Origin of the sequence: Vibrio sp. DW001 (assembly GCF_029016285.1) — a bacterium.
GTDB lineage: Bacteria > Pseudomonadota > Gammaproteobacteria > Enterobacterales > Vibrionaceae > Vibrio.
Genome location: NZ_CP091975.1, coordinates 230686 through 461371 on the forward strand (window position 1 = coordinate 230686; position 230686 = coordinate 461371).

The 230686-nt window shown below is 41.9% G+C and carries 216 protein-coding genes, 20 tRNA genes, 3 rRNA genes, 1 other RNA gene, 1 pseudogene and 1 riboswitch (2 of these 242 running past the window's edge); of the genes and pseudogenes, 153 read left to right on the forward strand and 88 right to left on the reverse strand.

Features of this window, described 5'->3' with window-relative positions; genetic code table 11:
- The 7 genes from L3V77_RS01095 to L3V77_RS01125 form a co-directional block, all read left to right on the forward strand.
- Positions 1-809, forward strand: the 3' portion of a protein-coding gene (locus tag L3V77_RS01095; protein ID WP_275135382.1) for a nucleotide sugar dehydrogenase. It extends 358 nt beyond the left edge of the window; only the last 809 of its 1167 coding nucleotides appear in the window; its start codon lies off the left edge, out of view; it ends in the stop codon at positions 807-809.
- A gap of 165 nt (positions 810-974) precedes the next feature.
- Positions 975-2306 carry an MBL fold metallo-hydrolase gene (locus tag L3V77_RS01100; protein WP_275135383.1) on the forward strand — a complete coding sequence of 444 codons (1332 nt, stop codon included), beginning with the start codon at positions 975-977 and terminating at the stop codon, positions 2304-2306.
- A gap of 431 nt (positions 2307-2737) precedes the next feature.
- Positions 2738-3019 carry a type II toxin-antitoxin system RelB/DinJ family antitoxin gene (locus L3V77_RS01105; protein ID WP_275135384.1) on the forward strand — a complete coding sequence of 94 codons (282 nt, stop codon included), beginning with the start codon at positions 2738-2740 and terminating at the stop codon, positions 3017-3019.
- Between the two features lie 2 nt (positions 3020-3021).
- Entirely contained in the window at positions 3022-3306 is a 285-nt protein-coding gene (locus tag L3V77_RS01110; RefSeq protein ID WP_275135385.1) for a type II toxin-antitoxin system RelE/ParE family toxin, read from the forward strand.
- Positions 3307-3499: 193 nt separating this feature from the next.
- Entirely contained in the window at positions 3500-4135 is a 636-nt protein-coding gene (locus L3V77_RS01115; protein ID WP_275135386.1) for a TetR/AcrR family transcriptional regulator, read from the forward strand.
- A gap of 8 nt (positions 4136-4143) precedes the next feature.
- Entirely contained in the window at positions 4144-5103 is a 960-nt protein-coding gene (locus L3V77_RS01120; RefSeq protein ID WP_275135387.1) for a DHH family phosphoesterase, read from the forward strand.
- A 61-nt stretch (positions 5104-5164) separates the two neighbouring features.
- The gene (locus tag L3V77_RS01125; protein ID WP_275135388.1) at positions 5165-6169 is read left to right on the forward strand and encodes an NAD-dependent epimerase; all 1005 of its coding nucleotides are present in this window, start codon (positions 5165-5167) and stop codon (positions 6167-6169) included.
- A gap of 1107 nt (positions 6170-7276) precedes the next feature.
- On the opposite strand, the gene L3V77_RS01130 is transcribed toward L3V77_RS01125, so the two are convergent.
- The 3 genes from L3V77_RS01130 to gpmM form a co-directional block, all read right to left on the reverse strand.
- Positions 7277-8644 (reverse strand): phosphomannomutase CpsG, encoded by a 1368-nt coding sequence (locus tag L3V77_RS01130; protein WP_275136663.1) that lies wholly within the window; start codon positions 8642-8644, stop codon positions 7277-7279.
- A gap of 416 nt (positions 8645-9060) precedes the next feature.
- Positions 9061-10131 carry a peptidoglycan DD-metalloendopeptidase family protein gene (locus L3V77_RS01135; protein ID WP_275136664.1) on the reverse strand — a complete coding sequence of 357 codons (1071 nt, stop codon included), beginning with the start codon at positions 10129-10131 and terminating at the stop codon, positions 9061-9063.
- Positions 10132-10499: 368 nt separating this feature from the next.
- On the reverse strand, positions 10500-12029 hold the full coding sequence (gene gpmM / locus L3V77_RS01140) for a 2,3-bisphosphoglycerate-independent phosphoglycerate mutase (protein ID WP_275136665.1): 1530 nt from the start codon (positions 12027-12029) through the stop codon (positions 10500-10502).
- Between the two features lie 291 nt (positions 12030-12320).
- Here gpmM and L3V77_RS01145 point away from each other — a divergent pair, with 291 nt between their 5' ends.
- From L3V77_RS01145 to cysE, 4 genes are all read left to right on the forward strand, one after another.
- Positions 12321-12755: a rhodanese-like domain-containing protein gene (locus L3V77_RS01145; protein ID WP_195704940.1), complete on the forward strand. Its 435-nt coding sequence runs from the start codon at positions 12321-12323 to the stop codon at positions 12753-12755.
- A 247-nt stretch (positions 12756-13002) separates the two neighbouring features.
- Positions 13003-13473, forward strand: coding sequence for a protein-export chaperone SecB (gene secB, locus L3V77_RS01150; protein WP_195704941.1), 471 nt, complete (start codon positions 13003-13005; stop codon positions 13471-13473).
- Between the two features lie 163 nt (positions 13474-13636).
- On the forward strand, positions 13637-14665 hold the full coding sequence (gene gpsA / locus L3V77_RS01155; RefSeq protein WP_275135389.1) for an NAD(P)H-dependent glycerol-3-phosphate dehydrogenase: 1029 nt from the start codon (positions 13637-13639) through the stop codon (positions 14663-14665).
- Between the two features lie 2 nt (positions 14666-14667).
- Positions 14668-15489, forward strand: a complete 822-nt coding sequence (cysE, locus tag L3V77_RS01160) for a serine O-acetyltransferase (RefSeq protein WP_275135390.1) — start codon at positions 14668-14670, stop codon at positions 15487-15489.
- Between the two features lie 84 nt (positions 15490-15573).
- Here cysE and L3V77_RS01165 read toward each other — a convergent pair whose 3' ends face one another.
- The 3 genes from L3V77_RS01165 to L3V77_RS01175 form a co-directional block, all read right to left on the reverse strand.
- Positions 15574-16923, reverse strand: coding sequence for an MATE family efflux transporter (locus L3V77_RS01165; protein WP_275135391.1), 1350 nt, complete (start codon positions 16921-16923; stop codon positions 15574-15576).
- Between the two features lie 149 nt (positions 16924-17072).
- Positions 17073-18524: a dihydrolipoyl dehydrogenase gene (locus tag L3V77_RS01170; RefSeq protein WP_275135392.1), complete on the reverse strand. Its 1452-nt coding sequence runs from the start codon at positions 18522-18524 to the stop codon at positions 17073-17075.
- A gap of 126 nt (positions 18525-18650) precedes the next feature.
- Complete coding sequence (locus L3V77_RS01175) at positions 18651-19382, reverse strand: glutathione peroxidase (RefSeq protein ID WP_275135393.1); 732 nt, start codon at positions 19380-19382, stop codon at positions 18651-18653.
- A 184-nt stretch (positions 19383-19566) separates the two neighbouring features.
- Between L3V77_RS01175 and oxyR the strand changes: the two genes are divergently transcribed.
- Positions 19567-20451: a DNA-binding transcriptional regulator OxyR gene (gene oxyR / locus L3V77_RS01180; RefSeq protein ID WP_275135394.1), complete on the forward strand. Its 885-nt coding sequence runs from the start codon at positions 19567-19569 to the stop codon at positions 20449-20451.
- 116 nt (positions 20452-20567) lie between these two features.
- Positions 20568-20828 carry a GIY-YIG nuclease family protein gene (locus L3V77_RS01185; RefSeq protein ID WP_342752070.1) on the forward strand — a complete coding sequence of 87 codons (261 nt, stop codon included), beginning with the start codon at positions 20568-20570 and terminating at the stop codon, positions 20826-20828.
- 2647 nt (positions 20829-23475) lie between these two features.
- On the opposite strand, the gene L3V77_RS01190 is transcribed toward L3V77_RS01185, so the two are convergent.
- The gene (locus L3V77_RS01190) at positions 23476-26055 is read right to left on the reverse strand and encodes a PBP1A family penicillin-binding protein (RefSeq protein WP_275135396.1); all 2580 of its coding nucleotides are present in this window, start codon (positions 26053-26055) and stop codon (positions 23476-23478) included.
- A gap of 141 nt (positions 26056-26196) precedes the next feature.
- On the opposite strand from L3V77_RS01190, the gene pilM reads away from it, so the two are divergent.
- The 17 genes and pseudogenes from pilM (at position 26197) to L3V77_RS01275 (ending at position 45518) form a co-directional block, all read left to right on the forward strand.
- The gene (gene pilM / locus L3V77_RS01195) at positions 26197-27258 is read left to right on the forward strand and encodes a pilus assembly protein PilM (RefSeq protein ID WP_275135397.1); all 1062 of its coding nucleotides are present in this window, start codon (positions 26197-26199) and stop codon (positions 27256-27258) included.
- Positions 27251-27808, forward strand: a complete 558-nt coding sequence (locus L3V77_RS01200; protein ID WP_275135398.1) for a PilN domain-containing protein — start codon at positions 27251-27253, stop codon at positions 27806-27808. Before pilM ends, L3V77_RS01200 begins: the two co-directional genes overlap by 8 nt.
- A complete protein-coding gene (gene pilO, locus L3V77_RS01205) occupies positions 27801-28424 on the forward strand; it encodes a type 4a pilus biogenesis protein PilO (protein ID WP_275135399.1) in 624 nt (207 codons plus the stop codon). Before L3V77_RS01200 ends, pilO begins: the two co-directional genes overlap by 8 nt.
- Before the next feature lie 217 nt (positions 28425-28641).
- Positions 28642-29625, forward strand: a pseudogene (gene pilQ, locus L3V77_RS01210) (type IV pilus secretin PilQ); the annotation flags it as partial.
- Between the two features lie 246 nt (positions 29626-29871).
- Positions 29872-30390 carry a shikimate kinase AroK gene (gene aroK, locus L3V77_RS01215; protein ID WP_195704953.1) on the forward strand — a complete coding sequence of 173 codons (519 nt, stop codon included), beginning with the start codon at positions 29872-29874 and terminating at the stop codon, positions 30388-30390.
- A 22-nt stretch (positions 30391-30412) separates the two neighbouring features.
- Positions 30413-31498, forward strand: coding sequence for a 3-dehydroquinate synthase (gene aroB / locus L3V77_RS01220; protein ID WP_275135400.1), 1086 nt, complete (start codon positions 30413-30415; stop codon positions 31496-31498).
- Positions 31499-31542: 44 nt separating this feature from the next.
- A complete protein-coding gene (locus tag L3V77_RS01225; protein ID WP_275135401.1) occupies positions 31543-33006 on the forward strand; it encodes an AAA family ATPase in 1464 nt (487 codons plus the stop codon).
- 64 nt (positions 33007-33070) lie between these two features.
- Positions 33071-33928 carry a Dam family site-specific DNA-(adenine-N6)-methyltransferase gene (locus L3V77_RS01230; RefSeq protein ID WP_275135402.1) on the forward strand — a complete coding sequence of 286 codons (858 nt, stop codon included), beginning with the start codon at positions 33071-33073 and terminating at the stop codon, positions 33926-33928.
- A gap of 105 nt (positions 33929-34033) precedes the next feature.
- Positions 34034-34708: a ribulose-phosphate 3-epimerase gene (rpe, locus tag L3V77_RS01235; RefSeq protein ID WP_275135403.1), complete on the forward strand. Its 675-nt coding sequence runs from the start codon at positions 34034-34036 to the stop codon at positions 34706-34708.
- Positions 34709-34826: 118 nt separating this feature from the next.
- Positions 34827-35513, forward strand: coding sequence for a phosphoglycolate phosphatase (locus tag L3V77_RS01240; RefSeq protein ID WP_275135404.1), 687 nt, complete (start codon positions 34827-34829; stop codon positions 35511-35513).
- A 172-nt stretch (positions 35514-35685) separates the two neighbouring features.
- Positions 35686-36690: a tryptophan--tRNA ligase gene (trpS, locus tag L3V77_RS01245; RefSeq protein WP_275135405.1), complete on the forward strand. Its 1005-nt coding sequence runs from the start codon at positions 35686-35688 to the stop codon at positions 36688-36690.
- 415 nt (positions 36691-37105) lie between these two features.
- Positions 37106-39739 (forward strand): ExeM/NucH family extracellular endonuclease, encoded by a 2634-nt coding sequence (locus L3V77_RS01250; protein WP_275135406.1) that lies wholly within the window; start codon positions 37106-37108, stop codon positions 39737-39739.
- A 124-nt stretch (positions 39740-39863) separates the two neighbouring features.
- Positions 39864-40442 (forward strand): aminodeoxychorismate/anthranilate synthase component II, encoded by a 579-nt coding sequence (locus L3V77_RS01255; RefSeq protein ID WP_275136666.1) that lies wholly within the window; start codon positions 39864-39866, stop codon positions 40440-40442.
- Between the two features lie 406 nt (positions 40443-40848).
- Complete coding sequence (locus L3V77_RS01260; RefSeq protein ID WP_275135407.1) at positions 40849-42054, forward strand: aspartate aminotransferase family protein; 1206 nt, start codon at positions 40849-40851, stop codon at positions 42052-42054.
- A 77-nt stretch (positions 42055-42131) separates the two neighbouring features.
- Complete coding sequence (astA, locus tag L3V77_RS01265; RefSeq protein WP_275135408.1) at positions 42132-43151, forward strand: arginine N-succinyltransferase; 1020 nt, start codon at positions 42132-42134, stop codon at positions 43149-43151.
- A 47-nt stretch (positions 43152-43198) separates the two neighbouring features.
- Complete coding sequence (gene astD, locus L3V77_RS01270; RefSeq protein ID WP_275135409.1) at positions 43199-44671, forward strand: succinylglutamate-semialdehyde dehydrogenase; 1473 nt, start codon at positions 43199-43201, stop codon at positions 44669-44671.
- A gap of 55 nt (positions 44672-44726) precedes the next feature.
- Positions 44727-45518, forward strand: coding sequence for a DUF1338 domain-containing protein (locus L3V77_RS01275; protein WP_275135410.1), 792 nt, complete (start codon positions 44727-44729; stop codon positions 45516-45518).
- 104 nt (positions 45519-45622) lie between these two features.
- On the opposite strand, the gene epmB is transcribed toward L3V77_RS01275, so the two are convergent.
- Complete coding sequence (gene epmB / locus L3V77_RS01280) at positions 45623-46663, reverse strand: EF-P beta-lysylation protein EpmB (RefSeq protein WP_275135411.1); 1041 nt, start codon at positions 46661-46663, stop codon at positions 45623-45625.
- A gap of 35 nt (positions 46664-46698) precedes the next feature.
- Between epmB and efp the strand changes: the two genes are divergently transcribed.
- Positions 46699-47265 carry an elongation factor P gene (gene efp / locus L3V77_RS01285; RefSeq protein ID WP_195704966.1) on the forward strand — a complete coding sequence of 189 codons (567 nt, stop codon included), beginning with the start codon at positions 46699-46701 and terminating at the stop codon, positions 47263-47265.
- A gap of 67 nt (positions 47266-47332) precedes the next feature.
- Here the strand turns inward: efp and frdD are convergent, their stop codons facing one another.
- Genes frdD through frdA form a run of 4 tightly spaced genes read right to left on the reverse strand, consistent with a single transcriptional unit; the run spans position 47333 to position 50643 of the window.
- Positions 47333-47695 (reverse strand): fumarate reductase subunit FrdD, encoded by a 363-nt coding sequence (gene frdD, locus L3V77_RS01290; RefSeq protein ID WP_342752054.1) that lies wholly within the window; start codon positions 47693-47695, stop codon positions 47333-47335.
- Positions 47696-47705: 10 nt separating this feature from the next.
- Positions 47706-48089, reverse strand: a complete 384-nt coding sequence (gene frdC, locus L3V77_RS01295) for a fumarate reductase subunit FrdC (RefSeq protein WP_195704022.1) — start codon at positions 48087-48089, stop codon at positions 47706-47708.
- 2 nt (positions 48090-48091) lie between these two features.
- Entirely contained in the window at positions 48092-48832 is a 741-nt protein-coding gene (locus L3V77_RS01300; RefSeq protein WP_195704023.1) for a succinate dehydrogenase/fumarate reductase iron-sulfur subunit, read from the reverse strand.
- The gene (gene frdA, locus L3V77_RS01305; protein ID WP_275134531.1) at positions 48832-50643 is read right to left on the reverse strand and encodes a fumarate reductase (quinol) flavoprotein subunit; all 1812 of its coding nucleotides are present in this window, start codon (positions 50641-50643) and stop codon (positions 48832-48834) included. The genes L3V77_RS01300 and frdA overlap by 1 nt, the downstream gene beginning before the upstream one ends.
- A 289-nt stretch (positions 50644-50932) precedes the next feature.
- Here frdA and epmA point away from each other — a divergent pair, with 289 nt between their 5' ends.
- On the forward strand, positions 50933-51907 hold the full coding sequence (gene epmA / locus L3V77_RS01310) for an elongation factor P--(R)-beta-lysine ligase (protein WP_275135412.1): 975 nt from the start codon (positions 50933-50935) through the stop codon (positions 51905-51907).
- Positions 51908-51953: 46 nt separating this feature from the next.
- Here epmA and L3V77_RS01315 read toward each other — a convergent pair whose 3' ends face one another.
- The 4 genes from L3V77_RS01315 to rsgA all read right to left on the reverse strand — a co-directional run bounded on the left by L3V77_RS01315 (position 51954) and on the right by rsgA (position 56855).
- Positions 51954-52841, reverse strand: a complete 888-nt coding sequence (locus tag L3V77_RS01315) for a DMT family transporter (protein WP_275135413.1) — start codon at positions 52839-52841, stop codon at positions 51954-51956.
- A 232-nt stretch (positions 52842-53073) separates the two neighbouring features.
- Positions 53074-54492 carry an SLC13 family permease gene (locus tag L3V77_RS01320; protein ID WP_275135414.1) on the reverse strand — a complete coding sequence of 473 codons (1419 nt, stop codon included), beginning with the start codon at positions 54490-54492 and terminating at the stop codon, positions 53074-53076.
- 309 nt (positions 54493-54801) lie between these two features.
- A complete protein-coding gene (asd, locus tag L3V77_RS01325) occupies positions 54802-55668 on the reverse strand; it encodes an archaetidylserine decarboxylase (RefSeq protein WP_275135415.1) in 867 nt (288 codons plus the stop codon).
- A 134-nt stretch (positions 55669-55802) separates the two neighbouring features.
- The gene (rsgA, locus tag L3V77_RS01330; RefSeq protein ID WP_275135416.1) at positions 55803-56855 is read right to left on the reverse strand and encodes a small ribosomal subunit biogenesis GTPase RsgA; all 1053 of its coding nucleotides are present in this window, start codon (positions 56853-56855) and stop codon (positions 55803-55805) included.
- A gap of 86 nt (positions 56856-56941) precedes the next feature.
- Between rsgA and orn the strand changes: the two genes are divergently transcribed.
- From orn to L3V77_RS01375, 9 genes are all read left to right on the forward strand, one after another.
- Complete coding sequence (gene orn, locus L3V77_RS01335; protein ID WP_275135417.1) at positions 56942-57487, forward strand: oligoribonuclease; 546 nt, start codon at positions 56942-56944, stop codon at positions 57485-57487.
- A 241-nt stretch (positions 57488-57728) separates the two neighbouring features.
- A tRNA-Gly gene (locus L3V77_RS01340) sits at positions 57729-57804 on the forward strand.
- An 86-nt stretch (positions 57805-57890) separates the two neighbouring features.
- Positions 57891-57967, forward strand: a tRNA-Met gene (locus tag L3V77_RS01345).
- 35 nt (positions 57968-58002) lie between these two features.
- Positions 58003-58078: transfer RNA gene (locus L3V77_RS01350), tRNA-Gly, on the forward strand.
- A gap of 86 nt (positions 58079-58164) precedes the next feature.
- Positions 58165-58241 (forward strand) — tRNA-Met (locus L3V77_RS01355).
- 35 nt (positions 58242-58276) lie between these two features.
- Positions 58277-58352, forward strand: a tRNA-Gly gene (locus L3V77_RS01360).
- A gap of 86 nt (positions 58353-58438) precedes the next feature.
- Positions 58439-58515: transfer RNA gene (locus L3V77_RS01365), tRNA-Met, on the forward strand.
- Between the two features lie 61 nt (positions 58516-58576).
- Positions 58577-58653: transfer RNA gene (locus L3V77_RS01370), tRNA-Met, on the forward strand.
- Positions 58654-58714: 61 nt separating this feature from the next.
- Positions 58715-58791: transfer RNA gene (locus L3V77_RS01375), tRNA-Met, on the forward strand.
- A gap of 527 nt (positions 58792-59318) precedes the next feature.
- Here the strand turns inward: L3V77_RS01375 and queG are convergent.
- The gene (gene queG, locus L3V77_RS01380) at positions 59319-60461 is read right to left on the reverse strand and encodes a tRNA epoxyqueuosine(34) reductase QueG (RefSeq protein WP_275135418.1); all 1143 of its coding nucleotides are present in this window, start codon (positions 60459-60461) and stop codon (positions 59319-59321) included.
- A 303-nt stretch (positions 60462-60764) separates the two neighbouring features.
- Here queG and tsaE point away from each other — a divergent pair, with 303 nt between their 5' ends.
- From tsaE to rplQ, 37 genes are all read left to right on the forward strand, one after another.
- Positions 60765-61229, forward strand: a complete 465-nt coding sequence (tsaE, locus tag L3V77_RS01385) for a tRNA (adenosine(37)-N6)-threonylcarbamoyltransferase complex ATPase subunit type 1 TsaE (RefSeq protein ID WP_275135419.1) — start codon at positions 60765-60767, stop codon at positions 61227-61229.
- 50 nt (positions 61230-61279) lie between these two features.
- Positions 61280-62947, forward strand: a complete 1668-nt coding sequence (locus tag L3V77_RS01390; RefSeq protein ID WP_275136668.1) for an N-acetylmuramoyl-L-alanine amidase — start codon at positions 61280-61282, stop codon at positions 62945-62947.
- Positions 62944-64884, forward strand: a complete 1941-nt coding sequence (gene mutL / locus L3V77_RS01395) for a DNA mismatch repair endonuclease MutL (RefSeq protein ID WP_275135420.1) — start codon at positions 62944-62946, stop codon at positions 64882-64884. The genes L3V77_RS01390 and mutL overlap by 4 nt, the downstream gene beginning before the upstream one ends.
- Before the next feature lie 73 nt (positions 64885-64957).
- Positions 64958-65890 carry a tRNA (adenosine(37)-N6)-dimethylallyltransferase MiaA gene (miaA, locus tag L3V77_RS01400; protein WP_275135421.1) on the forward strand — a complete coding sequence of 311 codons (933 nt, stop codon included), beginning with the start codon at positions 64958-64960 and terminating at the stop codon, positions 65888-65890.
- Positions 65891-66058: 168 nt separating this feature from the next.
- Complete coding sequence (gene hfq / locus L3V77_RS01405) at positions 66059-66325, forward strand: RNA chaperone Hfq (protein ID WP_195706508.1); 267 nt, start codon at positions 66059-66061, stop codon at positions 66323-66325.
- 35 nt (positions 66326-66360) lie between these two features.
- On the forward strand, positions 66361-67668 hold the full coding sequence (gene hflX, locus L3V77_RS01410; protein WP_275135422.1) for a ribosome rescue GTPase HflX: 1308 nt from the start codon (positions 66361-66363) through the stop codon (positions 67666-67668).
- Between the two features lie 25 nt (positions 67669-67693).
- Positions 67694-68893, forward strand: a complete 1200-nt coding sequence (hflK, locus tag L3V77_RS01415) for an FtsH protease activity modulator HflK (protein WP_275135423.1) — start codon at positions 67694-67696, stop codon at positions 68891-68893.
- Positions 68894-68895: 2 nt separating this feature from the next.
- Complete coding sequence (gene hflC, locus L3V77_RS01420; RefSeq protein ID WP_275135424.1) at positions 68896-69876, forward strand: protease modulator HflC; 981 nt, start codon at positions 68896-68898, stop codon at positions 69874-69876.
- Positions 69877-70045: 169 nt separating this feature from the next.
- Entirely contained in the window at positions 70046-70231 is a 186-nt protein-coding gene (locus L3V77_RS01425; RefSeq protein WP_275135425.1) for a DUF2065 domain-containing protein, read from the forward strand.
- Between the two features lie 436 nt (positions 70232-70667).
- Positions 70668-70979, forward strand: a complete 312-nt coding sequence (gene rpsJ / locus L3V77_RS01430) for a 30S ribosomal protein S10 (RefSeq protein ID WP_017053625.1) — start codon at positions 70668-70670, stop codon at positions 70977-70979.
- 14 nt (positions 70980-70993) lie between these two features.
- Entirely contained in the window at positions 70994-71623 is a 630-nt protein-coding gene (rplC, locus tag L3V77_RS01435; protein ID WP_195706513.1) for a 50S ribosomal protein L3, read from the forward strand.
- Between the two features lie 16 nt (positions 71624-71639).
- Positions 71640-72242 (forward strand): 50S ribosomal protein L4, encoded by a 603-nt coding sequence (gene rplD / locus L3V77_RS01440; RefSeq protein WP_195706514.1) that lies wholly within the window; start codon positions 71640-71642, stop codon positions 72240-72242.
- Complete coding sequence (gene rplW / locus L3V77_RS01445) at positions 72239-72541, forward strand: 50S ribosomal protein L23 (RefSeq protein ID WP_195706515.1); 303 nt, start codon at positions 72239-72241, stop codon at positions 72539-72541. The genes rplD and rplW overlap by 4 nt, the downstream gene beginning before the upstream one ends.
- A gap of 15 nt (positions 72542-72556) precedes the next feature.
- Positions 72557-73381, forward strand: a complete 825-nt coding sequence (gene rplB, locus L3V77_RS01450) for a 50S ribosomal protein L2 (protein WP_195706516.1) — start codon at positions 72557-72559, stop codon at positions 73379-73381.
- Positions 73382-73400: 19 nt separating this feature from the next.
- The gene (rpsS, locus tag L3V77_RS01455) at positions 73401-73679 is read left to right on the forward strand and encodes a 30S ribosomal protein S19 (RefSeq protein ID WP_001138114.1); all 279 of its coding nucleotides are present in this window, start codon (positions 73401-73403) and stop codon (positions 73677-73679) included.
- 10 nt (positions 73680-73689) lie between these two features.
- Positions 73690-74022, forward strand: coding sequence for a 50S ribosomal protein L22 (gene rplV, locus L3V77_RS01460; protein WP_195706517.1), 333 nt, complete (start codon positions 73690-73692; stop codon positions 74020-74022).
- A gap of 18 nt (positions 74023-74040) precedes the next feature.
- Entirely contained in the window at positions 74041-74739 is a 699-nt protein-coding gene (rpsC, locus tag L3V77_RS01465; RefSeq protein WP_195706518.1) for a 30S ribosomal protein S3, read from the forward strand.
- 11 nt (positions 74740-74750) lie between these two features.
- Complete coding sequence (gene rplP / locus L3V77_RS01470; RefSeq protein ID WP_195706519.1) at positions 74751-75161, forward strand: 50S ribosomal protein L16; 411 nt, start codon at positions 74751-74753, stop codon at positions 75159-75161.
- The gene (rpmC, locus tag L3V77_RS01475) at positions 75161-75352 is read left to right on the forward strand and encodes a 50S ribosomal protein L29 (protein WP_195706520.1); all 192 of its coding nucleotides are present in this window, start codon (positions 75161-75163) and stop codon (positions 75350-75352) included. The genes rplP and rpmC overlap by 1 nt, the downstream gene beginning before the upstream one ends.
- Complete coding sequence (rpsQ, locus tag L3V77_RS01480; RefSeq protein ID WP_195706521.1) at positions 75352-75609, forward strand: 30S ribosomal protein S17; 258 nt, start codon at positions 75352-75354, stop codon at positions 75607-75609. Before rpmC ends, rpsQ begins: the two co-directional genes overlap by 1 nt.
- 163 nt (positions 75610-75772) lie before the next feature.
- Positions 75773-76144, forward strand: a complete 372-nt coding sequence (gene rplN, locus L3V77_RS01485) for a 50S ribosomal protein L14 (RefSeq protein ID WP_017036074.1) — start codon at positions 75773-75775, stop codon at positions 76142-76144.
- Between the two features lie 14 nt (positions 76145-76158).
- Positions 76159-76476, forward strand: a complete 318-nt coding sequence (rplX, locus tag L3V77_RS01490; protein WP_195706522.1) for a 50S ribosomal protein L24 — start codon at positions 76159-76161, stop codon at positions 76474-76476.
- 23 nt (positions 76477-76499) lie between these two features.
- Positions 76500-77039, forward strand: coding sequence for a 50S ribosomal protein L5 (gene rplE, locus L3V77_RS01495; protein WP_195706523.1), 540 nt, complete (start codon positions 76500-76502; stop codon positions 77037-77039).
- Positions 77040-77056: 17 nt separating this feature from the next.
- Complete coding sequence (rpsN, locus tag L3V77_RS01500) at positions 77057-77362, forward strand: 30S ribosomal protein S14 (RefSeq protein WP_275135426.1); 306 nt, start codon at positions 77057-77059, stop codon at positions 77360-77362.
- Between the two features lie 29 nt (positions 77363-77391).
- The gene (rpsH, locus tag L3V77_RS01505; RefSeq protein WP_195706525.1) at positions 77392-77784 is read left to right on the forward strand and encodes a 30S ribosomal protein S8; all 393 of its coding nucleotides are present in this window, start codon (positions 77392-77394) and stop codon (positions 77782-77784) included.
- Positions 77785-77796: 12 nt separating this feature from the next.
- Entirely contained in the window at positions 77797-78330 is a 534-nt protein-coding gene (gene rplF, locus L3V77_RS01510; RefSeq protein ID WP_275135427.1) for a 50S ribosomal protein L6, read from the forward strand.
- Between the two features lie 9 nt (positions 78331-78339).
- Positions 78340-78693 (forward strand): 50S ribosomal protein L18, encoded by a 354-nt coding sequence (gene rplR / locus L3V77_RS01515; RefSeq protein WP_195706527.1) that lies wholly within the window; start codon positions 78340-78342, stop codon positions 78691-78693.
- Positions 78694-78708: 15 nt separating this feature from the next.
- Positions 78709-79215, forward strand: a complete 507-nt coding sequence (rpsE, locus tag L3V77_RS01520; protein WP_195706528.1) for a 30S ribosomal protein S5 — start codon at positions 78709-78711, stop codon at positions 79213-79215.
- Positions 79216-79222: 7 nt separating this feature from the next.
- Complete coding sequence (gene rpmD, locus L3V77_RS01525; protein ID WP_195706529.1) at positions 79223-79399, forward strand: 50S ribosomal protein L30; 177 nt, start codon at positions 79223-79225, stop codon at positions 79397-79399.
- Between the two features lie 5 nt (positions 79400-79404).
- Positions 79405-79839 carry a 50S ribosomal protein L15 gene (gene rplO, locus L3V77_RS01530; RefSeq protein WP_275135428.1) on the forward strand — a complete coding sequence of 145 codons (435 nt, stop codon included), beginning with the start codon at positions 79405-79407 and terminating at the stop codon, positions 79837-79839.
- 20 nt (positions 79840-79859) lie between these two features.
- A complete protein-coding gene (gene secY, locus L3V77_RS01535) occupies positions 79860-81194 on the forward strand; it encodes a preprotein translocase subunit SecY (RefSeq protein ID WP_195706531.1) in 1335 nt (444 codons plus the stop codon).
- Positions 81195-81235: 41 nt separating this feature from the next.
- Positions 81236-81349 (forward strand): 50S ribosomal protein L36, encoded by a 114-nt coding sequence (rpmJ, locus tag L3V77_RS01540; RefSeq protein ID WP_000868186.1) that lies wholly within the window; start codon positions 81236-81238, stop codon positions 81347-81349.
- 148 nt (positions 81350-81497) lie between these two features.
- Positions 81498-81854, forward strand: coding sequence for a 30S ribosomal protein S13 (gene rpsM / locus L3V77_RS01545; protein WP_275135429.1), 357 nt, complete (start codon positions 81498-81500; stop codon positions 81852-81854).
- 21 nt (positions 81855-81875) lie between these two features.
- A complete protein-coding gene (gene rpsK / locus L3V77_RS01550) occupies positions 81876-82265 on the forward strand; it encodes a 30S ribosomal protein S11 (RefSeq protein WP_171754181.1) in 390 nt (129 codons plus the stop codon).
- A 34-nt stretch (positions 82266-82299) separates the two neighbouring features.
- On the forward strand, positions 82300-82920 hold the full coding sequence (gene rpsD, locus L3V77_RS01555; protein WP_195706533.1) for a 30S ribosomal protein S4: 621 nt from the start codon (positions 82300-82302) through the stop codon (positions 82918-82920).
- Positions 82921-82943: 23 nt separating this feature from the next.
- Positions 82944-83936: a DNA-directed RNA polymerase subunit alpha gene (gene rpoA / locus L3V77_RS01560; RefSeq protein WP_195706534.1), complete on the forward strand. Its 993-nt coding sequence runs from the start codon at positions 82944-82946 to the stop codon at positions 83934-83936.
- Between the two features lie 26 nt (positions 83937-83962).
- Positions 83963-84349, forward strand: coding sequence for a 50S ribosomal protein L17 (rplQ, locus tag L3V77_RS01565; RefSeq protein WP_195706535.1), 387 nt, complete (start codon positions 83963-83965; stop codon positions 84347-84349).
- 156 nt (positions 84350-84505) lie between these two features.
- Here rplQ and L3V77_RS01570 read toward each other — a convergent pair whose 3' ends face one another.
- The 3 genes from L3V77_RS01570 to L3V77_RS01580 all read right to left on the reverse strand — a co-directional run bounded on the left by L3V77_RS01570 (position 84506) and on the right by L3V77_RS01580 (position 87276).
- On the reverse strand, positions 84506-85774 hold the full coding sequence (locus L3V77_RS01570; protein ID WP_275135430.1) for an O-acetylhomoserine aminocarboxypropyltransferase/cysteine synthase: 1269 nt from the start codon (positions 85772-85774) through the stop codon (positions 84506-84508).
- Between the two features lie 181 nt (positions 85775-85955).
- Entirely contained in the window at positions 85956-86453 is a 498-nt protein-coding gene (locus L3V77_RS01575) for a DUF2780 domain-containing protein (protein ID WP_275135431.1), read from the reverse strand.
- Positions 86454-86655: 202 nt separating this feature from the next.
- Positions 86656-87276 (reverse strand): FKBP-type peptidyl-prolyl cis-trans isomerase, encoded by a 621-nt coding sequence (locus L3V77_RS01580; protein ID WP_275135432.1) that lies wholly within the window; start codon positions 87274-87276, stop codon positions 86656-86658.
- Between the two features lie 195 nt (positions 87277-87471).
- Between L3V77_RS01580 and L3V77_RS01585 the strand changes: the two genes are divergently transcribed.
- Entirely contained in the window at positions 87472-88041 is a 570-nt protein-coding gene (locus L3V77_RS01585) for a LysM-like peptidoglycan-binding domain-containing protein (protein WP_275135433.1), read from the forward strand.
- A gap of 31 nt (positions 88042-88072) precedes the next feature.
- On the opposite strand, the gene L3V77_RS01590 is transcribed toward L3V77_RS01585, so the two are convergent.
- The 4 genes from L3V77_RS01590 to L3V77_RS01605 form a co-directional block, all read right to left on the reverse strand.
- Positions 88073-88933, reverse strand: a complete 861-nt coding sequence (locus L3V77_RS01590; RefSeq protein ID WP_275136669.1) for a DMT family transporter — start codon at positions 88931-88933, stop codon at positions 88073-88075.
- An 11-nt stretch (positions 88934-88944) separates the two neighbouring features.
- Entirely contained in the window at positions 88945-89397 is a 453-nt protein-coding gene (locus L3V77_RS01595; RefSeq protein ID WP_275135434.1) for a GNAT family N-acetyltransferase, read from the reverse strand.
- Between the two features lie 46 nt (positions 89398-89443).
- Positions 89444-90037, reverse strand: a complete 594-nt coding sequence (locus L3V77_RS01600; protein ID WP_275135435.1) for a Crp/Fnr family transcriptional regulator — start codon at positions 90035-90037, stop codon at positions 89444-89446.
- Between the two features lie 72 nt (positions 90038-90109).
- Complete coding sequence (locus L3V77_RS01605) at positions 90110-92071, reverse strand: bifunctional 2',3'-cyclic-nucleotide 2'-phosphodiesterase/3'-nucleotidase (RefSeq protein WP_275135436.1); 1962 nt, start codon at positions 92069-92071, stop codon at positions 90110-90112.
- A 314-nt stretch (positions 92072-92385) separates the two neighbouring features.
- Here L3V77_RS01605 and cobA point away from each other — a divergent pair, with 314 nt between their 5' ends.
- The 6 genes from cobA (at position 92386) to cysC (ending at position 98359) form a co-directional block, all read left to right on the forward strand.
- On the forward strand, positions 92386-93249 hold the full coding sequence (cobA, locus tag L3V77_RS01610; protein WP_275135437.1) for a uroporphyrinogen-III C-methyltransferase: 864 nt from the start codon (positions 92386-92388) through the stop codon (positions 93247-93249).
- Positions 93250-93336: 87 nt separating this feature from the next.
- Entirely contained in the window at positions 93337-94245 is a 909-nt protein-coding gene (gene cysD, locus L3V77_RS01615) for a sulfate adenylyltransferase subunit CysD (protein WP_275135438.1), read from the forward strand.
- Between the two features lie 10 nt (positions 94246-94255).
- Positions 94256-95671: a sulfate adenylyltransferase subunit CysN gene (gene cysN, locus L3V77_RS01620; protein WP_275135439.1), complete on the forward strand. Its 1416-nt coding sequence runs from the start codon at positions 94256-94258 to the stop codon at positions 95669-95671.
- Between the two features lie 35 nt (positions 95672-95706).
- Entirely contained in the window at positions 95707-95955 is a 249-nt protein-coding gene (locus L3V77_RS01625) for a hypothetical protein (protein ID WP_275135440.1), read from the forward strand.
- Between the two features lie 36 nt (positions 95956-95991).
- Complete coding sequence (locus L3V77_RS01630; protein WP_275135441.1) at positions 95992-97716, forward strand: SLC13 family permease; 1725 nt, start codon at positions 95992-95994, stop codon at positions 97714-97716.
- A 19-nt stretch (positions 97717-97735) separates the two neighbouring features.
- Positions 97736-98359 carry an adenylyl-sulfate kinase gene (cysC, locus tag L3V77_RS01635; RefSeq protein ID WP_275135442.1) on the forward strand — a complete coding sequence of 208 codons (624 nt, stop codon included), beginning with the start codon at positions 97736-97738 and terminating at the stop codon, positions 98357-98359.
- A gap of 16 nt (positions 98360-98375) precedes the next feature.
- Here the strand turns inward: cysC and L3V77_RS01640 are convergent, their stop codons facing one another.
- From L3V77_RS01640 to L3V77_RS01670, 7 genes are all read right to left on the reverse strand, one after another.
- The gene (locus tag L3V77_RS01640; protein ID WP_275135443.1) at positions 98376-99278 is read right to left on the reverse strand and encodes a TIGR03899 family protein; all 903 of its coding nucleotides are present in this window, start codon (positions 99276-99278) and stop codon (positions 98376-98378) included.
- 475 nt (positions 99279-99753) lie between these two features.
- Positions 99754-100278, reverse strand: coding sequence for a DUF3299 domain-containing protein (locus tag L3V77_RS01645; protein ID WP_275135444.1), 525 nt, complete (start codon positions 100276-100278; stop codon positions 99754-99756).
- A gap of 16 nt (positions 100279-100294) precedes the next feature.
- The gene (locus L3V77_RS01650) at positions 100295-101554 is read right to left on the reverse strand and encodes an ABC transporter permease (protein ID WP_275135445.1); all 1260 of its coding nucleotides are present in this window, start codon (positions 101552-101554) and stop codon (positions 100295-100297) included.
- Positions 101551-102267, reverse strand: a complete 717-nt coding sequence (locus tag L3V77_RS01655) for an ABC transporter ATP-binding protein (protein WP_275135446.1) — start codon at positions 102265-102267, stop codon at positions 101551-101553. The genes L3V77_RS01650 and L3V77_RS01655 overlap by 4 nt, the downstream gene beginning before the upstream one ends.
- Before the next feature lie 63 nt (positions 102268-102330).
- Entirely contained in the window at positions 102331-102945 is a 615-nt protein-coding gene (locus L3V77_RS01660) for a DUF2796 domain-containing protein (protein WP_275135447.1), read from the reverse strand.
- Between the two features lie 61 nt (positions 102946-103006).
- Positions 103007-103318: a DUF2607 family protein gene (locus L3V77_RS01665; RefSeq protein WP_275135448.1), complete on the reverse strand. Its 312-nt coding sequence runs from the start codon at positions 103316-103318 to the stop codon at positions 103007-103009.
- Between the two features lie 155 nt (positions 103319-103473).
- On the reverse strand, positions 103474-104025 hold the full coding sequence (locus tag L3V77_RS01670; RefSeq protein ID WP_275135449.1) for a YtfJ family protein: 552 nt from the start codon (positions 104023-104025) through the stop codon (positions 103474-103476).
- A gap of 264 nt (positions 104026-104289) precedes the next feature.
- Between L3V77_RS01670 and L3V77_RS01675 the strand changes: the two genes are divergently transcribed.
- Positions 104290-104499: a DUF1107 family protein gene (locus L3V77_RS01675; protein WP_275135450.1), complete on the forward strand. Its 210-nt coding sequence runs from the start codon at positions 104290-104292 to the stop codon at positions 104497-104499.
- Positions 104500-104541: 42 nt separating this feature from the next.
- Here the strand turns inward: L3V77_RS01675 and msrA are convergent, their stop codons facing one another.
- On the reverse strand, positions 104542-105174 hold the full coding sequence (gene msrA / locus L3V77_RS01680; protein WP_275135451.1) for a peptide-methionine (S)-S-oxide reductase MsrA: 633 nt from the start codon (positions 105172-105174) through the stop codon (positions 104542-104544).
- A gap of 253 nt (positions 105175-105427) precedes the next feature.
- Here msrA and L3V77_RS01685 point away from each other — a divergent pair, with 253 nt between their 5' ends.
- From L3V77_RS01685 to L3V77_RS01695, 3 genes are read left to right on the forward strand one after another with little or no spacing between them, the layout of a single operon-like run.
- Positions 105428-107140 (forward strand): autotransporter assembly complex family protein, encoded by a 1713-nt coding sequence (locus L3V77_RS01685; RefSeq protein WP_275136670.1) that lies wholly within the window; start codon positions 105428-105430, stop codon positions 107138-107140.
- Positions 107137-110901 carry a translocation/assembly module TamB domain-containing protein gene (locus L3V77_RS01690; RefSeq protein ID WP_275135452.1) on the forward strand — a complete coding sequence of 1255 codons (3765 nt, stop codon included), beginning with the start codon at positions 107137-107139 and terminating at the stop codon, positions 110899-110901. Before L3V77_RS01685 ends, L3V77_RS01690 begins: the two co-directional genes overlap by 4 nt.
- 10 nt (positions 110902-110911) lie before the next feature.
- Entirely contained in the window at positions 110912-111262 is a 351-nt protein-coding gene (locus L3V77_RS01695; protein WP_275135453.1) for a gamma-glutamylcyclotransferase, read from the forward strand.
- Between the two features lie 82 nt (positions 111263-111344).
- On the opposite strand, the gene fbp is transcribed toward L3V77_RS01695, so the two are convergent.
- A complete protein-coding gene (fbp, locus tag L3V77_RS01700) occupies positions 111345-112358 on the reverse strand; it encodes a class 1 fructose-bisphosphatase (protein WP_275135454.1) in 1014 nt (337 codons plus the stop codon).
- Between the two features lie 261 nt (positions 112359-112619).
- On the opposite strand from fbp, the gene mpl reads away from it, so the two are divergent.
- From mpl to L3V77_RS01735, 7 genes are all read left to right on the forward strand, one after another.
- Complete coding sequence (mpl, locus tag L3V77_RS01705) at positions 112620-113981, forward strand: UDP-N-acetylmuramate:L-alanyl-gamma-D-glutamyl-meso-diaminopimelate ligase (protein WP_275135455.1); 1362 nt, start codon at positions 112620-112622, stop codon at positions 113979-113981.
- A 49-nt stretch (positions 113982-114030) separates the two neighbouring features.
- Entirely contained in the window at positions 114031-114648 is a 618-nt protein-coding gene (locus L3V77_RS01710) for a flavin prenyltransferase UbiX (protein WP_275135456.1), read from the forward strand.
- A gap of 75 nt (positions 114649-114723) precedes the next feature.
- Positions 114724-114850, forward strand: a riboswitch (TPP riboswitch).
- A 46-nt stretch (positions 114851-114896) separates the two neighbouring features.
- Entirely contained in the window at positions 114897-115880 is a 984-nt protein-coding gene (gene thiB / locus L3V77_RS01715; RefSeq protein ID WP_275135457.1) for a thiamine ABC transporter substrate binding subunit, read from the forward strand.
- An 86-nt stretch (positions 115881-115966) separates the two neighbouring features.
- The gene (gene thiP, locus L3V77_RS01720; RefSeq protein WP_275136671.1) at positions 115967-117562 is read left to right on the forward strand and encodes a thiamine/thiamine pyrophosphate ABC transporter permease ThiP; all 1596 of its coding nucleotides are present in this window, start codon (positions 115967-115969) and stop codon (positions 117560-117562) included.
- A complete protein-coding gene (thiQ, locus tag L3V77_RS01725; RefSeq protein ID WP_275135458.1) occupies positions 117546-118253 on the forward strand; it encodes a thiamine ABC transporter ATP-binding protein in 708 nt (235 codons plus the stop codon). The genes thiP and thiQ overlap by 17 nt, the downstream gene beginning before the upstream one ends.
- A gap of 244 nt (positions 118254-118497) precedes the next feature.
- Entirely contained in the window at positions 118498-121401 is a 2904-nt protein-coding gene (rapA, locus tag L3V77_RS01730) for an RNA polymerase-associated protein RapA (protein WP_275135459.1), read from the forward strand.
- Positions 121402-121509: 108 nt separating this feature from the next.
- Positions 121510-122238, forward strand: coding sequence for a pseudouridine synthase (locus L3V77_RS01735; RefSeq protein ID WP_275135460.1), 729 nt, complete (start codon positions 121510-121512; stop codon positions 122236-122238).
- A gap of 68 nt (positions 122239-122306) precedes the next feature.
- Here the strand turns inward: L3V77_RS01735 and L3V77_RS01740 are convergent, their stop codons facing one another.
- The 4 genes from L3V77_RS01740 to argR form a co-directional block, all read right to left on the reverse strand.
- Positions 122307-122744 (reverse strand): universal stress protein, encoded by a 438-nt coding sequence (locus L3V77_RS01740; protein WP_195706565.1) that lies wholly within the window; start codon positions 122742-122744, stop codon positions 122307-122309.
- A 92-nt stretch (positions 122745-122836) separates the two neighbouring features.
- Positions 122837-125416 (reverse strand): TRAP transporter permease, encoded by a 2580-nt coding sequence (locus tag L3V77_RS01745; RefSeq protein WP_275135461.1) that lies wholly within the window; start codon positions 125414-125416, stop codon positions 122837-122839.
- Between the two features lie 224 nt (positions 125417-125640).
- On the reverse strand, positions 125641-126609 hold the full coding sequence (locus L3V77_RS01750) for a TAXI family TRAP transporter solute-binding subunit (RefSeq protein ID WP_275135462.1): 969 nt from the start codon (positions 126607-126609) through the stop codon (positions 125641-125643).
- A 371-nt stretch (positions 126610-126980) separates the two neighbouring features.
- A complete protein-coding gene (gene argR / locus L3V77_RS01755; RefSeq protein WP_275135463.1) occupies positions 126981-127451 on the reverse strand; it encodes a transcriptional regulator ArgR in 471 nt (156 codons plus the stop codon).
- Positions 127452-127790: 339 nt separating this feature from the next.
- Between argR and mdh the strand changes: the two genes are divergently transcribed.
- Positions 127791-128726, forward strand: coding sequence for a malate dehydrogenase (gene mdh, locus L3V77_RS01760; RefSeq protein ID WP_275135464.1), 936 nt, complete (start codon positions 127791-127793; stop codon positions 128724-128726).
- 122 nt (positions 128727-128848) lie between these two features.
- A complete protein-coding gene (locus L3V77_RS01765) occupies positions 128849-129697 on the forward strand; it encodes a MurR/RpiR family transcriptional regulator (RefSeq protein ID WP_275135465.1) in 849 nt (282 codons plus the stop codon).
- 65 nt (positions 129698-129762) lie between these two features.
- Here the strand turns inward: L3V77_RS01765 and ispB are convergent, their stop codons facing one another.
- Positions 129763-130734, reverse strand: a complete 972-nt coding sequence (ispB, locus tag L3V77_RS01770; protein WP_275135466.1) for an octaprenyl diphosphate synthase — start codon at positions 130732-130734, stop codon at positions 129763-129765.
- Positions 130735-131003: 269 nt separating this feature from the next.
- Here ispB and rplU point away from each other — a divergent pair, with 269 nt between their 5' ends.
- From rplU to folA, 6 genes are all read left to right on the forward strand, one after another.
- Positions 131004-131315 (forward strand): 50S ribosomal protein L21, encoded by a 312-nt coding sequence (gene rplU / locus L3V77_RS01775; protein ID WP_195706572.1) that lies wholly within the window; start codon positions 131004-131006, stop codon positions 131313-131315.
- A gap of 21 nt (positions 131316-131336) precedes the next feature.
- Positions 131337-131594, forward strand: a complete 258-nt coding sequence (rpmA, locus tag L3V77_RS01780; RefSeq protein WP_195706573.1) for a 50S ribosomal protein L27 — start codon at positions 131337-131339, stop codon at positions 131592-131594.
- A 222-nt stretch (positions 131595-131816) separates the two neighbouring features.
- Positions 131817-132983 (forward strand): Obg family GTPase CgtA, encoded by a 1167-nt coding sequence (gene cgtA, locus L3V77_RS01785; RefSeq protein ID WP_275135467.1) that lies wholly within the window; start codon positions 131817-131819, stop codon positions 132981-132983.
- 258 nt (positions 132984-133241) lie between these two features.
- Positions 133242-134009, forward strand: coding sequence for a threonine/serine exporter ThrE family protein (locus L3V77_RS01790; protein WP_275136672.1), 768 nt, complete (start codon positions 133242-133244; stop codon positions 134007-134009).
- Positions 134009-134473, forward strand: coding sequence for a threonine/serine exporter family protein (locus L3V77_RS01795; RefSeq protein ID WP_275135468.1), 465 nt, complete (start codon positions 134009-134011; stop codon positions 134471-134473). The genes L3V77_RS01790 and L3V77_RS01795 overlap by 1 nt, the downstream gene beginning before the upstream one ends.
- A gap of 17 nt (positions 134474-134490) precedes the next feature.
- Positions 134491-134970, forward strand: a complete 480-nt coding sequence (gene folA, locus L3V77_RS01800) for a type 3 dihydrofolate reductase (protein ID WP_275135469.1) — start codon at positions 134491-134493, stop codon at positions 134968-134970.
- A gap of 81 nt (positions 134971-135051) precedes the next feature.
- Here the strand turns inward: folA and L3V77_RS01805 are convergent, their stop codons facing one another.
- Genes L3V77_RS01805 through lptD form a run of 6 tightly spaced genes read right to left on the reverse strand, consistent with a single transcriptional unit; the run spans position 135052 to position 141793 of the window.
- Entirely contained in the window at positions 135052-135858 is an 807-nt protein-coding gene (locus tag L3V77_RS01805; RefSeq protein WP_275135470.1) for a symmetrical bis(5'-nucleosyl)-tetraphosphatase, read from the reverse strand.
- Between the two features lie 13 nt (positions 135859-135871).
- Positions 135872-136252 (reverse strand): Co2+/Mg2+ efflux protein ApaG, encoded by a 381-nt coding sequence (apaG, locus tag L3V77_RS01810; protein ID WP_275135471.1) that lies wholly within the window; start codon positions 136250-136252, stop codon positions 135872-135874.
- A gap of 49 nt (positions 136253-136301) precedes the next feature.
- Positions 136302-137108, reverse strand: a complete 807-nt coding sequence (gene rsmA, locus L3V77_RS01815) for a 16S rRNA (adenine(1518)-N(6)/adenine(1519)-N(6))-dimethyltransferase RsmA (RefSeq protein ID WP_195706579.1) — start codon at positions 137106-137108, stop codon at positions 136302-136304.
- A 2-nt stretch (positions 137109-137110) separates the two neighbouring features.
- Entirely contained in the window at positions 137111-138130 is a 1020-nt protein-coding gene (gene pdxA, locus L3V77_RS01820; RefSeq protein WP_275135472.1) for a 4-hydroxythreonine-4-phosphate dehydrogenase PdxA, read from the reverse strand.
- Complete coding sequence (gene surA, locus L3V77_RS01825; protein WP_275135473.1) at positions 138130-139425, reverse strand: peptidylprolyl isomerase SurA; 1296 nt, start codon at positions 139423-139425, stop codon at positions 138130-138132. The genes pdxA and surA overlap by 1 nt, the downstream gene beginning before the upstream one ends.
- 43 nt (positions 139426-139468) lie before the next feature.
- Positions 139469-141793 carry an LPS assembly protein LptD gene (gene lptD / locus L3V77_RS01830; protein ID WP_275135474.1) on the reverse strand — a complete coding sequence of 775 codons (2325 nt, stop codon included), beginning with the start codon at positions 141791-141793 and terminating at the stop codon, positions 139469-139471.
- 228 nt (positions 141794-142021) lie between these two features.
- Between lptD and djlA the strand changes: the two genes are divergently transcribed.
- Positions 142022-142879 (forward strand): co-chaperone DjlA, encoded by an 858-nt coding sequence (gene djlA / locus L3V77_RS01835; protein ID WP_195706583.1) that lies wholly within the window; start codon positions 142022-142024, stop codon positions 142877-142879.
- A gap of 142 nt (positions 142880-143021) precedes the next feature.
- On the opposite strand, the gene L3V77_RS01840 is transcribed toward djlA, so the two are convergent.
- From L3V77_RS01840 to leuA, 5 genes are all read right to left on the reverse strand, one after another.
- Positions 143022-143804 (reverse strand): DUF547 domain-containing protein, encoded by a 783-nt coding sequence (locus L3V77_RS01840; protein WP_275135475.1) that lies wholly within the window; start codon positions 143802-143804, stop codon positions 143022-143024.
- A 162-nt stretch (positions 143805-143966) separates the two neighbouring features.
- Positions 143967-144569, reverse strand: coding sequence for a 3-isopropylmalate dehydratase small subunit (leuD, locus tag L3V77_RS01845; protein WP_275135476.1), 603 nt, complete (start codon positions 144567-144569; stop codon positions 143967-143969).
- A 10-nt stretch (positions 144570-144579) separates the two neighbouring features.
- Positions 144580-145977 carry a 3-isopropylmalate dehydratase large subunit gene (leuC, locus tag L3V77_RS01850; RefSeq protein WP_275135477.1) on the reverse strand — a complete coding sequence of 466 codons (1398 nt, stop codon included), beginning with the start codon at positions 145975-145977 and terminating at the stop codon, positions 144580-144582.
- Positions 145978-146098: 121 nt separating this feature from the next.
- Positions 146099-147187, reverse strand: a complete 1089-nt coding sequence (gene leuB / locus L3V77_RS01855) for a 3-isopropylmalate dehydrogenase (protein ID WP_275135478.1) — start codon at positions 147185-147187, stop codon at positions 146099-146101.
- A gap of 42 nt (positions 147188-147229) precedes the next feature.
- Complete coding sequence (gene leuA, locus L3V77_RS01860; RefSeq protein WP_275135479.1) at positions 147230-148783, reverse strand: 2-isopropylmalate synthase; 1554 nt, start codon at positions 148781-148783, stop codon at positions 147230-147232.
- A 480-nt stretch (positions 148784-149263) separates the two neighbouring features.
- Between leuA and L3V77_RS01865 the strand changes: the two genes are divergently transcribed.
- The 5 genes from L3V77_RS01865 to L3V77_RS01885 all read left to right on the forward strand — a co-directional run bounded on the left by L3V77_RS01865 (position 149264) and on the right by L3V77_RS01885 (position 156916).
- On the forward strand, positions 149264-149926 hold the full coding sequence (locus tag L3V77_RS01865; RefSeq protein WP_275135480.1) for a TetR/AcrR family transcriptional regulator: 663 nt from the start codon (positions 149264-149266) through the stop codon (positions 149924-149926).
- A complete protein-coding gene (locus L3V77_RS01870) occupies positions 149916-151241 on the forward strand; it encodes an HlyD family efflux transporter periplasmic adaptor subunit (protein WP_275135481.1) in 1326 nt (441 codons plus the stop codon). The genes L3V77_RS01865 and L3V77_RS01870 overlap by 11 nt, the downstream gene beginning before the upstream one ends.
- Positions 151238-154339 (forward strand): efflux RND transporter permease subunit, encoded by a 3102-nt coding sequence (locus L3V77_RS01875; RefSeq protein WP_275135482.1) that lies wholly within the window; start codon positions 151238-151240, stop codon positions 154337-154339. Before L3V77_RS01870 ends, L3V77_RS01875 begins: the two co-directional genes overlap by 4 nt.
- A gap of 299 nt (positions 154340-154638) precedes the next feature.
- Positions 154639-156207, forward strand: a complete 1569-nt coding sequence (locus L3V77_RS01880; RefSeq protein ID WP_275135483.1) for a CoA-transferase — start codon at positions 154639-154641, stop codon at positions 156205-156207.
- Complete coding sequence (locus L3V77_RS01885; RefSeq protein WP_275136673.1) at positions 156197-156916, forward strand: SDR family oxidoreductase; 720 nt, start codon at positions 156197-156199, stop codon at positions 156914-156916. The genes L3V77_RS01880 and L3V77_RS01885 overlap by 11 nt, the downstream gene beginning before the upstream one ends.
- A gap of 64 nt (positions 156917-156980) precedes the next feature.
- Here L3V77_RS01885 and L3V77_RS01890 read toward each other — a convergent pair whose 3' ends face one another.
- The gene (locus L3V77_RS01890) at positions 156981-157457 is read right to left on the reverse strand and encodes an RDD family protein (protein ID WP_275135484.1); all 477 of its coding nucleotides are present in this window, start codon (positions 157455-157457) and stop codon (positions 156981-156983) included.
- A gap of 204 nt (positions 157458-157661) precedes the next feature.
- On the opposite strand from L3V77_RS01890, the gene L3V77_RS01895 reads away from it, so the two are divergent.
- The 6 genes from L3V77_RS01895 (at position 157662) to L3V77_RS01920 (ending at position 161579) form a co-directional block, all read left to right on the forward strand.
- Positions 157662-158597 (forward strand): LysR family transcriptional regulator, encoded by a 936-nt coding sequence (locus L3V77_RS01895; protein ID WP_275135485.1) that lies wholly within the window; start codon positions 157662-157664, stop codon positions 158595-158597.
- Positions 158598-158764: 167 nt separating this feature from the next.
- Positions 158765-158849: transfer RNA gene (locus L3V77_RS01900), tRNA-Leu, on the forward strand.
- A gap of 155 nt (positions 158850-159004) precedes the next feature.
- Positions 159005-159361: a DsrE family protein gene (locus L3V77_RS01905; RefSeq protein WP_275135486.1), complete on the forward strand. Its 357-nt coding sequence runs from the start codon at positions 159005-159007 to the stop codon at positions 159359-159361.
- 294 nt (positions 159362-159655) lie between these two features.
- Positions 159656-160084 carry a GNAT family N-acetyltransferase gene (locus tag L3V77_RS01910; RefSeq protein WP_275135487.1) on the forward strand — a complete coding sequence of 143 codons (429 nt, stop codon included), beginning with the start codon at positions 159656-159658 and terminating at the stop codon, positions 160082-160084.
- A gap of 304 nt (positions 160085-160388) precedes the next feature.
- Positions 160389-161129: a helix-turn-helix domain-containing protein gene (locus L3V77_RS01915; RefSeq protein ID WP_275135488.1), complete on the forward strand. Its 741-nt coding sequence runs from the start codon at positions 160389-160391 to the stop codon at positions 161127-161129.
- Positions 161130-161198: 69 nt separating this feature from the next.
- Positions 161199-161579: a VOC family protein gene (locus tag L3V77_RS01920; protein WP_275135489.1), complete on the forward strand. Its 381-nt coding sequence runs from the start codon at positions 161199-161201 to the stop codon at positions 161577-161579.
- A 795-nt stretch (positions 161580-162374) separates the two neighbouring features.
- Here the strand turns inward: L3V77_RS01920 and L3V77_RS01925 are convergent.
- The gene (locus L3V77_RS01925; protein ID WP_275135490.1) at positions 162375-162896 is read right to left on the reverse strand and encodes a DUF2058 domain-containing protein; all 522 of its coding nucleotides are present in this window, start codon (positions 162894-162896) and stop codon (positions 162375-162377) included.
- A 354-nt stretch (positions 162897-163250) separates the two neighbouring features.
- On the opposite strand from L3V77_RS01925, the gene L3V77_RS01930 reads away from it, so the two are divergent.
- The 11 genes from L3V77_RS01930 (at position 163251) to L3V77_RS01980 (ending at position 175651) form a co-directional block, all read left to right on the forward strand.
- Positions 163251-164204 carry an OmpA family protein gene (locus tag L3V77_RS01930; RefSeq protein WP_275135491.1) on the forward strand — a complete coding sequence of 318 codons (954 nt, stop codon included), beginning with the start codon at positions 163251-163253 and terminating at the stop codon, positions 164202-164204.
- Between the two features lie 355 nt (positions 164205-164559).
- Positions 164560-164718 (forward strand): hypothetical protein, encoded by a 159-nt coding sequence (locus L3V77_RS01935; protein ID WP_275135492.1) that lies wholly within the window; start codon positions 164560-164562, stop codon positions 164716-164718.
- A gap of 129 nt (positions 164719-164847) precedes the next feature.
- Positions 164848-165774: a LysR family transcriptional regulator gene (locus tag L3V77_RS01940; protein WP_275135493.1), complete on the forward strand. Its 927-nt coding sequence runs from the start codon at positions 164848-164850 to the stop codon at positions 165772-165774.
- A gap of 98 nt (positions 165775-165872) precedes the next feature.
- Positions 165873-166487: a LysE family translocator gene (locus L3V77_RS01945; RefSeq protein ID WP_275135494.1), complete on the forward strand. Its 615-nt coding sequence runs from the start codon at positions 165873-165875 to the stop codon at positions 166485-166487.
- Between the two features lie 166 nt (positions 166488-166653).
- The gene (locus tag L3V77_RS01950; RefSeq protein WP_275136674.1) at positions 166654-168207 is read left to right on the forward strand and encodes a PAS domain-containing methyl-accepting chemotaxis protein; all 1554 of its coding nucleotides are present in this window, start codon (positions 166654-166656) and stop codon (positions 168205-168207) included.
- Between the two features lie 175 nt (positions 168208-168382).
- The gene (locus L3V77_RS01955; RefSeq protein ID WP_275135495.1) at positions 168383-169636 is read left to right on the forward strand and encodes an HD-GYP domain-containing protein; all 1254 of its coding nucleotides are present in this window, start codon (positions 168383-168385) and stop codon (positions 169634-169636) included.
- A 606-nt stretch (positions 169637-170242) separates the two neighbouring features.
- A 16S ribosomal RNA gene (locus tag L3V77_RS01960) occupies positions 170243-171795 on the forward strand.
- A gap of 86 nt (positions 171796-171881) precedes the next feature.
- Positions 171882-171957: transfer RNA gene (locus tag L3V77_RS01965), tRNA-Ala, on the forward strand.
- 392 nt (positions 171958-172349) lie between these two features.
- Positions 172350-175242: ribosomal RNA gene (locus L3V77_RS01970) — 23S ribosomal RNA — on the forward strand.
- Positions 175243-175364: 122 nt separating this feature from the next.
- Positions 175365-175480, forward strand: a 5S ribosomal RNA gene (gene rrf, locus L3V77_RS01975).
- The 16S, 23S and 5S rRNA genes sit together here with 2 tRNA genes alongside, the layout of an rRNA operon.
- A 94-nt stretch (positions 175481-175574) precedes the next feature.
- Positions 175575-175651, forward strand: a tRNA-Asp gene (locus L3V77_RS01980).
- 1748 nt (positions 175652-177399) lie between these two features.
- Here the strand turns inward: L3V77_RS01980 and L3V77_RS01985 are convergent.
- The 12 genes from L3V77_RS01985 to mutY all read right to left on the reverse strand — a co-directional run bounded on the left by L3V77_RS01985 (position 177400) and on the right by mutY (position 181238).
- Positions 177400-177475, reverse strand: a tRNA-Asn gene (locus tag L3V77_RS01985).
- A gap of 13 nt (positions 177476-177488) precedes the next feature.
- Positions 177489-177564: transfer RNA gene (locus L3V77_RS01990), tRNA-Thr, on the reverse strand.
- A gap of 35 nt (positions 177565-177599) precedes the next feature.
- Positions 177600-177675 (reverse strand) — tRNA-Asn (locus L3V77_RS01995).
- A gap of 19 nt (positions 177676-177694) precedes the next feature.
- Positions 177695-177770 (reverse strand) — tRNA-Thr (locus L3V77_RS02000).
- Positions 177771-177819: 49 nt separating this feature from the next.
- Positions 177820-177895: transfer RNA gene (locus L3V77_RS02005), tRNA-Phe, on the reverse strand.
- Between the two features lie 258 nt (positions 177896-178153).
- Positions 178154-178229: transfer RNA gene (locus tag L3V77_RS02010), tRNA-Asn, on the reverse strand.
- A gap of 36 nt (positions 178230-178265) precedes the next feature.
- Positions 178266-178341, reverse strand: a tRNA-Phe gene (locus L3V77_RS02015).
- 7 nt (positions 178342-178348) lie between these two features.
- Positions 178349-178424 (reverse strand) — tRNA-Thr (locus tag L3V77_RS02020).
- A gap of 58 nt (positions 178425-178482) precedes the next feature.
- Positions 178483-178558, reverse strand: a tRNA-Phe gene (locus L3V77_RS02025).
- Between the two features lie 143 nt (positions 178559-178701).
- On the reverse strand, positions 178702-179835 hold the full coding sequence (mltC, locus tag L3V77_RS02030; protein WP_275135496.1) for a membrane-bound lytic murein transglycosylase MltC: 1134 nt from the start codon (positions 179833-179835) through the stop codon (positions 178702-178704).
- A 54-nt stretch (positions 179836-179889) separates the two neighbouring features.
- Positions 179890-180162, reverse strand: a complete 273-nt coding sequence (locus L3V77_RS02035; protein ID WP_275135497.1) for an oxidative damage protection protein — start codon at positions 180160-180162, stop codon at positions 179890-179892.
- A 20-nt stretch (positions 180163-180182) separates the two neighbouring features.
- Positions 180183-181238: an A/G-specific adenine glycosylase gene (gene mutY / locus L3V77_RS02040; RefSeq protein WP_275135498.1), complete on the reverse strand. Its 1056-nt coding sequence runs from the start codon at positions 181236-181238 to the stop codon at positions 180183-180185.
- Positions 181239-181401: 163 nt separating this feature from the next.
- Between mutY and trmB the strand changes: the two genes are divergently transcribed.
- Positions 181402-182121, forward strand: a complete 720-nt coding sequence (trmB, locus tag L3V77_RS02045) for a tRNA (guanosine(46)-N7)-methyltransferase TrmB (RefSeq protein ID WP_275135499.1) — start codon at positions 181402-181404, stop codon at positions 182119-182121.
- A gap of 72 nt (positions 182122-182193) precedes the next feature.
- Here the strand turns inward: trmB and hemW are convergent, their stop codons facing one another.
- From hemW to L3V77_RS02075, 6 genes are read right to left on the reverse strand one after another with little or no spacing between them, the layout of a single operon-like run.
- On the reverse strand, positions 182194-183342 hold the full coding sequence (gene hemW / locus L3V77_RS02050) for a radical SAM family heme chaperone HemW (RefSeq protein ID WP_275136675.1): 1149 nt from the start codon (positions 183340-183342) through the stop codon (positions 182194-182196).
- Positions 183343-183366: 24 nt separating this feature from the next.
- On the reverse strand, positions 183367-183966 hold the full coding sequence (locus L3V77_RS02055; RefSeq protein ID WP_275135500.1) for an XTP/dITP diphosphatase: 600 nt from the start codon (positions 183964-183966) through the stop codon (positions 183367-183369).
- Positions 183967-184004: 38 nt separating this feature from the next.
- Positions 184005-184292, reverse strand: coding sequence for a DUF167 family protein YggU (yggU, locus tag L3V77_RS02060; protein WP_275135501.1), 288 nt, complete (start codon positions 184290-184292; stop codon positions 184005-184007).
- On the reverse strand, positions 184292-184846 hold the full coding sequence (locus L3V77_RS02065) for a YggT family protein (RefSeq protein WP_275135502.1): 555 nt from the start codon (positions 184844-184846) through the stop codon (positions 184292-184294). Before L3V77_RS02065 ends, yggU begins: the two co-directional genes overlap by 1 nt.
- 41 nt (positions 184847-184887) lie before the next feature.
- Entirely contained in the window at positions 184888-185706 is an 819-nt protein-coding gene (gene proC / locus L3V77_RS02070) for a pyrroline-5-carboxylate reductase (protein WP_275135503.1), read from the reverse strand.
- A 30-nt stretch (positions 185707-185736) separates the two neighbouring features.
- Positions 185737-186447, reverse strand: coding sequence for a YggS family pyridoxal phosphate-dependent enzyme (locus L3V77_RS02075; RefSeq protein WP_275135504.1), 711 nt, complete (start codon positions 186445-186447; stop codon positions 185737-185739).
- A gap of 24 nt (positions 186448-186471) precedes the next feature.
- Between L3V77_RS02075 and L3V77_RS02080 the strand changes: the two genes are divergently transcribed.
- Together L3V77_RS02080 and L3V77_RS02085 are read left to right on the forward strand one after the other, a co-directional pair.
- Positions 186472-187515 carry a type IV pilus twitching motility protein PilT gene (locus L3V77_RS02080; RefSeq protein ID WP_275135505.1) on the forward strand — a complete coding sequence of 348 codons (1044 nt, stop codon included), beginning with the start codon at positions 186472-186474 and terminating at the stop codon, positions 187513-187515.
- A gap of 4 nt (positions 187516-187519) precedes the next feature.
- Positions 187520-188641: a PilT/PilU family type 4a pilus ATPase gene (locus tag L3V77_RS02085; RefSeq protein WP_275135506.1), complete on the forward strand. Its 1122-nt coding sequence runs from the start codon at positions 187520-187522 to the stop codon at positions 188639-188641.
- Between the two features lie 49 nt (positions 188642-188690).
- On the opposite strand, the gene ruvX is transcribed toward L3V77_RS02085, so the two are convergent.
- From ruvX to metK, 7 genes are all read right to left on the reverse strand, one after another.
- Complete coding sequence (ruvX, locus tag L3V77_RS02090) at positions 188691-189122, reverse strand: Holliday junction resolvase RuvX (RefSeq protein ID WP_275135507.1); 432 nt, start codon at positions 189120-189122, stop codon at positions 188691-188693.
- Between the two features lie 60 nt (positions 189123-189182).
- On the reverse strand, positions 189183-189746 hold the full coding sequence (locus L3V77_RS02095; RefSeq protein ID WP_275135508.1) for a YqgE/AlgH family protein: 564 nt from the start codon (positions 189744-189746) through the stop codon (positions 189183-189185).
- 18 nt (positions 189747-189764) lie between these two features.
- The gene (gene gshB / locus L3V77_RS02100; RefSeq protein WP_275135509.1) at positions 189765-190712 is read right to left on the reverse strand and encodes a glutathione synthase; all 948 of its coding nucleotides are present in this window, start codon (positions 190710-190712) and stop codon (positions 189765-189767) included.
- A 34-nt stretch (positions 190713-190746) separates the two neighbouring features.
- A complete protein-coding gene (gene rsmE, locus L3V77_RS02105) occupies positions 190747-191478 on the reverse strand; it encodes a 16S rRNA (uracil(1498)-N(3))-methyltransferase (RefSeq protein ID WP_275135510.1) in 732 nt (243 codons plus the stop codon).
- Positions 191479-191596: 118 nt separating this feature from the next.
- Positions 191597-192097 carry a SprT family zinc-dependent metalloprotease gene (locus L3V77_RS02110; RefSeq protein WP_275135511.1) on the reverse strand — a complete coding sequence of 167 codons (501 nt, stop codon included), beginning with the start codon at positions 192095-192097 and terminating at the stop codon, positions 191597-191599.
- Positions 192098-192155: 58 nt separating this feature from the next.
- Complete coding sequence (locus tag L3V77_RS02115) at positions 192156-192950, reverse strand: DUF2189 domain-containing protein (protein WP_195702149.1); 795 nt, start codon at positions 192948-192950, stop codon at positions 192156-192158.
- A 300-nt stretch (positions 192951-193250) separates the two neighbouring features.
- Positions 193251-194408: a methionine adenosyltransferase gene (gene metK, locus L3V77_RS02120; protein ID WP_275135512.1), complete on the reverse strand. Its 1158-nt coding sequence runs from the start codon at positions 194406-194408 to the stop codon at positions 193251-193253.
- 363 nt (positions 194409-194771) lie between these two features.
- Between metK and tkt the strand changes: the two genes are divergently transcribed.
- A complete protein-coding gene (tkt, locus tag L3V77_RS02125; RefSeq protein ID WP_275135513.1) occupies positions 194772-196781 on the forward strand; it encodes a transketolase in 2010 nt (669 codons plus the stop codon).
- A 466-nt stretch (positions 196782-197247) separates the two neighbouring features.
- Here tkt and L3V77_RS02130 read toward each other — a convergent pair whose 3' ends face one another.
- Together L3V77_RS02130 and L3V77_RS02135 are read right to left on the reverse strand one after the other, a co-directional pair.
- Positions 197248-198180 carry a glycosyltransferase gene (locus tag L3V77_RS02130; RefSeq protein WP_275135514.1) on the reverse strand — a complete coding sequence of 311 codons (933 nt, stop codon included), beginning with the start codon at positions 198178-198180 and terminating at the stop codon, positions 197248-197250.
- Positions 198180-199931: a hypothetical protein gene (locus L3V77_RS02135; protein WP_275135515.1), complete on the reverse strand. Its 1752-nt coding sequence runs from the start codon at positions 199929-199931 to the stop codon at positions 198180-198182. Before L3V77_RS02135 ends, L3V77_RS02130 begins: the two co-directional genes overlap by 1 nt.
- Before the next feature lie 145 nt (positions 199932-200076).
- Here L3V77_RS02135 and epd point away from each other — a divergent pair, with 145 nt between their 5' ends.
- The 4 genes from epd to mscS all read left to right on the forward strand — a co-directional run bounded on the left by epd (position 200077) and on the right by mscS (position 204823).
- Entirely contained in the window at positions 200077-201105 is a 1029-nt protein-coding gene (gene epd / locus L3V77_RS02140) for an erythrose-4-phosphate dehydrogenase (protein WP_275135516.1), read from the forward strand.
- Positions 201106-201238: 133 nt separating this feature from the next.
- Positions 201239-202402 (forward strand): phosphoglycerate kinase, encoded by a 1164-nt coding sequence (locus L3V77_RS02145; RefSeq protein WP_275135517.1) that lies wholly within the window; start codon positions 201239-201241, stop codon positions 202400-202402.
- A gap of 143 nt (positions 202403-202545) precedes the next feature.
- Positions 202546-203622, forward strand: coding sequence for a class II fructose-bisphosphate aldolase (gene fbaA / locus L3V77_RS02150; RefSeq protein WP_275135518.1), 1077 nt, complete (start codon positions 202546-202548; stop codon positions 203620-203622).
- Positions 203623-203962: 340 nt separating this feature from the next.
- On the forward strand, positions 203963-204823 hold the full coding sequence (gene mscS, locus L3V77_RS02155; protein ID WP_275135519.1) for a small-conductance mechanosensitive channel MscS: 861 nt from the start codon (positions 203963-203965) through the stop codon (positions 204821-204823).
- Between the two features lie 160 nt (positions 204824-204983).
- Here the strand turns inward: mscS and L3V77_RS02160 are convergent, their stop codons facing one another.
- A complete protein-coding gene (locus tag L3V77_RS02160; protein WP_275135520.1) occupies positions 204984-205610 on the reverse strand; it encodes a LysE family transporter in 627 nt (208 codons plus the stop codon).
- Positions 205611-205727: 117 nt separating this feature from the next.
- Between L3V77_RS02160 and L3V77_RS02165 the strand changes: the two genes are divergently transcribed.
- Positions 205728-206630: a LysR family transcriptional regulator ArgP gene (locus L3V77_RS02165; RefSeq protein WP_275135521.1), complete on the forward strand. Its 903-nt coding sequence runs from the start codon at positions 205728-205730 to the stop codon at positions 206628-206630.
- Positions 206631-206706: 76 nt separating this feature from the next.
- The gene (locus L3V77_RS02170) at positions 206707-207402 is read left to right on the forward strand and encodes an oxidative stress defense protein (protein WP_275135522.1); all 696 of its coding nucleotides are present in this window, start codon (positions 206707-206709) and stop codon (positions 207400-207402) included.
- A gap of 191 nt (positions 207403-207593) precedes the next feature.
- Here the strand turns inward: L3V77_RS02170 and serA are convergent, their stop codons facing one another.
- The 5 genes from serA to zapA form a co-directional block, all read right to left on the reverse strand.
- A complete protein-coding gene (gene serA, locus L3V77_RS02175) occupies positions 207594-208823 on the reverse strand; it encodes a phosphoglycerate dehydrogenase (protein WP_275135523.1) in 1230 nt (409 codons plus the stop codon).
- Positions 208824-209043: 220 nt separating this feature from the next.
- Positions 209044-209700 carry a ribose-5-phosphate isomerase RpiA gene (gene rpiA / locus L3V77_RS02180; protein WP_195702160.1) on the reverse strand — a complete coding sequence of 219 codons (657 nt, stop codon included), beginning with the start codon at positions 209698-209700 and terminating at the stop codon, positions 209044-209046.
- An 80-nt stretch (positions 209701-209780) separates the two neighbouring features.
- On the reverse strand, positions 209781-210386 hold the full coding sequence (locus L3V77_RS02185) for a 5-formyltetrahydrofolate cyclo-ligase (RefSeq protein ID WP_275135524.1): 606 nt from the start codon (positions 210384-210386) through the stop codon (positions 209781-209783).
- A gap of 2 nt (positions 210387-210388) precedes the next feature.
- A non-coding RNA gene (ssrS, locus tag L3V77_RS02190) (6S RNA) lies at positions 210389-210574 on the reverse strand.
- A 43-nt stretch (positions 210575-210617) separates the two neighbouring features.
- Positions 210618-210914 (reverse strand): cell division protein ZapA, encoded by a 297-nt coding sequence (gene zapA / locus L3V77_RS02195; protein ID WP_275135525.1) that lies wholly within the window; start codon positions 210912-210914, stop codon positions 210618-210620.
- 262 nt (positions 210915-211176) lie between these two features.
- Between zapA and L3V77_RS02200 the strand changes: the two genes are divergently transcribed.
- The 3 genes from L3V77_RS02200 to L3V77_RS02210 are packed head-to-tail and all read left to right on the forward strand — an operon-like array spanning position 211177 to position 214172.
- Positions 211177-211749 carry a YecA family protein gene (locus L3V77_RS02200; protein ID WP_275135526.1) on the forward strand — a complete coding sequence of 191 codons (573 nt, stop codon included), beginning with the start codon at positions 211177-211179 and terminating at the stop codon, positions 211747-211749.
- A 14-nt stretch (positions 211750-211763) separates the two neighbouring features.
- A complete protein-coding gene (gene ubiH / locus L3V77_RS02205) occupies positions 211764-212939 on the forward strand; it encodes a 2-octaprenyl-6-methoxyphenyl hydroxylase (RefSeq protein WP_275135527.1) in 1176 nt (391 codons plus the stop codon).
- A gap of 3 nt (positions 212940-212942) precedes the next feature.
- Positions 212943-214172, forward strand: a complete 1230-nt coding sequence (locus L3V77_RS02210; RefSeq protein WP_275135528.1) for an FAD-dependent 2-octaprenylphenol hydroxylase — start codon at positions 212943-212945, stop codon at positions 214170-214172.
- Positions 214173-214297: 125 nt separating this feature from the next.
- Here L3V77_RS02210 and L3V77_RS02215 read toward each other — a convergent pair whose 3' ends face one another.
- On the reverse strand, positions 214298-214504 hold the full coding sequence (locus L3V77_RS02215; protein WP_195702166.1) for a DUF1107 domain-containing protein: 207 nt from the start codon (positions 214502-214504) through the stop codon (positions 214298-214300).
- 762 nt (positions 214505-215266) lie between these two features.
- Positions 215267-216232 (reverse strand): tRNA-modifying protein YgfZ, encoded by a 966-nt coding sequence (gene ygfZ, locus L3V77_RS02220; protein WP_275135529.1) that lies wholly within the window; start codon positions 216230-216232, stop codon positions 215267-215269.
- Positions 216233-216408: 176 nt separating this feature from the next.
- On the opposite strand from ygfZ, the gene L3V77_RS02225 reads away from it, so the two are divergent.
- Positions 216409-216669 (forward strand): succinate dehydrogenase assembly factor 2, encoded by a 261-nt coding sequence (locus L3V77_RS02225; RefSeq protein WP_275135530.1) that lies wholly within the window; start codon positions 216409-216411, stop codon positions 216667-216669.
- Positions 216670-216736: 67 nt separating this feature from the next.
- Positions 216737-217060, forward strand: a complete 324-nt coding sequence (locus L3V77_RS02230) for a hypothetical protein (RefSeq protein ID WP_275135531.1) — start codon at positions 216737-216739, stop codon at positions 217058-217060.
- A 33-nt stretch (positions 217061-217093) separates the two neighbouring features.
- On the opposite strand, the gene nadB is transcribed toward L3V77_RS02230, so the two are convergent.
- On the reverse strand, positions 217094-218707 hold the full coding sequence (gene nadB, locus L3V77_RS02235) for an L-aspartate oxidase (protein ID WP_275135532.1): 1614 nt from the start codon (positions 218705-218707) through the stop codon (positions 217094-217096).
- Positions 218708-219116: 409 nt separating this feature from the next.
- On the opposite strand from nadB, the gene rpoE reads away from it, so the two are divergent.
- The 11 genes from rpoE (at position 219117) to acpS (ending at position 228392) form a co-directional block, all read left to right on the forward strand.
- Entirely contained in the window at positions 219117-219695 is a 579-nt protein-coding gene (rpoE, locus tag L3V77_RS02240) for an RNA polymerase sigma factor RpoE (protein ID WP_195702170.1), read from the forward strand.
- Positions 219696-219738: 43 nt separating this feature from the next.
- On the forward strand, positions 219739-220344 hold the full coding sequence (locus L3V77_RS02245) for an RseA family anti-sigma factor (RefSeq protein ID WP_275135533.1): 606 nt from the start codon (positions 219739-219741) through the stop codon (positions 220342-220344).
- Positions 220341-221339 (forward strand): sigma-E factor regulatory protein RseB, encoded by a 999-nt coding sequence (rseB, locus tag L3V77_RS02250; protein ID WP_275135534.1) that lies wholly within the window; start codon positions 220341-220343, stop codon positions 221337-221339. The genes L3V77_RS02245 and rseB overlap by 4 nt, the downstream gene beginning before the upstream one ends.
- Positions 221336-221839, forward strand: coding sequence for a SoxR reducing system RseC family protein (locus tag L3V77_RS02255; RefSeq protein WP_275135535.1), 504 nt, complete (start codon positions 221336-221338; stop codon positions 221837-221839). The genes rseB and L3V77_RS02255 overlap by 4 nt, the downstream gene beginning before the upstream one ends.
- Positions 221840-222002: 163 nt before the next feature.
- The gene (gene lepA / locus L3V77_RS02260) at positions 222003-223796 is read left to right on the forward strand and encodes a translation elongation factor 4 (RefSeq protein ID WP_275135536.1); all 1794 of its coding nucleotides are present in this window, start codon (positions 222003-222005) and stop codon (positions 223794-223796) included.
- Between the two features lie 79 nt (positions 223797-223875).
- On the forward strand, positions 223876-224772 hold the full coding sequence (lepB, locus tag L3V77_RS02265) for a signal peptidase I (RefSeq protein ID WP_275135537.1): 897 nt from the start codon (positions 223876-223878) through the stop codon (positions 224770-224772).
- A gap of 16 nt (positions 224773-224788) precedes the next feature.
- Positions 224789-225469, forward strand: coding sequence for a ribonuclease III (gene rnc, locus L3V77_RS02270; protein ID WP_275135538.1), 681 nt, complete (start codon positions 224789-224791; stop codon positions 225467-225469).
- Complete coding sequence (gene era, locus L3V77_RS02275; RefSeq protein ID WP_275135539.1) at positions 225462-226433, forward strand: GTPase Era; 972 nt, start codon at positions 225462-225464, stop codon at positions 226431-226433. The genes rnc and era overlap by 8 nt, the downstream gene beginning before the upstream one ends.
- Positions 226434-226549: 116 nt before the next feature.
- A complete protein-coding gene (recO, locus tag L3V77_RS02280) occupies positions 226550-227269 on the forward strand; it encodes a DNA repair protein RecO (RefSeq protein WP_275135540.1) in 720 nt (239 codons plus the stop codon).
- Between the two features lie 6 nt (positions 227270-227275).
- On the forward strand, positions 227276-228007 hold the full coding sequence (pdxJ, locus tag L3V77_RS02285) for a pyridoxine 5'-phosphate synthase (protein ID WP_275135541.1): 732 nt from the start codon (positions 227276-227278) through the stop codon (positions 228005-228007).
- A gap of 4 nt (positions 228008-228011) precedes the next feature.
- Positions 228012-228392: a holo-ACP synthase gene (acpS, locus tag L3V77_RS02290; protein WP_275135542.1), complete on the forward strand. Its 381-nt coding sequence runs from the start codon at positions 228012-228014 to the stop codon at positions 228390-228392.
- Positions 228393-228448: 56 nt separating this feature from the next.
- Here the strand turns inward: acpS and barA are convergent, their stop codons facing one another.
- Positions 228449-230686 carry the 3' portion of a two-component sensor histidine kinase BarA gene (gene barA / locus L3V77_RS02295; protein ID WP_275135543.1) on the reverse strand. The gene runs 549 nt beyond the window's last position, so 2238 of the gene's 2787 nt are visible here — the last part of the coding sequence; the start codon falls outside the window, past its right edge — the gene reads right to left on this strand; its stop codon occupies positions 228449-228451.

A 230686-nucleotide genomic window follows, 5' to 3' on the forward strand; every position in this document is an offset into this window, starting at 1 on the left:
CTGTTGGTTACACCGAAAGGATCAAACAAGAACTCGGTTGTGAAAATATTATGTTCTCACCTGAATTTTTGCGTGAAGGTAGCGCTCTGTACGATAACTTACATCCCTCACGAATCATCGTGGGCGAGCAAAGTGAGCGAGCGAAGGTATTTGCCGATTTGTTAGTTGAAGGCGCAGAGAAGCAAGATATTCAGGTTCTGTTTACCGATTCAACAGAAGCCGAAGCGGTAAAACTGTTTTCTAATACCTATCTTGCTCTCCGTGTCGCTTATTTTAACGAGCTTGATTCCTATGCAGAAGCGCATGGTTTAAATTCTCGTCAAATTATTGAAGGGGTAGGTTTAGACCCTCGTATTGGTAATCACTACAACAACCCTTCATTTGGTTATGGCGGTTACTGTTTACCTAAAGACACCAAGCAACTGTTGGCTAATTACCAGGAAGTGCCCAATAATATTATTGGCGCCATTGTTGACGCAAACAGAACGCGCAAAGATTTTGTTGCAGACTCTATAATCAACCGAAAACCTAAAGTGGTTGGTATCTATCGTCTGATAATGAAAGCCGGTTCAGATAATTTCCGTGCCTCTTCTATTCAAGGGATAATGAAGCGATTGAAGGCAAAAGGTATCGAGGTCGTTGTCTATGAGCCTGTTCTTAATGAGGAGCACTTCTTTCACTCTAAAGTGATTACTGACCTTGAAGCGTTCAAAGCCATGTCTGACGTTATTGTTTCTAATCGTATGGTTGATGAGATTCGAGATGTTGAAGACAAAGTCTATACGCGAGACCTGTTTGGTTCGGACTAAAAAACATTTGATATAGAGCACTTGCGGTTTTCTGATTCAGAAGCGAGTGCTCAAATTTCAACTTATTATCTTCAAAAAGATATGCCTCCAAAAAATTCACTTCATTTTCCATCCTGTCAGCAAATTCATTTATCGTTATCCTGACGCAACAATCAGGAGCAAACTATGAAAGTCATCCATCATGGTGGTAAAGATACCGTTACTGGTTCCTGCCACGAACTTTTCTATAGCGCAAAGCAAAGTATCCTAGTTGACTGCGGTCAGTTTCAAGGCAAGGATGTTTCACCTTCAGAGATCGGCTTTCCTGTTCATCAAATCACAGCTCTTGTTATTACTCATGCCCATATCGATCATATCGGCCGAATTCCATGGTTATTGGCGGCGGGTTTTTCTGGGCCGATAATGTGCACCGAGGCAACGGCTGAACTGATGCCGTTGATGTTAGATGATGGGTTAAAGCTTCAACTGGGTATGAAACGAAAAAATAGAGCGTCACTCTTAGCCGCCATTAAAAAAAGGGTTCGAGTAAGCAGCTATGGAAGATGGCATCGAATTGCGGCGAACAGCGGCAAGTTAAATGAATTTTGTTATGTCCGATTTGGCCCAGCAGGTCATATTTTGGGCTCGGCCTATGTAGAAATAAAACTATCTGATAATAACATTGTTGTCTTTAGTGGTGACTTAGGCGCAAGCAACACGCCGCTATTACCTGATCCTGTCCCACCTCAACGAGCCGACTACCTTTTCATTGAATCGACCTATGGCAACCGTTGTCATGACGAAGTAAAGAGCCGCGCCTCTAGACTCAAAGACATTATCAACCGATCGTTACTGGATGGTGGCACCATTTTGATCCCTGCCTTTAGTGTTGGCCGAACACAGGAATTGTTGTTCGACATCGAGCAATTAATTTACCAATCAGAACTAGAAGCGGATATTCCCATTATCTTAGATTCTCCAATGGCGCAAAAGGTAACAAAATCGTATCGACGTTTTAAAAAACTTTGGGGGAGAGAAGCGAAAGAAAAAATGTTACAGCGACGACATCCACTAGCGTTTGAACAGTGTATTCAAATCGACAACTACCCAGCACATCAACGTTTAGTCAATCGCCTGGCTTCATCAGGCGAGCCCGCGATTGTGGTCGCGGCGTCTGGCATGTGCGAAGGAGGGCGAATTGTTGAGTACCTTAAAGCGCTGCTACCAGATAAACGTACTGATATTGTTTTTGCAGGATATCAAGCAAAAGGCACCTTAGGGCAAAAACTACAATCGTTACCACAGAGCGTCTGGATTGATGGTGAAGCGATCGACGTCGCTGCCCACATTCATAATATGTCCGGTTACTCTGCTCACGCTGATAACAAAGGTTTACATGCATTTATTGATGGGATAAAGGTTAAGCCTAGAGAAGTCAACCTTATCCATGGGGAAGACGAAGCAAGGACCGTTTTTGCTGAGGAGTTAGTGGGTAAGGGTTTTTCTGTGGTTGAGTGAACCTTCTAACACCTGTTAACCATGTGCCCGGTCAGCTCTGTTACCTATGTGGGTGGTCAGTACCTAATTACTTCATCATTCCCGTGAAAACGGGAATCTTGGTGATATTAGATCTCCACTTTCGTGGAGATGACGTTAGTTTTCGTGTAAATAGATCAATTTCGTCAGGATGATAGGTTTAAATAACCTTAACCGAACAGCATTACGTGCAAACGGGAATCTTGGTGGTATTAGATCCCCACTTTCGTGGAGATGACGTTGGTTTTCGTGAAAATAGGTCAATTGTTGTCGGGATGACAGATTTTGAATGCATATAATAGACGTTCAACTGTTGATCACTGAATTGCAATGATGACTCCTATTGATTCTTGTCTTGGTCGTTATTACGTACTAACATATGTGATGACAATGAGTTATTTGAGGTGATAAATATGGAAACCAGAGTTCAATTCAGAATAGATGAACAAACAAAGTCATTAGCGCAAAAAGCAATTGAAAGAAAAGGTGGAACTCTAAGTGACGCTTGTCGAAAATTAGCAGAAGATTTAGCTCAAGAGCAGCGTCAGTTTGAAAACCATGATTCATGGCTTACCGATCAAATTAATACGGCGTTTGATAAGTACGACCAGGGAGAAGCCAAATTTTTCTCTCACGATGAAGCAGAAAGAATAATGGAAGATAGAAAAAATAAGATTAGAAATAAGGCACTATAGGTATGAAATTAAAGTGGGAACATCAATCTCTAGATGACCGCTATGATATTTTTGAATATTTATATGAATTTAACGCTTTAGCCGCTGAGAAAACAGACTCTACTATAGTGAATAGAGCGATGTTGTTGTTAGAACACCCATTCATGGGGATAGAAAGAGAGGATAGGAGAGGGCGCTACCTAATTATTCCAGAAATTTCAATGCTACTATCTTATGAGTTCGATGGTGATTTAATTAGAATCCATCGAGTTATCCATACCAAGCAGATGTTTCCAGAAAAATCATAATCCCTTATTCAAAAGATGGAGCGCCTTCGGCTTCTAGAAGCTAGAATCTTGATTACTTATTGCATCGATAGTCCAGAAGTGAGCAACGTGAACGGTCAATAAATGAGTCCATAGAGTACTCGAGACTCTCCCTCCTTTAAGAATCAATGATTTCTGCTTATACTTGCAATTGTTAGCACAATGGATAATAAAAATGAAAACGAGAGAAAGAATTGTTTCCGCAAGTCTCGAGCTATTTAACGAAAGCGGTGAAAGGAATATCACCACCAATCATATCGCAGCGCACATAGAAATCAGCCCCGGTAATCTGTATTACCATTTCAGAAACAAACAAGAAATTGTGCGTGATATCTTTGATTGCTATTCAACTGAGTTATTGGAGCGTTTTACCCCAGTAGAATCGAAAGAAGAGAGTTTAGTTTTACTTAAACGCTATCTGGATTCAATATTTACACTCATGTGGAAATATCGTTTTTTCTATTCAAATCTACCAGAGATATTACAGCGAGATGAAATGTTGCATGAACGCTATTTGGGCGTTCAAGAAAAACTACGTAAAAACCTAGAAACTATTTTTTTGGGGTTTGTGGATCTTAAGCTACTGAAGGTTGATGAAGAAGAAGCTAAATCACTCGTTACGACTCTACACCTTGTGGCTTCAAGTTGGCTTGGGTATCAATCTGCGATGTCTCCAAGAACCGGTATTACAGAGAAGATAATCCATCAAGGTGTGTTGCAAATGATTGCGGTGGTTAAACCTCACACAACGGTGATGGGAAGAGACCAAATCCAGCTTTTAGAAGATGGCATAAAAGCAATGAATATCTAGGAAAAATAATGCATTATGATATTTTTAATGGGGATGCCGATGGCATAATTGCCCTTCTGCAGTGTAGATTGGCTCAACCTAAAAAAAGTACGTTAGTGACGGGTATAAAAAGAGACATAAATCTTGTTGAAAAAATTGAGGTGAATGCAGAAGATAGCCTTACCGTTCTTGATGTATCGATGGCAAAGAATAGGCGGGCATTAGAGGCGGCCTTAAATAAAGGCGTGAAAGTTTTTTATGCTGACCATCATCAATCAGGCAATATTCCAGATAATGAAAACCTAGACGCACATATCGATCTAGACGCAAATACCTGTACGGCATTGATTATAGATAACCTACTCGATGGAAGGTTTCATTGGTGGGCGATTACTGCCGCGTATGGTGACAACCTTATAGCAAGGGCGGATGAACTTGCAGGTAAAGCCTCTCTAGATGTAGAACAAAAGAACGCCTTGAAAGAACTTGGAACATTGATTAATTACAATGGGTATGGCGCAAAAGTAGATGATTTACACTTTCATCCTGCAGACTTATATACAGCGTTGTTAGATTATCCTTCGCCTTTTGATGTCATCTCAGATAAAGCTTCGCCGTTTTATACATTGCAGAAAGCGTATTCAGAAGATATGAATAAAGCGCTTGCAGTTGATGCGATGCATCGCAGTAATATACTAAGTGTCTTTGAGTTGCCAGATGATGCCGCATCGAGACGAATCAGTGGTGTCTATGGCAATTGGTTAGCGAACCAAACGCCAAACTCTGCCCACGCGGTACTGACATCAAATGGTGATAATACCTATACTGTCTCTTTACGGGCCCCTCTGAACAATAAACAGGGTGCAAGTATGATATGTAGTCAATTCTCAACCGGTGGTGGTCGAGAAGCAGCGGCTGGTATAAATGCGTTGCCATCTTCAGAATTGACACTGTTTATTCAAAAAGTAGAAAGCTATTACCAAAGTTGACATCGCGGACGATTTTAATAGATTCAAGATTTAAACCAATTATTTTCAACAGAGAACCGATATGAAATATTTAGTGACAGGTGCTTCCGGGTTTATTGGGGCAAAAACAGTCGAAGAGTTATGTAAAAAAGGGCATTTCGTTGTTGGCATCGATAACAATAATGACTATTACGATGTCTCTTTGAAACAAGCGCGACTTAACCGAGTTGACCATCCTCAGTTTACGTTTATTAAGATGGATATAGCTGATACCAGCGCAATGACGGCTTTATTTGAGAGAGAGCAATTTGATAGGGTTGTTCATCTCGCGGCTCAAGCAGGTGTTCGATATTCTTTAGATAACCCACACGCTTACGCTAATAGTAACTTGATAGGTCATTTGAATGTCTTAGAGGGCTGTAGAGCAACGAAGGTCGAACATCTGGTCTATGCGTCCTCTAGTTCGGTCTATGGCTTAAATGCAAGCACACCGTTTAAGACTACCGATTCCGTTGACCATCCGGTATCTCTTTATGCCGCGACAAAAAAATCGAATGAGCTGATGTCTCATTCGTACTCCCATCTATATGATATTCCAACCACTGGGCTTCGATTTTTCACTGTATATGGTCCTTGGGGTCGCCCAGATATGGCCCCGTTTATTTTTACCAAGCGTATCTTGGATGGCGACACGATTGATATCAACAACAATGGCGATATGTGGCGTGATTTCACCTACGTCGACGACATTGTTGAAGGTGTAATCCGAATTGCAGACGTCATCCCAGAAAAGAATAACAGCTGGACAGTAGAAGCGGGGAGCCCAGCGACGAGCTCTGCACCTTACCGAGTTTATAATATCGGTCATGGCAGCCCTATAAGTCTGATGGACTTTATTTCCGAGATCGAATCGGCTTTAGGAATAGAGGCGAAAAAGAATTTTCGTGAGATGCAAGCGGGTGACGTCTATAAAACCTATGCGGATACACAAGATCTGTTCGAAGCGACAGGCTATAAGCCTCAAGTGGGCATTAAAGAAGGTGTGGCTAAGTTTGTCGAGTGGTATAAAGAATACAATCAGTCGTGAGTCATTCCAACGGCATCCTCATGAAACCAACGCCATCCCCATGAAATCTACGTCATCTCCACGAAATCTACGTCATCTCCACGAAAGTGGAGATCTAACCCACCAAGATTCCCGTCTTCACGGGAATGACGAAGTATTTAGCACTAACCGAACAGCATTGCGTTGATTGGTTGCTTCAAGTCAGATATGCATTCCAACGCGGAGCATTGGAACGAGGGTTTGAGGCTTAAATATATGACCCAAAGAAAAACCAACGTCATCCTCATGAAACCAACGCCATCCCCATGAAACCTACGTCATCTCCACGAAATCTACGTCATCTCCACGAAAGTGGAGATCTAACCCACCAAGATTCCCGTCTTCACGGGAATGACGAAGTATTTAGCACTAACCGAACAGCATTGCGTTGATTGGTTGCTTCAAGTCAGATATGCATTCCAACGCGGAGCATTGGAACGAGGGTTTGAGGCATAAATATACGACCCAAAGAAAAACCAACGTCATCCTCATGAAACCAACGCCATCCCCATGAAACCTACGTCATCTCCACGAAATCTACGTCATCTCCACGAAAGTGGAGATCTAACCCACCTAGATTCCCATTTTCACGGGAATGACGAAGTATTTAGCACTAACTGAACAGCATTGCGTTGACTGGTTGCTTCAAGTCAGATATGCATTCCAACGCGGAGCATTGGAACGAGGGTTTGAGGCATAAATATACGACCCAAAGAAAAACCAACGTCATCCTCATGAAACCAACGCCATCCCCATGAAACCTACGTCATCTCCACGAAAGTGGAGATTTAACCCACCAAGATTCCCATTTTCACGGGAATGACGAAGTATTTAGCACTAACCGAACAGCATTGCGTTGACTGGTTGCTTCAAGTCAGATATGCATTCCAACGCGGAGCATTGGAACGAGGGTTTGAGGCATAAATATACGACCCAAAGAAAAACCAACGTCATCCTCATGAAACCTACGTCATCTCCACGAAAGTGGAGATCTAACCCACCAAGATTCTCGTTTTCACGTGAATGACGAAGTATTTAGCACTAACCAAACAGCATTACGCTTGCACGAAAATAAAGCTCATCAGAAGCTTACTCTGCTCTTAACATTGCCAACAGCTCTTTGGTTTTTCTTTCCATCAATGCTATATCACCTCTGGATTCAACGTTCAGTCGAACAACCGGCTCTGTGTTTGAAGTTCGTAGGTTAAATCGCCACTCTTTGTATTCAAAATTCAATCCATCGGTTTCGTCAACCAAAAGAGCGCTTGGCTCATAGGCCTCTCTTACTCTCTGTATCGCCGTCATTGGGTCGGCAATACGAGAATTGATTTCGCCAGAAACAGGGAAGGACTGGATACGTTCGTTCAGTGTCTCGGATAGTGTTTTATTATTAACACAGAGTAACTCTGCCACAAGTAGCCATGGGATCATGCCGCTATCGCAATAGGCAAAGTCACGGAAATAATGGTGTGCGCTCATTTCTCCACCATATACAGCGTCTTCTTCTCGCATTCTTTCTTTTATAAACGCGTGCCCAGATTTAGACATGACGAGTGTTCCGCCTTCAGATTCGGCTATTTCAGCGGTATTCCAATAAACACGAGGATCGTGGATTATTTTAGCATTGGGTGTTTTCTTCAAAAATGCTTCCGCTAGCATACCAACGATGTAATAACCTTCTACAAAATGGCCTTTTTCGTCAAATAAGAAGCAGCGATCGAAATCACCGTCCCAAGCGATACCTAAGTTCGCACCATGTTTTTTCACAGCCGCCGCCGTATCTTCACGGTTCTCCTGCAATATTGGGTTAGGGATACCATTTGGAAAGGTGCCATCCGCTTCGTGGTGTATCTTAATAAACTGAACCGGAATATTTAGGTTTTTGAATTGCGCTTCTATTGCATCGACTACATGACCAGCGGCGCCATTACCCGAATTTACAACCAGCTTCATCGGGTGGAAATTTTCAGGAGAGATATAGCTTAATAGATGGTCTACATAATCAGATAGAACTGACTTTTGACTATAGCTACCGCGCTGAACAACATCGATAAACTCGCCGCTCTCGGCTAAGGCCTGAATGTCGTTGAGTCCACTATCACCACTAATAGGTCTTGATTCCTCACGAACTAACTTCATGCCGTTATAATCAATCGGGTTGTGACTTGCTGTTACTTCTACACCACCATCGACCTTTAAAAAACTGGTCGCAAAATAAATTTCTTCTGTGCCTGTCATGCCGATGTCTATCACGTCCGTTCCTGCATCTTGCAGCCCGTTAGCAATAGCCAGTTTTAAGGCTTCCGATGTAAGTCTTACATCGCCACCCACAACAACGGTTTTAGGCTTAAGTAGCTGACCAAAGGCACGGCCGATTCTATAGGCAATATCTTCATTCAACTGCTCCCCTAACTTGCCTCTTATATCGTAAGCTTTGAAGCAAGAAAGGTTGTCAATTTTATTCATTTCTCTGGTCTCATCTTGTTAATATTAATTTGTTGTCAGTCTTAAAATATTTTTTCTATGAAGCTGGTGGTCGTTCATGAAGGCTCTGCCGAAGAACGTTTAATCTAAACCGACTCCCGTCACTCCCGTGAAAACAGAGTGCTGTTCGGTTAAGGTTATTTAAATCTGCCATCCCGATGAAAACTGACCTTTTTCACGAAAACCGACGTCATCCCCATGAAAATGGGGATCTAATATCACCAAGATTCCCGTTTTCACGGGAATGACGAAGTATTTAGCACTAACCGAACAGCATTACGTTTTCACGGGAATGACGAAGTATTTAGCACTAACCGAACAGCATTATGTGAAAACGAAAATCTTCTACCCTCGTATTCCATTCATTTGTAGTTATTCATTGTCAGTTATCAGCGAACCAACCAGCTCTTCGGGTTCTGGGTTTTGCTATTTCTGCGGATCTCAAAGTATAAAGAGGCTTGTGCTTGCCCGCCCGTATCACCAGCGAGTGCGATGGTTTCACCTGCCTTAATTTTATCGCCCTCTATTTTGAGTAACGTTTGGTTGTAGCCATAAAGTGTCATATCACCTTTGCCGTGATCCAGCAGTACGACTAAGCCATAGCCTCGCAGATACTCTGCAAATACGACGGTACCAGAATAGACCGCTTTTACGGGTTGTTCGTATTTGGCATCTATTACTAAGCCTTTCCAGTTGACCTGGCCGCTCTGTTTTGTGCCATAGCTGTGTAGTACTCGGCCTTTAAGTGGCCACGGTAGTTTGCCTTTCTGTCTTGCAAGCCCATCCATAGGAACAGTGTTACGTTTTGCGGCTTTCGCGATCTCAGATTTTAAGCGCGTTTCGTTTCGTTGTAATTCCGCTAGATAACTTTTGTCATTGGAAATGTTGCCTTTTATCTTACCAACGGTTTTTTTACGCTGATTTTGCGAAGAGGCAAGCGCATCTCTTTTCTTGGTTTTTTGTGCCAGTAGCGTTTTAATTTGTTTTTGTTCTTGCACTAGTTGGGTATTTTTTTCATCTAATTTTTTGCTGGTGGCATCGAGCGCTGTAATTGTTTCCGACCTCATTTTGGCGAGGTGTTGAAAATATTGGCTTATTCTATCTTGCTCATCGCTTTTTCCCTGATTTAACATTGCGCCTACATCGTTATTTCTCTTTGTGATGTAGTAGGTTTTAATCAGTTCTTTTAATGTGTTTTCTTGTTCTTGTTTTTTCTGTTCTAGCTCTGCTTTTTGTTGCTTAAACTGATCAAGGTTTTGATTGGATTTTTTTAGTAGATTTTGCGTTTCTTTAATGTCACTTCCCAGAGTGGAAATAGATAACTCTTGCTTTTTCAACGCTTTTTGCAGCTTGTTTAACTCTTTTTGTTGAGAGGTAACGGCATTTTTTTGGCGAGAAATTTCACTTTTTACGCCAGTTAGTTCGTCTTGACTTGCGTCGCTTGAAGGTGCGAATGCCATGCTGCTGAAGCACAATAGGTAACAGGCTCTGCTGAGCCAATTTAATCGATTGGATTTGATGCTATATGAGTGTTGAGTCATTCGAAGATTATCATCTTGAAAAGAAAGCATTAATAGAGGGTAGTATACTTCAATTAGTTAGAAGGGGAAGAGGATGAATATTGATCTCTTACTCAACTTGAAGCTTAGGACCAAAGGCTGCAGGGTGAGCGGGCAATGAAAACGAAGGAATGACGATGAGAAATGGAAATAACAATGGAAACGAGATCGTGAGAATAGAACGGAGAGTGCCAAAAGAATCGAAGTACCAATGAACAAGCGCTCAACATTCAAAAATCTTGAGCGCTTAGGTATCTTAGTGCTTTAAATCAAACTAGGATTTCACCTGTCATTTCCTCAGGAATTTCCATATCGGTTAGTTTAAGCATCGTTGGAGCAAGGTCAGACAGTTTTCCGCCTTCTTTAAACGCAACGTTTTTGCTACCAACATAGATAAGTGGAACGGGTAGATTTGTGTGCGCAGTGTGAACACCACCTGTTTCTGGGTCTACCATCATTTCTGCATTGCCGTGGTCGGCAGTGATAAGTAGTTGGCCATCCACTTCTTTGATTGCAGCCACAACCTGTGCAACACAACCGTCGATAGCTTCAATTGCCTGCTCTGCAGCTTCATAAACTCCAGTGTGACCTACCATGTCAGGGTTAGGGTAGTTACAGATGATATTGTCATACTCACCTGACTTAATGGCGGCGACCAGTTTTTCAGTAAGCTCTTCAGAGCTCATTTCTGGTTGAAGATCATATGTTGCCACCTTTGGTGAAGCAACGAGGCTGCGAACTTCACCTTCAAATTCATCCTCTACACCACCGTTGAAGAAGAAAGTTACGTGTGCGTATTTTTCTGTTTCAGAGATACGTAGCTGCGTTTTACCTGCTTTAGATAGCCATTCGCCGTATGTGTTTTCTAGCGTCGCTGGTGGGAATGCACAAAGTAGGGGAATGTCTGCAGCGTATTGAGTCAACATAACGAAATCAACGGCCGGAAACTTAGTACGTTCGAAGTCTGTAAATGCTGGTACAAATGTACGCGTGATCTCACGAGCACGGTCAGCACGATAGTTCATAAAGATAACCGCATCGCCATCTTCAATAGCCGCCGATTCTTGACCTTCTGTTTTTAGTTCTGTTGGTTTAACAAACTCATCGTTTTCATCGCGAGCGTAAGCGGCTGCAAGGCCTTCAACAGCAGAGTCATAAGTAAACTCAGATTTCGCATCTGTTAATAGGTTATAAGCTTGCTCTACACGATCCCAGTTATTATCGCGGTCCATGGCGTAGTAACGACCCACTAGAGAAGCAACGCGGCCTTTACCCAGCTCTGTAAATAGGTCTTGGAAACGTTGAAGTGATTTTTCTGCGCTACGCGGTGGGGTATCACGTCCATCTAGAAAACAGTGAAGGTAAACTTTTTCTGCACCACGTTCTGCGGCCATTTTAATTGCTGCGTAGATGTGGTCTTCATGGCTGTGAACACCACCTGGAGACATCAGCCCCATTATGTGTACGGCATTACCAGTTTTCGCGGCTTTGTCGATGGCGGCAACAAGGGTTTCATTGTGTTGGAATTCACCGTCAGCAATAGATTTAGTAATGCGTGTAAGATCTTGATATACCACTCGACCAGCGCCAATGTTGGTATGACCAACTTCAGAGTTGCCCATTTGACCATCAGGTAAGCCAACATCTAAACCAGAAGCAGAAATAAGAGTATTAGGCTGGTTTGCAAACAAGCTATCCATGAACGGCGTATTTGCATTATTGATAGCATTGCTTGCGCTTTCTTCACGGTATCCCCAACCGTCAAGAATCACTAGCGCCATCGGCTTCTTAATTGGCATATTTTTAGCTGACATACTTATTACCTCGTCAAATTTTTAAAAGATTCTAGAAAATAAATTAGTGTGATTTTACTACAGTTTTGAGACTAAGCGCAGACTTTTTGTTGGTGCGAGGTTTGTGGTTTGTTGTTCGAAGCCCATAACTGCCATTCCTGATAGTTTGGAATAGTGGTTGTTTAATAATGACGGGCGTTCGCGACCGCGCAAATTTATTAAGATTCTAGCATCGGCTTGCGTTACTCGTTATACTCTCACACTACTTGAAAAACTAACGCGAAGAGCACTTTAGAAATGCAAGAATATATTGATTTTGTACAGGGCAACATGCTGCTGGCTATGGCTTTTGTTGGTATCGTTGTGGCGCTTATTTTAAACATCTATAAAACCTCGACGGCTAAATACAAAGAAATATCACCCGCTCAGTTAACTCAATTCATCAACAGAGATGAAGGAGTGGTGATCGATATTCGTACGAAAGACGAATTTAAACAAGGTCATATCACTGGTGCACTTCACATTTTACCGTCTGAAATCAAATCTGGAACGGTACCAAACCTTGAAAAATACAAAGAGAGCCCAATTACAGTGGTATGTAAAAGTGGCCAAGCTGCTACCGAGAATGCAAACCTGTTAGCGAAAGCGGGTTATGAGAATGTAAACTTGTTGAAAGGTGGCATTCTGTCTTGGAGCGAAGCAAAAATGCCACTCGTTCGTGGTAAAAAATAAAATTTATTGCACTGGATGTTTTATTACGCTGGTTAGTTTAATACTCTAAACAGTTTAATACGCTAAATAGGTATTAATACGCCGAATAGTTTTAGAGCATTTTGCCGAATTAGATGTGATAGCGAGCACGAAATAAGTTGTTCATCTAGTTTTTGTCGACTTGCTCAGTTAGTCTCAGTGCATTCTCAATTTTCGTCCTATTAATGGACTTACAGAATTCTTTGAAAAAAGGTTTAAGGAAAACAACATGGCTGAAGCAGCACCGCAAGAAAACCAACAGAACTTTACTATCCAACGTATCTTCTTAAAAGACCTCTCTTTTGAAGCGCCTAATTCTCCTACTATTTTTCAAAAAGAGTGGGTTCCAGACGTTAAGCTTGATCTTGACACTCAAAGCCGTGAGCTTGGTGAAGGTGTCTACGAAGTGGTTCTACGTTTAACTGTGACGGTTAAAAACGAAGAAGAGACTGGCTTCCTATGTGAAGTTCAGCAAGGTGGCATTTTCACTGCTGAGAAAATGGAAGCAGGACAACTTGCACATTGTTTAGGTGCCTTCTGCCCTAATATCCTTTTCCCATATGCTCGTGAAACAATTTCTAGCTTAGTTGTTAAAGGGACATTCCCACAATTAAACCTAGCACCTGTAAACTTCGATGCTTTGTTTATGAACTACCTACAGAATCAAACCCAAGCTGAAGAAACGCCAACTGACGCGTAGACTTATACCTTAGGTTTAGAGCCTTCATTTTTCTCACCTCTAGATTCTGGTAAAGAGAAAAGAGAACGCTCAAGATTCGATATAAAAATGCACAATGCTTTATGCTTGTGCATTTTTTGCTTAAGCTAACTTAAGACCGACAACACAGACAGGAAAAGTGCATATGATTAATTCTCACAATGCCTATGGAAAAGAGATTACAATGACCGTGATCGGAGCCGGTTCATATGGGTCATCACTGGCGATTTCGTTAGCTCGAAATGGCGATAATGTGGTTTTGTGGGGGCATGATCCTGAGCATATGCAGCGTCTTGAAAGTGACAGAGCTAACCAAGAATTTTTACCTGATATTACGTTTCCTGACACATTGATTGTTGAATCTGATTTAAAGAAAGCGGTCCAAGCAAGCAGAGATCTTCTCGTCGTAGTACCTAGTCATGTGTTTGGCATTGTACTTAAAAGCCTAAAACCTTTTCTAAAAAAAGAATCTAGAATCTGTTGGGCAACCAAAGGTTTAGAGCCTGAAACGGGTCGATTACTTCAAGAGGTTGCGTACGACGTTATCGGGGATAGTTACTCGCTTGCGGTTTTATCAGGACCAACCTTTGCGAAAGAGCTCGCAGCTGGTATGCCAACTGCGATTTCGGTAGCATCCCCTGATGCTGAATTTGTCGAGCAACTTCAAGAAAAAATACACTGTAGTAAGACCTTCCGAGTGTATGCAAATAATGATTTTATTGGTATGCAACTTGGTGGTGCGGTTAAGAATGTTATCGCTATTGGTGCTGGGATGTCGGATGGTATTGGCTTTGGTGCTAATGCCCGTACGGCATTGATCACTCGTGGTTTAGCCGAAATGACACGTTTGGGCACAGCATTAGGTGCACAACAAGAAACCTTTATGGGAATGGCTGGTTTGGGTGATTTAGTGTTGACCTGTACCGATAATCAATCCCGTAATCGCCGATTTGGTCTCGCATTAGGTCAAGGTAAGGATATTGATACCGCACAAGTAGAGATAGGCCAAGTTGTCGAAGGATACAGAAATACGAAAGAAGTTTGGTTGCTTTCGCAGAGAATGGGTGTTGAAATGCCAATAGTTGACCAAATATATCAAGTATTATACCAAAGTAAAGATGCTCGATTGGCAGCGCAAGACCTATTGGCGAGAGATAAGAAAGCGGAAGGATAAGTATGAAACACTGCAAGCCAAGTAATGTATGGCAGACGATTGTAAAGGAAGCACGCGAACAGGCCGTACAAGAGCCAATGCTTGCCAGTTTTTACCACGCAACCATTATAAATCATGACAGTCTTTGTGCCGCGTTAAGCTATATATTGGCAAACAAATTAAAAACAGCGTCGATGCCCGCGATGGCGGTTAGAGAGGTGGTTGAAAAAGCGTTGGCGGCGGATCCTGAAATTACAGAATCAGCCGCGTCTGATATCTGTGCAACGGTAAACCGAGATCCTGCGGTAAGTCTTTATTCTATCCCTCTACTTTATCTGAAAGGGTTTCATGCGTTACAAGGCTATCGGGTTGCTAATTATCTATGGAAGCAAAAACGTTATGCTCTTGCTACCTATTTACAGAACCAGATTTCGGTTGCATGCCAAGTAGATGCACACCCTGCGGCGACAATAGGCAAAGGTATCATGCTTGACCATGCTACCGGTATTGTCATTGGTGAAACAGCCGTAGTTGAAGATGATGTGTCGATACTGCAAAACGTAACATTGGGTGGTACAGGTAAAGAAGGCGGCGATCGACATCCGAAGATTCGTGAGGGCGTGATGATTGGTGCGGGTTCTAAAATCTTAGGCAATATTGAGGTAGGCCGAGGAGCGAAGATAGGTTCTGGTTCCGTGGTACTTCAATCCGTCCCTGAGCACACCACCGTTGCTGGCGTACCTGCAAAAATAGTAGGACGACCGACAAGCGACAAACCCTCTGAGGATATGGATCAAGCGTTTAACGGTAAATCTAATGTTTACACTGATGGTGCTGGCATTTAGTGGATTTAATCGTACGTGACTTTTTATACACGCACTGCGTTCGTTTCTAAGTTCCAGAAGCGAACATGGTGAGTGATCCCAGATTCAGCACTCCACACTCAAAGCTAACATCTCTCTTCGTAGCCTAAGCGCGTATAAATACCCACACACACCACCGACCATATTACCTATCAACACCCCTGCAAATAGCCCTTGAATTCCATATAGCCAACTGCCTATCCAAGCGGCAGGAAGGGTGAAAATAAACAACCTCATAAAGCTCCAGTAAAATGCCTGTAGTGGTTGATGCATCGCATTTAGGCTGCTGACTAGCAACATAATAATGCCTTGGAAACCATAACTAAAAGGCACGATGATGAGGTAGAGCCAAATCAAATCATTCACCGCTTCTTCTCGACCAAACAGAGCCGCGATAGGAATACTGAGAGGAATCATCATGATGAAAATAAAAAACTGAAATACCAATGAAAAACGCATCGACAGAAACATGGCATCAAAGCTGCGTTCGTAGTTTTTTGCACCTAAATTTTGCGCCATAAAAGGTGTGAGAGCAGAAGTTAAGGACATGATAACTAATAACAATAAAGACTCAATACGTTGAGCTGCGCCATAAGCCGCAACGGCAGCAGTACCATGATTGGCTAAAAGCATCATTAGAACGGCACCTGAAATGGGCGTCATTGCAGTAGAAATACCAGCAGGCGTACCTATTTTCAGAACCTGTTTCCAGTCGGCAATAATGTATGAAAAATTGGGTAAACTAAGTAGTTTTTCTCTCTTGATCAAAAGGTAGAGTGAGCAGAGAAGGGCGCCAAACCAACTTACACCACTGGAAATTGCAGCACCTTGAATACCTAACTCAGGGAAAGGGCCATAACCAAATATCAATAGCGGATCCAGAATACCGTTAATCAGTCCCGCCACAATCATAATTTTGGCGGGGGTCTTGGTATCGCCTGTTGCTCGAATAGCGCTATTACCAGCCATCGGAATGACCAATAAAGGAATCGTGACATACCAGATCAGCATGTACTCATTAATGAGTGGTATGAGTTTATCTTCAGCACCTAAAAAACCAAACAGCGGCTCAATAGTAAATAGACCAAAGAGCGAGGCGATTGAAATAAGTAGTATTGCGAGTAGTAAACCATGGGAAGTAAAGTGTGCTGCATGCTTGTTTTCGCCCTGACCTAATAGCCGTGCAATATTCGTTGATAGACCGATGCCTATCCCCATGGTTATGCAGTTGACGCCAAAGGTGACAGGGAAAGTAAAGCTTATTGCGGCAAGTGCATCAGTGCCGAGCAGGGAGATAAAAAAGGTATCAACAACATTAAACATCAAGATCGCAACTAAACCAAATACCATAGGTACGGTCATGTTTCGAAGAACTTGAGGTATCGGTGCCGTTAATAGCCCGTGTCTATCTTGCATGCAATATTCACAAAGGGGATTGGGTAGCTAGGATACCGTTTTTTTTTGGGTTCTCATAGAAGGGGATTTTTAAAAGATCACAATGTGTTGAGAGTTTTGAGTCTGAAGCCCCTTGGTGCCTCAAAACTCAAAACGAAGTCTTCGTTAGATTAACAACCCGGACCACAATCCAGACAATGTTCAATTGTCTCTGGACCAAGATGCAATTTGGCGTTTAGGTCTCTAAGTGCGGTACGAACGCCTTCTTCGATGACAGGGTGATAATAAGGCATGTCGAGCATGTCAGAAACCGTCATTTTATTTTGGTGTGCCCACGCAAGTAAATGGGCAAGATGTTCTGCGCTAGGCCCTATCATTTCAGCGCCTAAGAATCGTCCTGTACCTTGTTCTCCATAGACATGCAGTAAACCCTTATTGCGAAGCATTACACGTGACCGACCCTGACCTTCAAACGAGACTTTCCCCGTCGCAAAGCAACCACAGTTACCCAAACGTTCCGTTATTTGCTTATACGTTTCGCCAACCATCGCAATCTGTGGATCAGTAAAAACAGCAGAAATAGATGAGCGACGAAGTCCGGCCCGGATATCAGGATAACGACCAGCGTTGTCTCCCGCTATACGACCTTGATCTGCCGCCTCATGTAACAGCGGTATTTGATTGCTTGCATCACCTGCGACAAAAATACTGGCGACAGAGGTTTGTAATGTGAAGTGATCCGCTGTTGGTATTCCGCGAGCATCTAATTCGATATCGGTGTTCTCAATATCCAGTTTATCCACATTGGCTCTACGACCAGTGGCCGCGAGAACATAATCGACAGTAAATAGCTCTAGTTCATCGTCTCGGTTGATGAATTGTATTTCAACTTTATCGTCAACGCGCTTCATGCTTTCAACTTTTACGTCGGCGTTTAAGTAAAATTTTTCCTTAAAGGCGTTGTTGGCGTATGCCATGACTTCTGGGTCAGTGATAGGGCCTACTTGTCCTCCAACACCGAATAGTTTTATTTTGACGCCTAAACGATGTAACGCCTGACCTAACTCAAGGCCAATTACTCCGGGACCAAATACGGCGACTGATTCAGGTAGGTCGTCCCAATCAAATACATCATCATTGATAACTAATCGGTCGCCAAGGTCATTCCAAACTGCAGGGTATGCAGGTCGAGAACCTGTTGCGATAATGATACGGTCTGCTTTTATTTTCGTATGCCCATCGACAATCAAGGTGTTGTTATCGACAAATTTGGCATAACCTGCAACTTTATCTTCAGAAGGTATCTCATCTACCCCTTCAAGTACAAAGCCAACAAAGCGATCTCTTTCTCTTTTTATCCTGTCCATCACTTCACGGCCATTGATCACTATTTCACTTTGAGGGTGAACGCCGAATGCAGGGGCTTTTTCAATCTGATGAACACTTTCTGCGGCTGCGATAAGCAGTTTAGAAGGCATGCATCCAACTCGGGCACACGTTGTCCCATAAGGACCGCCTTCAATTATCACGACGTTTTTATTATGTGCTTTTGCTGCACGATAGGCGCCAAGACCCGCTGTACCACCGCCAATGATGGCCACATCTACATTGATTTTTTTCATGAGAGATCTCTTTTGTTAGCTTGTGCTTTGTTTGAATGGTGACTTTTTCTATAGAGTATGGTGTGTAAACATTAAACTAGGTTTACACACCATATAGAGAGCGTTAATGAACGCTTTCCGTTCGAATTATTGGCCTAAGAATGCCTCTAACTCTTCACTTCCACCAATGTGCTTACCACCAATGTAGACTTGAGGTACAGTTGTTTGTCCTGTTACAGCACGTAATGTTACGGTCGTTGCATCCTTACCAAGTACCACTTCTTCAAACTGAAGGCCTTTCGCTTTTAGGTCTTGTTTCGCTTTAGAACAGAACGGACAGCCTGGTTTCGTAAATACAGTGATAGATTCTTGAGTTTTGTATTCAGGCGCGACGTATTTAAGCATCGTATCTGCATCAGAAACTTTGAACGGGTCGCCAGGTTCGTTTGGCTCGATGAACATTTTTTCAACAACTCCATTCTTGACTAGCATGCTGTAGCGCCATGAACGCTTGCCAAATCCGATCTCACTTTTGTCTACCAACATGCCCATGCCGTCTGTGAAGTCACCGTTGCCATCGGGGATAAAGGTAATGTTTTCTGCTTCTTGGTCATCTTTCCATGCGTTCATAACAAATGTATCGTTGACGGATACGCAAAGGATGTCGTCGACACCATGGTCTTTGAATACAGAGTTTAGCTCGTTATAGCGAGGTAAGTGGCTTGAAGAACACGTAGGAGTAAACGCACCCGGTAGGCTGAATACAATCACCGTTTTGTCTTTAAAAAGCTCATCCGTTGTCATACTGATCCAAGCATCACCTTGACGAGCTGGGAAAGTAACTTGTGGTACATTTTGACCTTCTTTAGATGCTAACATAATAATTTCCTTGGGTTTAAATATAGATTGTAGATTAAGTTTAAAGCCTAATTTGGCAGAACAAATAATTAATTTAGCGGAGACGTCTCCGTTTCGTTGACGCTATTATTAGATATTTCGTTTGATAGTTCTAATCGTTTAATACTATAGTAACGATAGTTAACTTCTATCTTGGGTATAAAAAATGAACATTCGAGACTTTGAGTATCTTGTAGCTTTAGCTGAACATAAACATTTCCGTAAAGCAGCAGAAGCCTGTTTTGTGAGCCAACCTACGTTAAGTGGTCAAATTAGGAAATTAGAAGATGGGTTAGGGACCACGCTATTGGAGCGAAGCAGCCGCCGAGTTCTGTTTACTGAATCTGGTTTGCAGTTAGTCGATCAAGCCAAAAAAATCCTAAGTGAAGTAAAAACCTTTACCGATATGGCGAGTTTGCAGGGTAAAGAGATGACTGGTCCGCTACATATTGGTTTCATTCCTACGGTCGGTCCGTATTTGATGCCAAAAATTGTACCTAAGCTAAAAGACGATTTTCCCGATCTCGATCTCTTTTTACATGAGGCGCAAACTAACCAGTTAGTTAATCAATTGGAAGAGGGACGATTGGATTGCTTGGTATTGGCTTCCGTCGCCGAAACGGAGCCGTTTAAAGAGATAGAGCTTTATACGGAACCTCTCTATGTGGCCGTTCCATGTGGACACGAATGGGCAGACCAAGATGAGTTAGATATGCAGATGCTTAATGGTCATACCGTGCTGTCGCTAGGGGATGGGCATTGCTTGAGAGATCAGGCGTTAGGTTTCTGTTTTGCTGCTGGAGCGAAAGATGATGAGCGTTTTAAGGCGACAAGCCTAGAAACACTTCGAAATATGGTTGCCGCGGGTGGAGGGATAACATTGTTACCCGAACTTTCGATTCCAGAAAACCGGCTTCAAGACGGTGTGAAGTATTTGAAGGCTAAAAAGCCCGTACCATCGCGCCAAATTGTTCTTGTTTATCGACCGGGTTCACCATTGCGACATCGTTTCGAAGAACTGGCACAATCGATCGCGAGTTATTTGGTATAAGTGTACTACGTGAAACTGGTCGAGAAAATTAGCTAAATCTACCGTATAAATACTTGTGGTTGTTACCCTATAATAATTTGGCGGAAGTCATTGCTATGCAACCTTGTGTTTATATTATGTCTTCAAATAATGATAGAGCTATTTACATAGGTGTCACGAGCCAGTTGAAACAGAGAATATGGCAACATAAAAACAACGTAGTTCAAGGGTTTTCGAGTAAATACAAAACGTATAAATTGGTTTTTTTTGAAATGCATAGTGATATGAATTCCGCATTTCTTAGGGAAAAAAGATTAAAGAAATGGAATAGAAAATGGAAGATGGATTTAATTTCATTGGAAAATCCAAACTGGATTGATCTGTATGACAGCTTGTAATTTCGTCATTCCCTCACGCGATCGTCATTCCCTCGAAGGAGGCATGCTGTTCGGTTAAGGTTATTTAAACTTGTCATCCTGACGAAAACTGCCCTGTTTTCACGAAAACCGACGTCATCCCCATGAAAATGGGGATCTAATATCACCAAGATTCCCGTTTTCACGGGAATGACGGGTATTTGGGAGTGGTGGGGAATTAGGAGCTGGTCGAGAAAATTAGCTAAATCTACCGTATAAATACTTGTGGTTGTTACCCTATATAATAATCAAACAACGTAGTTCAAGGGTTTTGGCGGAAGGAGAAATTTTGCGAGTATGCAATTCCCGTTTTCACGGGAATGACGGGTATTTGGGAGTGGTGGGGAATTAGGAGCAGTGTTATTCGTTTGGCCGAATAGATCCAATCCCTCACTGTCGTAACTCCTTCGCCCTGTCGTCACTCTTCCGGCCCGTTGTCATTTCCTCGTGCCATCGTGATTCCCTCGAAGGAGGGAATCTGGTGCGAGGAGATTCCCGTTTTCACGGGAATGACGGGTATTTGGGAGTGGTGGGGAATTAGGAGCAGTGTTATTCGTTTGGCCGAATAGATCCAATCCCTCACTGTCGTCACTCCTTCGCCCTGTCGTCACTCTTCCGGCCCGTTGTCATTTCCTCGTGCCATCGTCATTCCCTCGAAGGAGGGAATCTGGTGCGAGGAGATTCCCGTTTTCACGGGAATGACGGGTATTTGGGAGTGGTGGGGAATTAGGAGCAGTGTTATTCGTTTGGCCGAATAGATCCAATCCCTCACTGTCGTCACTCCTTCGCCCTGTCGTCACTCTTCCGGCCCGTTGTCATTTCCTCGTGCCATCGTCATTCCCTCGAAGGAGGGAATCTGGTGCGAGGAGATTCCCGTTTTCACGGGAATGACGGGTATTTGGGAGTGGTGGGGAATTAGGAGCAGTGTTAAATCTTCCGGCCCGTTGTCATTTCCTCGTGCCATAGTCATTCCCTCGAAGGAGGGAATCTGGTGCGAGGGGATTCCCGTTTTCACGGGAATGACGGGTATTTGGGAGTGGTGGGGAATTAGGAGCAGTGTTATTCGTTTGGCCGAATAGATCCAATCCCTCACTGTCGTCACTCTTCCGGCCCGTTGTCATTTCCTCGTGCCATCGTGATTCCCTCGAAGGAGGGAATCTGGTGCGAGGAGATTCCCGTTCTCACGGGAATGACGGGTATTTGGGAGTGGTGGGGAATTAGGAGCAGTGTTATTCGTTTGGCCGAATAGATCCAATCCCTCACTGTCGTAACTCCTTCGCCCTGTCGTCACTCTTCCGGCCCGTTGTCATTTCCTCGTGCCATAGTCATTCCCTCGAAGGAGGGAATCTGGTGCGAGGGGATTCCCGTTTTCACGGGAATGACGGGTATTTGGGAGTGGTGGGGAATTAGGAGCAGTGTCATTCGTTTGGCCGAATAAAACCAATCCTTCTCCTGTCATTGCTCCTTCGCCCTGTCGTCACTCTTCCGGCCCGTTGTCATTTTCTCGTGCCATAGTCATTCCCTCGAAGAAGGGCATCTGGTGCGAGGAGATTCCCGTGTCGTTTTGACGGGTATTTGGGGAGTGATTCCCGTGACGGGGGAGTGGTGGGGAATTAGGAGCAGTGTTATTCGTTTGGCCGAATAGATCCAATCCCTCACTGTCGTCACTCCTTCGCCCTGTCGTCACTCTTCCGGCCCGTTGTCATTTCCTCGTGCCATCGTGATTCCCTCGAAGGAGGGAATCTGGTGCGAGGAGATTCCCGTTCTCACGGGAATGACGGGTATTTGGGAGTGGTGGGGAATTAGGAGCAGTGTTATTCGTTTGGCCGAATAGATCCAATCCCTCACTGTCGTAACTCCTTCGCCCTGTCGTTAATCTTCCGGCCCGTTGTCATTTCCTCGTGCCATAGTCATTCCCTCGAAGGAGGGAATCTGGTGCGAGGGGATTCCCGTTTTCACGGGAATGACGGGTATTTGGGAGTGGTGGGGAATTAGGAGCAGTGTTATTCGTTTGGCCGAATAGATCCAATCCCTCACTGTCGTAACTCCTTCGCCCTGTCGTTAATCTTCCGGCCCGTTGTCATTTCCTCGTGCCATAGTCATTCCCTCGAAGGAGGGAATCTGGTGCGAGGGGATTCCCGTTTTCACGGGAATGACGGGTATTTGGGAGTGGTGGGAAATTAGGAGCAGTGTCATTCGTTTGGCCGAATAAAACCAATCTTTCTCCTGTCATTGCTCCTTCGCCCTGTGGTCACTCTTCCGGCCCGTTGTCATTTCCTCGTGCCATCGTCATTCCCTCGAAGAAGGGCATCTGGTGCGAGGGGATTCCCGTTTTCACGGGAATGACGGGTATTTGGGAGTGGTGGGAAATTAGGAGCAGTGTCATTCGTTTGGCCGAATAAAACCAATCCTTCTCCTGTCATTGCTCCTTCGCCCTGTCGTCACTCTTCCGGCCCGTTGTCATTTCCTCGTGCCATCGTGATTCCCTCGAAGGAGGGAATCACGATGGCACGAGGAGATTCCCGTTTTCACGGGAATGACGGGTATTTGGGAATGACAGATTTAGGTTCAGGGAATATTCAACTCATTAAGCTGTGCGCTAGGGTTTATCCCAGAGTTAGTTCAGAGTTTAGAAGAGCGACTCCTCTTCACCTGATTCACCTTGGGCTGAGTAGAAGTCCAACTCGTCACGGTTGGATTCTTCGATATACTCTTTGGGTTCTGTGCCTTGTTCGAAGTACTCAAACATAGAAGAAGAGCCTGACTTTTTAGTGAGAAGCCCAGAATCTCTATCGATACGAATACGGACAATTCCCGGAGGGGTCACTTTTCTTTCTTGTGGCACATTTTCTAACGCGACTCTCATAAAGTCGATCCAAGCGAACTGGGCCGTTTTTGCACCCGCTTCTCCACCCGGAGCTTGTTCATTTTTGCTCAAATTAGCATTTCTGCTGGTGCGGCCTAGTTTCCGATTATGGTTATCAAATCCAACCCATGATACCGCGACAACACCCGGACCAAAGCCGTTGTACCAAGCATCTTTGGAGTCGTTGGTTGTACCTGTTTTACCACCTATATCTCTTCGACCCAATTTTTGAGCTCTGAAACCTGTGCCATTCCAACCCGTTCCTTTTGACCAGTCACCTCCACCCCAAACGTTACTGTAAAGCAGTTCTCTGACCAAGAACGCATTCTGCTCTGTAATCACTTGTGGTGCATAGTGCTGTTGCTTTTCTTCATCTGTGACGTCAACTTCATTAAACTCTGAGCTTGAATTACTGGCAGAAGCAACATCAACGGTTTGATTGGCGCAGTTATTTTTACACACTACCGTCGGTTCTACTTGGTATTCTAAATCACCAAAAGGGCCTTCTATTTTCGAGATATAATAAGGTTCAACATAGTAGCCCCCATTAGCGAAAACGGAATATCCTTGTGCCAATTTTATCGGCGTTAGACTACCAGCACCAAGAGCGATGGTCTCTGATTTCGGTATCTTATCTAGCTCAAAGCCAAAGCGGGTTAAAAAGTGACGAGTATCCTCTAGGCCAACCGCTCGAAGCACTCTGACTGCCATGACATTTTTAGATTGTGCCAAGCCAATGCGCATACGCGCTGGTCCTACGTATGTTGGAGGTGAATTTTTTGGTCGCCATGCGGTGCCTCCACCCTCATCCCATTTATTGATCGGTGCATCGTTAATTAGAGTTGCCAATGACATGCCCTTATCAATTGCTGCAGAGTAGATGAAAGGTTTGATACCAGAACCAACCTGTCGAACAGATTGTGTTGCTCGGTTGAACTTGTTGTGGACGAAGTTGAAGCCACCAACGAGGGATAAAACCGCGCCATCGTTCGGGTTGATGGCAACAAAAGCGGTGTTGGCGTTAGGAACCTGGCTGAGTTTCCAAACGGGTTCTTGTGTTGTGCTTTCTGCTTCACTCTTATCGCTAGACGGTTCTTTTACTATGAGTGGCCTTACCCAGATCTGCTCACCGGAAGCTAAGATCTCTGCTGCCTTTTTAGGGGCCGATCCTTGTCGATCGTCGGTGATAAATCTTCTCGCCCACTTCATTGCGTCCCAAGAGAGTTCCGAATATCCACGGCTCTTGATATAAATTTTAGCTGTTTTTGAGTCTACTGACGTCACTATTGCTGGTCTTAGTTCGCCGTAGCTTGGTTGACTCTTTAGGTGCCGCTCTAGTTCATCTTCAGTAAATGGTGTTGCACCTTGTGCCCACACTTCTTGCTCAGCACCTCGATAACCATGCCTTTCATCATAGTTAAGTAAATTTTTAATAGCCGCGGTTTGAGCGGTCTTTTGTAACGTAGAGTCGACGGAGGTGAACACTCGCATTCCGGATGTATACGCATTCTCACCATATTTATTTACCATCCATGCACGCGCAATCTCCGCAATATACGGAGCATTAACCTCTATTTCTGCTCCGAAGGAGCGTCCAGTCAGTTCTTCGTTTCGTGCTGCTTCAAACTCTTCTTGGGTGATGTATTTTTCATCGAGCATTCGAGACAGTACAACATTGCGTCGCGTCGTTGCGCGGTCAATCGAGTAGATAGGGTTCATCGTGGAAGGGGCTTTAGGTAAACCAGCAATAAGCGCAACTTCACTTAGTGATAGGTCTTTTGCTTCCTTTCCAAAATAGACTTGTGCGGCGGCACCGACACCATAAGAACGGTGACCTAAGTAAATCTTGTTTAGATAGAGCTCTAAAATCTCATCTTTCGTTAGCAACTGCTCAATATGAAATGCAATGAACATTTCTTTGATTTTACGGATCAATTTCTTTTCGTTAGATAAGAAAAAATTTCGAGCTAGTTGTTGCGTAATGGTACTCGCCCCCTGTTTTGCTGAGCCTGACATGATCACAACAACAGCTGCACGGGTGATACCGATAGGGTCTATGCCAAAATGCGAGTAAAAACGGCTATCTTCCGTTGCGATAATTGCTTCTAGAAGCTCATCGGGCATATCTTCTAAATGAAGAGGAATTCGGCGCTTTTCGCCAAACTGAGCGATGAGTTTATTGTCTTTGCTATACACCTGCATGGGTGTTTGTAACTCGACATCTTTTAATGTTGCCACATCTGGAAGTTGAGGCTTCAAGTAAAAATAGAAGCCAAAGATTGTAGTCATTCCAAGAATGATGCAAATCACTGAAAGTATGAGTAATCGCTTTATGAACTTCACCGAAAATTTCCTGATTGGTTGAGGTCGTCTAGTTACGAATCCGAGTACATTAAGGCGAGAGCTTAGCACAAGGCATTTAACTATGGCCTCAAAATTTATTTTTCTGACTCACTCAAGACCTTTAAATGGAGCAAGATCAACATGGGAGAATCATTGATAATAGGTATTGATATTGGTCGTTTTCACCTAAAAGCTATTGTACTGAACGCAAGTAGCGAACGGTATATTCTAAAGTCTTATCAACAAATCATCTCGTCCACTGCGCTATTTTCCGAAACTAATTTGTTTAATCATCAAGAAATTGTAAAAAAACTCCAAATTTTAAAACAGAAGTTACCTAGGTTTCGTTCAAATGTCGCCATTTTTATACCCGATAACGAGGTATTTCATAGCGTTATCAATATTGATTCGAAATTAATAGCGGCTGAAATTCAATTCGCGGTTGAACAAGCGTTATCTATAGAATTCACAATACCTATACAAGATCTTAACATTGATTTTGTAAAAATTGATGGTAAAAACGGAATAAATTCATCGACGACAGAAATGGCAGTTTATGCGACCTCTCGTGAAGGCGTAGAAATTCGAATAAATGCACTATACCGAGCTGGCTTCAAACCGGTATTCATAAGTAGTGAAGGTCAAAGCTTATCAGCATTACTGTATTTAATAGAAAAAAAAGCCACTGCTGAACGATTAAGTGAAGCAGAACCAAGCACACTAAATGAGGAAAAAAAGATTCGACATGGTTTGCTCCATATCGAAGAGGACAGCACAACAATGTGCTGTTTGAACCAAGGTCACTTTACTCATATTAAATCATTGCCATTAGGGCTATCTACGCTGAAGGCATTAGGTGATGAGCCATTCTTTGAACAATTGAGTCAGAGCTTATCTTGTGAACTGGAATCAATGCTTATCTCAGGGCAGGTATTTGATAAGTTCAAGTTCTGGTTGAATGCAGAAGTCGGTGGCTCAGCTTATCCTTGTTTTCAAATAGGCCAACGCTTCAATGATGAGAGGAAACGTAATAACCCCAACCAACTAAATCAATTTGATTCACTAATCATTGAAATTGAGTGGTTAAAGCTAGCGGACTTGGTTGATTCAGAAAAAGATTTTACAGAACTTAATAGTTATGCAAAGGCAATTGGAATCGCGGTTGGCTACGATATCTGGAATAAGGGCCGATGTGATGCATAGAATTAATTTATTTCCGTGGCGCGTAGAAGAAAAGAGACAGAGTAAACGACGTTTCTTGCGATTGGTGGTTATGATTACCGCTGTCACGGTATTTTCACAGTTTTTCATTAATCGCTACTTCCAATCTAAGGTAACAGAAATTCAGGCGTCATTGATTGAGCTCAAAGCCCTTCAACAAGCGTTAAATCAACGTTTGACTCGGTTAGCTTCCTTAGAGGTACAGCAACAAAAAACAAGTGAAAACCTGAGCCATATTATAGAAATACAAGAGAGTAGGTACCTTGTTGCCTTTGCTTTACGACAGTTACCTCCGCTTATTCCTGATGCTCTCTTTTTAGAAGAGTTAAGTATTCAACGCGACGATATAATTTTGAAAGGAGTCACAAATGAAGTGAGCTTGGTAAACGTATTCGCAGAGGCATTGAAAAGCAGTTCTGCCGTCTTTGAGTTTGAAGTTGACTCCATTGCAGCAAAGAATCAAAACCCTGATCAGCATGACTTTTCGCTTTCATTTCGTTTTGATCAGAACAGGAGAGCATTCAATGAATAGTTGCAGAATGAGTTGGGCAGCGTACATCCTACAACTGAAACAGCTAAAGATAGAAGATGTCGTGCAGTGGCCAATCTTTTTTAAAGCGGGTTTTTTAGGGGGGATATCTCTTATTTCTCAAGCGATAATGTGTTGGTTTTTCATCGTTCCCAAAATAGATGAATTTGATGGTCTAACCGATTCATATATTGAAATGCAAACGATGATAGCGGCTAAAAAGAAACGCTTGACGCAATTGCCGTTTTTAAATCAAACCATTGATGTCCAAGATAAACAACTCGCCCTATTTTTAGACAGTATGGTTGACGAGAATAACCTCTCAAACGTACTCGCTTCGATAAGCCAACTTTCTAAGCGAGATAACCTTGATATTATTCAGATAAAATGGGGCAAAAAAGAACCTTTTCGTTTCTTATATCGAATACCTATACATGTTGAATTAAGTGGACGATACGGCGATTTTGTTTCCCTTTCACAGGCAATAGCACAGCTAAAAACGGTGGTAGTACTTGACCAGTTTCATTTGAAAAAAGAGCGAAGCAGTAGAGGAATGTTGAAAGCGACGATGACAGCGTATACGTTCCAATATCAGGCAGTGGTAAGTGCTAATGAATGAGAACAAACGCTGTCTGCTATTAGGTTTTTTGATATTAGCGGCTCAAGCCTACTACCTTGAGAGGTTGCATGGAAAAGAGATCAAAACCAATGCTATCCATGTTAAGAACGCCGCCAAGACAAACCAAGTGGAAAAAATAAGAGATCCCTTTACAACAGAAAGTACTGCCCCATTAGTTTCTCCTACTCTAAGCAAGCCGCTGTTTAAACGTAACAAAAAAGTTAAGGCGGGAGATCTGGAAACCCTATTTATCAAACTGCGTTATGCGAATGCAGCGAACGTCATGCAGTTAATTGAGGGCAATGGTGACAGAAGCCTGCTCAGTGAACAAGGCAGTATCAGTTTTGATGAAAGAACGAATATTATAATCTTGAAAGAGAGGCCAGAACCGATCAAAGAAATTACAGAGATTATCCATCGAATTGATGTACCTGTAAGGCAGGTCGAGATTGAAGCACGTATAGCCATCATTAATGAAGGTAACATCGAAGAACTCGGTGTGCGTTGGGGAGTGTCATCAAAAAAAGACCACCTCGTTATCGGTGGCTCGATTGAAGGCATTGCTGGTATTGGCCCATCTGGCGATGATTCTTCCGGGTCCGATATTAATGATTATCTCAATGTGAATCTTGGTAGTACATCGGTTAACTCGTCGAGTATCGCATTTCAGATTGCAAAGTTAAGCTCCGCCACTTTGCTTGATCTAGAGCTTTCGGCACTTCAGTCAGAATCTAAGGCAGAGGTTATTTCAAGCCCTAGGCTACTGACTATGAATAAAAAGCCGGCCTATATTGAGCAAGGTACAGAGATTCCCTATCTAGAGTCGAGTGAGAGTGGCGCAGCAACGGTTAAGTTTAGAAAAGCAGTCTTGAGCTTAAAGGTAACCCCCCAAGTGGTAGAAAAGAATCAGATCATCTTAGATTTACTTGTCACTCAAGATAGACCTGGTCAGATTGTAAAGACCGGAACGGGTGAAGCGGTTGCGGTTGATACACAAAGGATCGATACGCAGGTCATTGTGAACAATGGTGAAACAATTGTTTTAGGCGGTATCTTTCAAACCACCAGCATACGTTCCGTTGATAAAGTGCCGTTGCTTGGTGATATACCGATAGTGGGAAGGCTATTCAAGCGCAATTATGACAATGAAATGAAAAGAGAATTACTTATATTTGTCACACCAAAAATAATAGATAATTAGCTCCTAATTAATTGATTTAATTTGTTTTTGTTGATTTATTCTTGTGTATTACTTACATGATTTTTGATGAAATTAAGAAAACAAAGTAAAATTAGGTTGCATTACGGTCAGCAGATCTAGATAATTTCGGGTCTTATCACGACAGTACTGTGAGGGATCGGTGTCACCAATGAAGTTCGCTGAAATTAATTAGCAACCTAACGAGTGGCAATGACATTGAATTAACGCTGTAAATTAATGTTGAACATGGCTGAAAAACGTAATATTTTTCTTGTTGGCCCAATGGGCGCCGGCAAAAGTACAATAGGTAGACACCTAGCATCGCAACTGCATATGGAGTTTTTGGACTCAGATACAGTTATCGAAGAACGCACAGGCGCAGACATTGCTTGGGTATTTGATGTTGAAGGTGAAGATGGTTTCCGCATACGCGAAGAAACGGTTATTAACGACCTAACTGAACAACAAGGTATTGTTCTAGCGACGGGGGGTGGTTCGGTTAAAAGTAAAGATAACCGCAATCGTCTATCTGCTCGAGGCATTGTTGTGTATCTTGAAACAACAATCGAAAAGCAATTAGCTCGTACAAACAGAGACAAAAAACGTCCACTATTACAAACGGATGACCCAAAAGAAGTTTTGGAATCACTCGCTGGTGAGCGTAATACTTTGTATGAAGAAGTGGCGGACTATACTGTTCGTACTGATGATCAAAGTGCTAAAGTAGTAGCAAATCAAATCGTAAAAATGCTAGAAGAACGTTAAGTTCAATTACGGAGAGCAAACCATGGAAAAGATCACGGTTGATCTTGGTGAACGAAGCTACCCTATCTCTATCGGCGCCGAGTTATTTAATAACTCGGCGTACTTTTCTTTTTTATCCCCTAACAAAAAAGTTGTCGTTGTCAGTAATGTGACGGTTGCTCCGCTATACGCAGATAAAGTTGTTTCGCTTATAGAGAAGCAAGGCTGTGATGTTTCAGTGCTAGAGCTACCGGATGGCGAAAAATATAAAACGCTTGAAACATTTGAGACCGTTATGAGCTTTTTGTTGGAAGGTAACTTTTCACGAGATGTAACCCTCGTTGCGTTAGGTGGCGGAGTTATCGGTGATTTAGTTGGCTTTGTAGCGGCCTGTTACCAACGTGGTGTTGATTTTGTTCAGGTACCAACCACGTTATTATCACAGGTAGATTCATCTGTTGGTGGTAAAACTGCGGTTAATCACCCTCTTGGCAAAAATATGATTGGGGCGTTCTATCAGCCTAAATCCGTCATCATTGATACCAATTGTTTGGCGACGCTTCCAGAGAGAGAGTTTGCGGCGGGTATGGCCGAAGTCATTAAATATGGCATCATTTATGATCAAGATTTCTTTGTTTGGCTAGAAGAAAATATGGATAAGCTTTACGCACAAGATAAGCAAGCACTTACTTATGCTATTGCTCGTTGCTGTGCAATTAAAGCCGAAGTTGTCGAGCAAGATGAAAAAGAGTCTGGTATTCGAGCTCTGCTAAATCTTGGTCATACGTTCGGACATGCAATAGAAGCTGAATTAGGTTATGGCAATTGGTTACATGGAGAAGCTGTTTCTTCTGGAACTGTGATGGCGGCTAAGACAGCCCAGCTACAGAGTTTGATTACAGAACAGCAACTTGAAAGAATAATCGCTATACTTAAGCAAGCAAAGTTACCAGTACACACACCAGAGTCGATGTCTTTTGATGACTTTATGAAACATATGATGCGTGATAAAAAAGTACTATCTGGCCAACTACGCCTTGTTCTTCCAACGGGTATTGGTTGTGCTGATGTCGTGTCTAATGTTCCAAGTGAGAAGATTGAGCAAGCGATAGATTTTTGTCGGCGTTGATTTATTATCTAATTTATTAACTTGAACTTAATAGGATAGCTTGAATGAGTTTGGCCCACGAGTTGCGTGTTTTAGATTTAGAGTCGCAAATAGAATTGCTGGATCGTTTACGACTACTAACGCGATTTGGTTCTAACTTAACCAATATTACCGGAGATAAAAACTCCGGTAAATCTTGGATAGCACAACGCTATTTAGAAGCTTGGGCTCAAGACAAAAATCAATCCCTTGTTATGTGCCATGCCAACCAGTCGGATGCACAAAAGCGAGCCATACTGTTAAATCAAATAGTCCCCAGTCCACTTTTTAATGAAAATGACGCCATTGCCGATAGCTTCAGCCGAATGATTGAAGATAACCCGTGCGATGTTGTTATTGTTGTTGATGACGCGCAGTTATTAAGTGAAGCGTTATTAGCAGAGTTATGGACGCTGGTGTTACAGGCACAAGTTAACCCGCAATGGAATATTAATGTAGTGTTGTTTACTACAGGTAATGGTTTGGATAGTGTTTTATCTCGTTTGAGCTATGGCCAAGAAACAAAACCCCTCACATTAGAGGTAGAGCCGTTGTCGGCTAAAGAAATAGAAATGTTTATGGAGCTCTTGGTATTAAAATATGTATCGGGAGAAGATGAGAAACGAAAGGTTCGGAACAAAGTTAAAAAAACGCCACCGCTACCAGGTGCTTTGATGGCATTAGGAGAAAGTAAAGTGGAAAAACGAATAATCATTCGCTCAATTATTGGCTCTCCAATGAAAATAGCGGCTTTGGTACTCATTTTATTTTTGCTTATCTTTGGCGGCTACTTTTGGTTTTATAGCCAATCTGGGCCAACAACAGAAAACTCGACGACTGACATTGATGGTCAACCAGTGGAGCAAACGGCCATACCGACAATCGAAACCCTTGAAGATAACAATACATCGTTATCAGGCAGTCAAGAAATGATGGACGAAACCGGTGCCGTTGATGATTCCAAATCTTTACCGCCTGCAATTACCAACAGTTCTGCGACCGTGGGTCAATCTGATGATGGTCAACGAGTGGTCGTGCCTTCGGTGGTGGTTGACGCTCTGTTAGAAGGTGATACATCAAACTCGCAAGTTATCGATGATGCTGTGCTTCAAGCTCAGTTAGAGCAGGCGCCTCCTGTTGCCCAAACCGAATTTAAACGAGACAAGGGCGCGCCACCTCTAGTGACCTTTTCGTTTTCTAAGCAAGAGTTAATGGCGGTGTCTGACAGAAATTATACACTGCAAATTGCCGCGCTTCAGTCTTTGGATGAAACGCAAAGATTTGTCACCAAATATGGTATAGAAAAAGACGTTAGAATTTACCCTACAAGTCGCGGAGATACTCAATGGTTTATCGTCACTTATAAGGATTTCACCACTATTCAAGAAGCACGTAACGCAAGGGTTGAGTTACCTCAGGCCGTGCAAGATTTAGAGCCGTGGGCCAAATCTATGCTGCAAGTACACAGAGAAATTGAGCGTGCAAATTAACGCTAAGCTTAAAATGTGTTACAGTCCGCAACCTTGTGAATTAGTCGGTGGTTTGAAGCGGTAAATGAAGAAGCAACGTGCCTTTCTGAAATGGGCTGGTGGGAAATATGGGCTTATTGAAAATATACAAAGCCACCTGCCACCTGCAAAAAAATTGATCGAACCATTTGTTGGTGCGGGTTCTGTTTTTTTGAATACCGATTATGAAGAATATCTGCTTGCAGATATAAATCTGGATCTGATTAATATCTATAATTTGGTAAAAACAGAACCAGAAAAATATATCGAAGAATCCAGAAGGTTCTTTAAACCTTCGAGTAATAGAAAAGAGTTCTATCTCGATATTCGAGCGCAGTTCAATGCAACTGACGATGTCTGGTTTCGGTCGACGGCTTTTTTGTATATGAATAGATTTGGCTTTAATGGGCTATGTCGATACAACAAAAAAGGCGGATTTAATGTCCCGTTTGGTTCTTATAAAAAACCTTATTTCCCAGAAAAAGAGCTGATTTTTTTTGCTGAAAAGGCAAAAAAGGCAACATTTGTATGTGAAAGTTATACCGATACCTTTTCACGAGCACGGAAGGGTAGCGTTATTTATTGTGATCCGCCTTACGCTCCATTATCAAATACGGCAAACTTTACTTCCTATTCGGGCAATGGATTTACGCTTGATGATCAAGCGACCTTAGCTGAAATCTCTGAGCGTACAGCTAAAAAACGGGGTATCCCAGTGCTTATCTCAAATCACGATACAGCTCATACTCGCCGCCTGTACAAAGGTGCAGAGCTAGATACCATTCAAGTAAAGCGTACTATCAGTCGTAACGGTGCAGGTCGAAAGAAAGTGGATGAACTTTTTGCTCTGTTTACGCCACCAGAAGAAATATCAGACGATAGGGTTAAAATGAGCCTTGTATAAGGGTTATCACTTATCCCAATTTCAGGCCACTTAGCACTATGATCTCTTGGTTTCCTTAGGTAGAATTGCGACCACATTTCGCCCAATTCTATAAAGAGACCGAGTATGAAAGATTTTCTTATTGCCCCTTCAATTTTATCTGCAGATTTTGCCCGTTTAGGTGACGATGTAGAAAAAGTGCTCGCCGCAGGCGCTGATGTTGTGCATTTTGATGTAATGGACAATCATTTCGTACCAAACCTCACGTTCGGCGCGCCAATCTGTAAAGCGCTTCGAGACTATGGTATTACCGCTCCAATTGATGTGCATTTAATGGTTAAGCCTGTTGACCGAATTATCCCCGATTTTGCAAAAGCTGGCGCAACCATGATTACCGTGCATGCAGAAGCGACCGATCATCTAGATAGAAGCATTCAGCTAATCAAAGAGTGTGGCTGTCAAGCTGGAGTGGTGTTTAACCCCGCGACCCCTTTGCATTATCTTGACTACCTGATGGACAAGATCGATATGATTCTATTGATGTCGGTTAACCCTGGCTTTGGTGGTCAATCATTTATTCCAAGCTCTCTAGATAAATTGAATGATATTCGCCAGCGTATTAAAGCATCTGGTCGTGATATTCGATTGGAAATTGATGGTGGTGTTAAGGTCGACAATATCCGTGAGATAGCGGAAGCAGGTGCCGATATGTTTGTTGCTGGTTCTGCAATTTTTAATCAGCCTGATTATAAAGCGGTCATTGATGAGATGCGTGCAGAGTTGGCTAAAGTGAAAAGCTAGAATTTCATCATCCCCACGAAAGTGGGGGGACCTAGAACCGTCTAGATTCCCGTTTTCACGGGAATGACGGGGGATTTTGATAAAAATAAGATGTATGACTCTCGTTATGGAGAACAAAATGTCATTTGAGAAAGTAAAATTTATCGCCTTTGATTTGGATGGGACGTTATTAGATAGCGTGCCGGATTTAGCCTTCGCGGTAGATCAAACAGTACAAGCGTTAGGTCATGACCCTATCGAAGAGACTCAAGTACGTGATTGGGTAGGAAACGGTGCTGACGTACTTATTGCTAGAGGTCTTAGTCGAAATATCCACGTAGATGAAAACTTAAGCTCAGATGAAATTAAGAAAGCGCGAGAGATGTTTGATCGTTTTTATGCGGAGAGTGGTCATAAACTGAGCCCTCTTTACCCTACTGTTTTTGATACTTTGTGTCAGTTGCAACAACGTGGGTATATCATGTCATTGGTTACCAATAAGCCTTCCAAATTCGTGCCTGAAATTCTAGAGCAACATGGGCTTACACACTTCTTTTCCGATGTCATTGGTGGTGAAGATTTTCCCAAACGTAAACCCGACCCTATTGCATTGAACTGGCTACTTGAAAAACATGGTTTTTCGGCGGACGAGATGCTCATGGTAGGGGATTCAAAGCATGATATTTTAGCCGCGAAGAATGCATGTTGCCTTTCGTTTGGTCTGACGTATGGTTACAACCATGGTGAGCCCCTTTCTGATTCCAATCCGGATATTGTTGCAGACCAACTCTCGACATTATTAGAAATATTGCCAGAGTCAGTGTAAAACTCTGGAATTATGCGCCTCAATGAGTACACTGGATTACACCCAAGTTACGTCAAGGTACTTGGGTGTAATGTTATTGAAAATTAAGATAATACTCCTAAATATTAAGGCGTTTAGCTAGATATGAGGGCAATTAACTAAAGTTTATAAGTAAGCAAAGGAAATCATAAAAATGAGCAAACCTATCGTATTAAGTGGTGTTCAACCATCAGGTGAACTAAGTATTGGTAACTACTTAGGTGCTCTACGTCAGTGGCAGCGAATGCAAGATGATTATGATTGCCAATATTGTGTTGTAGATCTGCATGCGATTACCGTTCGTCAAGATGCGAAAAAGCTTTATCAAGCAACCTTAGACGCACTGTCAATTTGCCTCGCTGTTGGTGTAACTCCAGAAAAAAGCACTTTGTTTGTTCAGTCGCATGTTCCTGAGCATGCACAACTCGGTTGGATTCTTAACTGCTATACCCAAATGGGTGAGCTAAACCGCATGACTCAGTTTAAAGATAAATCAAAGCGTTACGCGAACGATATCAACGTGGGTCTATATGACTACCCAGTATTAATGGCAGCGGATATTCTCGTCTATCAGGCCGAGCAAGTTCCTGTTGGTAGTGACCAAAAGCAACACCTAGAACTCGCACGTGATATCGCGAATCGCTTTAATAACATCTATGGTGAAACCTTTGTCGTGCCTGAACCCTACATTCCTGAGGTCGGTTCGCGAGTGATGAGCCTTCAAGATGCGACGAAGAAAATGTCGAAATCGGATGATAATCGTAAAAACGTTATTACGCTTCTTGAAGATCCAAAGTCTATCACCAAGAAGATAAAGAGCGCGGTTACTGACCCAGAAGACCCACCGCGCGTGATTTACGATATTGAAAATAAACCGGGTATCGCTAACCTGATGGGCCTTATGTCTGGGGCAACAGGCAAAACCTTTGCAGAAATTGAAGCCGAATATCAAGGCAAGATGTATGGACACCTAAAGGGTGATGTAGCAGAGGTGGTGGTTTCAATGCTTGAACCTGTACAAGCGGAATACAAGCGTATTCGAAATGACAGAGCCTATCTTGATTCAGTGATGAAAATGGGCGCGGATAAGGCGTCTGAGCGTGCTGCTATCACGTTGAAGAAAGTCTATGAAGCGGTGGGATTTGTTACTCGTCCTTAGTATTCATTCACGAATAAGTACGCAATTAAAAAAGTAAAAACCACCTTAAATGGTGGTTTTTTATATCTAAAAATCCATTTTTTACAATGTATTGAATCAATCCGGAAAAATAGGGTTCTCAATATTGATAATGCACCAAATTATTAGAGGCTAGATCGTTGTTTTGGCGTAAAAGTTATCGATTGCTTTCTCATATTTAATGAAATTGGTTCCAAATTTAAAATTGTCAAAAAAGTAAAGCATTACATTCACATTACCTTGTTGAACTTTGCTCTAGTATTTGTGATGTAAATTCTAGGATTGATTTACATCACAAATACTAGTAATTCGATTGAGCTGTTCGAATTAAATACAACAATAAAGATATTAGCTAACCAACACTGTGTTTTATGTGTGGCGAGTTAGAAGGTGAATTATGGATAATAACTTTTTTAAAAAGAGTGTCTTAGCTACAGCGTTATGTGCTGTTTCATATTCCACATCGGCCGAGATTTTTATTTCTCAGTATGTTGAAGGTGGAAGTTTTAACAAAGCGATTGAGATTGCGAATACTGGTTCGGAGGCGGTGACGTTAGAAGGCTATATTCTCGCTAAATCTGCAAACGGAAATGGGATTTGGGCGAATGATTATATACTAGATGATGTGACCATCGGCGCTAATGATGTGGTGGTGTTTTCAAACTCTCAAGCGAACGCCGAAATTCAAGCCGTAACCGATTTTACAGACAACGGAGTCATCAATCATAATGGAGATGACCCTATTGCAATACTCAATGCTTCTGACCGTAGCGTGCATGATGTCATCGGCGTGATGGGAGACGTAGATTGGGGAAAAGATGTCACATTAGTTAGAAAGTCTTCTGCTCATAACCCTTCGGCTAACTATTCAGCAAGTGATTGGGACTCTTTAGAAAAAGATGACATCACCAATCTAGGCCTTTTAGAAGAATTGCCTATGCCTGTCGCATTTGACTGTAAGGTTGATGGACAGGAGCCATTATATACCCGTATTTCCGATATTCAGGGTGAGGGGGATGCATCACCTCTGTTGGCTGAAGATTCATACAACAGCAATGATAGCTACTTTGTTAAAGGTGTTGTTACAGCCGTCACCAATTCCATTACTAAAGGCTTCTTCTTACAATCATTGACCGCTGATTCCAACCCAAAAACCTCTGAAGGTTTATTTGTCTTTACCAATAGCTCGTCATCAGAAGTGGTTGCCGGTGATGTGGTTTGTGCTTACGGCAAAGTTAAGGAGTACTACTCAAATACGCAGCTTTCTATTGATAAGGATGATTGGGTTAAGCTTTCTGAACAAAGTGTACCTGAAGCAACAGCAATGAAAATGAGCAGCACAGATCAGGATTTTGAACAAACACTTGAACGCTATGAAGGTATGTTGGTGAAAACCGATGCCAACCTTGATATGCGTGTGACAAGAACCTTTGGTTATGATTATGGCTCACGCAGAAATAACATGGTTCTTGCACAGGGTCGCCCTAATATGCAGCCTAACCAATTATATGTGGCCGGGTCTGAAGAAGCGGATGATCAATCTGAACAGAATACGATTAAACGTCTATTTGTCGACTCAGATGAAAAAGCGCCAAATGGTGTGATCCCATATTATCCTGACTTTGCTAGAACCGACGCGGATTCAGATGGTTCTACAGAAGACTATATTCGAATCAATGACAGAGTCGATGGTTTAGAAGGTGTGCTTGCTTACACATATGGCGATTTTCGCATGATCGTTACCAATACGGTAACGGCAGAAAACTTTGAACATCTATCACCGAGAACCGATTCGCCTGAGTTATATGAAGGTGATCTTCGAATAGCAACATTTAACGTACTTAACTACTTTAACTCGCCTTTTGGTGGAGATAGTAATCAATTTGGCAGTAACCGTGGTGCGACAACGCAAGAAGATTTTGAGTTGCAACAGGAGAAAATTGTTCAAGCTATTCTTCGATTAGATGCGGATATCATTGGTCTTATGGAAATTGAGAACAATGGATTTGGTGAGAAATCAGCAATCAAGCAATTGCTCGATCAAGTTAATAGCCACATCTCTAAGAAAAAAAATCAGTATGCTTTTGTTTCATACGATGGTAATGCTGACGGTGTGATAGATGCGAATGATTCTGTCGGAACCGATGCCATTGCTGTTGGCGTTATTTATCGTCCTAAAGCGGTGAAGTTAGTTGAATCTAGAGTCATCCTAATGCCATCTCAGCAAGCACCAGAAGTAAAAGATTCAGATGGTAAAGTCATTGAGGATGGTAAGAACTATCAACGTGATTCTCTAGCGCCAACGTTTAAAGTAAAAGGCATAAAAGGTAAGCATGGCAACAATAAGCTAACTGTTGCCATAAATCACTTTAAATCGAAAGGCTCTAAATGTTGGGAAGATGCCGCTCCTATTGAAGATGGTGGACAAGCAACCAAAGACCTAGATCGTCAAGGGTCATGCGAAAACTTCCGTGTTTCTGCTGCTGTTGCATTGGGTGAGGCGCTTAGTCAAATTGATGGGCATAAAGTCATTCTTGGTGATATGAACTCCTACGCGAAAGAAGATCCGATGCTTGTCCTAACGGAATTTGATTCGCAAAGTCTCGGTCGTGACATTCGTGCAGCAAGAAATACTTACATAGATGGTGTTGAGTTGCATGGCGATGAAGGTGGGGTGATCAATAAAAGTTATGGTTATATAAATGCCATTTCCCTTTTCCACCCAGAAGCATGGAGCTATTCGTACAATGATGAAGTGGGTTCTCTGGATCACATCTTAGTCAGTGATTCATTAGAAGCTAAAGTTGTCGATGCTGTGGATTGGCATATTAATGGTGGGGAATCGACTTTATTTGAATACAGCAGTAAATTCACTGGTGATCTTCCTAAATACGCAGACCATTATCGTTCATCAGATCATGATCCTGCTGTACTTGAACTAGACATGAAAGGGGGCAGTGTTGGTTTTGCTCTACTTATTGGATTAGCGGGTTTTGGCTTTGTTCGTTCTCGTGAGCAAGCTTATAAGTAAGCTCTTTTAGTTTGTTAATAAAGGCCAGCGCGGCTGGCCTTACTTTTCTTTTGTTCGTTTTTTCTTGCCTTTCATTTTGCCTATAGCACAATACTGCCTTAGTAAAACTGCCTATATGACCATTATGTTACTCATTATCGATAACTACGATTCATTTACCTACAACTTGTATCAATATTTTTGCGAGCTTGGTGCTGACGTAAAAGTGATAAGAAATGACCAAATTGACCTTCAAGGTATTAATACGCTTAACCCTTCTCACCTTGTTATCTCTCCGGGTCCGTGTACGCCAAATGAGGCCGGTATATCATTAGAGGCAATAAAGTACTTCTCTGGCAAGTTACCTATATTGGGCGTCTGCTTAGGGCATCAAGCCATCGCTCAAGCCTTTGGTGCTGATATTATTCGTGCAAGTAAAGTGATGCATGGGAAAACCTCTTCTATTCGGCATAACAATAAAAGTGTATTTAAAGGCTTGAATGACCCTTTAACCGTGACTCGATATCATTCACTTATTGTCGATGCAGGTTCACTTTCAGACTGTTTCGAACTGACCGCATGGACCGAAAAAAAAGAGGGTTCTGTGGATGAAATTATGGGGTTTCAGCACAAAACGTTACCTATTGATGCCGTCCAATTCCACCCAGAGTCGATTAAAACAGAACAAGGTCACGAACTGTTGGCTAATTTCTTACGTCGCTAACTTAATAACTAGATTCATTACTGGTTATATTTAGGGTTATTAATCTCTCTGTAATCGTCAAAGATCTCTTTTCTTAACATTTTTTTTCTCTAAAATAAAAAAATCCAAATATGAAAATTTATGCGCAGTTAAAAATACTGCCATACATAAACTGTATGAAATTGCTGCAAAAAGTGATTTAGACAGTAATATTTTGGGGGATTTTATTTATAACAGTGACTAATTAATGAATAAATCGTCAATAATGGGCCTTTCTCGCTGAACAGTAATTGGAAAATAAGTATCAATAGCTATTGAATTAGTTAATAAATTGTTAATACAATGCGAGAGTAGAATAAATCACCAGTTGGCTAATTCATTTGTGGAATTAAAAATGGCCAATAGTACGAATATGGAGTGTTAATCAATGGATAAGAAAGTCGAACGTAATTGGTTCAATGACGTGATGGTACCTTGTTACAACCCTATGGAGATGATTCCTGTTAAAGGCGTTGGCTCTCGAGTATGGGATCAACAAGGTAATGAGTATATCGACTTCGCGGGCGGTATTGCGGTTAGCTGTTTGGGTCATTGTCATCCAGTAATGGTGAATGCGATAACAGAGCAAGCGAATAAGATTTGGCACTTAAGTAACGTTATGACCAATGAGCCTGCGTTACGTTTAGCAAGAAAGCTCACCGAGATCTCATTTGCGGACAAAGTGTTTTTTGCTAATTCGGGTGCAGAAGCGAATGAAGCTGCTCTCAAGCTTGCTCGACGTGTTGCCGTTGACAAATACGGTGATGATAAATCAGAGATTATCGCCTTTAAACAAGGCTTCCATGGGCGAACATTCTTCACCGTAACCGTCGGTGGTCAAGCCGCTTATTCCGATGGCTTTGGTCCGAAACCGGGTAATGTTACTCACCTAGATTATAACGATATTGAAGCGTTTAAAGCGCAAATATCGGATAAAACCTGCGCCGTTATGATGGAGCCACTTCAAGGGGAAGGCGGTATTGTCTCTCCGAGTAAAGAGTTTGCTCAGACTGTTCGTGAATTGTGTGATAAACACAATGCACTTCTCATTTTTGATGAAGTCCAAACGGGTAATGGCCGTACCGGTACCTTTTATGCCTATGAAAGTTTGGGTGTAACGCCAGATATCTTGAGTACAGCAAAATCTTTGGGTGGTGGTATCCCTATTGGCGCCATGTTAACAACGGATGAATTTGCTCCTCACTTAAAAATCGGTACGCACGGTTCAACATACGGTGGTAACCCATTAGCGTGTGCAGTTGCCGAAGCGGTGGTTAATCTTGTAAGCAAACCAGAAACACTTGCTGGAGTGAAAGAAAGAGAAGTTCTGTTCCGCGACGGGCTGGCTAAAATTAATGAGAAATACAATATTTTTGCTGAAATTCGAGGGCAAGGCCTTCTTATCGGTGCTGCTTTGAATGATGAGTGGCAGGGCAGAGCGCGCGATGTGCTTGTTGCCGCAGGCAAAGAAGGCTTAATGTTGTTAGTGGCTGGTGCGAGCGTTGTACGTTTCACGCCTTCACTTGTTATTGACAAAAAAGATATTGAAGAAGGTCTAGCGAAGCTAGATAAGGCTATCGCTTCAATCGTGTAAGAAAAATGGAACTTTGAGTACCTAGTCTCTGGTGACAAACTAGAGTCTAGGAACCATAACTGCGAGGAGTATTGCAGATGCTGGTTGTTAGGCCAATAAAAAATACGGACTATGAAGCGCTACATGTATGTGCTGTCGAGTCTGGTCATGGATTCACATCCCTTCCTGTAAATGAAGAATTGCTGACCAATCGAATCAATAATTCGGTAGAGAGCTTTAGTAAACCGAATGTGACGGAACCCGGTGATGAAGGGTATCTAATGGTTGGCTTTGATTCAGAAACAGGCGAAATAGGCGGTACAACTGGCATAGAGGCATCGATTGGGTGGGATGTTCCATTCTATACCTACCATATTAGTAAAATAGTCCACTCATCTCCTAAGCTTGGTGTGAATAATATTGTTAAGTTACTGACATTTGGTAACAACTACACGGGTTGTTCGGAAGTATGCACATTATTTTTAAGACCAAGTTTTCGTGCTGGCCTCAATGGACGTTTGATGTCTAAGTGCCGATTTTTGATCATGGCAGAGCATCCAGAGCGTTTTTCTGAAACAGTATTCGCTGAAATGCGTGGTGTATCTGATGCTGATGGTAACTCGCCTTTCTGGCAGTGGTTGCAAGAACACTTCTTCTCCATTGACTTCACCTTAGCTGATTACCTGACGGGTATTGGGAAAAAAGGGTTTATTGCAGACCTTATGCCTAAGCTACCTATTTATATCAACTTGCTAAGTAAAGAAGCGCAAGCGGTTATTGGTAAAGTTCACGAGAATACAGTACCGGCACTTAAGCTCTTAAAAAGAGAAGGTTTTGTTTGTCGAGACTATGTCGATATCTTTGACGCAGGTCCGACCGTTGAATGCGATCTAATGAATATTGTGTCCGTGCGAGATTCATTTAAAGCCAAGGTAAAAGTGAGAGAGCATACCAGCTCGCAAGACTATCTGATGATTAACACTTCTTTTGAGAACTTCCGTGGCACAGCGGCGAAAGGCGCTTTTGATAAAGAGACGAATACCGTACTTTTATCGCCCGAAGTGGCAAAGGCATTAGAAGTTAAAGATGATGAATACGTTCGGATGCTCACCCAATAGTGACGCTTGCTTGAGTAAAGTGAAACCGTAAAGATTAAGGAAAAAAGATGGAACAGTGTTCTTCAGTTCAATGGATTGCAAGTCAATGGGTTGCTGGTCAAGGCGAGGCAATGAATTCGACCTCTCCTTATAATGGTAACGTTATTTGGCAAGGTGTTAGTGCGACGTCTGTACAGGTGGAGCAAGCAGTAAAAGCCGCGCGCACTGCATTTGTTGATTGGAAAAAATTAAGCTTTTCAGAGCGAGAGACTTATATTCTTGCTTTTGCTGAAGAAGTGAAGGCAAACAGCGAAGAGATTGCTCAAATTATTGCCAAAGAGACGGGGAAACCTATCTGGGAAACTCGCACTGAAGCGGGTGCGGTTGCGGGTAAAATCGCGATATCTATTCGTGCCTATCATGAGCGTACTGGAAACACACAGCGTGAAGTTGGTGATAATCAAATTGTACTTCGTCACAAACCACTTGGTGTTATGGCTATATTTGGCCCGTATAATTTCCCTGCTCATCTGCCTAACGGACATATGGTACCTGCTCTTTTGGCAGGGAATACGATTGTTTATAAACCGTCTGAACAGACGCCCGCGACAGCTGAACTCATCGTTAAATTATGGGAGAGAGCTGGGTTACCAACAGGGGTTATTAACCTTGTGCAGGGGGCGAAGGAGACCGGTGTAGCACTTGCCGAATCGAAAGGCATCGATGGTTTACTCTTCACCGGAAGTGCAAATACTGGCCATATCCTTCATCGACAGTTTGCTGGTCAACCTGACAAAATGCTTGCTCTAGAGATGGGCGGGAATAATCCGATGGTGATCTCCGAGCGTTATGGCGACCTCGATTCTACGGTCTATACCATTGTGCAATCCGCATTTATAAGTGCAGGTCAACGTTGTACTTGTGCTCGTCGCTTATATGTACCGGTAGGCGAAAAGGGCGATGTATTAATCAAAAAATTGACTGAAGCGACGAATAATATTTTGGTTGATGAACCATTTGCTGAGCCTCAACCTTTTATGGGGCCGCAGATCTCTGTCCAAGCCGCAGCATTTATAATAAATGCTCAAGCCAACCTCTTAAAGCTGGGTGCAGAATCAATCATTGAAGCAAAGCATACTAGCGCAGCCTTTGTAACGCCGGGTCTAATTGATGTGACCAAAATTGAATCTTTGCCAGATGAAGAATATTTCGGACCGCTTCTACAAGTTGTGCGTTATGAAGGGCTAGAGAAAGCCGTTGAGCTTGCCAATGATACTCGTTTTGGCCTGTCAGCAGGGTTAGTGTCTACTGACGACGGTGAGTGGGAGTATTTTGTTGATCATATACGAGCTGGTATCGTAAACCGTAATCGTCAATTAACTGGAGCAAGCGGTGATGCACCGTTTGGTGGACCTGGAGCCTCTGGTAACCTACGACCAAGTGCCTATTATGCCGCTGACTATTGTGCGTATCCAATGGCTTCGATGGAAGGAAGTGAAACATTACTGCCAACAACGTTGAGCCCGGGTGTCAAACTTTAATAGAAAAAACTTAGAGCGTCCAAGATTCATTTTTGATTTAAACCAAGGAGGTATTATGTCACCTAGCATACTGTTTCAGTCCTTATGGAACGATTATATTGAACGACTTTGCCCTTCTGCAGATAAAGTTCATGACCTGCTTGAGGAGGGAGAGGATCTTATCAATGACCATATTGCTTTGCGTACTTTCTCATTGGCTCCACTTGGATTAGAGGTGTTAGCAAAACCATTTCTGGATCTTGGTTATAAAGCGTGCGGTGACTATGTTTTTGAAAGCAAAAACCTGACGGCAAAGCATTACGAGCACCCTGATAAGACTCAACCTAAAGTGTTTATTAGTCAATTGGAGGTGGGATTATGCTCACCACAACTGCAATCAATTGTTGAAAAATTAGTTCTTCAGGTCGATCCTGAAAAGCTAACCAGTAGCGATTTTCTTCATCATGGCCGTTTGTGGAATATTAGCCATGAGGATTATTTACTATTATCCAAAGAAAGCGAATACGCTGCTTGGTTAGCTGCGCATGGTTATGGCGCGAATCATTTTACAGTGAGCGTGAATCAGCTTAATGCTTTCTCTAGCGTGAAGGCCGTTAATGATCATTTAAGAGTTGCGGGCTTTGCTATTAATGAGTCGGGTGGGGAAGTAAAGGGTTCAGCGGAAGTGCTGCTAGAACAGTCTTCCACAATGGCTGATAAAGTCCCCGTGCCATTTTCTGATGGAAAGCAGGTTATTCCCGGTGGGTTCTATGAATTTGCTTTAAGGTATCCGATGAACAACGGCGAGTTGTATCAAGGTTTTGTTGCGGCTTCTGCCGATAAGATATTTGAGAGTACGGATACGTAAGGTGGGTCGGTGACTTCCTTTAATTCCGCCATCCTCACTAATCCCCGTCATCCCCACGAAAGTGGGGACCTAAACTATTGAATGCAAACGTACATCGATTGGTGTTATTCCAACCCCAAATCTAATGGCGTTTTACTTGGTCTGCCACCAATCTCTCTGGTTAGCTTCGGTACGATATACCCAGAAACACGAGTAATGATCTCTGCCATAATCTGTTTTGCTTCTTGGTCACTAACATAGAAGTGAGCAGCCCCTTGGACCTTGTCCAATACATGTAAATAGTATGGTTGGACACCCACATCAAATAACCTTTCATTGAGGTTAACTTGAGCGTCGACACTGTCATTAACCCCTTTTAGCAAGACGGATTGATTGAGCAGATGTGCACCAGAAGACCTGAGCTTACCTAAAGCATTCGCGAGTGGTTCATCTATCTCGTTGGCATGATTAATATGAGAAACAAAGACAACCTGTAATCTTGTATTGCGGAAAATTTGGCAGAGCTTTTCGGTGATTCGAGAAGGGATGACAACAGGCAAACGAGAGTGAATTCTCAAACGCTTGATATGCTTGAACTCCCTTAGTGCATCAATGAGCCACTCTAATTCATGGTCTTTTGCCATTAATGGGTCGCCACCAGATAATATCACTTCGTTAAGTTCTGTGTGCTCGGCTATATAGTTAAGGCTTTGCTGCCAGACAACTTTGTTTCCTTTATTGTCGCTGTAAGGAAAATGCCGTCTAAAACAGTATCGACAATTAATCGCACAGCCTCCCTTCAGTATCAGTAAGGCTCGGTTACGGTACTTGTGTAAAATGCCTGGGTTTTCATTTTCTTGCTCTTCCAACGGATCAGAAGAGTAACCATCATGAATCTCTAACTCTTCACTAACGGGTAGAACTTGGCGAAGAAGTGGATCATGGATATTTCCTTTCTCCATTTTGTCGACAAAGCTTTGAGGAACTCTTTGTGAGAACTGTTTTCTTGCGGTGAAGTTTATCTGGCCATTTTTATCTTTAGGCCACTGAGATTGAGGAATTCCAAGCTTTTTAAGTAATATTTCAGGATCGGAGATCGCATTCGTTAGTTCAATCAGCCAGTTTTGCTCAACAGCGACGGTTTTTAGGGGTATGATATGCGACATTAAAGTTTAACTCGAAGAAAATTTAAGAGGACAAAATGGCTACAGTTAGCACTAATGAATTCAAAGGCGGTCTTAAGCTAATGCTTGATAACGAGCCTAGTGTAATCCTTGAAAACGAATACGTAAAACCGGGTAAAGGGCAAGCATTTAACCGTGTGAAAATTCGTAAACTTCTTTCTGGTAAGGTGCTAGAGAAAACATTTAAGTCTGGCGAAAGTTTTGAACAAGCAGACGTGATGGATATTGATCTAGACTACCTGTACTCAGATGGTGAATTCTATCACTTTATGGACGCAGAAACATTCGAACAAACTGCGGCAGATGTAAAAGCAGTTGGTGATAGCGCTAAGTGGTTGGTTGAGAACAATACTTGTATGGTTACTTTATGGAATGGTAATCCTATCACGATAACGCCACCTAACTTTGTTGAACTAGAAGTCACTGAAACCGACCCCGGTCTTAAAGGTGATACTGCTGGTACCGGCGGGAAACCTGCAACACTCATTACAGGTGCAGTCGTTCGTGTTCCTCTATTTATCCAAATTGGTGAAATAATTAAAGTTGATACTCGTTCTGGTGAATATGTAGGGCGCGTTAAGTAAACGGTATTTTAGAAAGAAGAAAGGGATTGATGTTTTATCATCAATCCCTTTTTTATCGTCATAAGATTTAAATCATAAAGATAAAAATCACACTCAATGCTGAAATCAAACCAGCGATAAAGTAGCAAACAACTTTACCAACCACACCAGTGTGCAGTTTTAGGTCGTGCATACCGTGGTGAACACGGTGCATGGCATGCCACATTGGAAGGGCGAGTGTTCCGATGATAAAGAGGGCGCCAATAAAGCTGGTTGCAAAATCGGCAACGCGCTCATAACTCATCGCTTCCGCATCAATAATTCCGAGGGGGGCAAGGATACCTATCACCAATACGGTAATTGGGGTGATCATGGCAAACCAGGTACCACCGGCACCAAATAGACCCCACCATACGGGCTCGTCTGAACGTTTTGGATGTTTATTAACCACAATGAGCTCCTTATACGATGATGAGTACGATTAATGAGATAGCAGCAACGGCTGCCCACTGACCAAGCACAATAATCTTCGTGTCCACGAGTTTGCCTTTCAATCGAATCGGCATCACTTGTGGGAACATCGTAAAGAATGTGTGTGCGTGGTACAGGCTCCCGGCTAACGAGACGATATTGATCGCCACGACAACAGGGTTCGCCATAAAGGTTAGCCAAGCGTCCCATGATTCGGGGCCTTTAACTAAGCTGCCTAGCCCGAAAGTTAGGCACAGTGTGAAAAATATAATGGGTAATACAGTCGCTTCACGGATCATGTACATGCGGTAGAAATTGCTCTTCTGCCACCATGTTGCTTTCATTTCGCGAACGTAAGGTTTACGGTTACTCATCCTTAGTTCTCCTGAGGTTTAAGCATAGCAATCACAAAGTCTTTAGAAGACTCAACTTTACCTTGGTTTACCGCCGCGGCAGGATCAACACTCTTCGGACAGACATCAGAGCAGAAGCCGACAAATGTACAGCCCCACACGCCATTGTCACCGTTAAGTAGCTCCATGCGCTCTTCTTTACCATTGTCACGGCTATCTAAGTTGTAGCGGTGAGCAAGCGCGATGGCCGCAGGGCCAAGGAACTCTGGGTTCAGACCAAACTGAGGACAAGCGGCGTAACAAAGGCCACAGTTGATACAAGCAGCAAACTGCTTATATTTTGCCATTTGTTGTGGTGTTTGGTTGTTTGGACCATCTTCCGGTGTGCGGTCATTACCGATAATATAAGGCTTAAGTGCTTCAAGACGTTCGATGAACGGCGTCATGTCGACGATTAAGTCTTTCTCGATAGGGAAGTTGGCTAACGGCTCAATCAAAAGACCGTCAGGGTAATCACGTAAAAACGTTTTACAGGCCAACTTAGGATAGTTGTTTACCATCATGCCGCATGAGCCACAGATAGCCATACGACAAGACCAGCGATAGGACAGGTCTTTATCTAGGTTATCTTTGATGTAGCCCAGTGCGTCAAGCACGGACATCGTGTCATCGAAAGGAACTTCGAAGGTTTGCTTATAAGGCTCGGCGTCTTTTTCTGGATCGTAACGCAGAATATCGACTTTTTGAATTCTAGTGCCCGTCATTACTTCTGCTCCTCTGCGGCTTGTGCGTCTACGGCTTCTTTCGCCGCCGCTTCTTCTGCTGCTGCCCCATACAGGCGAGCTTTAGGTTGAGATTTCGTGATAGTAACATCACTGTATTCAATCGTTGGTGCGCGTCCTTCGTTGAAGAGCGCAAGTGAGTGCTTCAAGTAGTTCACATCGTCACGTTCGGTACAGCCTTCATCTAAACGTTGGTGCGCCCCGCGAGATTCACGACGAAGAATAGCCGAGTGGGCCATTGCTTCTGCCACTTCAAGGCCATAACCGATCTCAATGGCATAAAGAAGGTCGGTGTTGAACACCTTTCCTCGGTCTTTAATGCTGATTTTCTTATAACGCTCTTTCAGCTCGGTCAGCTTATCCATGGTCTCTTGAATGAGATCTTCGCGGCGGTAAATACCACAGCCCGCTTCCATAGAGTGGCCCATTTCTGTTCGAATGGTTGACCAGCTTTCATCGCCTTCTTGGTCCATCAATCCTTGGATACGTGCTTCTACCGCTTTCACTTGTTTTTCAATCGCGTCGTCGTTCCAGCCGGTAAACGTTTCAGCACGTTTCACCGCACTTTCGCCTGCCACGCGGCCAAATACCACGAACTCCGCCAACGAGTTTGAGCCTAAGCGGTTTGCACCATGTAGACCTGAAGAGGCACATTCACCCACGGCAAAGAGACCTTTGATTTTCGTTTCACAACTCGGATCGGTTTCAATCCCACCCATGGTGTAGTGAACCGTTGGACGAATTGGGATCGGCTCTTTTGCCGGATCGACGTTAACATACGCCTTCGACAGCTCACAAATAAACGGCAGACGCTCTTGAAGGTATTCTTCACCTAAGTGTCTCAGGTCTAGGTGCACCACATCGCCAAGGGGATGGTCGATGGTGTTGCCTTTTTGTTGCTCGTGCCAAAACGCTTGAGAAACTTTGTCTCGAGGACCCAGTTCCATATATTTGTTTTTCGGCTCTCCAACCGGGGTTTCCGGTCCCATTCCATAATCTTGTAGATAACGGTAACCATTTTTATTGACGATGATGCCGCCTTCGCCACGACAACCTTCGGTCATCAAGATACCCGTACCAGGAAGGCCAGTTGGGTGATATTGAACAAACTCCATATCACGCAAAGGCACACCGTGGCGATACGCCAATGCCATACCGTCGCCGGTAACAATGCCACCGTTGGTGTTGGTGTTATAAACCCGTCCCGCGCCACCCGTGGCCAGTACGACAGACTTCGCTTTAATCGTAACAAGCTCGCCTTCGGACATGTGAATCGCAACCAAACCTTGAATCTCATCGTTTTCAACCAGTAGGTCAACCACGAAGTACTCATCAAATCGTTTGATTTGATTGTACTTGATAGAGGTTTGAAAAAGCGTATGCAGCATATGGAAGCCTGTTTTATCTGCGGCAAACCATGTGCGTTCTACTTTCATTCCTCCAAAGCGACGGACGTTCACTTCACCGTTTTCTTTCCGGCTCCATGGACACCCCCATTGCTCCATTTGGATCATTTCTCTTGTTGCGTTTTCAACAAAATATTCAACGACATTCTGTTCACATAACCAGTCACCACCGCCAACAGTATCGTTGAAGTGGTTATCGAGTGAATCTTCATCTTTGATGACGGCGGCAGAGCCACCTTCAGCGGCGACAGTATGTGAACGCATTGGGTAGACTTTTGAAATCAGGGCTACTTCTAGCTCAGGATTTGCTTCAGCCGCTGCGATTGCAGTTCGAAGACCAGCGCCACCGGCGCCGATCACTGCGATATCTGTGGTAATTATTTGCACAGTTATCCTCCAGTGTGTGTATTTGCAAAGTAATAGAGATGAACTTAAGCCCATCACTGTATGCGATGCGTATTTAGTTTTAAATTATTTTTTGACCTGAAACTAGTTTACGGGAGCGATGTCAGGAATAAATTGATATTGGCGGTTTTTTATCGTAGAAATATGACAACAAACTTGGCATTTATTGAATGTGTGATGCTCATCACTGAGATGCGTTTTATGAATTTAACTTTCAACGTGTGTCATTTAGCTTTGAATACATACCAATCACTTACACGGACTTAGAAATATGAATAAAGAAAGCTGGCAACCTAGCGCGAGTATTGATTCGCTCAAATTAAGAGCGAAATTGATTGCTGATATTCGACATTTCTTTGTCACTAGGGACGTACTTGAAGTGGATACGCCAGCAATCAGCCATGCGACCGTGACGGATATACATTTACATACCTTTAAAACAGACTTTATTGGTCCTGGTTATGCTGGTGGACAAGCATTATATCTAATGACGAGTCCAGAATTTCATATGAAACGGTTATTAGCGGCGGGTAGTGGCTCTATTTATCAGATTTGTAAGTCTTTTCGAAATGAGGAAAATGGACGCTATCATAATCCGGAATTCACCATGTTGGAATGGTATCGAATAGGGTTTGACCATCACGATTTGATGGATGAAATGGACGAGTTATTACAGCTTATATTGAATACTGGAAAATCGGTTCGGATTACTTATCAACAAGCGTTTTTGAGTACATTAGAGGTGTGTCCGCTTGAAGCCTCTATGCAGGAACTAAAAGAGGCAGCAGCTACATTGGGTTTAGGTGATATTGCGGGCCCTGAACAAAACAGAGACACCTTGTTGCAGTTGCTGTTCAGTTTAGGTGTTGAATCTAAAATTGGATTGCAAAGTCCCGTATTTGTTTATGATTTCCCTGCTACTCAAGCTGCTTTGGCTAAAATTAATTCAAGTGATCCTAGGGTAGCTGACCGATTTGAGGTTTACTTTAAAGGTGTTGAATTAGCTAACGGTTTTCATGAATTGGACGACCCACAAGAGCAACTCTCTAGGTTCATAGAAGATAATCAAAAACGTAGAGAACAAGGTTTAGACATGCAGCCTATTGATTATCATCTCATTGATGCATTGAAGGCAGGTTTGCCAGCTTGTGCCGGCGTTGCATTGGGTATTGATAGGCTAGTGATGCTCGCTCAGGGAAAAGAACACATTGATGAAGTAACCGCGTTTTCTTTTCCAAGAGCCTGATGATAGATATAAGATTGTGAAAGCGCACGGTTCAATAATCTCATGACTAACTTACTAATATCCCAGTACCTGCAACGGCCAAAATGGCACCTAACCATGCGAATCGATTTGGTCTCTGTCTTAGATAGAACCATAAGATGGGTAGAATCATAATCGGGGTCGTTGAAGAGAGTAAGGCGACCATTCCTACATTGCCGTCTCTTAGCGCATAAAGAATGAGCGTCATCCCAATCGCCATCGCTAAGAAGCCGCTGATAAAAGTCACTCCCAATACCCTTATCGTTATTGGTTTACTTGACCTCGCTATTTTTGAACCTGTCGCCCTGAGTAATGCATGGGCTAAGAATGCAGCGATCATTCGGATGGCGGATGCAGCAACAGGATCAATGGCGGTTTGCATAACGGGTTTGGCAATGATGCCCCCAAGAGCCTGACAAATAGCTGCGAGTAAGCCAAGAGAAACACCAATCCATACATTGCCTCTAATCGCTTCCCAGTCGTGCTGACCTTGTTTTTTCTTACCAAAAAATATAGCGGTAAGAACGCCGGCGAATACCAAACTTGCCCCTACGAACTCAATGTTGCTCATCGTTTCGCTGAAAAGAAAATAGCCGAGAATGGAAGAGAATACGGCGTGACAGGCGAACAATAGCCCGGCTTGTCTTGGCCCCATTCTATTCATACAGGCAAACAGTGCGGTATCTCCGATAAAAATACCAATCAATCCAGATAAAACCATGGGGGTAACATGAACCGAGGTTACTGTGAACCAGCCACCAGTAAATGAGGCCATAATGGTCAAAATTATGGCCGTACAACCCATACGCCATCGACTATAAGAAAACGCACCCAAGTGGCGGGCCGGGACGACAGAGATTATGCTGGAGATTGCCCACAAAAAAGCTGCAGCTAGGGCTAGCCACTCATATGACATAGTGATTTCTAAGCATTACATTGAATGGATCAACTATGCCGTAAAAATCACGCCACAACTAGATCCGAGTGAGTAATAGTTTTAGTTTTAAGGAAAATGTGTTTAAGCGCAAAATGGATTATCAGCGTAAATAGACATTAACCATTTTTTACAATACAGCAGATAAAATAGACGAAGCCAGTAGATGCTTGCTACTGGCTTCGTCTGTCGACCACTATGAGACTAAAAGACTTTAAGTCATAATGAGTACGGCTACATAAACAATTAGCAGCCCGACTACCCCCATAATAATCCCCATTTTTGCCATATCCTTACTTTCAATAAGCCCTGTGGAATAAGCAAGCGAGTTAGGCGGGGTAGAAACCGGCAGTATCATACCGAGTGATGCAGAGAACGCGACGACGACGAGCAGGCCTTGTATTCCACCTATTGCAGATAAACTCTCCATAGAGGCACCGATAGCCGCTGCGATAGGCATAAGCAGGTTAGCTGTTGCGGTATTGGACATAAAGTTAGCCATGAGCCAACAGACAAGAGAAAGCGTAATAACAACAGCAAAGGGCGACAACGCGCTATAGTCAATAGCATGAGCAAGTGCAACGGCAAGCCCCGTCTTATCTAGGCCAATACCAATAGCGATACCCCCTGCAACTAACCACAGTACATCCCAGTTAATCTGTTTAAGTTCTTGTTTACCCATGATGCCTGTTAGCGTAAATACGGCCAAAGGAATAATAGATACCACGTACGTATTCATGCCGTGAAGCTTGGTGGTCATCCAAAGTAATATTGTCGCGGCAAAGGTGATGTAAACGACAATAGCTCGCCAACTTTTTTTAAACGTACCATCTAATTTGAGAACCATCGTTTTTTGCGATGAAGGAAAAAACTTCTGTAATAAGAACCAAGCCAGTGTTAACTGGATAACGACAAACGGTAAGCCCATCATCATCCAGGATAAGAAATCAATACTGTTCTCTCCAGTGAGGTACTGAAGCGCTATGGCGTTTGGTGGGGTGCCGATCGGTGTCGCGATACCACCTGTATTGGCAGCAATCGGTACACATAGAACGAGAGCTTTAATGCCTAAGTCCCCTTTAGGAGCTGATGCAACGATAGGACCAAGCAATGCGAGCATCATTACGGTTGTTGCTGTGTTGGACATAAACATGGAAAAAACAGCGGTAATAAGCATTAAACCAAGCATGATGAAGCGTGGTTCTGTTCCAAATGGTTTTAATAAGACACGCGCTAGGTTGTTATCAAGCTCGTATTTGGACGCCGCAATCGCTAGTGCGAATCCTCCCATAAAAAGGATGATGATTGGCGATGAAAAAGCACTGAAAATATCGGTGTATTTCATCAACTCTCCTAGCTCATGACCTTCAGGAGGGGTTCGAAATAGATGTAAACCTTTATTTGAAATCATGATTAATTCTAGGGCAATGATTAAGATAGAGGTTGCAAATACAGGTACAGGTTCCAGCACCCAAAGTAGGGCGGCTAGAAGGAATATGGCAAGTAACCGATGTTGAATAAGGGTAAGGTTATCTATCGGAATCGAATCTATTGGTAGCATGAGAACAAGCGAAGGTATGGCAAAGCAAATGAGTAGCTTGATCAAAATCCCAATATCAAATTTTTTCTTCATCTTACATACAACCCCATAAGTGTGACCCAGCAGCTAAGTTTGCATTCTCATATTTCTATTTCGCGACGTAGCCTAAGGCAGAAAGTTAAAAGTGTCTGCAACCTAGCATAAAGTAAGCGGTTTTTTGTTACTAAGATCAGCTTGGTGTTTTGAAAATGAAAATAGATTTTTTGTAAGGGATGTGTTTTTAGTCAAATTATAAGACGAATTTTATTCAGGTTTTGTCACGGGGGCACAGTAGGTATTAATAATGAAGTAGATGTCAGGTTACATTATTGCTCGTAACCCGACATTCAGGTGATTTGGCATCTATTTGATGTTGGCGTATGCCGTACCCAACTTCGTTGAAACACCGTTGTCCATGCTAGCGTCAAAGTCGATAGCATCTTTACTGAATAAGTTAATTACAGTAGAGCCAAGTTTAAATCGACCCATCTCATCGCCTTTCTTCAGAACGACTGAGGTATTGCCATTTGCTGGGTAATCCCAGCAATATACAGTGTTGCCTCGTGGTGGAGTTACCGTTCCGGCCCAAATGAGCTCAATGCTACCAACAATCGTGGCCCCTACCAATACTTGTGCTAACGGGCCGAACTTGGTGTCAAAAATACAGACAACCCGTTCATTACGAGCAAATAAGTTTGGGATATTTTCAGCGGTTAATGGGTTTACGGAATATAAGTCACCCGGTACATAGATCATTTTACGTAGTACGCCGTCGCATGGCATATGAACACGGTGATAATCGCTAGGAGATAGATAAAGAGTCGCAAAGCTACCATCTTCAAATTCATCATACAGCGTTGTATCTCCACCTAGGAGTTCTAGTGCTGAAAAATTATGAGATTTAGCTTGGATTATCTGGCCATTTTCGATAGGACCGAACTGACTGACACAAGCATCTGCTGGATGCGTTATAACTTGTGTATCATCATTCAAAATACGCGCGTCTGTTTTAAGTTCACGTACAAAGAAATCATTGAATGTTTTAAAGTATGCTGGATCGGAATGCAGCGCTTCATCCATATTTATTTTGTATTGCTTAATAAACATGGTGATCAATGCGGTCGTAACACGACCTAATTTGGCTGATGCCAATTTACCTACTACACGAGTGATCGCGTGCTTTGGTGCCCACAATTGAAACCAAATTTTAATTTTATCTGATAAAGTCATATCTATTTTAAAAACTCATTGTTTAGACGCAGATGTTACTTAATTTATGAGAAATTGTCAGTATTTCTGCGATGTCACATCGTGCCATGGTATTTGTATCTAAAATGTAACGTGCAGAGTATAGACAATATTTATCAATCTGCTTTTTTGTTTCGAGAGTATTGGCGGTTGGCTTTGTTTTCACCCATGCTGTCAATTATTCGGTGATAGCTGTTAAATCGTTCACGACTTATTTCGCCTGCTTCTACCGCTTTTTTGAGCATGCAACCGGGATCATCAAGATGTTTGCAATCTCTAAATTTGCATTCACCTAAGCGAGACTTAAATTCTACAAAGGCTTGGGTAACTTCATCTGCTTCGAGGTGCCATAATCCAAACTCTCTAATGCCTGGTGAATCAATAAGGTCACCACCTGTTGATATATGGTACAAGCGTGCAGCTGTCGTCGTGTGTTGACCTAATCCCGAGTTAGTAGAGACTGCCCCCTCTTCTATATCAACCTCTGGCATTAGTGCGTTGACTAAGCTGGATTTGCCAACCCCTGATTGACCGACGAAAACGTTAATTCTATTTCGTAATTCAGCCTCAAAAGCGTCGATACCATAACCAGTTTCTTTACTGACAAAGAGTACTTTATAGCCAATTTTTTCGTAGGTTTGTAGCTGAATTGCATACTCTTTTATTTGTTCTTCGTTTAGAAGATCAATCTTGTTCAGTACGATTAAAGGCGATATTTTTAATGTCTCAGAAGCGATCAAATATCGGTCAATAATATTGAGAGACAACTCAGGTAAAACAGAAGATACAATAACCATCTGGTCAACGTTGGCGGCGACTGGTTTTAGGCCATCATAGTAATCTGGCCGAGTTAAAACAGACTCTCTTGGCTCGACCGCTTCTACGACACCTGAAATGCCAGCCATAGATTCAAGTCCAGCGCGCCAAATAACTTTGTCACCAGAAACTAAGCTTTCAATTCCTCGACGCAAATTACAACGATGAATTTCTTTTGTTTCTAGGTCTTCAATATCAGCATGTTGGCCAAAGCGAGTGATAACCAAGCCTACTTTAGTAGTACCTAGCATCTCTTCATCCCAGTGGATGGTTTTTTCTTGCTTTAGTCTTTTGCTCTGGTTGGAACGAACACGTCGAACCTGACCTTTAGTTAGCTTATTCTTCTTAGTCACGTTTACCTTTAGCTCATTCTAGGCTTTATCACTATCTGTTGGACGAGTATGATACCTCTTTTACAGGCAAAATAGGCAATTCATCTATGTCATTCAGCGATCAAAACTTAATTTGGGTCGATCTTGAAATGACGGGTTTAGACCCGGAGCAACACAAGATCATTGAAATAGCGACAATTGTTACTGATAGCGAGTTAAACATTCTTGCTCAAGGCCCTGTCCTTGCAATCCATCAATCGGATCAAGAATTAGAGAAAATGGATGATTGGTGCACAAATACACACACCAATAGTGGATTGGTTACTCGTGTAAAATCGAGCGACATTGATGAAAGTGAGGCAATAAAGCAAACCATCACCTTCTTAGAAGAATGGGTACCGAAAGGTAAGTCGCCTATTTGTGGGAATAGTATTGGGCAAGATCGACGTTTTTTATACAAACATATGCCTTTACTCGAAGAGTATTTCCACTATCGTTATGTCGATGTGAGTACATTGAAAGAGCTGACTCGTCGTTGGAAACCGGAAGTGTTGGATGGTTTTGAGAAAACCGGAAGTCATTTAGCGTTAGATGATATTAAAGAATCTATTGCGGAACTAAAATATTACAGAAGTACGATTTTCTCTATCTAACAAATTGATATCGATTTAACGACTCTAATTTTTAATGCAAAAATGGTGTCGTTAAGCTGTTTTTTACGTTGCAATTTATGAATTTATAATTTGCTTATCGTGTTTATTGATGCATTTCTGTTTTTATTGGTTCATTTTTCATCAAACAGCAAGAAAATGAATTATTTTTGTAATAAGGACTTGCATCACAAAAAAATGCTCTTATAATTCGCAGCCCTGAACGACGAAAGACGTACAGAGTGCGACACTAGCTCAGTTGGTAGAGCGCAACCTTGCCAAGGTTGAGGTCATCGGTTCGAACCCGATGTGTCGCTCCAGATTTTTATTTGTTGTTAAAAACAAATAAAAAGTTCTCACGGTACTTAACGGTGATGCTTAGTTTGATAAGTAAGAAGTATACGGACGCGGGGTGGAGCAGTTTGGTAGCTCGTCGGGCTCATAACCCGAAGGTCGTTGGTTCAAATCCAGCCCCCGCAACCAATTTTAGATGGCTTGAATATTTTCAGGTTGTCATTGCGACACTAGCTCAGTTGGTAGAGCGCAACCTTGCCAAGGTTGAGGTCATCGGTTCGAACCCGATGTGTCGCTCCAGATTGCTATTTGTTGTTAAAAACAAATAAAAAGTTCTCACGGTACTTAACGGTGATGCTTAGTTTGATAAGTAAGAAGTATACGGACGCGGGGTGGAGCAGTTTGGTAGCTCGTCGGGCTCATAACCCGAAGGTCGTTGGTTCAAATCCAGCCCCCGCAACCAATTTTAGATAGCTTGAATATTTTCAGGTTATCATTGCGACACTAGCTCAGTTGGTAGAGCGCAACCTTGCCAAGGTTGAGGTCATCGGTTCGAACCCGATGTGTCGCTCCAGATTGTTATTTGTTGTTAAAAACAGATAAAAAGTTCTCACGGTACTTAACGGTGATGCTTAGTTTGATAAGTAATAAGTATACGGACGCGGGGTGGAGCAGTTTGGTAGCTCGTCGGGCTCATAACCCGAAGGTCGTTGGTTCAAATCCAGCCCCCGCAACCAATTTTAGGTTCTCACGGTACTTAACGGTGATGCTTAGATTTATAAGCAAGAAGTATACGGACGCGGGGTGGAGCAGTTTGGTAGCTCGTCGGGCTCATAACCCGAAGGTCGTTGGTTCAAATCCAGCCCCCGCAACCATTTTCAAGTTCTCACGGTACTTAACGGTGATGCTTAGTTTTATAAGTAAGAAGTATACGGACGCGGGGTGGAGCAGTTTGGTAGCTCGTCGGGCTCATAACCCGAAGGTCGTTGGTTCAAATCCAGCCCCCGCAACCAATTTTAAACAATTTGAAAGCGTTATTCCCATCACCTTCAAGCTGTTATTAAGTAGTTTATTTCAAACGCTCTTTTTCCTAATGCTGTGAAGCATTACTCCCCATGAAAATGTACCTCACTAGTTTTATACTGCTAGCTTTTCCACCGCTTAAACTCAAGCGGAATGGACGTTTCCTATCATTTAAGAAAAATAATCAACAGACTTATCCACTTATTTTTTTCTGTGGATAACCTAGTGAATAAAAGTCAGATCGACTAAAAAAAAGCAAATACTCCGCAAGATCCTCTATCTGTCATACTGAGTTGCATATCTCCAAGTTTTAACGCAACAGTATGTTTTATAAGGATTATTGGTGGGTTTGATGAGGTTAAGGTAAAAAAAGAAAGGATCATTAACTTGTTGTTTATTGATCTTCGTCATTTCTTTGATTTGTGTTTAACTTTTTTAATCGAAATGTTTTGAGGGGTGACAAAAGGTTTTTTCCACATTCTCAGCTTTGCGAACGATATCAATCAAGCATCTTAGGCTAAGCATCTCTGGGCAATCCTTTTTGTACTACTCTAATCAGACGTTTTGTTTTATTGGATAGGGTTGATATGTGTTTATTGTTCGTATTCGCACTTGGTACGTGTTTCATCTGTTCTTCTATCGCCCAGTGCACATGATCATCCAGTATCGGAGTGAGTCCCAGTTTATCTTCCAATGCCCAAACAATGTCTTGGGAGTATGGGGCGTTGCCTAAGGCAATAGAAATATTACGCAACCATTGAGTGTACCCAATTCGGCGTATAGCGGAACCTTCCATATTTTTAAGGAACTCTTTTTCGTTCCAAGAGAACAGTGTTAATAAATCTGGTGACGCAAAATAGGTTCGACGGTGAAAATCTTGTTGTTGCGTTAGATCTGAAAAACGGTTCCATGGACAGACAAGCTGACAATCATCACAACCATAGATGCGATTACCTATGGCCTTTCGATATTCCGTAGGAATAATGCCGTCATATTCGATAGTAAGATATGAGATACATTTTCTAGCATCTACAACGCCATCTTCAATAATGGCCTGAGTCGGACAGGAAGTGATACACGCATTACACTTACCACATTCATTTTCGACGACATCATCGACAGGTAGAGGGATATCGACAAGAAGTTCACCTAAGAAAAACCACGAACCTGCAGTGCGATTAATAATGAGGGAATGCTTTCCTGTCCAACCAATGCCGGCTTTTTCGGCTAAAGGTCGTTCTAATATTGGTGCGGAGTCGACAAAGGGGCGGTACCCCATGGTGCCAACTTCAATTTCTATCATTTTACCTAATTGGTTTAACTTGTTTCTTACCAACTTGTGATAGTCGCGCCCTAAAGAATACCGGCTAATGTACCCTTGAGTAGGGTTATTAAGGTTACTCGCAAACTGGGCTTCTGGAGGAAGATAATTCATGCGAACACTGATTACTCGGACTGTTCCCGGAAGAAGTTCGTCTGGGCGAGAACGCATTGTGCCGTGGCGTGACATCCATTCCATCTCTCCATGATATCCTGCCTTTAACCAATTAAGCATTGCCTCTTCATGTTGAGATAGGTCAACATCACAAATACCAATTTGTTGAAAACCAAGCTCTTTGCCCCACTGTTTGATTTTTTCTGCTAAAGCTAGGTAGTTCATAAGAATAGTTAGATAGATGAAGGATTAGTAATTTTACCTGAATTAGCGTGATAGAGCTATTCAAGTGGGTTAAGGTAAAGGTGAGTAAATATAACGAAGCTTACAATTTTTCCTTTCAGGTCTTGTCTCTCAAATCAAACACGATTTACTATTCTGAACCTTTTGATTTATATACAGTGACTTTTGATTTATATATAGTGACTTTTGATTTATAAATAGTTGAAAAACTATTCCTAACTAGGCTGGGAATGGCGTTCATTAGGATAAAATACTACCATCATCACTAGTGGCTTAATGTGTAATATGAATACAAAACAATTTAATTTAATAGACGAACAAGCTACCATCGAAATGGGAAGTGAGCTCGCACAATTATGTTCAAAGCAGACCACTATTTATTTACATGGTGATTTGGGTGCGGGTAAAACGACATTCAGTCGTGGTTTTGTTAAAGCGCTTGGACATCAAGGTCATGTAAAAAGTCCTACCTATACGTTGGTTGAACCTTATCAATTAAAGGATTGGCAAGTTTATCACTTTGACCTATACCGCTTAGCGGATCCAGAAGAATTGGAATTTATGGGAATTAGAGATTATTTCACGCCAGACGCTATCTGTTTGGTTGAGTGGCCTGAAAAAGGTGAAGGTTTATTGCCCAAAGCAGATTTGGACATTGAATTACGCTATCTAGGAGAGCAAAGAATTGCGCTTCTGATAGCAAATAATGACTATGGAAATATGTTGCTTAATCGTTTGGAGTTGTCTTGATCTGTAAGCAAATCAGAGCCTTTTATGTGTTCATCACCAGTTTATTATTAATGGTGGCATCTAATGCGTTTTCTAATGAACTGGAAAGCGTGCGTGTTTGGCCTTCGCCAGATGAAACTCGAGTCGTCGTCGATCTGAAATCCGAAGTGGATTTCAGTTATTTCACGCTATCTAGCCCATATAGAGTGGTGGTAGATTTAAAAAATACGAACCTTACCGCTAAGCTGCCTGTTTTAGTTAAAGACAGTAAGATACTCGCAAAAATCAGAAGCAGCACTGCGCCGTCTAAAGGCACGTACCGATTGGTTTTTGAATTAAAAGCAAAAGTCACTCCAAATCTATTCAAACTCAAGCCCACACCTGGTGGACAATATGGGCATCGCCTTGTTGTTGATTTACCGCATTCGTCAAAATCTAGTTTAAAACCGAATCAACCAGTAAGCAACGCCTCCGCAACAGCAGTCAGTAAAGATGCGTCCCAGTTGGCCGGAAATGCAGACATTATCGTTGCGATAGATGCAGGGCATGGTGGTGAAGACCCCGGTTCTATAGGCCCCACTAAAAAATACGAAAAACATGCGACATTGAGTATCTCTAGAAAGATAGCAGAGCAACTCAATAGTGTTCCTGGAGTTAAGGCGGTAATGACTCGAAAAGGAGACTACTTTGTTAATCTTAATAAACGTTCTGATATTGCTAGAAGCAGCAAAGCACATTTACTCGTTTCTATACACGCCGATAGTTTCAGATCGGCTAAACCGAGAGGTGGTTCTGTGTTTGTGCTCAATACTCGCAGAGCCAATACCGAAATTTCGAGATGGGTAGAGAAACATGAAGAACAGTCAGAGTTATTAGGTGGGGCTGGCGAAGTATTGGCAAAAACCAATACCGATAAAAATGTCAGTCAAACATTGCTTGATTTGCAATTTAGTCATTCTCAAAAAGAAGGCTATAAAGTTGCAACGAATATACTCAAAGAGATGGGTAAAGTTACTCGTCTGCACAAGAAAGAACCTGTTCACGCGAGTTTAGCGGTTCTAAAATCACCGGATATTCCTTCTGTTTTAGTTGAAACTGGCTTTATTTCAAATCCAACTGAAGAGAAACTATTGTTCCAAAGAAGCCACCAAGACAAGTTGGCTAGAGCGCTATCTAAATCGATAGTTCAGTATTTTGAGCAAAACCCACCAGAAGGGACGTTGTTTGCTCAACGTAAAACGGCTAAAAAGCACAGAGTAGTTAAAGGTAACTCACTATCAGCCATTGCTAAACAATATGGTTCCTCTACACAAGCGATAATGAAAGCTAATAACTTAAAGAGTTCAGGGTTAAAGATAGGGCAAGTGCTGATCATACCGGGAAACAGTAAACCGATAGCCATCGCTAAAGCGAACAACCCTGTAGAAACAGAAGAGATCACTCATACCGTAAAATCTGGCGAGTATTTGGGCAAGATTGCCAGTAAATACAAAGTGTCAGTTGCGAGTATCAAACAACAAAATAGTTTGAAACGCGAAACTCTGTGGGTTGGGCAAAAACTAAAGATCACGGTCAAGCTAAAAGATCTACCGGTTAGGAAACACAAAGTGAAGCGGGGCGAGTTTTTGAGTAAGATAGCTAAAAAGTATGGTGTCACGATCGACAGCATAAGAAAAACGAATAAGTTACGTTCAGATACCTTAGCGGTTGGACAAATATTGTTAATACCAAATAAATGACGATAAAAATTCTGCCAGCCCGACTGGCAAACCAAATCGCGGCAGGGGAAGTGGTTGAAAGACCAGCTTCAGTCGTAAAAGAGTTAGTAGAGAATAGCCTAGACTCTGGCGCGACTCGAATCGATATTGATATAGAGAAAGGTGGCAGTAAGTTAATTCGTGTTCGTGATAATGGCAAAGGTATTGTTAAAGATGAATTGGCGCTGGCGCTTAGCCGTCATGCTACATCAAAAATACATACTCTTGATGACCTCGAAGCAATAATGAGCCTAGGATTTCGTGGTGAAGCCCTAGCAAGTATCAGCGCTGTATCACGATTAACGTTGACTTCTCGAACGGCAACTCAAGAGCAAGCATGGTCTGCTTATAGTGAAGGTCGTGACATGGAGGTAAAACTTCAACCAACGGCGCATCCTATTGGCTCTACCGTAGAGGTTTTAGATTTATTTTTTAATACACCTGCGCGTCGTAAATTTTTACGAACGGATAAAACTGAATTTACACATATTGACGAGCTTCTTAAACGTATCGCGTTAAGTCGATTTGATGTCACTATCAATTTAAAACATAACGGTAAATTAGCACGCCAATACCGTACAGCAAAAAATAGTGTTCAAACTCAAAAAAGAATTGCAGCAGTTTGTGGTTCGAATTTTGTTCGTAATATGTTGAATATTGAGCTAGAACATAATGGTTTGCGCTTGCATGGTTGGATTACCTCACCTGAAGGTGCAAGGCAACAAAGCGACCTTCAGTACTGTTACGTTAATGGGCGAATGATGCGTGATAAATTGATTAATCATGCTATCCGCCAAAGCTATGCAAGCAGTCTGCGCCCAGAACAGTTTGCCAGCTATGTGCTTTTTATTGAAATTGACCCTCACCAAGTCGATGTTAACGTCCATCCTGCTAAGCATGAGGTTCGTTTTCATCAAGGGCGTTTAGTGCATGATTTTATTTATCAAGCATTAGCTGATTCGTTGTCGCAAAGCTTTCGTGTTGATGAGCCCAAGGCGTTAGAATCGGCATATCATACCGAGCCGGTTGATAACACTCAGAACCAAGTGATGGAAGCGGTTAATAATTTTCCAGCATACCCAGGAAGACCAGACTATGCAGATAGTGTTGAATTAGATAAAACAAAAGAGAGAGATAGTCTCGCCTCACAAGAACATTCCAAGACAAACTGGGTTGAGCCTTTAAAAGTGGCACGTGTTAAAACTGATCGCTCGCGGTCGGAGAATCACAAACAAGAGGCGAAACCATCAAAGCGAGAGTTAAAAAATTACAATGATTTGTTGGCTACGCCACATATAGAACCAATAAAACGGGCTTTGGTTGAGTCACAAGTCACCGCAGTGCCAATTGACACGCAAGTGAGCTCTATAGGTAAGGCGTTTTCTATTGTAGGACAACAGTTTTTACTCACACAATCGGATATCGGTGAAGTATTGATCTCGCTTATGAAGGCCGAGTGGTATCGGGTACTTGGACAGCTACAAACAGACAAGCATTTTTTGACTCCGCAGCCATTGTTGGTTCCGTTGTCAATAAAGATGACCAAGCAAGACTTAGCAACGTATAAAAAGTATCAAGACCTGCTAGGTTCGTTTGCGATACAACTTAAAGAGAAAAACAGTTCGAGCATATTGGTTATGGCCGTTCCTCAACCTTTACGACAACAAAACTTACAAAAAATCATACCAGAACTGTTATCTTTCTTAACCTTGATGGAGAGCGATTCATCCACTTCTGACGTTGCGAATTGGCTCGCGGATCAGATTACTCTGGTTAAAAGTCGCTACACTCTATCTGAAGGTATACAACTGTTGTCCGAATTAGAACAGTTATGGGACGGAATATTACCTCTACATGACTCAACTTTTGTCCAAACTGTTAATTTTAAGGACACTATTTCGATGTTTGTTAAAAGCTAATCGCTAACAAATACAAAGTTCGCTATTTGAAATGGATCTATAACTCGCACTCACTGATGAACATATTTTGAAAATGAATAATGAATTACCTTTGGCTCTATTTTTGATGGGGCCAACAGCATCTGGTAAAACAGAATTGGCGATAAAATTAAGGCAGAAATTTCCGGTTGAAATTATTAGCGTTGATTCTGCTCTTATCTATAAAGGTATGGATATTGGTACGGCTAAACCGGATGCGCGTGAGTTAGCACTTGCCCCACATCGATTGATCGATATTCTTGATCCAATAGATGCGTATTCTGCTGCGGATTTCCGGCGAGATGCTTTGCAGCAAATGAGTGATATTGTCTCTGAAGGTAAAATTCCTCTGCTTGTAGGGGGAACTATGCTCTATTATAAGGCTCTATTAGAAGGGCTTTCTCCTCTGCCTGCGGCTGATCAAGTTATTCGTAAGCAGATCGAAGAAGAGGCCTTAACGTTAGGTTGGGACACTCTTCATCAGCAATTACGAGATCTTGATCCCGTATCGGCACAGAGAATCCACCCAAATGACCCTCAAAGACTATCAAGGGCATTGGAAGTTTATCGAATTTCAGGTAAAACTTTAACCGAACTGACGCAGATAAAAGGGGAGCCTCTCCCATATAACGTTAAGCAGTTCGCAATATCTCCCAAAGAACGAACGGAACTGCATCGTCGTATTGAGCTTAGATTTGAAAAAATGATCGAAGCCGGGTTTGAAGAAGAGATGAAAGCGCTCTATGCTCGAAAAGATCTTCATGTCAATTTGCCATCCATTAGATGCGTTGGCTATCGACAGATGTGGGATTATTTAGACGGGAATAGCAGTTTGGATGAAGCGGTTTTTCGTGGAGTCTGTGCTACTCGTCAATTGGCCAAGCGGCAAATTACCTGGTTACGCAGCTGGGATAATTTAACTTGGTTAGATAGCGAGAACATAAATGAAGCATTTGAGATTATCTCTAACGAAATAGCCTCAAACTAAAAATGCTGTGTATAATGTGATCGTTTTTGCGTGAAAGTCTTATCTTATTGAGCTATAGCTTAAAGAGCATAAGTAAAAGACGGTAAGGCCTATTGGATTCATTTAGCTCAAAGGCAAAAACAGCACCAATAGCTAAATAATTACAACAAACAAATAAGGAAAATAAAAATGGCTAAGGGGCAATCTTTACAAGACCCATTCTTAAACGCGCTACGTCGCGAACGTGTGCCTGTTTCAATTTATTTAGTGAACGGTATCAAACTTCAAGGTCAGATCGAGTCTTTCGATCAATTTGTGATTCTTTTGAAAAATACTGTAAATCAAATGGTTTATAAGCATGCTATTTCTACTGTCGTCCCAGCACGCGCAGTGACTCATCATACAAATACAGATCGTCCACAAGGCGACCGTCCAGAAGAGAAATCAGACGATTAATAATTATAACCACTTAATAGTAAGGGATTAATTGCTTGTTTGACCGTTATGAAGCCGGTGAACAGGCTATCCTTGTTCATATCAACTTCACGCAAGAAGGTGAGTGGGAAGATCTTAGCGAGTGTGAATTGCTCGCTTCTTCAGCAGGAGTTAATACGCTACAAGTTATTACTGGTAGTAGACAAGCTCCGCACTCTAAATACTATGTTGGTGAGGGTAAAGCCGAAGAGATTGCGCAAGCAGTCCAATTAACTGGGGCTGAAATCGTGATTTTTAATCACGCTCTCTCTCCTGGCCAAGAAAGAAATCTTGAACTTCTGTGCCAATGTCGAGTAATAGACCGTACTGGTCTTATACTCGATATTTTTGCCCAACGAGCTCGTACTCATGAAGGTAAAATGCAAGTGGAGCTCGCACAGCTTCGCCATCTTTCTACTCGCCTTATCCGCGGGTGGACTCACTTAGAGAGACAAAAAGGTGGTATAGGTTTAAGAGGTCCAGGAGAAACACAGTTAGAAACCGATCGGCGTTTATTGCGTGACAGAATCAAAGCGATATTACGTCGCCTGGCGAAGGTTTCTAAACAACGTGAACAAGGTAGGCGTGCAAGAAATCGAGCAGAAATACCTACAATCTCACTTGTAGGCTATACCAATGCGGGAAAGTCGACATTATTTAACCGAATTACTAACGCGGGCGTTTACGCGGCAGATCAATTGTTTGCTACTTTAGACCCAACGCTTCGCAAAATCGATTTAATGGATGTTGGGCCAGCTATTTTAGCGGATACGGTTGGTTTTATCCGACATCTCCCCCATGATCTAGTTGCGGCCTTTAAAGCAACATTGCAAGAAACGCAAGAAGCTGACATTTTGTTACATGTTGTTGATGCTAGTGATGACCGATTTCGTGAAAATATCCACGCGGTTGATGTAGTATTAGAAGAGATTGATGCTGATGAAGTGCCAACTCTAATTGTCATGAATAAAATTGATAATCTTGAAGGTCAGAACCCCCATATAGAACGAGATGAGGAAGGTATCCCTCAGAGGGTTTGGGTTTCGGCAATGGAAGGTAAGGGAATCGATCTCTTATTTGAAGCGCTAACAGAGCGCTTGGCAAGCCAAATGGTTCAATATCGATTGCGAGTTCCGCCACAGCACCAAGGTCGACTTCGTAGTACATTCTTTGCAATGAAGAGCATTCTGAGCGAAGAATATGAAACAGATGGTAACTTATTGATCGATATCCGAATGCAACAGGTAGATTGGTCTAGACTTGAAAAAAGAGAAGGGGCAGTGTTGGGTGACTTTATCGTTTACCACAAGGCTGCTACAGTATAACGTCATATCATGATGGAGCTTTCTAATGGCGTGGAATGAGCCTGGAAATAACAATGGCAACAATAATGGCCGCGATAATGACCCTTGGGGTAATAAAGACGATCGTGGTAAGCAGTCTGGTGGCCGAGATCAAGGCCCACCAGATTTAGACGAAGTATTTAATAAACTGAGTCAAAAGCTGAGTGGAAAGTTTGGTAAAAAGGGTGGCATACCTTCAATTGGCGGCGGCGGCGGAGCAATAGGTTTCGGCCTCATTGCTGTTGTAGCGATCGCTATTTGGGTATTCTCGGGCTTCTACACTATAGGCGAAGCAGAGAAAGGTGTTGTATTACGCTTAGGTAAATATGATCACATCGTAGACCCTGGTCTGAATTGGCGTGCTCGTTTTGTTGATGAAGTGACACCTGTAAACGTGCAAGCAATTAGAGCATTGCGGGCATCAGGTACCATGTTGACTAAAGATGAGAACGTTGTAACCGTCGAAATGGGTGTTCAATATAGGGTTTCTGACCCATATAAATATCTATTTAGAGTGACCAGTGCTGATGATAGTTTACGTCAAGCGACAGATTCTGCTCTTCGCGCCGTTATTGGTGACTCATTGATGGATGCGATTTTGACCAGTGGCCGTCAACAAATTCGTCAAAGTACGCAAGAAACACTAAATCGGATTATCGATAACTACGATATGGGTTTGATAATTGTTGATGTGAACTTCCAATCTTCACGTCCTCCTGAGCAAGTCAAAGATGCATTCGATGATGCCATCGCTGCTCGAGAAGATGAAGAACGTTTCATTCGTGAAGCGGAAGCTTACAAGAACGAAATTCTTCCTAAAGCAACAGGTCGAGCAGAACGTTTGAAGAAAGAAGCACAAGGTTACACCGAACGTACAGTTAACGAAGCGCTTGGTCAGGTTGCACAGTTCGAGAAGTTGCTTCCTGAATACAATGCAGCGCCAGATGTTACTCGTGATCGTTTGTATTTAGATGCAATGGAAGAAGTGTATAGTTCAACATCTAAAGTGCTGATTGATTCGGAATCTAGCGGTAATTTACTTTATCTACCAATGGATAAGCTTGGACAAAGTTCAGGTAGTTCGACATCAAAACGGGCATCGACATCAACGTATGATGATTTACAGTTAGAGTCTCAACGTTCTGACGCCGCTCCGGTAGACACATCACCTGATCGCTCAACTAGCACACGTCAAGGGAGATACTAAGAATGCGTAAATTAACTATCCCTGTAATTTTTGCTGCGCTAGCGTTAATGCTAATGTCACTATTTGTTATTCCTGAAGGTGAACGTGGAATCGTTATTCGATTTGGTCGAATATTAAAAGATAACACCGACATGTCTAGGATTTACGAACCAGGTTTGCATTTTAAAATGCCGTTGTTTGACAACGTAAAGAAACTTGATGCGAAAATTCTAACGATGGATGGTCAGGCTGACCGTTTCGTAACGGCTGAGAAAAAAGACGTTATTATCGATACCTATGTTAAGTGGCGAATCGAAGATTTCGGTCAATACTATCTAGCAACAGGTGGTGGCAATCAATTAACAGCTCAAGCTCTACTTGAACGTAAAATCACAGATATTCTTCGTTCAGAAATTGGTGCACGAGAAATCAAACAGATTGTATCTGGGCCTCGTAGTAAGCTAATTACCCCAGTTCTTGGTGAAGATGGCGAGACGATACCGGTGTCAGCCCTTGAAGCTTTAGAAGTGGATGGTGAGCGTGACATAATAATGTTGGAAGTATTGAACGATACACGTCCAAGTGCAATGAAGGACTTAGGTGTTTACATTGTTGATTTCAGAATGAAGAAAATAAACCTTCCAGATGAAATCAGTGAATCCATCTATCGTCGTATGCGTGCTGAACGTGAGTCGGTTGCTCGTAAACACCGTTCTCAAGGTCGTGAAAAAGCTGAAATTATTCGTGCTCAAGCGGAACTTGAAGTTGCAACAGTACTTGCAGAAGCAGATAAAACAGCTCGAGTAACTCGAGGTTCAGCTGACGCGGAAGCGGCTTCTATATATTCAGGATCATATAGTAAAGACCCTGAGTTCTATAGTTTCTTGCGCTCATTAACGGCTTATCAAAAATCGTTTTCTGACAAGAGTGATATCCTCGTTCTTGATCCAAAAAGTGATTTCTTTAAGTATATGAATGATTCGAGCGGCGGAGCAGATAAGTAATTACTTATCTACTGCGGATGCTAAGTCAGTTGTAAAATAGAGGCTCCTTCGGGGGCCTTTTGTTTTTTAGGCATAAGATCATTTTCTTAGACGAAGACGTACGTGAGAATAGTAAATCTATAACACTCAAGACCAGTTGCTTGCAGGCTGTTTTTATTAAGGGATGTAAATGAGTAATTCGATATGGGTTGCACTAGGACTAGTCTTAGTTGTGGAGGGAATAGGACCACTTCTTGCCCCTCGAGGCTGGCGGTCAATGGTCGCGCAACTTAGCGAACAGTCAGACAACCAACTACGTAGAATCGGTGGTTGTTTGGTGGTTACAGGGGCTGTCATTGCGTTTATGGTCTCTTAAATATATATAGAATGATGTAGGCAAGAGGCACTTCGTTTCACGAACCTAGAGGGTGCTTGTTAACACTCGTTGTTAATCGGTCATTTTACCAAGGCCTAAAACTTGAAATTCGAGATATTTCGACCAATTAACCATCACCCCCTTGCATCCCCTTTTGTGATCTGTATAATACGCCGCACTGGCTTAAGTCAGTTGTGAACCAATGAGCACTGAGGAGTAGGGTTTTCTTTTATTAGAAACTACCTAGTAACGTATACTCAGCTTATGTTCGCAGTTAATAAAATACTAGACGTAAGAGCTAGTTCAAATTTAGCTGACAACGTTTCCTAATTTTGGAAGCCACGGTTTCACATGAATCAATCGGCATTCACCTATCTATATAGGTTTGAGTGGCGATATTGTTTGTGTAATTTATTTATTATTGGAGCTCTGTCTCATGCAGAACCAACGTATTCGTATCCGTCTTAAAGCTTTTGATTATAAATTAATTGATCAGTCGACAGCGGAAATCGTAGAAACAGCAAAACGTACCGGCGCGCAGGTTCGTGGTCCTATTCCACTACCTACACGTAAAGAACGTTTCACTATTCTAGTCTCTCCACACGTTAACAAAGATGCGCGTGACCAGTACGAAATTCGTACCCACAAGCGTCTGATCGACATCGTTGAACCAACTGACAAGACTGTAGACGCTCTAATGCGTTTGGATCTTGCCGCTGGTGTTGATGTTCAAATCAGCTTAGGTTAAGGGAGATTAGTAGAATGATTGGTCTAGTCGGACGTAAAGTGGGTATGACCCGCGTATTTACCGAAGAAGGCGTTTCTATCCCAGTTACAGTTGTTGAAGTAGAAGCTAACCGTGTATCTCAAGTTAAAACACTTGATAACGACGGCTATGCAGCTATCCAAATTACTGCTGGTACTAAGAAAGCTAACCGTGTAACTAAACCAGAAGCTGGTCACTTTGCGAAAGCAGGTGTTGAAGCTGGTCGCGGTCTTTGGGAATTCCGTTTAGAAAACGGAGAAGAGTTTGAAGTTGGCGCTGAGCTAAATGTAGAACTATTCAATGAAATTAAAAAAGTAGACGTTACTGGTACATCTAAAGGTAAGGGCTTCCAAGGCGTAATTAAGCGTTGGAACTTCAGTACTCAAGATATGACTCACGGTAACTCTTTGTCTCACCGCGCACCGGGTTCAATTGGCCAATGTCAAACTCCAGGTCGTGTGTTTAAAGGCAAAAAAATGGCGGGTCACATGGGAGCTGAGCGTGTTACTACTCAAAACCTTGAGATCGTACGTGTTGACGCTGAGCGCAATCTGCTTCTTATTAAAGGTGCAGTACCAGGCTCAATCGGCGGCAACGTGATCGTAAAACCAGCTGTTAAAGCATAACGTCTAGGAGTAAGTAATGGAATTGATAGTTAAAGGTGCTGATGCACTAACTGTTTCCGAAACTACCTTCGGACGTGAGTTTAACGAAGCTCTTGTACATCAAGTAGTTGTTGCGTTTGCAGCAGGTGCTCGTCAAGGTACTCGTGCTCAAAAAACTCGTTCTGAAGTATCTGGCGGCGGAGCTAAGCCTTGGCGTCAAAAAGGTACTGGCCGTGCACGTGCTGGTACAATTCGTAGCCCAATCTGGCGTACAGGTGGTGTTACTTTTGCTGCGAAACCACAGGATCACAGCCAAAAAGTTAACAAAAAAATGTACCGCGGAGCTATGAAAAGCATTCTTTCTGAGCTTGTTCGTCAAGAGCGTTTAATCGTTGTTGATAACTTCTCAGTAGAAGCACCAAAAACTAAAGAGCTAGTAGCTAAGCTTAAAGAACTTGAGCTTAATGATGTTCTAATCGTAACTGGCGAAGTAGATGAAAATCTATTCTTAGCTGCTCGTAACCTTTATAAAGTTGATGCTCGTGACGTAACTGCGATTGATCCAGTTAGTCTTATAGCATTTGACAAGGTTCTTATAACTGCTGAAGCAGTTAAGCAAGTTGAGGAGATGCTGGCATGATGACTGAAGAGCGTCTACTAAAAGTTCTACGTGCTCCACATATCTCTGAAAAAGCAACTATGGCTGCAGAGAAAGCGAATACTATCGTTTTCAAAGTAGCAAAAGATGCAACTAAAAGAGAAATCAAAGCAGCAGTAGAAAAGCTATTTGAAGTTGAAGTTAAGACTGTAAATACTCTTATTCTTAAGGGTAAGACCAAGCGTCAAGGTCAACGTGAAGGCCGTCGTTCAGACGTGAAAAAAGCCTACGTTACTTTGAAAGAAGGACAGGATCTTGACTTCGTTGGCGGTGCGGAATAACAGGAGTAGTTTAGAATGGCTATTGTTAAATGTAAGCCGACTTCCCCTGGTCGTCGTCACTTAGTTAAAGTTGTTAACGCTGACCTTCACAAGGGTAAGCCATACGCTCCACTTTTAGAGAAAAACTCTAAAAATGGTGGTCGTAACAACAACGGTCGTATTACAGTACGTCACATCGGTGGTGGTCATAAACACCATTATCGTTTAATTGACTTTAAGCGTACTAAAGACGGTATCCCAGCGAAAGTTGAGCGTATCGAATACGATCCAAACCGTAGCGCAAACATTGCTCTAGTTCTGTACGCAGACGGCGAGCGTCGCTACATCATTGCACCTAAAGGCATCCAAGCGGGTGACCAATTACAATCTGGTGTTGATGCGCCTATCAAAGCAGGTAACACTCTGCCGATGCGCAACATCCCAGTAGGTTCTACAGTTCACTGTGTTGAATTGAAACCAGGTAAGGGTGCACAAATTGCTCGTTCTGCAGGTGCATACGCACAAATCGTCGCTCGCGACGGTGCATATGTAACTCTACGCCTACGTTCAGGTGAAATGCGCAAAGTTCTTTCTGAAGGCCGTGCTACGGTCGGTGAAGTTGGTAACTCTGAGCATATGCTACGTGAACTAGGTAAAGCTGGCGCAAATCGCTGGCGTGGTGTTCGTCCAACCGTTCGCGGTGTGGTAATGAACCCAGTCGATCACCCACATGGTGGTGGTGAAGGCCGTACTTCTGGTGGCCGTCACCCTGTTTCACCTTGGGGTATGCCTACTAAAGGCTTTAAGACACGTAAGAACAAGCGCACCGACAAGTACATTGTACGTCGTCGTAATAAATAATCTATAAAGAGGAATCGCCATGCCACGTTCTCTCAAGAAAGGTCCTTTTATTGACCTACACTTGCTGAAGAAGGTAGAGAAAGCGGTGGAAAGCGGAGACAAAAAGCCTATTAAGACTTGGTCCCGTCGCTCAATGATCATACCAACTATGATCGGTTTGACCATCGCTGTCCATAATGGTCGTCAGCACGTACCAGTATTTGTAACTGATGAAATGATCGGTCACAAACTGGGTGAATTTGCACCTACTCGTACTTATCGCGGCCATGCTGCAGATAAGAAAGCGAAAAAGAAATAGGGATTAGATAATGGAAGCTATCGCTAAACATAACTTTGCCCGTATTTCGCCTCAAAAGGCTCGTTTAGTTGCAGACCAAATTCGCGGTAAAACTGTTGACCAAGCTCTAGAAATTCTAACGTTCAGCAACAAGAAAGCTGCTGTTCTTATTAAGAAAGTTCTAGAGTCAGCAATCGCAAATGCGGAACACAACGAAGGTGCGGACATTGACGATCTTAATGTCGCAAAAATCTTCGTAGATGAAGGTCCTATCATGAAGCGTATTATGCCTCGTGCTAAAGGCCGTGCCGATCGTATCTTGAAGCGTTCAAGCCACATCAGTATTGTTGTAGCAGAACGCTAGAGACTAGGAGAGTAAGCAATGGGTCAGAAAGTACATCCAAATGGTATTCGTCTTGGCATCGTCAAGCCTTGGAATGCTACATGGTTTGCTAATACCAAAGATTTCGCTGACAACCTAGACGGCGACTTCAAGGTACGTCAGTTCCTAACTAAGGAACTACAAAAAGCATCTTTGTCACGTATCGTTATCGAACGTCCTGCTAAGAGCATCCGTGTGACTATTCACACTGCTCGTCCAGGCGTTGTTATCGGTAAAAAAGGTGAAGACGTAGAGAAGCTACGCACAGCTGTAGCTAAAATTGCAGGTGTACCGGCGCAAATTAATATTGCAGAAGTACGCAAACCAGAGCTAGACGGCCAATTAGTGGCTGATAGCATAGCGTCTCAGTTAGAGCGTCGTGTCATGTTCCGTCGCGCTATGAAGCGCGCAGTACAAAACGCAATGCGCTTGGGTGCGAAGGGTATCAAGGTTGAAGTAAGCGGTCGTTTAGGCGGCGCTGAAATCGCGCGTACTGAATGGTACCGTGAAGGCCGTGTTCCTCTACACACTCTACGTGCTGATATCGATTACGCAACTTCTTCGGCTCACACCCAATATGGTGTGATCGGCGTTAAAGTTTGGATTTTCAAAGGTGAAATTCTAGATGGTATGCCGGCTGCTAACGCAGTAGAGCCAAAGGCTGATAAGCCTAAGAAGCAGCGTAAAGGCCGTAAATAAGGAGACGACTGATGTTACAACCTAAACGTACTAAATTCCGTAAGGTTCAGACTGGTCGCAACCGTGGTCTAGCTAAAGGTACTGATGTAAGCTTCGGAACCTTCGGTCTGAAAGCAGTCGGCCGCGGCCGTCTAACTGCACGTCAGATTGAAGCAGCACGTCGTGCGATGACGCGTCACGTTAAGCGTCAAGGTCAAATCTGGATTCGTATTTTTCCAGACAAACCTATCACTGAAAAACCACTTGAAGTTCGTCAAGGTAAAGGTAAGGGTAACGTAGAATATTGGGTCGCCCAAATCCAACCTGGTAAAGTTATGTACGAAATGGACGGTGTACCTGAAGAGTTGGCACGTGAAGCGTTCCGCCTAGCGGCTCGTAAACTGCCAATCAAAACAACATTTGTAACTAAGCAGGTGATGTGATGAAAGCACAAGATCTACGCGAAAAAAACGCTGAAGAGCTTAATTCAGAGTTATTGGGATTGCTTCGCGAACAGTTTAACTTGCGTATGCAAGCAGCGACTGGTCAGTTGCAGCAAACTCATACTCTACGAGCTGTACGTCGTGATATCGCACGTGTGAAAACTGTTTTGACTGAGAAGGCAGGCGCATAATGAGCGACAATATCCGTACTATGCAAGGCCGTGTAGTTAGCAACAAGATGGACAAGTCTATCACTGTAGCTATCGAGCGTATGGTTAAACACCCAATTTACGGCAAGTTCGTAAAGCGCACGACCAAACTGCATGCACATGATGAAAACAACGAGTGTGGCCTAGGCGATACAGTTGAAATTTCTGAGTGTCGTCCATTGTCTAAGACTAAATCTTGGACTTTGGTAAGCGTTTTAGAAAAAGCGAAAACGATTTAATTTTTGCGATTTCTATAACGAATATAACGGCTCCAAATTATTTTTGGAGCCGTTAGTTTTTTGTCTACCCAATTTAAAAAAAGGGTGGTACAATTCGCAGCCCTTATAAAAGGGGCAGCCCGACCCGAGAGGGTCTAGTATTAATTTTTAGCGGAGCACTAACATGATCCAAATGCAAAGTACGCTCGACGCTGCGGACAACTCCGGCGCTCGCAGAGTAATGTGTATTAAGGTTCTGGGTGGCTCTCACCGCCGTTATGCACACATCGGAGACGTCATCAAAGTTACTGTAAAGGAAGCAATTCCTCGCGGTAAAGTAAAAAAAGGTGATGTTCTGAAGGCGGTGGTAGTTCGCACCCGTAAAGGCGTACGTCGCCCTGACGGTTCTGTCATTCGCTTCGACCGTAATGCTTGTGTATTGTTAAATGACACTACTGAGCAACCAGTCGGTACACGTATCTTTGGTCCAGTGACTCGTGAACTTCGCAATGCGAAATTTATGAAAATAGTCTCTCTGGCACCAGAAGTTCTGTAAGGAGCGGCAACAAAATGGCAGCTAAAATCCGTCGTAATGACGAAGTAATCGTTCTTGCTGGGAAAGATAAAGGCAAGAAAGGTAAAGTAACTAAGGTTCTAACTACTGGTAAAGTTATAGTTGAAGGAATCAACCTTGTTAAGAAACACCAAAAGCCGGTTCCGGCTCTAGGTCAACAAGGTGGCATCGTTGAACAAGAAGCAGCTATTGATGCTTCCAACCTTGCAGTCTTTAATGTAACAACTGGTAAAGCAGACCGTATCGGTTTCCGTTTGGAAGATGGTAAGAAAGTTCGTTTCTTTAAATCTAACAACGAAGTCGTTTCTAACTAATAGAAGTAATTTGGAGTTCTACTATGGCGAAACTGCATGATTACTACAAGTCGTCTGTAGTCGCTGAATTGACCAAAGAATTCAGCTACTCAAGCGTCATGCAAGTCCCTAGGATTGATAAAATCACCCTAAATATGGGCGTTGGTGAAGCAATTAACGATAAAAAACTGCTGGAAAACGCAGCTTCTGATATGGCGATCATTTCTGGTCAAAAGCCACTTATCACTAAAGCGCGTAAATCTGTTGCAGGTTTTAAAATTCGTGAAGGCTATCCGATTGGTTGTAAAGTAACCTTGCGTGGCGAGCGTATGTGGGATTTTTTCGAGCGTTTGATTTCTATCGCTCTTCCCCGTGTACGTGATTTCCGTGGTGTTAGCGCTAAGTCTTTTGACGGACGCGGTAACTACAGCATGGGCGTTCGCGAGCAAATCATCTTTCCGGAAATCGACTACGATAAAGTCGATCGTGTGCGCGGTCTTGATATTACTATCACGACAACTGCTGCAAACGACGAGGAAGGCCGTGCTCTGCTGGCTGCCTTTAACTTCCCATTCCGCAAGTAAGGTGAAGGGTTACTGTTATGGCTAAACAATCAATGAAAGCACGTGAAGCTAAACGTGCAAAGCTTGTAGCTAAGTTCGCTGAAAAGCGTTCTGAACTAAAAGTTATCATCAGCGATATAAACGCATCTGAAGAAGATCGTTGGAATGCAGTTCTTAAATTGCAATCTCTACCACGTGATTCAAGTGCATCTCGTCAGCGCAACCGTTGCAACCAAACTGGTCGCCCACACGGTTTCCTACGTAAGTTCGGTCTTAGCCGCATCAAGGTTCGTGAATCTTGTATGAAAGGCGAGATTCCTGGGCTTCGTAAGGCTAGCTGGTAATTGCCGCTTAATCATTTGGAGTATATATTATGAGCATGCAAGATCCGATTTCGGATATGCTGACCCGCATTCGTAACGGTCAATCAGCAACTAAAGTTGCTGTGAAAATGCCTTCTTCAAAGCTTAAAGTTGCAATTGCTACTTTGCTAAAAGCTGAAGGTTATATCGTTGACTTCGCTGTCGAAGGCGAAGCAAAACCAGAGCTAGAAGTTACGCTTAAGTACTTCCAAGCTAATCCTGTAATTGAGCAAATCCAACGTGTTTCACGTCCTGGTCTGCGCGTCTATAAGAATAAAGACTCGCTTCCATCCGTGATGGGCGGTTTGGGTATTGCTGTAGTGTCCACTTCCAAGGGTCTTATGACCGACCGCGCTGCCCGCAAGGCAGGTCTTGGTGGTGAAATTCTCTGCTACGTAGCTTAATAGGAGTAGATTATGTCTCGTGTCGCAAAAGCACCAGTCTCTATTCCAGCAGGCGTAGAGGTGAAATTGAACGGCCAAGAAGTCACTGTAAAAAGTGCAAAGGGTGAACTATCTCGCGTTATTAATAACGCAGTAGTAGTCGCACAGGAAGAAAACAACTTAACTTTCAACCCAGTTGAAGGTGTGTTTAAAGCAAATGCTCAAGCAGGTACTGCTCGTGCACTAGTAAATAACATGGTTGTTGGTGTTACTGAAGGCTTTACTAAGAAGCTAGTTCTTAAAGGTGTAGGTTACCGTGCTGCTGTTAAAGGCAACTACGTAAACCTAACTCTTGGCTTCTCACACCCTGTAGAGCATGCTCTACCAGAAGGTATTAAGGCTGAGTGCCCTAGCCAAACTGAAATTATACTGACCGGTTGTGATAAACAACTTGTTGGTCAAGTTGCGGCTGACATTCGTTCTTACCGTGAACCTGAGCCTTATAAAGGCAAAGGTGTTCGTTACGCAGATGAACATGTGCGTACTAAAGAAGCTAAGAAGAAGTAAGGTAACACTATGGATAAGAAAGCATCTCGCATCCGTCGTGCTACACGTGCACGTCGTAAGATTGCAGAACTTCGCGTAACTCGCTTAGTTGTACACCGTACTCCACGTCATGTGTATGCACAGGTAATTGCCGCGAATGGCTCTGAGGTTATCGCTTCAGCTTCTACTGTAGAAAAGGCGATCCGTGAGCAAGTTAAGAATACTGGTAACGTTGACGCAGCTAAAGCAGTAGGTAAAGCTATTGCCGAGCGCGCTATCGAAAAAGGCATCTCTGGTGTTGCATTCGATCGTTCTGGTTTCCAATACCACGGCAGAGTAGCGGCGCTAGCAGATTCTGCTCGCGAAGCTGGTCTTAAATTCTAAGGTAGGGTTTGGAAGATGGCTAAAGAACAACAACAAGCTCAAGCTACAGATTTTAACGAAAAGTTAATCGCTGTTAACCGTGTTTCAAAAACGGTTAAAGGCGGTCGAATCTTTAGCTTTACTGCACTGACAGTAGTTGGTGACGGTAATGGTCGCGTTGGTTTCGGTTACGGCAAAGCTCGTGAAGTACCGGCTGCGATTCAGAAAGCAATGGAAAAAGCGCGTCGTAATATGGTTACGATCACGCTAAACGACGGCACATTACACCACGCGGTGAAAGGTCGTCATACTGGCTCTAAGGTTTACATGCAGCCAGCAGCAGAAGGTACAGGTATCATCGCCGGTGGCGCAATGCGTGCTGTACTCGAAGTTGTTGGCGTTCACAACGTTCTTGCGAAAGCATACGGTTCTACGAACCCGATTAACGTTGTACGCGCGACTATTGATGGTTTGAGCGGCATGAAGTCACCAGAAATGGTTGCTGCCAAACGTGGTCTCACTGTTGAATCTATTTCGGAGTAAGAACACGATGGCAACTATTAAAGTAACTCAAACTAAAAGCTCAATTGGTCGTTTACCTAAGCACAAGTTGTGCTTGAAAGGTTTAGGCCTTCGTCGCATCAACCATACGGTTGAACTTGAAGACACACCATGTATTCGTGGTATGGTCAACAAAGTTCGCTATATGGTTAAAGTTGAGGAGTAATCAGAATGCGTTTGAATACTCTACAACCGGCTGCGGGTTCTAAGCCTTCTAAGAAGCGCGTAGGTCGTGGTATCGGTTCAGGCACTGGTAAAACAGGTGGCCGTGGTCATAAAGGTCAAAAGTCACGTTCTGGCGGTTCAATCCGTCCAGGTTTTGAAGGCGGTCAAATGCCTTTGAAACAGCGTCTACCTAAATTCGGTTTCACTTCTCGTAAGAGTTTAGTGACTGCTGAAGTTCGTCTAGGTGAACTAGCGAAAGTAACGGGAGACGTTGTAGATCTTAACAGTCTAAAAGCGGCTAACGTTATCACTAAGAACATCGAGTTTGTTAAAGTTGTTCTTTCTGGTGACCTAAGCAAAGCAGTAACTGTTAAAGGTATACGCGTGTCTAAAGGCGCTAAAGCTGCAATTGAAGCTGCCGGCGGTAAAATCGAGGAATAATCTCGAAGGTTGAGGTACAGATGGCTAAGAAACCAGGACAAGATTTTCGTAGTACTCAGAGCGGCTTGGCTGAACTGAAGTCGCGCTTACTATTCGTAGTAATAGCGTTATTAGTATTCAGAGCCGGTTCTTTTGTACCGCTACCTGGTATTGACGCAACTGTACTTGCCGATTTGTTCGAACAGCAAAAAGGCACCATTGTAGAAATGTTTAACATGTTCTCTGGTGGTGCTTTAGAGCGTGCATCTATATTAGCACTGGGTATCATGCCGTATATTTCGGCGTCGATTGTTATCCAGTTGCTAACTGTAGTACACCCAGCGTTAGCTGAACTCAAGAAAGAGGGTGAAGCAGGGCGTCGCAAGATTAGCCAATATACACGCTACGGAACGCTTGTGTTAGCTACATTCCAAGCTCTAGGTATCGCAACAGGCCTACCAAACATGGTCGACAATCTGGTTGTTATAGACCAAACCATGTTTACCCTGATTGCAACCGTAAGTTTAGTAACTGGTACCATGTTTTTGATGTGGTTAGGTGAACAGATTACAGAGCGCGGAATTGGCAACGGTATCTCGTTAATTATATTTTCGGGTATCGTAGCTGGATTGCCTTCGGCAATTGGACAAACAATCGAGCAAGCGCGTCAAGGTGAATTGCACGTACTTCTTCTGTTGTTTATTGCAGTACTATCTTTCGCTGTGATTTACTTCGTTGTTTTCATGGAGCGTGGTCAACGTCGTATCGTCGTTAACTATGCAAAACGTCAACAAGGTCGTAAAGTTTTCGCAGCGCAAAGTACACACTTGCCACTTAAGATAAACATGGCCGGTGTTATTCCTGCAATATTTGCATCGAGCATAATTTTGTTCCCAGGAACATTAGCTCAATGGCTTGGTCAGAATGGTGAGAGCGCTACATTTGGTTGGTTAACCGATGTGTCGTTAGCTCTAAGCCCTGGTCAACCGTTATATGTAATGCTTTATGCATCAGCGATTATTTTCTTCTGTTTCTTTTATACGGCGTTAGTATTTAACCCGCGAGAAACAGCAGATAACTTGAAGAAGTCTGGCGCTTTCGTACCAGGCATCCGCCCAGGTGAGCAGACAGCGAAATATATTGATAAAGTGATGACTAGACTAACCCTAGCGGGTGCTCTATACATTACCTTTATTTGTCTGATTCCTGAATTCATGATGGTCATGTGGAACGTACGTTTCTACTTTGGCGGCACCTCACTACTTATCGTAGTGGTTGTAATCATGGATTTCATGGCACAGGTACAGACTCATCTGATGTCACAACAGTATGATTCTGTGTTGAAAAAAGCGAATCTAAAAGGCTACAACCGCTAATAGCGGAAAAAGCTTTAGATTCCCATTTACGGAGTTTAGCAATGAAAGTTCGTGCTTCCGTTAAAAAAATCTGTCGTAACTGTAAAGTTATCAAGCGCAACGGTGTTGTGCGTGTGATTTGCAGTGAACCAAAGCATAAACAACGCCAAGGTTAATCAAACAGAAATTTTTACTTGAAATGTAAAGGTTGGTCGAGTATATTGCTCGGCCTACCTTTTGCGTGCAAAAGAAGTAGTAAACCGCAGCGTATCCTCTACGGGCTTTGCTGCGGATAATTTCTTATTTAAGTACTAGGAGTGAATAGTGGCCCGTATAGCAGGCATTAACATTCCTGATCAGAAACATGCTGTAATCGCGCTTACTGCGATTTACGGCGTTGGCAAAACTCGCGCTCAGGCTATTCTAGCTGGAGTGGGTATTGCTGAAAATGTTAAGATCAGTGAACTAACTGAAGAGCAGATTGATCAACTGCGTGATGGTGTCGCCAAGTACACTGTAGAAGGTGATCTACGTCGTGAAGTCTCGATGAACATCAAGCGTCTTATGGACCTTGGCTGTTATCGCGGTCTTCGTCATCGTCGCAGTCTACCACTACGTGGACAGCGTACTAAAACCAACGCACGTACCCGTAAGGGTCCGCGCAAGCCGATCAAACGATAATCGGATAAGGTAGAGAGTACAATGGCAAAACAACCAACACGCGCTCGTAAGCGCGTACGCAAGCAAGTAGCTGATGGCGTAGCGCATATTCATGCTTCTTTCAATAACACAATCGTTACGATAACAGACCGTCAAGGTAACGCATTAGCTTGGGCTACTGCTGGCGGTTCAGGTTTCCGTGGTTCTCGTAAGTCTACTCCGTTCGCAGCACAGGTTGCAGCTGAACGTGCAGGCGAAGCGGCCAAAGAATATGGTCTAAAGAACTTGGAAGTTATGGTTAAGGGCCCTGGTCCTGGTCGTGAGTCAACTATCCGTGCACTAAACGCAGCTGGATACCGCATCACAAATATTGTAGATGCAACTCCGATCCCTCATAACGGTTGTCGTCCACCTAAGAAACGTCGCGTATAACGTTTTTCGTTTCTAGGAATATTGGAGAAGAATCATGGCAAGATATTTGGGTCCTAAGCTAAAGCTTAGCCGTCGCGAAGGTACAGACTTATTCCTTAAGTCTGGTGTCCGTGCGATAGATACCAAGTGTAAAATTGATAACGCACCAGGTGTGCATGGCGCTCGTAAAGGCCGTCTATCTGAATATGGCGTTCAGCTTCGTGAGAAGCAAAAAGTTCGTCGTATGTATGGCGTTCTAGAAAAGCAATTCCGTAACTACTACAAAGATGCTGCACGCCTTAAAGGCAATACAGGTGAAACCCTGCTTCAGCTTCTTGAAGGTCGTCTTGATAACGTAGTTTACCGCATGGGCTTTGGCGCAACTCGCGCAGAAGCACGTCAATTAGTTAGCCATAAAGCTATTCTAGTTAACGGTAAAGTTGTAAACGTTCCTTCTTTCAAAGTTGCGGTTAACGATGTTGTTTCAATTCGTGAGAAAGCTAAATTGCAATCTCGCATTAAAGCGGCTATTGAAGTCGCTGAACAACGCGAAAAACCAACTTGGATTGAAGTAGATGGCAGCAAAATGGAAGGAACATTCAAGCGTATGCCTGAACGTTCAGATCTGTCAGCTGACATCAACGAACACTTGATCGTCGAACTTTACTCTAAGTAAGGTTAAACTAAAGAGAGGACACAATGCAGGGTTCTGTAACAGAATTTCTTAAGCCACGTCTTGTTGACATCGAACAGATCAACTCGACACATGCGAAAGTAACTCTTGAGCCATTAGAGCGTGGCTTTGGTCATACTCTAGGTAATGCGCTTCGCCGTATTTTACTATCTTCTATGCCGGGTTGTGCCGTAACAGAAGTAGAGATTGAAGGCGTTTTGCACGAATACAGCACTAAAGAAGGCGTTCAAGAAGATGTTCTTGAAATTCTTTTAAACCTTAAAGGTTTGGCTGTGCGCGTTGCCGAAGGCAAAGATGAAGTGTTTATAACACTGAATAAGTCAGGCTCAGGCCCTGTTGTTGCAGGTGACATCACCCACGATGGTGATGTAGAGATCGCTAACCCTGAGCACGTTATTTGTCACCTAACGGATGACAAAGCTGAAATCGCTATGCGTATTAAAGTAGAACGTGGTCGTGGTTATGTTCCGTCTTCTGCTCGTATCCATACTGAAGAAGATGAGCGTCCAATCGGTCGTCTACTTGTTGACGCTACTTACAGCCCAGTCGATAAAATCGCCTATGCTGTAGAAGCAGCACGTGTAGAACAACGTACTGATTTAGACAAGCTTGTCATCGATATGGAAACGAATGGTACTCTGGAACCTGAGGAAGCTATCCGTCGTGCAGCTACAATCCTAGCTGAGCAACTGGATGCATTCGTAGATCTTCGTGATGTACGTGTTCCTGAGGAGAAGGAAGAGAAGCCAGAATTCGATCCGATCCTACTGCGTCCTGTAGACGATCTTGAACTAACAGTTCGCTCTGCTAACTGTTTGAAAGCAGAAGCGATTCACTACATCGGTGATCTTGTACAGCGCACTGAGGTTGAGCTACTTAAAACGCCAAACCTTGGTAAAAAATCTCTTACAGAGATTAAAGACGTACTGGCTTCACGTGGTCTTTCTCTTGGCATGCGCCTAGAGAACTGGCCGCCTGCGTCAATCGCTGAAGATTAATCGATACTAGTTAGAAGGATTAGGTCATGCGCCATCGTAAGAGTGGTCGTCAACTCAACCGCAACAGCAGTCATCGTAAAGCGATGTTCAGCAATATGGCTTGTTCTCTTGTTAGTCACGAAGTTATTAAAACTACCGTGCCTAAAGCAAAAGAACTACGCCGCGTAATTGAGCCTTTGATTACACTAGCCAAGACCGACAGTGTTGCTAACCGTCGTCTGGCATTTGCTCGCACTCGTGATAACGAAGTTGTAGCAAAACTATTTAATGAACTAGGCCCGCGTTTCGCGAGTCGTCAGGGCGGATATACTCGCATTTTAAAATGTGGTTTCCGTACCGGTGATAAAGCTCCAATGGCATACATTGAGCTTGTAGATCGCCCAGAAGCTTCTGAAGAAGCATCTGCTGAATAAGTTCTGATAGAACTAAAAAGCCGAGCGTAATGCTCGGCTTTTTGCTTTCTAAATTTTGAATCTTGAAATTCGAATGGGTACGTGATTCTGTTTTGAGAAGAAAAGGCCCGCCCTAGAGGCGAGCTTATTACCACTCAATACTCACTCCCTAAGAAATTAAGCCTTCAGCGCTTGTTCTAAATCTTCAATAATGTCATCAATATGTTCAATACCTACTGATAAACGAATCATTTCAGGACTCACACCAGCTTGCTTTTGCTCTGCTTCATCTAACTGTCTATGTGTCGTAGAGGCAGGATGGCATGCTAGAGATTTGGCGTCACCAATATTTACTAGGCGTTTGAATATCTGGAGTGCGTCATAGAAGCGTACACCGGCTTCATAGCCATCTTTTAGGCCAAAGGATAGAATCCCCGAAGGCTTGCCCTTCATGTATTTCTCGGCAAGAGGATAAAATTTAGAATCGGGTAGTCCTGCATAACTTACCCAACTGACTTTATCGTGATTTTGTAAATACTTGGCTACCTTGAGGGTATTTTCGCAATGACGTTCCATACGTAATGCCAACGTTTCTAAGCCTTGAAGTAGCATGAATGCATTCATAGGGGAAAGCGCGGAGCCAGTATTGCGAAGAGGGACGGTGCGAGCACGACCGATGAATGCCGCAGGACCGAACGCTTCTGCGTAAACGACGCCATGGTAAGAGGGTTCTGGAAGGTTAAATACAGGAAAGCGCTCTTTATGCTCTGCCCAAGGGAATTTACCTGAATCAACAATCATTCCGCCTAAGGTCGTTCCGTGTCCACCTATGTATTTGGTTAACGAATGTACAACGATATCAGCGCCAAACTCGATAGGTTTACAGATTGCAGGTGTCGCAACTGTATTGTCGACGATGACAGGTACTCCCTGTGCATGTGCAAGGTCAGAGAGCTTTTTGAGATCAATGATATTACCTGCGGGATTTCCGATAGACTCGCAATACACTGCCTTGGTTTTGTCGTCAATTAGTTCGGCTAGGCTTTCAGGTTTATCATCTTTAGCAAAACGAACCTCTATTCCCAAATTCGGTAGCATATGTGCGAAAAGAGTATAGGTACCACCATACAATTGTGGTGTTGAAACGATGTTATCGCCTAACTGGGCTAAGGTTAAGATGGCATAATGAATAGCTGAGCTACCAGAACTCACGGCAAGCCCGGCGATACCACCTTCTAAAGCGGACACTCGTTTTTCGAGGACATCATTGGTTGGGTTCATAATGCGTGTGTAGATGTTACCTGGAACGGCTAAATTAAATAGGTCGGCACCATGTTGAGCATTGTCAAATTCGTACGCAACGGTTTGATAGATGGGGGTTGCGACTGATTTGGTTGTAGGGTCCGTCTCGTAACCGAAATGTATGGATAGGGTTTCGTCTCTCATTTTTGCTCTCTCTTTATCTACGTCCTTGAAATAAGAGATACAGAATCGCATAAATCTAAGCCACTAAACAAGTGGTTAATTTTTTGTTGAAGGATTGTAAACAAACTAAACTCACCAGAGTGGTGAGTTTAGTTTGATGTTTTAATTGTACAGGGCGTTATTTTTTTCTAGAGGAAACGGTCTATTTCCAAAGAGAACCAAGGGAGCTTAGCAATCCGCTTGAGGCACCTTGTCCGGTCAAATATTCTAAAATGACAGGGGCGAATTGACTGACCATTGATGGGTCTAGGCCCAGCTTGGTAAAAATGTCTGTTACCGCACCCATGTCACCGGCCATGTTAAGTAAACCCGGAGCTGCGCTGGATAAGCTGCTCATGCCGGGAATAAGGTTCCCTAATTCACTTGATTCGCTACCTGATAGCGAGCTTGATGCTAAGGCTAGAAGTGCACCTGCGCCTCCTGAAGCTTGCTCTGGTGATACATTAAGTTGACTGGTAAGCGCATCGAGTAGGGGAGAACTTTCTTGTTTCGATGCTTCAGTGGAAAGCGAACCTGCCATCGATTTGATTGCGTCAGTATCTAATTTTGTATCTGAGTCCGAACCTAAACCAAATAAAGCGTGGCTCGGCATTGAAACTATTAAGGTGGTAAGTGCTGCTAATAGCGTGATTTTTTTCACGTTAAATCTCCATTTATAAGAAGGTCTATTGTATAGACCAATGACATAACGAAAAGTATAACCTGAGTTTCGTGAAAAGTTGTTAGCACTTTGTTTTATATATAAGAATTCGGTCGTGTTTTAAAAGCTGAAGGCGAGTGGCAGAAAGTGGGTATTAAAAAAGCGGTGAAGATCACCGCTTATTCAATCAAGGTATAGACGATTAAAGGATGTCTAGTAACTCAACTTCGAATACAAGTGCAGCATAAGGAGGAATGGCAGCGCCTGCGCCACGTTCGCCATAAGCTAGGTCTTGTGGGATACATAGTTTCCACTTAGACCCTACAGGCATAAGTTGAAGTGCTTCAACCCAACCCTTGATTACGCCAGTTACTGGAAACTCAGCTGGTTCGCCACGTGAAACAGAACTATCGAAAACAGTACCGTCAGTTAACTCACCATGATAGTGAACACGAACTTGCTTATCTGAAGTTGGTACTTCACCAGTACCTTCAGTGATCACTTCATATTGCAGGCCAGATTCTAATACTGTCACTTCAGGACGTAGAGCATTGTCCGCTAGAAAAGCTTCGCCATCAGCAGCTGCTGCTTTAGATACTTCAGCTCGAGCAGATTCAGCGCGAGTGTGAATCTCTTGAAGTGCTGCGTTGATTTCGTCAATTTCAATTTCAGGCATATCTCCAGTTAGCGACGTTGCGATACCTTTAGCGATAGCGTCAACATTAAGACCTTCAAGGCCACTACCTGCAAGTTGTTGGCCCATTTGTAGACCAATACCGTAGCTTGCTTTATGTTCTACTGTATCCAGTTTGATGTCAGACATGTTGTCTCTCTATTGTTCTTGAGTAAATAAAGCGCACAGGATACCAGTATTAGTCGCTTGAATAAACTGTGTAACTGTTTTCAATTAATCGCTATCCTGTATTCTCTTTAAAAACTATAATTGGTTAGTAGTTTTTGGTTTTTTAATTTTTTTCGTTAGTTATATAACGTGCTGTAAATAAAAGGAGTGATCTCTATGAATCGTCGAAATAGGAAGAAACAAGAAACAGGCCTTCTTGATGGTTTCAAAGATAGAATCACTAAGGTAGACGTAAGTTCTATAAAAGAATTTTGGTCCAGATTACCCAAGTTGCACCAGTGGGCATTGATGGTTCTTGTTCCGTTTGTAATCGTATTGCTTTTCATACCAGTACCTCCGGTAGAATCAGAAATAAGCACTGACATCACTAAGAAGACGAACGTGGAGCCCGTTCGAAAAGAGGTGACGGTCAATACAACGTCATTAAGCGAAGAAGGCGGCACTAAGCATGCTTTGACAACAACAGATGAGTGGCAGGAGTATACGGTTCAATCTGGTGACACATTAGCGAAAGTGTTTCGTGCAAATAGTTTATCAATGGCAGACTTGAACGCCTTGATTGCGATAGAAGGATTAGATAAACCTTTGAGTAAGATCAGAGAAGGTCAACTTGTTCGGTTTAAACTCGCGACGGAAGGGCATCTAGATATCTTACAGCTCGAAAAGTCGGGAACGTCTGTTATGTTTTTCCGTTTATCAGACGGCGGATATGGAAGAAGTAAGTAAATTGACCTCCAGATGTTATTTATCTGGCATGTTATTGAGGTCGTTTATTTCTGTATGCTCTGTTTAGAGCTCGGTATGGAATCAATGGCATTACGATAAGAATAATACCTATTAAAGTAAGTAGATCCGGTATCTCGTTAAACCACCAAACACCGAATAGAGTGACAAAAATGAGTCCAGAGTATTCGGCGAGAGCTATCTCATCGGCTTGTGCTTTTTTATAGGCAAAGACCGCAAGTGCATTGTAGGCTAAAACACAGAGTGAGCTCGCTAAGATCCAAAAATATTGAGTAAGTTCTAGCGGTTGCCAGTCGAATAGAGCTAACAAGCCAGAAATGGGTAGAGAAACAACACTTGTCCAAAAAAGGGTATGAATAACCGAATGCTCAGATGGTAATTTTCGGACCAAAACGTGGAATAGAGCGAGTGACATCGCGGTGCCTAACGCGAAAATTGCAGCCCAGTGAAACTGAGAGGGTCGTAGTACAATTAACACGCCAGTGAAACCAATTATAGAGGCGATGACTTTTTCTATTTTTAGTGTCTCTTTTAATAACCAAATTGATAAAGGTAACATTAACAGCGGCCCCGCATAAAAAACAGCATTTGCCGTTGCGAGAGGTAAGTGAGTAATTGCTACTACCATGCAGCCCGCTCCAACTATGATTAAATGTGACCTAATAGCTGTTATCTTCCAATTAACCGCAAGGTCATTCTGTTTTCTACCTCTGAAGTAAAACGGTGCGGCAACGAGTGTTGCAATAAGTTGGCGTAGGAATACATACTGGTAAACTGAAGATTCATTATCTAAAAGCTTAACGGCTACGTCAGATAAAGAGGCAAGCAGGTTACCAAATATTAGCGCTAATAACGCGAGTCGCATCGTATTCATTGCGGACAAATTTATTTCTCTAGTCTCATATCTATATGGGGAATACCGTCTTCAAGATAAGAGTTGGTATAGCCTTTGAAACCATACCTTTGATAGAAATCTTTTAGGTATTCTTGGGCTTGAATATCGATGGCTTGATTGGGCCATAACTCTTGGCATTCGTTCAATGCTTTGCGAAATAACTGGTGCCCAAGTCCGTTGCCTCTCGCTGATTGTTTGGTTGCAATTCGACCTATTGAGACCTTATCGAAGCTTATGCCGGGTTCCAGCAATCGAGCGCACGCAACAATCCCTCCATCTTGATAGCCAATAAGTTGATAAACTCCTTGAGATGTATCTTTGTCATCTAGTTCGGGGTAAGGACAGTTTTGTTCTACTACAAATACATCAACGCGTAATTTAAGCAGTTCATACAGCTGTATTGTGGTGAGTTCTTCAAAACTTAGGCGTTGCCAGTTAATCATAAATTACCTTTTGGGTTTATTTTTTACGAAAATAGCAACTAAGTGATTAACAATCATTAACTATTGTTAATACCCCCTTCGCTTTTAGACGTGATTTTATTCTACTTAAGCTGATATGAGTAATTCCAAGGTAAGCGGCTATCTGATAATCCGTTAATCTTGATTCTAGATCAGGGTAGTGGCTGCAAAAAATTTCATAGCGTTCTTCAGGAGAATAAAGCAACATAAATCGTTCTTTTGACTCTTTGTATATCAGCTGGGTTTCCAGTAGTTTTATGTATAAAGGGTTTGCTTCTTCTCGCCATATTCGTAATGCATCGATAGGGATACAAAGAAGGCTGACAGCGGTGAGAGATTCTAGAAGAAATGGCGAAGGTTGGTCGTTAATTAAGCTTTCAAATCCGATGATCCAGTCTTGTTCCCAGTAGAATTCTTTGCTGAAACTTTTACCGTCTTCCGTTAAGTAACAAGAGTGGCAAAGGCCATCTAATAAAAAATAGACATGACTGGGTCTGTCGCCTTGATTGACCAAAATATGACGAGTTGGAAGCTCTAATGGAGAAACGAGCTCACAGACCTCTGCAATCTCTTCATGTGTGAAACCATGTTCTTGTAATTGGTGTAGCAAATCCTGATTCATCTTATTTACCTCCCGCATAAAAAAGCCGTACTCTATTAAAGAGTACGGCTTTTATCATAGATGATTTATCGGTTACTTTTGTAGATCTATTTTATAGACAGCGAAGCCTACTTCATCCATACCCACTTTTGTCATCGGGTACTGACCTTTATCTTCTACAAATTTAGCCGCTTTTTCACTAGGAGAAGTCTCAAAGCGAATGTCTAATTTCTGGGCACCCATGATAGGAGCAAATGACCAGTTATTGTCAGCGCTTGGTGTCACTTCCCCTTTTTCTTTACTTACTTCACTGATGTAAGCGGCGAGGATGCTTCGGTTTTCATCTGGTGCATCAAATGCGATGAAATCTGAACCTGTACCAGCAAACTTAGCACCGTAGGCGCGATAGTTGTTCGTCGCAATGATGAAGTCTTGCGACATATCAACAGGCTTTCCTTGGTACGTTAGATTTACAATACGTTGTGAATCTTGGTTGACAACTTTACAGCTGCCATCGTATTTAGCTGGTTGCGTAAGGTCGATTTGATAGTTTACTCCGTCAATAACATCAAAGTTATAGGTACGGAAATTATCCCAGTTTACGAGTGATTGCGGTCCAGCATTGTTGATGTCAATTTGATTGAATTGACCTGATGAACACTCTAACCACTCTTTTACTTCTTTACCTGTAACTTTTAGAGCAACTAATGTGTTTGGATATAGATAAAGGTCAGCAGCATTACGGAAAGTGAGCTGGCCTGATTCTACTTCTGTGTAGCCTGATGGATCATTTTTACGACCGCCAGCTTTAAATGGCGCAGCAGCAGACAGGACTGGGATACCGTCTAGATTTGGGTCACCTTGGATGAATTTTTCCACATACGATTTTTGTGCAGCGTTAACAATTTGGACTGTCGGGTCATCTTGAACAAGCGCTAGGTAGCTATACATCACGTCGTTTGCTTTACCAATCGGTTGATTGACAAACTCTAACGTAGCGGCGTGATCAGCAGCAAGTGCTTTTACAATACCTTCATCGTTTTCCGCTAAAGATGCTTTTGCTTTGCGATCATAAATAGCGCGCGCTTCTGATTTGCTGCTAGTAACATCCCACACACCTTTCTTCTTATTGAAGTCTAGCTCTAGGTCCATCACACCAACGTGGCTACCCCAACGGCCGGGCATAACAGCGGCTACGCCGTTGATTATACCATTTTCGTTGTCAACACCTTGAATGCCATCATATCCTTTACCAGGAAAGACAGAGTGAGAGTGACCAAATGCAATGGCATCTATTCCCTCTACTTCACTTAGGTAGATGACAGAGTTTTCAGCGCCTTTTTTATACGGGTCTTTTGAAATGCCTGAGTGAGGGATTGCAACGATAACGTCAGCACCCTCAGCCTTCATCATAGGAACGAATTTTTCTGCCGTTTCTTTGATGTCTTTCGCGATAACTTTACCTTCTAAATTCTTTTTATCCCAAGTCAGAATTTGAGGTGGAGCAAAACCGATATAACCGATACGAATTGAACGAGGAAAACCGTCAGAATCTTTAAACGAATATTGTTTAATAATATAAGGCGTAAAGTAGTTTTCACCTGTTGCCTTGTCATAAATATTCGCGTTGACGTAAGGGAAATTGGCATCATTTACGGATTCTTTAAGGAAATCTAAACCGTAGTTGAATTCATGGTTACCGAAGTTACCAACTTGATAACCAAGTTGATTCATTGCTTTATAAACAGGATGAATTTCGCCAGATACAATACCTTTAGACGCCATGTAGTCAGCCATTGGACTACCTTGAATTAAGTCGCCATTATCGACAAGAACGCTGTTAGTTACTTCATTGCGAGCTTCTTTAACTAATGTCGCTGCGCGAGATAGGCCAATCTTTTTAGACTCTTTACCTTTGTAGTAATCGAATGAGTAGGCGTTACCGTGGATATCTGTCGTTTCTATAATACGTAGGTTAACTGTTTCTGCATTTGCAGAGCCTGACATTGCTAGCATGCTGGTTAGTACAGCAAGAGATAGTGGCTTAATGGTCATTAATTTGCTCCAATCCTTGTTAATTAACGTGGGTCGAATGAAACCCAACAGTGCAATATGTTCGGGGGACATACCATATCGTTTGATATTTAAGTGGTGAAGGTATCAGATTTTTATGCAAGAAATGTTATATCTCCTTCACGAAATGTGACATTAACATGTTAATTATCTCTGATTTGTCTACTTTATCTCCTTTCACACAGCCTCGAATTAATCCCTTAGTACTTTTTAGAATAAAAAATGAACTTTTAGAATTTCAAGTAATATAGAAGTCTGTTCATAATACAATCATCAACTGCAAATGAGATAGCGGCATGAAGAGTTCGGACATACACAAAATATCCCCTAGCGATAAACCTAAACTGGTGCGTAATAGTATAACGCCTGTTTTCGGTAAAAGCCGCTTAAGTCAGGGAGAAGTTGCACTTATTGGTGCTGGGCCGGGTGACGCTGAGTTATTAACGATAAAAGCGCTGAGTTTTTTACAGCAAGCTGATGTCGTGCTTTATGACTACCTTGTCTCTGATGAAATTATAGCGCTAATACCTGACGAAACAATTCTTGTGTGTGTTGGTAAAAAAGCGGGACATCATAGTGTTCCGCAAGAAAAGACGAACAAATTACTCGTTGATTTTGCTCAGCAAGGTTATCGCGTTGCCAGAATTAAAGGTGGCGACCCGTTTATGTTTGGCCGAGGTGGCGAAGAGTTAGAAGTGCTTTTTGATGCCAATATCCCATTCCAAGTTATACCGGGGATTACAGCTGCAGCTGGTGCAACGGCTTACGCAGGTATCCCTCTCACTCATAGAGACTATGCACAGTCTGCGCTCTTTATTACCGGACACTTGAAAGAGGATAGTGACCAACTCGACTGGTCGACTGTTGCAAGAGGACAGCAGACGTTAGTCATTTATATGGGATTGATGAAATCAAAACATATTCAAAACCAATTAATTGTTCACGGCAGAGCGAGTGATACCCCAATTGCGATTATTGAGCGAGGTACGCAGGCCTCCCAACGAGTGTTGAAAGGGTCGCTTAATCAACTGGCAGAGTTAGCGGTACAAGCTGAATCACCTTCATTAATTGTGATAGGTGAAGTGGTTCGTTTGTCAGAAAAACTGGATTGGTTTTCTAATGCGCAACCTCAACGTCAACCTATCGAACAATATGCTTAGTTAGTGTCTATAACATTAACTAAAAATGAGTCAGAGACAGATAACAATATTAGCCACGCTCAGCAAAGAGCCAAAGGAAGAGTCAACATGGATCAACAAAGATTTACTCACTTAAAGCAGCTCGAAGCTGAGAGCATCCATATTATTCGTGAAGTTGCGGCAGAGTTTCAAAATCCGGTGATGATGTATTCCATCGGTAAAGATTCTTCTGTCATGCTTCATCTTGCTCGCAAGGCGTTTTATCCAGGAAAAATTCCCTTCCCACTACTCCATGTAGATACGGATTGGAAATTCAAGGAGATGATCGAGTTTCGAGACAAGACCGCTAAAAAATATGGATTTGAGCTTTTAGTACATAAGAACCAAGACGGTATTGAAATGGGTATTAATCCATTTGTACACGGTTCTTCAAAGCACACCGATATTATGAAAACACAGGGGCTCAAACAAGCTCTAAACAAATATGGTTTTGATGCCGCTTTTGGTGGTGCCCGTCGTGATGAAGAGAAATCGCGTGCGAAAGAGCGCGTTTATTCGTTCCGTGACAAAAATCATACGTGGGACCCGAAAAATCAACGTCCTGAGCTTTGGCATACCTATAACGGACAGGTTAATAAGGGCGAGAGTATCCGAGTCTTCCCACTCTCCAATTGGACTGAGTTGGATATTTGGCAATACATTTATTTAGAAAACATTGAAATTGTTCCACTTTATTTGGCGGAAAAACGGCCTGTTGTTGAACGTGATGGCATGTTGATCATGGTTGATGATGAAAGAATGCCTATCGAAGAGGGAGAGAAAGTGGAGCAAAAGAATGTACGTTTCAGAACATTAGGTTGTTACCCATTGACTGGAGCGATTGAGTCGGAAGCGACAACACTACCTGAGATTATTGAAGAAATGCTTGTTGCAACGTCGAGCGAAAGACAAGGTAGAGCGATAGATCGTGACCAATCCGGCTCTATGGAATTCAAGAAACGTCAAGGTTATTTCTAAGGAAAGATATATGAACAGCGCAGTAGAAGCTCAACTATCCGAGCTGGGTATTGAAGAATATTTAAATCAACATCAACACAAGTCCTTACTTCGTTTCTTAACCTGTGGTTCTGTAGATGACGGTAAAAGTACTTTGATTGGACGTTTGCTTCATGATTCAAAACAAATATATGAAGATCAACTTGCCGCCGTTCATTCGGATAGCCAACGTGTTGGCACAACAGGTGAGAGACCTGACTTAGCCCTTCTTGTTGATGGACTTCAAGCAGAGCGTGAGCAAGGTATTACCATTGATGTCGCTTACCGTTATTTTTCTACCCAGAAACGCAAATTTATTATTGCGGATACCCCTGGCCACGAACAATACACTCGAAATATGGCCACTGGTGCATCAACGTGTGATGTCGCAGTTATATTAGTGGATGCACGGAAAGGCGTACTTGATCAAACACGCCGCCATTCATTTATTGCTAGCTTACTTGGAATCAAGCATTTCATCGTAGCGATAAATAAAATGGATCTGGTGGAGTATTCAGAGCAACGATTTGAAGAGATAAAGGCAGAGTATTTAGATTTTGCTGAAAAACTAAAAAGCGACGTTAATATTCAATTATTACCTCTATCGGCATTAGAAGGTGACAACGTCGTAGATAGAAGTGATGAGATGGTTTGGTATCAGGGGGAACCACTTCTTTCTCTTTTGGAAAATGTGGATCTTTCCGTACAGGCTAGTAGCGCAGAGTTTCGTTTCCCAGTTCAGTATGTGAATCGACCAAATCTTGATTTTAGAGGTTTTGCCGGCTCATTGTCTTCAGGAGCCGTTTCCGTTGGAGATGAGATAAAGGCACTACCTTCGGGTAAGGTTTCTAAAGTCGCTCGGATTGTAACGTTTGACGGTGACTTAGATACGGCCTACGCAGGTCAAGCGGTTACGCTGACATTAGAAGACGAGATAGATATTAGTCGTGGAGACTTATTAGTATCCGATGGTGCGGCTATTGAATCGTCTAATCATGTACTAGCCGATATTGTTTGGATGACAGAAGAGCCACTCAATATAGGCCGTCAATACGATATTAAGATAGCGGGTAAAAAAACGTTAGGCCAAGTTGATGTTATTCGTCACCAATATGATGTGAATAACCTGTCTCGTTTTGATACCAACGCTATCCCTCTTAATGGTATAGCGCAGTGTGAGTGGTCACTTACAGAAACAATTCCGATCGATAAGTACGTAGATAGCCCGGATACGGGTGGCTTTATCATTATCGATAGACTGACTAATGTGACGGTTGGTGCTGGCCTTGTGCGAGAGCGTTTAGACCAAAAAGATGAGTCGTCGAATGTGGGGGATATCAACGCCTTTGAACATGAACTGAAAGCGTTAATTCTCAAATATTTCCCATCGTGGGATGCGAAAATTTAAGATGCAATGAAGGTTCTTTAAAGATGGTCGTTCTCATGAAAAACGGCGTCATCTCCACGAAAGTGGAACGCTGTTCGGTTAGTGCTAAATACTTCGTCATTCCCGTGGAAACGGGAATCTTGGTGATATTAGATCCCCATTGTCATGGGGATGACGTTGGTTTTCGTGAAAATAAGTCAATTTTCGTCGGGATGACAGATTTAGATAACCTTGACCGAACTGCATTCCGTGCAAACGGGAATGACGAGTTGTCATATTGGGTATTAGCGTTAATTTTACGTTAGTTCGTAGGATTAATTTCGCTATTTTGAGGGTAAGTTATGTGGGAACAAAGCTTTATATTGACGTTATTAGTCGGTGTTGTCGCATGCTTACTCTGGACTAAACTTAAACCTAGTTTTATCTTTGCAGGCGCTGCATTTATCGCCTTTATTGCTGGTCAGATAGAACTAGAAAGTATCACGAATAACTTTACTAATTCGTCGTTACTTACCCTAGTTTTGCTTGTCCTTGCTTCCTGTGCACTTGAGAAAACGCGCCTAATTAGTTGGGTTAGTTATCACATTTCTGAAGGGAAACTGGGAACGGTTGTGGCGAAACTGGGCTTGTCTACGGCAATACTTTCATCTTTTACCAATAATACGGCGGTTGTTGTTTCCTTAATAGGGGCAATAAAACGTAATCAACAACATCCACCATCTAGGTTGCTCATTCCTCTTTCCTATTCTGCCATTTTAGGGGGAACGTTGACGTTGATCGGTACCTCTACCAATTTAATCATCAACAGTTTTGTCGAAAATGTGGGCTTACCAAGTCTTGGTTTTTTTGCACCAACGATGATTGGTTTGGCCGTACTCACAGGTGGGTTGCTCATTCTCATCCCTCTGAGTTATTTGCTTCCAGATAATGAGGATAAGAATCAAGACGATCTACCTTATTTTCTTGAGGCTAGAGTTGAAGCTGGCTCTCCATTAGTGGGGAAAACGATTACTGAAAATGGACTGAGGGCATTGCGAAAACTTTTTTTGGCGGAGGTTATTCGAGATGGCGAGGTCATCACTTCCGTGACACCTGACTTTGTACTGCTAGCTCGAGATAGATTGATGTTTTGTGGTGATATAGAAAGTGTTGCGACATTGCAGGAAATTAAGGGTATTACACTGTTTGGACAACACCATCTCAATGGACAAAACTTGCTTGAGGTCGTCGTCAGCTCTTCTGCATTTATCTGCAATAAAACGCTTATTTCAAGCCAGTTTAGAGATCGTTTTGATGCGGTGGTGGTGGCAATACGAAGAGGTCATGAAAGATTAGAAGGTGGTTTAGGGAAGATAAAGTTAGCGGCCGGGGATACACTCATCATTGTACCTGGCAAACGATTTGAGTATGAAGTTAGCCGTCATAATAGAGAGTTTTTGTTGATGAATGATCTCGACTCAAGCGCCAAACTTGATTTGAGTAAATCAAATATAGTTTTAGTCGGTTTTGCTTTTGTTATTGGTTTCGCTTTACTTGATATTGTACCAATGATCAAAGGGTTAGCTGTCTATCTTTTTGGACTGTTAGCGCTCGGTATTATCAGTTTTACTGAATTACGCCGTCGTTTTCCGATAGATATTGTTGTCATCGTGGGGTCCGCTTTGAGCATTGCTCAATTGATGCTTTCGTCCGGACTATCGACACAAATGGGAGCATTTTTTATTGAAGCCCTTAATGGATGGGGTGTTTTTGGCGCGTTAGTCGCCACCTATTTTTTAACTCTCGTGCTTACCGAGCTCGTTACCAATAATGCCGCGGCAGCATTGTCGTTTCCGGTAGGGTACAGCATGGCAGTCGCTTATGGTGTGGATCCTATGCCTTTTATTATGGCCGTATTATTTGGAGCGAGCGCAAGTTTTGTCTCTCCTTACGGTTACCAAACCAATCTACTTGTATATAGCGTAGGAAATTACCGCATCAGTGATTACATACGAGTTGGTATTCCCATTTCAATTGTTTATTCCATTTTAGTTTTAACGTTGATCCCCTATTTTTTCCCATTTTAATGTAAGGAGTTGCTTTCTCATGGCAGAAAGAAATACGTCTACCCAAGATAGTAATATTGTGTGGCACCAACATGCTGTGAATAAAGAGACGAGAGCGAGGCTTAAACAGCAAAAGCCAGTTGTGCTCTGGTTTACGGGGTTATCCGGTGCGGGTAAGTCTACCGTCGCAGGTGCACTAGAGAATGTGTTGGCAGATATGGGTTTTCATACCTATTTATTGGATGGCGACAATGTACGCCATGGCTTATGCAAAGACTTAGGTTTCTCCGAGCAAGACAGAAAAGAGAATATACGCCGAGTCGGTGAGCTGTGTAAGTTAATGGCTGATGCTGGTCTAATCGTTCTTTCTGCTTTTATTTCTCCCTATAGAGAAGAACGTCAAATGGTAAGAGAACTGCTTCCAGAAGGCGAATTCTTAGAGGTATTTGTCAATGCATCGATGGAGGTGTGTGAGCAAAGAGATCCAAAGGGTTTGTATAAAAGAGCTAGAGCAGGAGAGATAAAGAACTTTACGGGGATAGATTCAAATTACGAATTACCGTTACAGCCAGAAATTAACTTACCAGCAGGAGACAAAGAGGTTAATGATTTGGTTGAAATATGTTTAGCCGTATTGCGGCAAAAAGGCATCATAACTTCTTGATGCCTTGATCTTATTATCAAACCAATTGGTCAATTGTTCCTTTGGCTTCAGTTTGAACGGTAAACTTCTGACTTAATAAACCAACAAGTTGGTCAAAATATGTCATGTTTGGTTTATTGCCAAGAAGTTTACATAACTCATTTCCAACGGGGCTTAAGCGATAATAGAGTAAACGACTACCTTTCCCCATGGGTTGGAGTGAAACGATTTTCCCTTGGTAATCGAGCAATAGTGCTGGGTCAAATTCAATCTCGCCTGATTCTAATTCTGTGCCAATAACTAAACCCAACTCAATCAGAAGTAAGATACTGGAATAGGGGAGTTGATAACTACCTAAGTTAATGGTTTCTTCTACGTCTCTTTTGGTAAAGCTAAATAGACCGCTTTGGGTTCGAAATCCAATAAGCAGTTTTTTTGAGTTATCCCCACCAAAGCTGCATGATAATGCGGCGGCTTTTTGTAAATATTGTGCCTCTTTTGGTGTCATGTCTTTTAGCACCTGCAGAGCTTTTACTGATGTAGAACCAGGGTTTGTCACTTCAAGCTTTAGGATCTGAGCCCAAAGCCTTTGCATGGAGCTATTGTGAATATCCTGAGCCAGATCGAAAAATCGATTGAGCCAATCTTGGTCTGGGTCGCCAGCGGTTTCGTCATTGCAGAATGAATGTGAGAACTTGATGATAGTTTCTAAGTTTTTCTGCCTTTGTTCTCTGCGTTGTTTGTCTCTATTTAGTGCTCTTTCTAAAATGGATTTTTGCGTGGGACTCGACTGTAATAATGCATCCAATCCATAGGTTTCGGCTATGCTAGCCACACGACTAGCACTATCTTTAATGTAGCCAGATTTCTTTTTTGAGTGGTCACTATTCTGATTTGTTTCACTGTTATCTATAGTAACGGGTGCTCTTCTTTCTGCCATGCCCCACAATCCTATTCCGTTTTAGTCAGTAAAAATGTAACGTGTTATCGCGTTATATGCCACTGATTTGGCGCAATGCTTGGGCAACTAATGCTAATTTTTGAAGGTTATAAGACCTAAAGCGAGAGTGAATGGTGTTGTGACTATTACAATTAGCAATAAAAAAGCCTGTGATATCGCCATTCATTATATATAAAATTGTTGTGGATCAGGAGGACAGCAGTTATCTCGATAAATGTTTGCCTTTAGCTCGTGTTTCAATTTTTATCTGATATGATAATCAAATGTTAAAGTTGTTAACTATTATGAGATTCAAGATGGCGCAGTCAAACGACAATAAGTTTAAAAAGCAGCTATCTGCTACATTACTTTTCGTTATATATGTAGCAGTATTGGCTTATCTGTCTAATTTTTTGATGTAATAATCAATCAATGAAAACAAATAAACCAATAAGTAAGTTAGATTATTTTTTGATTACTGGTCATCATAAACTTCAACCGCCATTCCTTCGATAACATACCCCACTTCCGCTAATTCGTGACTGACCGTTTCTGTCTTTAGCCTTCCGACGATATATACGACATCCCATAATTCCTGTACGGGAGCGCCACCTTTAAAGCGTACATAGATTAATTGGTTTGGTGGTGGTGGTGGAACGTGAATACAAGCACCTAAAAAGGGAACAAGCATAAATTCAGTAACCCTATTTTCATCACCCTCTAGCGGAATCACAAAGCCAGGGATTTTAACAATGCTTCCGTTCAATTCCTGTCTAACCCCACCCAATCTGGACTGTTCAGGTGCGTCTTCTTCGTGACTGAGTTGCAAAGGCATACCAACACTATCTACGAGGTTTCGTTCATTTTCTGGAATTAAATCTATCCACTCCAATTGCAATATATCGGATTGCTTTGTTGAGGCACTTTCATCTGAAGCAACAGCCTGAACTGGCATCAGAAAGACGCTTAATAAACTGACAATTAATGCTACATTTTTCATATTCTACCTATGATGTTTATATTCGAATTGTCATGCCATCCGCCAATGATTGACGGTAAGCACTAAATGCTGGAATAAAACCGATAATGACACCGGCAAGTTGAACGAGTCCTAAAAGCATCCATTCGTAGCCAGTGATCATGGACAGCTCGACGTTGACGCCATAGAGCTGCTGGATAATCGGTTGAGCAATTGCGAGCAGAGAGTAAAGACCAATGAGGCCAGCTACGATACCTACGAAGGTCAATGCGCTCGCTTCACTTATCAGCAATATAAAGATGTGCTTGGGTCGTGCGCCCATCGCTCTTAAAATGGCCATTTCTCTACGTCGTTCTTGTAGGCTAGTGAGTAGACTGCTTAGCATACCGAGTAAGCCTGCTACAACGACAAATCCGGATACCGCCATTAATGCGGTTTCTGCTACTGACATCATGCCCCACAATTCATGTAAAGCGATACCCGGTAAAATAGCGCTTAGGGGTTCCTTTCTATACGTGTTTATTTTCCGTTGTAAGGCAAATGTGTGAATTTTAGATTTCAATCCAAGCATGAACGCGGTTATTTGTTCGGGCTGGAATCTTTGTTGAGCTAACGTATCAGCATTAGGTGTGTTACCTAAATTTGCGCCTGATTCCCACCCCACATGAATAGCTTCTATTGCTTCTAATGAAACGTGTACGGTTTTATCTACAGGTGTACCAGTCGGTTCAAATATGCCGACAACTTTAAATGGGATGTTGTCATGTCGACTAAAAGCGACATCACTTATGCCGTGAGCAATAATGATGTCACTGCCAATGTTGTAACCAAGTTGTTTTGCTACATCGGCACCCAAAACGGTTTCAAACAACGAGTTAAATGGTCGCCCTTTTTTTAGTTCAAGTGGCTGTTTTTTTCCGTATCTGAAATGTTTGAAGTAGTCTTGATTCGTCCCCATGACTCTAAAACCCTTGTGCGAATCGCCGAGAGAGATAGGGATAGCCCATTTTACAGAGCGCTGTTGGCGGATTTCTTCAAAGCTTTTCCAATCTATATTAGCGGTTGCATTGCCTATTCTAAAGACGGAATAGAGAAGAAGATTTACTGAACCAGAACGAGCACCGACAATAAGATCGGTGCTTGAGATAGTATTTGCAAAACTGCTTTTTGCTTGGGTTCGTATGCGTTCAACTCCCATCAACAAAATGACGGAAATGGCAACGGTTAATATAGTGAGTATTGCTGTCGCTTTTCTGTTGGTAAGGCTTTTCCAAGCTAAGTGAGCGATGGTTTTCATTTCGTCCCCTTAGCGAGTGTTAACGCTTGTTCATTAAGGTCATTGAGTTGAATGCTTCGATCGAACATCGATTCAAGCGTTGGGTCGTGGCTGACAAATATCAGTGTAGACTTGGCGAGTTCAGCCTCTTCCATAAGCAGTTCAATAAAGGCGGTTCGGTTATCAAAGTCTAGTGAAGAAGTGGGTTCATCCGCGATAAGCAGTTCGGGACGTCCAATGAGCGCTCGAGCAGCGGCTACGCGCTGTTGTTGCCCGATACTTAATTCAACAATGGGTTTATTGAGTAGATTTTCATCTAGGTGTAAGCGTTTTAGCAGTTGGGCCGCTGTTTTTCTTAGCTCACCGTCGACGTTTCTCTTTCGAATGCTTGAAAAATGACAAGGTAGAATCACATTGTCAATCATTGATAGATAAGGCAGCAGATTAAATTGTTGAAAAATGTAGCCGATATGATCGGCTCTAAATTTATCTCTTTGATTCTGCTTCAGCGTAGAAATGTCGGTATCTAAAATCTGTACTTTGCCATTTTGAGGGGTAATTATCCCGGTTAACAAGCCAAGTAGTGTCGACTTCCCACTTCCACTTGGACCTTTAATAAATAGATGTTCACTTCGATTAATATCTAATTGATCAAACTTTAGCGTTGGTGATATATCGTTCGCCCAACGGTAACTAATCTGTGAGAGCGAGACAACTTTGGTTGGTTTGTTCATTGTTTGTTCCATTGCCATGATGTAGGTGACCACATCTGAAAGAGCGACGTAGCCACCTATAAGCTAAAACTGAATAAGAGTGTGGTTACTGTTAAGTTCTAACGCTTTTTGGCTAGTATCCGTTAACAAATTGACGCTAATTTTATCCGTTTTAGGAAAGTGCTCAAACCACGTCGTTTTCACCTGATGTAGCTTAGATATTTCACTGCACTCAAAATGATATTCTACGGTGAATTGGCCATGCCCACTTTCTTCATGTTCACTTCCTTCATGAGAGTCGTCATGGTTATGTTCATCTCCTTCATGCTCATCATGCTCATCATGCTCATCATGTTCGCCATGTTGTTCCTCGCTTTCCAATGTGTTGGTCACATTAATATGTTCTACACGGCAGTTGGCATCTTGAGAGATAAGCAAAATACTTTCCGCTTGTTTTAGGGTTTGCTCTGCTTGTTCAATCAGTTGATGTTGTTGTTCGTCTGCTGGCGCATGTTCAAAGCCAACAATATCAGAGCCCGGAGCCGTAATTTCTACTAATAACTCGCTGCCTTCCTGAGCCATATTAAACTCAACGTGGCCATGTATGTGTGCCTCATGTTGGCGAAAACCTTCTTCGGCTTGTGCAGATGTGGCTAAAACGAGTGTCGATAATAGTGATAATTTGAATATGTGTTTCATGATTGAAAAACCTCAATTTGAAAATAATTAAATATAGTTGGTCCGAGTTCAGGTTATTTATTTACGATGAGTGAATTGAGGATTTCGGCGGTGCTCGTGCTTTCTCTATCGGTAGAGATCGAAAAGCAGCCGCAATAGAATCAATATCTGTTTGAAATGGTTTTTGAATGATAACGGGTAAAACAGGTAATGCAGATGACACACCATGAATTGCGTGAGAAAAAAGCTGGCAATGATGATGTTCGTGATGTGCTTTATCAGTATCTAGTTGATGTTCAATGAATGCAAAGCCTGTCCATAGTACAAGTACTAAGACAAATGAGGTTAACCTTTTTACGGTAAGGCGAGTAAAACCAACAAACTGTGCGTTCATAATTGATGCAAAATGGGTGCTAGGACACTAAATGTAATAATATAACAATTACTCTGCAAGACAAATGTGAATAATTGTCATTAATGATTGAAATTTATCGGTCATGAAAAAATGACGCTATAGCGCCATTTTTTCAGAAAAAGATGAACAAAAGATTACAAGCTAGAAGAAATAAGGTTAAGTACTTGAGTTATATCGTCTTTTATCAATATCCCTTCCTTTACAAAGAGAACCTTGCCTTCTTTATCTAGCACAATAATGGCTGAGCTCTCTTCTTGTAGTTGCCAAGATTTTGCAACCGTCCCATTTTTGTCCAGAACAATAGAAGACCATGGAAACTCGGTCTTACTGTCTTCAGCGGAAGATTTCACAAATGAACCGGTACCCCACATCGCATCATCTTGGTTGATAATGGTGGTTGTTTGATAGCGATCTGCCGGAAATTTTGATGCGGTTATTGCCGCCATCAAATCAGCGTTCATTTTTTTTGCGCTTTTTCTTCCTGCAATAGCTTGAATAACTCTAACTTTGTTGGGGAGTTGAGTGCTGTTCCACTCTTTATAAGCGATATCTTTATTTTCAACAAAAAGTTCGCCGTGTTTCGCAATGGCAACATTAGGTACGGTTTGCTCTAAGGTAATAGTGTGCGCGAAGCCCAATATTGGTGAGGCGCACAGTATCAATGCAGTGAGAGACTTTACTTTCATTTTATATTCCTTTTATTTTATCTAAACCTCTTATTAAGTAAGGGGTTTATCTTCCTAGAAATAAACGGGGTCATTCTTAAGAATGGCGTTCAGCTAGGTATACATAGCGTAGTTGAAAAAGTAAAAAAGGTGACGATTTTTTTGAACTTGGCTCTAAATTTGCATTTTATTCTGAGTAAATTATTCATTGTGTTTGGCTGTCAGAGTAAGTTGTAATGATTTGCCGCGACGGGTTTGGTATTGATGAAGGGAATGTTGCCTATTATGACTCGAGTTTTTTCCACCTATCGTCCACTTCAAGTGGCACGTTTTGTAAAAAACCTTTTTAAAGGGGAGTTTTCAATTGAAGGTATTGGCGTATTTTATTTCGATAGCGGGAGAGTATTACTTCCTGATTTAACGGATAAGAAAAAACTATCGATAATGAAAGAAGTGAACGTCACTATCGATAACCTTACTATTGCCGTGGTGTAAAGGTTGATTTCCTGAGCATCCGTCCTGCGTATAAAAAACAACCTATACGTTTGGTGGGAAACAGACGCCCGTTCCGCCTAATCCACAATACCCGTTTGGATTTCTTGCTAAATATTGTTGATGATAGGTTTCTGCAAAATAGTATATGTTGGCCGCTGTTATTTCCGTTGTGATCTGACCTTTTTGTTGTTCATCTAATGCAGATTGGTATTGCGCTTCGCTCTCTTTGGCTATCTTAAATTGCTCGTCATTAAACGTGTAAATTGCAGAGCGGTATTGGCTGCCGAGATCATTTCCCTGACGCATGCCTTGCGTCGGGTCGTGTTTCTCCCAAAAATAATTGAGAAGTTGTGATAGTTTGATGATTCTAGGGTTGAATATGATTCGTACAGCCTCAGTATGACCTGTTTTTCCAGTACATACCTCTTCATACGTTGGGTTCTCAGTGTGGCCGCCACTGTATCCTACAGAAGTCGAGTGAACCCCTTCCAGTGGCCAGAATAAACGTTCGGCGCCCCAAAAACATCCAAGTCCAAGCACTATTTCTTCATGATCTTTAGGTACTGGAGCGGTGATGTCTGTATCGTTTACAACGTGTTTTTCGGTGACAGGTATCGGTGTCGAACGACCTTTTAATGCGGTTTCACTTGTCACTACTCTCTGTTTGTTGAACATGATACTTGGTCCTTTTCCAGTCTTAATAGATTGAGTATAAAGGATTGTCTTCTTCTGCTTATATCGATATCAGCTAATCAGAAACAAATGCTTATATAACAAAAGGCTTATGTGATATTTCACCAATAATACACATAATATGACATCTTGATAACACATGTGTATAAGGTTGATTCATTATGAGTTAAGCTTTGTTCATAAGGATATGTTGCCGCGATAAGGTTCGTTTCAGTCTGTGTTTCAATATTTTAAAATAATAAAAAAGTTGACCGTTGTTCTGTTTATGTTGTTGCTATTAAGCAAGGGGGCATGGGCAAGTATTGCTTTGAATATTGAAGGGTTAGAAGGGGCTCTTGAAGAGAATACGAATGTATATGTCGCTGCAATTTCCGAAGAGGATTACTCAACATCGCTTCGCTTTCAGTCTCGCCTTCGAGATACTATTATCACCGCACTTAAAGCACTTGGTTATTATCAACCTGAAATTACCTTTATTATCTCTGAAAATGAGGAGACCTTGACGGCTAAAGTTGAAAAAGGTGAGCCTGTGTTGATTGACGTTGTCGACATTGAATTAGAGGGTGGAGCGAAACAAGATCCCGATTTTCTATCATTGATTGCGAAGTCTGGTTTGGTAGAACAGTCGATATTAGATCATAGTAAATACGACGCACTAAAAAAGAGTATCCGAAATTTAGCCTTGTCGAAAGGGTATTTTGATGGGGATTTTACAAAGACGGCACTAGAGGTTGCACCTGAGCTTAATCAAGCTTTTATACGATTACATTATGATAGTGGCGTTCGGTATAATTTTGGAAAAACCATTATTGTGGGCAGCCAAATTGAAGAAGATAAAGTGCGTTCTCTGATACCTTATGAAGAAGGTAAACCATACCTAGCTTCTGATGTTGGTTTGCTTAATCAACGTCTATCAAATACAGAGTGGTTCTCTTCCGTTTTTGTCAAACCAGATTTGAAAAATGTAGAAAAGAATCAATTGCTACCAATGGAGGTGTCTCTTGCTCCGCAATCGAAGAATAAGATCGAAACGGGTATAGGTTATTCTACGGATGTTGGCGTTAGGGGGACATTAAAGTGGAATAAACCATGGGTTAACACATACGGACACAGTTTTGATTCAAGCTTATCGCTTTCCTCTCCAGAGCAAACCATTGTTTTAGGTTATAAGATTCCTTTAGAGGACGTGCTTAACGAATATTATCGAGTTCAATATGGTATGAAGTATGAAGATAAACTTGATACAGATAGCTTAGAGGTGAACACCGTTGTTGAACGGCATTGGCAGTTGGAAAATGGTTGGCATAGAAACCTCTTTTTAAGGTATCTACATGAGGACTTTACTCAAGGCTCTCAAAATGACGATATAAAAATGGCGATTCCAGGCGTTTCCTTTTCTAAGACGAAAAGCTCCGGTGGTTCAATGCCTAAGTTTGGTAATAAGTATTCGGTGAGTTTTGAACTGTCTGATGACAGCGTGATATCAAGAGCACGAATGCTGCGTATTCAGACCCGTTCAACTTGGATTAATAGCTTGGGAAGTAATCATCGGGGCATCGCTCGTGTCGATTTAGCGGCAAACTTTGTCGATAATATTCTTGATCTTCCTCCTTCAATTCGTTTTTTTGCTGGTGGCGATAATAATCTGCGTGGTTACGATTATGAATCTATTTCTCCTACGGATGACACTGGAGCCCTTATTGGGGCTAAATACATGGCGACGAGTTCACTTGAATATCAATATCGAATTAAAGGAGATTGGTGGTTAGCGGCTTTCGTCGATGCCGGTGATGCATGGTCTGCGACACCAGAAGCCAAAATTGGAACTGGTTTTGGTGTGCGATGGGCATCTCCTGTTGGACCGATTCGACTCGATTTAGCTTGGGGATTGGCTGAAGAGAGTGGTGATCAGTTCCGCGTTCATTTTGCGTTGGGACCAGAGTTATGACGAAGGTAGCGGTTAAATGGATAAAGAGATCTTTATTTAGTGTTATATGTCTGATTTTACTTATCTTGTTGATCTTATTGGGGCTCCTGTTCACCAATAGTGGTCTCAACACTGTTATTTGGGGTGCTGAGAAAGTCTTGCCTCAATTGGTGATTAAGGAGAGTGAAGGGGCGCTGTTGCCAGAGTTCTCTCTGTTTGATATTTCCTATAAGTCGGAAGAATTTAATATTGAAGCAAAAAGTAGAGAAATCACTTTGGCTATCACACCTAGCTGTTTTCTTACGCCGTCGGTTTGCGTTGAACAGTTGAAAATTGATGGTCTAGACTTTGCCTTAACTGGATTGCCGTCCGCGAGTAAAGAACGTCCTTCTGACTCATCAGAACCTTTAACCGAAATTCGACTACCAGTGCCCATTTATGTTCGCCGTCTATCGCTGTCTGATATCGACCTAAATATTTTGGGAAATAAAATCAGTTGGCAGACCTTTACCAGTCAAATAGAGATGAGTGGTAGCAAATTAACCATCCATCCCACTATTTTTGAGGACGTTAACGTTGAATTGGCAGAGGTTGCTGATAAAGCGTCAGAATCAAAAGACGTTGCCAATACTGATCAAACCAAGCCGCTAATTACATTACCCGATGTGTTGATTCCTTTAGAGATTGATCTGGAGAAGTTCGACTTATATCGTTTTAGCGTAAAAGGTGAAACACCCGTTATAGTAAATCATCTTGGCTTATCCACCCACGCACAAGGCTACGAGGTTAATGTAAAACAACTTACGTTAGATACGCCACAAGCTGATATTGAATTGAAGTCAGAAATTGAATTGAGAGACGGCTATCCGATGGTTTTAGAGGTGTCGGCGTTGGTCAAGCAGACGGAGCTAAAAGGGCAAAATCTCGTATTAAGAGCAGAAGGGAGCGTAGCAGAGCTACAACTTGATGCGCAGCTTACGGGCGCAATTGAGGCGCGGTTAAATGGGCGAATTGAATCGCTTAACCCGGAACTACCTTTTGATATCGAATTGACTGCTGGTCACGCGCAATGGCCATTAACTGGGGTCGCTGATTACACCGTGGATGTTGATCATATTAAATCCAACGGTTCATTAAAGGGCTATCAACTAGATATCGCGACTATTGCCGACGGAAAAGGCATCCCACCTCTCGACCTTACAGTAAAAGGGGAAGGCAATTTAGAACGAGTGGAACTTGAATCTATTCTACTTAAAACACTCGGCGGGGAGGTTTCTGGTCAAGTAATGGCAAACTGGCAATCCCCGGTTAATTGGCAAGCCCAATTGGGCTTGTCAAATATTCAACCTGGATTAGAGTGGGAACAAGCAGAAGGTGTCGTTAACGGATCGCTAACGACCACTGGAGAGTTATTTGATTCAGGTGGGTGGCAGGTTGAATTACCTCTTTTGGATATTGAAGGGATAATTAGAGAATACCCTCTTACTATTGAAGGTGAGTTACTCGCGAGCGATGAAAAGGGAACAGGTGATCTCAAAGTGATGACAAGTGGACTTGTCGTCAAGCATGGGCCAAATGGACTAAATATTTCAGGACAACTAGACAAAAAGTGGGCGATGGATACAAGTATTAATTTTCCTGATATTGAAAAATCACTTCCTGACTTTAAAGGCAGTGTTAATGGTCAAATTGCATTACGTGGTGAACTTAAGACACCTGAAATTCGTACCGATCTTTCAGCAGAAAAAATCGCGTATCTAGATATTGCGACTATTTCTAATATTACTCTGTCCAGTGATTTAGCACCATTACCAGCACCTGCTGGCGAGCTTGACCTTAAGATAAGTAACGTTGTATATGAAAATAAGACCATAGACTCGATTGATCTTTCGTTTTCTGGTTCGCAAAAAAAACACCAACTTAGCCTTGATGTGCTGTCTGATTTACTAAAAGCGAATATTCATATTGCTGGTGGTTTGCATGAAAAGCCCGAATTAGCTTGGAAGGGGACACTAGATAAAGCGGAACTATCTACAGTACAAGGTCCATGGATTTTAGACCATCCTGTTGCGGTTAGTTTTCTTGTCGATAGCCAGGTTGCCAATGTCCAAGCCCATTGCTGGACACAAGCTAACTCGGAGGTTTGTTTAAGCAAAGACCTTGTTGCGGGACAGTCTGGTGAAGCGCATCTTGAAGTTCAAAATTTTGTGTTTAGTCAGCTTGATATGTTTATCCCTAAAGGGACCAATATTGATGGGGAATTCAATGCTGAAGCATGGGCAAGTTGGGCGCCAAATAAAAAGCTAGATGCTGAATTTAAGGTCTCATTACCTAAAGGAAAGCTAACACAACAGATAGAACAACCCATAGTATTAGCTTGGGAATCTATTGTGCTTAATGCTCAGTTACACAAAGATAGTCTTTCGGTCGATTGGCTTTTTGATCTTGCAGACAATGGGGATATCAAAGGAAACCTGAAAGTCCCTGATGTTCAAGCCACACATCAGGGACTGGATGCTCAGGTTATTTTAGATAACATCAATTTAGATATGATTCAGCCTTTGGTGGGAGAGTACAGCAAGGTCAATGCGGATATAAATTCTGATATAAGAATTTCAGGTCCAGTTAAGCATCCAAAAGTTAATGGCAAATTTATCATCGATGAGATTATTGCACAGGGTGATATTGCGCCTGTTGAGGTTAATAATGGGACCATTGCCATCGATTTCTCTGGCTACAATGCGCGACTAAATGCGGATATCGAAACACCTGATGGTGTGCTACAACTTGATGGAGACGCAAACTGGGAAGATTTATCCGCTTGGTCGACCAATGTGAAAGTGTTTGCCGAAGAACTGAATGTCACTCTTCCACCGATCGTTCAAGTAAAAATAAAACCAGACATGCAGATCGCCATTACCCCTAAACGAGCAATTATTGAAGGCGATATTTATCTACCCTGGGGAAATATTACGGTTGAAGAACTGCCGCCTAGTGCGATAGGTGTCTCTTCCGATGAAGTAATTCTGAATAAAAACCTTCAGCCTGAAGAAGGAAGTACAGCGCTTCCTATCGAAGTGGAAACAAACGTAAATATCCATATTGGCGATGACTTTAAATTGGCGGCTTTTGGTTTAAAGGGCGAACTCGTCGGCAAACTGAATGTAACCCAAAAAGACAAAGGACCATTTATTGTTGGAGAGATAGAGGTCGTCAATGGCGCTTATCGATCTTTTGGACAAGACTTAATCATTGTTGAAGGGAAAGTGTTGATGAATGGACCGCCAGATCAACCTTATCTTGCTATTGATGCGGTACGAAACCCAGACAACACGCAAGATGATGTTGTGGCGGGTATTCGAGTAACTGGCCCGGCAAACGAGCCAGCAATCGAGGTCTACTCTAAACCATCTATGCCGCAACAGAATGCTTTGTCCTACCTATTGAGAGGACAGGATCTTGATGGCGCAGCTGGTGGGAGTAGCATGACAACGGCTCTAATTGGCCTAAGTTTGGCTAAGAGTGGACAGTTAGTAGGACAAATCGGTGAAACCTTTGGCGTGTCTGATCTGCAGTTGGACACCGCTGGGTCAGGAGAAGAATCTCAGGTGACGGTCAGTGGCTATCTGACTCCAGAACTACAAGTGAAATATGGAGTTGGTATATTTGATTCATTTGGAGAATTCACGGTTAGGTATAAATTAGTCACGGATTTATATTTGGAAGCGGTGTCAGGAATGGATAGTGCAGTTGATCTGTTATATCAATTTGAATTTGATTAGGGAGTAATACATGCGACATCTGGTTTTTGTTTACGGAACGTTGCGTAAAGGTGAATCTAATCATCACGTACTCAGTGATAGTGAGTACCTTGGTTTTTTTGAAACCGAACCGAACTATCAATTGTTCAATTACGGCTCCTATCCAGGCGTTACGCAGGGCAATTGTAAGGTGTTAGGTGAAGTGTATAGCGTTGATGATGATGTACTACAGCGATTAGATCGTCTCGAAAATGTTCCAATTGACTATAGACGAGACCCTATAGATACGCCTTATGGATCGGCGTGGATTTATCTTTATCAAGAAGTGAGTCCACTTGATGAAGCGATAACATCGGGCAACTGGTTGTATCGAAATAAGTAATTTTAGAAGGTATTTGTGTCGATAAGGTAAAAAAAGCCGCTTATTTTTGACGAAAAGCGGCTTTTCTTATGAAGATAAACCGTTATTCGTTGGGATACTGCTCAATAAACTGTTCCACTTTATTGACCATCGCTTTCGATCCAACAAAGAAAGGCACACGTTGGTGTAACTCGGTTGGTTTCAGCTCCATGATGCGATTTTTGCCGTCAGACGCTATGCCACCGGCCTGTTCAATGATGAATGCCATAGGATTACATTCATAAAGAAGGCGAAGTTTACCATTAGGATGACTTTCTGTGCTCGGATATAAGTAGATTCCGCCTTTTAGTAAGTTTCTATGAAAATCAGCAACCAACGAACCAATATAGCGCGAAGTATAAGGCCGATTCTCTTCAGGTACACTCTCTTGACAATATTTTATATACTTTTTAACCCCTTGTGGGAAACGAATATAGTTGCCTTCGTTGATAGAATAAATAGAGCCAGTTTCAGGAGTGATTAAACTTTCATGAGATAAGCAGAAAGAACCGATGGAAGGGTCATAGGTAAAACCATGCACACCATTACCCGTTGTGTACACCAACATCGTTGATGAACCATATATTACATAACCTGCGGCAACTTGTTTTTCACCCGGTTGTAAAAAGTCTTCTTGCGTTGGTGGCGTGCCAACAGGTGAAACGCGGCGATAAATAGAGAAAATTGTACCGACGGAAACATTGACATCGATATTAGATGATCCATCTAACGGATCCATTAAGAGCACATATTTTGCGTTTTTGTTTAGCTCTTTATTAAATGCAACGGTTTCATCTTCTTCTTCGCTTGCCACTCCGCACACTTGATCACGAGCCTCGAGTGCCGCTTTGAATTTGTCATTCGCGTATAAATCTAGCTTTTGTTGTTCTTCACCCTGTATATTTTCAGCACCAACCGAGCCAGTTATATCAACAAGTCCTGCTTTATTGATTTCACGGTTTACGATTTTTGCTGCAAGTCGAATTGAGGCCAATAATGAAGATAGTTCTCCACTAGCGTGGGGGAAGTCACTTTGTTTCTCTACTATAAATTCGCCAAGTGTGCGAAATTCAGACATGTTATATCCTTAACGTTTTCTGATGATTTAGAGGACTTTTTCGTTACAATGACTTATAGCGCTAATTCATTATTATATGTTCGTTGCAACAAGCTCAATTGTATGGCATTAAACTTTTTATTGGTAATGAAGTAACTATTTGATATACAAATTGTTTCAACTACGTATCACATGTTATCTGCAACTGAGTCGAATGATTGCTTTTCTCTGATAGATCGATCACATTAGTGCAGTCAAACAGGCAAGCTTAGGAAAAATAAAATGCACATTCATATTTTGGGGATTTGTGGAACCTTTATGGGGGGCGCGGCGGTGTTAGCTCGTCAGCTGGGGCATAAAGTAACAGGGAGCGACGCAAATATGTATCCACCCATGAGTACGTTACTGGAATCTCAAGGTATAGAAATTATTGAGGGTTTTGACCCCTCACAACTAAAATCTAATCCTGATCTCGTTGTTATTGGTAATGCCATGAGTAGAGGTAACCCGTGTGTAGAGTATGTCCTTGATCACAATCTAAAATATACGTCTGGTCCACAGTGGTTAAAAGAGTTTCTCCTCCATGATAGATGGGTATTAGCCGTGTCTGGCACTCATGGAAAAACAACAACAGCAAGCATGTTGTCATGGATACTTGAGGATTGTGGTTACGAGCCAGGTTTTCTTGTTGGTGGTGTTTTAGGGAATTTTGGGGTATCTGCACGCCTAGGAAACAGCATGTTCTTTGTAGTTGAGGCTGATGAATATGACAGTGCATTTTTCGATAAACGGTCAAAATTCATTCACTACCACCCTCGCACCTTAGTAATGAATAATCTTGAGTTCGATCATGCCGATATTTTTGATGATCTTGAAGCAATTAAGAAACAATTTCATCACTTAGTACGAACAATCCCGAGTAATGGTCGAATATTCTCTCCTAAATCAGAAATGGCGCTTCAAGATGTACTGGAAAGAGGCTGCTGGAGTGAACAAGAGCTGATCGGAGATGAATCTTGTGACTGGAAAACAGAGAAAATCGAAAAAGATGGCAGCGAATTTAATGTTTTTTTTCGCAGCGAATTAGTTGGTACAGTGAAGTGGGATTTGGTTGGAGATCATAATGTTAGCAATGCATTGATGGCGGTGGCCGCAGCAAGACATGTCGGTGTTACTGCGGATCTGGCCTGCGAATCTTTAGCGTCGTTCATTAATACCAAAAGGCGCCTTGAACTAAAAGGTGAGGTCGCAGGTGTCACGGTTTATGACGATTTTGCTCATCACCCTACCGCGATAGAACTGACACTGGATGGGTTGCGTAATAAGGTGGGGAAGCAAAAAATAATTGCGGTATTGGAACCTCGCTCAGCAACGATGAAGATGGGTATCCATAAGGAAACGCTCGCGACGTCGTTATCTAAAGCGGACTCTATATACCTGTATCAGCCAAATAATTTAAAATGGTCAGTAGAAGACATTGCCAAACACTGTGCTCAACCTACTTTTGTGAGTGATAATATAGACGTGTTTGTTGCTGAAATTTTGCAAGAAGCAGCGGAGGGCGATCAAATACTCGTGATGAGTAATGGTGGCTTTGACGATATCCACGATAGGTTGTTAGGTGGATTGACTAAGAGTAAATAGATGTTATCCAACCGAAATAGTGGACATTTTAACAATGCAGAGAATGTAGATGATTAAAGACAAAACAATTACCTTGGCATTTACTGGCGCCTCTGGTGCACCTTATGGTTTACGGTTGCTAGAATGCCTGCTAGCGGCAGATTATAAAGTTTACCTGCTCATTTCTTCAGCGGCTCGTGTTGTGATGGCAACCGAACACAACCTAAAGTTACCGAGTGGTCCTGAAGCGGCCAAAGCGGTGCTGATTAAACAACTGAACTGCAAACCTGAACGATTAGAAGTGTGTGGTAAAGAAGATTGGTTTTCTCCTGTTGCTTCAGGCAGTGCCGCACCTAAAAAAATGGTGGTTTGTCCCTGTTCTGCAGGTAGTGTGGCTGCCATTGCCCATGGCATGTCAGACAACCTCATAGAACGAGCGGCAGATGTGGTTATGAAAGAGCGCGGTCAGCTATTATTGGTTGTTAGAGAAACCCCTTTTTCCACATTGCATTTAGAGAATATGCATAAGCTTTCTCAGATGGGTGTGACTATTATGCCCGCGGCTCCGGGGTTCTATCATCAACCTAAAACCATCGACGACTTGGTGGATTTTATGGTGGCAAGAATATTAGATCATCTCGATATTGAGCAAAAACTCGTTGCGCGTTGGGGATATGACAATCGATAAACTGGCTTGTTAGCGTGGCGGATAAGCCTCTGTTCTCGCGGCTAGTATCTTCATTACATTACGTATACAATCACTGTCGACTCATCGGGGTGCTCAATAGTTATTTTTATATGATCAACTATTGGGCTGAGATTAAGTTTTCCTTAGAACCCGTACACCTGAACCAGATAATACTGGCGTAGGAATTGAGCGGGATAAATCAAAATCCTCCCTCAAGCCTGTGCCGCTCAAAACATGGAGAGCGTCCAGTGAAATACACTATTTCAACCTTAGCAGTAACCCTTTCATTTTCTACTTTTGCCGCCGATAAACTGACGGTATATACCTATGATTCTTTTGCCGCCGATTGGGGCCCAGGCCCAAAAATTGAAAAAGCCTTTGAAGCTCAATGTGGTTGTGACTTAGAGTTTGTCGCATTAGATGATGGGGTGTCTATTCTTAATCGTTTACGTCTAGAAGATAGCAACAGTAAAGCGGACATCATTTTAGGGTTAGATACGAATTTAATGACGGAAGCAAAAAAGACAGGGCTGTTAACAGAACACAACGTAGACACCTCTGTTACAACACTACCTAAGGGTTGGTCAGACAGTACATTTGTTCCTTTTGATTACGGCTATTTTGCTTTTGTATATAACAAAGATAAGCTACAAAACCCACCTAAGAGCTTAAAAGAACTTGTCGAAGAACGTGATGATTTAAAAGTGATATACCAAGACCCACGTACTTCTACACCCGGACAAGGTTTATTACTTTGGATGAAGTCTGTGTATGGTGACGACGTTAGTAAAGCGTGGGAAATGCTGTCTAAAAAAACCGTGACCGTGACGAAAGGCTGGTCTGAATCGTATTCGATGTTTTTAAAGGGAGAAGCGGACCTTGTTCTCTCTTACACCACTTCTCCTGCTTATCATTTAATTGCTGAAAATGATGCAAAATATGCCGCGGCTATTTTTAATGAAGGGCATTACATGCAAACTGAAGTAGCTGCGAAAGTGAAAGGTTCCCAAAAACCTAAGCTCGCTGACGAGTTTATGAGCTTTATTTTAAGTAATGAGTTTCAATCAGCAATGCCAACCGGTAACTGGATGTACCCAGTGACGAATGTTCCATTGCCTGAAGGTTTTGAGACGCTGACGGTTCCGGAAAAAGCTCTTTCATACTCTTCTGATGAAGTGTCGGAAATGCGCAAAAACTGGATAAGAGAATGGCAATCAGCTTTAGTTCAATAATACTCAATTAGGCATGTTTGTAATTGATTATCCTGATTGGTATAAGCTGAATTTTCAATAGAGATTGAAGTGTCCGAGTGTCTTGAATTATGAGTAAAACGCCGAAGTTAGGCATTGTTATTGCTGTGTTTATCGTGGTCTTTGTCGCCTCGGCGTTTGGAGCGCTTATTTCATACGCGCCCAATCTCGATCTTACTCAGGTAGTCTCTGACCCTTACTATCTACATGTCACCAAATTTAGTTTTTACCAAGCTTTCTTGTCAACACTGCTTAGTGTTGGTTTAGCTATACCCGTAGCGCATTCGCTATCAAGACGGGATTTCATGGGTAAATCGTTTCTATTAAAGTTATTTTCAAGCACACTTGTTTTACCTGTTCTTGTGGGTGTTTTCGGTCTGTTAGCCATTTATGGAAATAGCGGTTTATTGGCGACGTGGCTCAATAAATGGAATGTTGAATTACCCTTTTCAATATATGGCCTAAATGGCATATTACTCGCGCATGTATTCTTTAATTTACCTTATGCTAGCCGTTTATTACTTCTCTCTTTAGAAGGTATCCCTCCAGAACAACATAAGCTCTGTTCTCACCTCGGTATGAGTCATTGGTACAAATTTAAGTGGGTAGAATGGCCAAGGTTACGACAACAGTTACCTCATGTTTGTGGTTTAGTATTCATGCTCTGCTTTACGAGTTTTGCTACCGTTATGGCGTTGGGTGGTGGGCCGAAATCAACGACAATAGAATTAGCGATATACCAAGCAATCAAGTTTGATTTTGACTTGCAAGCTGGTGCGTTATTAGCAATATGGCAGATGTTATTGTGCGGTCTGTTATCACTATCGATACAAAAAATAAGTAAGCCAAATATTTTAACTATGCAATCCAATCCGCACTCTATCATCTTTACCCAAGACAATAACCGCGCAAAATTATGGGACTGCAGTTGGATAGCCTTTGCGTCACTTATCGTCTTACCACCGCTGATGATGGTGGTACTGAGTGGATTGAATTCAAAACTGTGGCAAGTGCTTCAAGATGACCGATTTTGGCAAGCAGTTAAGGCTTCATTAAGTATTGCTTGTTCGGCGAGTGTCATCGCTCTGTTTATTGGTGTCGCTATACTTCAAACAAGTCGAATATGGAGAAGTAAGGGCCGTTCTAATTATGCAAATGGTATCGAACTTATTGGCACAATTATTCTCGTTACGCCTGGCTTGGTTATTAGTACAGGGCTGTTTTTACTGCTTAGAAAAATAACCGATGTGTATAGCCTCGCGTTTATTATTGTGGTTGCTGTTAATAGTTTGATGGCGTTGCCATATGTAATTAAGACATTGTCTCAACCATTCTTTCAGATATTACAACAGTATCAATTTCTCACCATGAGTTTGGGAATGAAAGGCTGGCGTCGATTTTTATTGATAGAATGGAGAGGATTACAAAAACCGATAGCGCAAGCATTTGCGATAAGTTTCATGCTCTCTATGGGTGATCTTAGCGCAATAGCTCTGTTTGGCAGCCAAGATTTTAGAACCTTGCCTTTGTACCTTTTTCAGTTGTTAGGTAGCTATCAAATGGAAGCCGCCGCGGTGGTATCCTTAACGTTATTGCTATTAAGTGTAGGCAGTTTCACTATAGTCGAAAAGGTATTTGGGAAAACGTATGCTCAATGTCGATAATGTTCACTATCGTTACCATAAAGAGGTTTTTAAGTTTGATTTTAGGCTTGAAGATGGCCGCATTGTCGCGCTTATGGGACCTAGTGGCTCAGGGAAATCAACCTTACTTGCCCTCATTGCAGGGTTTATTCATCCAGAAAGTGGAAACATAGCGGTTAATGATGCCTCATTGCTAAACCAAGAGCCTCATTTAAGACCTTTCGCCATGCTATTCCAAGAACATAATTTGTTCAGCCATCTAACGGTTAGAGAAAATATAGGCTTAGGGTTACACCCTGGCTTAAAGCTAACGGTGATACAAAAAGATCAGGTAATTGATGCGGCTAAACAGGTCGGCATTGATGAGCTATTAGATCGAACACCTGAAAAACTCTCCGGTGGTCAGAAGCAGCGTGTAGCATTAGCACGTTGCTTTGTTCAACCACACTGCATTTGGTTGTTAGATGAACCGTTTTCGGCTCTCGATCCTATCTTAAGAGAAGAAATGTTGATGCTCGTTAAACGCCTTGCAGATGATAGACAGATTACCGTAGTGATGGTGACGCATCATATTAGTGATGCGAAAGCGATAGCGACAGATTTCATCTTTGTTGACGAGTATAAAGCGCTCATTCATGAGCCCATCATTCAATTAAGTGCTCAACACAGCAACGAAAAGTTACGTGCATTTGTGAAAGCTGGTTCAAGTTGACCTAATTGGTTGAAAGTTCATGGTTCTAGATAAACTCCGTGTCGACAATTATCATTTTATTCTCTTTTAGTCGTGATCTATATAGCGGCTTGAAGTAATATTGGCGACCTTAAAAAGCTCGGCTTTTCTTTCTAGATAAATAGGAGAATAGTCGATCTTATCTGCCTATAATATGTGTATCAATAGGCATCACCGAATAGAACAATAGACGCGAGTCTACTCCAACATAGAGGTAATCAATCATATGGCATTTGCTTTGGGTCAACGCTGGATAAGTGATACAGAAAGCGATTTGGGTTTAGGTACTATCGTAGAGTTGGACGCAAGAACCGTTACGTTAATGTTCGCTGCGTCTGAAGAAAATAGAGTTTATGCCCAAAAAGAAGCCCCAATTACCCGCGTTATATTCCATGTTGGAGATTCCATAGAGAGCCAAGAAGGTTGGTCTTTAAAGGTAGAAGAAGTTCTAGTAGATAATGGCCTTCTAACCTATGTAGGTACAAGAGAAGATACGCAAGAAAGTGGCATTATGCTAAGAGAGATATTCCTTAGTAACCAAATTCGATTTAATAAACCGCAAGACAAACTGTTTGCAGGTCAGATAGATCGAATGGATAACTTTGTATTGCGTTATAGCGCGTTGAAGAATCAATACCAGCAACATAAGAGCCCGATGCGTGGTTTATGCGGAATGCGTGCAGGTCTTATCCCCCACCAATTATTTATCGCTCATGAAGTAGGGCGTAGACACGCACCGCGCGTTCTGCTTGCTGATGAAGTGGGGTTAGGTAAAACCATTGAAGCGGGCATGATTATCCATCAACAGGTGTTATCCGGCAGTGCAGAACGTGTTCTTATTGTTGTGCCGGAAACACTACAGCACCAATGGCTCGTTGAAATGATGCGCCGTTTTAATCTGCACTTCTCTATCTTTGATGAAGAGCGTTGTATCGAAGCTCATGTTGACGCGGAAAATCCATTTGATACTGCGCAGTATGTGCTCTGTTCTTTGGATTTTCTGACCAAGAATCAAAAGCGCTTTGAACAAATTGTGGATGGTAATTGGGACTTGCTCGTTGTCGATGAAGCACATCACTTGGAGTGGAGCGTGGATGCACCTAGCCGCCAGTATCAAGTTGTAGAGGGGTTAGCGAATAATACGGCTTCTGTTTTGCTATTAACGGCAACGCCAGAGCAGTTAGGTCATGAGAGTCATTTTGCCCGTTTACGTCTTCTTGACCCCGACCGTTTCTATGATTATCAAGCTTTTGTTGAAGAAGAAAAGCAATATGAACCGGTGGCAGACGCGGTAAGTAACCTGTTTTCTGGAAATAAGCTTGAAAATAAAGTCAAAAATCAGATAACGGAACTGCTTTCTGAACAAGATGTTGAGCCACTGTTTCGAATTATTGAAGCAGAACTTCCTGATGATGAGAAAGACAAAGCCCGCCATGAGTTGATTGATAATCTTATGGACCGCCATGGCACTGGACGTGTGTTATTTAGAAATACACGATCGGCGATTAAGGGTTTCCCAAAGCGTAAGGTTCATTTGTTACCAATGGTCATGCCTGAGCAGTATGCACGAGCAATGCGAGTATCGAACATGCTCGATAAAGATCTACCTTCAGAAGCAAAGGCAATACGAAAGCTTTACCCAGAAGAGATTTTTCAAGAGTTAGAGGGTGGTTCGTGGTGGCAGTTCGATTCCCGAGTTGATTGGTTGATTGAAAAGGTAAAAGAGAAGCGCTCAGAGAAAGTTTTAGTGATTGCTTCTAGGTCGACAACGGCACTTCAATTAGAACAAGCATTGAGAGAACGAGAGGGTATCCGTGCCACCGTTTTCCACGAAGGCATGTCAATTATAGAGCGGGACAAAGCGGCGGCTTATTTCGCACAAGAAGAAGGTGGAGCTCAGGTTCTTATTTGCTCCGAAATTGGCTCTGAGGGGCGAAACTTTCAGTTTGCTAATCAACTAGTCATGTTCGACCTGCCATTTAATCCTGATTTATTAGAGCAGCGTATCGGTCGTTTAGATCGAATAGGTCAGCAACGAGATATCGATATTTTTGTGCCGTATCTTGATGGTTCTTCTCAAGGTATTTTAGCTCGTTGGTTTGAAGAAGGGCTACAAGCTTTCTCCGAAACCTGCCCTACAGGGCGCGCGGTTTATGACAAATATTCCGAGGAACTGGTGGATCTTCTTGCGGGTGGAAAAGGTAGCGACCTTGAGCCGTTAATAAGCGCATCCAATAAACTCAATCAAGAGCTCAAAGCTCAACTAGAACATGGCCGAGATAGATTGTTAGAGATGCATTCTAATGGTGGCGAACAAGCACTGAAAATAGTAGAAAAAATTGCCAGTACCGATGGCGATACAAACCTGATCACATTTGCGCTTAGCCTGTTCGATACCATTGGTCTGAATCAAGATGATAAAGGCGAGAAAGCACTCGTTGTTACTCCTTCTGAACATATGATGGTACCAAGTTATCCCGGTCTTCCATATGAAGGTGCAACCATCACCTTTGATCGTGAGACGGCATTATCTCGTGAGGATATGAACTTCATCAGTTGGGAACATCCGATGATTCAAGGTGGTATAGACCTTTTATTGAGTGAAGGGGTTGGTACAACGGCGGTTTCTCTGCTTAAAAACAAAGCATTACCCGTTGGCACTATGCTATTAGAACTTGTCTATTTGGTTGATGCACAAGCACCAAAACGAAGCGGGATCAGTGGGTATTTACCACAGACACCTATTCGTTTGATGATGGATGGCAAAGGGAATGACCTTTCAGAGCAAGTAGAATTTGAAAGCTTTAACCGTCAATTGAGCCCGGTCAATCGCCGTTTAGCGAGTAAGCTTGTATCGAGTGTGCAGAGCGATATTCGCAAGCTTATTGAAGCGGGTGAAAAATGTATCGGTGGTAAGCTCGACATCGTTAGAGAACAGGCGCAAAAAGAGATGTTTAGCACGTTAAATGGCGAACTTGAGCGGTTACAAGCACTAAAAGCAGTGAACCCAAATATTCGTGATGAAGAGCTACAAGCGATAGAAAATCAAATCTTAGAGCTGACGGGGTATATCTCTAAAGCTCAGATTCAGCTCGATTCATTACGACTCATTGTTGTTTCGCATAAATAAGATTAGGTTGATCTGACCTCAATGATAATAAGGCACAAGTTACCTGTTATAGGTTGCTTGTGTTTTATTAGATAGCTATCAAAATTTTTACTGAGAAATCGAAAACCAATGATCGACTATTTTCCATCGCAAGATCCTATCCAAATAATCGACCAAGATGACTATATCTTAGTGGCCAATAAACCGGCTGGACTGCTTTCGGTTCCCGGTAGACTAAAAGAGCATTACGACAGTCTCTGGAGTCGATTGGTGGTCGAATACCCAGAGATTCAAGTCGTTCATCGTCTCGATATGGCAACGTCTGGTTTGATGTTATTTGCGTTAAGCAAAGATGCGGAACGACACATTAAGAAACAGTTTCAATATCGATTGACCCATAAGGTTTACTACGCAAGAGTGTGGGGTGATCTTGAACAAGATAAAGGGCTTATCGATTTACCTCTCATCTGTGACTGGCCTAATCGGCCAAGACAAAAAGTGTGTTATGAGCATGGAAAACCCTCTCAAACACATTATCAAGTGGTAAGTCGAGAAGCCCATACTACTTTGGTTCGATTGCTGCCCATCACTGGACGATCGCATCAGTTGAGAGTTCATATGATGGCAATAGGTCACCCTATTATTGGCGATGAGTTCTATGCACATCCAGAGGCGCAAACTTACACAAATAGATTAGAACTGCATTCAACGGAGCTAAGTTTTTATCATCCAAGGAACGATGAATTAGCCACAGCCTTTGTCGCTTGTGACTTTTATAGAGAGGCAAAAGAAGAAATATTACAACACTTTACCGTAGATAAAGTGTTGCCAAATTATAAACTATTAAAAAATAATTAAGAATCAGAGAGGGCAATTTCACTTAATAGCGTTCATTTTGATTCCATCATTAATGTTGCAATTGCCGCTTATCCTTGCGGTTTTACTACCAGTACATTAATCGGTGAGTTTTGGACAACTTTGCTTGCCACAGACCCGAGTACAACTTTATCTACTTTTGAACGCTTGTGGCTAGGCATGATGATTAAGTCTGCGCCTAGTTTGCTTGCGAACTCAAGAATAGTAGCGTAAGGCTTGCCTTCTGCTACATGTGTTTTATAGATCACATCTTCCTTTACGTGCTGGCTGGCAAACTTTTGAAGCTGTCGCTTAACGTCTTGCTTCATCTTATTTGCTGCATCTTTTGGAAAATAAGTCGCGACCATCGACATGTGAATACCAGGAAGCACAGTCAAAAGATGAACCTCTGCATTGGATGCTTTCGCATGCCAAACGGCCAGTTCTACCGCTCTATCTGAAAAGCCTTTATCATTTAAATCAACAGGAACAAGGATTTGTTTATACATTATATTATCTCTACATTAGGAGGGCGTTCACCCTATTTATCCCTATTCAGTTATTTCTGGCATTAACGATAAATTGTTAATGCCGAAAAATACTACGCGCTTAGTTCATCCTTACGAGCGCGACGTCTCTGATTTATACCTAAACCAATAACTAATAGAAGTGCAGGTACAAATACCCACTCTTTCATTGGTCGTTCGGCTTGTACAATGACCGACTTGATTTCCCAATCGAAGTCGACTCCCGCAGACTCTGCTGGGCTGCCAAATTCAACCATGTCGACGATCATTTTATTGTCGGTTTCAACCAGCATCAAACCCATAGATGCAATTCGTTCTTCCGCACCTTTGGCGTCGTCTTCAAATGGTAAAACAACGGTTTTTTCGATGTATTTACCTTCTAGGTTTTCACCAGAGACTCTTAGTTCAAGCGATTGTCCCACATCGAGATTTTCGGTAATTTGAGCTATCTCTACTCCTGAGTAATGATCTTTCGCTGGATAGACCATATCCCACCAGAAACCGGGTCTAAAGAAAGTAAATGTTAATATGAGAAGAAGAACCGTTTCCCACCATTTACTCTTGGTAAACCAATATCCTTGAGTTGCTGCTGAAAATATCAGCATAGCAATAATCGAAGACGCTACCGTTAGGAATAAATGCCACCAAGTGTCGACACCCATTAGTAACAACTGGGTGTTAAATACAAACATAAATGGCAAAATTGCCGTTCGTATATCGTAGGTGAAACCTTGTATGCCTGTGCGAATAGGATCTGATTTCGCTATCGCCGCAGCGGCAAAGGCGGCGAGACCTACCGGCGGTGTATCATCGGCTAGAATACCAAAGTAGAACACAAATAGGTGAACAGCAATCAATGGGATGATCAAACCATGAGCGGCGCCAAGCGTTACGATGACCGGAGCCATTAACGTTGATACCACAATATAGTTTGCTGTTGTTGGTAGCCCCATACCTAACACTAAGCTGATGACTGCCGTAAATAGCAGCATTAATATGATACTACCGCCAGAGATGAATTCGACAAAGTCGGTCATGACCAAGCCAATACCCGTAAGCGTTACCACACCCACTACCGTACCGGCTGCTGCGGTAGCAACACCGATGCCTATCATGTTACGAGCACCTGATACAAGGCTTTCTGATAGGTCGACAAAGCCTTCTTTAATACTCTCCTTGATATCGCCTTCTTTTGCAAAAAATACCATAAGAGGACGCTGAGTTAGCAAGATGAAGATCATAAAGACCGTTGCCCAGAAAGCCGATAGGCCTGGGGAAAAACGCTCAACAGTTAGACACCATACCAATACAACAATAGGCAGCAAGAAGTGGAGACCAGACTTAATCGTTGGTCCAGCATCAGGTACTTCCAATAGCTCCTCGTCTATTGACATATGAGCGTGCTCTTTATATCTGGCCGATATACTGACCAGGCCTAGATAAGCGAGAAGCAGTACGACGGTCACGATAGGCGTTGCGGCTGCGCCGAATACGTCCTTTGTCCAACCTACGCCATAATAAACGGCTGCACCTAATACACATAAACCGAGAATCGAACCGACAAATGACAGCATACTGTTTAGAAATTTTGGTGTATGACGTCGCGGTAGACCGACCATACCTGCCTTACATGCTTCTAAGTGAACAATATAAAGCAAAGCGATGTATGAGATTAGAGCGGGTAATATTGCTGCCTTGATAACTTCCACATAAGAGATACCGACATATTCAACCATTAAGAAGGCAGCGGCACCCATAATCGGTGGTGTTAATTGTCCATTGGTAGAAGCGGCAACCTCTACGGCACCAGCTTTTACACCAGAGAAGCCAACACGCTTCATTAAGGGGATGGTAAATGTGCCAGTGGTAACTACGTTAGCAATAGATGAACCTGACACTAAACCGGAAAGACCTGATGCTACAACTGCTGCTTTTGCAGGGCCTCCACGCATATGACCAAGTAGAGAGAAGGCGACTTTGATAAAGTACCCTCCGGCGCCAGCACGATCAAGCATTGCACCAAACAGTACAAATAAAAATACAAAAGAGGTAGAAACACCTAATGCAACACCAAACACACCTTCTGTTGTTAACCAAAGGTGAGACATTGCTTTATTTAAGCTCGCTCCCTTGTGGGCGATGACATCTGGCATATGTGGGCCAGCAAAGGTGTAAAATAGAAATACGGCGGCAACCACCATCAATGGTGGTCCTAATGCTCGGCGCGTTGCTTCCATAAGGAGCACCATACCAATAACAGCAGCAACAATATCAAATGTTGTAGGTGCACCAGAGCGATCGGCGAGTTCGGCGTAAAACAAATAGATATAACACGCAGAAAAGCTACCCGCTAACGCTAAAACCCAGTCGACTAGAGGAACTTTGTCACGTGATGAATGGGTAAGTGCTGGATAGGCCGTAAATGCTAAAAAAATAGCGAATGTTAAGTGAATAGATCGGGCTTGTGTGTCATTAAGTACGCCAAAATTGAAAATAAACGGTAATGGTGATGCGTACCAAAGTTGAAATAATGACCAGCAAAGCGGCACAAACCATAAAACACGGCCAGGAACTCCTTTCGGGTTTCGGGCTCCTGTATCGGATTGGGCCACCATTTCTTGCACATCTGGAGACGGTTTGGTTGTCTGCGTCATGTACTTTATCCTTATATTGATGGTCTATTGTTGTATGTCAAAACAAGAGCGAAATATGTTTAGGTTATAAAAGGTGAAAGATTCTACCTTTCAAACAGAGCGGCTCCGTTTTAGCTTAGTACAGCAAATTGATTTATCTGAAAATAGTGTTAAAGAAAGTCTTTAACAAATAAATTGATAAGGAGGCAAATGCCTCCTTAATTTAACAAATAACGTAAAAATAATTATTTAAGAAGGCCAACTTCTCTGTAGTATTTCTCGGCACCAGGGTGTAGAGGAATAGAGATACCTGCTTTTACCATATCTTCTTTTTTAAGGTTGGCGAACGCAGGGTGCAGGCGCTTAAAGGTGCTAAAATTCTCAAAGACGGCCTTAGCTAAATTGTAGGCAACTTTATCTGAAACATCGGTTGTGGTAACCATCGTTGCGGCAACACCGAAGCTATTAATATCTCCTTTTGTACCACGGTAAGTTCCTGCAGGTAGAGCAGTATAAGTATAGTATGGGTTGTCACCCACAATCTTATCAACTTCAGGGCCCGTTGCAGAAACAAGTTTAGCATCACATGATGTTGTTGCTTCTTTGATAGAGCCATTTGGGTGACCAACCATATAAATGAATGCATCGATTTTGTTGTCACAAAGTGCTTGTGAACGCTCTGAACCTTTCAGTTCTGATGCTAGCTTGAAACTGTCATTTGTCCAACCAAATGCATCCATTACAACGCCCATCGTTGCACGGTCACCAGACCCTGGGTTACCAATGTTTACGCGTTTACCTTGAAGATCTGCAACGCCATTAATTCCTGAATCTGTACGAGCTATGATGTTAAATGGTTCAGTGTGTAAGGAGAACATTGCACGTAACTTTTTAAATTCACCTTGCTCTGAGAATTTGCTTGTCCCGTTGTATCCGTGATATTGCCAGTCAGACTGGACAACACCAAAGTCTAGTTCGCCTGCACGCATGGTGTTGATGTTATAGATCGAACCACCAGTAGATTCAACAGAACAACGAATGTTATGGGTTTTGCGTCCTTTGTTTACTAGTTTACAAATTGCGCCACCAGTTGGGTAGTAAACCCCAGTGACAGAACCAGTACCAATAGTAATAAATTCCTGAGCGTTAACTGCGCTTGCACCCAGTATTGTTGCTGCAATTGCACCAACTTGGACAAGTTTTCGAAATGCCATGAATGTTCCTTTTTATTTATTATTTATCCTGTAGTGCTTAAGTCTAGCTGTTACAGGCGCTTCCTGTTTGGAAAAGGCATCTTTTTCAATCAAATTCATGAAAAAGTGGCCGTATGGTAACAAAAAAAGGGTTCTACTTATAATAATCCTAAATAAATCAAAGGTGAACTTTGTGCCACAGAGAGAGTGTGAACGATTGGTTTTTTGTTTTACACAGAAAAATCAGTCACTTAGTATAATGACTGATTTATGCAAGGAGAGCTTTTATTTGTGATGTAAATCACAGTATCAATAGAGGTTTTTTTAACAACTATGAGTTTTTGAACTATCAACCAAAGAGAGAACATATTGGCACCGCATAGATTCAAGTACTAACCAGAGTATTCAAAAAGTGAACAAACGGAGTCAAACAATTGCTTCGTCGTCACATTCATCGTTGGTGTAATAAATATGGTGTCATCGCCAGCGACAACGCCCAATATACCTTCTGACTTACCTAAGGAATCTAAGAGACGAGCAATGAGTTGCGCTGCGCCAGGACCAGTATGAATGACGACAATCGCATTGTTGTGGTCTATGTCTAAAACAAGCTCACGTAATGGGCTTGATGTAGTAGGGACGCCAAGCTCAGCAGGCAAACAATAGACCATTTCCATTTTGGCATTTCTCGTCCTTACCGCACCAAATTTGGTGAGCATTCGAGATACCTTGGATTGGTTAATATTGTCAAATCCCTCTAATTTTAGGGCATCAACAATTTCACCTTGAGAGCCAAATCGTTCTTCTTTTAATATTGATTTAAAGGCTTTAACTAAATTATCTTGTTTTTCTGTATTGCGCATGATGTTTTATTCGTCTCATACCATTCAATGGCGGTATCTTCTCACATTCTCTCTCTATTCATCAAATAATCCCCCGAAATTTGTTGTTTTTATCACTCTATATAGCGACAAAAAATTTTAGAGTTGCTACATCTCATCTACATTTACCATTACGGGTAAGTTCTAGATTTCAATACGACTTTTGTAGCACGTCATATGTGAGTTGCGCTAAGTCGCAAAGCTGACGTTAATTAATTGTAATCGATTAATGATTCATTTAATTTCGTATGTATACCCTATATTAACAACATAAAATTTACGTGAATCAAAATTAATCTTAACTTTTCAAGGAGAACTACTATGAAAGTAGCCGTTATTGGTGCTGCAGGTGGAATTGGGCAAGCTCTAGCTCTTTTACTAAAAAACCAACTTCCAGCAGGTACTGATTTAGCCCTATATGATATCGCTCCAGTTACACCGGGTGTTGCCGCTGATTTGAGTCATATCCCTACCCCTGTTTCGATCAAAGGTTACGCTGGCGAAGATCCAACTCCAGCACTTGAAGGGGCTGATGTTGTGCTTATTTCTGCTGGTGTTGCCCGTAAGCCTGGTATGGATCGCGCAGATCTTTTCAATGTAAACGCAGGGATTGTTAAGTCTCTGGCAGAGAAAATTGCAGTGACTTGCCCTAAGGCATTGGTTGGTATCATTACTAACCCTGTCAATACAACGGTTGCTATTGCAGCAGACGTATTAAAAAAAGCGGGTGTATACGATAAGCGTCGTTTATTTGGTATTACTACTCTTGATGTGATCCGTTCAGAAACCTTTATTGCGGCACTAAAAGATAAAGATCCAGGTGAAGTCCGTATTCCTGTTATTGGTGGCCATTCTGGTGTCACGATTCTTCCTTTGCTATCTCAAGTTGAAGGCGTAGAGTTTACTGACGAAGAAGTTGCTGCATTAACTACACGCATTCAAAATGCAGGTACTGAAGTTGTGGAAGCAAAAGCCGGTGGCGGTTCTGCAACCCTTTCTATGGGCCAAGCAGCATGTCGCTTCGGCATCGCTTTAGTTAAAGCGTTAAGTGGTGAAGAGGGTATCGTTGAGTGTGCATACGTTGAAGGGGCTGGTGAACATACTCGTTTCTTTGCACAGCCTGTTAAATTAGGTAAAAATGGTATCGAAGAAGTATTAAGTTACGGCGCATTGAGTGCATTTGAGACACAAGCACTTGATGGAATGTTAGATACATTGAATGGTGACATTACTAAAGGAGAAGAGTTCGCTAAGTAGCAATAAGTCATTCAGTGATTAAAAGGCAGCGTATCTACGCTGCCTTTTTTGTTACTATTGTCTCGTCCTAAATGGTCTCCGTCCTGAAATGTATTGAGCAATACACTTGTGTTAGGTTAATTATGTCTATATTGATGAAAAATTTGGAATCGTTAGCGCAGGTTGGTAATGATGCTGAAATGAAAATTGCAATTCAGCTTTTATTACTTGATACCGATATATCTGAAATGAGCGCGATTTCACTTGGTAAGCGTTGTGGGGTTAGCAATGCTTCTATCGTTCGTTTTGCTCAGAGTTTGGGATATAAGGGGTACTCGGTGTTTAAGTTCGACTATATGGCATTGCAAGCGCAACGAAGTAATCGTTCATTGTATAACGACCTTAGCAGAAGTGGTTCGCTGCAAAATATAATCAAAACATCGTCTTATTTATTAACGGAAAGTTTAGAGAACAGTGTCGAGTCATTGACGGCAGATAGGATAGAAGAAGTATCGAATCTATTTTTTAACGCACGATCCATTGCTATTTTTAGCCTTGGCTCATCATCTGTGGTTGCGTCTCATATCATGCAGAAATTTATGCAGTTGGGTAAGTCTGTACGTTTCCAATCAGATAGTTATTTGCAAGATTGTTTCGCTCGACAATTAGGTGAGAAAGATGTGGTATTAGTATTGAATGCAAATGGTGAAACGGAAGAGATTGTCTCTAGAGTAGAGATCGCTAAGAAATCAGGGTGTAAAATTATAGCAATTACCCGCGGTGGCCAATCGACGCTAAATGATCTTTCCGATGTAACTCTTCCTTTCTTCTATAGCGAAGAGCACCTCGATGTGATGAGCAGTGTTGCTCAAATCTCGCAAATGGCTATATTCGATATTGTTTTCTATAGATTGATATCTTTGATGGCTGAAAAGGACAGTGCTATAGATGAAAAGAGAAAGCAGACAATATTTGAATTAGGAACAATATAGAAGAGAGTGATAAGAATCCTCTTCTTCTATATCTCTCGCTCAACTGCTTATTCTAGCTCCGCGTCTTATTTATTTCGTTTTACAGCCAGATGGGCAAGGGCGATCAATGCGTCTTTATATTCTGATTCCGGCAAGATAGTAAGTTCTGCGATGGCTTTGTCTGCTTCGTTATAGGCCAATTGAGTGGTGTATTCGAGAGAGCCAGTTTTTTGCATGACAGCTAAGATATCATCCAACTTCTCCATACCATTGGCTTTTTCTATTGCCTCACGAATCATCATGCGTTGTTGTTCGTTACTGTTTTGCATTGCATAAATAAGAGGAAGGGTAGGCTTACCTTCAGCTAGGTCATCACCAACGTTTTTCCCCATCTCTTTCCCGTCAGCAGTGTAATCAAGTACGTCATCAATCAACTGGAATGCCGTACCTAGGTATTTACCGTAGTTCTGCATTGCGAGCTCAACGTCCTCAGATGCGTCGTTTAGAATGGCACCAATTTGAGTGGCCGATTCAAATAACCGAGCTGTCTTGGAATATATAACCTGCATATAGCTCTTTTCAGAGGTATTCGGGTCATTGCAGTTGATCAATTGTTGTACTTCACCCTCAGAAATCACATTTACCGCTTCACTCATTAATGAAAGGATCTTTAAGGATCCTAAGCTTGTCATCATTTGGAAAGAACGAGTGTACATATAATCGCCCACTAAAATGCTAGAGGCATTGCCAAAGGCTATGTTAGCGGTCTCTTTCCCCCTACGCATGTCTGATTCATCAACAACGTCATCATGGAGTAAGGTTGCGGTATGGATAAACTCAATAAACGCAGCCGCCATTTGGTGATCATTTCCCTGATATCCAAGTGCTTTCGCCGACAAAAGGGCAAGAAGAGGGCGAATACGTTTACCACCACCACTAACAATATAAAAACCTAATTGGTTTATTAATGTTACTTCTGAGTTCAATTGAGCTTGAATTATTTCGTTTACTTTTACCATGTCACTGGCAGTAAGTGCTTGGATAGCTTTAAAATCCATCTTCTTTCCGGCTGAGTTCAGTTCCCATAAGGGCATCTGTTTCTAATAATTGTCTAATATTACACTAAAAAACATTGAAAATTACACCATCTAAAGGCATGATTCTCCCACTTTTGTTTGGCGATTATCTTTTCGCCATTTTTTTACAAATATGGCTTGTCATAGGAAGTACATTCACGTAGAATCTGCGCCCTATTGATGATTAGTTTAGCGCACACCCCAAATGCTCGTACAATTGCATAGGCTGTGCGGAAAAAGCGGAGTAAAAAATGTACGCTGTTTTCCAATCTGGTGGTAAACAACACCGAGTAAGCGAAGGCCAAACCCTTCGTTTAGAGAAATTAGACGTTGAAACTGGCGCAACAGTTGAGTTCGATACTGTTCTTATGGTTGCTAATGGCGAAGAAATTGCCATTGGCGCTCCTCTTATTGAGGGCGGTAGAGTAACTGCGGAAGTGATTCAACACGGTCGTGGCGATAAAGTTAAAATCGTTAAGTTCCGTCGTCGTAAGCACTCTCGTAAGCAACAAGGCCATCGTCAGTGGTTCACTGAAGTGAAAATCACTGGTATTAGCGCTTAATTTAGTTAGGAGAGATATACAATGGCACACAAAAAAGCTGGCGGTTCTACTCGTAACGGTCGCGATTCAGAAAGCAAACGTCTTGGCGTTAAGCGTTTTGGTGGCGAATCAGTTCTAGCGGGTAATATCATTGTTCGTCAACGTGGTACTAAGTTCCACGCTGGCACAAACGTTGGTATCGGTAAAGATCATACTCTTTTCGCTCTATCTGAAGGTAAAGTGAAATTTGAAGTTAAAGGTCCTAAAAACCGTAAATTCGTAAGCATCGAAGCTGATTAATTTTTAGTTTCAAGCTGAATTTAAAAGCCCTGCCGATTAGGCGGGGTTTTTTATTTATAGCAGAACATAAATAAAGAGATGTCTTGGACTAAAGAGTTTTTTCTTTATGTTCTATTGAGCAGATAGTAATTGATCTTGGGTGATCGATCTGATTGATGTTGGATCTGCTAAAATTATTATTGTCCCTTTAGGATGATAATTGCACCCAGTGCGGAGTAAGAGATGAAATTCGTAGATGAAGCGGTTGTAAAAGTAGAAGCAGGTGATGGCGGTAACGGCATTGTAAGTTTCTGGAGAGAAAAATTCATTACCAAAGGTGGCCCGGATGGTGGCGATGGCGGTGATGGTGGTGACGTATATTTGGTTGCCGATGAAAACTTGAATACCCTTATTGATTACCGTTTTCAGCGTTTTTATCCTGGCGAACGTGGCCAAAATGGTAGTGGTGGTAACTGTACTGGTAAGCGTGGGCAAGACAAAGTTCTTAAAGTACCTGTTGGAACACGTGCAGTAGATATACACACTAATGAAATTGTCGGTGAAGTCGCTGAACACGGAAAAAAAGTGATGATCGCAAAAGGCGGTTGGCACGGCCTAGGTAATACACGTTTTAAATCTTCTGTGAACCGAGCTCCACGTCAAAAGACAATGGGTACTAAAGGTGAAGTGCGTGAACTGCGTTTAGAGCTACTACTGCTTGCTGACGTAGGTATGCTGGGCTTACCCAATGCAGGCAAGTCGACCTTTATTCGTTCGGTGTCTGCGGCTAAACCTAAAGTCGCTGATTATCCCTTTACAACCTTGATCCCTAGCTTAGGTGTGGTGAGTGTTGTTCCAGGAAAGAGCTTTGTCGTTGCCGATATTCCTGGTTTGATCGAAGGGGCTGCAGAAGGTGCTGGACTAGGTATTCGTTTTCTCAAGCACTTGGAGCGTTGTCGCGTTCTATTGCATATGGTTGATATTCTGCCTATTGATGGTAGTGATCCTGTGCAGAATGCACTTACTATCATTGACGAACTCGAGCAATACAGCGAGAAAGTGTCGCAGAAACCTCGTTGGTTGATCTTCAATAAAATTGATCTTCTTCCTGAAGACGAAGCAAATGAGAAGATTCAAGAGATAGTGGATGCTTTAGGATGGGAAGATCAGTATTTCAAGATCTCGGCTGTAAACAAGAACGGGACCAAAGATCTTTGTTATAAGCTGGCTAATTTCATGGATGCGCTTCCAAGAGAAAAGATTGAATTGACTGAAGAAGATAAAGTCGACTTTATGTGGGATGATTATCATAAGGATGCAATATCTGGCAAAGATGTTATCACAGAAGATAGTTGGGATGATGACGACGACGATATAGATGATGGTCATGTTATCTATGTTCGTGACTGATGTCCTCTAAATCAATATTATCAATGAAACCGCGACAGTATGTTGCGGTTTTTTTATACCCAAATCATGTTATACGTTTGAATTTTGAGGCAATATATAGTGCATAGGCGAGTTAGATAGATCGGTAGGTATAAAATGATGCCAATCTGGGGAAACAACTGGTTGGTCACCAACAAACGCTTTTATCTCGAACAAAATTTAATCACGAAAGATTAACAAACCCTAGTATAAGGACATTAAGTGGACACAAATATGAGTATAGAGGATAAGCAACGCGCTATTTCTCGGTTAGTTGCTCAAGCAGGACAGATGTTGTTGGCTCATGGAGCAGAAAGTACTCTGGTTGCAGATATTATGCGACGCATGGGGTTAGCAAGTGATGCTGACGAAGTAGAAGTGTCTTTATCTGCTAACTCAATTGTCGTGACGACATTTATTCATGATCGTTGTATGACAACAACAAGGCGAGCGCCAGATCGCGGCATAAATATGCGCGTTGTTACTCAAATTCAACGTATCTGCATCATGATGGAGAAAGGGCTACTAGATTACTCTCTGGCACAGGATAGACTAAATAAGATCAGTCCTGCTAGGTATAATCGTTGGTTGGTTGTTCTAATGATAGGATTATCTTGCGCATCATTTAGTCACTTGGCTGGAGGTGATTGGTCAATTGTCTCGATAACCTTTTTGGCCTCAGCTATTGGAATGATCGTAAGACAAGAGATCGGTCATCGGCATTTTAACCCCTTAATTAACTTTGCTGTAACGGCTTTTGTCACCACACTTATTTCTGCTCAAGCCATGGTATATGGTATTGGTAACCACCCTTTTATAGCAATGGCATCTTCAGTATTGATGTTGGTTCCTGGTTTTCCATTGATTAATTCTGTTGCTGATATGGTAAAAGGGTACATAAATATAGGTATTGCCCGTTTTGTAATGGGAAGTTTGTTAACTCTGGCAACCTGTTTAGGTATTGTTGGTGCAATGACGCTGGTCGGCGTCTGGGGCTGGGTAGACTAATGGAAATAATAATTGGTCTTCTAAATGATATGTTTTTTGCTTCTATTCCTGCAGTAGGTTTTGCTCTTGTATTTAATGTGCCACAAAAAGCACTAAAGTATTGCGCGGTTGGTGGTGCAATTGGACATGGTTCAAGGTATTTGATGCTTCAATATGGTGTACCTATAGAATGGGCGACTTTTTTTGCTGCGACAATCGTCGGTATGATTGGTGTCTATTGGTCTCGTAAGTTTTTGGCTCATCCAAAGGTGTTTACCGTCGCGGCATTAATACCCATGGTCCCTGGTGTCTTTGCTTTTAAAGCTATGATCGCATTAGTAGAGATAAATCATTTAGGTTATACCCCTGAATTGGTGTCGGTATTAATGGAGAACTTTTTGAAAGCGATGTTTATTATCGCAGGCCTTGCCATTGGATTGGCGATGCCAGGGTTACTCTTCTATCGACGCAGATCCGTGATTTAAACGAGAAGTATCATAAAATGAAAATCAGCATGATAGCCGCAATGGCGAGAAACAGAGTGATAGGTAAAGATAATCAAATGCCTTGGCATTTACCCGCTGATTTCGCTTGGTTTAAGCGATGTACTATGGGGAAGCCAATTATTATGGGTCGTAAGACCTATGATTCTATTGGCCGTCCTCTACCTGGTCGGCAAAACATTGTCATTAGTCGCGATGTATCGCTAGTGATAGAAGGTGTAGATTGTGTTACTTCGCTTGAACAAGCGGTTGAGCTTGTTACTGAGCATGATGAAGTGATGATAATTGGTGGTGGGTCTATCTATCAAGCGTGTTTAGAGAAAGCAGACTGCCTGTATTTAACCTACATAGAATTAGATATAGAGGGTGATACCAAGTTTCCTGATTGGGGAGACGAGTGGAAAGAGACCTATTCTGAGTCGTTTTTAGCGGATGAAAAAAATGCTCATGATATGCGGTTTGTTGTTCTTGAAAAATGAGCCCCTTTGTATACGTAGATTCTATTTACAGTAGGGCCTAACTTGGTTTGTTTAAGCTAATTGTTCTGTGGTTGTTGACAATTAGCTTAAACTTTCTTGGCTGAAAAAGGTTTTATCTTCCCAGCGCAACATGGTTAAAGTACCGCCCCAGACACAGCCAGTATCTAAACCTATTGCGTGTTTATTTTCAAAACCTGACAGAGCGGCCCAGTGACCAAATAAGATGGTTTTATCCAATTTTATTCTCTGTTTTAGCTTGAACCAAGGGACCAGTTTTTTAGAGGTGACGTCTTGAGGTGGGAGCTTACAAAGCATATCTAGGCGACCATCTGTAAAGCAAAAACGCATACGGGTAAAAGCGTTGATAATGTACCTATAACGTTCGATTCCTTGCAGATCATCATCCCAATAGTCTGGTGAGTTAGCATACATTTGTTCTATGAGCCATCTCCAGTTATCCCCTTGCAGTTCAGCTTCGACTTCTTTAGATGCTGCACAAGCTTGTTTTCTGTCCCATTGAGGAGAGATACCCGCATGGCAAACGACAAACTCGTCATGCTCTGCAATCAATGGTTGATGCCTTAGCCAATCTAGAAGTTCATCTTTATCTGGTGCCGAGAATATAGGCAGTGTTCGGTCTTTTTTCTTTTGTGGGTGAATTCCCAATGAAACGGCAAGTAAATGTAGATCGTGATTACCCAAAACAGTGATCGCCGCGGAACCAAGAGACTTAACGAATCGCAATGTCTCAAGGGACTTAGGACCTCGGGCAACTAAGTCACCAGCAAACCAAATAGTGTCGTGTTTCGGATCGAAATTGGCTTTGTTTAACAGTAGTTGTAACTCATCAAAGCAGCCTTGAATATCACCAACAATGTAGTTCGCCACGTAATTACACTCTTTAATTTAAAATATTTGGGATCGCTAAGCTAAACGGATCGACCTCTACGATGAACTCAGTACCGTCTGCATCATTCATTATGTATTGACCTTGCATTACACCAACAGGGGTCTCTATTGCGGTTGCACTTGTGTAGGTGTAATCGTCATTACGTTTTATATAGGGTTGCTTCCCGACAACGCCATCACCTTCTACTGTCATCTGCTTTCCATCTGCATCCGTAATTAACCAGCGTCTTCCAATGAGTTGAACCGTCTGGTTACTTAGGTTTTTGATTGAGATGATGTAGGCAAATACGTACCGTTTGTGTTCTGGTTGAGATTGCTCTGCTACGTACTTAGCGTGTACTTGGCATTTGATACAAGGTTGAATAACGTCCATGTTCACCTCAATAGTTCAATTGTCGATAATAGCGTTGTGGGTTTTTATTCTAGCTGTGATGTTTCTCTAACCAGTTTGCCATATCGACAAATTGCTCAAGGGTTAAATTCTCAGGACGCATACCTGGATTGACTCCTAGAGCTTCTAATGTTTCAGTATCTAACAAGTGCTTGTAGCAGTTTCTAACCGTTTTACGTCTTTGGTTGAACCCATCTCTGCATACTCTATCTAACCATTTTAAGTCAGTTGCAGGATAAGGGATCTCTTCATAAGGAACCAAACGAACGACGGCTGAATCTACTTTTGGTGGTGGAATAAAGGCGGTTGGTGGCACCTCTAACACCGGCACAACTTTGCAGTAATATTGAGCCATTACGGTCAATCGACCATATGTTTTACTACCTGGGCCTGCTGCTAATCGATTGACGACTTCTTTTTGTAACATGAAGTGCATGTCTTGAATATCTTTATGAAATTTAAAGAGATGAAACATTAATGGTGTAGAGATGTTATAAGGTAAATTACCAAATATACGTAACTTATTGTTCGGTTTAATCAACTGAGTAAAGTCAAATTTCATCGCATCACCTTCATAAATCGTCAGTTTTGACGAAAGGTCAGGGTGATTACGTAAGCGTTCAGCTAAATCTCTATCAAGCTCAATAACGGTAAATTTATCGATCTCTTTCCCAACGGGTTCTGTAATTGCACCAAGTCCTGGCCCAATTTCAACAAGGTTTTGCCCAGGTAAAGGGTTGATAGCAGAAACAATACCATCAATAATATAGGGGTCATTCAGGAAGTTTTGACCAAAACGTTTCCGCGCTTTGTGTCCCAAGTGGACATCATTTCTCATTATTATCTCTCAATTAAAGGACCCTTATTAACAAAAGGTTTTTTTTCAACTAATTCTATCGCGTGTTTAAGAGCGGTTTGGAAACTTCCTGTGTCCGCTTGCCCTGTTCCTGCCAGATCCAGTGCTGTACCGTGATCGACAGATGTTCTTATATAGGGTAGACCAAGAGTAATGTTTACTGATCGTCCAAAGCCTTTATATTTCAACACAGGCAATACTTGATCATGGTACATACCAAGCACAGCATCTGCGTCTGCTAAATATTTTTCATTAAAAATGGTATCTGCCGGTAACGGCCCAATTAAATCAAAATCACACTCAGCCCTAAGCTTTTCAAGCGTTGGGGTGATCGTTTTGATCTCTTCATCACCTAAACATCCATCTTCTCCTGCATGAGGATTGAGTCCACATACATAGATTTTGGGGGCTTTGATGGCAAATTTATTGACCAAGTCGTCATGAAGGATGCGGATTATACTCTCTAGCCGCTCTGCTGTAACGGCTTTTGAGATATAAGCTAAAGGTAAATGGGTAGTGACTAAAGCAACACGCAGTCCTTCTGTTGCTAACATCATGACCACTAAGGGAGTATTCGACTTTTCAGCAAAGAATTCGGTATGCCCGCTAAAAGCGACACCGGCTCGATTGATTGCGCCTTTGTGGACCGGACCTGTTACGACAGCGTCGAATTCTCCGCTCATACAACCATTATTGGCACGTTCTAATGTCGCTAAGACGTAGTGGCCATTTTTTTCGTTTAATTGACCTGCGACTGAAGGTTCAGCTTGTGAAATATGATCAACAAGCAGTGAACCTGCTTGTTGGGGTTTTGCTGCGATGGTTCCATCGTAATCGACAAGCGTTACATTGAGCCCAAGCTCTGCTGCTCTTTGAGCTAACAAGGTTTTATCTGCACAGACCACAATCTGGTGTGCCCAATCCGATTGTGATAAGGCTAAGACAAGATCTGGCCCTATTCCAGCGGGCTCTCCTGCTGTGACGATAATTCTTCTAGTCGACATTATTGTTCTTCACTTTCGTCATTTTCAATAAATTCAACAAACGCACTGGCTCTTATTTCTTGCATCCAAGCTGAGGCTTCTTCATTAAATTTACGATTGAAAAGAATTCTATAGGCTTTATTGGTCAGTGCTGTATCTGTTTTGTCAACTTCACGTCGATCAAGTACTTCAACAATATGCCAGCCGTGAACGGTCTTGAACGGCTCACTTATTTGACCAATGGGTAATATCTCTACTTGGTGCTTAAATTCTGGGACATATAAATCTGGGGTTTGATAACCCAACTCCCCATTTTTAGCCGCAGAACCTGGGTCTTGGCTGTGTTGCTCTGCGAGCTCACCAAACTTAATCTCACCAGATTCGATGCGACGAGCGTAGTTCTGTAGTTGTTTTTGGGCGCCTTCATCACTGAGTATTACCGAGGTTTTGATCAAAATATGTCGGGCATTAACTTCTGTGACTGCGACAGTTTCTAAGCCTCGAGTATCAGCGATTTTGATGATATGAAGCCCAACACCACTTCGAAATGGCCCAATAACCGCACCTTTTGCCTGAGTCGTTATTTGATCCGCAAATATTGTTGGCATTTCTTCTTTGCGTAGCCATCCCCAATCACCACCTTCTAATGCCTTAGGTCCTTTTGAGTAGCTGATTGCCATGGTAGAAAAATCTTCACCCTGATCAAGTTTCTTAATAATATCGTTGGCTTCTTTCTCAAGCGCTTGTTTGTCTGTGCCCTCTTCAAGTCGCAATTGGATATGTTGAAGTCGATATTGTACAGAGGCGTTGGTCTCGGTAGCGAGTTGCTCAGACAAGCTCTCTACTTCTGCTGGCAATATGTTGATTCTACGACGAACTAGCGCATTACGGGCTTCGGAAATCGCGATCTCTTTCCTGACTTGCTCTCGAAACGTAGCATAACTTACCCCATCTTCGGTGAGCGAGTTTTGTAGTTGGTCGACCGTTAGGTTTCTTTCTTTGGCGATTTCTTGAACCGCTTGATTCAAACGGTTGTCATCGATCTTTACCCCAAGGCGTTCTGATTCTTGGAACTGAATAGTATCGACGATAAGCTTTTCTAGTACTTGCTCACGTAATACGTCGATGTCTGGCAAAGCTTGGCTGCCTTTCTTCGAATTGGTTTCAAGCGTGACGATCGCTATATCAATATCACTTTGCAATATGACACCATCATTTACGATTACCGCGACTCTATCTAGCTCAACGGGTGCAGCCATGCTTGAGGCTGACAGTACAGATAAAAAAACTATTAGGGTGTGTTTCCACATTTTCATTTAATGTATACCAATAAATTCGTGTTGCTCAATGGCAAGACTGTTAATTTCCAAGTGCAAAAGGTCGACTATAGCCTAAAGCGGCATTAGATGAATCGACACCAGCTAAACCTGAACCTCCGGCTAGTGTTTGACCAAAGCCTACAATACCAAAATTCACCGTAAAGTTTTGTTCATAAGTCGGTGAGTCTACCCCGATTTCATCCCAACTGTAGAGTTGATTGCTGTATGAGAATCCGATATACCAACAATCACTGGTATAGTTGACTCCTGCTAACCACTCAAGGTTCACTTTTTCGTTGGTATCGTAGAAATACTGTCCATTTAGCTTCCAACTTCGGCCGAGGTTATAAGCGGTAATAAACCCTAACTGGCTGATACCTTCACGTGTGTAGGATGTATAATCATCTTCGCTGATAAAGTCGACATTGTTAGCAATATAATCCAGTGAAACGTAACGATAGTTTAGCTGGCTGTACCCACCTGAGTATCGATATTCCAATGTGCTATCGGCAAGTTGTACCTTTGATGACGCCGTGTCGAATTGAAATCCACCTTGATAGAAAAGATAGTCATCGTAGTTAAATTCAGTATCCAGCGCCCAAGCCGAATAGGATGATGATGTTTCATTTGAGACGGAGTCATTATAGGAATCGTTGAGATAGAGAATCTGTCCAAATGAGAGGTTCATTCTCTCTTTAAATTCATCATCAAAGAAGCGCGTGGACGCACCATAGCTGAATTGATTCGCTGGAGCAATATAGTCAACACTGCTGTACTTTTTACTACGAAAAAGCCCGTCGTAATCAAGCTGTAGCTTGGTTGTATCGTATCCAGAAAAGATTTCCGATTGGTCCTCTTCGGGAATATATAAATACTGGATCTGCGGTTCTAGTGATTGGGTATAGCCTAGAATTTGAGAGGTATCGCGCTCTAGATACAATCCTGAGTGAATTCTTATCTGAGGAATGGTTCGTGAAACCTGCTCTTCGTAATCATTGCTTGTGGTTAGGTTGTCAATGTCTTGCTCATAATAGGTTTGGAACAGCTTTGCTTCAGCAGTAAACGTGCCCCAAGTCGTGGATAGCGGCAAGGCTAGCGTTGGCTCAAAGTGTAAACGGGTAGCCGATGGGCTATCTGGGTCATCCGTTTCGAATCGACTGACATGGCTCAATAAATTAAAATCGAGCTTCGAGTAAAAGTGGGGTGCGTAATAGTTGTATTCTAATTGAGGCATCAAACGATAAGGATAACTGCCTGTTGACAATACCTGAAAATCTCTTACCAATAACGTGGTATCCCAACTGTCTGATCGGTACGAGACCTCGCCAGATTGAAGGAGCTGCCCGTCTTCACGATTACCTATATTAGAATCGATGTCGGTGAAATAGGTGATGTCACTGACTTTCGAGTAGTCAATTTCAAACTTCCATGCCTCTTTAAATACGCCAGTATGGCTCCAATTAAAGCCCCAGCGATCGCCTTTATCGAGGTATTTTTTGTCATCAGGGAGATATTCTGTACTGAATGAGCCGGAACCTATTTCCGTTAGATAACGAAACTTCGCATCAAGCTGCGTACCGCGTTTCTCCATGTAATTAAAATCAGTCTGTAGATCGTAATTAGGAGCAAGGTTCCAATAGACGGGAACGGTAAGTCCGAAACCATTTTTACTGTCTAATGAGATGGCTGGGTATAGGAAGCCTGTTTTTCGGGTATCACCGATCGGAATAGTTAAATAAGGTAGATAAAAAATGGGTACAGAGAGAACCTCAACTCTTGGATTAAACAGCGTTGCCTCTTCATCAATCTGATCAATTTCAATCGACGAAGCTCTTAGCCTCCATGAATTGTCACCTTCTGGACAGGAAGTGATCGTGCCATCTTCCAGTTCATAAAATGCTTTATCTTTGCGATAAATAACCTTTGCGTCACCGCGGCCATCCTCACATAGAAACTCATATTGAGTATTTTCTAGCGTGGCAACGTCTGAATCTAGACTCGTTGTGGCTTTATCTGAAATGGTTTTTATCTGGCCATCATAAGAATGCACATTACCCTCAGCAACAACAATATTATCTTGCTGGTGCAAGGTTATTGTATCAGCGGATATGCGCTTATGTCCTTGAGTAATAACAACGTCGCCGGTATAGGTCGCTTTATCGCCATTTATCGCTTCGACGTTATCAGCTTCAACATGCACAGGGACCTCTGTGTCATTTTTGGTGGATGAATCCACAATCAAGCATTGATCTGTAGAGGGCATTTCCTGCACACTAGGGTCTTGTGACGTTTCAGCTTGAGTTGTTGGCACGAATACGGCTGCACTAATAGAAGCAGCTAACAATGTGCGAGGGAAAAGTAGCATCGAGTTTAACTATCCTGTGTAACTTGATTCATTCAGAGGTCAAATAGACCTGTTCTGATATAAAATGTTCCTTATAATAACCTGAACTTGTGATGATGGGCATCAAAAACAATCTTAACTATTGAGTTGTGTCGCTAATTCGAAGTTATTTTTAGTTCAAAGCAATTGAGCGTTCAAACAATGTAAGATCGCAATACATAACAAAAATTCATAATTGAGAGCATAATAATGCACATTTTTGGCAAAATTTTAGGCATATTTTTTGGTTTCCTTTTTGGAGGAGCTTTTGGCGCGCTGTTTGGTTTGTTCTTAGGGCATCAGTTTGATAAAGCAAGAAGACTTAGCCAAGCAGGATTTAGAGCATCCAGCGCATTCTCCGGCGGACCCAATCAAGCGGAAAAACAGGCAGAATTTTTTAAGGCTGCTTTTTCTGTTATGGGACATGTTGCTAAAGCCAAAGGACAAGTAACCAAAGAAGAAATTCAGTTAGCCGATACGATGATGCAACGAATGAACCTTCGAGGGGATCAGAAAAAGGCGGCTCAAGATGCATTCCGCGAGGGGAAATCCAGTGGTTTTCCGTTGAACGAAATACTTGAACGGGTTCGTATATCCTCTGGAGGAAGGCATGATCTTTTACAGTTTTTCTTAGAGTTGCAAATATCAGCCGCATTTGCTGATGGCGACCTTCATCCTTCAGAAAGGACTGTTCTGCATGCTATCGCTAAAGGGTTAGGGTTTTCAACTCAGCAGCTTGAACAGAGATTGCAAATGCAAGAGGCGGCCTTTCGTTTTCAAAGAGAGGGCGGTGCTGGCGGTTGGAATCATTCTCAAGGGCAAGGCGGGGCTTGGCAACAGGCAACGACAGCGGATCAGCTTACGGATGCTTACAAAGTATTAGGCATCACCGATGATGTGGATTCTAAAGAAGTGAAGCGAGCTTATCGTAAACTCATGAATGAACATCACCCAGATAAGCTTGTAGCAAAAGGTCTACCTCCTGAAATGATGGAAATGGCCAAAGAGAAAGCACAGGATATTCAAGCGGCTTACGACCTGATAAAGAAAGAGAAAGGGATTAAGTAGAACAAAGGTTCCCGTTTTCATGGGAATGACGACCTTAAGGTTGTCAAAGTCGGTTGTCTCCACGAAAGTGGAGACCTCAGAAGTACAATGCTTCCTGTTTTTATAGGAACGGCAGTAATTGACTAGAGAAAGTACTGCACCATTATTTGGCCTCATTGAGGTCCCAATTGTAATCGTATTTAACTTTATCGAGATGAAGAGAAAGCGTAGGTCTATATTTTTTTAGATGATTGGTTAGTGCTTCCTTAGAACCAAAATCTTCGGGAAACCACTCGTAAATAGAAGACAGTACAATGTTGTTACCTGACGGCTTAACACCTTTACTGCTATTGATGAAACTGCCTGCCGCTTGCTCTAACAACATCTCTTGATTCGCGGCATCAAATGCGACCGGTTGTAGGTTGGGGCAGCCTAAACTTGCACAATTGACCGCATAATGAGTACGAGCATCTTGCCAGATTGGTCTTAGAATTCTGTGTTCAATATCGTTTAAGCTTAGCTTTTTACCTGTAACTACGACTATGTCATCACCCCATGGACCAAAGCTAAACAATCCACCTAGTTTGGTAATAGATTTGATAGGGTAGTTGTCCAGAATAACATTCACGGTCAGCGCGTTATATAAATTTACCCAATAAGCGTATTGTTCTGCTTTGTTGTAGGTTCGAGGATCGAGCTTAGCCATGCCTGATATATAGGATCTGAGCTGTTGCTTATCAGATGGAGTTACGTGTTTATAACGAACAAGCGTATTTTCTTTCTTTTCAACAAGATAATTGTCTAAAAAATATTGCCATTTAAGATGAGAGATAACGTGAGTATTTTGCTCGTCCGCTCGGTTCCAATAGTCCCAAAGCTCGGCTTTTGGCGCTGAAAAGGAAAAAGTAGAGAAGAGTAAGCTAATGCAAAGTAATAAATATTTCATAGATAACCCAATTGAAGAATATGTTCATTAGGATAGACCATGAGAGTGAGAATTAAATTTCATTGAATTGAAATTGATTAGGTAGGACCTGATCCGATTGAAGAAGAGCCAGTCCTGAAGGAATGAATCGAATCACTCGCTCAGAACTGGCTTCTGCCATGTTTACTTCATATACGTCGGGATATTATCTTCATATGCAGAGATTTTTTCTTCATGTTGAAGCGTTAATCCAATATTGTCTAAGCCGTTAAGTAAGCAGTGGCGACGGAACTCATCTATTTCAAATGAATACTGTTTGTCGTTTGCGGTTACTTTCATCGCTTCTAAATCAACGGTAACCTGAGCGCCTTCGTTTGCTTGAACAAATTGGAATATATCATCCACTTCTTGATCGGTTAAGCGGACAGGAACCATTTGATTGTTGATAGAATTGCCGTAGAAAATATCAGCAAAACTCGGCGCAATCATTACCTTGATACCATAATCTGCCAGTGCCCACGGTGCATGTTCGCGTGACGAACCACAACCGAAGTTTTCACGAGCGATGAGGATTGAAGCGCCCTGGTAACGAACCTCATTCATGACAAATTCAGGATTAGGTTGCTGACCAGCATCATCGAGAAAGCGCCAATCATTAAATAGGTGCTGACCAAAACCTAATCGTGTTACTTTTTGAAGAAACTGTTTTGGAATAATGGCGTCCGTATCGATATTTGCAAGATCCAAAGGGACAACTAAGCCTGTGTGATTTTTAAAACCTGACATTGTTTGCTCCTTATAGTTTACGAATATCAATGAAATGACCAGCAATTGCGGCAGCAGCAGCCATCGCTGGACTGACTAAGTGTGTACGACCATCACGACCCTGACGACCTTCAAAGTTACGATTACTGGTTGAAGCACAACGCTCTTTTGGACCTAAGCGGTCATTATTCATCGCTAGACACATAGAGCAGCCTGGCAAACGCCATTCAAAACCAGCGTCGATAAATATTTTATCAAGGCCTTCTTGCTCCGCTTGAGCTTTCACTTGCTCAGATCCAGGAACGATCAATGCTTGAACGTGATCGGCAACTTTGCGACCTTTTGCAATCGCCGCGGCTGCACGCATATCTTCTATACGAGAGTTTGTACATGAACCAACAAACACTTTATCCACGTTATAGTCAGTTAATGCTTTTCCCGCTTCTAAGCCCATATAGGCTAATGCCTTTATAGCGGAAGCTTTTTCTGCTGCGTCTGCAAAATTTTCAGGAGCAGGGATAGGTTCATCGACAGCGATAACCTGACCCGGGTTCGTTCCCCAGGTGACTTGAGGTTTAATGCTCGAAGCTTCAAGGATGACAGTTGCATCAAAGGTTGCATCATCATCTGTTTTTAACGACGACCAATATTCAATCGCGGCATCCCAGTCAGCACCTTTAGGGGCAAATTCACGGCCTTGGATATAGTCAAAAGTGGTTTGGTCTGGTGCGACAAGCCCTGCTTTAGCTCCAAGTTCAATGGCCATATTGCAGACCGTCATACGACCTTCCATTGAAAGATCACGTATCGCCTCACCACAGAACTCAACGACATAACCTGTACCGCCGGCCGCGGTTGTTTTGCCGATGATCGCCAGTACGATATCTTTCGCTGTTATGCCGTCAGCTACCTTGCCTTGGACATCTATTTTCATCGTTTTAGCGCGATCTTGCTTTAATGTTTGCGTTGCTAATACATGCTCCACTTCGGATGTACCAATACCAAAAGCCAGAGAACCGAAAGCGCCGTGTGTTGCTGTATGTGAATCACCACACACAATGGTCATGCCTGGAAGGGTAATACCTAACTCAGGCCCCATAACATGAACAATGCCTTGGTATTTATGGTTTAGATCATAAAGGGTAACACCGAATTCCTCACAGTTTTTCGATAAAGTTTCCATTTGAATTCTAGCCATTTCGCCAGAAGCGTTAATGTCTTTGGTGGTCGTGGATACATTGTGATCCATTGTGGCAAAGGTTTTACCCAACTGACGTACTTTACGACCTTTCTCACGCAAACCATCAAACGCTTGCGGTGACGTGACTTCGTGAACTAAGTGGCGGTCGATATATAGAATCGGGTTTTCGCCTTCGGCTGCAACAGCAACGTGCGCAGCGTAGACTTTTTCATATAAGGTTTTAGACATTGCTTCTTCCTTGATGGAGTCGACTGGCTACTCGGTATGGAGTAGCCATTTTCTATTGAGTTAAACGTTTTTATTCATGTAACTGTTTTTATTCGCAAAAATGCTACTAGCACAAATGCTATTATCGAAAAATGTAACCAGCGATTTTATCGCCCATTTCAGATGTAGATAGAGCGGGCTTGTCACTAGCAAGGTCTCCAGTGAGCTCTCCGGCTTCTAACGCTCTAGATACTGCCGTTTCGATATCTTGTGCCGCTTGCTCTTCACCTAAGCTGTAGCGAAGCATTAAAGCAGCAGAGAGGATTTGAGCAACAGGGTTTGCTATGTTTTTGCCTGCAATATCAGGGGCGGATCCGCCAGCTGGTTCGTACAGGCCAAAATTGCTTTCATTTAAGCTTGCTGACGGAAGCATACCCATAGAACCAGTAATCATGGCGCATTCGTCAGAGATAATGTCTCCGAAAATGTTCGAACAAAGCATCACGTCAAACTGAGACGGATCTTTAATGAGCTGCATTGTCGCGTTATCGATGTAGATGTGAGATAGCTCAACATCTGGGTAGTCTTTAGCGATACCTTCAACAACTTCACGCCACAAAATAGAACTTTGTAGAACGTTGGCTTTATCGACAGAGCATACTTTTTTGTTGCGTAAACGAGCAGATTCGAAAGCAATTTTAGCAATACGCTCTATTTCATATCGATGATAAATTTCGGTATCAAATGCTTTCTCATTTGGTCCTTCGCCTTCACGACCTTTCGGTTGGCCAAAGTAAATACCACCCGTTAGTTCACGCACAACGACGATATCAAATCCCTTTTCTGAAATATCGGCACGCAGTGGTGAAAAAGACTCTAACCCTGCGTGAATTTGGGCTGGACGAAGGTTACAAAATAATTGGAAGTGCTTACGCAATGGAAGCAAAGCACCGCGTTCTGGTTGGTCATTTGGCGGAAGATGTTCCCATTTTGGACCACCTACCGAGCCAAATAGAACCGCATCGGCTGCTTCACAACCTTTAACCGTGCTTTCAGGTAACGGGCAGCCGTGATTATCGATAGCGATACCACCTACATCGTGTTCTTCTTTAGAGAAACTGATTCCGTGCTTCTTCTCTATAGCGTCTAATACTTTATGTGCTTGCTGCATTACTTCCGGGCCAATGCCGTCTCCCGGTAAAACGGCTATTTTGTATTCTTTGCCTGCCATGGTCATGTTTTTCCTGTGTATGTTAAATTGTAATCGGTATTATCAAACGGTTTGTGTATTTTTTTTCGACTGCTTAATCTCGGCAACCTGATCCGCACGATGAATGCTGTTGATGACATGCAATAGTGCTTGGCCTGAAGCCTCTACGATATCGGTGGCTAGACCTGTTCCGTGGTATTTACAGCCTTTATAATTAGCAATAATGTCAGCTTGACCAAGGCCATCTTCGCCTTCACCTTTTGCAGTGAGATCGAACTTATCCAACACTATTTCATATCCAGTTAAGCGATAGATACATTGATAAAGAGCATCGACTGGGCCGTTACCTACAGCAGCCTCACATTGCTCTTTATCGCCACATTGTAATTTGATTGAAGTGGTTGCCATTACGCTACCCGATTGTACGCTCAAGTAGTTCAATTTGTAGAAGTCATCTTCATCACGAAGATTAGCAAAATGCATTAATGCTTCTAGGTCATAATCGAAGATTTGGCCTTTACGATCCGCGAGTTTTAAGAAGTCATCATAAAGCGCATCAAGATTGTATGACTCTTCTTTGTAGCCCATGTCATCCATATGACTTTTAACTGCTGCTCTGCCACTACGACTGGTCAAGTTCAACGCTTTGTTTTTAAGCCCAATAGATTCAGGCGTCATAATCTCGTAGGTATTTTTGTTTTTCAATACGCCATCTTGATGGATACCAGAGGAGTGACTAAATGCGTTAGCACCGACAATCGCTTTGTTATCTTGAATCGGCATATTACATAGCTGACTAACAAGGCGGCTCGTGCGGTGTATCTCATCGTGTTTTAGACCCGTGTGAACCCCCATCAAATCTGAACGGGTTTTGATTATCATCGCTATTTCTTCTAGCGAGCAATTACCTGCACGTTCACCAATACCATTAATAGTACCTTCAACCTGACGAGCGCCTGCCTGAACGGCAGTAATGGAGTTTGCGACCGACATGCCCAAATCGTCGTGGCAGTGAACAGAGATAACCGCCTTATCGATATTAGGTACACGGTTGAAAAGTTGTTCGATAATGCGACCAAATTCACTCGGTACGGTGTATCCGACAGTATCCGGAATATTGACAGTTGTTGCGCCAGCATTGATTGCAGCTTCAACCATACGACATAGATTATCGATAGGCGTACGCCCTGCATCTTCGCAAGAAAATTCCACATCATCGGTATAGTTCCGAGCGCGTTTTACTGCTTGAACGCCCATCTCCACGACATCATCATAATCGCGGCGTAATTTGTCTTTTACATGAATCGTTGAGGTAGAAATAAACGTATGGATTCGAAATGCTTCTGCCACTTTTAAGGATTCAGCTGCAACATCAATATCCTTGGCTACCGCCCTTGACAGTGCACAGATACGACTACCTTTGATGTTTTTAGCAATGGTTTGCACAGATTTAAAGTCACCAGGCGAGGAAACAGGAAACCCTGCTTCTATTACATCGACACCGAGACGTTCGAGGGCATAGGCGATCTGCAACTTCTCTTTTACCGTTAAGCTTGCTGAAAGTGCTTGTTCGCCATCACGCAATGTGGTGTCGAATATAATGACTTGATCGTTCATACCTGCTTCCTTTTCGTGTCTATGTTAACCATTTGTCTCTGTTAACTGTCTGTTGAGTTTTATTTAGTTATAAAAAAGCCCGCTTGTTAGCGGGCTTTTAGAAATCTATGTGGTGTTTTTCGTCCACTGCCTACCCGCGCGATTGTTTCACGATAAGGAGGAGGTTGAGGAGTGTCGAAAAATTAAATGTCATTTTATATTCTTTTCCAAAAGTAAATGATATCCACAAATTTATGTTTCAATTAGTACCGCACTAGATGACTTGCGTCAAGTCATATGTTGGGTTTTTATTCAAAATTATACATGAGTGAAAATACCATAAATCATTCTTGTTTTTAAAGTGCTGCATACCCACGCCACGATTCTACAAGGAAATGCGTTATTAATTAATCGAATAAACAAATATTGATGAATTAAACGAGTACCATCTTAAGGCCAAAGACAACTATAATTAATCAGTTGATTAATTGGAGCATAATTATGTCACGGAAAGCGGGTAGGCCTAGCGAGAGCACTCAGGCGCGAGAGAAATTGATTAGTCATGCTCGAGAGCTCTATATGGTGATGCCGTATGAGAAGGTATCTACTCGATTGGTGGCAGACAGTGCCGGCGTAAATATTGCCATGATTCGTTATTATTTCGGTAATAAGCAAGGTTTATTCGAAACGGTAATCCGTGAAACTATGGAGCCGATTAATCAGCAGATGAAGGCGATGGTTAAATCTTCTAGTCAAGAGAGTTTAATTGGTTTAATGCGGGCTTATTATCAAACTATGGTTAATACACCTGAATTTCCTCGCTTGATAGCCCAGATAATGAATATGTCTGAATCGGATATGCAGCGCAGACTAATTGAAAAAATATTCAAAGAGGTGACAAAACCGGCACAAGAAACGATGTTTAATCGTCTTTTGGAAGAAGGTGTCCTCAGAGAAGGCGTCGACCCAAAACTGTGTCGTGTTACTTTTATTAGTATGATGGTATTTCCTTTTATCGCCCCTCGCGCCATGCTGGAGTTTCATGGTGTAGAGCTAAACTCGTCGTTTCTTGAACAACTTTTAGAACATAATATAAAAACCTTAACACATGGTTTTTTGTCACCAGAACATCAAATTTCTCTTGGGGAAAATAATGAACATTAATCGCAAACTTCTTTTCTTTCCAGTTTTGGCTATTGGTATTGTTATTCTGTTTACTGCGATCAAAATGAAGCCGGATCTCTCTGTCAAACCCGCTGGGGATAGAGCGCGATTAGTTAAAGTGATGCCTTTAGAGCTAAAGGCGATGGCACCAATTGCAATCGGTTTTGGAAAGGTTGCGCCTAAGTTTGAGTGGAAAGCGATTGCTGAGGTTACGGGTAAGGTTGTTTACAGAAATCCTGAGTTAGAAAAAGGTCGTATTCTTCAAGCAGGAACAGAGGTATTGCGAATCGACCCACTAGATTATGAATTGAAACTTGCCCAAGCAGAAGCCGATCTAAGTTCCAGTAAAACGCAATTAGCCAAGCTTAATCAAGAAGAAAAAAATCTAAAAGGAACAGTGAAGATAGAGAAAAACCGACTTTCAATCAGTCAAAATGAACTGGATAGAAAGCTTAATCTAAAAAAAAGAGGGCTTACTTCCCAATCTGATGTTGATCAGCAAAACCAAACCTATCTGTCCCAGCAAAAACTGGTACAGGATATGCAAAATCAGTTGTCTCTCTATCCCGATGAAAGAAAAGTGTCTCAAGCTCAGGTAAAAGTAAATGAATCTAAGGTAACAGAGGCAAAACGCTCATTAGAGAAAACCTCGATTGTATTACCGCAAGACCTTCGTATTGCCGAGGTCGATATTGAAGACAATCAAGTTGTGAACCTTCAACAAACGATGGTGACAGCACATGGTACTAATACGATGGAAGTGGAAGCACAGTTGTCTATTCATGATTTGCAATTGATTGCCTCTAGTTTGGCCTATTTCATAAACAATGATTCAGGCGTTTCACAACCAGACATGAGTGGCATTACCTCTTGGATTGAGTTGTCTAGTGGTAGTTTGACCGCACGTTGGTCAGCAAAAGTCGCTCGTATAAGTGAAACGGTGGATGCTACTCAGGCGACAGCTGGGGTTATTTTAGAAATCGAGCAAGATTATTCAACGTTAAACGCGAGCAATATACCGCCACTAGTGAATGGTATGTTCGTTAGTGCTGAACTCATTGGTCAAGAAAACCCCAGTTGGGTTATACCTGAGCGTGCGCTTCATGGTGACAGCGTGTATATCATGGATGTGGACAATAAGTTAGATATCCGACCTGTCTCCGTTTTGTATCGTCGAGATAACCAGGTAGTGATTGATGGTGAATTAGAACACGGAGAGAGGTTGGTATTAAATGATTTATTACCGGCTCTACAAGGAATGCTGCTCAAAATCGAAGATGCACAGCCAGTACCAAATGAGGAGGATGCGGCATGATCCGTTTCTTTACTAAGCATCCAACAGCATCGAATCTATTGATGTTGTCCTTACTTATATTGGGTATAACATCACTTTCAACCATTAAACGAGAAACCTTCCCCGAATTTAGTCCCCCTTATATTATGGCTGGTGTTGTGTATCCAGGAGCGTCACCGCAAGAAGTTGAAGAGAGCATCTGTATTCGTATGGAAGATGCCGTTGATGGTCTCGCGAATATCGAAGAGACTCGCTGTGAAGCGGTCGAAGGCTCTGCAAGACTGGTAATAAAGCTAAATGAAAAGGCCGATATCAGTAGAATGCTGGTGGATGTGCAGACTCAAATCGACTCAATAAATGACTTCCCGTCAGAAATTGAGTCCCCAGTTGTACAAGAACTCGATTGGAATGAACCCGTTGTTGATGTCGCTATTACCGCTGATACTTCGTGGCCTGAGCTTAAGGCTTATGCGGAAGAATTAAAGCGCATTATGAAGCTTGATTATGATGTCTCTTTGGTTGACGTAAGTGGCTTCTCAGATCATCAATATAGAGTTGAACTAAATACTCAAGCCATTCGTCAACTTGGGCTTAGTGTTGGGGATATTGCAACGCAGATAGGCAAACAAAATATTAAACTGCCAAGTGGTAATATAGAGACCCCAGACAAGAATTTTTTGATTCGATTTGATGAAAGGCGGGTGACGCCTGAAGAGTTAAATACGATTGTTATTGGCTCTGGTCCTAATGGTTCGATTGTTCGTTTGAGGGATATAGCGACTATCACGGATCGGTTTGAATTAGACGAACAGAAAGTGCTGTTTGACGGTCATCCATCGGCGGTGCTAAAAATAAGCAAAAACAAAGAAGATGATGCCTTAAGAATTAAAGATAACGTCGTCCGTTTCGTTGATGATATGCGTTTAGTTGCGCCAGATGGCGTTACTCTAGAGCTGACAAATGATCTGTCTTCAGTGTTATGGGATCGTCTAACCATGATGCTACGTAATGGTTGGCAGGGGATCGTCTTGGTGTTTGCAACCATGTGGCTGTTCTTCAGCTTTCGGTACTCTTTTTGGGTCGCCGCTGGTTTGCCCGTCGCTTTTTTGGGTGGCTTATTCTTAATGGCTCAGTTGGGCTTGTCCATCAATATTATGTCTTTGGTTGGGCTTTTAATGGCAATAGGTATCATGATGGATGATGCCATTGTCATCGCAGAATCCATCGCTTCGCATCTCGATCGAGGGCAAAAAATAGATGATGCCGTTGTGAATGGCGTTAAAAAAGTATTACCCGGTGTCATTTCTTCATTCTTAACAACGGTCTGTATCTTTGGAAGTTTACTGTTTCTTGATGGTGAAATGGGTGCGGTACTTAAAGCCGTCCCGCAGGTTCTTATTCTTGTGCTGTCATTAAGTCTAGTTGAAGCGTTTTTAATCCTGCCTAATCATCTTTCTCACTCTTTGCATAAAGCGAAAAAAGAACGCCAACCAGTCAAATTTAAACGAGTACTGTTGGAACGATTTGAACATTTCCGCAATACCACACTTATTCGTGCCGTTGATAAGGTTGTAAAGTACCGCTATGCCTTTATTGGCGGTGTGTTCACTATGTTGCTTGCCTCCGTTGCGCTTATTGTCGGAGGCGCGGTTAAGTTTGTCCCGTTTCCAGATCTAGATGGTGATATTGCTGAAGCGAGAATTATTTTACCTCCAGGATCATCACTTAGCCAAACAGAAATTGTTGTAGATAAACTGATTGAGTCTGCAAAACGACTGAATACCAAGTGGACAGAGGAAATGGAAGATGGTGTGCCACTTGTTCAGCACATTACCAGCCAATTCAATGCCAATCAGGATGCCGATGAGTCTGGGCCTCATATAGCGACAGTACGCCTAGACCTTTTGGGGGCAGAGATTCGCAATACTGTGATCGATGATTTTGTCGATGCATGGCGCGAAGATATCGGTGAACTAGCGGAGCCTATTTCGTTGGTCTTTAAGCAACCAACAATGGGGCCGGGTGGTCGAGATATAGAAATCCGCGTTAAACACGACAACCTTGATGAGTTGAAAGCGGCCTCTATTGATATACAAGAATACCTGAATGAGTTTTACGGTGTTTACGGCGTTCTAGACGATATGCGTATGGGGAAGGAAGAAGTATTGATCAAGCTTCGTCCCGGCGCAGAAACCTATGGTGTAAACGGGCAGATTATTGCTAATCAACTTAGATCGGCGTTCTTTGGTCAGACGGCAGATGAGATTCAAATTGGCGTCGAAAATATCTCAATTGAGGTGCGTTTAGATAAAGTTCAAGCCGGTGACTTACAGCAATTAGCTAATTTCCCCATCATAATGGCCGATGGTAGCCAACTGCCTCTTGGTACAGTGGCAACGTTAGACTTTCAGAGAAACTATGTGCGTATCCAGCGAATCGATGGGCTCAGGACAATAAGTGTTTATGGCGATGTTGATAACTCGAAAGTCAGCTCGGCATCGATAATTTCTCAATTCCAGACAGAGCAAGCGTCGAAATTGAAGATAAAATATCCCGGTTTGCGATTTGACTTTGAAGGCCAATCTAAAGATTCGGCTAAAACCGCCGCATCGATGGGTAAAGGTTTCTTGCTTGGTCTCTTTGGTGTCTTTGTCATCCTTAGTTATCAATTTCGTAGCTACCTAGAACCTTTCGTAGTGATGCTTGCGATACCCCTTGCCTTTATTGGCGTGGTTTGGGGGCACTTCCTTTTAGGGCACGCTCTTAGTATGCCAAGTATGATGGGCTTTGTTTCATTAGCAGGTATCGTGGTCAATGATTCTATATTGCTTGTTCAATATATACGACATCATGTCGATGAGGGAGACAGCGTGCATGATTCGGTCGTGAAGGCGAGCAGAGAAAGATTTAGGGCCGTATTTTTAACCTCTATGACCACAGCGGCGGGATTGTTACCGCTGCTTACCGAGACAAGTTTGCAAGCTCAAGTCATACAACCGCTTGTTATCTCGATCGTATTCGGAATTTTTGCCTCTACATTGTTGGTATTGTTTATGATTCCTGCAGCCTACTCCATATTGGCTGACTGGGGCTTTATCCGTAAACACAAAGAAATTTAGCGTCATTATCCTCGCAAAAACGTAATGTGGTCCTGCTAAGAAAAGTATTCCTAAATTCCCGTAAAAATGGGAATTTAGGTGGTATTCGATTCCGATTCTCGTGAGGATGACGAATGTAAATCATTCTAACCGATCGACACTGGACGAAAGGGGAATTTCAGGCGTACAAAATCTTCCGTTTTCTCATTCTATAAATAACGATTCAATTATTTCATTTTTGAAATTGTCTCTTTCTATATCTGCAATTTAACTTATCCCTAACAATCACTATCCTATAGGTTAAACAAGGATGGTGAATTGTGGTAATTCAACTAACAGCAAAGCAAGCCGCGGAATGGATAGAAGATGAACAGGCAATAATGCTAGGCGGTTTTATAGGTAGTGTTGTTCCTGAGGCAATAGAAAGGGCGATTGGAGAAAGGTTTGACTCTTTTAACACACCGAAAAATCTAACCTTAATTTTCGCCGCTGGGCAGGGAGATGGAAAAGGTCGGGCTATGAATCATTTGGCGAAAGCGGGGATGGTATCGACAGTGATCGGTGGTCATTGGGGCTTGGTTCCCAAACTGCAAGAACTTGCCGTATCTGAGCGCATTCAAGGTTACAACCTACCTCAAGGGATTATTTCACACCTTCTTAGGGACACCGCTGCTGGCAAGTTAGGCACGATTAGTAAAGTGGGGCTTGGCACATTTGTTGATCCTAGAGTTGAAGGTGGAAAGATCAATAAAATTACCAAGGATGACTGGGTAGAGCTTATTGAGCTGCAAGGTGAAGAGCACCTTTTTTATCATAAGTTACCAATAGACATTGCCATATTACGCGGAACAACAGCAGACGAAAATGGCAACATCACTATGGAAGATGAGTGTCTAATTGTAGAAAGCCTCGCGGCGGCACAGGCGGCGAAAAATAGTGGAGGCAAAGTTATTGTGCAGGTTAAGCACGTTGTTAAAGCGGGAGAGTTATCTCCTCATGCTGTAAAGATCCCCGGTATATTTGTTGATGCAATCGTTCAATGTCACGATTTGACAGAGCACATGCAAACCTTTGCAACTCAGATGAATCCTGCGTTTGTTGGAGAATATACTGAGCCTAAGGAGACAATTAAAGTATCACCTATGAAATTGGATGCAAAAACAGTAATTGCTCGTCGAGCAGCAATGGAACTGAAACGAGGCTCTATCCTTAATTTAGGTATTGGCGTGCCTGAATATATTGCAGCCGTAGCCAGTGAGTCTGGCGTACTCGATCAGTTTGTATTGACCGTTGAACCTGGTGCAGTTGGTGGCAATCCTGCTGGAGGGTTAGATTTTGGCGCTTCGTCGTATCCTCAGGCAATTATCAGCCAAGATCAAATGTTTGATTTTTATGATGGTGGTGGGATAGATCAGGCATTCCTTGGTTTAGCTCAGTGCGATAAAAAAGGAGACATTAATGTCTCTCGATTTGGTGACAAAATAGCCGGCTGTGGTGGTTTCATTAACATCACTCAGAATGCCAAACAGGTCTATTTTTGCGGAACATTTACTGCAAAAGGGTTGGAAATTGAGTGTAAAGATGGCCAACTGAACATTCTTTCTGAGGGTGAAAATACCAAGTTTTTGTCTCAGGTGGAACAGATTACTTTTTGCGCGAAGCAAGCCCAATTAAGTCACAAAACGGTATTGTATATTACAGAACGGGCGGTGTTTAAATTAGAGGCAACAGGAATGGAGTTGATAGAAATTGCGCCGGGCATAGACTTAGAAAAAGATGTTCTATCACAGATGGAATTTAAACCCAAGATCGCTTCCAACCTAACCAAAATGGATAAAACTATTTTCCAAACTCACTTTGATTTAAGGATGAATAATGATAATGGATAAAAAAGTCGCGATTGTAACGGGGGCAGCCCGAGGGATTGGAAAAACGATTAGCCAGCAGTTGATAAAAGATGGTTTTTTTGTGATTGCCATTGATATGGCGGTGATAGATTGGCAAAAAAGTGAAGCGCTTTATTGTTATCAACTCGATCTTTGTGATCAAATTGCAGTCGCCAATTCAGTAATAGATATAAAAGAGAGGTTCCATGGCGTCGACGTGCTCGTCAATAATGCAGGCATCACCAGAGATGCAATGCTTGGCGATATGTTGTCTAGCGATTGGGATAAAGTGCTCGATATCAACCTAAAGGCTGTTTTTATCCTCACTCAACAGGTATCAAAATTAATGTTAGAGCAGGGCTCCGGGAGTATTATTAATATTTCGTCAATCGTTGGAACCGACGGAAACATAGGTCAAAGTAATTATGCGGCTTCAAAAGGTGGCGTAATAAGCATGAGCAAAGGCTGGGCGAAAGAGCTAGCAAGAAAAGGCGCTCAAATCAGGGTAAACTGCGTTGCGCCGGGCTTTATTTCCACCGAGATGACCAATGAGTTACCAGAAAAGGTCATTGAGTTTATGCAGAAAAAGACGCCTTTAGGAAGAATGGGAACCGCGCAAGATATTGCTGATGGTGTCGCATTTCTAGCATCAAGTAAGAGCCAGTTTATCACCGGTCAGGTACTAAAGATTGATGGTGGCTTAGTCTTATAAAATCACCCTTTGAGCGATCATTTACCCTTTGATTAAATGATCGCTTTTTATTCTATTACGCTTATTAGAATACCTTTGGTAAAACTACGACCTCGGTTTTTGCCCAAATATCATGAAAACCCCGTTTTTTAAGATCAAAAGGGACCAAAAGATTCGCGAGACCAAAACCAGAAGTGCCAATTCGAATAAGTGCTTGAGTACGGGAGATTAGGCTCCCATCAAAATTTTGAACTCGCAATTTCCACGTTCGCATGCCAACGGTCTGCCCTGCCTTTGTCCAAAAATAGACAAAGAAGCCAATCCAAATAACACCTAAATAAAGGGTGAAGACATGGCTCCAGATAGGGTGTGAACTTAATAATTCACCCGGATCTTGGTATGAGCCGTAAGTCATCACGCCTAAAGCCACACAAGCTTCCAAAATGGCAATAATCAATCCTGCAGCAAACATTTCAATAGCAAGAACGATAATACCATCATACAAAAGAGCGGCTAAACGTCGAATGACGCCTGCTGGGGGTAAGGATTGATTTGTTTTCATTTTAGTTATTCTGATTTGATTTTTGAAACAGCATATAGACTTGTCGAGTATTTGAAAAGAGAGCTTATCGGCAGAATGTTCATTTTCAATTCCGATATAGGTCAATTAAACGAGCATAAATGAAGCCGATTGCTCAATTTGATTGAAAACAGTTAGTATCCTTATAAAATAAGTTGGATTAACTCAGTCGTTAGTGGAGCATATGTGAAAGATTTTGATGTGAATTTGTTGCGAGTAATGGCTGTCTTGCTCGAAGAGCGAAATGTTACGGCAGCGGCTGATCGTCTATGTCTAAGTCAATCAGCGGTGAGTAAGCAACTGGCAAAATTACGTGAAGCATTTGATGACCCGTTGTTTGAGCGTACGTCGAGGGAGATGACACCAACGCCCAAAGCGTTATCTCTTGCGCCAAACATCCATGAAGTACTTAAGCAAATAGATCAACTCACCATTCCTTCAACGTTTGAACCAAATAAAAGCAGGCGTAGGTTCAATATCGATTTGGTAGAAACGGCCTATACGGTTGCCTACCCGTATTTTATGCCTAGTTTACTCAAACAAGCTCCGAGCATTAGTATTACTAGCCGAACTTGGAATGAAGACAGCCTTGTGTGTTTATTGAGGCGAGAAATAGACTTTGGAATCGCAATTTTTGAGTGGGATGAACGGGCCAAATCCCATGTTAGTGCTATTCCTGAAGAGCTGAATTATATCGAATTAGTACGAGATCATTCCGTTTGCCTCATGAGAAAAGGACATCCAGCCCTAAACGAAGATTGGAACATTGACACTTTTCTGAAGTACCGTCATCTGCAGGTGACTATTGGTGGTATTAGTGGATGGTTGTTAAAGGAAATACTGTTATCTGAAAATCGGCAGCTAGACAATGCTGTTAACATGTCAGATGTGCCAAGTGCCGTTAAATTGTGCGAGCAGAGTGATCTGTTGATGTGTTATCCAGAGTCTTCGGTAAAAGTACTTAATATGGATGCTAATCTTATTGTTAAACCTATTCCTGTAAAGTTGGACTCGGGTGGGTATTTTTTATTGTGGCACCGACATTTTGAAAATGACCCCAGTCATAAATGGTTACGAGAATTGATCATTAAGCTCACTCCTCGTTGTGTTTCCGATATTTGAATCAAATGGGTAAACGTTACTTTCTGAGGAAACTGAGCTTATGGAACGAGAACCGATGACTACATGGCTAATTATTCAACAACTAACTCACAACTAAGGAATTTCCTCTTGCACCCCTTAGTTTCATCCGTATAATGCCAAGCATCAAAGGGCAATAGCCTTACGATGCCGGTGTGGTGAAATTGGTATACACGACGGATTCAAAATCCGTTGCCGAAAGGCGTGGCGGTTCAAGTCCGCCCACCGGTACCATTATTAAAACAACAAAGCCTCGACGAAAGTCGGGGCTTTGTTGTATCTAGAGTAATTATAAAACTTAGCATTTATAACGTGATCCTTTTAACCCTTTCATTTTTATAACAATGTTATTCTTTTCCTCTCCGTCTTTTGGTAGAAGGTTCTACTCTATGCAACATGTTCTAATTATTGTTAACGATGCTCCCTATGGTTCTGAAAAGCTTTTTAATGCTTTGCGTCTTGCCATACAACTAAATGAACAAGGAGGGGAACCCGTTAAGGTGAGTATATTTTTGTTGTCTGATGCCGTGACTGCTATTTTACCTAAGCAATCTCCGAATGAAGGCTATAACATTCAACAAATGCTGGAGATAGTGATTGCGCAAAATAGCCAAGTGAAGTTTTGTGGCTCTTGTATTCAGGCTCGTGGTTTATCTGAGCTTAATGTTATTGAAGGCTGTGAATTTGCCACGATGGATGATTTAGCTCAGTGGGTAATGATGGCCGATAAAACCATCAGTTTTTAGAGGTATTATCATTGTAGCGGTCTTTGTTTCTGTCTATTCCTTAGATTCAGTGTATTAAATCTGTGCTTAATTCGTAAAACAAGCAATAAACGCTTCCTGCTTCGCTACATCAGTTTTATTACCCGTAAGAAAGTATAGATAGGTTTGGGGCGCAGGCTTGATATCGACCTATCAGCCGTGTGTAGGAAAGCCCGTAGCAATAAGTAGTACGTTCTTGTAGGCTTTGCCCCTAAGCTTGAACCAGAATTTACTTTGTCTTATTAACGATTAAGTAATTAATTAATGGTAATTATAATGAATATGACGTTTACGCATAATCCTAAAAAAGACGATATCAATTGTCTTTATAATGGTTTAGTGGATTTCAATGAGGTTTTTTTTCCTAATTTTGAAGAAAATACATTTGGGTGTTTTCTAAAAAATGATGAAGATAAAATTATTGGTGGTTTAGCGGGAAAGATTATCTATTCTAATATGTTAATTGATTACTTTTGGGTAGAGGAATCAAATAGGTCATCAGGCATTGGTAAAAAACTTATTAAGCTAGCTGAAGATGAAGCCAAAAAGTTAGGTGTCTGTTATATTAACTTGGATACGTATTCATTCCAAGCCCCCCGCTTTTATGAAAGAATGGGTTTTCTAGAGGTTGGTAGATTTATTAATTATCCAAAAAACGGCACAGATAAAATATTTTATCAAAAGGTATTAAACAAATTACCGTAGATTATTGTAATACGTGTAGTGGTCAATATATTTCAGCCACCAGATTTAATATTATTATTTCTAAAAATTAGTTTTGGGTTGATTTTTCTGTGTGTGTCAGTAGCTAACTAAATTCAACAATATGCTAGTATTTATCGACACAACAAAGCCTTCCTCTAGGATTCAAAATCCGTTGCCGAAAGGCATAGCGGTTCAGGTCCACTCTTTTATATTCTTAATGGTATTAATTTCTTTACAAAAAGCCTTATAACCTTTATTTAGATAGTGGATGATAATATTCGATTAACGGTTATAAGGCTTATATATGTATGACCCAATACAAGACGGGATAGAGAAAGTAGTACAATCAGTAAGTTATAAGGAAGCAAAGCCACCAAGGGTTCTTGCTAAGTTAGTACATAGTTTTTGGGAATTAAAGACAGATATAAAATTACCGAGTGATTTTTGCCTTCATGCCTTGCCTGATGCTTGTGTGAATATTCTGTTCAATCAGAGAGATACTCGAGTAGCTGGTGTTACAGCGCTTCGTACTATTTACGAAGAACTTAACCTAGGCAAAGAGTTTCATTATGTTGGTATTCAATTCTTTCCTGGCGTGTGGCAAGGTAACCTGAATGAAACCTCCGATAGTTTTGTCGGGACGCCATACTTAGGTGATTTACCGTTGATTGGTATAAGTAACGAACTTACTGAACTAAATTTTTCCGCCAAACAGTCCGTTCTGTCAAAATTAGTCGATCAACTTATCGATGAAAAACAAGTCGCAGCAAACTCTGTAACAGAGACGATATTGTCAAGGATAGACTCTATACAGACGGTGGCTGGCATGGCCAATTCGGTGCAAATGTCACCTCGTCAACTACAACGTGTACTCAAAAAATCGACAGGTTTTTCTCCTCATGACTTTCTTAAAGTCTTACGATTACAGCAGTCATTCAAACAACACTATTTGGATTCTTATACTGACCAATCACACTTTATTCGTTCATTTCGCAAAATTACAGGATACACACCGGAAGAATATTACCGTAAATTTGATGTCTGATTTATACAATACTTAAAGTATCTGGTTGATTATTCTCTGTCATGACTTAAACACAAAAAGGATGAGGTCATGAATCAAAATGCAATCGGCTGGTTTGATATCTATGTGAATGATATGGATAGAGCAGTTTCTTTTTATCAATCTGTTTTTAAAAATGATCTAGAAAGTATGCGAGACCCGACAGATAGTAATGCAGTAATGAAGAGTTTTCCGACCGACATGACGGCATACGGTGCTGGAGGTGCTCTCGTAAAAAGAGAGGGGGCAGGCCCCATAACAGGTGGCACTCTTATTTATTTTGGTGTTGAAGATTGCTTAACAGAGGAATTACGTGTGAAAAGCGCGGGTGGTGAAGTAATTAGATCTAAAATGTCGATTGGAGATTTTGGTTGGGTAAGCATATGTATGGATACCGAAGGTAATATGTTTGGTCTCAGCTCTATGAAATAACCTTGAAGATAGATATCTGCAAAATATACATAGCCTATAGCAAGGATAATGTTCAATGAATGCTATCACATGCCAAATAGAGGTCATCACTCACTGTGGGCACCATTGAGATAATGACAAGAACAACAAGGACACCGAATGGCGTCCTTGTTGTTCTTGGTTAAAGTAGATTAGGCTTTTTCTATTTTAACTGGTATTCCGTGTCGGGCAGTGGAACCAAATCTGGCACGAAATAATCTGCGTAAATATTGGTTTCATTAAAATACAGATCTGACGCGATAATTAGGCCCAATTGCTTTGGATCTTTGATGGAATCTTCGACCTGATCTTTCAATCCTGAACACGCATATAGAGGATTATTCGCCCATGCTATCCAAGCCTTAAATTTGAACGGGTTTCCGTTGGCATGAGCAACAAGTAGTTCACCTGCATCTTAGTACTGCCGGGTTGTCGTAAATGCGATGCTGTAGAAACACTGGAACGAATCCAAACATATTACGCTAAATTGGGGTAATCAAAAACAGGAAGAAAATGGAGCCTTAGCTATGGTTGCTCAGAATTTTCGGATCAACAAGATACAGCAAGAAAACTCATTGATAGGGCTGATAAAGCGATGTTCGAGTATAAAAAAACCCATAGAATGAACAGTTGAACTCATCCTGTCAGGCTACGTTTTTTCTGCATGATAAATTAGCTGAAGAGTGAAGAGTGAAGAGTGTAAAGGTAATTGAGTGATTTTATGCCGAAATAAAGGCAACCCACAGGCTGCCTTTGTTGCATTGCTAAATCGACTCATCACCACATGAGATCATCTGGTACAACAAATTCTGCATAAGGATCGTCTTCGGCGAGCTCTTTTTCTGAAGAAGATTTGTTTTCAATGACAGCTTCAGCATCTCTTTCTGCGATTTTATAAGCAACAGATGAAGGGATCACAGCATAATTGTCTTCATACCTAGCGACAGAAAGAATCCCCTTAACTAATTGCCCTCTTGTTTCGTGATCCACGTACAGAGATTTAACTAGAGTCCCGTCGGTAAAGTTATATTTTATATCGCCATGCTTCTGATCGATTTTATTCATTTCAATGAGTTGTTTTACTTGAGCCTTAAGCTCTCTGCCAAATTGCTGCTCATCTCTTTGCTTATTGAGTTCGATATCTCGTAGCCTTTGCGATTCTTTGTTTTGTTCTACTGCAGCTTTGGCCTCACGAGCCTGAACTCTTGATTTTTTGGAGCCTTTTGTGGCCTTTTTTAGTTTCTTTTCGTTTACTAAGCCAGCCTTTAGTAACTGGTCTTGCAAGCTTAACTTTGCCATGTCTATTCCAAGTTGGTTTTTAATCATTTTCTCATTTATAGCCGTGATTGACACTTTTTATTGGTTAGCTAATTAAAAATGTTTAACACGCATGATATCAATGAAGGGTCAGCAGTGTGAAATGTTAACATTAATTTTGAATGCAATCTAAACGGTTCCCGTTAACTAAGCCTATTTGAGTTTTATAGAAGTAAAATAGTAACCTTCTCACTTTTGAGTCAAAGTTCAGAAATGTGGATAAAATATTAATAAATAAAGAAAACACTATAGATAGTTCCCTTCAATGTGAGTAGCCTTGGTTATCAGTGCGTAATATAATGTACATATAATAAATTGAGAGAAAAAGGAATTCTTATGAAGAAGTTAGTAATGCTCGCGTCCACATTGTTAGTGGTGTCTCCCCAGTTGGTTCAAGCTGAAGCTTATGTCGGTGGAAAATTGGGTTATTCTTGGTTGGATGGGTCGTGTCCAACGGATAGCTCGTGCAGCGATGATGGTGGCGCTGGTGGTATTTATGGTGGCTATAACTTTACAGATATGTTCGGTTTAGAAGCTGGTTATGATTATTTGGGTGATTTTAAGGCGGCACCTTTTGATGATTCAATGAAGGCATTCACTCTCGCACCAAAACTGACTATCCCGGTTAATGATATTGACCTATACGGTAAACTTGGTGCGGCATGGGTTGATTATGCAGATATTAACGATACTGTACTATTAGCCGCAATAGGTGCTGAATATGGTTTTTCAGATAATATTTTTGGACGAGTAGAGTATCAACGCGTCAATAATATTACGAAAGGGGTCGTTGATAATTTAGATGTAAATTCTTTTTTCTTCGGACTCACCTATAAATTTGGTTCTAGTGCGCCGGCCGCTGTCGCTGAAGAATTAACACCAGAACCGATTCAAGAGGAAGTGGTTGCAGAAGCGATACCAGTACCTGAAACAAGATTGTTTCAAGAGTACGGTGTAGAGCTGTTTGATAATGACAGCTTTGAACTTGCACCAAATAGCGAACGGTATTTCGATTGGTTGGTTGGTGTTTTGAATAAATACCCTCAGGCTGAGGCTGAGATCATTGGACATACTGATTCACGAGGCTCGGAAGAATATAATCAATCATTGTCACAACAACGTGCACAATCAGTAGCCGATTATTTGTATACACAAGGAATCGAAGAATCAAGAATTACTGTTCGTGGTGAAGGTGAAAGCAAACCTAAAGCTTCAAATGACACTGAAGAGGGCCGTATGGAAAACCGTCGCGTAGAAGTCATTATTGATGAATTTGAGATCACACAATAGTGGCGTGTGATTTTATGCAATATTAGTCAAATTCGGTAAATATTGGGAAAGGCTAGAGCATGAGTTGGCTCTGGCCTTTTTCTTTGTCTGTTGCGCTTGGATAAAGGCGTTCAATATTGATGAACTCATATGTAATATATTGAAATATAATAAATTAATCATTCCCCATTCTTGTTAAACCATAATCAGTTGAAGCTCTTAGTTGTCGGCTTAATCTTCGTTTTTTATTGATATGGATCATCGCAATAGACGGAATGTTAGACCTAAAAACAGGATTTGTGATTTGTTACGCAGCAAGGGCAAACATTAAGGGCTAAGTTTTTACTTAGTTAGTATTCAACAGGGGAGGTGGTGAATGTTTTCGACAGGGGATAAACCTGGTGTAGGTTCATATGTATGCGCAAAATGTAAGATTGCTGTCGTACTAGGTGACGACAGAGAAATACTACCCTATTGTCCGTGTTGTGAATCGAATGAATACATGGCTCGAAATTGGAGTGAAGAAGAAGCGTGATTTTTTAGCGATAAGCTTAAGCCTCGATACATTCGAGGCTTTTTTGTATCTGATACCTAAGTTTATTTTGGCCCCTAAACGGGCTGTGTCATTATGAGTAAAATATTTTATCAGAGTAAGAATCTTAATATGTTAGATAATGTTAATTTAAATCTACTGCGCTCCCTTCTTATCTTATTAGAAGAATGCCATGTTACTCGATCGGCTGAACGACTTAACATTACTCAATCTGCGGTAAGTCGGCAATTAGCACAATTACGAAACTTGTTTGATGACCCCTTGCTTATTCGAGACGGTAATGAATTATACAAAACACCTAAAGCCGTAGAACTTAAAGTTAAACTAGAGCAGTTGTTTGGCGAATTTAAATACCTTATTGAAGAGCAATCTTTTGAACCTGAGAAGTGGGCAGGGGAAGTGAGTTTCTCTTGTAGTGACTATGTCGCCCAATATATTTTTCCAGAAATTGTTAAAAAAGTAAGTGGTTATACTCAGACCGCTAAATTTAACTATCATCTTTGGCAACCTCATTTAATCGATAGTTTTGCAAATAGTCCGATAAAGTTGGCCTCTACCCTTTTAGCTAATAAACCCAAAGGTCTATCTGGAAAATTAATTGGTGAAGATAATTTGGTTTGCGTTATGAGGAATACACACCCCTTATCTCATAAAAACGAACTTATTCTTGATGATATTCTTAGCTTCCAACATGTCATGATTACGGGTGGAGGTGATAAGAACAGTGAATTTGATGCTCGTTTATCTGCACTTAAAAGAAGCCGGGATATTGGTTTAAAAGTCCCCTTTTATTCTGCGGCATTGAGTTCATTGATAAACACAGATTACTTGCTTGTTATTCCTCAACATATTGCAAGAAATATGTGCGCGCATTTGCCAATTTCTTATTACAGCCTTCCGATTGACTTACCGGTACAAAGGTATTGGCTAATATGGCATCCAAAATATGATAACGAACCTTCCCATCAATGGGTAAGAGAATTATCTTATGAGATTCTGAGAAATTCGATCTACTCAGTTGGCTATGATTCTAACTGATGGCAAACATGAGTATTGTTGATTTCATTTAATGACTATTTATTGTTAACTTAACGAGAGTTCGGACATTTTTGTCAAAAACGTTGAAGGAACACAAAATGACTATCTCAGTTTGGTTATCTCTTTTTACCATCTGCTTATTGGGTGCTATGTCACCTGGACCCAGTTTAGCCATAGTAGTAAAACACAGTTTAGCTGGGGGGAGAATCAATGGTGTTGCAACTGCATGGGCACATGCAACTGGTATAGCTATTTATGCGTTTGTTACTCTCGTTGGGCTAGCGGCTTTGCTGCATCAATACCCTACTTTATTTACCGTGATTAGCTATCTGGGTGCTGTTTATTTGGCCTATTTGGGCTTTTTGGCTTTAAGGTCTAAAGGCGGCGTGGCAGCTAAGCTTGAGTCGGGTGAGAGAGTCAGTGTGTTGCAGTCAGCAAAAGAAGGTTTTTTGATTTCAGTAACAAGCCCTAAAATAATGATTTTTTTTACCGCACTCTTCTCACAATTTGTCGGTGTGGGGGCAGAGTTATCCAGTCGGGTGATTGTGGTAGCGACACCTTATTTTGTTGACGGTTTATGGTATACCTTTCTTGCTTTTATGCTCTCTTCTCCAGCATTACTTGATAAATTGAAAAGCAAAGCAGTCATCATTGACCGGCTCTCAGGTATCGTTCTTATTGCTTTGGCATTAAGGGTAGTTTGGGTCGCGTAGGGAGTAAGTAACCAATATTTACTAATCTTCATCGGCTAGTAATAAATTCATGTATAAATAAATTTATTACAATTCATTCACCTTGCTTATTGATTATTATCAATGAGCAAGGGCAACAATTTGTGTAAAAGTAATGCTCTTTCTTCTAGAGCTATTTGAGAAACCGATGACGACCAACAGTTCAAGTGATCCTTTGAATAAAATGTATTCAAAGGATGTAAACCTTATTTCTACTACAGATACATCCAGTATTGTTACTTACGCGAATAGTACTTTCTGTGATGTCGCCGAATATCAAGAACAAGAACTGATTGGTAACCCTCATAATATGGTTAGGCATAAAGATATGCCTAAAGCCGCATTTGGTCAGCTTTGGCAGTATATAAAATCGGGTAAAAGTTGGATGGGATTGGTCAAAAACCAATGTAAAGGTGGTGGTCATTATTGGGTCTCTGCTTTTGTAACTCCTATAATGAATGAGAAAGGTGAAATAATTGAATACCAATCTGTACGTTCAAAACCAGAGCCAGAGCAGGTTGATAGGGCGGCTAATCTCTATAAAAAGATGAATAATGGAGATAACGTATCTCGCCAACGTTTTTCATTTCTTTCTATCAACGTTTTGCTTTCTACACTTGTTATGTTGCAAGCCATTCTATTGTTCTTTGGAGTAAACCCGGTTTACATTGGCTTGTTTGGTATAAGCCTTGGCTGTGTTCTACTCGCTTCCTCTCTTTATCAGAAGTCCAGATTCAATAAAATCTCGGAGTTGGCCAAAGAATCCTATGACAATCCATTGATGGAGAAACCTTATACAGGTTATTTTGATGATTGCTCTCGGGTTGAATTAGCGTTAATGATGAGAAGGGCAGAACTGCGTGCGGTCTCGGGTAGAACGACAGAAGTGACAGGAAAGATTTTAAACTCTGCAGAGGAGGAATTCAGGACGATAAAATCAATTGAACAGAGTTTAGGGCAACAATTTAGCGAAACGGAACAAGTCGCAGCAGCGGCGGAGGAGCTTAGTCAGTCAATACATGAGGTCGCGAGCAGTGCATCTCGAGCTTCCAAGGTAACAGAAGAAGCAAATCAAGAGTCTCAAAAAGGTCTAGAAAGCATAGCAATAACGATAGAAGTCATTGATAGACTTGCAACAGAATTAGAAAGTTCTAGGTCTGTTATTGATAGTCTTGCGCAAAACAGTCAGAAAATTGAAGGTATCCTTGACGTAATTGGAAATATTTCCGAACAAACTAATTTATTAGCGTTAAATGCCGCGATAGAAGCGGCAAGGGCAGGAGAGCATGGTCGCGGTTTTGCTGTTGTTGCCGATGAGGTTCGTTCACTTGCGACGAAAACAAGATCGTCTACTAATGAAATCCAAGAAATGATCGCCCAACTACAAGCGACTGCAACGAATGCTGTCGATATCATGACGCGTGGCGGTGAATTATCATCAGAATGTACTGATAGAGCCAATCAAACTGGTGATGTCCTTAATAACATAAGTAGCATGTTGAATCAGGTTACAGATAATAGCCATCAAATAGCGGTATCCGTTGACCAACAAGCAAGTGTAACGAATGAAGTTAATCGCAATGTTGCGAATATTAAGAATCTAGCAGATGAGACACTACGGGTTTCGAGCTCTTCTGTGTTGAGAACCAGCCAATTAGTCGATGACCTTGACGGCCTGCAAAGGCTTATACGTCAGTTTTAATGGTAATATCCAGAAAAGGCTACAGTGTTTGGCCTTTTCTGTTTCTGCTATATACTAATCCTATGACAGAAAGTACATCAGTGATCTGAATTAGCCTTAATAGAGAGAAAGTTTTGCTCTATCTTTTAGATTGAGTCTCCCATGAGTATCAAAAAAGAGTCAGCAAAATAATCACGTGGCAATAATTAAAATTACAGTAGATAGGCTTCAACCCGGAATCCACATTCGATTGCCCGTCAAATGGAATGAGCACCCGTTTTTATTTAACAGCTTCAAACTAAAATCTCAAGATCAGATCGATCTCATTAAACATTTGGAAATTCAATATGTATATGTTGATCCTGCTCAGAGTGATGCCGCCCCCCTTCCTGTCAAAGAAATACCAGATGTAGATATCGCTGATTCTGAAAGTGTCGACCTTGAAGCGAAGAAAATGTGGGAAGAGAAGCAAGCTCGTATAGACAAACTTAATGTCTATAGAAAAAGAGTGATCAATTGCGAGAAGGAATTCGAACGTTCGCTGTCTCAGCTACGCTCTGTCATGAGTAAGGTAAGGAATCGTCCTGAGTCTGCAGTCGAAGAAGCAAGACTTATGGTTGATGACATTGTTGAAAAATTGTTATCGGACGATAGTGTCACACTGCATCTGATGAATGGCAAGAATGAATTTGAAGATATGTACTTTCATTCACTCAACGTGTCAGTGCTTGCAATGATGATAGCGAAAAGCAAAGGTTTCGATTCGCAGCAGATTAAAGACATTGCATTTGGTGCTCTTTTTCATGATATCGGAAAGATTAAGCTCCCGACGACTATCCTTAGAAAACAGACCGCGCTTACCATACCTGAAAACAATTATTTAAAATTGCATCCAAAATATGGATTAGATATAGCGGAATCAGCAAAAAACTTCCCAATATCAACCAAGAACATCATCATCCAACATCATGAAACGTTAGATGGCTCAGGTTATCCCAATGGATTAAAGGGGGATGCGATAGATGAGCTTGCTCAAGTCGTCTCGTTGGCGAACGCTTACGATAATCTGTGCCATAACAATATCGTTACCGAGCAGAAAATCCCTTATTATGCTTTGTCTCATCTATACAAGAACTGTAAACACCTCTATAGCGCTGACAATCTAAATCTTTTGATCAAGTTTATGGGCGTTTACCCACCGGGAACGGTGGTTCGCCTATCTAATAAAATGGTTGGATTAGTCATTTCAGTGAATGCCAAGCATATATTGTCCCCTAATGTACTGTTATATGATCCTAAGGTGCCACGGACTCAAGCTCCGATATTGGATCTGGCGGATGAAGATTTAAAAATAGTAGGCACTATCTTACCAGCCAAACTTCCGGAAAATATAAGAGAGTATTTAAACCCTCGCTCTCGTATAGCTTATTTTTTTGATAGCGATGAATAGGTGAAAACACACTTTATCCACAGGAGCCTGTGTATAAAGTGTGTGTGAAGCATGTATTAATCGGTATTGAAATAAAACACCAATAAAACCACTTTTTTCTCAGAAAACAGTTGCTAAGTTAAGTGCACTCTCTATAATGCGCCTCACTGACACGGTAGAGCCCACAAGGCTTTGCAGAGAAATCAGTAAGACGAGCAGCTTGAAAAAGCCCTTCGAAATTAAAATGAAAAAGTATTTGACTCTTCACTTTAAATCGCTAGAATGCACGTCCGCTTCAAGGAAAGCTTTACAGCAACCGAGAAGCAACGCTCTTTAACAATTTAAACCTATATCAATCTGTGTGGGCACTCGTTGATGACAATCGAAGATGATTCTCTGCTTTAGGGCACGAAATCAACAACGGTTTCAATGAACTGAGTGACCTAATTTGATGCTTATTTTGTTTTTACTTTTTTAAAAGTGAAAGCGAATTAACGTTGAACACAGTTATTTAAATATCACTCTGTTGGAGTGATAGAACTTTAAAGAACACTTTACTATTTAACCTTTGGTTATCTAAAGTAAAAGGCAATTTAAAGTCAGTATTCATTGAGCCAAAAAGAACTTAAATTGAAGAGTTTGATCATGGCTCAGATTGAACGCTGGCGGCAGGCTTAACACATGCAAGTCGAGCGGAAACGAAATTAACAATCCTTCGGGAGCGTTAATAGGCGTCGAGCGGCGGACGGGTGAGTAATGCTTAGGAATTTGCCCAGTTGAGGGGGATAACTATTGGAAACGATAGCTAATACCGCATACGCCCTACGGGGGAAAGGAGGGGACCTTCGGGCCTTCCGCGATTGGATAAGCCTAAGTGAGATTAGCTAGTTGGTGGGGTAATGGCTCACCAAGGCGACGATCTCTAGCTGGTCTGAGAGGATGATCAGCCACACTGGAACTGAGACACGGTCCAGACTCCTACGGGAGGCAGCAGTGGGGAATATTGCACAATGGGCGAAAGCCTGATGCAGCCATGCCGCGTGTATGAAGAAGGCCTTCGGGTTGTAAAGTACTTTCAGTAGTGAGGAAGACAGTAAGTTTAATACGCTTATTGTTTGACGTTAGCTACAGAAGAAGCACCGGCTAACTCCGTGCCAGCAGCCGCGGTAATACGGAGGGTGCGAGCGTTAATCGGAATTACTGGGCGTAAAGCGCATGCAGGTGGTTTGTTAAGTCAGATGTGAAAGCCCGGGGCTCAACCCCGGAAGGTCATTTGAAACTGGCAAACTAGAGTACTGTAGAGGGGGGTAGAATTTCAGGTGTAGCGGTGAAATGCGTAGAGATCTGAAGGAATACCAGTGGCGAAGGCGGCCCCCTGGACAGATACTGACACTCAGATGCGAAAGCGTGGGGAGCAAACAGGATTAGATACCCTGGTAGTCCACGCCGTAAACGATGTCTACTTGAAGGTTGTGGCCTTGAGCCGTGGCTTTCGGAGCTAACGCGTTAAGTAGACCGCCTGGGGAGTACGGTCGCAAGATTAAAACTCAAATGAATTGACGGGGGCCCGCACAAGCGGTGGAGCATGTGGTTTAATTCGATGCAACGCGAAGAACCTTACCTACTCTTGACATCCAGAGAAGCCAGTGGAGACACAGGCGTGCCTTCGGGAGCTCTGAGACAGGTGCTGCATGGCTGTCGTCAGCTCGTGTTGTGAAATGTTGGGTTAAGTCCCGCAACGAGCGCAACCCTTATCCTTAATTGCCAGCGAGTTATGTCGGGAACTTTGGGGAGACTGCCGGTGATAAACCGGAGGAAGGTGGGGACGACGTCAAGTCATCATGGCCCTTACGAGTAGGGCTACACACGTGCTACAATGGCGCATACAGAGGGCAGCCAGCTAGCAATAGTGAGCGAATCCCAAAAAGTGCGTCGTAGTCCGGATTGGAGTCTGCAACTCGACTCCATGAAGTCGGAATCGCTAGTAATCGTAGATCAGAATGCTACGGTGAATACGTTCCCGGGCCTTGTACACACCGCCCGTCACACCATGGGAGTGGGCTGCAAAAGAAGTAGGTAGTTTAACCTTCGGGGGGACGCTTACCACTTTGTGGTTCATGACTGGGGTGAAGTCGTAACAAGGTAGCCCTAGGGGAACCTGGGGCTGGATCACCTCCTTAAACGATGATTGCGCATGATGAGTGTCCACACAGATTGAAATAGGTTTAGAAGTTAAAAGAGAAAGGAATTGTACTTCCTAGTAAATGGGGCTATAGCTCAGCTGGGAGAGCGCTTCGCTGGCAGCGAAGAGGTCTGCGGTTCGATCCCGCATAGCTCCACCATTTTTAAGTGTTTTTATCTCAACGGAGATGAGAGTATTTAAAAATGGTTTTTTTCTTTAAGTAGAATGAAATCTCGCTCTTTAACAATTTGGAAAGCTGACTGATAAATAATTGATTATTATTTATCAAAATAAAAGTTCTCAAATCCTATTGGATCCTTTTTTAAAAGGAAACTCTAGGATCTTGTTGTCACTTCGGTGATAACAAACCAACACACATTCAAGTGTTCTTGGAAACACCTAACTTCGGTTAGATGTTTAATATTTGAGTCCGGCAAAATCGAAAATGTTGTCTCGCTCATTCAAATAATGAGGCAACGATAGAAACCTTGGTTGCTAATACAATAACAATTCGTTGTTATTTCGCGTAAGCGAAACCCTTTGGGGTTGTATGGTTAAGTGACTAAGCGTACACGGTGGATGCCTTGGCAGTCAGAGGCGATGAAGGACGTATTAACTTGCGATAAGCGTAGATAAGGCAGTAAAAGCCACTTGAGTCTACGATTTCCGAATGGGGAAACCCACTAGCAAAAGCTAGTATTATTAACTGAATACATAGGTTAATAAGGCAAACCCGGGGAACTGAAACATCTAAGTACCCGGAGGAGTAGAAATCAACCGAGATTCCGAAAGTAGCGGCGAGCGAAATTGGATTAGCCCTTAAGCTTTTAATGATGCAGGTGAAGATTCTGGAAAGTATCGCGATACAAGGTGATAGCCCTGTAACCGACACATCATTTTAAGTGAAAACGAGTAAGGCGGGACACGTGATATCCTGTTTGAATATGGGGGGACCATCCTCCAAGGCTAAATACTACTGACTGACCGATAGTGAACCAGTACCGTGAGGGAAAGGCGAAAAGAACCCCTGTGAGGGGAGTGAAATAGAACCTGAAACCGTGTACGTACAAGCAGTAGGAGCAGGCATTGCGTCCTGTGACTGCGTACCTTTTGTATAATGGGTCAGCGACTTATATTTAGTAGCAAGGTTAACCGTATAGGGGAGCCGTAGGGAAACCGAGTCTTAACTGGGCGTCGAGTTGCTAGGTATAGACCCGAAACCAGGTGATCTAGCCATGGGCAGGTTGAAGGTTGAGTAACATCAACTGGAGGACCGAACCGACTAATGTTGAAAAATTAGCGGATGACTTGTGGCTAGGGGTGAAAGGCCAATCAAACCTGGAGATAGCTGGTTCTCCCCGAAAGCTATTTAGGTAGCGCCTCGGACGAATACTACTGGGGGTAGAGCACTGTTAAGGCTAGGGGGTCATCCCGACTTACCAACCCTTTGCAAACTCCGAATACCAGTAAGTACTATCCGGGAGACACACGGCGGGTGCTAACGTCCGTCGTGGAGAGGGAAACAACCCAGACCGCCAGCTAAGGTCCCAAAGTATAGCTAAGTGGGAAACGATGTGGGAAGGCTCAGACAGCCAGGATGTTGGCTTAGAAGCAGCCATCATTTAAAGAAAGCGTAATAGCTCACTGGTCGAGTCGGCCTGCGCGGAAGATGTAACGGGGCTAAGCTATACACCGAAGCTGCGGCAATGTAATTTATTATGTTGGGTAGGGGAGCGTTCTGTAAGCCGTTGAAGGTGGACTGTAAGGTCTGCTGGAGGTATCAGAAGTGCGAATGCTGACATGAGTAACGATAATGGGAGTGAAAAACTCCCACGCCGGAAGACCAAGGGTTCCTGTCCAACGTTAATCGGGGCAGGGTAAGTCGACCCCTAAGGCGAGGCCGAAAGGCGTAGTCGATGGGAAACGGGTTAATATTCCCGTACTTCTTATAATTGCGATGGGGGGACGGAGAAGGCTAGGTGAGCCTGGCGATGGTAGTCCAGGTTCAAGGGTGTAGGCTAATTTCTTAGGTAAATCCGGGAAATTGTTAGGCTGAGACCCGATGTCGAGTCACTACGGTGATGAAGTCATTGATGCCATGCTTCCAGGAAAAGCCTCTAAGCTTCAGATTATAAGAAATCGTACCCCAAACCGACACAGGTGGTCGGGTAGAGAATACCAAGGCGCTTGAGAGAACTCGGGTGAAGGAACTAGGCAAAATGGTACCGTAACTTCGGGAGAAGGTACGCTCTTGACGGTGAAATCCCTTGCGGATGGAGCTATCGGGAGTCGCAGATACCAGGTGGCTGCAACTGTTTATTAAAAACACAGCACTGTGCAAAATCGTAAGATGACGTATACGGTGTGACGCCTGCCCGGTGCCGGAAGGTTAATTGATGGGGTTAGTCTTCGGACGAAGCTCTTGATCGAAGCCCCGGTAAACGGCGGCCGTAACTATAACGGTCCTAAGGTAGCGAAATTCCTTGTCGGGTAAGTTCCGACCTGCACGAATGGCGTAATGATGGCCACGCTGTCTCCACCCGAGACTCAGTGAAATTGAAATCGCTGTGAAGATGCAGTGTACCCGCGGCTAGACGGAAAGACCCCGTGAACCTTTACTACAGCTTGGCACTGAACATTGACCCTACATGTGTAGGATAGGTGGGAGACTTTGAAACTTCGTCGCTAGATGGAGTGGAGTCGACCTTGAAATACCACCCTTGTATGCTTGATGTTCTAACGTCGGCCCCTTATCGGGGTTGCGGACAGTGCCTGGTGGGTAGTTTGACTGGGGCGGTCTCCTCCCAAAGAGTAACGGAGGAGCACGAAGGTGGGCTAAACACGGTTGGACATCGTGTGGTTAGTGCAATGGCATAAGCCCGCTTGACTGCGAGAATGACAATTCGAGCAGGTGCGAAAGCAGGTCATAGTGATCCGGTGGTTCTGAATGGAAGGGCCATCGCTCAACGGATAAAAGGTACTCCGGGGATAACAGGCTGATACCGCCCAAGAGTTCATATCGACGGCGGTGTTTGGCACCTCGATGTCGGCTCATCACATCCTGGGGCTGAAGTCGGTCCCAAGGGTATGGCTGTTCGCCATTTAAAGTGGTACGCGAGCTGGGTTTAGAACGTCGTGAGACAGTTCGGTCCCTATCTGCCGTGGGCGTTGGAAGATTGAAAGGGGCTGCTCCTAGTACGAGAGGACCGGAGTGGACGAACCACTGGTGTTCGGGTTGTCATGCCAATGGCATTGCCCGGTAGCTAAGTTCGGAATCGATAAGCGCTGAAAGCATCTAAGCGCGAAGCGAGCCTTGAGATGAGTCTTCCCTGGCACTTTACGTGTCCTAAAGGGTTGTTCGAGACTAGAACGTTGATAGGCAGGGTGTGTAAGCGTTGTGAGGCGTTGAGCTAACCTGTACTAATTGCCCGTGAGGCTTAACCATACAACACCCAAGGGGTTTTGTGGACTCAATGTAAGAACATTGAATGTGTGAAAACTTTTATTTAAGTCAGTAATCCAGATTATTAAAGTTTTCTATCGTGATAGGAAGCTTGACCAAATTTGCTTGGCGACCATAGCGTTGTGGACCCACCTGAACCCATGCCGAACTCAGAAGTGAAACGCAACAGCGCCGATGGTAGTGTGGGGTCTCCCCATGTGAGAGTAGGACATCGCCAGGTTTTAATATCGTTTTTATCTTTTTTAGGAAGGATAAAGGCAAAAACTAGTTAAAGCATTGTTTATGAGACTTTAATTAGCGTAAGAATACCATGTGGAGTGGTAGTTCAGTTGGTTAGAATACCGGCCTGTCACGCCGGGGGTCGCGGGTTCGAGTCCCGTCCACTCCGCCAGTTCTTACAAGAAACGTTCAGAAGCCTCAGCAGAAATGCTGGGGCTTTTTTGCGTTTATAGAAGAAAATAATACCCTGTGGAGAGGGAGTGGCCGTTCAGTTGGTTCGCTTTTTGTTAAGGGAGGCCGACCTGTCACACTGGAGGCGCGTGGTTGTACATAGTAAGCGAGTCCCGTCCACTCCGCCAGTTCTTACAAGAAAAGTTCAGAAGCCTCAGCAGAAATGCTGGGGCTTCTGAACTTTTAAGTTTGGTATAGATCAGAGAAATGACCTGAACGACAAGATGGTTGCCATGGAGCTGACATCAATGGGTAGGGAGTCCCATTGCTAAGCGTACAAGGATGTCTTGAGCGGTCGGAGGAATGACATCCATATTAGTCATAAACGCATAGCTTACTACTAGAATACCCTCTGAATGGTCGCAAAGTTGGTTCGCTTTTTGCGTTTTAAGCTTAATAGGGGTCAGGGAAATGACTTGATCAACAGTATGGTTGTCATGGAGCCGACATCAATGGGCAGGGAGGCCCATTGCTAAACGTACAGTGATGTCTTGAGAGGCCGACGGAATGACATCTATATTAGTTATAAACGTGTAGCTTACTATTAGAATAACCTTTGAAGTGGTTACTCAGTTGGTTCGCCTTTTTGTGTGTTTAGCTTAATAGGAATCAGGAAAACCAACTGCTCAGCAACATGGTTGCCATGGAGCTGGCATCAATGGGCAGGGAGGCCCATTGTTAAGCGTACAGTGATGTCTTGAGCGACCGGTGGAATGACATCCATATTAACTTAGCTTTATGATATGAAAAACAGCTTGCCACATTGAACAGGCATGTTAGTAAATAGAAGCCTAATTAACGAAAATAATTAGGCTTTCAAATATTAACTAATTTATCGAGGTTACTGCTAGCCTCTCTAGTCTCATCTAGTACGTTAAGTTTACAAGTTGACCCGTAGTGTAAAATGTTACTTAAAGAGGCTTGCAAGTCCCTAGGGGAGCTTTTTCAATGTATTGCGGCGTGACCTATTAATCTTTTTTCGCCAGGCATAGGTCACTCATTAAACGCATAGAGAACATCAAAATAACTGTTCAAATAAGTGGTAATTCGGTGATGAACGCTAAAAACGTCTTCTCTCTTTAACGCTTTTTCTATTTGTTTGGGATAAGCAGGAAACCTGCTCAATAGTAGAGGCAAATTTTTCTGAATGATGGCTTTTTCAGCTCTTGTGGGTAAGGCATAGAATGATCTTTCTTTAATTTGGTTAGTTTATTTTCTGGGTCATAGATAATTGTTGAATTAAGTAGATTAAACCAAAAGCAGGTCGAATAACCAATATTAGCTTGGTACTGATTAAGCGTTAGTTCAAGTGATGTATTTAGATGCTCCATTTCTCGGTAAATTAGTTCAACTTCTACTCCATCTAATAAATAACCGTCATCTTCGACCTCCCAATATTTATTGTTAATTTCAATGTAGGAAAAAGATCGCTAAAAATGGCCTCTCTAATGGCTTCAGGTATAGGAGAGCGCCAATAGATATAAAAGTCATAGTCGGACAGTTTAACTTCATTTTTGGGGGCTCTAGAGCCTCCAAGCGCTATTGCTTCAACACATAACGAAAGCGATTTCACAAGTTTTATCATTTGAATTTGAAACGAGCTGGTTGGGGCGCAATTGATGAGTTTGTAGAGGTACTAAATGAACAAGATCAAAAAAAGCCACGTCTTTCGACATGGCTTTTTGAAAGTGGCTCCCTTTGCTGGACTTGAACCAGCGACATACGGATTAACAGTCCGGCGTTCTACCAACTGAACTAAAAGGGAACAGATTTTGTAATGGTGCCGACTACCGGAATCGAACTGGTGACCTACTGATTACAAGTCAGTTGCTCTACCTACTGAGCTAAGTCGGCGCCGTAACATTAAGCATTTGCATAATGTCTAAATGTGGCTCCCTTTGCTGGACTTGAACCAGCGACATACGGATTAACAGTCCGGCGTTCTACCAACTGAACTAAAAGGGAATTGTAACGTTAAGAAAAATGGTGCCGACTACCGGAATCGAACTGGTGACCTACTGATTACAAGTCAGTTGCTCTACCTACTGAGCTAAGTCGGCCCGTATTTTTCTTTTAAATAGATGTCCATTTGAACACCAATTTTAAATATGGTGCCCGGAGGCGGAATCGAACCACCGACACGAGGATTTTCAATCCTCTGCTCTACCGACTGAGCTATCCGGGCAACGGGCGCTATTAAACGGTTTTTCTCTGTTAAGGTCAATAGATAATAGCAAAAAATATTGCGTTTGATGATTTTTTATACTTAACGAGCTGTTTAGTCTAGTTAGTAGGCTTGAAAGCACTTGTTTGTATAGAGGAGGGAACTATGAAAAGAATGATTTATTAGTAAAAAAAGGAAGTAAGCCAGTATAGAAGGCGTTGATAGCGGTAAGTAATGGCGCAAAAAAAAGCCATCTCGCAAGAGATGGCTTTCTAAATGTGGCTCCCTTTGCTGGACTTGAACCAGCGACATACGGATTAACAGTCCGGCGTTCTACCAACTGAACTAAAAGGGAATTATGATATCTTGTAGAAACAATATATCGATAATATGGTGCCTCGAGGCGGAATCGAACCACCGACACGAGGATTTTCAATCCTCTGCTCTACCGACTGAGCTATCGAGGCAAAAAAATGGTGCCGACTACCGGAATCGAACTGGTGACCTACTGATTACAAGTCAGTTGCTCTACCTACTGAGCTAAGTCGGCGCACTTAATTTTTTTGCTTACACATTGAAGTCGTTATTACCGACACCAATGTTTATTATGGTGCCCGGAGGCGGAATCGAACCACCGACACGAGGATTTTCAATCCTCTGCTCTACCGACTGAGCTATCCGGGCAACGGAGCGCTATTAAACGGATTTTCGAGCCTATCGTCAACTTGTTTTTGCAAAAAAATTGCAAAAAAGTGACTGTTTGGCGCGATTTTAGTCAATTTGAACTTTTACGTTGAATATTTGCTCTCTTAAATGCCTGATTAGTTCTAGTTTGCGTTAAAGCCTTTTTTATAATTCGTTACTTTTTGTAGGTATTTCCTCGACTCGCTATTTGCATGTTTTTGAGTCAGAGCCCAATAAACTTGATTGGGTTGCAGTGAATTCAATTTTGTCATTGCGCGGCTTCTACTTCCTCTATCGAATGTATTCAATACACCACCTGTTCCACCATTATAAGCAGAAATCATGCTGTATTCTAAAGATAGAGTATCGTTAACGTCTTTTAAGTAGCGGTTTTTTAAGATATAAAAATAGGCCGTGCCAGTGTCTATGTTCTTTTCCGGGTCAAATAAGTATTCGGGGGTCGGAATACCTGGTTTTTTCTTCACCAGTTTAAATACGTCGGCACCTGCTGTTTTTGGAACAACTTGCATCAGACCATAAGCGTTGGCCCAACTGACTGCGTATGGATTGAAGCTACTTTCCGTCTTAATAATTGCGTAGATTAGGTCTTCAGGGATGTCATATTTTTTGGACGCCTTTTGCACAATATTGGCGTATTTGTAACTTCTCACTTCATAGTGCTCTTTTACCATAGGTATTTCGACATAGAAGGCTTTTTTGAAATCAACATTTTTGGTTTTCAGTTGTGTGGCGATCAGATAATCTGCAAATCTATTTGCACGCCATCGCCATTGGATAGGTTGTTTCTCATGATCAACAACTTGTTTGTAAAGAAAAGGCTGACCCTCTAGCGTGATACTAGACGAAGAAAACAGGTCGACACTTGCAGGATCATCAGGTGTCAAAAGCGTAGTAATAATTGCATTTTTTAAGTGTTTTTTTGGATCTGTTGGTGACACCGTTTCTACGACAATCGTGCCATCAGAGAAATTCACTTCAGATCGGCTCAGATAATTGTCGATATACTTTACGTAATTGATTTTGCCAGCCATTCTAATTTCATGGCTGCCCCAGCGTTTTTCTATACTTCCAGAAAAATTGCCTATCAAGGCATCTAAGGCTCCCTGATCTTTCTGAAATTGGCCGGGTAGTTGTGCTAAATTCTTGGCGAATCGATTGGTAGGTTGATAGTCAATGTCATAGAGATGGTTTTCAACAAACTCACGACTACAACCAACTAAAGCGACCAACAGTATTGAAACTATATATATTTTCATATGACGTATAAACAACAAAGATGGCGATAAGCCATCTTATTAGACTAATGTGAGTTATTGAGTTGGTGGCGTATAGCCCTCAATAACAATATCTTGACCTTCGAATAGAAATTTAACCATTTCTTCTTCTAGTAGTTTTCTATGTTCAGGATCCATCATATTGAGTTTTTTCTCATTGATCAGCATAGTTTGTTTACTTTGCCATAGTGCCCACGCTGGTTTTGAAATATTGTCAAAAATACGTTTGCCTAATTCTCCGGGGTAGAGCTGAAAATCTAGCCCCTCACCTTCTTTCTTCAGGTGTTCACAAAATACGGTACGACTCATAATTTTTCCTTCTTTGGTTCTCAAACATGCACTTCAAAAGGAAGGCTTAGTATCAACTGCTTAACAGGAGCAGCCAGACCAACCTCTTCTGGTTGGGATATGTTATACCAGAGACCCTTCGTTCCTTCCATTATCAAATCAGGTTGCTTGGTTAATTTGATAAGTACTGGTGTAATGTCGAGATGGTAGTGGCTAAAAGTATGTCTAAAGCTTATCAACGTTTTGTGCGCCTCAACATGGTCATCATGAATCGAGCGAATGTTTAGTTGATGGGATAAATCTGAACCACTGTTGTCGGGAAAACAATACAACCCTCCCCAGATACCAGTCTGCGGTCTTTGTTCTAACCATACTTTATTGTCGTGATATAGAATAGCGAACCACGTTTCTTTTACCGGTTTTTCTTTTTTGGGCTTCTTGGTTGGGAACTCTAGTTGTCGATCTTGTTTCTTGGCTTCACAATGGTCAGTAATTGGACAGAGTGAGCACTTAGGTTTACTTCGCGTACAAACGAGTGCTCCCATGTCCATCATTGCTTGATTGTATCTGTCCACGTTAACAAGGGGTGTGTGTGTTTCTGCTATCGTCCAGAGTTGATTTTCGACACTTTTTTTTCCAGGCCATCCCTCAATCGCAAAAGCTCTGGATAAGGTACGTTTAACATTTCCATCAAGTATCGCGTGAGGCTGTTTTAAGACTGAAGATAAAATGGCGGCTGCGGTCGATCGTCCCACTCCCGGAAGGGCGTTCATCTGCTCCACGTCATGTGGAAACTCCCCATTATGGTGCTCGACCACCATTTTGGCGGCTTTGTGCAGATTACGTGCTCTGGCGTAGTAGCCTAAGCCTGTCCATAGATGAAGAACTTCATCTTGGTGAGCGTTAGCAAGGTCATCGACGGTTGGGAACTTTTCTAAAAAGCGGTCGAAATAAGGAATGACAGTAGTGACTTGAGTTTGCTGTAACATGATTTCTGACAGCCAAACTTTATAAAGCGTTTTATCTTTTTGCCATGGTAAACTTTTTCGGCCAAAGGATTCGTACCAATTTAATATAGCACCTGCAAATGGAGTCACGACATTCTCTTTTCTGTTTTTATTTGTAGCGAAATTGCACCACAATTAAGGATGAGTGTAAAACACATATATATTAAGGGTATTTTTTAAAGAAAATTCCTTGCACCATGGGTGAAACTTTGGATAATCCACGCTTTGATTGAACAATGAACAGGCAAAACCGATGAGCGAAGTAACGACAAACGAATATACTGAAGATGGTAAGTTAGTACGAAAAATACGTAGCTTTGTACGTCGTGAAGGACGCCTAACAAAAGGTCAAGAAGCGGCTTTAACAGAGTGCTGGCCTACAATGGGTATCGATTATCAAGATACGCTGCTAGATTGGCAGGCGGTTTTTGGCAATGGTAATCCCGTTGTATTAGAGATTGGTTTTGGTATGGGGGCGTCATTGGTAGAGATGGCTAAAAATGCGCCAGAAAAGAATTTTATTGGCATCGAAGTACATAGCCCTGGTGTCGGTGCATGTTTGAGTTTGGCAAGTGATGCAGGTGTGACTAACTTGAGAGTTATGTGCCACGATGCGGTTGAAGTATTCACGCATATGATTCCTGATAACAGTTTGACTACGTTACAACTGTTTTTCCCTGACCCTTGGCATAAAAAACGCCACCACAAGCGCCGCATTGTTCAATTGGATTTTGTCGCTATGGTACGTCAAAAATTGATTGTTGAATCAGGTGTTTTCCATATGGCAACAGATTGGGAAAACTATGCTGAGCATATGATTGAAGTAATGAACGAAGCGCCAGGTTACGAGAATATCGCGTCTGATGGGGATTATATTCCTAGACCAGAAGAGCGACCATTAACCAAGTTTGAAGCGCGTGGTCATCGGTTGGGTCATGGAGTTTGGGACATTAAATACAAACATGTAGGGTAAGAGATTACCGAGAGTCAGGTGTAATGCTAAAGAGCTTTTTGTATTCCTTAGCTTTACACCCGCAAGTTCTTATTACATAAATCCTTCTAACAGGTCATTTAAAAACAGTTTTCCTTTTTCTGTTACCTGCCAAGTATATTCACTTTCCTGTAAGTACCCTTTAGCGACTGCCCAGTCTATTTTAGGTTGAATAACATCAATGTTTAGTCCTGTCGTTTCAATGAAATCTTGCTTTGGACACGCTTCGATGAGTCTGAAACGATTCATAAAGAACTCAAATGGACGATCGACATTTTCTACTTCTACTTCACTTTGTAGATAAGGTTTGATGAGATTTAAATAGCCTTTAGGGTGTTTTACTTTGGTTGTTCTGATGATTTTTCCATCGGCGAAGCTGAGCTTACCGTGAGCGCCACAACCGATGCCTAAATAGTCGCCAAAACGCCAATAGTTAAGGTTGTGTTGGCACTGATAACCGGGTTTACTGTAGCCAGATATTTCGTACTGGATATAACCTGCGCCAAAGAGTTTCTGATGGCCTAGATCGAAAATATCCCATAGTGCATCATCATCCGGTAATGTCGGTGGTTTAGAGTGAAAAAGCGTGTTTGGTTCTATGGTTAGTTGATACCAAGAAAGATGCGGAGGATTAAGCTCAATGGCTTTTTCGAGGTCAGTGAGAGCCTGGCTTACCGTTTGATCTGGTAGACCATGCATCAGGTCCAAATTAAAGCTTGTTAAACCTATCTTGTGAGCAAGTTTTGCTGCGGTGATCGCTTCTTCTTTACCATGTATCCTTCCTAGCCTTTTTAGCTTAGATTGCTCAAAGCTTTGTACGCCAATTGATATTCGAGTTACCCCTTCCTTTTGATATTGTTCAAAACGCTTGGCTTCAATACTGCCGGGATTGGCTTCCATGGTGATTTCAATATCTTTCTTGAAGGGTATTCGATTACCGATTTCTTTTAGCAGCCGCCCAATTTCGTGAGGTGATATTAAACTAGGTGTTCCACCGCCGATAAAAATAGAGTGTAGTTTTCGATGGTCTTGTTCGATGGAATAACGTGAAATATCGGTATCTAGATCTTCAATTAGGGCGTCAATATACTGCTTTTCTGGGATCTTAGCTTTTAGCGCATGAGAATTGAAATCACAATAGGGGCACTTTTGTACACACCATGGGATGTGAACATAAAGACTGAGGTTTGGTGGTGTTAGCATCGGCTTTGGCGGGGTAAACATAGGTTATTGTTCGCTACTTAATGTGGCAAATAATTGTTTTAGCGCTTTGCTTCTGTGCGACAACTTTTTTTTCTGAGCGGAATCAAGTTCAGCCGATGCACAATTTGTTTCGGGTACCCAGAAAATAGGGTCATATCCAAATCCATTTTCACCGCTTGGGTTAGTCAGAATTCTGCCTTCCCATTTTCCGTGGCAAACAATGGGAGTTGGGTCATTTTCGTGTTTCATTAATACTAATACACAGTGAAAACGTGCCGTTCTTTTGTCTTCAGGAACATCAACCATATTGGCTAACAACTGATCTAAATTTTGTTTATCTGTCGCGTCTTCACCAGAGTAACGGGCAGAATAGATACCTGGAGCACCCAATAAACTGTCGACTTCAAGGCCTGAGTCATCGGCAATAGCAGGTAAGCCTGTTTCTTTGGCAGCATGTCGAGCCTTTATTATGGCGTTCTCAATAAAAGTGGTCCCTGTCTCTGCTACTTCTGAAACATTGAATTTACTTTGAGCAAATACATCAAAACCAAAATCAGAGAGTAGGTCTGCCATCTCTTTTACTTTGCCTTGGTTTCCTGTTGCCAATACTATTTTCTTTGTCATAGATGTGTACTTCGTAATCAATTGAATTTAAAAAGCTCTCACAAGAGAGCTTTAATGATATCTGGGATATGGGAAGGAGAGCTTACTCTTATTTGCTTGTGTCTGCCTAATTCGCCTTTTTCTATCTTAATGTCACCTTTTGCAGTTTTAAACTGCTTAGATAAAAATTTGGTCAAATGGGCGTTAGCTTTTCCGTCCACTGGTGGTGCTGTAATTGCAATTTTAAGCTCTTCTCCATGCAGGCCAACAATTTTGTCCCTGCTGGCCTTTGGTTGGATATAGAGCTTAAGAACAAGATCATCGAGATCTTGTTTGATTGCTGACATTATAGCTGTAGCCAAATAGGTCCAATAAGGTCGCTCATTAGGAAGTTGGCAAATTGAAGCCCTATAAACAATACCAAAACACTTAAATCAAAACCGCCCATTGCAGGAATGATTCGACGAATTGGTGCAAGTAATGGATCCGTTAATTGATGGAATACAAATTCTATGGGGCTGCGGCCTTGACTTACCCAGCTCAATATCGCCCTTAGAAGGAGTACCCAGAACAATAAACCGCCGGCGGCTTTTAATAGCGATAAGAAACCATATATTAAGAAATCGACACTAAAGACGAGCGTTCCATTAGCAACCAGAATCAAGGCAACAAATTTTATAACACACAGTAAATAGGCAAACAGTACGGTGGATAAATCTAAGCTACCTACAGATGGGATGATTCGGCGAAGCGGGCCGACAATCGGTTGAGTGGCCTTAATTATAAATTGAGAAAAAGGGTTGTAGAAATCGGCGCGAGCCACTTGTAACCATATCCTCAATAATACCACCATGATATAGAGATCAAACACGGTGGAAATAAGAAAGTTCATTGAATTCATTGTGGACCCTTAAGGTTAAAACTAAACTGGTTAATTGGTAATTAGAAGAGCTTTTCCATCTCTTCTGCTCTAGAAACGGCGGCTTGCATTGCTTTGGCCACAATCTCCGTAAGTTGGTGTTCATTAAAAGTGCGTAAGGCCTCGGCTGTTGTACCGCCTTTTGAGGTAACCTGTTCTCTTAATGTAGAAATATCGATATCGGCATTTGCAATTACCATTTCAGCTGCGCCAAGGGCAGACTGTTGGATAAGTAACCTTGCGGTTTCTTTGTCAAAGCCTTGAGCTATCGCTTCATTTTGCATTGCTTCCATAAACAGGAAAAAATAGGCAGGAGCGCTTCCAGCCGCGGCAATGACGTTATTAATACCCGATTCTTCGTTAACCCAACATACCTTGCCTACAGCCTGCATGAGTTGGCTGGCGAATGTTTTATCATCTTCACTAACCAATGGTGTGGCATAGAGGCCGCTCATCCCTTTACCTACTAATGCTGGCGTATTAGGCATGACTCGAACTAGGTTAACTTCAGTTTCTAAAAACGTATTTAATCTCGTTGCAGAAATGCCAGCAGCTATAGAGATAACCAGTTTATTTGATAAATCGACAGTGGTTAATCCACCGCAAACTAATTCCATAATCTGAGGTTTTACCGCTAGCACAATAACATCAGCATTGTTGGCTGCTTCTGCGTTGTCCCCTGTGGTATTAATATCATACAGAGTTGTCAATAAATCGCGCTGTTCCTTATTTGGGTCTGTGGCTGTAATGTTGCTTGAGTCATATCCACTTGATGTAAGCCCTGCAATAATTGAGCGAGCCATATTACCAGCCCCAATAAAGGCAATTTTTTTGTTTTCCATTGACTGACCTCTTCCGTAATTAACAACAAATTAAGATGTAGTAGGGTAATCTCTAGCACCAAAAATAGCGGTGCCAATACGTACCATCGTGCTTCCAGCCTGAACAGCGGCTTCCATATCACCACTCATGCCCATAGATAGTGTATCTATTTCTGCGTATTTATCAGCGAGTTTCTGTTGAATAACGGCCAATTGAGTAAAAGCGTTCAACTGAGACTCATAGTTGGCTACATTCGCTGGAATAGACATCAATCCTCTTAAAGTGAGGTTAGGAAGGGAATAAATCAACTCAGCTAATAAAAAAACTTCGGCTTCATCAATACCTGACTTAGATTCCTCCCCACTTGTGTTTACTTGTATTAACACCTGTAAAGGTGGTAACTCTTTAGGCCTCTGGGCGTTTAAGCGTTGAGCAATTTTTCCTCTATCGATAGAGTGAATCCATTGGAAGTTTTCGGCAATAGGTTTGGTTTTATTGGATTGGATTGGACCAATGAAGTGCCACTCTAACCCTGCATTGTTAAAGTTTTTAGTAAAATACTGTGCCTTTTCGACACCTTCTTGGACGTAGTTTTCACCGAATGCTTTTTGTCCGGCCTCGATCGCTGCTTCTATGGCTTCTATGGGTTTGGTCTTACTCACGGCCAAAAGTTGCACGGAACTTGGTTCTCGACCACACTTATGTTCGGCAGTGCGCATCTGTTTAGTGACCTGTTCAATATTTTGTTGAATACTATACATAATTGACTTTATTAAGGAATTTATATGGATATCACTGAGCTATTAGATTTTAGTGTAAAACATAATGCCTCAGATCTACATCTTTCTGCTGGTGTTGCCCCCATGATACGCATTGATGGCGATGTTAGGAAGCTAGGTATTCCTCCTTTAAGTCATTCTGAGGTGCATCACCTGTTATTTGAAATAATGACGGATGCACAAAGAAGTGAATTTGAAGAGAAGCTTGAAGTCGATTTTTCGTATGAAATTCCACAAATAGGCCGATTCCGCATCAATGCTTTTAATCAAAGACGTGGGTGTTCAGCTGTTTTGCGCACCATCCCAATGGATATCCCTACGTTAGAAGAGTTAGATGCACCAAGTATATTTAGTGAAATTTCCGAAATGGAAAAAGGCTTGATATTGGTTACTGGGCCAACGGGTTCTGGGAAGTCAACAACGTTAGCGGCAATGGTTAATCATATCAATCGTAACTTTAATAAGCATATATTAACCATCGAAGATCCAATTGAATTTGTGCATTCAAATATTAAGTGTTTGATTAATCAACGTGAGGTGCATAAAGACACCCATAGCTTTGAGGCTGCGCTAAGGTCGGCACTGCGTGAAGACCCAGACGTCATTCTTGTTGGTGAATTAAGGGACCAAGAAACCATTAGTTTAGCATTGACGGCTGCGGAAACGGGTCATTTGGTATTTGGTACTCTGCATACAAGCTCAGCGGCGAAAACGATTGATCGTATTATTGATGTTTTCCCAGGAAGTGACAAATCGATGGTTCGGTCAATGTTGTCTGAATCTCTTAAGACCGTTATTGCACAAAAATTATTGAAAAAAATTGGTGGTGGCCGAGTTGCATGTCACGAAATCATGATGGGCACACCCGCAATCCGAAATCTTATCCGTGAAGATAAAGTTGCCCAAATGTATTCCATAATTCAAACGAGCTCTTCCGTTGGCATGAGAACAATGGAACAGAGTGCGAAGCAGTTGGTGGCGAAGAACATCGTCGACATTGATGAAGTAAATAAGAAAATTGAGATGGAGGTGATGTCGTTTGGGTCATAAACCGATGGATTTTAACAAGGCTATTGATATCAATACTCTTCTGCATGAGATGAGCGTTAATAAAGCGTCAGATATATATATTACGGTCGATTCGCCCTGCCTGCAGCGTATTGATGGGCAGTTGCGTGCCATCGGAGAAAAACTGAATAAAGAGCGCGTTTCTTTTTTGCTCAATGCTCTTATGGATGATGAAAAAAAATCGGAATTTAATCGAACTAAAGAAGCGAACTTTGCGGTAGTACGCAACAGTGGCCGATATCGTGTGAGTGCTTTTTTTCAACGAGAGCTGCCTGGTGCTGTGATAAGAAGAATAGAGACAGAAATCCCTACCTTTGATGAATTGATGCTCCCAGAGATAATGAAAGAGCTTTCTGTTGCCAAAAGAGGACTCGTTTTGATTGTCGGTTCTACTGGTTCAGGTAAATCGACTACCATGGCAGCAATGACTGGATATCGAAATCAAAACAGAAGCGGTCATATTTTGACAGTGGAAGACCCAATTGAATTTGTTCATGAACATGACCAATGCATTGTTACGCAAAGGGAGGTTGGCGTTGATACTGAAAGCTATGAAGTTGCATTGAAAAATTCACTTCGCCAAGCACCAGATATGATTTTAATTGGTGAGATTCGTAGTCGTGAAACCATGGAATTTGCCATGACATTTGCCGAGACAGGCCATCTATGTATGGCGACATTGCACGCAAACAATGCGAATCAAGCGTTAGAACGTATTCTTAATCTGGTTCCTAAAAATCATAAAGAACAGTTCTTATTTGACCTATCGAGCAACTTGAAGGGCATAATTGGCCAGCAGTTGATTATAGATAAACATGGACAAGGTCGACATGGTGTTTTTGAGGTCTTACTTAATACACCAAGAGTTTCCGATCTTATTCGGCGCGGTGATCTTCATGAACTGAAACCAACAATGGTTAAATCAACAGAATCAGGGATGAGGACATTTGACCAGTCGCTTTACCAACTTGTGGTAGAAGGCAAAATCACAGAAGTTGATGCATTACACAGTGCTGATTCGGCAAATGATTTACGACTAATGATGAAGACAAATAAGGGTGAACTCAACAGTAGTGCATTGGCTGGTGTAAAGGTGGATATGGGGTAATTAAAACTCGAACTGGCGAAAATAAATGTTATTACGACACCTATTTTCGTTAGCTCCACTGAGATTCAAACCAACTTTCCAAGATAACTACCGCTGATTGACAGTCAATATTACCTTTACTCAGTGCTTTATAGCCACCCATCTCGAATAGGTCAGCTCTCGCTTCTGCTGTTGAAAGACGCTCATCATGCAGTTTTACAGAAAAACCAAACCGTCCATGTAGCCGATTAGCAAACTTCTTTGCTTTTGGGGATATGGTTTCTAATTCTTTACCGTGTAGATCAGTAGGGAGGCCAACAACAATTAGATCGGGTTGCCACTCTTTAAGCATTTTTTCAATATCCCCCCAATTTGGAATGCCGTCGTTAGCCTTGAACGCTTTTAATGGTGTTGCTGTACCCGTTATCTCTTGCCCAACGGCACTACCGATACTTTTTGTACCAAAATCGAAAGCAATAATGGTTTTAGAATTTGAACTCATTTTGTACTCTTAGTTATTGAAATTTATCGCTCCTATTGAACGACAGGTTTTTAACTGATGTTAAGCATGCCCCGTATCTGCCGACAATTGACTTGGTTCAACGCCTAGCATCTGCACGGCTTTTTCCCATCTTTCTTGTACCGGAGTTTCAAATATCACCATTGGATCAGCCTCTACAGTTAACCAGGAGTTTTCCGCTAATTCATTTTCTAGCTGTCCTGCTGTCCAACCGGAATAACCAAGAGCAACAATATAGTTGTTAGGTTCTGCTTCTGTCCCTAATACGCTCAATATATCTTTGGATGTGGTGACACTAAGGCGATCGGTCATTTGAATACTTGAAAGATATTGATCTTTCGGTTCATGAAGAATGAAGCCTCGATCTTCCGATACGGGGCCTCCGTTAAGTACTGAAGCTTCCAAGCTCTCTTTATGAATCTGTGGGTGAACAGAGTCTACATCTACTTTTTTCAACATTCCACCGACTGTAATGTTGATAGGAGCATTGACCACAATCCCCATCGCACCGTCTTTACTATGCTCGCATATATAAATCACTGAGCGATGAAAAAGCGGATCTTGCATGTTAGGCATTGCAACTAAAAAGTGGTTAGCTAAATTCATATAGACTCCATTACCCGATCATTTATTTACTCGACGTTCTATTGCATCCATCAACTTGCCTGTAATTGACACATCGAATGCGGCTTCTATTTCTTTAATACACGTTGGGCTGGTGACATTTATCTCAGTCAATCTGTCACCGATAACATCTAGACCGACAAATATTAACCCTTTCTCTTTTAGTGTCGGAGCGACAGCCATTGCTATTCTTCTATCCGTTTCACTTAATGGTCTCGCTTCGCCTCGCCCTCCTGCAGCAAGGTTACCACGGGTCTCTCCTTCTGCTGGGATACGAGCTAAACAGTATGGCATCGGTTCACCGTCGACCACTAGAATGCGTTTGTCACCATTACTGATATCCGGAACAAATGTCTGAGCCATGGCATAATTTTGCCCATGATTGGTTAGTGTTTCGATAATGACTGAGACGTTCGGATCGCCTTTCTTAACGCGAAATATTGACGCTCCACCCATTCCATCCAATGGTTTTAAAATAATATCGCCGTGCTCTTCTTGAAAAGCTTTAATTTTATCGGCCTTACGAGTCACTATTGTCGTTGGTGTGAGATCAGGGAACCAAGCGGTAAACAGTTTTTCATTACAATCACGTAAGCTTTGTGGCTTATTAACAATTAAAGCACCGTTTTCTTCAGCGCGCTCTAAAATGTACGTCGCATAGATATATTCGGTATCAAAAGGTGGGTCTTTACGCATTAAAACAGCATCTAATTCAGAAAGTTCGATGGTTTGCTCTGATTTGAATTCAAACCATGAATTAGGATCTTCTTTTAACGTGACTATTTTGGTATCTGCAATCGCGACACCTTGCTCTAAGTGAAGATCATTCATCTCCATATAGTGTATTTCGTAGCCGCGCTTCTGTGCTTCAAGCATCATGGCAAAGCTAGAATCTTTTTTGATATTAATGGACGAAATTGGGTCCATTACTATGCCTAATTTAATCATTATCTTCTCCTCTTTTTAGGGTCGCCAAGGCAGTTTAACCAAGATCGCCGAAGCGGACCTGTAATGCGGTAATTGCCGTTAATGCAGCCGTTTCTGTTCTTAAAACTCGTGGGCCTAACAGCGTTTCTTCAAATTTATATGATTCCGTCATGGCGATCTCTTCTGCAGATAAGCCACCTTCGGGGCCAATAAGTAATCTTATTTTTTTAATGGGCTCAGGTAGTGTGTTAATAGTGTATTTTGCCCTAGGATGAAGGTTTAACTTAAGCGCATTGTCTTCTTCTCCACACCACTCCTCTAATTGCATGATAGGCCTAATTATTGGAATACGATTTCTTCCGCTCTGTTCACATGCTGCTATTGCTATTTTTTGCCATTGATAAAGCTTTTTCTCAAACCTTTTGGTGTCCAATTTTACACCACATCTTTCGGAGATTAGCGGAGTGATTGTATTAACTCCGAGCTCGACAGATTTCTGGATTGTAAATTCCATCTTGTCGCCACGGGAGACAACCTGACCCAGATGAATATCTAACGGTGACTCAATACTACATTCAACCCTTGTCAGAACTTCTACAAGAACCGACTTCTTCGTGACTTCTGTAATGGTTGCAGGAAACTGTGCGTCTGTACCGTCAAATAAGAGTACCTCTTGACCTGGTTTCATTCTTAGTACGCGGCCAACATGACCAGCTGCATCTTCACCTAAAGAGATAATGCCAAGATTGTCTATGATTTCTGGATGGTAAATTCTTGGTACGCGCATTGCTGGTGGTCCTGAGGTTTATTTTCTGTTGATAACATGGATGCATTTTGCTGAAAAAACAAGGGTATTACGTTAGGTTGTTTATCCTAAGTTATTCCAGTTTGCTCTAATAACCTAACTAGGTTAATTGAATGCCTGTGTAAACGAGTTTTTGTTTGCACTCTCTGCAACTGTACTGTGCGTTGCCATGTTGTACCTTGTTATGGCGGCGAATAGTGAGTGGGTAGCAGTTGCATGGACATTGATATTCAAATGTTTTTCCTTGAACCGACGTGATTTCAAAGTTGTGTGTAGTTTTTGCACGCAATAAAAATACACGTTCCATCACCATGTTCCACTCTTTCCCGTGAGGCTTCACACGGCCAAATCGCTGGAAGGTGATTAAGTGTGCTAATTCGTGTGGGATGACCTCTTGCAAGAACTGATCTTTATTTTCACTAAAAAGAACCGGATTAAGACGAATTTCCCAGCCTTGTAGGTAAGCCTTGCCAGCGGTCTTTCCTCTTAGTTTAAAGTTGATATCAGGGATCGGAAATGATTGGCCAAAATATTGATTCGCAGTGGCAACATGATGACACAATGCCTTTTTTGCTTGATAAGTAAGCTCTATATTGCCCAAAGAAAACTCCTAAAAAAACGCCTCAGTATTATCTGAGGCGCTGATTATAAGGTGAATTCTATTTTCTTACTATGGTTTCGCGATAAGCATGCCATGTACCATAGCCAAGTATTGGAATGACAGCTAGCATTCCGACGCCGTAGGTCGCAAAGCCAATTAGGGTACCAATACAGATCATTATCGCCCAGACAATCATTGCCGATAGGTTTTCTTTTACAGCATTGAAACTTGTAAACACGGCAGTCATCATGTCTACACGCCTTTCCATCATTAACGGGATAGAGAAAGCAGAGATACTGAAAATCAACCCAGCAACTACTAAACCGATAACGGCGTTAGTAAGAAGAAAAGGAATGAAGTCAGCTAACGGTGCGCTTTCAACTTGTGGGTAAAAAACATGCACAAGAGCGGCAATTCTCATCCAAAAAATGAGAGTAACAGTGAGCAATACCGCGAATGCCCATTGAGAAGTAGAGTTTCTATTAATCGCTTTTATAGATTTAAGAAGATTAGCTTGATGACCTTTCTCGCGCTGCCAACTCGCGTCATACAGCCCAAGCGCTAAAAATGGGCCTATTAGCATAAATACGATAAGACTAGGTAACACAATAAGGTGTGATCCTTGCCACTGAGTTAATTGAACTACCGCGATTGCGGCGGCCATAAAGCAAAGCCCATAAAAAAAGCTGATGGTTGGTAGTAGGAAAAAATCTTTAATGCCCAATCTAACCCAACGAAAGGGCGCGGAAGCATCGATCTTATTGCAAGCAATCGTTCGTGCGTAGTCATGATCAGGAACATGATGTTGTTTAGATTCTTTTTTATGTAGTTTATCTGGCACAATTGTAGCCATGTGGCCTCCCTAGAAGAGATTAACAACTTGATGACCAATTCCAACAAATAGAGGTTCATTAAATCTAACGGCGATGAACCTCTATTTACAAAAATTGAAGGGATGAAAATGTTATAGCAAAGGCGCATTCGATAATGAGATTGCAACTCAGTATTATTTTCATCTAGGTTAAGTCTAGTTCAATTTTGGAGAGAGGAAAGTGAAGTGTTAAACGAATGAATTTTAGGGGAAAAATAACGAAGCCCTCAATAAATGAGGGCTTCGTTTTATATTTTAAGCTTTTTTTGAACAGAAGAAACGTTAATATTTTAGCCCAGCAAAATCGCGTAGAACATCGATTTTATCTGTCGCTTCCCAAGGGAATTCTTCACGGCCAAAGTGGCCGTAAGCGGCCGTCTTTTTATAGATTGGCTGAAGAAGGTTTAACATCTCTTGTAGGCCATATGGACGAAGGTCGAAGAACTGACGAATGGCTTTGATAATCATGTCGTGAGATACTTTTTCAGTTCCGAATGTCTCGACCATAATAGAGGTTGGATCAGCGATACCAATGGCATAAGAAAGTTGAATCTCACAGCGATCTGCAAAACCAGCCGCAACAATATTTTTAGCAACATAACGAGCGGCGTAAGCTGCACTGCGATCCACCTTTGATGGATCTTTGCCAGAAAATGCCCCGCCACCGTGACGAGCGGCACCGCCATAAGTATCCACAATAATCTTACGACCAGTAAGACCACAGTCACCCATTGGGCCGCCAATAACAAAACGACCCGTTGGATTGATAAAGAAGCTAGTCTCTTTATTTAGCCATTCAGAAGGGAGTACTGGTTTGATAATCTCTTCCATTACTGCTTCGCGCAGATCCGGTGTAGAAATCGTATCACTGTGTTGAGTTGAAAGAACAACGGCATCAATACCTACAATTTTGCCTTGATCGTATTGAAAAGTGACCTGACTTTTAGCATCTGGGCGCAGCCAATCTAGCGTCCCATTTTTACGAACTTCTGCTTGTTTTTGAACAAGAAGATGAGAATAGGTAATTGGTGCAGGCATTAATACCGCGGTTTCGTTTGTTGCATAACCAAACATGATACCTTGGTCGCCAGCACCTTGCTCTTTTGGATCCGCTTTATCAACACCTTGGTTGATGTCTGGAGATTGCTTACCGATGGTATTGAGTACAGCACAAGAGTCCGCATCGAAGCCCATATCTGAGTGAACGTAACCAATTTCACGAACGGTTTGACGAGTGATCTCTTCAATATCTACCCAAGCAGATGTGGTTACTTCACCACCAACCATGACCATGCCAGTTTTTACATAGGTTTCACAAGCAACACGTGCTTTAGGATCTTGCTCAAGGATGGCATCAAGAACAGCATCTGAAATTTGGTCTGCGATTTTATCTGGATGGCCTTCTGAAACAGATTCAGAAGTAAATAGATGTTTAGCCATAGTAGACAGCTCCGTATTAAAACGTTAAAAAAGATGCTATGTAGCATCTCTAAAAATAAGAAAATGAATTGTGCAAAAAACACGCTTAAGTAGGCGTTTTTACATCTAGACGTCTATTCTAGTATTTGAAGCTAGAAATACAAGTTTTTTTTGAACTGGATCATAGAGTGCGTGAATACAAATTTAACTAGATGAGATGATTTTCATCAAAAAGTGTTAGATATTCGTTAATAATTGGCGAGGAAATCGATTGCAGTCCTAATTTCGCTCTGAGAGAATATAGCGCCGCTATTAATTAACTGTGTTTAGGTTAACTAGCGTTCACCTTAATCAATGAATTCGTGTATCTACTCAGGAGCAGACATGCCTTCTCAACTACCTTCTCAGCAAGAGCTAGCAAATGCAATCCGTGCCCTTAGCATGGACGGTGTTCAAAAAGCCAACTCAGGTCACCCTGGCGCACCTATGGGTATGGCTGATATCGCCGAAGTACTTTGGCGTGGTCACCTAAACCATAACCCACAAAACCCAGAGTGGGCTGACCGAGATCGTTTTATACTGTCTAACGGCCACGGCTCAATGCTGATTTACTCTCTGCTTCACCTTTCTGGTTACGAGCTTTCTATTGACGATTTGAAAAACTTCCGTCAGCTACACTCGAAAACACCAGGTCACCCAGAATATGGCTATGCACCAGGCATTGAAACCACGACTGGTCCTCTTGGTCAAGGTATCACTAACGCTGTAGGTATGGCATTGGCTGAAAAAGCATTGGCCGCTCAGTTTAACCAAGAAGGTCACGACGTTGTTGACCACAACACCTATGTGTTTATGGGTGATGGTTGTTTGATGGAAGGTATCTCTCACGAGGCGTGTTCTCTTGCGGGGACTTTAGGGCTTGGTAAGCTTGTCGCATTTTGGGATGACAATGGCATCTCAATCGATGGCGAAGTAGACGGTTGGTTTACAGACGACACACCGAAGCGTTTTGAAGCGTACGGCTGGCATGTTATCCCTGCGGTAGATGGTCACGATGCAACGGCTATCAATGCGGCGATTGAAGCGGCGAAAGCGGAAACGGGTAAACCAACCCTTATCTGTACTAAAACGGTGATTGGTTTTGGTTCTCCAAACAAATCAGGTACTCACGACTGTCATGGCGCACCACTAGGCGCAGACGAAATTGTTGCAACACGTAAAGCGTTAGGCTGGGAGCACGGTCCTTTTGAGATTCCATCGGAAATCTATGCGCAATGGTCTGCAAAAGAAGCAGGCGCAGCTAAGGAAGCAACGTGGAACGAGAAATTTGCAGCTTATGAAGCAGCATATCCAGAGCTTGCAGCAGAATTCAAACGCCGCGTAAACGGTGAGCTACCAGCAGAATGGGAAGCAAAAACGTCTCAAATTATCGCCGACCTTCAAGCCAATCCGGCGAACATCGCTTCACGTAAAGCGTCTCAAAATGCATTAGAAGCGTTTGGTGAAATGCTACCTGAATTTATGGGTGGCTCGGCTGACCTTGCGCCTTCAAACCTCACCATGTGGTCTGGCTCTAAGTCAATCACACCGGAAGATGCATCAGGTAACTACATCCATTACGGTGTGCGTGAATTTGGTATGACGGCTATCATGAATGGCTTAGCCCTTCACGGTGGTTTTGTTCCTTACGGTGCGACCTTCCTGATGTTTATGGAATACGCACGTAATGCCCTACGCATGGCTGCATTGATGAAAGTGCAGAATATCCAGGTTTACACGCATGACTCCATTGGTTTGGGTGAAGATGGCCCAACGCACCAACCGGTTGAGCAGGTTTCTTCTCTACGTTTGACACCAAACATGAGCACATGGCGCCCATGTGACCAAGTTGAATCCGCCGTGGCTTGGAAATTCGCTATTGAGCGTAAAGATGGCCCAACATCGCTTATCTTCTCTCGCCAAAACCTAGCACAGCAAGAGCGCGACGCGTCTCAGGTGGCTAACATTGCTAAGGGTGGCTACATACTGAAAGATTGTGACGGTAAGCCAGAGCTTATCCTTATTGCCACTGGCTCAGAGATTGAACTTGTTGTTGCAGCTGCCGCGCAACTGACAACAGAAGGCAAAAAAGTACGCGTTGTCTCTATGCCTGCAACGGATGTGTTTGATAAGCAAGACGCCGCTTATCGTGAAGCTGTTCTTCCTGCTGACGTAAGAGCACGTGTTGCTGTTGAAGCAGGTATTGCTGATTTCTGGTACAAGTACGTTGGTTTTGACGGTCGTATTATCGGAATGACCACCTTTGGTGAGTCTGCTCCAGCGGGTGAACTCTTCAAGATGTTCGGCTTTACAGTCGAGAACGTGGTTAAAGCCGCGAATGAAGTGCTAGCGTAACGTAATAAAGAAGCCAAGTTAATGATTAACTTGGCTTCTTTATCTAAAAGTGCTCTTAAATTCATCACATAAAAATCTGAGAAGATTTCGCAGCTTAAATTAAATGAGGATGATACTTTGCAAGGTATCCATGTAGTTTATTTGGTGATAGGGAGTTTATTGTCTGCGTTTGGGCAGGTTTTATTAAAAAATGGAGCGCATGGTAGCAATAAATTGTTTGATTTTGTTAATATTTCAATTGTATCTGGATTATCTCTATATGTGTTAAGTGCTATAATATGGATTTATGTATTATCTAGTGAAAGCTTAACTAGAGTATATCCATTTACTATTCTGACACTAATAATAACATATATGTTAAGTATGTTATTATTAAGCGAACAACCGACATTGCGAGAATTTTTCGGCATCGGTATAGTTATGATTGGATTATATCTTGTGGTAAATTGATATAAAGTAAATGAGGTTATTTTTTATATCTTAGATAAGATAAAGTTATATTTTCTCTCCTCCCTCTACTTACATTTTCCAATATGACTCCAGAAAATAAGGAAACGATAGAAATGACGGCAATACTACTTGACAGTATGGCAGTCGGAAACCTTGGTACGAGACCGGTGTGTAAGAATTCATTGATTACTGGTACACCAATAAATATTGAAATAAATGACAGTAATATTGATATAGAACCAAAAAACAACAGAGGTTTGATGTCTCTAATTAGGAAGAAAATAAATTTTAGTATTTTCCATCCATCAGAAAATGTTTTTAATTTACTTTTTGTACCTAGTGGTCTTGAATTGTAATTTGTTGGTAATTCCTTTATTGGAAATTTGTGATGAAGAGCATGGACGGTCAGTTCAGTTTCGATTTGAAAACCATCACTGAATACAGGGAGAGTCTTTACGAACCTGCGCCTCATAATTCTATATCCAGAAAAAACGTCTTTTAAATTAGCTTTAAAGAAATAATTAATCAATAGTGAGAATGCTTTATTACCTAATATATGCCCTTTTGGATAAGAGTGAGATTCTGTAGATCGAGCTCCAATAACCATGTCTATATCTTCAGTAATAAATATATTCAGTAATTGAGGGATAAATGAAGGATCATAAGTATTATCACCATCAGACATGATATAGATATCTGCTTCAATATCAGAAAACATTCTCCTTACCACTTCACCTTTCCCTTGTTTTGGTTCTTTTTTTACGATCGCTCCTGCTGAAATAGCTTCTGATACTGTATTGTCAGTTGAGTTATTATCGTATACATAAATAGTACACTCTGGTAATACGGAGTAAAAAGAACTAATTGTATCACCTATAGCTCCTTCCTCGTTAAAGCAAGGTAGTAATATTGCGATATCTAATGAAGATAGTTTATTGTTACTTATCATTATAAAACCTCATATAATAAGATGTTATTTTTACTTGTGTCGATCAATTTGATCCAAGTAGGGAAGGTTTTTGTATATAATTGATTGATTAAACTGTTTTTATCACTGTTCTTCAATAATACTTCAGTAGAAGGTTCATTGCCAATGATCACATATTTTATATGGTTTGATTTTATTAAGTCATATGCATTTTTTTCATTGTCAGTTGTGAAAATATTAATCATCAATGAATTTCCAACGATGTTTCGATGATAGGGTGCTGAAATAATTGAATTGGTTGTTTTTGCGATAATTACCGCACCATAGTCAATTGGTGCAAGAATTTTGCTTTCAATAATGGCATTTTTATCTAGTAGATTAGTTATTTCCGTCATTTTTAATCTATCGTTATTATTTTCTTCAAAGTAAATGGAATGAGAATATCCAATTATTAACGGGAAAACTATCGGAATGCAAAGTATGGCTATTGTCAATTTTATTATGAAGTGTGATGTTGTCTTCATTAAATTAATTGCAAAAACTGCTTGAAGAGGGGTTGATGCTAAGAAAACCAAAGTAATGGTTCTTATTTGCCAAAAAATAGGAACAAAAAGCAATGCAATAAATAGGATATAAAGTAATTTTAACTGAATATTTTCTTTGATATAAAAAATAGAAAGAAAAGCGGGTAGGAAAAAAAACAAAATAGACACTTGGCCAGAAAATTCTCCGGTTATCATGTAGTCAAGAATAGATCGAGCTTCACCTACGTGAGATAGCCAAAATTGTACCAGTAGTTCTGGATAGCCATAGTATACCCCTAGAACAACTTCCGGTGTAAAAATAAGGATAGACATAGTCGCTATGATTGTAAGTATTGTGAATTTCGTCCATCGAAATTTTGCACCATAGACCTTGATGGATAATTCACAAAATACATAAGATACGAAAATACAAAATACATACATCCAAGATATGCTGTCGACATAAGATGTAAGTACATCATTGAATGGCCGGTGAATGATCAAGAAAATCGTTGTAAAAATTGTGCTCGCAACGCAGACTATTCTTGCATAATAAAGGTAGCGTACACTTTCTAAATACCCACGTATTACGAGTAATGTCATTAAAACAAAATAATAAATGATATTTTCTAATCCAATCCAAAAGGACAAAGCAATGATAATGCCTTGTATAAAAGCGAGCCTGTTGACTTTTGCGTCACTTTTCTTGAATGGAAATAGAAGCATGAAAATGGAAGCGAGGGTGATTTGAATATTATGATGATCGATGGAGCCTGGGATAAATTTAATCATAGGATAAGCGGTGACAAAAAAAACTATGGTAAATATCGCATACTCTTTTTTTGCAACTCTGATACAGAACATCCCTAAAGAAACCAAGGTTATCCAGAGATATATTAAGGGGGTAATCGATATAGCAATATGACTCGAAAATTCTAAGTTAAAAAAAAATGAGAATAGTAATGTAATACTGGCGGGTAATAAATCTGGTACGCGTGACCAGTGGATAAGCTTACCGTCTTCGGGATTGAATTGATCAATCGCACCTATGTCCCAAATCTTAGTTTCAATCCAATGAGTGAATTGGAAGTACCTCATGTAGTCGTCATTGTCTAAGAGTTCTAACGTACTAATGTTAGGCCAACTAGAATAGATAGAAGCGACTGAAATCACCAGCCAAACTAGAGTAATAGACCAAATTATGGGCGCATAAGTCTGCCTATTAACATGTGTCAGCTTTGATAGCATGGAAGTGTTCTCTGTCTTAGAGTTAATGGGCGGAAAATTCCTATATAAAATAGCAATACATGATTATCTTTTACAATAATATTATCCTAATGTCGAAGGTGATTTCCTGTATTATCGTTTGGTTTAAGTTTTGTGGAGCATCGTGATGCTAAGAATAGCAATTAATGGCTTCGGCCGGATAGGTCGTAATGTGCTGCGTGCGCTTTATGAAAGTGGTAAAAATAACCAGATTCAAGTTGTTGCAGTAAATGAGTTGGCACAACCGGATGCGATGGCACATCTGCTTCAATACGATACTAGTCATGGACGTTTTGGGAAAAAAGTATCTAACGACCAAGAACACCTTTTTATCCATCATCAAAATGGTGAGTTCGATTCGGTTAGAATTCTTCATTTAGCGGATATTGAGTTACTGCCGTGGAGAGATCTGCAAGTCGATATTGTTTTAGACTGCACGGGTGTATATGGAAATAGAGACGATGGGCTCAAACATATTGCTGCAGGCTCAAAAAAGGTACTATTTTCTCATCCAGGAGCAAACGATCTAGACAATACCATCATCTATGGTGTTAACCATGAAACACTTCTGGATAAGCATAATATTGTGTCAAATGGATCCTGTACAACTAACTGTATCGTACCGATAATCAAAGTATTAGATGAGGCATTTGGAATCGATTCTGGCACCATCACCACAATTCATTCATCGATGAATGATCAACAAGTTATTGATGCTTATCATCCGGATCTGAGAAGGTCTCGCTCTGCTAGCCAATCAATTATTCCTGTTGATACGAAACTTCATAAAGGAATCGAAAGAATATTTCCGAAATTTTCCAACAAATTTGAAGCAATTTCGGTACGAGTACCGACTGTAAATGTGACAGCAATGGATTTAAGCGTCACAATCAACACAAAAGTGAAAGTTAATGACGTAAATCAAACCATCATAGAGGCATCTCAGTGTACATTACGTCACATTGTTGACTATACTGAGAAGCCTTTAGTTTCGATCGACTTCAATCACGATTCACACAGTGCAATCGTGGATGGTTCGCAAACTAGAGTGAGTGATGGTCGTCTAGTGAAAATGCTAGTTTGGTGTGATAATGAATGGGGTTTCGCCAATAGAATGCTAGACACTACTATTGCAATGCTGTCGTGTAAAAAGTAGCTTAAATAATTTATTTGCCCATTGAAATAAATGGAATCTACCCCCACATGACATAGCAGTTAAAGAATTTCTATGCTTGGTATATGCCGAGCTAAACAAACTTTCTTAAATTTATAAATCGAGAGGACAAACAATGTCTGTAATCAAGATGACTGACCTGGATCTAGCAGGTAAACGTGTATTTATTCGTGCTGATCTAAACGTGCCAGTAAAAAACGGTAAAGTAACTTCTGATGCACGTATTCTAGCATCACTCCCTACTATCAAGATGTGCCTAGAAGCAGGCGCCAAAGTAATGGTTACTTCACACTTAGGTCGTCCTACAGAAGGCGAATATGCTGAAGAGTTCTCTCTAGCACCAGTAGTTAACTATTTAAATGATGCACTTGATTGTGAAGTAAAACTTGCAAAAGACTACTTAAACGGTCTTGAACTAAACACGGGTGAGCTTGTTGTTCTTGAAAACGTTCGCTTTAATAAAGGCGAGAAGAAGAACGAAGAAGAGCTTTCTAAGAAGTATGCGGCGCTTTGTGATGTATTTGTAATGGATGCGTTTGGTACTGCTCACCGAGCTCAAGCTTCAACTCACGGTGTTGGAACCAACGCACCAATTGCTTGTGCAGGTCCTCTTCTTGCTGCAGAACTTGAAGCATTAGGCAAAGCGATGGACAATCCAGCGCGTCCTCTTGTTGCTATCGTTGGTGGTTCTAAGGTTTCAACTAAACTAACCGTTCTTAAGTCACTCTCTAAAATTGCGGACCAGCTTGTTGTTGGTGGTGGTATTGCGAATACATTTATCGCAGCTGAAGGTCATAATGTAGGCAAGTCTTTATACGAGGCAGATCTAGTTGAAACCGCTAAGATATTGATGAAAGAATGTGCAATCCCTGTAGCAACTGATGTTGCTTGTGCAAAAGCATTTGATGAAAATGCGGAGGCGGTAATTAAGCATGTTTCTGAGGTTCAAGATGACGACATGATTTTTGACCTTGGCCCAGATTCTACCGCGGTTCTTGCTGACATTATCAGCAACGCTAAAACCATTCTTTGGAATGGTCCTGTTGGCGTATTTGAATTCAAGAACTTTGAAGCTGGCACCGCTGGCATCTCTAAAGCCATTGCTGATTCAGAAGGTTTCTCTGTCGCTGGTGGTGGTGATACCCTTGCTGCTATCGACAAATTCGGTATTAAAGCAGATGTTTCTTACATCTCAACAGGTGGCGGTGCATTCCTTGAGTTTGTTGAAGGCAAAGTACTTCCTGCTGTAGCAATGCTAGAAGAACGTGCTAAAGCATAATGATTTATGAAGGCGGGAATATACTCTCGCCTTTGTGTTTGCTGATGCTGGCTATTTATTGTTAGAATGCCTGCGCGTTATGAGCAAACGATTGCAAACTTTTAAGAATTTAATTTAAAACGACAGAAAATAGGACTCATTCCATGTCTAAGATCTTCGATTTCGTAAAACCAGGTGTTATCTCTGGAGCAGACGTACAAAAAGTATTTGAAGTTGCAAAAGAAAACAACTTTGCACTTCCAGCAGTTAACTGCATTGGTACTGATTCTGTAAACGCAGTATTAGAAGCAGCAGCTAAAGCTAAAGCTCCTGTTATCGTTCAGTTCTCTAATGGCGGTGCTGCATTCTTCGCTGGTAAAGGTGTTAAGCTAGAAGGTCAAGGCGCTGCGGTTCTAGGCGCTGTAGCTGGTGCTAAATATGTACATGCTGTTGCCGCCACTTACGGTGTACCAGTTATTCTGCATACTGACCACGCAGCTAAGAAACTTCTTCCTTGGATTGACGGAATGCTAGATGCAGGTGAAGAGTTCTTCGCTCAAACGGGTAAGCCTTTATTCTCTTCTCACATGATCGATCTTTCTGAAGAGCCTCTTGAAGAAAACATTGAAATTTGTGGTCAATATCTTGCTCGTATGGCGAAAATGGGTATGACTCTAGAGATTGAACTGGGTTGTACTGGTGGTGAAGAAGATGGCGTAGATAACTCTGATATGGACGCGTCTGAGCTTTACACTTCTCCTGAAGATGTTGCATATTCATATGAGAAGTTGAACGCTATCAGCCCTAACTTCACAATCGCTGCATCTTTCGGTAACGTACACGGTGTTTACCAAGCTGGTAACGTTGTACTTACTCCAACTATTTTACGTGACTCTCAAGCCTACTGTACTGAGAAATTTGGTCTTGCACCAAATGCACTTAACTTCGTATTCCACGGTGGTTCTGGCTCTTCTGAAGAAGAGATTCAAGAGTCTATCGGTTATGGTGTTATTAAAATGAACATCGATACTGATACTCAATGGGCATGTTGGGATGGTATCCGTCAATACGAAGCGGCTAACCGCGAATTCTTGCAAGGTCAAATCGGTAACCCAACTGGTGAGTCAGCACCTAACAAGAAACATTACGATCCACGCGTATGGTTACGTGCTGCTCAAGTTTCTATGGTTACGCGCCTTGAAAAAGCGTTCTCTGACCTTAATGCTTTAGACGTACTATAATTCGTTTAAATCGTTAAATAGTAAAAACCGCTCGATTGAGCGGTTTTTTTGTGCTTAAATTTCACAACTGCATAACAATAAACAACATTAGTAGTGAAATTGTCGTTATTCTTAATTTAGAGTCTGGATCTTTTCTTGGTGGTTGCGTTATCGTCTACCTAACAAGAAACATGTCTCTTTATGAACGATAAAACAACAGTATGCTAATGTAATATAAATTAATTTTATGTAATTTTGTTTTGAGCTGACTACAGCGATATAAATCATGATGCCTTCGCTACGAGAATAAAATTCTTATAGCGGTAAGGAAATTGTTTAACTAATTTTTAAGGATGGGAAAATGGCGAGTGAAGACACAGTAGTTGCAGGTGTAACGGATAGTCTCTCAATGGCAGAGACGTGGTTTACCGATAACTCAGAACTATTGATTCAATACGGCGTAAATATCATCTCTGCTGTGCTGATTCTCTTTATTGGTAACTTGATTGTAAAAGGTATAGCAAACACTGTCGCTAAGGCTTTAAATAAGAAAAATTTGGACAAAGCGGTTGTTGATTTTGTCCATGCTTTAGTTCGTTATCTTTTGTTTGTCATTGTATTGATTGCTGCGTTAGGTCGCCTTGGTGTTCAAACCGCCTCTGTGGTTGCGGTTATTGGTGCTGCAGGTTTAGCCGTTGGTTTAGCCTTGCAAGGATCGCTTTCTAATTTTGCCGCGGGTGTCCTTATTGTTGCGTTCCGTCCTTTTAAATCGGGTGACTATGTAGAGATCGGTGGTGTAGCTGGCTCTGTTCAATCTATTCAAATATTTCAAACAGTATTAACCACACCGGATAATAAAATGGTCGTGGTTCCAAATGGTAGTGTGATTGGTGGTGCAATTGTTAACTATTCACATCATGATACTCGCCGTATTGATCATGTTATCGGTGTATCATATTCTGCAGATCTTCAGAAAACGAAAGAAGTGATTACTCGAATTCTTGAAGCTGACGAACGTATTTTAAAAGAGCCGGGAATCACGGTTGGTGTTGTTGCTCTTGCTGATTCATCGGTTAACTTTGTTGCTCGCCCTTGGTGCAGTACTGCAGATTACTGGGCTGTTTATTTTGATACCCTTCAAGCTATCAAAGAAGGCTTGGATAAAGAGGGCATTGAGATTCCGTTCCCACAGATGGATGTGCATCTAAACAAAGAGGGTTAAGTTACAATCCTTCTCATTGTAAAAAGGCCCCTAAATTGGGGCTTTTTTTTTGGACAAAAATTGAGCTTAGAAGGGAGAAAAGAATCTTGAATATTCTATATTTTGTATTTTGAAGGAATGACTTTCAATATTCAAAAAATCGATGATTGAATTGTGCCCGTTATAGATGTTGAATGATAAGTTCTTTGGCAAGAGAGGCCGCAATGAGAAACATAATTAGAGCGACACCTATATCGATACTTGCTTTTACTTTGGGTTTTGACAGTGTTGGTGCGAGCTTAGATGCTGCAATTGATAAGGCAAAAAACCAGACAAATGAAGCGGTCATGGTACCAATAGCGAAAGATAATCTATCACTCCCTTCAAATTGACCTCCAATGGAACCGAGGACAACAACGGTATCCAAATAGACATGTGGGTTGAGTAGAGATACGGCGAACACACTTAGAATTACGCTGCGTCGACTTTTGACAATGGTATTGATATCGAGCTTTTCAGTCTGAGATTGAAAGGCACTTTTTAGAGATAGGTAACCGTAAAAAGTAAGAAAAGCAATGCCACCAATAGTTACCGTGCTTAATAGCAGTTCATTTTGAGACAATATGGCACCGCCACCAAAAACACCAAGTGAGATTAATAATGCATCTATCAAGCTGCACAACATCGCGGCGGTTAAATGATGATTCTTTTTTATCCCTTGATTTAAAATATAAGCGTTCTGCGCACCAATGGGGATGATCATGCTCGCTCCCAATCCAAAACCTTGAAATAAAATCCAAAAATTCACGTCTGTACCTTAATGTTGTTCAGAAATTGAATACAGCATAATGAATGTAAAGATATAAATAAATTTAATAATATTAATATATAATAAGTAATACTAATAATTATTGAGGAACACTCTATGAGAGGTTTGGATTACCGATGGATAGAAACGCTAGATGCCGTGGTTGACTATCGTAGTTTTGAGAAAGCAGCAAAAAAATTGTGCATTTCTCAATCGGCCGTTTCTCAAAGGATTAAGCAGTTGGAGAAGTGGTCTTCACAACCAGTTCTGGTAAGAGAGCAACCACCGAGAGCAACACTGGTAGGTCAAAAACTGTTAGGGCTTTATCGTAGGGTTTCTCTGTTGGAACAAGATCTCCTACCGGATCTAAACAGCAGCGACAGTGATTTACCCATCGATGTGTCAATAGCAACTAATGCAGACAGTTTAGCCACTTGGTTGTTGCCGAGCCTTGCTCCGATTCTTTTGGAATCCAAGTTAGCGCTTAACTTCATTGTTGATGATGAAAATCGAACCTTAGAGAAACTAAGAACAGGTGAAGTGGTGGGGGCCATATGTATAGAAAACGATTCAATACCCGGTTGCGTAGCTGATTTTTTGGGGGTTTCAGAGTATATATGTGTGGCAAGCCCAGACTTCTGTCAACGTTATTTTTCTGACGGTGTCACCAGAGAATCCTTAATGAAGGCGCCAGCTGTTGTATTTAATCAATACGACCATATGCATGAACAATTTATTCAAAAAAACTTCTCTTTATCGATCACGAGTGTGGTTAAACATACAGTAAGAAGCTCAGAAGCGTTTGTTAATTTGACCACCTTAGGCGTGGCGTATTCATTGATTCCTAAACTGCAAATTAGTGAAGAACTTAAAGATGGGGGCCTGGTTAACATTGTTCCTGAGCTTAGTATTTCTAACCCGTTGTATTGGCATCACTGGCAACTGGAAAGTGGTGTGCTTAAGCAGCTTTCTAACGCAATTATCCAATACGCAAAAGAAAAACTGCCACAACAGAATTAAATCTAACGTTGTGATGACGTAAATGAAATTTTAGTCGTTAACATATCACCCTCAAATAGTAATTAAGGTTATTGGAATGAAAAGAATTCTTACGTCAATTGTCGTTATTTTATCGCTCTACAGCATACCTTCTCGGGCTGAAAACTGGAACTTTCCTCATCTAGAAACGTCTGGTTATGGTGAAGTGATTGTCAAACCCGACATGGCTGAGTTTACGGTAAGAGTGGAAGAGTCAACGCTTACTGCAGAAGACGCAAAGAAAAGAGTGGACGACGTAGTAACCGCTTTCATAGCAAGACTAACCAATGCCGGCGTATCTAGAGATGACATCTCAGCGACGAATATTCATCTGTCCCCTAAATATAGTTACCCCAAATCAGGAAAATCAGAGCTTGTCGGATATCAAGCATCGAGAAGCATGACAGTTGTTGTGACGCAGTTAGAGCATTTGAATACCTATATTGATGGGGCGTTAGGTGATGGCATTAATCGCATAGACACTATTAAGTTGAAAGTAACCGAACACAAAAAATATCAAGAGTTAGCCAGAAACGAGGCCATTAAAGATGCTAACGAGAAAGCACAATCTTTGGCGAAAGGGTTCGGTATGGATCTCGATGGTGTTTGGAAAATATCGTACAACAATTCATATGCGCCGCCGATTATGATGAAAACAATGGATAGCCGAAGCGAGTCATCTCCTGCCGGATATGACGATTCTGCTTTAGTCATTAAAGATAGAGTATCGGTGATATACAAATTGGCAGATTAAACAATAAGTATTACCATTTTTGAGGCTATTTAGTGTCTTGTTTAGAAAAAGATATGGGCAAAATAGAACGTTGATAGGACGCGAGGCTGATATTCAGAATATGACCTCACTTGTTGTGAACAAGAAATAACAAAACAACAAAAAAGGCATCTTCAGATGCCTTTTTTGTTGTTTTACGAGTTGTTATACGATTAGTGGAGTAGGCGAGCTCTAATCGTGCCTTCAATCTCTTTCAGTTTCACAAGAGCTTCCTGCGAACGGCTTGCTTCTACATCAATAACCACATAGCCCATATCAGAGTTTGTTTGCAGGTACTGACCCGCAATGTTAATACCTTCCTCAGCAAAGATGGTATTTATCTGGGTCAGGATACCTGGACGGTTCTCGTGGATATGGAGTAATCGAGATGCCTCTTTATGGATTGGTAAAGATACCTCAGGAAAGTTCACTGAAGAAAGCGTTGAGCCATTATCAGAGTATTTAGCCAGTTTGCCCGCTACTTCAATACCGATATTCTCTTGTGCCTCTTGAGTCGACCCTCCCACATGAGGTGTTAAGATGACATTGTCAAACTTCATCAATGGTGATTCAAACGGATCCGCATTTGTTTTTGGTTCTGTTGGGAATACATCAATCGCGGCACCACCAAGATGACCCGATTCAAGTGCCTCACAAAGCGCTGGTATATCCACGACGGTTCCGCGAGCGGCGTTGATAAAGATGGCACCAGGTTTCATGCGTGAGAACTCTTCAGCACCCATCATATTTTTTGTACCATCAGTTTCAGGTACGTGAAGTGAAATAACATCACATTTATTAAGCAATTCGCTCATGGTATGGACTTGCGTCGCGTTACCTAACGATAACTTGTTTTCGATATCATAAAAATAGACGCGCATTCCCAAGTTCTCAGCAATAATGCCGAGTTGGGTACCGATATGTCCATAACCTATGATGCCAAGTCTTTTGCCACGAGCTTCATATGAAGCATCGGCTGATTTTTTCCATATCCCACGGTGTGCTAGAGCATTTTTTTCTGGGATGCCTCTTAACATAAGAAGAACTTGACCTAATACCAACTCAGCTACGCTGCGCGTATTGGAGAATGGGGCGTTGAATACTGGAATGCCACGTTTTGCTGCGGACTTCAGATTTACTTGGTTTGTCCCAATACAGAAGCAACCAACGGCAACTAACTTTTTTGCAGCTTTGAATACTTCGTCTGTTAAATTTGTTCGGGATCGGATACCAATAAAATGCACATCTTTTACCGCTTCTAGCAATTCTTCATCAGATAAAGAGCCTTTGTGGTATGCAATATTGGTATAACCAGAAGACTCTAAAACCTCTACAGTTGAAGGGTGTAGACCTTCTAACAGCAGAATTTTAATCTTATCTTTTTCCAGTGATACTTTAGCCATTAATTCTCGTCCTTAAAATGGGGGGGTGTTTCGTCGGCACAAATTATAGTAATCAATGTATAACCTTTGTCTGACTTAATTGCCAAACGATGCTGCTGTACATTTTCTGACTCCTAAATTATCAAAAAAAGTGACAAAAGGGTAAGAATATTACGGAATAATTAATAAAAAACGGCGCATAAATGCACCGTTTGTAGTCAAATTACGGAAAATTTATTATTTACTCTTCAATTTTTGCCCCATTTGGTGTACCAGTAATGACAACATCAGCACCGCGATGAGCAAATAGACCAACGGTAACAACGCCAGGTAAAGCATTAATTTGATCTTCTAGTTGTTTGGGGTTGATGATTTTTAAGCCATACACGTCAATGATAATGTTTCCGTTGTCCGTTACCACGCCTTCGCGATAAGCAGGATCACCTCCCAATTTAACTAGCTCGCGTCCAATGAATGAACGAGCCATTGGAATAACTTCTACAGGTAGGGGGAACTCGCCCATGACATCAACTGCTTTGCTGCCATCGACGATACAGATGAATTTGTCTGAAAGCGCGGCAACAATTTTTTCACGAGTCAGTGCTGCTCCACCGCCTTTGATCATCTCTTTTGCGGGGTTGATTTCATCTGCACCATCAACATACACATCGAGCTTATCGATTTCGTTACAATCAAAGACTTCGATTCCCAGTGCCTTCAGTTTCTCTGTTGAGTCTATAGAGCTAGATACCGCCCCTTTGATGTCATCTTTCATAGTTCCAAGTGCATCAATGAAGTGTTTAACTGTTGAGCCTGTACCAACTCCAACAATGCTTCCTGCTTCAACATACTTGAGTGCAGCCCAGCCAGCTTCCTTCTTCATTTCATCTTGTGTCATGATGTTCTCCAGAACGTATAATTTAATAGTAAGGGTATGATAGTCTCGATAATGCGTGCGGGATTATAGCGACTAATTGACTAATTTCCCAATGTAGACCGTGACCACCGCCAAACTTTACTTGGCGTAATAATGATAGGTAATGGGACATCCCAATTTTCGTTTGGTAGCTTGTCGACTTGTTGGCAGTCGTGAGCAATGCCAATTGGAGTTGCCCCTCGTCCGGTTTTAAACCATTGTTCTAACGTTCTATCGTAATACCCTCCCCCCATACCTAATCGGTTCCCAGTCACATCGAAAGCAACAAGTGGCGTAAATATGATATCGAGTTGAGAGATAGGAATAAGTTTGGTTTGGTCGAGCTTAGGTTCTTTTATATTGAATTTGTTTTCAATCATTGGCGTGTCTACATCGTAACGCAAAAAGAGCAGATGACCTTTAGCAAAAGGGTGTAAGACTGGTAGGTAAACGTTTTTGCCTTTTTGCCAGAAATATTCGATGGTGGGGTGCGTGTCGAGCTCGCCATCAACAGTAAGGTAGATGGCGATGTTTTCTGCTTCTTGCAGTCGCGGTAGTTGTTTTATCTTCGACAGTGCATCATTAGCCGCTATGGTTTGATCAAGAGAAGAAATATGATTTCTTTTTTGCCTGATCTCTTTACGTATTGATAAACGTAAGTCTTGCATGAGGATACCCCAGAGTGCCGTTGAGGATTAATGGCCCTTGAACCAGCTGGTTCAAGGCGGATCAGCAATGGTTACCGTAGGCTTCTCGATACGAGTCGAGCTTGCGCAATAGTAATCAAGTACTAACCCTTGGGTATTGCTTATCGGCTCAGGGACTTAAATCCTGCTGACAAACACCCCAGGGTAAAACAGTTTAATACGATCCTAGATAAATAGTCTACCTAGTAAAATTTATTTGGGTAAATTAAGCGCTTCATCTAATGAAGCACTGAGCTGTTCAATGCGTTTTGAAATTTGGTCTTGATTGTTATCTTTTTTATTCTGCACTTGTTGCAATTCATAGCAAACATTGAGGGCTGCGATAGTGAGCAATTTTTCCGTATTGGACACTTTAGTTCGCTCTGTCATTTCTTTTAATCGATTATCAAGATCTTGCGCAGCTTCACGCAAAGACTCTTCTTGTCCTGGAGGACAATTAACTCGAGTTAACTTACCCAATATTTCAATTTCAACCGCATGATTACTCATAGTGAACTAACTCTTATCACGTATATACCCAAGTCACCTGCGCTATAAAGTCACTTGGGTATATATCTGTGCTATAGCCGAACAAGCACTATAGAAAATGCCATGTGAAGATTCAAGTGTTTCACACTATTACTAGCAAAATGGCGAAGTGACAACACAGTAATTCAACAATACGACCAAAAGGTAATCAAATTTTCTTTCAGTTTTCGCTAACAAGTGGAAATGCTAGAATGTGTTATCTTTAGTAAAAATGTGAGCAATCATGAGCAAAACAACACTTCCAGATTATGTAACTATAGCATCTGGACTTCAGGCATCTAGCCTTTCTGTTACTCCAGCAGAATTACACGGGTTATTAGTTGGAATGTTAAGTGGTGGGTTGTCTATTTCAGACAAAAGTTGGCAACCACTGGTTTTTGATTATACCAATGATGGGATGGGATGGCCGGATAAGGCATTAAAGTATGCGGAGTCCGTGTTATCTCTAAGTATCGAGGAGCTAACAGGTACAGATATGGAACTGTTTATGCTACTTCCTGATGATGATGCTGATTTGATGGAAATGGCAGATGCTTTGTCTGAATGGGTTAATCATTTTATTTCTGGCCTTGGTTTGGTCAATGTGGCTCTGAGAAAGGCGCCTAAAGACATAAAAGAAGCCCTTACTGATTTAGAAGAGATTAGTAAGTTAGGCATTGATGAAAATGATGATTTAGTAGAGCAAGCTGATTTACTAGAGCAAGTTATCGAGCATGTAAAAGCGTGCGTACTTACTATCCATGCAGAGTTTGGTAAAAAGCGGCCTCAAGATAAAGTGGATACAACGATACATTAAGGCGATACCACGAAATGAAAACTTACGACGTTGCAATTGCTGGCGGGGCAATGGCGGGATCTACTCTGGCTTTGGCTCTTAGCAATGTATCGAAAGGTGCTCTCTCCATTGCTGTTGTTGAACCATACCCAGTGGACAAAGAAAGTCATCCAGGGTTTGACTCACGGTCTATTGCTTTGTCGTATGGTACTAAGTTGATCTTAGAAAGGTTTAAGCTTTGGCCTAAAATCAAACCACTTACGACTGAAATCAAATACATTCATGTTTCTGACCGTGGACATGTGGGAATCACAGAGATAACAAAGGACGAGCATAATACGCCAGCGTTGGGTTATGTTGTAGAACTGGCTAATGTCGGTTCTCTCTATAGCGAACTTATTTCAGAATCAGATAATATCGACTACTTTTGCCCTGACTCTGTAGATCGGATTTCAAGACATGCGCAAAAGAATAAAATTATACTTAGCAGTGGCAAAGAGATTGAATGTAAACTTCTCGTTGCTGCAGATGGTGCAGATTCAATATGCAGTCATATATTAGGTCACTGCAACAGCGAGTTTGATTTTGAACAGGTCGCCGTTATTGCCAATGTAGAGGTATCGGAACATCACAATGGAAGAGCATTTGAGCGCTTTACACCAAGTGGTCCACTCGCATTATTACCTATGTCTAAAAATCGAATGTCTGTTGTGTGGTGCTTGAAACCTGCAGAAGCTGAAAAAGTGGCAGGTCTATCAGATCATGCATTTATAGAAGAGTTACAACAAGCTTTTGGATGGCGGTTAGGTAAAATAGTTAAAACTGGAGTGACGGCTAGCTATCCATTGATCTTAAAACAGAAAGATCAAATAGTATCCCATCGCTTTGCTACTGTTGGAAATGCAGCACAACTGCTTCACCCTATGGCAGGTCAAGGGTTTAACCTTGGCATTCGTGATATTGCAAGTCTGGTCGAAAACATTGATGGTCAAATAGATGCAGGGGATTACTCAGTATTGAGTGGGTACAGGAAATGTCGGGAACAAGATCGTTCTCGTACGATAGCTTTAATTACTGGTATGGTACAAATATTCTCTAATGATTGGTGGTCTTTACGTATAGGGCGAAACCTTGGATTAATGGCGATGGACAATATCCCTTTATTAAAAACGCCTCTGTTGCGAAGAACAATGGGTTTGGTGAAAAGGTAAATTATGATGCAGAGTGTAGACATTGCGATAATTGGCGGAGGAATGGTCGGATTAACCCTCGCCGCTGCTCTAAAAGATACCGATTTGCGAATAGCGGTTATAGAAGGTTATGAACCGGAAAAAACATTAGATATTTTGGCTGACGTTAGAGTTTCAGCCTTAAGCCGGGCAAGCGAGCAAATATTAAAAAATGTAGGGGCTTGGTCTGGCATAGAACAACGAAGAACAGCTCCTTATTGCGCTATGGAAGTTTGGGAGCAAGATAGTTTTGCGCGTATAGAATTTGATTCTACACACCTTGGCCAGCCTAATTTAGGACATATTGTAGAAAATAGGGTCATTCAGCTCGCTTTACTTGATCAAATAGCAAGCCAAGAGAATATGTCGCTTTTCATGCCAGCTAAATGTAGTGCGTATGTAAAGGGTGAAAGTGAAGTGTGGTTAACGTTAGATAGTGGCGAGTCTTTAACTGCGAAATTGGTTGTTGGTGCTGATGGTGCTAACTCTTGGGTTAGACAACAGGCTGATATTCCGTTGACGCATTGGGATTATGGACACAGCGCCTTAGTCGCTAATATCCAGACTTCTGAAGATCATGAAAAAGTCGCAAGACAGGTATTTACCCCTCTTGGGCCCTTAGCTTTCCTTCCTTTATCTGATATGAATATGAGCTCAATTGTGTGGTCAACAGAACCGAATAGGGCCCAGCAATTACTTACTATGCCAGAAGTCGAATTTAATAAGCATCTAAGTGTAGAATTTGATATGCGACTGGGTAAGTGCAAATTGATTGGTGAGAGACAAGTCTTTCCCTTGAAAATGAGATACGCCAGAGATTTTGTTATAGATCGAATCGCCTTGGTCGGTGATGCTGCACACACTATTCACCCACTGGCTGGGCAAGGGGTGAACTTAGGACTGTTGGATGCAGCTTCTCTTGCTCAAGAAGTCATTCGTTTGTGGAATGCAGGTGAAGATATAGGTAAACATAGTAACCTACGTACATACGAACGTTGGCGTAAAGCTGAAGCGGCAAAAGTAATTGCGGCCATGCAAGGATTCAAAGATCTGTTTGAGGGCGAAAATCCAGCTAAAAAGTTAATTCGAGGCCTTGGAATGACACTGGCTAGTCGCTTACCTGGTGCAAAAGATGAAGTAATGAAACGAGCCTTAGGGTTAAAAGGGAACTTACCTGATCTAGCAAAACAAAAAAATATATCGCAGCAAGTTTGAACCTTATAACAAGTTGTTCTATAAATTAAAAAGTTTGGCATCTGCCAAACTTTTTAGTTTTTGTAATTAGTTTAATAGTCAGTGTACTTTAAATAATTATGCGTCAGAATAGATTGAGAATCTAATTATGCGTAAGCACATCGCAGCCTCATAATTTCTTGGTTTATTTCTTTTACTGTTTGGAAATGACGCTTTTCTGCTTTTTCAGGAATGATTAATTTACCGTTATCAAATTCAAATCTTCCTATCCCGTAGATGTATATTCTTCCTTTAAAAAGTCGACTTATATGTTTCGCTATCATACTTGGTGTATAGCGCTTAAATAGCCTCATATTTTATCCTTGTTATATACCGTACGATGCAGATTATACCTTGAGGTATGTGAACGTATTGTGATTGAATTGGTAGAATCTCGTCACGATGTGGATTAAATTGGTTTTTTGTGCTGATTAAGTCAAATTTGAAGCATTTATGCTACCTGATCGTGATGTGTGCCTCAAAATAAAACATTAATTAGCAATTGATGAAATACTCAAAACACCCTGTTGGTGGAATTTTATACAAACTACGATGAGTACTTTAAAAGAATAGACTACTTTCTGTTTTTTGTAACAGAAAAGGGTACTAAAAGATAAAAAAAACCGCCAAAAATGGCGGGCGAATAGTCATAGATGCATTACACCAAAGTGGATGCAACTGACTCAATCAGTGGATTCACTTTACCTGCTCTTGGGTGTTAACGGAGTATAAAAGCAGGGAGAGGGAGGATATAGGAGGTATGGATTAATGAATATATATATTCATTAATCGGAATAAAAATGCATGATTAATATCGACTTATTATACATTTGTTCCATTTTTTTGTTCCCTGTTACCGGAATTCTTAATTTTGATAACGCGAATCTCTAACACTATCGGTTAGTTGGGGCAGGAAATTCAGATTATATTGAGGGTATTGAATGTTACTTCGATTATGTTGTTCTCGTTGCTCATTATTGTTTTTTGCATATTTAGTGCGATTTTTCAGGGAATCGTGAGGCAACATTAGATATGTTACCTCCTTCTCGGTTCGAAATTCACTGTGATTTTTTACATTACTCTTCAATAGTATATGGGAGGCTCTCTATTTGCCAGTTAGTGTTGGGTTGATTGGTTAGTCTTAATGTTGTTTCTTTATCTAGGTTGTTCGGAAGAATAATCAAGCCAATAGTGATGCCGTCTGCATATCTATAATGCGCAAATAATGCCCCTACACTGCGCCAGTTTTCACCAACGCTTCTTTCCAGTTCTAGTGGTAAGTCAGATGCTGATTCAAGGTGGCCTTTAACTATCGCCATCGCCCTTTTGTTTGTCCCTCTATATTTCGCTCTTGCGACGGTTTCTTGGCCTGTATAACAACCTTTACTAAAGCTAATACCATTGATGGCTTGTAAATTAAATGCTTGAGGGATTTGAGTGTTTTGGGTCGCCTCTATGATTCTTGGTATCCCTTCTTCAATATCAAATTTGTCCCAGATATCTTCTTGTGCGAAAAATGCACTGTGTAAGTTATCTAAAATTGTTTCGACTGCGTCAAAATTCAAAACTAGGAGCCATCGATTATTCTCAATTTTAACGGCACTTCCACCTTCTATCGCTCGTACGTTGCCACGAGTTGAGCTTAAGTTATCAATGACGTTATCCGCATTGCTACCAAGTAGACCAATAGCAATATCAGAACTGATATCTAGATCTACTTTGGAAAAAACAGAATATTTCTTTATTTCTTTCAAAGAGGTTTCAATTGTTGAGGAGTGATGAAAAAGTGCATAACCATCTTTGTGCTGAAAACAGCGGAAGATACTAAACACTTTGCCTTTCGCGTCACAATGAGCGGCTAGCGTCGATTCTTCGGGGCTGACAGTCGCTAGGTCACAAGTTAGTTGGCCTTGCAGGTATGACTCTTTATCGTCTCCCGTGACCGATATGAAATTCCATGATTTAAGGTCGGTAACCATTAATTCTGGTATATGGTCAGTTGAATTTAGTTCGAGCTTTGTGAATCGGTTTTGCCATTTCATAGTAGTATCGCCTTGGCTATTTCATTCTTAGAATAGGTATCTTATTGCCATAATGTTAATCTGCTTACATTTTTTTGTCAGCTATCCTTTCATTATTGTTTATACCCATTGGATTAGCGTTATCATGTCTAGGTAGCTGTAATATTCAGTATAAAGGACTAATCAGAGGTAGGTAGATGTATAAACGAGAAGATAAAGCACGTATTAAATGGGCATGTCGAAGGGGCATGCTAGAACTCGATGTTGTCATCATGCCGTTTTATGATGAGTGCTTTGATTCACTTTCTGAAGATGAGAAGCATGATTTTGTTGCTCTTTTAGAGTGCGATGATCCCGACCTTTTTAATTGGGTGATGAAGCACGGAAGAAGTGATGATGAAAAGTTAGCCAATATGATTGATAAAATTGTTGCGCATAACAGAAGCAAGCTACGCTAATAATAGTTTAGTTAGTCTGTACTTACGCCCTTCAAAAATGGCTCATATCATTCAAATTAGTATTTTAATGTCGATGATATGGGCTGTGTTACTTTCCACTCTACCCACAGTGGTCTCTTTGTATTTGATTGTTCTTCTTGTTCGGTTGATTTTTGTTGGTGACTTTTATTCGAATACTGGGCGGTTAGAAATTTATTCGTCTGGTGATTTGAAGTTGAACAACCATTGGAGTAAGTGCAGAAGTGTTTTTACTCTCTATAAGCCAATTATGGTTCAGATCACTACGCTTGAAGGGACCAAAATTAATATTTGGCGTGATGCATGTATTGAGAAAGACTATCGTCATTTTCTCGTGATGTTACGATCTATCATCGCAAAGAAAGGGGAGTGATGACCATTACTCCCCTTTGCTTCGCAGTTAATATTAAGATTCTTCTCCAGGGACTAATATCGTTGGCCCTGAACCTTCAATAAGCTCAGGGTAGTCGAGCGTATAATGCAGTCCGCGGCTCTCCTTACGCTTCATTGCACAGCGTACCATTAACTCTGCTACTTGGAGCAGGTTACGCATTTCTAATAGGTTATTAGATACCCTGAAATTGCTATAATAATCATGTGTTTCTTGCTGAAGCATTTGAATTCGTCTCATCGCGCGCTCCAAACGCTTATCGGTACGGACAATACCCATATAATCCCACATAAACAGTCTTAACTCGTGCCAGTTATGTTGAATGACTACCTCTTCATCCGAATTATTTACCTGGCTTTCATCCCAAGCCGGTACTTTTGGAGGTAGTTCGGCATCATCAAGCTTTGTCAGTATATCCTTTGCAGCAGACCACGCATAAACCACACACTCTAAAAGGGAGTTGGATGCCATACGGTTCGCACCATGTAATCCCGTGTAACTCACTTCTCCAATCGCGTATAGGTGGTTTAGATCGCTTTGGCCTTGTTGATTCACCATTACACCACCACAGGTATAGTGTGCTGCCGGTACAATAGGAATAGGTTCCTTAGTCATATCAATGCCAAGGTCCTGAAGGCGCATATGAATGGTTGGGAAGTGTTTTTCAATAAATTCATCGGGTTTGTGACTAATATCTAGATACATACAATCCGCCCCCAATCGTTTCATTTCGAAATCTATCGCTCTCGCCACTACATCACGAGGAGCGAGTTCTTCTCTTTTATCAAAGTCAGGCATAAATCGAGAGCCATCAGGGCGAAGCAAGTACGCCCCTTCACCTCTTAGAGCCTCGGTAAGTAAAAAATTACGCGCTTCAGGATGAAATAGACAAGTAGGGTGGAATTGGTTGAACTCCATATTCGCAACTCGACACCCTGCGCGCCATGCCATTGCAATACCATCACCAGACGATACATCAGGATTTGAGGTGTACTGATAAACCTTCGACGCCCCACCAGTTGCTAAAACAACAAATTTGGCTCGAATAGTTTCAACGTGTTCATCGTTACGGTTCCATATGTAAGCCCCGATAATTTTTTTCTTGTCGCCGCCAACTTTATCTTCAGTGATGAGATCAAGTGCGTTGTATCTTTCAAAAATAGAAATATTGGGGTGGTTATGCGCATTATCTTGTAATGAGGTTTGCATCGCCATTCCGGTTGCATCAGCCGCATGTAAGATGCGACGATGGCTGTGGCCACCTTCTCGTGTTAAGTGGTAGCGTGGCTTTTCTTCGGAATAGTCGTCCTCTCTATCGAATGGCACACCGCCATCGATAAGCCATTGAACGCATTTTTTGCCATTTTTGGCAATAAATTCCACGGTTTCTTTTTCACAAAGATCGGCTCCTGCTATGAGCGTATCTTCTACGTGAGACTCAATACTATCGGATTCATCAAATACAGCAGCAATCCCTCCCTGCGCGTAAAAAGTCGACCCTTCACTTCTAGGCCCCTTACTTAATACAACGACTTTTGCATTTTTAGCAATACGTAGCGCTAGAGTCAGGCCAGCCGCTCCGCTACCAATAACTAATACGTCACATTGATGATCTCGATTTGTGTCCATAAATCTTTTTTCCCGTTTAGAGCACGAAACTACGCAGTCTTATAATACTTGAGTTACGCCAATGATTATGTGGCCAAAAGGCTTTGCCTTCAAATTTCTTTCACAATAAGGACAGAAGAACGGTTGCAATTCGGTAATATCGCCCTCACTATCCCAATTAAAGAAGCTGGTAAAGTTGGAATGCTGGGCGTTTAAAAGCGCGAATTTGAACAACGGATAATCAGTTAGTTTGTGTTTACACAGTACACTGTTCAATAATTTGATAAATTATTCAATAATCATTGAACTTCTTTCATTTACTAGAGTCACAATAGTGCTCATGTAAACTGTGGTGTCAACACTACATTATTGAATAATAAAAGTTCATATCTGAGAAGATAAGGCCGTTAACATAGGAGTATATGCTCGAATGAACGAGCAGTTGACCGATCAAGTACTCATTGAGCGAGTTCAGAATGGAGATAAGCAAGCATTTAATCTTTTGGTCATTAAGTACCAAAATAAAGTGTGTAATCTAATCTCTAGGTATGTTGGTAATTCAGGTGATGTCCAAGATGTCGCGCAAGAGGCTTTTATAAAAGCTTATCGCGCTATCCCAAACTTTAGAGGGGAAAGTGCGTTTTATACTTGGCTCTACAGAATTGCTGTCAATACCGCGAAGAACCACATAGTTGCGCAAGGAAGAAGACCTCCTGCAAGCGATGTTGATGCTGATGAAGCTGAATATTACGAAACGGGCAGTGCGCTAAAAGAAATATCGAACCCTGAGAACTTAGCGTTGTCCAATGAATTGAAACGCGTAGTTTTTGGTGCGATAGAAGCATTGCCTGAAGATTTAAAAACAGCGATGACATTACGAGAGCTGGATGGCTTGAGTTATGAAGATATTGCTGCAGTAATGGATTGTCCTGTAGGGACAGTTCGTTCGCGTATTTTCCGTGCAAGAGAAGCGGTTGAAAAGAAAATTGAACCGCTTTTGAGACGTTAATGTTTTTTCTGGTTAGCTCCAGAATACTGATATGGTGAATTAAATGGCTGACAAAGAACTACTTTCAGCACTTATGGACGGAGAAACTGTGGATGAAGCTCTGATTGCAGAGCTCGAACAGGACGTTGAAAGTCAGGACACTTGGAAAAACTATCATCTTATTGGTGATGTTATGAGAGGTGAAGCTCCTGAAACAGCAAATTGGAATATTGCTGGAAGTGTAGCAGCAGCGCTCGATGCAGAACCTGGACATCAACCAGTGGTTACCCCATTAATTGAGTCTCAACCTACTCCAGCACAAGCTCGACGACGTTTACCCGCATGGTTAACACAAATTGGCCAGGTTGGTGTAGCCGCATGTGTTTCTCTTATGGTAATAGTCGGAGTGCAGCAGTATGGTGGTTCTGAATCAACCAATATTGCATCTAAGCAATTACCTGTTTTGCAAACTATTCCTTTTGCCGGTAGCGTAGAGCCCGTAAGCCTGACTAGAGACTCAGTGTCTACAAAACAGAATAATGAGGCTCAACAACTGACGCAGCAACGCAAGCGTATAAATGCGATGCTACAAGATTATGAACTTCAACTTCGCCTATCATCTGAGCAATCAGGTGTTAACGGGTTGGAAGTAGAATCGGTAACTGAATGAAAAAATTTCTGATCAGTGCTTTGACACTGTTCAGTTTGATATCAACACAAGCCTCAGCTGAAGAAATATCAGCTGAGGCTTTGCTGCATCAAATGAACCAAGCAAGCAAGCACTTAAATTATGAACTCTCCTACATTCTGATTAAAAAAAACAGTATTGAACCTCTTCGGTATATGCATGCTAATGACAATGATATGGTCTACGCGCATCTTGTTTATTTAAGCGGACCTGTTAGAGAAGTTATTCGTCGCGGTCAAGAAATTAGCTATATAGAACCGGGTGTAGAGCCTTTTTCTATTGAGTCAGGAAACATGGTTGCGCCCCTCATTCCTATGCTTGATAGTGATATTGGAAAACTGAGTGAGTATTACGACTTTGTACTGATGGGGCGGGCTAGAGAAGCCAATTCGGCTTCACAAGTTGTCCGAGTTGTACCTAAAGACGGTCAGCGATATTCTTATGTAATGTGGATAGATGAGAAATCAAAATTACCTCTTCGAGCCGACCTCGTTGACAGAGATGGTGAAGTATTAGAGCAATATAGAACGATCTCTTACACGGTGAGTGATCGTATTGCCGCAGCATTAGTTAAGTTAGAGGACGTTAAGCTACCAAATGTTATCTCTTTGCCTAAGCAAGAAACGACTGAGTCATTTTGGAAGGTAAAATGGATACCATCAGGGTTCGAAGCACACAATTTAAATCGTTATAAAATGGTTACGACACAAAAAGTGGTAGAGAGCCAAATGTATAGCGATGGATTGTTCAGTTTTTCAGTTTACGTTTCTGAAGCGGATGACCTGTCACTAAAAAACAAACTAATTAGGCAAGGGAGAAGAACACTTCAGAGCTTCGTTAGAGGAAACAAAGAGGTGACTGTTGTGGGTGATATTCCACCCGCGACTGCAGTTAAAATAGCCAAATCAGTGAACTTTAGTGCTCCTGAAGAATTAGAACCGTCTTTGAAGTCAACAGAAGAGGTTTCTACTCAATGATGACAGCACTGGCAACCGTTGTTTCTGTGAAAGAGACAAAACAAGGATACCAAATTGGCTTATCCTGTGAACAGCAGACTAGCTGTAGCCATTGCTCTTCACAAAAAAATTGCGGTACTGGTATTGTCTCTAAAGCGATTGGTAATAAGAGCCATGCATGGACATTGATGACTCAAGAAAATGTAAAGGCAGGGCAGATGATAGAGATTGGTCTGCCTGAAAAAAACCTGCTTCAATTTGCTTCTCTTGTTTATCTTCTCCCCCTCGCGGCATTGATGTTAGGGGCGCTATTTGGACAACTGGTTATTAGCCCATTGTTCGGTGTTGGGGAAGTCGGTGGCGGGGAAGGATGGACGATATTATGTTCCCTTCTTTTTATGGGTGGAGGAGTCTGGCTTGCTCGACATTTTTCAACTAAACTTCAATCGAAATCAGAACAAATTGTTACTTTACTAAGAGTGTTTGGTAACAAAATTGATATTGCTGAGCGAGTGTCCTGACGTTAGTTAAAGGTAACAAATAACATCAAATTAACGTTTGACTGTAAATGAAGATAGCGGCAAAGCCTGAAATTGGGTAGAATCGCGCAACTTGATCGAAATACCATCATTGATGCGTATTTTTTCCATTCAATTTTTGCAACGAGTTAAGTCACACCAACCTATGAAGCACATTCGCAATTTTTCTATTATCGCCCATATCGACCACGGTAAGTCGACACTTTCAGACCGCTTGATCCAAATTTGCGGAGGCTTAAGTGAACGTGAAATGGACACTCAAGTCCTTGATTCTATGGATATAGAACGCGAGCGCGGTATCACAATCAAAGCTCAGAGTGTTACGTTAGACTATAAAGCTCAAGATGGTGAAACATATCAACTGAACTTTATTGATACTCCAGGTCATGTGGATTTTTCTTATGAAGTCTCTCGCTCTTTAGCTGCATGTGAAGGTGCACTTCTTGTTGTTGATGCAGGCCAAGGTGTTGAAGCTCAAACTGTAGCGAATTGCTATACAGCGATTGAAATGGATCTAGAAGTCGTTCCAATCCTAAATAAAATTGATTTACCTGCGGCTGATCCCGAACGTGTCTCTGAAGAGATCGAAGAAATCGTAGGTATTGAAGCATTAGAAGCAACATGTTGCTCGGCTAAAACAGGGCTAGGTGTTGATGCGGTACTTGAAAACATCGTTCGCTCAATTCCAGCGCCAAAAGGCGATACAAAAGCCCCACTGCAAGCATTGATTATTGATTCTTGGTTTGACAACTATCTTGGCGTCGTTTCTCTGGTACGTATTAAAAATGGCGTATTGAAGAAAAATGACAAAATTAGAGTGATGAGTACAGGGCAAGATTGGGGTGTGGATCGAATTGGTATCTTTACACCTAAGCGCCTCGATACTGATCAGCTTAGTACTGGCGAAGTAGGTTGGGTTGTTTGTGGTATCAAAGACATATTGGGTGCACCCGTTGGTGATACATTAACGCATGCTAAGCACGGAAGTGTAGAAGCACTACCGGGTTTCCAAAAGGTTAAACCTCAGGTATATGCAGGCTTATTCCCCGTTTCGTCAGACGATTATGAAAACTTTCGTGATGCGCTCGGTAAACTTAGCCTTAATGATGCTTCACTTTTCTATGAGCCTGAAAGTTCAGCCGCTCTAGGGTTTGGTTTTCGATGTGGTTTCTTAGGCATGTTGCACATGGAGATCATTCAAGAGCGTCTAGAGCGCGAATATGATCTCGACCTAATTACTACTGCTCCGACAGTGGTCTATGAAGTTAAGAAAAATAATGGTGATGTACTTTATGTTGATAGCCCTGCGAAACTCCCTGCAGTTAATGACCTAGAGGAAATTCGCGAACCAATCGCACGTTGTAATATTCTTGTGCCTTCAGAATATCTAGGTAATGTTATTACGCTATGTGTCGAGAAGCGTGGTACGCAAGTAGATATGGTTTATCACGGTACCCAAGTCGCAATTACTTATGATGTCCCAATGGCGGAAGTGGTTTTAGATTTCTTTGATCGATTGAAATCAACTTCTCGTGGATACGCATCGCTTGATTACAATTTCCATCATTTTACTGAATCCGATATGGTACGCGTAGACGTACTTATCAACGGAGATAAAGTGGATGCACTTGCGATTATCACTCACAAAGATATCGCTCAGTCTCGTGGGCGTTTGCTTGTCGAGAAAATGAAAGAGTTTATTCCTCGTCAAATGTTTGATATTGCAATTCAAGCTGCAATTGGTAGTCATATCATTGCTCGTTCAACGGTTAAGCAGTTACGTAAAAACGTCATTGCAAAATGTTACGGCGGTGATATTAGCCGTAAGAAAAAATTGTTGAAAAAACAGAAAGAAGGTAAGAAACGTATGAAGCGGATAGGTAATGTTGAATTACCACAAGAAGCTTTCCTTGCGATTCTTCACGTCGGCAAAGATTAATAATACAATCTAGACCAAATTTTAATAAAGAAAGGGTATTTCAATGCCCTTTCTTCTTTTTAGAAATAAAGGGAAATCGATGGCTAATACATTCTCACTCATATTGGTAATAGTAACGCTCGTTACCGGAGTTGTTTGGCTCCTAGAAAGATTAGTATGGGGAAAAAAACGCCAGCTAAAGGTTGCTGAAGTACAAGCGCAAACAAATGGCTTAACAGAAGACATTACGCGTAAACTTTCGACGCAACCATGGTGGATTGAAAATAGCGTATCAATTTTTCCGGTTATTGCTTTTGTATTAATACTGCGTTCGTTTATTTATGAACCATTTCAAATTCCATCCGGATCAATGATGCCAACATTGTTGGTGGGTGATTTTATCTTGGTGGAAAAGTACGCTTATGGGATCAAAGATCCTGTGTTTCGCTCTCAATTAGTTGAAACAGGCAAACCAGAACGTGGTGATGTTGTTGTCTTCAAATATCCACCACAACCTAGTATCGACTATATAAAACGTGTGGTTGGTATGCCTGGCGATACCGTACGTTATAACAAGAAAAAAGAAGTTTGTATTCAGCCACAAGGTGAGCAAACGTGTAAGCAAGTTGACTTATCTAACGTAGTAGAAAGTGAATTTCAGCAACAAGGTATTCCTCTTATTCAGCTTGATGAAAAGCTAGGAGAAGCGGATCATCAAATTTTAATTAACCCGCTTCGCCAAGATAATGTTGGTGCGTATCAACCACGTGGTGGTGTAAGCGAGTGGGTTGTACCAAAAGATCAGTACTTTGTTATGGGAGATAACCGTGACAATAGTGCAGATAGTCGTTACTGGGGCTTTGTACCAGAAGCGAACTTAGTTGGCAAAGCAGTCGGTATTTGGATTAGCTTTGAGTTTGAACGTGGTGCAAGCAGTGCATTGCCTTCATGGATTCCTACCGGTGTACGTTTTAATCGCATCGGTGGCATAGATTAATATTAATAGAGAGAGCATGGTTACTACTCCTATCTCCAAATTAGAGAAAAAGATCGGCTATAAGTTTAATGACGCTGATCTTTTTCATTTGGCGCTTACTCATCGTAGCGCCAATGGAAAACATAACGAACGTCTTGAGTTTCTGGGCGATTCAATTTTAAGTTTTGTCATTGCAGACGATCTTTATCACCGTTTCCCTAAGATTGATGAAGGGGACATGAGCCGCATGCGTGCAACTCTAGTGCGTGGAAAAACGCTAGCGGAACTAGGACGTGAGTTCGTTCTAGGAGATTACTTAAAATTAGGTCCAGGTGAGCTAAAAAGTGGTGGTTTTCGTCGTGACTCAATTCTTGCGGACGCTGTGGAAGCTATCATTGGTGCCGTTTATCTTGATAGCGATGTTGAGGGAGTACGAAAAATTATTCTCTCTTGGTACCAATCTCGTTTAGAGTCGATTGAGCCGGGTGTATCACAAAAAGATCCAAAGACTCGCTTGCAAGAGTGCTTGCAAGGACGTAAAAAACCGTTGCCAATCTACACAGTGACTAATATTAAAGGTGAAGCCCATAACCAAGAGTTTACGGTTTCATGTATTTTAGCGGGTGTGGATAAACCTGTTATTGGAATTGGAACCAGTCGCCGCAAGGCAGAACAAGCGGCTGCAGAATTAGCACTGGAGAAAGTAACCAATGGCTGAAGATAACAATGAAATCGATTTGGATGCATATTTTGCTAATAATAGTGAGAAAAGCGTCTCTACAGAGGATCAACATTGCGGGTTTATTGCGATTGTTGGTCGTCCGAATGTAGGAAAGTCGACTCTACTCAATCATATCCTTGGGCAGAAAATTTCGATCACATCGCGAAAGCCACAAACTACTCGCCATAGAATTATGGGTGTAGAGACAGATGGTGACTTCCAGGCTATCTATATTGATACCCCTGGTTTACATATTGAGGAAAAGCGCGCGATTAACCGATTAATGAATCGTGCAGCAAATAGTTCATTAAGCGATGTTAACTTGGTTCTGTTTTTAGTGGATGGCACACACTGGACTAACGACGATGAGATGGTGTTGAACAAGCTGAAGAAAGCTAACTTCCCAGTTGTTCTTTGCATGAATAAGGTAGATAACGTCAAGGATCGTAACGAAGTTATGCTCCATATGCAGGCGTTATCGACCAAGATGGATTTCGTTGATGTCGTGCCTATTTCAGCTAAAAATGGTAAGAATACAGATGTACTGCGTAAGCATGTTCGTGAACACTTACCTCTAGCCGTACACCACTTTCCAGAAGAGTATGTCACCGATCGTTCTCAGCGTTTCATGGCATCAGAAATCGTGCGTGAAAAACTCATGCGTTTTACTGGTGATGAATTACCATATTCCATTACCGTTGAGATAGAGAGATTTGATTACAACCCTGACACGGATGGGTTTCACATCAATGCCTTGATTTTTGTTGAACGCAGCGGCCAGAAAAAAATGGTCATCGGCAAAGGTGGCGATAAGATAAAGACGATTGGACGTGAGGCTCGTCTAGATATGGAAGAGCTGTTTGGTCGCAAGGTTTATCTCGAAACATGGGTTAAAGTGAAATCTGGTTGGGCCGATGACGAAAGAGCACTTCGTTCATTGGGTTACATGGACGATTTATAAATTCTCCCTTGAAAGGCAGCAGCACTCTCAGGTGCTGTTGTTTTGCTTCAGAAATCAACTGGCTGCATGGTGTAGCACATTTAAGGAACATGTATTTAGCTTCTTAGGGATGTACTATGATAGAAAACCTGCAGAGATGTTTTGTTCTTCATCGGCGTTCCTACAGTGAATCCAGCTTAATTCTTGATGTATTCAGCGAAGAATATGGACGGGTTAGCATCATGGCTAAAGGAGCCAGAGGAAAACGTTCCAATTTAAAAGGTGCATTACAACCCTTTACCCCTTTACTCATGAAGTGGTCTGGAAAAGGCAGTATGAAAACACTTCGCCAAGCTGAACCAATTAGTTTGGGGCTGCCAATCCACGGTATTAATTTATATTCTGCACTGTATGTGAATGAATTGCTCGATCGAGTAATAGAAAACGAGACACCTTACCCCGCATTATTTCACGACTATCTGCATGCCCTTACTGAACTTGCACAAACTGAAAATCCCGAACCCGCGCTTAGACGTTTTGAATTAGCATTGTTGTCCTCTTTAGGTTATGGCGTCGATTTTATGCATTGCGCTGGGACAGGAGAACCCGTTGACCCTGAAATGACCTATCGATTTAGAGAACAAAAAGGCTTTATTGCGAGCGTTCGCAACGATAACCTTACTTTCTTTGGTAATGAGCTTATTGCTATTTCAGAAAGACGATTTTTAACTAAAGAGCAGCTAAAAGCGGCAAAACGCTTTACACGTATAGCCTTAAAGCCTTATCTTGGCGGTAAACCATTAAAAAGTCGGGAACTATTTGCTGTCAGAACAGCCGTTCCCAAAAACACGGAGTAATGAGAAATGAGCTCTATTCTTTTAGGGGTCAATATCGACCATATTGCCACTTTACGTAATGCACGAGGAACAAAATATCCCGATCCAGTACACGCAGCTGAGATAGCTGAAAGAGCGGGTGCGGATGGTATCACGGTTCATTTACGTGAAGATCGCCGTCATATTTTAGATCGAGATGTGCGAATTCTTCGTGAAACCATTCAAACTCGTATGAACTTAGAAATGGCGGTCACCGATGAGATGGTCGACATAGCGATCGAGACCAAACCTGAATTTGTCTGTCTTGTCCCTGAAAAACGTGAAGAACTCACCACTGAAGGTGGCTTGGACGTTAAAGGCCAATTAGATAAGATTAAAGCGGCAACCAAGAAACTCACTGAAGCTGGTATTAAAGTATCGTTATTTATTGATGCTGACCGAGAGCAAATTGATGCAGCCAAAGCTTGTAAGGCACCATTTATAGAGCTTCATACAGGTCATTATGCGGACGCAAAAACAGAACAAGATCAACAAGACGAACTCAAAAAAATTGCCGCGGCTGCAAGCTATGCAGATGACCAAGGTATAACAGTAAATGCAGGTCATGGGTTGACGTATCACAACGTTGGCGCTATTGCAGCGCTTCCTGAGCTCTATGAGCTTAATATAGGGCACTCTATCATGGGACGCGCTGTGTTTGACGGCCTAGACAAAGCGGTTGCAGATATGAGAACGGCAATGATACAAGCTAGACGATAGATCGATGGCTATTGTTGGGCTAGGAACTGATATTGCGGAAATTGAGCGATTAGAAAAAGCGTTATCAAGAAATGGTGATGCTTTTGCCAAAAGAATTCTAGCTGAATCTGAATATCGAATCTATCTGACTCTTAAGCAGCAAGGCCGTTTTTTGGCTAAGCGCTTTGCTGCAAAAGAAGCCGCGTCTAAAGCTTTGGGGACGGGGATTGCCCATGGCGTTACCTTCCATGACTTCGTCATTAGTAATGATGAAAATGGCAAACCGATTCTAATGTTAGAAAATAGAGCCAAAGATATTGCCGATAAGCGGAGTGTTACGCACGTACACTTGTCTATTTCTGATGAACGACATTACGCTGTCGCGACGGTAGTGATGGAATCTTAGTCACCATAAAAGCTGTATCTATTATTAAGATACAGCTTTTATTTTAAGGACAGATTTTATTTGAGATAAAGCTTCGCTGTCGTGAGAACCTTGTCCATTTCGTCTTGTAGTTCAAATAGCTCTGGTTCGATATCTTCTATACTTCTTCCCGAGCGAAGTGATTTTTCAATCTCAGCACACACCGCTTTTAATTTTGGAACACCGCTGTATGAACAACTGCCATGAAGTTTGTGGATGTAGTGTAAGAGTTCATCTGTTGGATAATCATCCTCTTCCAATACCTGTTCGACTACCACTGAAACCTCAGCAATAAAGTCTATTAGCATTTGTAGCATTTCTTTGGCAAGTTCCACTTTATTGGCTGCCTGTTTTAGCGCGGTTTGCCAATCAACAATCACATCTGTTTTAGGTTTGTCGGTCTGACTCTCTATTATCACTTCAGAGGGCAGTTCCAGTTTCTCAACTGATTCCTGAGCGTTTGGGTTCCAGTGAACTAATACCTGCTGAAGGATATGTTCCTCTATCGGTTTGGTTAGATAATCATCCATGCCAGCGTTGAGTAAACGATCTCTTTCGCCGCTCATAGCGTGTGCTGTCACAGCAATGACGGGGGTATCGCTGTTTAGCTCTATTTCTCTTATCTTCCTACTCGCCGTCACTCCATCCATATGAGGCATCTGAATATCCATAAGCACAATATCAAATTTCTGCTTTGTCGCTTCGTCTATCGCCTTTTTGCCGCTAGAACAAGAGACCACATATTCAACACGTTCCGAAAGCAATGCTGTAATCAATTTTAGATTGGCAGGATTGTCATCTACTGCCATCACTTTGAGGTCCATTTTTTCGTAGTCGTCTATTCCAACGACTTCAGGTTCAGCTAGCACCACACTTGTTTGCTGTTGATGCTTCGCAAGTGAACCTAATAGTTTTCTGCGTGAAAGTGGTTTGGTCATACATTGGATGTGAAAGGTTTCAGATATTTTTTCTGCTAACGCAAGTTCTGTGCTTGGAATTGCGATGATAACTTGATCCGCATAGGTTTGAGTTTTTTCTATCCATTCGCTGACCTCTTTAAAGCTATTCTCTTTTTTAGGAGAAAGGCTGATTAATGCACAATCTTGTCTATCGAAATCATTTGGCACGCTGGTTTGGTAGGTAACCAGTAAGCCTTCTTGGCCAAGTTGTTGCTGAACGATCGAGGCGGCCTGCATATTTGGTTCAATAAGAAGAACGCGCCTATTTTGCAAATATTGGCTTTCAACTTGATGAAGTTGCGGAAGATCGGTCGTTGCGAGACGTAGAGTAAACCAGAATGTAGACCCTTGGTGTAATCGGCTTGTTAGGCTTATCTCTCCTCCCATTTGACCAACTAATTTCTGAGTGATGACCAAACCTAAACCTGTCCCTCCATAACGTCTCGAAATACTTGCGTCTGCTTGGCTAAATGCTTGGAATAGTTGAGATTGCTGCCTTTCAGATATGCCTATACCTGTATCTCGAACCATAAATTGCAACTCAACACTGTCGTCTTTCTTTGCTCGTAACTCGACGCTAATATCAATGTTACCTCGTTCAGTGAATTTAATGGAGTTGCCCATTAAATTTGTCAAGACCTGTTGAATTCGTAACGGATCACCAATGAGCCCAGCAGGGATTTTAGGGTCGACCTTGAGGGTGATTTCCAACCCCTTTTCATGAGCAGTAGTCGCCTGTAAGCTAACCACTTCTTCTAGACTTTCTTGGAATTCAAACGGGATATTTTCGAGCAATAGCTTGCCAGCTTCAAGTTTCGAGAAGTCTAAGATGTCATTGATAATATGTAATAAGTTGTTGGCGGAACGTTCAATCGTTTGTAGGTAATCAGTCTGACTTGAGGATAAATTAGTCTTGAGCATTTGGCGAGTAAAACCAATTACGCCATTAAGGGGTGTTCTTAATTCATGAGACATATTAGCTAAAAATTCAGATTTAACGCGAGCGGCTTCCTGAGCCCGTTTTTTTGCGATATCTAATTCAACATTCTGAATCTCAAGTTGTTCTAATGTTTCTCTAAGATCGGATGTTGCTTGGTCAATACTATGCTGCATTTCTACATGGTATTCAGACAAAGACATTGCCATGGCATTGATACCATTTTTAAGCGAATCAAGTTCACCATGCATGGTGCCTTCAATTCGTGAATCTAGATGACCACGACGGATTCGGTCGACGGTCTCTTGCATGTTGGTGATGGGTTGTGTTACATCGTGCATTAACCGATACGCGAATACAGCAGAAAGACCAAGACCTAG

What these genes read in the sequence shown, in the direction of transcription:
- L3V77_RS01100 (WP_275135383.1), top strand. Translation starts at nt 975, where the DNA reads ATGAAAGTCATCCATCATGGTGGTAAAGATACCGTTACTGGTTCCTGC.
- L3V77_RS01105 (WP_275135384.1), top strand. Translation starts at nt 2,738, where the DNA reads ATGGAAACCAGAGTTCAATTCAGAATAGATGAACAAACAAAGTCATTA.
- L3V77_RS01110 (WP_275135385.1), top strand. Translation starts at nt 3,022, where the DNA reads ATGAAATTAAAGTGGGAACATCAATCTCTAGATGACCGCTATGATATT.
- L3V77_RS01115 (WP_275135386.1), top strand. Translation starts at nt 3,500, where the DNA reads ATGAAAACGAGAGAAAGAATTGTTTCCGCAAGTCTCGAGCTATTTAAC.
- L3V77_RS01120 (WP_275135387.1), top strand. Translation starts at nt 4,144, where the DNA reads ATGCATTATGATATTTTTAATGGGGATGCCGATGGCATAATTGCCCTT.
- L3V77_RS01125 (WP_275135388.1), top strand. Translation starts at nt 5,165, where the DNA reads ATGAAATATTTAGTGACAGGTGCTTCCGGGTTTATTGGGGCAAAAACA.
- L3V77_RS01135 (WP_275136664.1), bottom strand. Translation starts at nt 10,131, where the DNA reads ATGGCATTCGCACCTTCAAGCGACGCAAGTCAAGACGAACTAACTGGC.
- gpmM (WP_275136665.1), bottom strand. Translation starts at nt 12,029, where the DNA reads ATGCCAATTAAGAAGCCGATGGCGCTAGTGATTCTTGACGGTTGGGGA.
- L3V77_RS01145 (WP_195704940.1), top strand. Translation starts at nt 12,321, where the DNA reads ATGCAAGAATATATTGATTTTGTACAGGGCAACATGCTGCTGGCTATG.
- secB (WP_195704941.1), top strand. Translation starts at nt 13,003, where the DNA reads ATGGCTGAAGCAGCACCGCAAGAAAACCAACAGAACTTTACTATCCAA.
- gpsA (WP_275135389.1), top strand. Translation starts at nt 13,637, where the DNA reads ATGATTAATTCTCACAATGCCTATGGAAAAGAGATTACAATGACCGTG.
- cysE (WP_275135390.1), top strand. Translation starts at nt 14,668, where the DNA reads ATGAAACACTGCAAGCCAAGTAATGTATGGCAGACGATTGTAAAGGAA.
- L3V77_RS01165 (WP_275135391.1), bottom strand. Translation starts at nt 16,923, where the DNA reads ATGCAAGATAGACACGGGCTATTAACGGCACCGATACCTCAAGTTCTT.
- L3V77_RS01170 (WP_275135392.1), bottom strand. Translation starts at nt 18,524, where the DNA reads ATGAAAAAAATCAATGTAGATGTGGCCATCATTGGCGGTGGTACAGCG.
- L3V77_RS01175 (WP_275135393.1), bottom strand. Translation starts at nt 19,382, where the DNA reads ATGTTAGCATCTAAAGAAGGTCAAAATGTACCACAAGTTACTTTCCCA.
- oxyR (WP_275135394.1), top strand. Translation starts at nt 19,567, where the DNA reads ATGAACATTCGAGACTTTGAGTATCTTGTAGCTTTAGCTGAACATAAA.
- L3V77_RS01185 (WP_342752070.1), top strand. Translation starts at nt 20,568, where the DNA reads ATGTCTTCAAATAATGATAGAGCTATTTACATAGGTGTCACGAGCCAG.
- pilM (WP_275135397.1), top strand. Translation starts at nt 26,197, where the DNA reads ATGGGAGAATCATTGATAATAGGTATTGATATTGGTCGTTTTCACCTA.
- L3V77_RS01200 (WP_275135398.1), top strand. Translation starts at nt 27,251, where the DNA reads ATGCATAGAATTAATTTATTTCCGTGGCGCGTAGAAGAAAAGAGACAG.
- pilO (WP_275135399.1), top strand. Translation starts at nt 27,801, where the DNA reads ATGAATAGTTGCAGAATGAGTTGGGCAGCGTACATCCTACAACTGAAA.
- aroK (WP_195704953.1), top strand. Translation starts at nt 29,872, where the DNA reads ATGGCTGAAAAACGTAATATTTTTCTTGTTGGCCCAATGGGCGCCGGC.
- aroB (WP_275135400.1), top strand. Translation starts at nt 30,413, where the DNA reads ATGGAAAAGATCACGGTTGATCTTGGTGAACGAAGCTACCCTATCTCT.
- L3V77_RS01225 (WP_275135401.1), top strand. Translation starts at nt 31,543, where the DNA reads ATGAGTTTGGCCCACGAGTTGCGTGTTTTAGATTTAGAGTCGCAAATA.
- L3V77_RS01230 (WP_275135402.1), top strand. Translation starts at nt 33,071, where the DNA reads ATGAAGAAGCAACGTGCCTTTCTGAAATGGGCTGGTGGGAAATATGGG.
- rpe (WP_275135403.1), top strand. Translation starts at nt 34,034, where the DNA reads ATGAAAGATTTTCTTATTGCCCCTTCAATTTTATCTGCAGATTTTGCC.
- L3V77_RS01240 (WP_275135404.1), top strand. Translation starts at nt 34,827, where the DNA reads ATGTCATTTGAGAAAGTAAAATTTATCGCCTTTGATTTGGATGGGACG.
- trpS (WP_275135405.1), top strand. Translation starts at nt 35,686, where the DNA reads ATGAGCAAACCTATCGTATTAAGTGGTGTTCAACCATCAGGTGAACTA.
- L3V77_RS01250 (WP_275135406.1), top strand. Translation starts at nt 37,106, where the DNA reads ATGGATAATAACTTTTTTAAAAAGAGTGTCTTAGCTACAGCGTTATGT.
- L3V77_RS01255 (WP_275136666.1), top strand. Translation starts at nt 39,864, where the DNA reads ATGTTACTCATTATCGATAACTACGATTCATTTACCTACAACTTGTAT.
- L3V77_RS01260 (WP_275135407.1), top strand. Translation starts at nt 40,849, where the DNA reads ATGGATAAGAAAGTCGAACGTAATTGGTTCAATGACGTGATGGTACCT.
- astA (WP_275135408.1), top strand. Translation starts at nt 42,132, where the DNA reads ATGCTGGTTGTTAGGCCAATAAAAAATACGGACTATGAAGCGCTACAT.
- astD (WP_275135409.1), top strand. Translation starts at nt 43,199, where the DNA reads ATGGAACAGTGTTCTTCAGTTCAATGGATTGCAAGTCAATGGGTTGCT.
- L3V77_RS01275 (WP_275135410.1), top strand. Translation starts at nt 44,727, where the DNA reads ATGTCACCTAGCATACTGTTTCAGTCCTTATGGAACGATTATATTGAA.
- epmB (WP_275135411.1), bottom strand. Translation starts at nt 46,663, where the DNA reads ATGTCGCATATCATACCCCTAAAAACCGTCGCTGTTGAGCAAAACTGG.
- efp (WP_195704966.1), top strand. Translation starts at nt 46,699, where the DNA reads ATGGCTACAGTTAGCACTAATGAATTCAAAGGCGGTCTTAAGCTAATG.
- frdC (WP_195704022.1), bottom strand. Translation starts at nt 48,089, where the DNA reads ATGAGTAACCGTAAACCTTACGTTCGCGAAATGAAAGCAACATGGTGG.
- L3V77_RS01300 (WP_195704023.1), bottom strand. Translation starts at nt 48,832, where the DNA reads ATGACGGGCACTAGAATTCAAAAAGTCGATATTCTGCGTTACGATCCA.
- epmA (WP_275135412.1), top strand. Translation starts at nt 50,933, where the DNA reads ATGAATAAAGAAAGCTGGCAACCTAGCGCGAGTATTGATTCGCTCAAA.
- L3V77_RS01315 (WP_275135413.1), bottom strand. Translation starts at nt 52,841, where the DNA reads ATGTCATATGAGTGGCTAGCCCTAGCTGCAGCTTTTTTGTGGGCAATC.
- L3V77_RS01320 (WP_275135414.1), bottom strand. Translation starts at nt 54,492, where the DNA reads ATGAAGAAAAAATTTGATATTGGGATTTTGATCAAGCTACTCATTTGC.
- asd (WP_275135415.1), bottom strand. Translation starts at nt 55,668, where the DNA reads ATGACTTTATCAGATAAAATTAAAATTTGGTTTCAATTGTGGGCACCA.
- orn (WP_275135417.1), top strand. Translation starts at nt 56,942, where the DNA reads ATGTCATTCAGCGATCAAAACTTAATTTGGGTCGATCTTGAAATGACG.
- queG (WP_275135418.1), bottom strand. Translation starts at nt 60,461, where the DNA reads ATGAACTACCTAGCTTTAGCAGAAAAAATCAAACAGTGGGGCAAAGAG.
- tsaE (WP_275135419.1), top strand. Translation starts at nt 60,765, where the DNA reads ATGAATACAAAACAATTTAATTTAATAGACGAACAAGCTACCATCGAA.
- L3V77_RS01390 (WP_275136668.1), top strand. Translation starts at nt 61,280, where the DNA reads ATGGTGGCATCTAATGCGTTTTCTAATGAACTGGAAAGCGTGCGTGTT.
- mutL (WP_275135420.1), top strand. Translation starts at nt 62,944, where the DNA reads ATGACGATAAAAATTCTGCCAGCCCGACTGGCAAACCAAATCGCGGCA.
- miaA (WP_275135421.1), top strand. Translation starts at nt 64,958, where the DNA reads ATGAATAATGAATTACCTTTGGCTCTATTTTTGATGGGGCCAACAGCA.
- hfq (WP_195706508.1), top strand. Translation starts at nt 66,059, where the DNA reads ATGGCTAAGGGGCAATCTTTACAAGACCCATTCTTAAACGCGCTACGT.
- hflK (WP_275135423.1), top strand. Translation starts at nt 67,694, where the DNA reads ATGGCGTGGAATGAGCCTGGAAATAACAATGGCAACAATAATGGCCGC.
- hflC (WP_275135424.1), top strand. Translation starts at nt 68,896, where the DNA reads ATGCGTAAATTAACTATCCCTGTAATTTTTGCTGCGCTAGCGTTAATG.
- L3V77_RS01425 (WP_275135425.1), top strand. Translation starts at nt 70,046, where the DNA reads ATGAGTAATTCGATATGGGTTGCACTAGGACTAGTCTTAGTTGTGGAG.
- rpsJ (WP_017053625.1), top strand. Translation starts at nt 70,668, where the DNA reads ATGCAGAACCAACGTATTCGTATCCGTCTTAAAGCTTTTGATTATAAA.
- rplC (WP_195706513.1), top strand. Translation starts at nt 70,994, where the DNA reads ATGATTGGTCTAGTCGGACGTAAAGTGGGTATGACCCGCGTATTTACC.
- rplD (WP_195706514.1), top strand. Translation starts at nt 71,640, where the DNA reads ATGGAATTGATAGTTAAAGGTGCTGATGCACTAACTGTTTCCGAAACT.
- rplW (WP_195706515.1), top strand. Translation starts at nt 72,239, where the DNA reads ATGATGACTGAAGAGCGTCTACTAAAAGTTCTACGTGCTCCACATATC.
- rplB (WP_195706516.1), top strand. Translation starts at nt 72,557, where the DNA reads ATGGCTATTGTTAAATGTAAGCCGACTTCCCCTGGTCGTCGTCACTTA.
- rpsS (WP_001138114.1), top strand. Translation starts at nt 73,401, where the DNA reads ATGCCACGTTCTCTCAAGAAAGGTCCTTTTATTGACCTACACTTGCTG.
- rplV (WP_195706517.1), top strand. Translation starts at nt 73,690, where the DNA reads ATGGAAGCTATCGCTAAACATAACTTTGCCCGTATTTCGCCTCAAAAG.
- rpsC (WP_195706518.1), top strand. Translation starts at nt 74,041, where the DNA reads ATGGGTCAGAAAGTACATCCAAATGGTATTCGTCTTGGCATCGTCAAG.
- rplP (WP_195706519.1), top strand. Translation starts at nt 74,751, where the DNA reads ATGTTACAACCTAAACGTACTAAATTCCGTAAGGTTCAGACTGGTCGC.
- rpmC (WP_195706520.1), top strand. Translation starts at nt 75,161, where the DNA reads ATGAAAGCACAAGATCTACGCGAAAAAAACGCTGAAGAGCTTAATTCA.
- rpsQ (WP_195706521.1), top strand. Translation starts at nt 75,352, where the DNA reads ATGAGCGACAATATCCGTACTATGCAAGGCCGTGTAGTTAGCAACAAG.
- rplN (WP_017036074.1), top strand. Translation starts at nt 75,773, where the DNA reads ATGATCCAAATGCAAAGTACGCTCGACGCTGCGGACAACTCCGGCGCT.
- rplX (WP_195706522.1), top strand. Translation starts at nt 76,159, where the DNA reads ATGGCAGCTAAAATCCGTCGTAATGACGAAGTAATCGTTCTTGCTGGG.
- rplE (WP_195706523.1), top strand. Translation starts at nt 76,500, where the DNA reads ATGGCGAAACTGCATGATTACTACAAGTCGTCTGTAGTCGCTGAATTG.
- rpsN (WP_275135426.1), top strand. Translation starts at nt 77,057, where the DNA reads ATGGCTAAACAATCAATGAAAGCACGTGAAGCTAAACGTGCAAAGCTT.
- rpsH (WP_195706525.1), top strand. Translation starts at nt 77,392, where the DNA reads ATGAGCATGCAAGATCCGATTTCGGATATGCTGACCCGCATTCGTAAC.
- rplF (WP_275135427.1), top strand. Translation starts at nt 77,797, where the DNA reads ATGTCTCGTGTCGCAAAAGCACCAGTCTCTATTCCAGCAGGCGTAGAG.
- rplR (WP_195706527.1), top strand. Translation starts at nt 78,340, where the DNA reads ATGGATAAGAAAGCATCTCGCATCCGTCGTGCTACACGTGCACGTCGT.
- rpsE (WP_195706528.1), top strand. Translation starts at nt 78,709, where the DNA reads ATGGCTAAAGAACAACAACAAGCTCAAGCTACAGATTTTAACGAAAAG.
- rpmD (WP_195706529.1), top strand. Translation starts at nt 79,223, where the DNA reads ATGGCAACTATTAAAGTAACTCAAACTAAAAGCTCAATTGGTCGTTTA.
- rplO (WP_275135428.1), top strand. Translation starts at nt 79,405, where the DNA reads ATGCGTTTGAATACTCTACAACCGGCTGCGGGTTCTAAGCCTTCTAAG.
- secY (WP_195706531.1), top strand. Translation starts at nt 79,860, where the DNA reads ATGGCTAAGAAACCAGGACAAGATTTTCGTAGTACTCAGAGCGGCTTG.
- rpmJ (WP_000868186.1), top strand. Translation starts at nt 81,236, where the DNA reads ATGAAAGTTCGTGCTTCCGTTAAAAAAATCTGTCGTAACTGTAAAGTT.
- rpsK (WP_171754181.1), top strand. Translation starts at nt 81,876, where the DNA reads ATGGCAAAACAACCAACACGCGCTCGTAAGCGCGTACGCAAGCAAGTA.
- rpsD (WP_195706533.1), top strand. Translation starts at nt 82,300, where the DNA reads ATGGCAAGATATTTGGGTCCTAAGCTAAAGCTTAGCCGTCGCGAAGGT.
- rpoA (WP_195706534.1), top strand. Translation starts at nt 82,944, where the DNA reads ATGCAGGGTTCTGTAACAGAATTTCTTAAGCCACGTCTTGTTGACATC.
- rplQ (WP_195706535.1), top strand. Translation starts at nt 83,963, where the DNA reads ATGCGCCATCGTAAGAGTGGTCGTCAACTCAACCGCAACAGCAGTCAT.
- L3V77_RS01570 (WP_275135430.1), bottom strand. Translation starts at nt 85,774, where the DNA reads ATGAGAGACGAAACCCTATCCATACATTTCGGTTACGAGACGGACCCT.
- L3V77_RS01580 (WP_275135432.1), bottom strand. Translation starts at nt 87,276, where the DNA reads ATGTCTGACATCAAACTGGATACAGTAGAACATAAAGCAAGCTACGGT.
- L3V77_RS01585 (WP_275135433.1), top strand. Translation starts at nt 87,472, where the DNA reads ATGAATCGTCGAAATAGGAAGAAACAAGAAACAGGCCTTCTTGATGGT.
- L3V77_RS01590 (WP_275136669.1), bottom strand. Translation starts at nt 88,933, where the DNA reads ATGAATACGATGCGACTCGCGTTATTAGCGCTAATATTTGGTAACCTG.
- L3V77_RS01595 (WP_275135434.1), bottom strand. Translation starts at nt 89,397, where the DNA reads ATGATTAACTGGCAACGCCTAAGTTTTGAAGAACTCACCACAATACAG.
- L3V77_RS01600 (WP_275135435.1), bottom strand. Translation starts at nt 90,037, where the DNA reads ATGAATCAGGATTTGCTACACCAATTACAAGAACATGGTTTCACACAT.
- L3V77_RS01605 (WP_275135436.1), bottom strand. Translation starts at nt 92,071, where the DNA reads ATGACCATTAAGCCACTATCTCTTGCTGTACTAACCAGCATGCTAGCA.
- cobA (WP_275135437.1), top strand. Translation starts at nt 92,386, where the DNA reads ATGAAGAGTTCGGACATACACAAAATATCCCCTAGCGATAAACCTAAA.
- cysD (WP_275135438.1), top strand. Translation starts at nt 93,337, where the DNA reads ATGGATCAACAAAGATTTACTCACTTAAAGCAGCTCGAAGCTGAGAGC.
- cysN (WP_275135439.1), top strand. Translation starts at nt 94,256, where the DNA reads ATGAACAGCGCAGTAGAAGCTCAACTATCCGAGCTGGGTATTGAAGAA.
- L3V77_RS01625 (WP_275135440.1), top strand. Translation starts at nt 95,707, where the DNA reads ATGAAAAACGGCGTCATCTCCACGAAAGTGGAACGCTGTTCGGTTAGT.
- L3V77_RS01630 (WP_275135441.1), top strand. Translation starts at nt 95,992, where the DNA reads ATGTGGGAACAAAGCTTTATATTGACGTTATTAGTCGGTGTTGTCGCA.
- cysC (WP_275135442.1), top strand. Translation starts at nt 97,736, where the DNA reads ATGGCAGAAAGAAATACGTCTACCCAAGATAGTAATATTGTGTGGCAC.
- L3V77_RS01640 (WP_275135443.1), bottom strand. Translation starts at nt 99,278, where the DNA reads ATGGCAGAAAGAAGAGCACCCGTTACTATAGATAACAGTGAAACAAAT.
- L3V77_RS01645 (WP_275135444.1), bottom strand. Translation starts at nt 100,278, where the DNA reads ATGAAAAATGTAGCATTAATTGTCAGTTTATTAAGCGTCTTTCTGATG.
- L3V77_RS01650 (WP_275135445.1), bottom strand. Translation starts at nt 101,554, where the DNA reads ATGAAAACCATCGCTCACTTAGCTTGGAAAAGCCTTACCAACAGAAAA.
- L3V77_RS01655 (WP_275135446.1), bottom strand. Translation starts at nt 102,267, where the DNA reads ATGAACAAACCAACCAAAGTTGTCTCGCTCTCACAGATTAGTTACCGT.
- L3V77_RS01660 (WP_275135447.1), bottom strand. Translation starts at nt 102,945, where the DNA reads ATGAAACACATATTCAAATTATCACTATTATCGACACTCGTTTTAGCC.
- L3V77_RS01665 (WP_275135448.1), bottom strand. Translation starts at nt 103,318, where the DNA reads ATGAACGCACAGTTTGTTGGTTTTACTCGCCTTACCGTAAAAAGGTTA.
- L3V77_RS01670 (WP_275135449.1), bottom strand. Translation starts at nt 104,025, where the DNA reads ATGAAAGTAAAGTCTCTCACTGCATTGATACTGTGCGCCTCACCAATA.
- L3V77_RS01675 (WP_275135450.1), top strand. Translation starts at nt 104,290, where the DNA reads ATGACTCGAGTTTTTTCCACCTATCGTCCACTTCAAGTGGCACGTTTT.
- msrA (WP_275135451.1), bottom strand. Translation starts at nt 105,174, where the DNA reads ATGTTCAACAAACAGAGAGTAGTGACAAGTGAAACCGCATTAAAAGGT.
- L3V77_RS01690 (WP_275135452.1), top strand. Translation starts at nt 107,137, where the DNA reads ATGACGAAGGTAGCGGTTAAATGGATAAAGAGATCTTTATTTAGTGTT.
- L3V77_RS01695 (WP_275135453.1), top strand. Translation starts at nt 110,912, where the DNA reads ATGCGACATCTGGTTTTTGTTTACGGAACGTTGCGTAAAGGTGAATCT.
- fbp (WP_275135454.1), bottom strand. Translation starts at nt 112,358, where the DNA reads ATGTCTGAATTTCGCACACTTGGCGAATTTATAGTAGAGAAACAAAGT.
- mpl (WP_275135455.1), top strand. Translation starts at nt 112,620, where the DNA reads ATGCACATTCATATTTTGGGGATTTGTGGAACCTTTATGGGGGGCGCG.
- L3V77_RS01710 (WP_275135456.1), top strand. Translation starts at nt 114,031, where the DNA reads ATGATTAAAGACAAAACAATTACCTTGGCATTTACTGGCGCCTCTGGT.
- thiQ (WP_275135458.1), top strand. Translation starts at nt 117,546, where the DNA reads ATGCTCAATGTCGATAATGTTCACTATCGTTACCATAAAGAGGTTTTT.
- rapA (WP_275135459.1), top strand. Translation starts at nt 118,498, where the DNA reads ATGGCATTTGCTTTGGGTCAACGCTGGATAAGTGATACAGAAAGCGAT.
- L3V77_RS01735 (WP_275135460.1), top strand. Translation starts at nt 121,510, where the DNA reads ATGATCGACTATTTTCCATCGCAAGATCCTATCCAAATAATCGACCAA.
- L3V77_RS01740 (WP_195706565.1), bottom strand. Translation starts at nt 122,744, where the DNA reads ATGTATAAACAAATCCTTGTTCCTGTTGATTTAAATGATAAAGGCTTT.
- L3V77_RS01745 (WP_275135461.1), bottom strand. Translation starts at nt 125,416, where the DNA reads ATGACGCAGACAACCAAACCGTCTCCAGATGTGCAAGAAATGGTGGCC.
- L3V77_RS01750 (WP_275135462.1), bottom strand. Translation starts at nt 126,609, where the DNA reads ATGGCATTTCGAAAACTTGTCCAAGTTGGTGCAATTGCAGCAACAATA.
- argR (WP_275135463.1), bottom strand. Translation starts at nt 127,451, where the DNA reads ATGCGCAATACAGAAAAACAAGATAATTTAGTTAAAGCCTTTAAATCA.
- mdh (WP_275135464.1), top strand. Translation starts at nt 127,791, where the DNA reads ATGAAAGTAGCCGTTATTGGTGCTGCAGGTGGAATTGGGCAAGCTCTA.
- L3V77_RS01765 (WP_275135465.1), top strand. Translation starts at nt 128,849, where the DNA reads ATGTCTATATTGATGAAAAATTTGGAATCGTTAGCGCAGGTTGGTAAT.
- ispB (WP_275135466.1), bottom strand. Translation starts at nt 130,734, where the DNA reads ATGGATTTTAAAGCTATCCAAGCACTTACTGCCAGTGACATGGTAAAA.
- rplU (WP_195706572.1), top strand. Translation starts at nt 131,004, where the DNA reads ATGTACGCTGTTTTCCAATCTGGTGGTAAACAACACCGAGTAAGCGAA.
- rpmA (WP_195706573.1), top strand. Translation starts at nt 131,337, where the DNA reads ATGGCACACAAAAAAGCTGGCGGTTCTACTCGTAACGGTCGCGATTCA.
- cgtA (WP_275135467.1), top strand. Translation starts at nt 131,817, where the DNA reads ATGAAATTCGTAGATGAAGCGGTTGTAAAAGTAGAAGCAGGTGATGGC.
- L3V77_RS01795 (WP_275135468.1), top strand. Translation starts at nt 134,009, where the DNA reads ATGGAAATAATAATTGGTCTTCTAAATGATATGTTTTTTGCTTCTATT.
- folA (WP_275135469.1), top strand. Translation starts at nt 134,491, where the DNA reads ATGAAAATCAGCATGATAGCCGCAATGGCGAGAAACAGAGTGATAGGT.
- apaG (WP_275135471.1), bottom strand. Translation starts at nt 136,252, where the DNA reads ATGGACGTTATTCAACCTTGTATCAAATGCCAAGTACACGCTAAGTAC.
- rsmA (WP_195706579.1), bottom strand. Translation starts at nt 137,108, where the DNA reads ATGAGAAATGATGTCCACTTGGGACACAAAGCGCGGAAACGTTTTGGT.
- pdxA (WP_275135472.1), bottom strand. Translation starts at nt 138,130, where the DNA reads ATGTCGACTAGAAGAATTATCGTCACAGCAGGAGAGCCCGCTGGAATA.
- surA (WP_275135473.1), bottom strand. Translation starts at nt 139,425, where the DNA reads ATGAAAATGTGGAAACACACCCTAATAGTTTTTTTATCTGTACTGTCA.
- lptD (WP_275135474.1), bottom strand. Translation starts at nt 141,793, where the DNA reads ATGCTACTTTTCCCTCGCACATTGTTAGCTGCTTCTATTAGTGCAGCC.
- djlA (WP_195706583.1), top strand. Translation starts at nt 142,022, where the DNA reads ATGCACATTTTTGGCAAAATTTTAGGCATATTTTTTGGTTTCCTTTTT.
- L3V77_RS01840 (WP_275135475.1), bottom strand. Translation starts at nt 143,804, where the DNA reads ATGAAATATTTATTACTTTGCATTAGCTTACTCTTCTCTACTTTTTCC.
- leuD (WP_275135476.1), bottom strand. Translation starts at nt 144,569, where the DNA reads ATGTCAGGTTTTAAAAATCACACAGGCTTAGTTGTCCCTTTGGATCTT.
- leuC (WP_275135477.1), bottom strand. Translation starts at nt 145,977, where the DNA reads ATGTCTAAAACCTTATATGAAAAAGTCTACGCTGCGCACGTTGCTGTT.
- leuB (WP_275135478.1), bottom strand. Translation starts at nt 147,187, where the DNA reads ATGGCAGGCAAAGAATACAAAATAGCCGTTTTACCGGGAGACGGCATT.
- leuA (WP_275135479.1), bottom strand. Translation starts at nt 148,783, where the DNA reads ATGAACGATCAAGTCATTATATTCGACACCACATTGCGTGATGGCGAA.
- L3V77_RS01865 (WP_275135480.1), top strand. Translation starts at nt 149,264, where the DNA reads ATGTCACGGAAAGCGGGTAGGCCTAGCGAGAGCACTCAGGCGCGAGAG.
- L3V77_RS01870 (WP_275135481.1), top strand. Translation starts at nt 149,916, where the DNA reads ATGAACATTAATCGCAAACTTCTTTTCTTTCCAGTTTTGGCTATTGGT.
- L3V77_RS01875 (WP_275135482.1), top strand. Translation starts at nt 151,238, where the DNA reads ATGATCCGTTTCTTTACTAAGCATCCAACAGCATCGAATCTATTGATG.
- L3V77_RS01890 (WP_275135484.1), bottom strand. Translation starts at nt 157,457, where the DNA reads ATGAAAACAAATCAATCCTTACCCCCAGCAGGCGTCATTCGACGTTTA.
- L3V77_RS01905 (WP_275135486.1), top strand. Translation starts at nt 159,005, where the DNA reads ATGCAACATGTTCTAATTATTGTTAACGATGCTCCCTATGGTTCTGAA.
- L3V77_RS01910 (WP_275135487.1), top strand. Translation starts at nt 159,656, where the DNA reads ATGAATATGACGTTTACGCATAATCCTAAAAAAGACGATATCAATTGT.
- L3V77_RS01915 (WP_275135488.1), top strand. Translation starts at nt 160,389, where the DNA reads ATGTATGACCCAATACAAGACGGGATAGAGAAAGTAGTACAATCAGTA.
- L3V77_RS01920 (WP_275135489.1), top strand. Translation starts at nt 161,199, where the DNA reads ATGAATCAAAATGCAATCGGCTGGTTTGATATCTATGTGAATGATATG.
- L3V77_RS01925 (WP_275135490.1), bottom strand. Translation starts at nt 162,896, where the DNA reads ATGGCAAAGTTAAGCTTGCAAGACCAGTTACTAAAGGCTGGCTTAGTA.
- L3V77_RS01930 (WP_275135491.1), top strand. Translation starts at nt 163,251, where the DNA reads ATGAAGAAGTTAGTAATGCTCGCGTCCACATTGTTAGTGGTGTCTCCC.
- L3V77_RS01935 (WP_275135492.1), top strand. Translation starts at nt 164,560, where the DNA reads ATGTTTTCGACAGGGGATAAACCTGGTGTAGGTTCATATGTATGCGCA.
- L3V77_RS01940 (WP_275135493.1), top strand. Translation starts at nt 164,848, where the DNA reads ATGTTAGATAATGTTAATTTAAATCTACTGCGCTCCCTTCTTATCTTA.
- L3V77_RS01945 (WP_275135494.1), top strand. Translation starts at nt 165,873, where the DNA reads ATGACTATCTCAGTTTGGTTATCTCTTTTTACCATCTGCTTATTGGGT.
- L3V77_RS01950 (WP_275136674.1), top strand. Translation starts at nt 166,654, where the DNA reads ATGACGACCAACAGTTCAAGTGATCCTTTGAATAAAATGTATTCAAAG.
- mltC (WP_275135496.1), bottom strand. Translation starts at nt 179,835, where the DNA reads ATGAAAATATATATAGTTTCAATACTGTTGGTCGCTTTAGTTGGTTGT.
- L3V77_RS02035 (WP_275135497.1), bottom strand. Translation starts at nt 180,162, where the DNA reads ATGAGTCGTACCGTATTTTGTGAACACCTGAAGAAAGAAGGTGAGGGG.
- trmB (WP_275135499.1), top strand. Translation starts at nt 181,402, where the DNA reads ATGAGCGAAGTAACGACAAACGAATATACTGAAGATGGTAAGTTAGTA.
- hemW (WP_275136675.1), bottom strand. Translation starts at nt 183,342, where the DNA reads ATGCTAACACCACCAAACCTCAGTCTTTATGTTCACATCCCATGGTGT.
- L3V77_RS02055 (WP_275135500.1), bottom strand. Translation starts at nt 183,966, where the DNA reads ATGACAAAGAAAATAGTATTGGCAACAGGAAACCAAGGCAAAGTAAAA.
- yggU (WP_275135501.1), bottom strand. Translation starts at nt 184,292, where the DNA reads ATGTCAGCAATCAAACAAGATCTCGATGATCTTGTTCTTAAGCTCTAT.
- L3V77_RS02065 (WP_275135502.1), bottom strand. Translation starts at nt 184,846, where the DNA reads ATGAATTCAATGAACTTTCTTATTTCCACCGTGTTTGATCTCTATATC.
- proC (WP_275135503.1), bottom strand. Translation starts at nt 185,706, where the DNA reads ATGGAAAACAAAAAAATTGCCTTTATTGGGGCTGGTAATATGGCTCGC.
- L3V77_RS02075 (WP_275135504.1), bottom strand. Translation starts at nt 186,447, where the DNA reads ATGTATAGTATTCAACAAAATATTGAACAGGTCACTAAACAGATGCGC.
- L3V77_RS02080 (WP_275135505.1), top strand. Translation starts at nt 186,472, where the DNA reads ATGGATATCACTGAGCTATTAGATTTTAGTGTAAAACATAATGCCTCA.
- L3V77_RS02085 (WP_275135506.1), top strand. Translation starts at nt 187,520, where the DNA reads ATGGATTTTAACAAGGCTATTGATATCAATACTCTTCTGCATGAGATG.
- ruvX (WP_275135507.1), bottom strand. Translation starts at nt 189,122, where the DNA reads ATGAGTTCAAATTCTAAAACCATTATTGCTTTCGATTTTGGTACAAAA.
- L3V77_RS02095 (WP_275135508.1), bottom strand. Translation starts at nt 189,746, where the DNA reads ATGAATTTAGCTAACCACTTTTTAGTTGCAATGCCTAACATGCAAGAT.
- gshB (WP_275135509.1), bottom strand. Translation starts at nt 190,712, where the DNA reads ATGATTAAATTAGGCATAGTAATGGACCCAATTTCGTCCATTAATATC.
- rsmE (WP_275135510.1), bottom strand. Translation starts at nt 191,478, where the DNA reads ATGCGCGTACCAAGAATTTACCATCCAGAAATCATAGACAATCTTGGC.
- L3V77_RS02115 (WP_195702149.1), bottom strand. Translation starts at nt 192,950, where the DNA reads ATGGCTACAATTGTGCCAGATAAACTACATAAAAAAGAATCTAAACAA.
- metK (WP_275135512.1), bottom strand. Translation starts at nt 194,408, where the DNA reads ATGGCTAAACATCTATTTACTTCTGAATCTGTTTCAGAAGGCCATCCA.
- tkt (WP_275135513.1), top strand. Translation starts at nt 194,772, where the DNA reads ATGCCTTCTCAACTACCTTCTCAGCAAGAGCTAGCAAATGCAATCCGT.
- L3V77_RS02130 (WP_275135514.1), bottom strand. Translation starts at nt 198,180, where the DNA reads ATGATAAGTAACAATAAACTATCTTCATTAGATATCGCAATATTACTA.
- L3V77_RS02135 (WP_275135515.1), bottom strand. Translation starts at nt 199,931, where the DNA reads ATGCTATCAAAGCTGACACATGTTAATAGGCAGACTTATGCGCCCATA.
- epd (WP_275135516.1), top strand. Translation starts at nt 200,077, where the DNA reads ATGCTAAGAATAGCAATTAATGGCTTCGGCCGGATAGGTCGTAATGTG.
- L3V77_RS02145 (WP_275135517.1), top strand. Translation starts at nt 201,239, where the DNA reads ATGTCTGTAATCAAGATGACTGACCTGGATCTAGCAGGTAAACGTGTA.
- fbaA (WP_275135518.1), top strand. Translation starts at nt 202,546, where the DNA reads ATGTCTAAGATCTTCGATTTCGTAAAACCAGGTGTTATCTCTGGAGCA.
- mscS (WP_275135519.1), top strand. Translation starts at nt 203,963, where the DNA reads ATGGCGAGTGAAGACACAGTAGTTGCAGGTGTAACGGATAGTCTCTCA.
- L3V77_RS02165 (WP_275135521.1), top strand. Translation starts at nt 205,728, where the DNA reads ATGAGAGGTTTGGATTACCGATGGATAGAAACGCTAGATGCCGTGGTT.
- L3V77_RS02170 (WP_275135522.1), top strand. Translation starts at nt 206,707, where the DNA reads ATGAAAAGAATTCTTACGTCAATTGTCGTTATTTTATCGCTCTACAGC.
- serA (WP_275135523.1), bottom strand. Translation starts at nt 208,823, where the DNA reads ATGGCTAAAGTATCACTGGAAAAAGATAAGATTAAAATTCTGCTGTTA.
- rpiA (WP_195702160.1), bottom strand. Translation starts at nt 209,700, where the DNA reads ATGACACAAGATGAAATGAAGAAGGAAGCTGGCTGGGCTGCACTCAAG.
- L3V77_RS02185 (WP_275135524.1), bottom strand. Translation starts at nt 210,386, where the DNA reads ATGCAAGACTTACGTTTATCAATACGTAAAGAGATCAGGCAAAAAAGA.
- zapA (WP_275135525.1), bottom strand. Translation starts at nt 210,914, where the DNA reads ATGAGTAATCATGCGGTTGAAATTGAAATATTGGGTAAGTTAACTCGA.
- L3V77_RS02200 (WP_275135526.1), top strand. Translation starts at nt 211,177, where the DNA reads ATGAGCAAAACAACACTTCCAGATTATGTAACTATAGCATCTGGACTT.
- ubiH (WP_275135527.1), top strand. Translation starts at nt 211,764, where the DNA reads ATGAAAACTTACGACGTTGCAATTGCTGGCGGGGCAATGGCGGGATCT.
- L3V77_RS02210 (WP_275135528.1), top strand. Translation starts at nt 212,943, where the DNA reads ATGATGCAGAGTGTAGACATTGCGATAATTGGCGGAGGAATGGTCGGA.
- L3V77_RS02215 (WP_195702166.1), bottom strand. Translation starts at nt 214,504, where the DNA reads ATGAGGCTATTTAAGCGCTATACACCAAGTATGATAGCGAAACATATA.
- ygfZ (WP_275135529.1), bottom strand. Translation starts at nt 216,232, where the DNA reads ATGAAATGGCAAAACCGATTCACAAAGCTCGAACTAAATTCAACTGAC.
- L3V77_RS02225 (WP_275135530.1), top strand. Translation starts at nt 216,409, where the DNA reads ATGTATAAACGAGAAGATAAAGCACGTATTAAATGGGCATGTCGAAGG.
- L3V77_RS02230 (WP_275135531.1), top strand. Translation starts at nt 216,737, where the DNA reads ATGTCGATGATATGGGCTGTGTTACTTTCCACTCTACCCACAGTGGTC.
- nadB (WP_275135532.1), bottom strand. Translation starts at nt 218,707, where the DNA reads ATGGACACAAATCGAGATCATCAATGTGACGTATTAGTTATTGGTAGC.
- rpoE (WP_195702170.1), top strand. Translation starts at nt 219,117, where the DNA reads ATGAACGAGCAGTTGACCGATCAAGTACTCATTGAGCGAGTTCAGAAT.
- L3V77_RS02245 (WP_275135533.1), top strand. Translation starts at nt 219,739, where the DNA reads ATGGCTGACAAAGAACTACTTTCAGCACTTATGGACGGAGAAACTGTG.
- rseB (WP_275135534.1), top strand. Translation starts at nt 220,341, where the DNA reads ATGAAAAAATTTCTGATCAGTGCTTTGACACTGTTCAGTTTGATATCA.
- L3V77_RS02255 (WP_275135535.1), top strand. Translation starts at nt 221,336, where the DNA reads ATGATGACAGCACTGGCAACCGTTGTTTCTGTGAAAGAGACAAAACAA.
- lepA (WP_275135536.1), top strand. Translation starts at nt 222,003, where the DNA reads ATGAAGCACATTCGCAATTTTTCTATTATCGCCCATATCGACCACGGT.
- lepB (WP_275135537.1), top strand. Translation starts at nt 223,876, where the DNA reads ATGGCTAATACATTCTCACTCATATTGGTAATAGTAACGCTCGTTACC.
- rnc (WP_275135538.1), top strand. Translation starts at nt 224,789, where the DNA reads ATGGTTACTACTCCTATCTCCAAATTAGAGAAAAAGATCGGCTATAAG.
- era (WP_275135539.1), top strand. Translation starts at nt 225,462, where the DNA reads ATGGCTGAAGATAACAATGAAATCGATTTGGATGCATATTTTGCTAAT.
- recO (WP_275135540.1), top strand. Translation starts at nt 226,550, where the DNA reads ATGATAGAAAACCTGCAGAGATGTTTTGTTCTTCATCGGCGTTCCTAC.
- pdxJ (WP_275135541.1), top strand. Translation starts at nt 227,276, where the DNA reads ATGAGCTCTATTCTTTTAGGGGTCAATATCGACCATATTGCCACTTTA.
- acpS (WP_275135542.1), top strand. Translation starts at nt 228,012, where the DNA reads ATGGCTATTGTTGGGCTAGGAACTGATATTGCGGAAATTGAGCGATTA.